Here is a 230686-nt window from a genome sequence, read left to right as displayed (position 1 = left end):
CCGGGAAATGTAAATAAGGCTATCCGAAGGTCTGGCGGCTATAAAAATTATTGGAATATTCGGCGAAACCTCCCGCGAGAGACGGCCGGATATGTTCCTGCTTTCTTGGCGACCATGTATCTTTTTGAATACGCCGAGGAACATGGACTAAAAGGTAAAAAAGTGGATCGTCCTTATTTTGAAACAGATACCATTCATGTTAAAAGCCTTATTACTTTTGATCAAATTTCAGAGCTTGTAGGCATATCGGTTGCCGAATTGGAGGTGCTGAATCCATCGTATAAATTGAATATCATTCCCGTGGTGGAAGGTAAAAACTATGCGTTGCGATTGCCAGTACACCAGATGGGAAAATTTGTAGCCAATGAAACGGCAATTTATGCGCATGTGGCAGAAGAATTGAAGAAAAAAGAAAAGCCCTTGCCTAAGCTGGTAAAGTCCGACAACCGAATACGATACAGGGTTCGAAGCGGAGATTTTCTAGGAAAGATTGCTAGACGGTACGGGGTCCGCGTGAGCGACATAAAACGATGGAATGGTTTACGGAGTAATAATTTAAGAATAGGGCAACGACTTACTATTTTTACCAGAGGCCCAAGGCCAAGTACGGCTAAGGCTTCCAAGAAGACTACAAAATCCACTTCAAAGGGGACTGCGATTGCCGGTAAAAAAACCCATATTGTGAAGGAAGGAGACTCTTTGTGGACCATTTCCAGAAAATATCCTGGAATTTCTATTGAAAATTTGCGAGAATGGAACGGTATTAGTGGTAATAATTTAAAACCAGGTACACGCTTAAAATTGTGCAACTGTCCATCGTAAACGATTATGAATATTATGAGAAAAATTGGGATACTACTTTTTGCCCTTTGTATAGGGGTAACTTCCTGTAAAGATGAAAAACAGACCGATTATTTGCCCGGCTCCATTGGTTCTATCAATACCATTGCCGTGGTAATTGACAACGACCTTTGGGAAGGAGCTGTAGGGGATAAAATAAGAGAACATTTTGCGGCCCCATTGGTAGGACTACCTTGGGAAGAGCCGGTGTTTACCATTAATCAGATGCCCCATAAAGTCTTTTCGGGCTCTATACGAAATACAAGATCTATTCTGTATGTACAAAAGGATTCCCTGAATATTGCCCACATCAAGTCCGACCTCTATGCCGGACCACAAAAAATAGCGGTGATAAAAGGGCGTACGGAAGAAGAGATTATTCAAAACATCGATGCGAAGGCAGATGAGATCATTGCTGCACTCAAAGAAGTTGAAATTAAAGTGCTGCAAAAACAGTTTTCAAAATTATTGAACAACGATCCCGTACTACAAAATGAATTTGGAATAACATTGGACATTCCTTCCCTATTCACCACAGGAAAAAAAGAAGATAATTTTGTTTGGATAGATCGGCAAATTCAAAAGGGGACGATGAATATTATTGCCTATGAAATGCCTTGGGATAGCTTTAGCGTAGACTCTACTTTTGTAAAGGACATTGTTAAAATGCGGGATTCCATAGGAAAGAAATATATTCCAGGACCCGATGTTCCAGGGAAAATCACCCATATGATGACAGAAAAAGCGTTTGCTCCATCGGTATACCCTGCAGAGATATCCGGGATGAAAGCTGCAGAAGTGAGAGGTATTTGGGAAATCAACAATTACCCAATGGCGGGCCCATTCTTAACCTACATCATCAACGATAAAGCAAACAAAAGAAAGATTGTCCTGGAAGGCTTTACCTTTGCCCCTGCTACGGAAAAAAGGGATTATATGTTCCAATTGGAAGCCATACTTAAATCTGTGAAATTTTACGCACCCAAGTCCTAAAAACCTTGCTTTTTGGCGGTGCCCTATAAAATAAAAATCCCCGGAGGAAACTCCGGGGATTTTCGTGTTAACGAAAAAAACTATTGAAAAATAAATCGTTGTTAAGTTTTACCAATAAACGCCAGAAATGAACGAATTAAAAAACACAATGTATAATACGGTTAAAATATGGCGCTGATTGCAGAAATTTCATGCACATAAAATTTATAACAAACACATTATTAGCGCTTAACAAGAGTATAAAGGTTGGGATTTAATTTAAGAACCGCTAATAAATCAGTTGAGATGAAATATATATGGGTTAAACAAGCAGAATAAGGGAACTTTAAGGGCCTAGAGGCGTTTTTGAGCATGAAAGGTAGAGGAAGAGTTTTAATGCATATGAGACTGATTTTAAGACCGGCTTGATGTTTAGATATCATAAAATAAAAAAGCGCCCATATGGGCGCTTTCTTATTCAATGGTTGGTAGTTATATATCTATTCAAAGGCAAAGCCTGTGGATATTCTAAATACGAATGCATAAAGCACAATTAAAAAGACCGCAAAACAGAACCATGTCAGGGCTTTTAAAAATGACTTTACAAAGGCATTTCCAAGATTCCGGAATGCCTGCATGTAAATTTCCTTTATAAGTAAAGATTTTTTCATGATAAATTTTTTTAGGTTAAGTTATACATCTATAACTCCAAACTCTGCTATTACGTATTTTAGAAGGTTTGTTTGTTGTAAACGAGTACTATAGCGTTGTGAAATGAATGCTTTTTATAGCTAATCCTATTCGTTTTTGATGAGAGTTTTAGGTGCATGCATTCCATTGGTTTCCCTGAAGGCCGGGCCAGATGGGTAATACGAGTGAACCGGTATTGATGCACTTACAATGAAACATAAAAAAACCGATGCTCAGCCCTGCTGAACATCGGTCTTAATGTGGGGATAATTATGTTTTAAAGCTTACATTTTCACGATAATAAATTCAGAACGTCTATTGCGACGATGCTCGGCCGCACTACAGGCTACCGATCCGTTACAATTGTTCAATAAACGTTCTTCTCCATATCCTATGGCACTTTCGATACGGGAAGGATCTATACCTTTGGAGATAAGATAATCACGGGTAGATTTGGCTCTTTTATCCGATAAGTATTTGTTATAACTTCGTTTTCCTCGAGAATCGGTATGCGATTCTATTTTAATGACCATATCACCATATTCCGTCATAACTTCAACCAACCTATCCAGTTCTTGACCTGCATCGGATTTAATGTTTGACTTGTCAAAATCAAAATAGATCATTTCCGTTTTCAACTTTTTAATCCCATCTTCAATAGCAATCAATTCTTTAAGTCGTTTCAAGGAAACATCTACACTGACCACCTCATTTTCTTTGGTAGTGACCAATTGTTCATTTTCAAAATAATCTCCTTTAACAGTTTTGATGGTATATTTTGTGGAGCTTTCCAAATCTTCAAAAACAAAACTTCCGTCATCATCTGTCATCACCTCTTTTATTTTAATATTGTTTTCATCCAATAGCATAACGAGGGCCTCTGGCATCACCTCTTCGGATACCAGTTCTGTTACCACACCAGTTATAGCGTTGAGGTTTTCCGGCGCTTCCTCAGGAAGTATGCGTTTAAAGGAATAAATATCATCATCCCCTTTTCCGCCAGGTCTATTAGAAGCAAAGAAGCCCTTTTGGGTTTCCTCATCCACAATAAAAGAAAAGTCGTCTTTATTACTATTCACTGGTTTCCCCATATTTTTTACTTCTTGAAAACCTTCTTCATCATAGGCCACTTCAAAAACATCGAGTCCACCGAAACCTGCATGCCCATTGGAGGAGAAATACAGTTTTTTCCCATTGATGAAGGGAAACATTTCTTTTTGCTCCGTATTGATTTCCGGCCCAAGGTTTCTGGGTTCGGAAAAATTGCCATTCTCAAGAACATCTACAACAAAAATATCCGTACCGCCTATACTTCCCGGCATATCGGAAACAAAATACAATTGTTTTCCATCGGGGCTTAGGGCAGGGTGGCCAGTAGAATAACTATCACTATTAAAGGGGACTTCTTTAGCGTTGGTCCATTCCCCATTTACTTTACGGGAAGTGAAAATTTTAAGGTGACTCACGCCTTTTTTATCCCGTTTTAATTTCTTGGAATAATTGTTTCGCGTAAAGTACATGGTAGTATTGTCCGGAGAAAAAGTTACCGATGCCTCGTGATATTTGGAGTTCACTTTTTTAGAAAACTTTACGGCATTTTTTAAATCCTCGGACTCTTTGTTCATTTTGGCCACATAAAGGTCAAGGTAAGGTTGATTATTCCATTTATACCGACGGGTATTAAAGACGGCAGAATCCATGGAAGAAGCGTAAACCACTTGATCATCGTTATGGAACATTGGGGAAAACTCGGAATATTTTGTGTTGATGGATAAGTTTTTGATATCGATTGTATTGACCAGGCCATTCGTATTATCCATTGCTACAGGATCCCTACCCATCCTTTTGTTGACAAGGAGGTCCCGTTCTGTTTTTTTCAATTTTTTATTATAAATACGCATTAGCCTTTTAGCCCGACCGTATTTTCCAGTTCCTTTTAACGCATGGGCGTATTTGAATAAATTGTCGGCAGACATTTCGTTTTTGTAATTTTCATACAATATGGTGTACCATTTGTGGGCTTTTTCCATATTGGTATTGAAATAGTGCGAATCCCCAGCTTTTTGAAGTATCTCATAAGAGTAGGCCCCTTTTCCCTTGCTTAAAGCTTTTTCATAAAGATCGGCAGCTTCTGCGTACCACATTTTGTTGAAGTATTGATCTGCTCGTTTGATGAGTCTTTTTTGCAGCGGGGTAATTTTCCCATTTGGAGTATCCTTGGACGCTTGTAACAGATCGTAACCTACTTCTTCTAGAGGAATCTTTTCCGAGGCTATGGAAGAGGCTGTATCCTCTTTAGAAGTAGAGGTCTCTTGTACCTGCATTTCGCCATGCTTAATATTCATGATCCAAAGCGTTTTATGATAAGATTCATTAAGGTTGGATTGGGATAGGCGCAAGGCATCCTCCCATTCCGGGAGGTACGCCAAATAAACATATTTTAAATTGTCTGCAGGATTGGTAATGTATTTTGGATCAAGCCCTTTTTTACGCATTTTTCGGAGAAAGCGTTTCAAGTAGCGTTCTTTTCCAAATACATTGGCTATGATATAGTAACCCTGGGCTACATCGTCTATACCCGTAAATGTTTTGCTCTTAATTTCTTTTTGATCCAGGCTTGGTTCTCGGTCGTTTTGTATGCTATTGCCATGATTTTGCAATGCGATGGCATTTTCTTTCCCTAAGGTGTTCATTCGGGGATTCCCTAGCCCTTGTGCCGGTACGCTCATGGATAGAAGAAAAAGAAAAATACAAAGGAAATTTTTCATAAATGGTTTTGGTTAGTGGTAAGGAGTATCCCCTTTACGTGCATAGGTACTTTGAAGTTTTCATGTGGTTTTAATCTCTTCAATTTCGTAACTGTAATTATGCAAGGTTAAAAATAAAGGCTCTTGGGCACAGAAATTATTTTTTGTTGTGAACCTATGTTTTTTTGTAGGGAAAGTGCTGGTTTTGAGTATATTTTGCTATCACAAGGAACAATATTGGGAGGCAAAGCGTGTGGATGAGACTGTAACCAATAAAATACCAATTAGTATTTTATTGGTTGGAAAACTAAAAAAACCCTCATGGCATACATAAGGGTACATTGCTGTTCCATTAGGAATCTAAGCGTATTATTTTTCGTTTTTTTCTTCTAATTTTTCATCTTCCTTCGAAGCATCCTTAAATTCTTTGATTCCACTTCCTAATCCGCGCATCAATTCAGGAATTTTTTTCCCTCCGAACAATAAAAGGACCACAACAACAATCAATATGATTTGAGGGGCTCCAATAGCTAAAAAAATATTTGGTAAGATCATGATACATATATTATATGAAACAAAGGTACTAAAAAAGTTAGAAGAATGCTGTTAATGACCTTGGTAAGATAATTTTTAAACGAGAATCCGTCCAAATTTAAATTTGAAGCGTATACCATAATAGATTTCGTTTAACTGGGATTTTATATATTTTCGCACTTATATCCCAATAATACGATTGGAAATGTATCTTTGTTAAGCATGGCCAAAAAAGAACAGAAAAGAAAGGAAATCAGGAGAAAACTCTTGCATAAGTACCGTTTGGTGATACTTAATGAGAGTACTTTTGAGGAAAAGATATCCTTTAAACTTAGTAGGTTGAATGTTTTTGTTACAGGTTCTCTTTTTATCATTGCACTGATTGGGCTAACCACCTTATTGATTGCCTTTACTCCCTTAAGGGAATATATCCCGGGCTATTCCTCCACGGCCCTGAAACGGCAGGCAACGGAATTGAGCTATGAGACGGACTCATTGGTACGAGAACTCATAAATACCAATAGGTATTTAGAGAATATCCGTCTGGTTTTGCGAGGAGACATTGAAAATAACGAGATTAACAGGGATTCTTTGTTTGAGCAATTTAAACTAGACCCGTCAACGATTGACCTTAACCCAATTCGGGAAGATTCCCTTTTGCGAGCCGAGGTTGCCCTAGAAGACAAGTACAATTTATTTGAACGGGCAAACAGCAATACCAATCTGGTGCTTTTTTCCCCGGTAAGCGGAACACTTTCCCAAAAGTATGATGCCGATAAAAAACACTACGCCGTAGATATTGTAGCCCCAAAAGACACTCCTGTTAAGGCAATAGCCAATGGGACGGTTATATTTTCTGAATGGACCACTGAAACGGGATATGTCATTATTATTGAACATAAAGATGGATTGCTTTCCGTATATAAACACAATGGCTTTTTGCATAAAAGCCAAGGAGACGTAGTTCGTGTCGGAGAGGTCATATCTTCAGTTGGAAATACAGGGGAATTAACCACGGGGCCTCATTTACATTTTGAATTGTGGAGTAACGGAAACCCGGTGAATCCCATGGATTATATTGACTTTAAATAAAGCGCAATGTCCCTAAAGTCCTTTGCAGCAAAGCTATTTGCCAAAAAAATTACCAGAGAAACAAAGAAGTGGAGCAATGCCCCTGTGGAAACCCAAGAACAGGTTTTTAAAAGCTTGATTGCCAATGCGCGACAGACCCAATTTGGAAAAGATCATGATTTTGATCAAATTCATTCCCATGCCGATTTTATACAAAAAGTTCCTATTCGGGATTATGAAGGGCTTAAAACTTATGTGGAAAAAGTGGTTGCCGGGGAGCGGGACATTCTTTGGCCGGGAAAACCAAAGTATTTTGCGAAAACATCTGGAACCACATCTGGGGCCAAATATATCCCTATTACACAGGAATCGATTAAATTTCAAATAGAAGCTTCGCGCAATGCTATTCTCAATTACATTGCTGAAACAGGGAATGCAGATTTTGTTGACGGCAAAATGATTTTTTTGCAGGGCAGTCCCGTATTGACAGAAAAGAACGGCATACAATTGGGGAGACTTTCCGGTATTTCCGCCCACTATGTGCCCAATTATCTTCAAAAGAACAGACTCCCTAGCTGGGAAACCAATTGTATTGAGGATTGGGAAACCAAAGTCGATGCCATTGTGGAAGAAACCAAAAAGGAAGATATGACCGTAATAGCGGGTATTCCTTCCTGGGTACAAATGTATTTTGAAAGACTGGAAGCAAAGACTGGTCAAAAAGTTGGAACACTGTTTAAGAATTTTGGATTGTTTATTTACGGAGGGGTAAATTATGAACCCTATAGAGCCAAGTTTGAAGCACTGATCGGTAGGAAAGTGGACAGTATTGAACTGTTTCCTGCCAGTGAAGGATTTTTTGCATATCAGAATGCCCAGCATGAAAGAGGAATGTTGTTGTTGCTGAATTCGGGTATTTTTTATGAATTTGTAGCTGCGGACGACTTCTTTTCTGAAAACCCAAAACGTCTTACTATCAAGGATGTGAAGATAGGCGTCAACTATGTAATGATTATTTCCACCAATGCGGGACTTTGGGGGTATAACTTGGGAGATACCGTTCAGTTTATTTCTGTTAAACCCTATAAAGTAATAGTCTCTGGAAGAATTAAGCATTTTATTTCTGCCTTTGGGGAACATGTTATCGCAAAGGAAGTCGAGGAAGCAATGCAACGCGCTATTGCAGGGACAGATGCCAGAATCAATGAATTTACCGTTGCCCCGGAAACAAACCCTACCACTGGACTACCCTACCATGAATGGCTAGTAGAATTTGAGAATCTTCCGGAAAATATGTCCAAGTTTATAGACATTTTAGACCAAAGCTTACAAGAACAGAACAGCTATTATTTTGATTTGATCAGCGGAAAAGTATTACGCCCTCTAAAAGTTACAAGAATACGATCTGGAGGCTTTCAGGCCTATATGAAATCCATAGGTAAATTAGGGGGCCAGAACAAGGTACAACGCCTATCCAATGATAGAAAACTGGCCACAGGCCTGCGGTCGTATACCGAAGAAGGGTAGCTAAAATTAATAAATTGAATTCTAAGGCTTTTCCTGACCGAAAATAACACCTTGCCATCATAATTTTTAATTGTAATTTTACAAGAATTTCTTTTATGAACGAAACAAGCAATACTACACGGGCACAGGAATCTACAAATGCCATTGAGCGTTTGTACATTACAATGAGACATCTATTTAATCGAGGCTTTTATAAGCCCAGCGGTGTCTCAGGGCAAGCTTTGCGCTCGGCTTTACTGCAATTACGACCAGAGATATATGGTTCTATTGCCGAGGAGAAGGCAGAATTGAATGGTTTAATTTACGTGTTGGAACGATTGCCAGAGGGAATAGAACAATGCCGCTTTATTAGTTTGACTTCGGATGAGGGCTATCGGAATTCACATTTTAAAGCCATTGTGCCCCCAAAAAGAAGAAGAAATTGCTATAGGATCGACAAGGAGCAAATGAATATTGAGATTACCAGAGGGCGCTCTGATATCTATGACATACTCACACACTTAACCTTCCTTTTTATAGAATCGCAAAAAATATGTTCCCAGGTATATTTGGAAGATTCCAACAGTACCACTCGGGATTGGGATAAATTGGAAGCGGCTATTGGGAAAGGAAAGCTTACCCAAGCAGAACGTGAGGTTGCCCTGATTCATACTGCCAATATTTTGGGACGCTCCTTTATAGAAATTGTTGAGGTGCACAGAAAACTTGCCACCAAAGACAACCCAGAACGATTTTTGAAAATTATTTATTGGCTTGGAAAACTGGCCCTTGAAGAAGAAACGCTCGGAAATAAAAGAGAAATTAAATTCACGGGCTTGCTACGGGAACGCCTGGGGCACCACATTCATGGGGAACGATGGGCAAATACGGTTAAAGAGACCTTGATAAAACACGGTCTCCTAGAACGACCCATACATATTATCAGTGCCAATATGCACAGTGTCATGAATTCGCTTTTTGCGAGAAAAGTATTGGCCAAGGAGTTTCCGGATACAGATTCCCTGGAAATTTATGAGGCCTTAAGTTCCTCCAAAAATACCGCACTTCGAAAAAAAGTAATAGCGAAAGCCGAAAAAAACGGAATGATTTCCATTCCCGATATTTCTGGCACCAATATCGATGTCCAGATATTTGACATGGCAAAGACCGGTAAGGATATCTGTTGTTACGATATGTCCAAAGCTCTTCCCGATGATAAGAAACCCGTCATTTTTGTCATGGATTACGCTTTTGGGGAACAGGCCTATGAAACTATAGACGAGCTTTTGAAGCCCTATAAAGGAAAGGGAGAACCCCTATTTTTAAATGTTACTTCCCTGTCCATTATGGGAAAGGCCGGTATTTTAGAAGGAGGTAAAGGGGATTTGATGATTCCTTCCGCACATATTTTTGAAGGAACGGCGGATAATTACCCTTTTGAGAATGCCCTATGCGCCAAAGATTTTGAGGGTTACGGATTAAAAGTATTGGAAGGCACCATGGTTAGTGTATTGGGAACTTCCCTCCAGAATAAGGACATTCTAAAATTTTTCTACGAATCTACCTGGAATGTCATTGGATTGGAAATGGAAGGTGTACATTATCAAAAGGCCATACAATCTGCCTCAAGGATACGGAAGAGTATTCGTGAGGATATTACCGTGCGCTATGCCTATTATGCCTCGGATAATCCTTTGGAAACAGGAAGTACCCTGGCTTCGGGAGGTTTGGGAACAACGGGGGTAAAACCTACGTACTTGATTACCGATAAAATTTTAGAACAAATATTCAATTCATAAAAGAATGGAAAGCGAAAAACCGCAACATAATACATCCGATGAAATAGATTTAGGACAATCGTTTGAACTATTCAAAAAGGGACTTGATTGGGTGTTCAATGGATTCCTAAAATTTGTGCTTTTCCTAAAGAGAAATAGCATTAAAATAGGAATATTATTGGTCGTAGGTCTGCTTACCGGTTACGGTCTCAAGAAAATCCAAAAAAATAACTTTATTGCGGAAGTTATTGTTACCCCTAATTTGGCCAGTAAAGCCTACCTCTATGATGTCATCAACGAAATAAGTGAAAACATACGGACAAAAGACACAGCGTTTGTAGCAGCTCTTGGGATAGAGCTAGAGCATCTGGATTCCTTTGATATTGAAATTCAACCTGTGGGAAATACAAAAACGGAGGCTTCCAGGAACAGTCTGGAATACATGAAGATTTTGGCCAATTATGAATCCAACGGAATCATTCCAGAAATTATACAGACCGAGGTTTTAAATGTGAGCGATTTGAGTCACAGGATAATTTTTTTCTCCACGAATAAGAAAAAATTGCCGGAATATTCTAGAAAAATATTGGATTATATCAATTCCAACACCTATTATGATCAACTTATTAAGGCATATAATGACAATTCAAGGAAGCGGATTGCCCTAAACGAAGTGACATTGCAACAAATTGACGAGTTGATACGTAATTTTTCAAAAAACATGTCTTCTTCGGATACAAATAATCAGACAGGACGTATTGTTTTAGGAGACGATGAAGAATTGAACATATCGGAATTATTGCAATTAAAAAATAGCCTAATCAAAGATAATGAAGGCAACCTACTAGAACTAAAGCGTCGTGTTGATCCGGTTACCGTGGTCAACATCGGAAAACCCTACAGAAATAGAACATCATTTTTTAGTTCTACGATTTTTCTTATTCCTGTTATTTTTCTATCCCTTTTCTTTTTAGGTTCCATAATGAGAATTATTGGGAATAAAGCCAAAGAAATAGAAAATAATGAGCGGGAGCAATAAGATTTCAAAGACCATACTTATTACGGGAGGCGCAGGCTTTATTGGAAGCAACTTCATTCCTTACATGCTCAAAAAAAATGCAGAGGTGAATGTGGTGAATTTGGACAAATTGACCTATGCAGGGAACAAGGCCAATTTAACTGAGGTGGAACAGCTAGAGCGGTACCATTTTATACAGGGAGATATTTGTGATAAGGATGTGCTACAAGGGATTTTTGAAAAATATCACGTCACTGGGGTTATTCATTTTGCAGCCGAATCCCATGTAGACAATTCCATAAGTGGACCGGACAGCTTCATCAAAACAAATATCGAAGGCACATTTAATCTTTTGGAAACGGTTAAAAAACATTGGATAGAAAAACCGTGGGTACCAAAAACAAATTACGAAGAAGCCCGCTTTTACCATATTTCCACAGATGAAGTATATGGCAGTTTAGGAAAAGAAGGTGCATTTAATGAGAAAAGCCCCTATGCGCCCAACAGCCCATATAGTGCTTCCAAGGCTTCCTCAGATTTTTTAGTAAGAAGTTACCATCATACCTATGGCCTAAATACCGTCACAAGCAATTGCTCTAATAATTATGGACCCAAACAACATGATGAGAAATTGATTCCAACCATTATTAGAAAGGCTTTGGAAGGAGCACAAATCCCTATCTATGGTGATGGTCAAAACATTAGGGATTGGCTTTATGTTATAGATCATTGCGAAGGTATTTATAAGGCTTTTACCGAGGGGGTTGCTGGTGAAACCTATGTTATTGGAGGTAATAACGAGCATAACAATTTGAGTATTGCTGAACATATTTGTAGCATTTTAGATGAAAAATTTCCTAAAGAAACAGGAGCTTATAAAGATCAGATTCACTTTGTCAAGGATCGGCCGGGACATGATTTTCGCTATGCGATAAATGCTGATAAAATAGAGACCGAACTAGGATGGAGCGCGAGGGAGAATTTTAATTCCGGACTTCGGAAGACCATAGATTGGTACATTAAAAAATACCAAAAAGTATAGTATGAAAGGAATTATATTGGCAGGAGGCTCCGGAACACGTTTGTATCCCATTACCCTAGCGGTGAGCAAACAGTTGATGCCCATATATGACAAGCCCATGATATATTATCCTTTGGCTACCTTAATGAGCGCAGGAATCAGGGAAATTTTGATCATAACTTCAAAAAATGATGCCCAGGCTTTTCGGAAATTATTAGGTGATGGAACACAGTTGGGGTGTAATTTTCAATATGCCATACAGGAACAGCCCAATGGCCTTGCAGAAGCGTTCATTATTGGCGAAAGCTTTATGGGAGAGGATAAGGTAGCGCTTATCTTGGGAGATAATATTTTTTATGGTTCTGGCTTGGCTAAATTGTTACAAGAGAACAATGAGCCCGAAGGGGGGATTATTTATGGATATCATGTCCAAGACCCGGAACGTTATGGCGTGGTAGAATTTGACCATGAAGGAAATGCCATTTCAATAGAGGAAAAACCCAGCAAACCTAAATCGAAATACGCTGTACCAGGTATTTATTTTTATGATAACGAAGTTATTGAGATAGCAAAGAACATAAAACCCAGTGAACGTGGAGAACTTGAGATTACGGATATCAACAAAGCCTATTTGCAAAAAGGAAAATTAAAAGTCAGTATTTTGGATAGAGGCACAGCTTGGCTAGATACAGGCACCTTTAATTCCCTAATGCAAGCCTCTCAGTTTGTAGAAGTCATTGAGGAGCGACAAGGCCTTAAAATAGGTGCTATTGAAGAGGTAGCCTATACCATGGGATATATTAGCAAGAAACAATTGCATCATTTGGCAGAACCCTTATTGAAAAGTGGCTATGGAGATTATTTGATGCAGTTGCCATAAACACCAAAGAACAGCCCGAGCCATATAAATTGATATTGACGTGAAAGCCATAGAGACCCCGATTCCCGATTGCTTTATCATAGAGCCCACAATTTTTTCTGATGATAGAGGCACATTTTTTGAATCGTATCAAAAAGAGCGATTTGAAAGTGCTATAGGCCGACAAGTAGATTTTGTACAGGACAATCAATCCATGTCTAAAAAAGGAGTTCTAAGAGGGCTCCATTTCCAAGAAGGGATCCATGCCCAGGCCAAGCTAATTCGTGTACTTCAGGGAGAAGTGTTGGACGTTATTGTAGATATTCGCAAAGATAGCCCCGCCTTTGGAACACATTTTAAGATATTCTTAAAAGCAAGTAAACCCCAAATGCTTTTTATTCCCAGAGGGATAGCACATGGGTTTTTAAGTTTGACCGAAGAAACTATCTTCTCCTATAAATGTGACAATTACTACCATCAAAAAGCAGAAAATGGCATTGTATTCAATGACCCCGATTTAGGTATAGATTGGGAATTCCCGCAAGAACAAATGCTATTGTCACAAAAAGACCTGGAATTACCATCCCTTAAAAAGCTTGGTTTATGAGCCTTCGAATATTGGTCACGGGATCACATGGGCAATTGGGAAGTTGCATCCGGAAAATAGCGGCCTCTTACCCCCATATAGATTTTAGTTTTTCCACAACGACAACCTTGGATATTACCAAAACTTCTATGGTTTCGAAGGTATTTGAAAATGGAAATTTCAATTTTTGTATTAATGCCGCTGCGTATACCAATGTTGAACAAGCGGAAAAAACGCCGAAACCTGCCTTTGAGATTAATGGGGAAGGAGTCAAAAACATAGCAGAAGCCTGTGCAAAATATCAGGTGACCCTGATTCATATTTCCACGGACTATGTTTTTGATGGAGAGAAAAACACTCCCTATACCGTGGATGATGCGGTAGGCCCTATCAACGAATACGGGAAATCAAAGTTGGCAGGAGAAATACATATACAAGCGCTTCTAGAACGCTATTTTATTGTAAGAACCTCATGGTTATATTCAGAATTCGGACATAATTTTTACAAAACTATTGTTCGGAAAGCAAAAGAGGAAGATGTATTATGGGTCACGGAACAAGAAATAGGCTGCCCAACAGATGCCAATAATCTGGCTCGATTTATCATCGAAAATTTAATTCTAGAGTCAAAAGCTTATGGGGTCCATCATTTTACAGATGGAGAAGTGATGAGTTGGTACGGTTTTGCGAAGAAGATTGTTGATGAGCTTGGAGTTAAAGTTAAGGTTGAGTCCAAGAATTACCCTACTTTTGCCAAAAGACCAAAATATTCTGTTCTAGATATTGGAGTAAAGCAACCTTAATGCAGGTCCTTTATCTTTATTACATACGTATAACCACAGACAAAACAAAAACTGCAAACGAAAGATAGACACAAGAATTTACAAATGAAAAAAGCACTAATCACTGGAATAACCGGACAAGATGGATCTTTCTTGGCCGAATTTCTAATAGAAAAAGGATATGAAGTTCACGGTATTATAAGGCGTAGTTCTTCATTTAATACCGAAAGAATAGAGCACTTATATATTGAAGAATTGATCAGGGATTTACATTCGCAACGAAAGATTACGCTGCACTATGGAGATATGACCGATTCCTCCAACCTTATTCGACTCGTACAGCAAACCCAACCCGATGAGATCTATAATTTGGCAGCGCAATCGCATGTCAAAGTTTCTTTTGATCTACCCGAATATACGGCAGAGACCGATGCCGTAGGGACGCTTCGTCTTTTGGAAGCCATTCGCATATGCGGATTGGAAAAGAAAACCAGGATTTACCAAGCCTCTACTTCCGAATTATATGGAAAAGTGCAAGAAATCCCACAAAGTGAGACCACACCATTTTATCCCAGAAGCCCTTATGGCGTGGCAAAAATTTATGCTTTTTGGATTACCAAGAATTACAGGGAGTCCTATGGAATGTTTGCTGTTAATGGTATTTTGTTCAATCATGAATCGGAACGAAGGGGTGAAACTTTTGTAACCAGAAAAATTACGTTGGCGGCTTCCCGTATCGCCAGTGGAAAACAAGAGAAGTTGTACTTGGGAAACCTGGACTCCTTGCGCGATTGGGGATATGCCAAAGATTATGTAGAATGTATGTGGTTAATGCTACAACATGATACCCCGGAGGATTTTGTAATAGCCACCGGAAAACAGATTTCGGTTAAATATTTCTGTGAACTGGCTTTTAAAGAAGCAGGCATCTCAATTCGTTGGGAAGGAGAAGGCGTAGATCAAAAAGGAATTGATGAAAGCACCGGGAAAATCTTGATCGAAGTGGATGAAAAATACTTTAGACCCGCCGAAGTAGATACCTTATTGGGAGACCCTTCCAAGGCGAGGAAATTATTGGGATGGAGTTCGGACAACACCCCCATTGAGCAATTGGTAAAGATCATGATGAAAAGTGATATGAAAATAGCTCAAAAAGAAGCTACAATTAAACAATCATTTGACTAACCTTAGAGCATGAGATATACATTATCCGACAATACCTGGGACGAAAAAGAATATGAAGCCCTAAATGGTGTCATTGCCTCCGGGTTCTTTTCCATGGGAGAAAAAGTAAAGGAATTTGAAATTGCCTTTGCCAAGAAATTTAAAGTAAAATATGCTATAATGTCCAATTCAGGCTCCTCGGCCAACTTACTGGCCATTGCAGCCTTAGTCTATTCCAAGCGCTTGTCCAAGGGAGATGAGGTGCTGGTTCCAGCGGTCTCTTGGAGTACCACCTATTTTCCATTAAGTCAACATCAGCTAAAATTAAAATTTATTGATGTGGACAAGAATACTTTTAATATGGATATAGCTCAAATAGAGGCTGCCATAACTGCTCGTACTAAAGCTATTTTTGCAGTAAATCTTCTTGGAAACCCAAACCATTTTGATGCATTGACAGCCATATGTGAGAAGCATAACCTTATTTTAATAGAGGATAATTGTGAATCCATGGGGGCGGTGTACAAGGAGAAAGCTTTGGGAACCATAGGAACTTTGGGAACCTATTCTACATTTTATTCCCATCACATCTGTACCATGGAAGGTGGTGTAACGGTAACCGATGATGAAGAATTGTACCATTATATGCTGTCTATACGATCACATGGGTGGACTAGACATTTACCAGATAATAGCAGCATCTATCAGAAAAAGGAGGATTCCTTTTATGAGAGCTTTAATTTTATTATGCCGGGCTATAATCTTCGCCCCTTGGAAATGGAAGGTGCCCTGGGTATAGAACAATTAAAAAAACTCGATGGGATCATTGCCCAAAGAAGAGCGAATGCAGCGTATTTTAAGGCACAAATGGATGGTTTGGAAGGATATAGGACCCAAACCGAGGTGGAGCAGAGTTCATGGTTTGGTTTTGCTATTTTAATGGAAGGGAAAAATTCAGGGAGAAGGGCCGAACTTATTGCACAGCTCAATGCCAAGGAAATTGACGTGAGACCAATAGTTACGGGTAACTTCACCAGAAACAAAGCCATTGAGTACTTGGACTATGAGATTCATGGAAACTTAAAAAATGCCGATGAGATACATGACGAAGGATTTTTTGTAGGGAATCATTCAAAAAACAATTTTGACAAAGTAGATGTCTTGATCAATACTTTAAAAGCATTTAATGGAGCTTAATTCTAAAATTTATGTAGCCGGCCATAACGGAATGGTGGGCTCTGCTATTGTTCGTGCCTTGGAACACAGAGGTTATACCAATGTCATTTATAGGCGTTCCTCGGAACTGGACCTAAAGAACCAAACTGGAGTCCATAAATTTTTTGCCGAAGAAAGACCGGATTATGTGTTTTTGGCCGCAGCCAAAGTAGGGGGTATCGGGGCGAATATAGAACGCCCAGCGGAGTTTTTATATGACAACCTATTGATTAATTCCAATGTAATTCATGCAGCCTATGAACATCAAGTAAAGAAACTGCTGTTTTTAGGAAGTTCCTGCATCTATCCAAGGCTTAGCGAACAGCCTATGAAAGAGGAATATCTTTTGGATGGAAAACTAGAACCGACCAATGAAGGCTATGCTTTGGGAAAAATTATTGGCATAAAATTATGCGAATATTACAACAAGCAATATGGGACCACTTATATTTCTGCAATGCCCCCGAATCTATACGGAGAGAACGATAATTTTGACCCTAAACATTCCCATGTCATCGCTGCATTGATACGTAAGTTCCATGAAGCTAAAGTCAATGATAGTAAAGAAGTAGTAATATGGGGTACGGGAAGCGCAAGAAGAGAATTTTTGTACGTGGATGACGCTGCAGAAGCTTGTTTGTTCCTTATGGAAAATTATAATAAGTCCGAACACATCAACATTGGAAGTAGTGAGGACATCAGTATTTTGGAACTTGCCGAATTGATAAAAACAGTGGTAGGATATAAAGGCCCCATCGTAAAGGACACGACCAAACCAGATGGAATGCCCAGAAAATTGATGGACAGTTCAAAAATATTGGCAATGGGCTGGAAATATAAGCTCAATCTAAAAGAGGGAATAGAAAAGACCTATGCACTCTTTTTAAACCAATTACAGGTGACCTAAGGTAATAATTGATTACTAGACAAAGCCTTGACCTCATAGGGAATATGAACCGAAACCGAATTCAAAAAAACAATATCAGCCTGGGATTATTGTTCAAAGCTATAGCAATGGCATTGAACTTTCTTTTGGTGCCCATTCTGATTGTTTTTTTAGATAAGGTAGCCTACGGTATTTGGGTCACTGTTTTTTCTATAGTGAATTGGATATTTACTTTTGACATTGGTATAGGGCAGGGTCTTAGAAACAAGCTCACAGAGGCACTCTCCCGCAATGATCGGGCAACAGCCTCCGCACTGGTCAGTACAGCCTATATCTTAATGACGATTTTTGCCGTGGTCATCCTGATCATAGGAACAATCCTTATTTTAGTGATTGATTTCCAGCAGGCACTGAATTATACTGCCGAGGCAAATGGGTATCTGCAATTATTTGTCTTTCTGTCCCTAGTTTTTACTGTTTTGAATTTTATTTTAAGCCTGTACAAGAAACTATACTTGGCCATACATCAATCCTATGTCATAGAGTTGGTCAGTAGTATTTTTTTAAGTGCATATCTGCTTTGTATATTTCTTCTCAACAGCTTTGGACAATCGGGAAACCTCATTACCCTGATCCTAATTTTTGGACTCTTAAATATTGTGATTTCCATTACCGCTACAATTCTTTTTTTTAGAACCAAAAAAGAACTGGGAATGCGATCTGGTTACTTCAATAAAACATTGGCCAAATCGCTCTTTGGCTTAGGAAGTAATTTTTTTTTAATCAATATTAGTTTATTAATAATACTATCTACGGATAACATTATTATTTCCAATATGCTAGGCCCTTCCTTTGTAACAGATTATACGGTGGTGCAAAGGCTTTTTCAATTACTCGTTGTTGGGTTTGGCGTAATATTGGCAGCTTCATGGGGACTGTATTCCGAAGCTATAGTGAAGAAGGATTATGATTGGATCTACGGCAACTTAAAAAAAATGAACCTGCTCTATCTCGCCATTTTTGTTGTTGGAATTGGGCTGTTTTTTTGCATAGATCTGGTGCTGAACATATGGCTTGGAGATACCCCAATACACCTCCCGGAGGGCCTGGTTTTGGGCAATTTGATCTATGCCTTAATGTTTTGCTTTACCAATATCTATTTTTATTTTATCAATGCCACGGGAAAAATCAAACTTCAAATGTATCTTTATATCATTGGGGCTATCATAAACATTCCCTTATCCATATACTTGGTCGGAGTTTTAGAAAGTAGTACCGGTGTAATACTATCCACTATAATATGCACACTGCCCTTGACTATTGCAATGCCCATCCAAACTAAGCTTATTTTGAGTAATTTTAGAAAAGGAAATATTGCCAAAAAACCCGATGGAATTTAAGAATAACAACACATGATTATTTATATCTTCTTCTTTTTAGTGGTTTTTGCGTTGCTTCGGTTTCAGCAAATTCAAAAAGTAAGGGGCTTAAATTTTTATGCATTGGCCTACAGTCTTATTTTTCTGTTTTGTGCCCTGCGCTTTGATGTTGGTTTTGACTATGCCTATTATTTTGAACTCCTTACAAAACAGGCCGATTTTTACGAAGATAAATTTGCCCGTATAGAGTATATAAATCAGCTGTTAATTGGGATTTCCCAAAAGATAGGCCTCCCTCAATTCTATTTTATACTAACGTCTTTCATTATTGTCATATGTACCTATAAGACTCTAAAAAGAGATAGCAAGGATTTTGTAATTTCTTCGCTTGTCTTTCTCTCTTTTCCAATCTTTTTTCTAAACTCCTTGTCGATCATAAGACAATATGTTGCCGTATGTATTGTCTTTTATGGATTTAAATTCATAAAAAAAAGGAAATTAGTACCCTATCTCGCTATCATTGGAGTCGCTTTTTTATTTCATAGATCTGCCGTTATTGCAGTTGTGCTGTACTGGCTTTACCATAGGAAAATAGAAAACATCTACTATGTGATCATCTACTTTGCTGGCCTGTTTTCCTCTAAATTGGCCTATTTGGTCGTTGCCTACATATTTCCGCAATACCTGCAATATTTGGATCGTAGAATTGGAACGGGCGGAGACAAAGTCCTGCTGTTTTTTCAATTGATAGGCCTTGTTTTATTGCTTTTGGTCAATAGGAAAAAAACAGCCTATGAGAACTATAATTTTTATATGACCTCTTTTTTTGTAGGACTCTTTATTTGGTCCAGCCTCTCTCCTTACGGACATGCAGGATTTCGAGGAGCTTTATACTTTATGGTCTTTTTTATGTTACTTTTACCCGAAATTCTTGATTTGATAAAAGAGCGAAAAGTATTAAAACAAATGGTATATTATATGTCCTTTGTTTTTTTTATATTTTCATTATGGCTGGGAACAAAAAATGAAACCAAGGACCCCAATATTCCCTATCGGGTATTTTTTTTAACGGACACAACAATATATAAGGAATAATGACAACAACCGACCATGCCCCTTTGGTAAGTATTATTACCATAACCTACAATAGTGAAGCCACCTTAACAGACACTTTTGAATCGTTATTGCAACAGACGTACAAGAATTTTGAATGTATCATCGTAGATGGAAAATCTTCCGATAGCACCTTGTCCATTGTTAAATCATATAGCGAAAAACTGACGGAAAGAGGAATCTCCTATCAATTCATAAGCGAAAAAGATAAAGGAATTGCCGATGCCTGGAACAAGGGCTTAAAATTGGCAAAAGGAAGTATCATTGGAATGCTTAATTCAGATGATTGGTATGATGATAACGCCATTGCCAATGCAGTGGCTTGCTTGGACGACACCGCTTTGGAACTCTCGTACGGAATATGCAAAAGAGTTGATGAGAACAAAGAACTCATTGAAGTCATGGATGTTGTTTTTAACCCAAATAGAATTTATCTAAACTTTGGCTTTTCATATACGACCTGTTTTATGACCCGCAAGGTAATCGACGAAATTGGAGGTTTCAACTTGGACTATAAAATTGCTATAGATACCGATTTCCTCTTGAGGGCATTTAAAAAAAAGGTGCTTTTTAAAAAGTGCAATAACATTACCTATATGCGTTTGGGGGGAGTGAGCACAAAATTTGAAAAAGCGGCATTGTTGGAACATCAGACGGCCCTTAAAAACAATGGCTTTAATACGCTATTGATTTGGATTTTTGGAGTAATAAAGAAAAGCTATCTTTATTTAAAAAAATAACGCTAATAGTGTTTATTCATGATAAAAAATATATTGCGGTACCCGTTTTATTTCCTTATAAACTACCTGCCCAATCATATCGTCAATAAAATCCCTTTTTATACCATAAGGCATGCGTATTATAAACTCATACTGAAAATACGAATAGGTAAAGGCAGTAGTATTCATATGAATACTTTTATCAATAGGAACAAGATTAGCATAGGAGAGAATACCGCAATTAATAGACGATGCTATCTGGATGGTAGAGGAGGACTTTCCATAGGAAATAATGTTTCTATATCGCCCGAGGTTCATCTTATTACGGCGAGTCACGACGCCAACAGTGAGGATTTTCAATATTACAGCAAAGCAATAACCATTGAAGATTATGTCTGGATAGGGACTAGGGCCACGGTGTTACCCGGTGTTACACTGGGCAAAGGCTGTGTGGTCGCTACAGGTGCGGTAGTGAGCAAAGACGTTTCTCCCTATACCATTGTGGGTGGCGTTCCCGCAAAGAAAATAGGGGAAAGAACAAATAAACTGACCTATAATTGCCGTTGGTTCCCACCATTTGATTGATGTTATGGACAAAAAAGCTATAGTCATAGTTGATTTCAATGGGAGCTCCCCAACCTACACGCATTATTTTTCAATGCCTTTTAGCAAGCAGGGCCATAAGGTCCAAATATTGGGGCATAGAAATGCAGAGGACCTTAAAATTTATAAAGAAACCCTTCCCTATATCGGCTTTAAAACACCGAGCAAGCTGTTAAACTACTTTTTAAATTGGTCGCTGTTGTTATTGAAGGCAAAATCATTTGATGTCATTCATATTCAATGGCTGCAATTTTTAAAATTTTCAAGTTTTGAGCTTTGGTGCCTTCGTTTACTCAAAGCCAGAAACAAACAGGTATTTTATACGGTCCATAATATATATCCCCACAATGAATCCAGAAAAAAAATTAAAAGACGATATGACCGTCTTTATGCCCTACTCAATAATTTGGTGGTGCATACTGAGGCCACCGCCACGCGATTTACTACCAAATATCCGGACAAAAAAATAATTAAGATAGACCACGGTTTATTTTACTCGGGATTTGGAGCCCTTGATATTCCTGAAGAACCACAAATGGCTATGTTGGGGATGATTTCTCCGTACAAAGGATATGAAGATGTGCTGTTGGCCATGAAAGAAATGAAAAAAGGGGCCAAGCAGTTTTCCCTTCATATCGAAGGCTCTGGAAATCCAGAGTATATTGCACAACTTAGGGAAAAGATCAAGGCACTAGATCTGGATGAGGTTGTGACGATTAAAGAAGGGTATATTAAAGTGGATCGTCTTATCGCTTTGTACAAAAAATCTTTTGTAACCTTAATGCCCTATAAAAAAATTGAACAAAGCGGCGTTCTTTTTACCTCTTTTGGTCTTAATGTTCCCGTGGTAGGCTATAATGTAGGAGGGGTTCAAGATGTGCTTCGGGATAAAATATATGGAAGACTGGTAGAAAAGGGTAATATTGAAGCGTTTATAGAAGCCGTGTATTGGACATATGAACATAAAAAAACACTGCACGAGAAGCTCAAAAAGAATGAATATAGATATCTTTGGGATAATACGGCCACGACCTTACTCAAACATTATTTTTCATGAAAAATAGTACGGATACATTTTCTTGGAAAAAAATTCGCTTTTTCTGCTTATTGCTGGTTCCGGTCACCTTGTTTCTTCCAATAAACATAAATAGTATCATCATTATTCTGACGATATTGTTGTTTTCCAAGAAAATATATGAACACCGAAAAGAAGGGAAACGGTACAAAAAACACTTTTTGTTTTCGTATCTATTTGTAGTGAGCGTTTTAATCGCGGTATTAATTGATTTGTACTACGGGATATTTTACCCCAATTTTTTAGAAAGAATTATTCCGTTCGTTGTTTTGCCACTTGTTTTCTTTCTTGGGGTACCTAAAGATTTCAAGGCATTTAAACTCATTAAATGGTTCAGTTATAGTATTACTGTCATGAATCTTATTCTGATTCTTTTTGCAGGGATAACTTTTTTAAAAAACAGTAACACCAATATTTTTATAGATGATTCTTGGATTAAGACGGGGCTTGAGGTTGTGGAAAATAGCACTATTGAGGCACCCAATGGGAAACAAACGGGAATAAAAGTGATAGAAACTGCCGGCCGTAGTTCACATGACCTAATTAAGAACGACTATCAGGGCAATTTTTCGGAAAAGAAGTACTTCCGGAGTATTTTTCTGAAATATGCAGAACGGGAATGGGTATTGATAAGACAATATGATGGAATAACCCATAAAGGAGTATGGTTTAATATCAAAGAAGGGTTTATAGGAAAAAAAGAAAATGGCCTGGATGCACTCATAGAGGATTATGGAAATGGCTGGTTTAAGTGTAGTGTACTAAATACAACGGCGGAAAAAGCCTCTAAAGAACGAATACAATTATCTATTGTTAATGGAAACGAAAGCTATAGGCACCAAGGAGATGGAAAAAGCGGCCTTTATGTTTGGGGAGCTCAAATAGGGGAACAATCAGAAATGACACAGGCCCTTCCTTCCGACATCAACTTAAACTTTAGAAGTTTTTCACGTACGGACTTGTTATCCGTCTTAGCGGTCCACCCCTCCTACTATGCACTCTTTTTGTTGGTGGCAATTGTCTATTTTGTTCTAGAGTTATTTACAAAAGTAAGATGGTCTACGGTAGGAATCCTTATTTTTAATGTGCTCATTGTGCTGCTGATTTCGTCCAAAGGAGCTATCGTTTCTTTAATTGGGCTTTTGGTAATCCTGTCGATTTTGACCTTGGTGAAACGTCAAAAAATAGCATTTCCCCTGATGTTATTTACGGGGGGTATTATCCTGGCATGCGCAACCATTCCCTTTTTGAACCAACGAATTACGCAATCCGTGGAAACAGTGCTATACGACAAGCACGAAAACCTGAGTACTTCAAAGCGATTAATGGTTTGGAAAGCTATTTCAGAATTTGAAACCAAACAGCTGGTTTTTGGGTTGGGGAAGAAAAATGGAAGAATGCTGTTAAATGACAAAGTAAAAGCAGATTTAAATGCCCATAATCAATATTTGGAAGCATTGTTAATGAGCGGGGCGATAGGCCTTGTTTGTGTAGTATTGTATCTGCTATCACCATTGTTTTTTATGGGAGGTTTAGGAGATCGGGAGCGTATTTTTATAATTGGATTGGTTACTCTGGTCATGTGTAGCGCCTTATTTGAGAGTATTTTAAATAGACAATGGGGAATTGTGTTTGTATCGTTTTTCTATGCTTTGGCAATTCGGGAAAAAATAATAAAATCAATATAAGATGGTCTCGATTATCACTCCTGTACATAATTCTGAAAAGTTTGTTTTGGAATGTATGGATTCAGTGCGATCCCAAACGTATGCAGAATGGGAGCATATTTTAGTGGATGATTGCTCAACAGATAAAAGTGCTGAAATAATAATGAAGAGCGCCAAAAAGGATGGGCGGATAAAATATATCGGACTAAAAGAGAATAGTGGAGCGGGAGTTGCTAGAAATACGGCCATTAAGGCTGCCACGGGAAATTTTATCGCTTTTTTGGATAGTGATGACCAGTGGTATCCGGAAAAACTGGAAAGACAACTTGCCTTCATGAAGGAAAACAACAGTCAATTTTCCTTTACCTCTTATGACAAAGTGGATGAAGAGGGGAAAAAACTCCCGAAAAAAGTAAATTGTAAAAGGCTTATAACGTATAAGACTGCCTTGTATAAGAACCCCATTGGATGTCTTACGGTAATGTATAGTGTAGACTTCTTTGGAAAACAATACATGCCCTCCATACGAAAAAGACAAGATTATGCCTTGTGGTTAAAATTATTGAAAAAAACAGAGGGCCATGGTCTACAGGAATACTTGTCTACTTATAGGGTAAGAACAGGTTCTATTTCATCCAATAAATTAGAATTGCTCTCTTATGAATGGAAAATTTATAGGGAGGAAGAGGGCCTATCTTTTGTAAAATCCCTCTTTTATATAGTTTCGGCCATTTTTTTAAAAATGAAGAGTTATTTTTGACGAAAACAAACCTGTTTTCCATCTTACAATGGCACGACCATCGATTTTAAATTCCTTAGAGCGCAAATTCATTCTTCTTGTTGGGGATATGTTCATAATTTTGGCTTCGCTCAATGTTTTGGTCAATTATGGGGTCAATCAAGATGCGATAGAGACCAGCGAGAAAATTACACTTTTTGTCATGGGTGTATTTACTTATATTTCCTTGGCGTACATTTTGGATTTTTACAATTTGGAAAAAGTATCTAAAAGGAGGTATACCATTTCCCAGTCCTTATACATTTCCGTATTGTACGTATTCCTAGTATTTCTCTTGGCTGTATTTTTTTTCGATGTGGGCTTTTGGAGAATTCCGCTGCTATTTTTCTTATTGCTTACACCTATTGAAATAGCGCTATGGCGCTTTTTTTTCGGAAATGTCTTTCGTATTATTCCAGTGACCAAAAAAGTACTGTATATCTATGGAAACGGAACGGAAGGCAGTTTAAAAGACGATATAGAGACTATTGATGGAAAGGACATGAAAACCTTCTATAAGGTAAAATTAACCTATTCCATTGACCAGAACACTTTGGACAACAAGCAGTTTTTTCTATCCGCTACCGATAAAATTGATGCTTGGATCATTAATACAAGGAACTATACCAATTTCCCCAAAGACTTGGAAAATATTTTGTTGAAATCCATACTTCAGGGAAAGGAGGTCATCTCCTATACCTCCTTCTATGAAAACACCTATGAGGCCATGCCCATAAAATCCCATAATGATAGTTTTTATGAGATATTACAGCTTAAAAACAGAAGAATACGGTATTTACAGCGCCTGTTCAGTTTTGCCGTGAATTTTCTGCTTTCGCTATTGGTGGGAGTGATTTTTGCCTTGTGTACACCTTTCGTTTTTGTATTGAATCTATTTTTTAATAGAGGCCCTCTTTTTTACACGCAGAAAAGAGTTGGACAATACGGAAAGGAGTTTAAAATATATAAATTCCGCTCTATGGTCGTAGATGCAGAGAAAACAGGGGCTAAGATGGCCACGAAAAATGATTCCAGGGTTACGCCCTTTGGCAAAATACTTCGTGTTTTTAGAGTAGATGAACTTCCCCAGATTATTTCTGTAATCCGGAACGATATGCAATTTATAGGCCCCCGGCCCGAACGAAAGGTTTTTGTGAAAGAACTGAATAAGTTGACACCTTTTTACAATGTCAGGCACTTAATTAAACCTGGAATCACGGGTTGGGCACAGGTAAAGTACAAGTACGGGGAAAATCTAGAAGATTCCATTAAGAAATTGGAGTATGACCTTTATTATATAAAAAACAAGTCGATTACCCTAGATCTGAGAATTATTTTTAAAACCGTAACTACGGTCTTGTTCTCAAGAGGCGTCTAAGGATGTTGAGTTTTATCCAATGAATATGATTTTAAACAGAAATAATTGGTCAAAGCTTAGGATACCATTATTTTTGAAAGCAATACATAAACCAAATAAATAGGGGGTAAAGAATGAAAAAAATACTCATTACGGGTGCTGCAGGATTTCTGGGATCGCATTTATGCGATCGTTTTATTCATGAGGGTTTTCATGTCATTGGGATGGACAACCTCATAACCGGGGACTTGAAAAATATTGAACACCTCTTCCACCTAGAGCAATTTGAATATTATCATCACGATGTGACCAAGTTTGTCCATGTCCCAGGAGAGTTGGACTATATTTTACACTTTGCGTCTCCTGCCAGTCCCATCGATTATCTTAAAATTCCCATTCAAACCCTAAAAGTAGGGGCATTGGGAACACATAACCTTCTTGGATTGGCCAAAGAAAAAAAAGCGCGTATTCTTATCGCTTCTACTTCCGAGATTTACGGTGATCCCTTGGTACATCCGCAAACAGAGGAATACTATGGAAACGTAAATACTATTGGCCCTAGGGGAGTATATGATGAAGCCAAACGTTTTCAGGAATCCATCACTATGGCCTATCATCGTTTTCATGGTATAGAAACCCGTATCGTTCGGATTTTTAATACCTATGGCCCGCGAATGCGTTTGAACGATGGAAGGGTAATCCCTGCTTTTATGGGGCAAGCACTTCGAGGCGAAGATCTTACCATATTTGGAGATGGTTCACAAACACGTTCTTTTTGTTATGTAGACGATGAGATTGAAGGAATTTATCGCCTTTTAATGAGTGATTATGTATATCCTATAAATATTGGTAACCCCCATGAAATAACCATCAGAGACTTTGCGGAAGAAATTATAAAACTGACCGGTACCAATCAGAAAATAGTGTATAAACCCTTGCCGCAAGATGATCCCATGCAGCGGCAACCCGACATTTCCAAGGCGAAGGAGATTTTGGGCTGGGAACCAAAAATAGGGAGAGAAGAAGGAATGAGAAAAACCTTTGAATACTTCAAAACACTTTCGAAAGAAGACTTGGAAAAAACAGAACATCGCGATTTTACCACCAGGAATAAAAGGTAATCTTTGTAACCAGACTTGAAATAAAATAAGGATTCGCTTTAAATTCTGGATTGTGGACTGTCATATGTGCCGAGCAAAATGTATTTTTGGGCAAATTTTGAACAGATGAACATCCTTATCCTTGGTGCTGGCGGTAGAGAACATACGCTTGCCTGGAAACTGAAACAAAGCCCAAAACTCCAAAACTTATTTATTGCTCCGGGGAATGCTGGTACGGCTAGCATAGGAGAAAATATACCTATTGGTGTAAATGATTTTTCAGCGATCAAGGAGCAGGTCTTGTTCCATGAGGTCAATATGGTGGTTGTTGGTCCAGAAGACCCTTTGGTCAATGGAATTCACGATCTATTTCTGAATGACCCGGAACTGAAGCATATCCCAGTAATAGGCCCCGAAAAAGCAGCGGCAACTTTAGAAGGAAGTAAAGAGTTTGCAAAGCAGTTCATGGAACGGCATCAAATTCCTACCGCGGCCTATAAAAGCTTTACCTCAAAAAATTTAGAGGAGGGATATCAGTTTTTGGAATCCTTAAAACCTCCGTATGTATTAAAAGCAGATGGACTTGCCGCGGGGAAGGGAGTACTGATTCTTGAAGATTTGGCGGACGCAAAAAAAGAACTGGCGGCGATGCTCCTTGACGAAAAATTTGGGAATGCAAGTACTACTGTGGTTATTGAAGAGTTTTTATCGGGAATTGAACTCAGTTGTTTTGTATTGACAGATGGACAACATTACAAGGTTTTGCCTACGGCAAAGGATTATAAACGTATAGGAGAAGGAGATACAGGACTGAATACAGGTGGTATGGGGGCTATTTCCCCTGTCCCTTTTGCCGAAGGGGCTTTTATGGATAAAGTACACCAGCGCATTGTTAAACCGACTGTAGAAGGTCTTAAAAAGGATAATTTGCCTTATGTTGGATTTATTTTCATTGGTTTGATTAAAGTAGGAGACGATCCTTTTGTTATTGAATATAACGTGCGTATGGGAGATCCAGAGACCGAAGTGGTCATCCCTAGAATAAAAAATGACCTTGTAGACCTCTTCCAGGCTATGGCCAACCAAACATTGGATAGGATAGACCTCCAAATTGATGCTAGAACGGCCACAACGGTTATGACCGTTTCCGGAGGCTATCCGGAAGCCTATAAAAAAGGCAAAGAAATTAAAGGTTTGGAAGAGATATCAGATGCTTTGGTATTTCATGCAGGGACTCAAATAAAGGAAGGAAAAATAGTGACCAATGGCGGAAGGGTAATAGCTGTTACGGCCTATGGCTCTACAATGACCGAAGCTTTGACAACATCATATCAAAACATCGAAAAACTAGATTTTGAAGGGATGTATTACAGAAAAGACATTGGATTTGATCTTTAAATCGAATCCAATGTCTTTTTATTAGTTACATGATTGCACTTCGGGCAATCAAAACGTTTTATAAATAGGAGTGGGAACTAATACTCTTATCCTCTTCTCCGTTGTCATTGTACTTTTTAAGCTCCATCATCCAGTACACCATGGCCACGGCGCCGATAATCATAAAAATCCAATTCAAGCTATTGGCACCCCACCAGTTCTCCAACTCAATTTCCCGGAACCAATCAAATGGGCCGAATAAGACATTTACAAATAAATCTTCTATAGCTCTAAAAAATGCAGTCATCTTAATTATATTTACGATGCAAAAATATAAAAACCTAGAATGATTTCAAGCATTTTTGGAAAAACAAAGCCTATTAATTTTATCATAGTGCTTTCGTTTTTGTTTCTCTTTTATTGGGGCGTTCATTTTTTCGTAGGGGAACGAACCTATGAGATTCCGCAATTGCTCCTACAGGCTATTGTACTCAATGCCCTATTGTTCAGTATTTTTATTACAAATTTTATCATTAAAAAAAATAAGCTTACCGGAGTAAATTCCTTTGCCGTCCTCTTTTATGCCATGCTTATTGTGGTTTTTCCGGAAGTCTTGATGGACGATAATGCTATTTGGTGTAGCTTTTTTCTCTTATTGGCAACCCGAAGATTATTGAGTATTCGGTCCTTGAAGAGTATAAAATCAAAGACTTTTGATGCTACCTTATGGGTAGTGGTAGCCAGTCTTTTTTACGATTGGGCCATAATTTATGTGATTTTGGTTTTTGCGGCCATCTATTTTTATGATGCAAAGAATATCAGAAATTGGCTTATTCCCCTGGTAGCCTTTTGCGCGGTATTTATGATTGGTTCGGCCGTACTCATTCTATTTGACAACTCCTCTTTTTTGACAACGCACTACAGGTTTTCCGCACTATTGGAAGCCGATTATTTTTTTGATTGGGAAACCAGTACAAAGCTTATTGTGTATGGCATTTTAATTATTGGTATTGGAATATTGGCCTTTGTTCGTTTGGGAAATGTAGGTACGGGAAGAATTGTAACCATTAGATTAATAGCAATATCGTATACCCTGGGACTTTTAATGACCATTTTAGCATCTTCAGAAGATATTTCGCCCGTCATTGTCACTTTTTTTCCAGCGGTAATTTTCATGACCAATTATGTTGAGGCCCTGCAAAAAGCAAAAATTAAGGAAGCCATACTCGTTATTTCCATTCTTGCTCCTTTTATCTTATTTCTTTTCAGCCTCTCCTCAAAGTAATAGTAAAAGAAAAAAGTATCTTTGTGGCAAAATAAAAGCCTAAATGTTCAGTGATTTTGCCTTCCGTATTTTTGAAGAGAGTATTTCCACCTATCATATAAAGGATAGCGTAGATCAAGACTTTGTAAACCCGTATCCTAAAGATGACGTCGCTCACTTGCTGTTTCGAAAGAATTGGATAGATACGGTTCAATGGCATTATGAAGATATCATAAGGGATCCGGATATTGATCCTGTGGCCGCTTTGGAGCTCAAACGGAAAATTGATGCCAGCAATCAGGATAGAACAGATTTGGTAGAATATATCGACAGCTATTTTTTAAATAAATACCAATCGGTTGAAACCCTGGAAGATGCCACTATCAATACCGAGAGCCCGGCTTGGGCTATCGATAGACTTTCTATTTTGGCACTGAAAGTATATCATATGCAAGAGGAGGTCAACCGCGCTGATGCCGCTCCAGAGCATATAAAAAGTTGCTGGACAAAGTTAGATGTTCTCCTAGAACAACGGAAAGACCTTTCCAGTGCAATCGATCAATTACTCGCTGATATTGAAGGAGGTAAAAAATACATGAAAGTCTATAAGCAGATGAAAATGTATAATGATGACGAACTAAACCCAATCCTTCGTGGGCAAAAATAAGAACCGGGACATTCAACACCTTCTTATTATTCGTTTATCGGCAATGGGTGATGTTGCCATGACGGTTCCGGTGATTTTGGCATTACGACAGCAATACCCCCACCTTAGGATAACCGTACTTACCCGAGCTTTCTTTGCGCCCATGTTTTCTCAACTCCCCAATGTAAATGTCTTTAGTGCAGAGACTAAAGGAAAGCATAAAGGTGTTTTGGGCCTATGGAAACTATATAGGGCTTTACAAAGGCAAAATATAGACGCCGTTGCCGATTTTCATAATGTACTTCGTAGCAACATTTTAAAAGTATATTTTAAGTGGAGTAGTATTCCTTTTGTTCAAATTGATAAAGGAAGAGCCGAAAAAAAAAGACTTACAGCAAGTTCAAATAAAATATTTGAGCCGCTAAAAACAACACATCAACGTTATGCCGACGTACTTGGAAAGCTAGGTTTTCAAATAGTATTATCCCAAGCACAAACACTGCCACGACAACCCATTGCCGCAGATACGCAACAGCTTATAAAAGCGGATACAAAAAGATGGATAGGAATCGCTCCTTTTGCTGCTTTTAAGGGAAAGATGTATCCATTAGATCATATGCAAGAAGTTATCGGATTAATTACCAAAACCAATAGGTATAAGGTGGTACTTTTTGGAGGGAAGGGCGATGCTCAAATCCTGAGTGGATGGGCCAATCAATTTAAAAGCTGCATCAATATGGCGGGAAAAGTGGCATTTAAGGAAGAATTGGCATTGATATCACAATTGGATCTTATGCTTTCTATGGATAGTGGCAATGCCCATATCGCTGCGATGTTCGGGATTCCCGTGGTGACTTTATGGGGAATTACCCATCCCTATGCCGGCTTTTATCCTTTTGGACAGGATGCGGACAATGCCTTATTGGCAGATCGGGAGAAATTCCCTCAAATTCCTACATCCATTTATGGAAATAAAATGCCGGATGGTTATGAACATGCTATGGAAACTATTTTGCCAGAAGCGGTCTTTAATAAAATAATAGAGGTATTGAACAAAAGCTGATCCGAGTTCTTATACGGCCTCTTTTTTGATTTCAATAGCCTTAAAATACTGCTTCAACTGAGACATAAAACGATACTTTCGTGCAGTGGGCGCATTTTCTACCATTAAGGTACGAATACCAATATAGGAACTCATCAAATAAATAGCCACACTTTCTGCATCTACATGGCGATCAATATGACCATTGAATTTTCCACGCTGTATTGCAGAAACAAGATTTACCTCCCATACCTGAAGAATATCGTTGAGGTGTTTCATGATTTTGGGATTACGACCGTTGAACTCTGTGATAAAATTACTCAGTACAAATCCATAATCCAATTCATTGTGTACAGCGGTTTCCAGCGCATTATCAAAACATTTGGTCAAACTATCCAATGTGTTTTCATGTCCTTCAATAGGTTCAATTAAGATATTGTATACTTTACGCACCAATAAATTTTGAATGATCTGGATGAAAAAATCTTCTTTTGAATCAAAGTGGTAGTAAAACGCACCTTTGGAAAGGGAGAGTTCTTTTAAGATATCGTCTACACTGGTATTGTAATATCCTTTTTCATAAAATAAATACAATCCGGTAACTTGCATACGTTGCATGGTAGCCATGCGTTTAAGGGTCTTTTCCATAGATTTGGGATTTAGGGTTAAACCGACTTTAACGTCAGTTCAAAATTAACGCCGCCTATTGGATTAAGATCGTTTTTGGGGTCAAAAGGATGTAAAACTCGATATAATGTCAAAAAGAGACCGAAAAGTCGGTTTATCAAAAAAAAGACAAACCAGCTAGTCGGTAAAATGTGTTTTTTATCGATAGAAAAAAGCTTCGAACTCCAAAAAACACCATCGTTCAGAAAAAAATAAGCCATTACTGAACAATTTAAGGTGTACGGGCTATTCGATTGCCCATACACCCTAAGTATATTTTGAGATGTCTTAGGTCACAGTTCCCTGACAACTACTTCCGGCACCAGCTGTACAACCATAGCAATGTTGCGAAATGATAATGTTTCGATCATTTAGGATGTCCTCATTATAATCCTTAATATGCTTTATTTTACTAGCAACCTTTAAGCCTAACATCTGATTAAAATCACAATCATATAACCAACCATCCCAACTTATGGAGATTGTATTGGTACACATCACATTGGCTACGGCTTCCGGATTGTAGGCATCCACAAGGGCATACATATAATCCTCATAGTTTTCTGAAGCAATCAAATAATCCAGAAAACGGGCAATAGGTAAATTCGTGATGGCAAAAAGGTTATGGAACTGGATATTAAAATCTTCGAGCAAAGCTTTTTTGAAATCTTTCTCCAGAGCCATTTGATCTCCAGGAAGATATGCTCCCGAAGGATTATAAACAAGATCCAGGCGCAAACTGCTATCTGGCATTCCGTATCCTACTGCATTGAGTTCTTGAAGCGCCTTTATGGATTTATCAAAAACACCATCACCACGTTGTTTATCGGTCTTGCCCCTTGTATAATGTGGCATGGACGAAATAACGTGTACATTATGTTTTTTGAAAAATTCGGGCAAATCATAGTATTTTTTGTTTGCCCTTATGATGGTTAAATTAGAGCGAACAATGAAATCTTTGATTCCCGCTTTGGCCGCTTCTTCAACAAACCAACGAAAATCTGGGTTCATTTCTGGAGCGCCTCCTGTAAGATCCAAGGTATGGGCACCGGTATTGCGGATAACTTCCAGACACTGCTGCATGGTTTCGCGAGTCATGATCTCTTTGCGATCCGGGCCGGCATCTACATGACAATGTTCACATACTTGATTGCACATATACCCAACATTGATCTGCAAGATCTCTAATTTTTTTGGGCGTAGCGGGAACTGTCCTATGTTGGCAATTTTGTCCTTAAAATAGGGAAGTTCTCCCTCGGCAAAAATACCCCCGTTAAGAATGTCCAACTGTTTATTTGTTTCAGCGAGCTCATCATGTCTCGCCTTTAACGATTTTGTAGCCATTTTGTATTTGTCTATTATTTTAATGCTTCCTTACCTCCTGCGGTTAAAGTAGAAAGTGGGAATACCATTTTTCCATGATTCGCGGGAAGTTTTAAAGAAATATCCCTTGCGCGAAGCTTCTACATGGACAATTTGTTGTATTTATTCATCATCTGAACCCCATGTACAAGGGTTGCCCCACTGTCAATTGCGGCACCCACGTGAACCGCTTCCATCATTTCCTCTTTTGTAATGCCTTTTTCCAAACCTCCTTTGGTATACGCATCAATGCAATACGGGCATTTGACGACGTGGGATACTGCTAAGGCAATAAGGGATTTTTCTCGTGCGGTAAGTGCTCCTTCTTGAAACACGGCCCCGTAGTAATCAAAGAACTTTGTTCCCAGTTCTTCACTCCATTCTGTAATTTTTCCAAATTTTCTTAAATCTTTTGGGTCATAATATGAGTCTGCCATTTCTTTTATGTTTTTAATTCGTGTGTTAATTTATCCTGTACAAAGTATACTGCCAGTAATACCGTGCCCTATGCTATAGGGTATCCATTAGTCAGAATAGAGCAATATATCGTAAAGGGGTAAAAATACCATGGCCTTTAAGGCATGGAAGGGATTTTATAAAGAATAATAGGGAGAGCCTTTGTTGAGGTGATTCTTTAAGAGTAGGGAATCGATCAACATGCGACAGGCAGATAAAATAAGCGTACTACCTCTCAGAAGGCGATGAAACAAATGTAAAAGTCGTTTTGATAAACCATGGCTGTGGCGCAGTAATTTTTTGATGTCTATGAGACTGTCTACATCAAATAAGGAAGACAACCAGATTACTTCGGCACCCTTGGAGCCCGCAAAAGAAGAAACTTCCTCGATCAAGTGGGAGGTCTGCCAGGAAAATCGTTGAAATTGATCGGCATCAAATTGGGATTTGTGGAGTCCCATAAGGTAGAACCCGCCATCTTGTGATGGTCCCAGGACAAATTTTTGGTACTGCAGTTTGGAATGCGCTTCCAGGATATGGGATAGCTCTAATTGTGGTGTGTCGTTCCCAAGGGTAATAATATGCTCATAACCTTGATCAAAAACAGTTTTGATGGCACTAACGAAACGTTCTCCAAACGTATCTCCCTTTTGCTCTTCTTCCGAAAAATGAAAATAGGGCAATTTGCTGCTCTGCACAAGACCAAGCGTATGTTCGGTAAGCGCATTGAATAAATGTCTTCCCTGGCGAATAGGTTTGTGCTTTAACTCTTCTTGGGAAGAGTTTGCAAATAGCAGTATGGCTGTACTATGTTTTTGGGCGATTCCCATAAGTGTATCAAAATGTAAATTTACAATTAAAATTCATAGCACTGAGAGCTTCATATAGAGAAATGAAGTAGGATGTGGTGCTATTCATGGAGGGATACCTTGTTTTTAAGAAAAAAACTGATCGGTCCGTAAGGGTAGGCGCCAAAAAGGAATCGATGGACAGAAATATCGTTTTACGTCAAAAAAGAAAGGATGAATGCCTATTTTATGTAAATGGATAGCCGTTTTCTGGAATGAGCAAACTATGGAGTCGGTAAAAAAGAAGTTTTTTACGGTAATTTATTGAAGCTTTGCGGATAGGGCAGTACTTTTATAAGATAAAAATGGATGAAATGGATCTTAATACACTCTCGTCGAAATCGGTTGGCCTTGTTCTTGCTGGAGGAGGTGTCCGGGGCATTGCGCATATTGGGGTAATTAAGGCGCTAAATGAATTTGGAATTGTCGTGGATAAGGTTTCAGGTAGTAGTGTAGGTGCATTGGTGGGGGCACTCTATGCCAATGGAAATTCTATTGACGACATGTTGACCTTTTTTAAGGAGACCCCCCTATTTAAATACAATTTTTTGACCATTGTTAAGCCGGGGTTAATCGATACAGAGCGTTACTTTAATATTTTTAAAGGCTATTTTCCCGAAGATGCTTTTGAGGCATTGGAACGAAAATTATACGTGGTTGCCACTGATCTCCTAAAAGGGGAACAAGAATTTTTTGATACGGGAGAATTGATACGGCCACTTTTGGCCTCCGCGGCCTTACCTCCGGTTTTTAGTCCCGTTTCCCTTAAAGATAGTTTGTATGCCGATGGAGGTATCATGAATAATTTCCCCTTAGAGCCTCTTATAGAAACAACAGATTTTGTGATCGGGAGCAGTGTATCCATAACAGGAGAGGTAGATAAGAGTGCTATCCGAAATTCCTTGCAATTGACGGGAAGGGTGACCGGATTAATGATTTATGCTTCAAGTAAACAGAAAATCAACGCCTGTAATCTCTTAATAGAACCCAAAGCACTTGAAAATGTTGGCGTGCTCGACAAGAAAGGTATTGAAACGGCCTACGCCATAGGGTACGAGCATGCCACCAAAATATTCGCGGATTTTTTTAAGAAATAAATGACATTCGTTTATTACAGGAATAACTATCGTGCACAAAGCACCTCGTTTCATTTAAACATCGTCAAAATCTATTTTTAATGTAGGGGTTAATGGATGTGCCTGACAAGTTAATATTAAGCCTTCCGCAATTTCGCCATCCGTTAGGATCTGATTTTTTACCATTTCGGCCTTTCCTTCGGTAACTCGGGCAATACAGGTACTGCAGACTCCGCCCTGACAAGAATAGGGAGCATCAATATTTTCCTTCAACACAGCATCGAGCACCAGGGTCTTTTTATCCATCGCAAAAGTATAACTTTCGTCGTCCACGGTAACTTCTACCTGGGTATCCCCATCAAGATTTTCTGCAAGGGTATCCACGGTTTCGGAGGCCGTGAACAACTCATAATGAATTTTGTCTTCGGCGATAGATGAGGACTTCAAGGCATCGGAAACGTTGTGAATCATTTCTTCCGGACCACAAAGGTAAAAAGCATCAAAAGAAGTCTCCTTAAACTTATTTTTTAGGATATAGTTGACCGATGTAGTATCGATACGTCCAAACAAACAGTCCTCTTCCCTAGACCGGCTATAGACATATTTTACGAAAAATCTGCCCTTATATTTTTGCTCCAAATCTTTAATGGTTTCCAAAAACATGGCTTCTTCTGGCTTTTGATTCCCATAGACAAGGATAAATGTAGAATTGAGATGACTTGCCAAAACGGTTTGCGCAATACTCATAATAGGGGTAATTCCACTCCCCGCGGCGAAAGCCGCTATATGTTGCGCTTGGTTTTTGGGAACAAAGGTAAATCTGCCTTCAGGTGCCGAAACTTCCAAAACATCTCCAGCTTTAATTCCCGAGTTGGCAAAAACAGAAAAGGTTCCGCCTTCTACCTTTTTTATGCCAATAGTAATTTCATGTGCCGTGGGAACCGATGAAATGGAGTAAGCTCTGCGTACCTCGCCCCCATTCAAATAATGTTTAATGGTAATATATTGGCCGGCAACAAAGGAAAATTCATCTTTTAAGTTGCTGGGAATAGCAAAAGATATGGCTACTGAATTGGGAGTGAGATGTGTTACGGAAGAAACGCTAAGAGAGTGAAAGTCGCTCATAATATTTTTTATTGAAATCTATAGTTGTATGTGCCCTATACGGGCGAATTTAGGTATTAAAACAATCCGATATTTTGTGGTCCATACAGTTGGAGAATAGGTTTGCAAAATTAAGCAAAGCAAGGGGCAATTCTATCGAGTTTTAAAAAAAAATATACCTAAAAATCTTATGCATAAGAAAATTATGCATATATTTGATTCAAATTATCATATAAAATGGGAAATTCTAAACTGTATAAAGGGAGCCTTAATACCATTATCCTGAAATTATTGGAAGAACAAGGCAAGATGTATGGCTATGAGATTACACAAAAAGTAAAAGAGCTCACCCAAGGAGAATTGAATATTACGGAAGGGGCCCTCTATCCGGCATTGCATAAATTGGAGGCTTCGGGCTTTTTGGAAGTGGAAGTGGCCCGTGTGGACAATAGATTGCGGAAGTACTATAAGTTGACGGAGGAAGGTGAAAAAGAAACCGTATTACGTTTGGCCGAATTGGAAGAATTTATACGAAGTATGCAACACTTGGTACAACCAAAATGGAGCATCAATTAAAAAATAAAAACGATGAAACTGTCCCAAATAGAATTGGATGATATTGCAAGATATCTGGAAGCAAAGGGTCTATATCAGGTAGATATCAAAAATGAAGTATTGGATCATATGGCCAATGATATTGAAATGCGCATGCAGGAAGATGGCCTATCATTTATCGATGCTTTTGAGGTGACACGAAAAGCATGGAGCCAGGAATTAATGCCGCATTCCAGTTTTTGGATCGGATTGATCTATGTGGGTCCTAAGATTGCCATAAAAAAATGTGCGGCAAGATTAAAAAAATCCTATACAAGAACTTTGCTCGCGGCCCTTGCCCTATTCGCCTTGTCCTATGGTATTCTTAGTATGGAGGCGATGTTTCCCTTTTATGATAGGGTCACCCAAGGAATAGGATACCTATATTTGGTTGCTTTTGCGAGTTTTGCTTTTTTCTACTTTAGGATTTACCTGAGCAAAATGCATACTACCTATCGGTATCTATATAAGGTCAATGTTTTTGGCTTCGCCATAGCATATCTATATTTTAATCCGCTAGTAGCTACGTACAATAATTTTCACAGGGAAGGAGAGATACAGTTATTGAGCCTGTTTTTACATAGCTTCCTGTTGATTTACTTTTATACGGCCATTGATTTGTTCAGGGCACACCACAGAACCGTTGCATTAAATACGATATCATGAAAAGATTAACGCAGAAAGAAACTGAACACATCCTTAGTTATCTAAAAGATCTGGGCGTACTATACGTGGATCTCAGATTTGAGATGATGGATCATATCGCAACCGATATTGAATTGCGTATGGAGCGGCAACAGCTCCCTTTTCCCAAAGCCTTTGAAATCTATAAGGCTGGACATGAAAAATCGTTGAAACAATGGAAACGCAGTTTTAATGGCATCATTTTAAAAAGAATCCGTCGCAATGTAGGAAAACAATTGCGCAAGCCGATCATCCTCATTATCTGCTTGCTTTCCTTTATAGTATTAAAGGGGCTCTCGGTCTTCATTGCCTCTGAGAAACTGGTAGAAGTTACCCCCATGCTCACCCTATTGGTGGTATTCCTGTCCTATATTTTTTATTATGGGGGAAGAACCCAACGTTATGCGGCACTAGAAAAAATCGTGCTTTTAAAAATTCCCTTGTTTTGGGGCGTTCTCCTTTTTATCAATCCAAGAGTACAAGTCCTTGAAATTTTAAGCAATACCAATGTCAAATATGCCGTTGTAGCTGCCTTTGTAGGACTTTTTGCCGCTTTTCTGATAACAACACATCAGTATTATAAACACTTTAAATCCCATTACAAGACCATTTAAAAATTTATTCATCAGATTAAAAAACATTATGAAAAAGCAAATTATAACATTTCTGCTCTTTGTTTTCACCTTGGGTATAAGTGCCCAAGAAAATGACCAATTCAAGGAAGATACCATTAAATTTATAAAACTGACTGGTACGGAGACCGCTTTTGACGGGGTCATTGCCCAATTGGAAACGGAAATACCAGAGGTGAATCTTGAAGCTTACCGAAAGGCGGCGCTAAAAACAACGGATGAACTCTATGATAAAATAGCCGGTTTATATATGGAGGAGTTCTCCCATGCTGAAATACAGGAGCTCATAAGCTTTTACAATTCAGCCCTGGGGAAAAAAATGGCGGAAAAACAATTGATGCTCACACAAAAAGGCATGGGCCTTGGACAAAATTGGGGTATTGAAATGCAACAGCTGGCCACCAAATACAAAAGCCTCATTGTGGTGGACTAGGCGTTTTCCTCAAAATGTAAAAATAGGCCTTCGATAGCGGTTCATGAAATCTTCCAATATACGTGTCCTTGCCCCAATCAATAATTCTGTAAAACCCTAATCCTCTCTTAATTTGACCAAAGAACAAATTGCCCGCCTATACGCATTTACTTCAAAGCACTTCGTAGCGCACTACGATCTGCAGACAGAGCTGGTAGATCATTTGGCCAATGGGATCGAATCGATGCAACAGGAACATCCAGAAATGGATTTTGAGATGGCCTTGCGGTTGGAATTCAAGAAATTTGGCGTTTTTGGATTTCATGATGTGGTTCAAAAACATAGAGCTGCTATGAACAAGCGCTATCGGAACATTATTTGGGGTTTCTTTAAAACCTATTTTAAGTGGCCCAGATTTTTAATGACCGTGGCATTTGTATTGATATATTTTACCGTACTACAAAGTATAGGAGCACAACTTCGGTATTATTTTATATTGACCACGGCTTGGGCGGTTTTTGTATTTCTAATGATCAAGACATGGCTTTTTAGAAAAAAGCAGATATCAAAATCCAAGAAATGGCTGTTGGAAGAACTGATTTTTAATCAAATTGGACTTCTCAACGTTTTGCTAGTGCCCATACAACTTTTAAATTTTGCTTCCCCTCAAACTATGGAAAGCCTCTTTTTTCAATGGGCATTTTCCATAGGTGCCGTATTATATCTTCTTTTGGCTTATATCACAACTACGCTCATCCCTAGAAATGCGGAAGAACTACTGCGAAAAACGTATCCGGAATACAGAATCCGTTAAATTTATGTAACAAAAGTGCTTTCAAAAACACTAATAGGGCACTTTAATACACCAACCTTATGCTTAAACACTTCCTTAATTTACAATGGAAATCTTTTTTTAGGTCAGCTTCTTTTACCACTAATCTTGCCTTGAAAATCTTTATGGTTTTTGGAGGATTATGGATTGCGGTTTCCTTTCTTTCCCTTGGTATGGGAGCTTTTTATCTTGTAAAAGAACTGGATATGGGAGATCCTTTTGAATTGATCAACAAATTTATGATCTATTATGTGGTCTTTGATCTAATGTTCCGCTATGCCATTCAAAAAATGCCCATTACCAATATTAAGCCGCTCTTGTATTTGCCCATTAAAAAAAATCAGGTAGTGCACTTTTCCTTGGGAAAGACGGTAGTTTCCTTTTTCAATTGGTCCCATGCTTTTTTCTTCGTTCCTTTCTCTATTGTCCTGCTCATAGAGGGATATGATACGGTAGGCGTAATAGGATGGCACTTGGGTATGATGACCTTGTTTTATTGTAGCAATTTTTTAAACGTTTTGCTAAATAACAAGGATAGTATTTTATATCCTGTAGGGATTATTTTTGCTATTCTTGGAGCTTGCCACTACTTTGAAGTTTTCGATATTACTACCTACACCATAGTATTTTTTCAAGGACTCTATCAATTGCCCTGGTTGGCCATACTTCCATGGGTGCTACTGGTGCTACTCTATATTTCTGCCTTTTCCTATTTTAAACGGCATATGTTTCTCGATGCCGGGCTGGCCGCCAAGCAGACCGTAGCCAGAACGGAAGATTATACTTGGCTGAATAGATTTGGAAGCTTGGGGATCTTTTTAAAGAATGACATTAAATTAATACGAAGAAATAAACGTTCCAAAACCACTGTAATTACCAGTATACTCTTTCTGTTTTATGGCTTATTATTTTTTACGGGAAGTATAGAGGCCTATGATAATCCAGGTATGAAAATTTTTGCGGGAATATTCGTTTCAGGAGGATTTTTGTTCACCTTTGGGCAATTTGTACCGAGCTGGGACAGCTCCTACTACCCTTTAATGATGAGTCAGAACATTCAGTACAAGGAATATTTAAACTCCAAATGGTATTTGGTGGTCATCGCCACTTTGATCAGTGCCATGATCGGGTCCTTTTATCTTTTCTTTGGGATTGAAGCGTATTTGGCCGTAATTACTGGAGCCATATACAATATGGGGGTGAATTCTTACCTCGTGCTATGGGGTGGCGCCTATATAAAGACTCCTATAGATCTTACCTCTAATAAAAAAGCTTTTGGAGACAAACAATCCTTTAATATCAAGACAATGTTGTTGACCATACCCAAATTATTGTTTCCCTCGCTGTTTTACCTCTTAGGAGCCTTCGTTTTCAATCCGGTCATTGGCTTTGTTTTTGTAGGTCTTGCCGGCATTATTGGATTTGCATTTAAGGGATGGGCTTTTAGGGAAATAGAACGTATTTATAAAAAAGAGAAGTACAAAACGCTAGCAGCATATAAACAAACTTCATAAACGATAGTAATAGAACAAGCATGATACAAACACAAAATCTTGTAAAAACATATGGTGCAGCAACCGTACTGCATATCGATCATTTAGAAATTCCCAAAGGAGAATGCTTTGGATTGGTGGGGAACAATGGGGCAGGGAAAACAACTTTCTTTAGTTTGTTGCTGGACTTAATTTCCCCAACTTCTGGACACATTATAAACAATAATGTACAAGTAAATACCAGCGAAGCCTGGAAACCTTTTACTTCTGCCTTTATTGATGAAACCTTTTTGATCGGATATTTAACCCCTGAGGAGTATTTCTATTTTATTGGAGAATTGCGCGGACAAAACAAAGCCGATGTAGATGCATTGGTAGGAAGTTTTGAGGATTTTTTCCATGGGGAAATATTAGGGCAGAAAAAATACTTGCGTGACCTTTCCAAGGGAAATCAGAAAAAAGCGGGTATTGTAGCTTCCTTTATCGGTAATCCCGAAGTTATTATCTTGGATGAACCCTTTGCGAATTTGGATCCTACGACCCAAATACGATTAAAGGGTATTATTAAAAATTTAGCCGAAAATAAGGATATTACAGTCTTGGTCTCTAGTCATGACCTGAGCCACGTTACGGAAGTTTGTGAGCGCATTGTGGTATTGAACAAGGGAGAAATCGTAAAGGACATACAGACTTCAGAGCGCACTTTAAAAGAATTAGAAGCCTTTTTTGGAGATAACTCCAAGGAGTGAGCTCCTATTTAAATCAAGATATGGAGTAGCGCCGTAACATGCACTACTCCATATTTCGATATTGACCCTTGATTATCCCTGAGGCATGGGAGTAAAGAAAAATTCTTCACGAACAATTTTCCCATCTTCAACTTGATAGAGGCAAAGTTCGTTCATAGAAGCCCTTGGAGCTCCTTTAAAGGTAACGTCCATTTTCATGGAACAGCTAAAAAACTTATCAGCAACCAAGGGTTCAGAGATTTCCATTCCATGTACTTCTTCTACCATACTGTTAAAGTGGGCCGCCTTTTGGCGCACCCCTTCAATCCCTTTTACCTCTTTCATTGGGGCGCCATCGGGTTCTACACTTACAATACTATCCGAATACAGGGCATTCATAGCTTCTTCAAATTGTCCTTGTCTGCAATAGCCGACTAACTTATCGGCGACTTCTTGTGTTGTCATAACTGATTGTTTTATGATTAATACTACTTTAAAGATCGATGATTTTATTCAAAAATGCGATTTAAATATGCATTTAAAGGTTTTATATTTTGGAAATGGGTCATGATTTCCGTCAATAGCTCTTCTGTGTTGTAAAATGGAGCCAAAGGGAATTCTGCCATCGCGTAAAATTGTTTGTTATACATAAGCGCTGTCTCCTGTGCGGCTTCTCTTAATGTTTTATCCAAACGTTTTGATTTTTCTCCACTTAAGGCTCCAAAACTTTGTATAAAATCCGGATGCTGCACAATACTTAAAAAGGAGGAAGTATGCTGTGCAATATATTCCCTTACCCGTTTCAATTCAGCTGTAGGCAACATAAATAATCCCCCGCCTACATGAATACTCTCCGCATCAATGCCCAAATAATAACCCGGCAAACTCGACTTTTTTCCATGAGGGGAAAAGCCTGCTTTTAAGATCAGATGATAAGGCGATTTATCTTTGGAAAATCGAACGTCCCTATGGATCCTAAAAAGGGCTTTTTTAGGGTCATGGAAAATTCGGGAATCCCATTCGGTCAGAATAGGTAAGATCTCATCGAGTAAAGCGAGAAAAGGCGCTTTGACATCATCCTCATAGCGCTTTTTATTGGCATGGAACCATGCTTTGGTATTATGCGCTTTAAGCTCCGTAAAAAAAGAGGTGTACGTTTTTGAGATCATGTTACAAGCTTAGGTTTTATCTTTTAGTTTGATCCATTCCAAAATAAGTTGCTCCAGGGCTTCTTTCTTCTCCTGAATATCGTCAATAGTATAAAATCTAGCTACCCTCGCCTCTTTTCCATCTCCTTCCAAGAGTCCATAGGGGTCTTTGATGGAGGCTCCTTTGTGAAACATCAGACTTACAAATTTTTTGGCGTTAAAAAAGAAGGAGGCAATGTTTCCCTTGTACATAAAAGTGGGGCTCTTCCATTTTATGGTTTCCTCGATCCTATCATCGGTTCCCAAGATGATTTGGCGTACCAATTGAATTTCTGACCTTAAAGGATGTTGTTTCTCCTCTAAAAAGGCGTCTACTTTGGGATTGGTTTTTAAGCTCATGTCCGTGTTTTTTGATCTTTCTTCATTTTTTCCAAAGCTATGGCCGTCAGTAATTCCCATGGGCAGGCTTTCGCATTAAAAGGAACGGAATACCATCCCGGCAAAGGACCTTTGTTTTTAAAGGGGTTGAATACGGTTGCAGCAACTTCTAACTTCTCAATAGGATACGCTTCCCCCAATTTAAAGACCATCTCATTTTTACGGGATAAAAAGGCGAATACTTTGCCTTGGTAAACGATGGCCGGAGCATGCATCATTTTCCCTTCATCAACCTCAAGATGTTGTTTGCAAAAGCCCCTCCGTATCTCCTCAAATTGTTCGATTTCCATGAGTTGAACGGTATTGATCGTATCAAAACTACAAAAGAAAAACTGGCTTAAAACAGGGTAAATAAGACATGCTAAAGGGTTGAATGTGCCAAAAAAACCGCTATTTTTGATAGTTCACCATACCTATATTCCTATGAAACATATTAGTATACTGGTTCCGAAAAACAATACCATCTTAAGTAGTGTTATAGGTCCCTATAAAATTTTTAATGCGGTCAATGCTTTTCTCCTTCAATCGGGAAAGAGCCATGGACCATTTTTTGACGTGCATTTGGTGGGGATTGAAGCAAATAGTACCTTATATGATGGGGCGTTTAGCATTCATTGCGATAGTACGCTGGAAGAAATAGAACGAACCGACCTTATTATTATCCCTGCAGGGCAGCCTCATAGTTTAGCAGAAGACATTAAAGAGAATTATGATTTTGTCCCCTGGATCATTAAGCAGCGAAAACAAAACAATACGGAGGTTGCCAGCTTGTGCCTGGGTGCTTTTCTTTTGGCAGAAACAGGATTGATCAATGGAAAACAATGTGCCACGCATTGGGCGGCCATGGATCTTTTTAAAAAATCGTATCCAAAAGTAGGGATGGTATCCAATAAAGTCGTTACAGATGAAGATGGGATTTATACCAGTGGAGGAGCGTATTCCTTTCTTAACCTAATGGTGTACTTGGTAGAAAAGTATTGTGGCAGGGAAGTATCTATCTATATTTCCAAGTTTTTTGAAATAGAAATGGATCGTCAAGAACAGGGCCAGTTTGCTATTTTTCAGGGACAGAAGGATCATTCGGATGAAGCCATAAAAAAAGCCCAACATTATATTGAAGAGAACGTTTCCAAAAAAATATCAGTAGAAGCCCTTGCCCAGAAATATGCCATCAGCCGAAGAAATTTTGTGAGAAGATTTAAAAAAGCCACGCAAAACACGCCTTTGGAATACATTCAAAGGGTAAAAATAGAAGCGGCTAAAAAAATCCTGGAATCTACGGAGCGAAATGTCAGCGAAGTGATGTTCGGAGTGGGGTATTCCGATCAAAAGGCATTCCGGACGATGTTCAAGAAACATGTGGGCCTGTCCCCTATTGCCTATAAGGGGAAATACAATAGAAATTTAGTACATGTAGAGCATCCTACTTCCTGGTAATATAGTGCACTACAGAAAGAATTAAGATCAAGGAATTTGAACGAAAATCCCCCTAAAGGACAATAAATAAAAAATAAACCTATTTTTACCGACCAACGGTATAATAATCCCGTTGTTTTTAAGTTAAGATTATACGTATACTAGACTATTTTGAAGCTTCGAAACTTAATTATTATAGCTATTGCATTGGGAGGAACTATTTTTACCGCATGTTCCACCAAGAAAGATGCATTCATAAATCGGAATTGGCATGCCTTAAATACCAAGTTCAACACCCTCTACAACGGCAATATTGCCTTTGAAGAAGGAAGGGAAGAATTGAACCAATCCTATCGGGATAATTATTGGGAAATTTTACCTATTGAACGTTTGGCCATTACCGATGAGGTTAAGCTAGATTCTGAAGACAACAATCCTAAATTTGTAGTTGCAGAGGAAAAAGCTTCAAAAGCCATACAAAAACACAGTATGGACATTAAGGATGAAGAGCGCAACCCGCAAACAGATGAAGCATTTTTGCTTTTAGGGAAGGCGAGATACTTTGATCAGCGATTTATTCCTTCTCTGGAAGCCTTCAATTATATCTTAAAAAAATACACCACGAGCGATAAACTCAACGAGGCTCATATTTGGAGAGAAAAAGTGCATATTCGGCTAGAGAATGAAGAGCTTGCACTTAAAAACTTAAAGCGACTTTTTAAATTGGAGCGCTTAAAAGATCAGGAGTACGCAGATGCCCGTGCCATTATGGCCCAAGCCTATATCAATTTAAATGCTCCCGATACGGCAATTCAACAGCTGAAGATTGCATCGTCCTACACCAAGAAGAACCCGGAAAAGGGGCGCTATTATTTTATCATTGGTCAATTGTATAATCAATTGGGCTATAAGGACAGTGCCAATTATGCTTTTGACAAAATCATTGATCTTAACAGAAGGTCGCCCCGGGTATATATGATCAATGCGCATTTGCAGAAAATAAAAAATACGGTGATTACCGAAGAAAATAAAGAAGCGCAACTAGAATACCTTACTTCCCTGGAAGAAAACCGGGAAAATCGCCCTTTTTTAGATAAAATATATCGGCAGATTGCAGAATATCATTTGGGGGTAGAGTCCGATAGTTTGGCATTGGTCTATTTCAACAAATCTATTCGTGCTACGCAAAACGAACCGGTATTGAACGCACTCAACTATGAAAACTTAGCCACCTATCACTTTGATGAAAATGAGTATAAGGTTGCCGGAGCTTATTACGATAGTGTCCTTACCAATCTCAAGGAAAACACAAAAAAACACCGTTCCATTAAAAAGAAGTTAGACAATTTGGAAGATGTCATTGCCTATGAAGAAACGGTGCAATATACAGATAGTATCATTAGCCTATATAAGCTGCCAAAAGCGGAGCAGATCGCTTATTTTGAAGACCATATTGCCAAGTTGAAGGCAGCCGAAGAAGCTGCGGAAAAGGCCAAAGAGAAAATAGCCAATGATGGTTTTGCCGCTTTCGGGGAGAGCAAGGGAGGAAAGGAAAATAAAGGTAAATTCTATTTTTACAATATCACCAGTCTCGGATACGGAAAAACCGATTTTAAGAGCCGCTGGGGAGATCGCGTTTTGGAAGACGATTGGAGGTGGTCCAATAAGAATAGGCTACAGCTTGTTGAAAGAGATGGGGAGGCGGTTGCCGTTGGAGATGATGGAGCGGAAATTGTTACAGATGACAAAAAGTATGATGTAGCGTATTATGTGGATCGTATTCCTACCGATGTGGCGGTCATCGATAGTCTTCAAAAGGAACAGAACTTTGCCAATTATCAATTGGGCCTTATTTATAAGGAAAAATTCAAAGAGAATCTATTGGCGGCCGGAAAGCTTAGCACGGTATTAAAGTCCAATCCGGAGGAGCGTTTGATCTTACCCTCAAAATACAACCTCTACAAGATTTATGAAGAAGAAAAGAGTCCGTTACAAGAGGAGATGAAGCAGAATATCATTAAGAATCATCCCGATTCCCGTTATGCAGAGATTTTACTGAATCCGCAAGCAGTATTGGCGAATGCTACGGATAGTCCGGAAGCGCGATATTCCCAATTGTTCCAATTGTACCGAAACCAGGAATATCTAAAGGTGATTACAGGCACCGAGGAAAACATCAACACCTTTACTGGAGACCCCATTGTTCCAAAATTGGAAATGCTTAAAGCCAATGCTATTGGAAGGTTACAGGGGTTTGAATCTTTTAAGGAAGCCTTAAATTATGTAGCGCTGAACTATCCCAATAATCCTGAAGGTAAAAAAGCACAACAAATGGTGGCAGAACAACTACCCAAGCTAGAACCAAAGGTATTTGTCACAGGGAACGATACGCCAAGCCGAGGAAATTGGAAAGTAGTTTTTCCTTTCAAGATCAGGGACAATGATAAGGCCTTGAAATTAATGGAGAAATTGGAAAAATCCATTGAAGACCTCAAAAGAAAGAATATTGTATCCAAAGATATTTATAATTTGGAAGATCAATTTGTGATCGTTCATGGGTTTTCTTCCAGGGAATTTGCCTTAGGATATTTAGAGCTTTTAAAAAACAATAGAGATTATAAGATTGATATTGAGAATTTTGTAATTTTATCGTCCAATTATAAGACCATACAAGTACACAAGAATCTTAACGAGTATAAAAAACAACTTTTAACCCCAAAACCCTAGAACATGTTTTCAGACAACAAAAAACCCAGAACTATGACAGAAATCGGCGGACAACCTAACAGAATTGAGAAGAATACTAGAATCAAAGGAGATATTATTTCTGAAGCAGATTTTAGAATTGACGGAAAATTAGATGGTAATGTAAAAACCTCAGGAAAGGTCGTTATTGGAAAAGGTGGTTATATTAATGGAAAAGTGGAATGCGTCAACGCTGATATTGAAGGGAATTTCAATGGAGAGCTTTTGGTATCGGATTTACTTTCTTTAAAAGCTACCGCAGTAATAGAAGGAACAGTTTCTGTTTCTAAGCTTGCCGTTGAACCAGGAGCTACATTTAATGCCTCTTGTAGCATGAAAGGTAGTAAAGGAAGTGCCAACAACGTTTCTTCTTTTAATAAGCAAGTAGCCAATCCGGCAAAAGCGTCCTAAAGAAGCAACATCTAGGATACCTACACTAGGTGAAATGAATTCAAAGGACATCCGTTGTCCGAGAAAATAATGTTTTAGTAAATGAAGTTAACCCAAATCAACCTCATATGATTACATTAATTGGTTCCTTATTCGTGCTGGCTATTGCCTTATACGCCATATACCAGCAATTTAATACGGTTTCTAAAGAACAAAAGACCAAGAAGAAACAAAGTTAATTTCCATTTGGCAATTACTATATTTTTCTGGGGTTTGTTTACCCTATAGAAATGCCTCTGTTATGATAATTATGATCATAACAGAGGCATTTATTGTGTAAAGATTTCATGGATGTAGAAAGGCTAAAAAGAGAAATGGGATGCCCTCGAATATTTTTAGGTAATTTTGCAACGAAAATCTGAGAACGACTAAGAAATGTCCAAACCCAAGAATCAAACTAAATATTGGTTGACCCTTATAGGTATAGCAGCTCAGATGGGTGTTATTATTTATCTCGGGGCCCAGGGAGGAAAATGGCTGGACAGAAAATATGATCCTGCCAACAATACCTACACCATAATCTGCACCCTGGCTGCGGTTGCAGTTTCATTGTACTTGGTCGTGAAACAAACCCATAAACTAAATTCGTGATTTTGAACAAAAAACTGATTTCTTTTGCAGGGAAGCTTATCATTGCCCTTGCCGTTCTGGCACTATTGCACATGGCCTACTTTTATTTTAGAACGTTGGAAGTGCCTGTGCATTTAATGCTTTTTGGCTATGGTGTCAACTTCATATTGGCGCTGGTCGTGTATGGATTTCTCCTGTATTTTGCGGAACGTAAAAGTACCCAGTTGGGATTTTTGTTTTTATTTGGGAGCGCGCTAAAATTTGGTGTATATTTTCTCGTTTTTCATCCCATGTTCAAAGCCGATGGAACACTTTCGAAGCTGGAATTTTTTACTTTTTTCTTTCCTTATTTTATTTGTTTGGCCATAGAGACCATAGCCCTCGTTAAGTTGCTGAATGAGATCGATTAAAAGCAGCTTTCGACCCTTTATTTTCACTAAAAAAATAAAAGTTGAAATGCTTTTTTCTTTTTGTGAGAATAGCGTACATTTGCACCGATTTTTAGGGACTGAATATTTTTTCAAGGATATGCGAGTAACATACTTTACCAAGTTTATTTTGATGATGACGCTACTTATGAGTGTCACTGCTTTCGCAAAACAAGATGAACATGCTTCAGAAACATCTGAAAAAGATCTTAAAACAGAGATAAAGGAATACATCGATCATCACCTTAAGGATTCCCATGACTTCTCCTTGTTCTCGTATACGGGAGAAGATGGAAAAAAACACCACGTAGGATTTCCATTACCAATTATCTTATGGGATGATGGGTTAAAAGTGTTTTCTTCGTCCAAATTTCATCATGAAGAAGAAGTAGCCGAAGTGGATGGCAACTACTATGCATTTTATCACAGTAAGATTTATAAAACGGATGCTGCAGGAACGATCAATTATGACGAGGATCATCATCCAACGAACGTAAAGCCTATAGATTTTTCTATTACGAAGAGTGTCTTGATGATTTTTATTACAGGCTTGCTCATGTTTTTATTGTTTAGAGGCCTGGGAAGATCATATGCAAAGAACGGAGGTATCCCAACGGGTATAGGTCGTTTCTTTGAACCTATCGTATTGTATATACGCGACGACATCGCAAGACCTAATATTGGAGAAAAGAAATATAAAAGGTATATGCCTTATTTATTGTCCATCTTTTTCTTTATATGGTTCCTGAATATTTTTGGATTGACGCCATTAGGGGTAAACGTTACAGGAAACATTGCCATTACCTTTGCTTTGGCTTTGTTGACCTTCTTGTTTACAAACCTTACAGGAACCAAGGATTACTGGTTACACATTTTTGATCCTTTGGGAAATACACTTCCTTGGTATGGAAAACTAATTTTATACCCTATTTTAATTCCTATTGAATTGTTGGGGGTTATCATTAAGCCATTCTCCTTATTGATTCGTTTATACGCAAACATGCAGGCGGGCCATATCGTATTGATGAGCTTAATTGGTTTGATGTTTTTGTTTAAAAGTTGGATAGGTAGCCCGTTATCATTTGGATTGGCATTTGCCATCTCTTTGATAGAGGTTTTAGTGGCCTTGTTGCAGGCCTATATTTTTACAATGCTTTCTGCACTTTATTTTGGTTTCGCAGCAGTGGAACACGATCATGCAGAGGCGCACTAAATTGAATTTTTAATTTTAAACTATAATAGATATGGAAATTCCATTAATGGTAGGTGCAGGTTTAGTTGTAATTGGTGTTGGTATCGGTATTGGTAGAATCGGTGGTTCTGCAATGGATGCTATTGCCCGTCAGCCTGAAGCTTACGGTAAGATTCAAACAGCGATGTTGATTGCAGCGGCGCTTATTGAAGGTATCGGATTTGCTGCATTATTCGCAGTGTAAAACCAATTTGAACAATGGCCTTAACGGTTGGTTATGGCCATTGTTTTTAAAATGTAAAATTGTTTAAAATTTAGAGTATGGAAAAGTTATTAGAAGAGTTTTCACTAGGGTTGTTTTTCTGGCAAACTTTATTGTTTGGATTGTTACTTTTCTTATTGTGGAGATACGCTTGGAAGCCTATTTTGGGAGCCGTAAATGAAAGGGAAGAAGGGATTAAAAATGCCATGGAAGCTGCAGAAGAGGCGAAGAAAGAAATGCAAAATGTAGCTGCTGATAACGAGAAATTGTTGAAAGAGGCACGGGCAGAAAGAGAGGCCATGTTAAAAGAAGCTCGGGAGATCAAAGAAAAATTGATCGCAGATTCCAAAGAGCAGGCCAAGGCGGAAGGAGAAAAAATGATCCAACAAGCACAGGCTGCCATTGAAAGCGAAAAGAAAGCAGCTGTTGCCGATATTAAAAGTCAGGTAGCCAACCTTTCTGTAGAAATCGCTGAAAAAGTAATTAAGGAAGAACTCTCCAATAAGGACAAGCAGTTAAAATTGGTAGAGGATATGTTAGGCGATATTACCCTAAACTAAGAAGAGCCATATGAACGAGTCAAGAGCAGCATTGCGTTACGCTAAGGCAACCTTAAACCTAGCCGTGGAGAAGAAAGCTACGGATACGGTGGAAAAGGATATGCAAGGTATCATAGACACTATTGGTGAAAGTAAGGAGCTTCATGATTTATTGAATAGCCCAGTGGTCAAGGGAGCGGACAAAAAGCAGGTGTTAAAAACTCTTTTTAAAGGGGGTAATGCAATCACCGAAGGTTTGATTACCGCACTTGTAGACAATAAAAGAATTGCATTGCTTCAAGAAGTAGCTTTAAAGTATATCATCCTTAACGAGCAATTGAAAGGACAAGATATTGGTTATGTGACCACGGCTGTTCCAATGACATCGGATTTAGAAGGTAAAATTCTGGAAAAAGTGGTAGCAATCACGGGGAAGAAGGTCACCTTGGAAAATAAAGTCGATGCGAGTATCGTTGGCGGATTTATTTTACGCGTGGGAGATTTGCAATACGATGCAAGTATTGCAAGCAAATTGAATGGTTTAAAAAGAGAATTTACAAATAGTTTATAATATAAATCTTAAGATATAGCGTGGAAGCGTCATATCTAACATCTTATATCTAGAACAAATGGCAGGAGTTAAAGCCGCTGAGGTATCAGCAATATTGAAAGAACAATTATCAGGATTCGAAGCGAGTGCTTCATTGGATGAAGTAGGTACGGTATTACAAGTAGGTGATGGTATCGCAAGAGTCTATGGGCTGTCAAACGCCGAGTATGGCGAATTGGTTGAATTTGAAGGCGGTTTGCAAGGAATCGTTTTGAACCTTGAAGAAGATAATGTTGGGGTTGTATTGTTGAGCCCATCAAAAGAAATTAAGGAAGGTGCTACCGTAAAACGTACACAGCGTATTGCATCTATTGATGTAGGTGAAGGTATTGTTGGCCGTGTGGTAAACACCTTGGGAAAACCTATTGATGGGAAGGGACCTATCTCGGGAGAATTGTACGAAATGCCTTTGGAACGTAAAGCGCCTGGGGTAATTTTCCGTCAACCGGTAAATGAGCCATTGCAAACGGGAATTAAAGCCATCGATGCGATGATTCCAGTAGGTAGAGGGCAACGAGAGTTGGTGATTGGAGACCGTCAGACAGGAAAAACTACAGTATGTATTGATACTATTCTTAACCAGAAAGAATTTTATGATGCGGGAGTCCCTGTATATTGTATTTACGTAGCTATTGGTCAGAAAGCGTCTACCGTTGCGGCTATTGCAAAAACATTGGAAGATAGAGGAGCTTTGGCCTATACGACTATTGTTGCGGCTAACGCATCCGATCCTGCTCCAATGCAGGTATATGCCCCATTCGCAGGAGCTGCTATCGGGGAGTATTTTAGAGATACAGGTCGCCCGGCATTGATCATTTATGATGATTTGTCCAAGCAAGCGGTTGCCTATCGTGAGGTGTCTCTTTTATTAAGACGTCCACCAGGACGTGAGGCGTATCCTGGAGATGTATTCTACCTTCACTCTAGATTGTTGGAGCGTTCTGCAAAAGTGATTGCTGATGATGGTATTGCAGAAGGAATGAACGATTTACCAGAATCCTTGAAGCCTATCGTTAAAGGAGGAGGTTCTTTAACGGCCTTGCCTATTATTGAAACGCAGGCAGGTGATGTATCTGCATATATCCCTACCAACGTAATTTCTATTACGGATGGTCAGATTTTCTTGGAACAAGATTTGTTCAACCAAGGGGTTCGTCCTGCAATTAACGTGGGTATCTCCGTATCGCGTGTAGGTGGTTCGGCTCAGATTAAATCCATGAAAAAAGTAGCAGGTACTTTGAAACTAGATCAGGCACAATTCCGTGAATTGGAAGCTTTTGCAAAATTTGGTTCTGATTTGGATGCAGCAACCTTGAACGTTATTGAAAAAGGACGGCGTAATGTGGAAATTTTGAAACAAGCTCAAAATGACCCATTTACCGTTGAAGATCAGGTAGCTATTATCTATGCCGGTTCCAAAAACTTGGTAAAAGATGTACCTGTTGATAAAGTAAAGGAATTTGAGAGAGATTTCATTGAATTCTTGAACACCAAGCACAGAGATGTTTTGGATACCTTGAAAGCTGGAAAATTAACGGATGAAGTTACCGATACCTTAACCGCGGTATGTAAAGACTTGTCTGCTAAATACGTAAACTAGTTAAGAGTGTAGAGTTATGAGTTATGGGCAAACTAGACGATAGTCCTATACGGAAAAAGAGTTTTTTGTTTGCTTGTGAAATTGTAACCTATTCTCGGAGTTTAAGAGATAAAAAAGAATTTGAAATAGCTTCTCAACTGCTAAAGAGTGGTACAAGTATAGGAGCTAATGTTCGAGAAGCGCAACGAGGAGTAAGTACTAAGGATTTTAAAAACAAGTTAGGAATTGCCCTTAAGGAAGCTGACGAGACATTATATTGGTTGGAAGTAATAGATACTTCAATAGAACCGGTATCAAGGGAGTTGATTAAAAAATGTGATGAGTTAATTAGGATTTTAGTGGCGATACTTAAAAATTCTTAATTCATAACTCTTAATTCATAACTATTGAAAAATGGCAAACTTAAAGGAAATACGTAATAGAATTGCTTCGGTTTCTTCAACCATGCAGATTACCAGTGCCATGAAAATGGTATCCGCTGCAAAGCTTAAGAAGGCACAGGATGCTATTACTGCCATGCGACCCTATGCGGATAAACTTACAGAGCTTTTACAGAGCTTGAGTGGGAGTTTGGATGTAGGTTCTGGAAGTGCGTATGCCGATGATAGGGAAGTAAACAAAGTATTGGTTGTTGCCATTACATCGAACAGGGGATTGTGCGGTGCTTTTAACAGCAATATCCTAAAACAGACCTCTGTATTGTTGAACGACACCTACGCCGGCAAGGAAGTAGACTTTATGGCGATTGGAAAGAAAGCAAATGATTTTCTAGAGAAAAAATCAAGTGTTATTGGAAATCATAGTTCTGTATTCGATGAACTTACTTTTGACAATGTCGCGACTATAGCGGAAACGCTAATGGAATTGTTTACCAATGGCGCCTATGACAAAATTGAAATTGTATATAACAAATTCAAAAATGCTGCTACTCAAATCGTGATAACGGAGCAGTTTTTACCTATAGTGCCTATAAATGCCGAAGAGAATTCCAGTGCAGATTATATTTTTGAACCAGAGAAGGCTGAAATTGTAGAGCAATTGATTCCAAAGTCCTTAAAAACGCAATTATATAAGGCCATTCGCGATTCTTTTGCCAGTGAACATGGTGCACGTATGACGGCAATGCACAAAGCAACAGATAATGCTACCGAATTAAGAGATCAATTAAAATTGACCTATAACAAAGCAAGACAGGCAGCAATTACCAATGAGATTTTAGAGATTGTTGGTGGTGCGGAAGCCTTAGCAAATTAACAATTACTAGGATTAGGCATTCTGCTTAATCAAAACATAGGAGAACCCTCTTCATCAAAATGAAGAGGGTTTTTTATATTAAAATACCTCTTTCTGCTCCCCGCTTGTCCTCAACATTGGGATTCAATCTATGATCTTTTTTTCTTTAAATTGAAACCTCAATACTTTTTCCTCGTTTTTAGAATAGAAACGCTAACAAAATCAATGCAATCTACAATAGATACCTTACTTAAAAACTGTAAACGCGGCGATGAAAAGGCCCAAGTACAGTTGTATGATAGGTATTGTAATGCCATGTTCGCTGTGGCCTGTCGCTATCTTAAAAATCAGGAAGATGCCAAAGACGCCATGCAAGAAGGCTTTATAAAAGCCTTTCAAAAACTGGAAACCTATAGTAATGATTTTAGTTTCGGGGCTTGGCTCAAGCGCATTGTTATTAATCAATGTCTGGACAAGTTAAAAAGCAAAAAATTGTCGCTTACTTCCCTTACTGAAGAAAACATGGAAATCTTGGATGATGAAAACTGGAATGTTGATATAAGTATTACCAAAGAAATGGTAGATGCTGCACTTGGACAACTGGCAAGGAAATACCAATTGGTAATCAAATTATATCTTATGGAAGGCTACGATCATGAAGAGATATCGGAGATATTGAATATCCCTATAAAAACATCAAGAACCCAATTGCGAAGAGGTCGTTTACAATTAAAGGAACTTTTAAAAAAGAAGTATTATGCAGCAGGATCTTAGAAATCTCTTTAAAAAAGAGGACAGCATATTAGAATTGCCACAAAATCATAAAGAAGATTTTTTAGTAAAACTTAGAGTGTCACAGAAAGGCACCAACCAAAGGAGATGGTTGCGTTCTGGTTATGGTATTGCAGCAGTATTAGTGCTGTTTCTAGGTGCAATTACAGGCTTTTTTACGCTTTTGGATGCTGAAAAAACAACAGCTCAAAGCACTATAGTTCAACAAATAGAAAGTATGGAAAAAGAGTATTTGGCCAATATCAATAGAGAATGGCAAAATTTCTTGATTCTTACCACAGACAGAGATTTGGTAAAACGCTATGAGAAGAGATTGGATGATCTAGGTAAAGATTATAAAGATACAGCTAGCCAGTTTAAGGAAAACCCCAATGATATACACACCATTGAAAAGTTAATAAACAACCTTCAAACAAGATTACAGCTGTTAAAAGACATTCAAGAACATATTAAAATCATTAATCAACAAAACGAACCCTATGAAAATTTATAAAATCATGATATTGATGCTCATCACATCAATATCGGTAGAAGCACAAAGAGAAGAAGTCTATCAAAACGTTTTTGATACCGATCGTCTCACATCTTTGGTCCTAGATATTGAAAATTCCACCTTTACTATTGAGAACTCTGAAGATGGGAAAGTGCACATCAACTATTTCATTGAATTTGACAATTTTTCGCCAAAAGAGCGAGAAAGTAGAATGGCTGAAATTAGTGCAAAAGCCGAAATGGTCGATGATGAGATTAGAGTTTCGGCTAGCAGTAAACAAGCAATTAACATTATAAACTTTAAGTATATAGGTGCCGGCTCGCTCTATTACGAATATACCTATGACATTGATAAATTCAAGGAACATGTTTTTCATAAATCCAAAGATTCCATTGTCAAGGAAATCAGAGTTCAAAAATATAAAGATAGCCGTAACTCATTTAAAGGAACACAAATTAAAATAAAGTCGAGGAAAGGGAAGACCGTGAAACCTAAGATAAAGGATGTTAAAACGCTTAAGGGAACATTTATCATCAAAGTACCTCCACATGTAGGCATACATGGAAACTTAAAGAATAGTAACATCACTATTCGAAACCATCTTTTCAATGAAATAATGCTCGACTTAAAAAAAGGGTCCTTTACATCCAAAGAACTCAGAAACAATCTTAATCATATCACAGTCAATGATGCCAATTTCAAGGCAGAAGGACTTTTAGGAGGAAATTATATCCTCAATAATGTCAAAAAAGGCCTGATAGGAACCGTATATAACGCCAGTATCATTTCTGAATTCTCAAAACTGGAAATCGGAGAAATACGAGGGGGGGCATCCGTAACGGATTTTAACAGTACCTATTGGTTCTATAATTGGTCGGGTGATTTCAAAAAATTTGAGATGCAGGCGGAGTATTCCAAGGTGCATTTGTTTCAGCCCAATAAAAGTATAGGGAGCCCTAATAATTATATGCTCACTACCTTTGGATATAACACCGTACATCATTTTGATGATGATACTACTGCTGAAATTCCACCCAACAGAAAGAATGAAAAATCCAAAATGCTTGTGGTGGGCGATGAGGCATTATCCTTAAATAAAGTGCATTTGGACATTGTCCACGGCATTGTAAATCTGTATCCGGAAGAATAGTACCCGTTATTTTATTTTCCTTTGTTCAAAGGGGAATCGATGTTATTTTTATGGTGTTGGGCAATATAATAGTCATCCAAATCTTTGGAATCTTTGTATTGTATCCGCAGCTCCGCCAATTTGGTTTTTAACTCGGAAACCACCTGTGCATAGGCGGGATCATTATAAACGTTGTTCATTTCCTGTGGATCTTTCTTGCGATCGTACAATTCCCACTCATCCACATCATAATAAAAATGTGCCAACTTATAATCAATGGTTACCATACCATAATGTCTTTTTACTTGATGCACAGCAGGATACTCGTAATAATGATAGTATACGGCATCCCTGTCCCAATCGGCATCATTCCCAGTTAGCAAAGGCATTAAACTTTCTCCTTGCATATCTTCTGGAGCAGGAATCTGTGCTGCTTCCAAAAAGGTTTGTGCAAAATCGAGATTCTGTACCATCTGCTCGTTGGTAATCCCTGGGGTAATGGCATTGGGCCAACGCACAAGTAGGGGAGTTTTAAAAGATTCGTCATAAATAAAACGCTTGTCGAACCACCCATGCTCGCCCAAATAAAAGCCTTGGTCCGAAGTATAGACCACCATGGTATTGTCTGATAATTCACTTTCGTCCAAATAATCCAATACCCTCCCAACATTGTCATCAACAGAAGAAATGCAGGCCAAATAGTCTTGCATATACCGTTGATATTTCCAATTCATTTTTTCTTCCAATGTCATTTTGGGCCAATTTTCCTTAAAATAACTATTGATGGAATCTAAAATAGGATCGTAAAGCGCTTTTTGAGCGGCATTTGCCCTTCCGTAAGGGCCGTAAAAACCATTTTCGTATTCCCGCACCTGTGGTGTCAAGTTGGCCATACTAGCCGTTGTTTCTGGTCGAATCTTGCTGTCATGATTGTACATCATATCGTAGAGCACATTCATTTCGGCAGTTTTAGCAGCCGTACCCCGGTTGGCATAATCATCGAATAGCGAAGCGGGTTGTGGGAATTCTTTGCGCACAAATTCCTTAAATTTTTTAGGACTGGGCCACCAGGGACGATGCGGGGCCTTGTGCAGATACATGAGCATAAAGGGCTTTTTGGGATCTCGCTTTTTCTCCAACCAATTAAGGGTCATATCGGTAATAATGTCTGTAACGTAACCGGTAATTGTAGTATCCCCCTTTTGGGTGATAAAATCAGGATTGATATAATGTCCTTGCCCGGGAAGAATCATGAACTCATCAACCCCTTTGGGATTATTTCCAAAATGCAGCTTTCCAAACATGGCCGTCTGATAGCCCGCTTGTTGAAACAATTGGGGAAAGGTGACCTGCGTAGTGTCAAAAGGCATTTGGTTATCTATTTTTCCATTGATGTGGGTATGTTTTCCGGTAAGGATTGTCGCTCTTGAAGGCGCGCAAATGGAATTGGATACACAAGCATTGGTAAACGTAATGCCCTCTTTTCCAATACGATCAATATTAGGGGTTTGAATAAGCTTATCGCTATACTGGCTTATGGCTTGATACGCATGATCATCGGACATGATGAAGATGATATTCGGCTTTTGCGGTGAGACTACCGCTTTTTTTTCTTCGGCACAAGCAATGAAAAAAAAGATACCAAGGATAAGAAGAATATGGCGAAAGGGTACTTTCATGGGTGGTATTTTGACTATGGTTTGCCTTTAAAGGTACTAAAAATCAAGGCATTTGATAATGTAAGCAACTATTGCATTTGATTTTTTTTCGTGAACATCCCATAGGGATGTAACATTTTAAGGAAAATGTATCTAAAGGACAAAACGTATTAAAAACAATCTAAAATGAAAACATTAAAATATAGTTTGGTCGTTCTTTTATGGATGTATGGAACATCCGTACAATCACAGCAAGCCTTTAAGGTAGATGTTCAGGGAAAAGGGAAACCGGTATTATTGCTTCCAGGATTTACATGCACGGCAGCGGTCTGGGAAGAAACGGTGGCCGAATTGTCCAAAAACTACGAATGTCATAGTTTTACCCTGGCAGGTTTCGGGGATGTCCCAACTATAGGAAAGCCATGGCTGCCCAAGATCAAGGAGGCTATTGTGGATTACGTGAAGGAGAAGCAGTTGAACAAACCTACTATAATAGGACATAGCCTAGGAGGTACGTTGGGACTGTGGTTGGCCTCCGAGGAAAAAGAGATGTTCGGCAAAATCATTGTGGTGGATGCCTTACCATCTACAGGAGCCCTTATGATACCTAATTTTAATAGTGAAGACATGGTTTATGACAGTCCATACAATCAACAACTGTTACAAATGAATGATAGTGTCTTTAAAACAAGGGCCGTTCAAATGGCAGGTTTTATGAGTTTGAACAAAGAAAAACATGAGCAATTGACACAATGGATTCTAGAGGCCGATAGAGAAACCTATGTGTACGGATATACAGACCTGTTACGACTGGATTTGAGGGAGGCCATTGCGAATATTACAAGTCCTGTGGCCGTAATCGCAGCAACGCATCCGTATGGCTTGGCCATGGCCCAAAAAACCTATAGCGATCAGTATCAGAATTTAAAAACCTATGATATCCTGTATGCCGAGGGTTCGGCACATTTCATTATGTATGATAAATCACAGTGGTTTTTGGAACAATTGAAATTGCAGTTGAAATAGTAGATGACAAAGAAGAACTTGGAATTTGAAACGATATATCAATCCAATTATAGCAGGGTTTTCCGACTTTGTCAGGGCTATGTACACGGGAATGTGAGCTTGGCCAAAGATTTAACGCATGAGGTTTTTATAAAGGTGTGGGAAGGCTTAGCTTCTTTTAAGAATGAAGCGGCCATTTCAACATGGATTTATCGCATAGCCGTGAATACTTGTTTGATGCACTTACGGCATAACAAGAAAAAATACACCTTGTTTAAAGAGGGGGCCATTGCGGACATTCCTCCAGAATCAGAGCCGTCCGTAAACCAAAAAGAGGGTCGATTGAAACAATTATACCACTGCATCCGCAAACTTCCTGAAGTGAGTAAAACTATAATATTGCTGGAATTGGAGGGTGTTCCCCAAAAAGAAATTGCTGCAATAACTGGAATAACCCATGCGGCGGTAAGAGTGCGCCTGCATCGTATTAAGGATAACCTAACAAAATGTGTTCGAAATGGAATTATTTGAAGAATTACAAACGGAATGGGATGAACAAGCCGAAATAGCACCACCCAAAGGTGGACCACAAAAAATTAAGGAAAGCGTAAATTCCCTGAAAAACAAACAGAAGATAACCTATGTGGTATTGGGTACCACTATAATAATACTGATTGGTTTTTTCTTTTATATTTCTGCGTATCGTCTTGAGCATGTGGCCTTTTTGCTAGGATTGATGATTGCGGTTCTTTTCCTTAGAATAGTAATTGAGGTAATTAGCGTGGCATATTTAAAACGGATGAATAGAGCAGAGCACATGGAACTTTTCCTAAAAAAAATACTGTATTATTATAAGGTTAGAAAAGGAATTCACTACCTCATAACACCTGTGTTGTTTTTTACCTACTGGTTTGGATTTGTGGGCCTGCTACCCTATTTCAAACAGAGCCTTTCTCTAGGCTTTTATACCTATATTCAGGTGTCTTCTTTGGTAATTTTCCTTGTTTTGGGAATCTTTATTGGGGCACAGGTTAAAAAAGAACTTCGCTTGTTAAAAGAACTGCAACTTGTACAACGGGAAGTAAACAAAAAGGTATAAAACATTTCGTAAACAATATTTTGGCATTACTTTTGGTTTTATTGGAATATAACCACGTAAAATAATGTCAATGAAATATTCAATATATATAGCAATTGTTTTGATGATGGGACTTTCTAGTTGTGCCTCCCAAAAGAAGTTAGAAACCGCAGCTCCATTTAAAATGGGCTCGGCCTCCAGTCAGGCTTGGACAGGAGGTGTAGAATCTTCCGGCTCTGGATATACCTTGAAAGTGGCCATGGAAGAGCTTTCCCCAAATGTGGAATTTAGGGATATTTATTTTCGCGGACAAATAGGTCTTGTGGAAATGGAAGAAGTGGACGGAAAGATGTACTGTAAGGCCAAGCTCATAAAAAAAGCAGGGAAACCTGATATTATCTCCCATAAGGATGCAGCAAAAGAGGCAGGAAACCAACCTCCAGCCTTGAATACTTCAGTAAAAAAGCAGTTTCCTTTTGAAGTAAATAAGGATGAGGCTGTTCTGCGTTATACAGAAGGCAACAAGACGCGATACATTAAAATTTCCAACATTAAGGAATTGGCACCAAAGGTTTATTCTGGGATTCAAAAGAACTAAACTTTGCTTCCTAGGGGTTAAATCCCTAATTTTAAAACATAAGCGCTAGGCTGTTGAATCCACTAAAAAAACTTTTTAAACAAACCTTTATCTATGGCTTGGCAACAGTGTTGCCAAGAATGCTCTCCTTTCTATTGTTGCCCCTGTATACCCATATTCTTGAGGTTGCGGGTTATGGGGAAATATCGGTAATTTTTGCATGGTTTGCCATATTTAATGTCATTTTGGCCTATGGAATGGAAACTGCTTTTTTCCGATTTTATCACAAAGCGGAAAATAGACAAAAAGTAGTATCCACAGCTTTGATTTCTATTGTGGCAACCACGGCCATTTTTTTGATTTTTGGACTTGGATTACAGGGTTGGATATCCGAAATGGCGGGGATTGAATTAAAGTATATTCAATACGCATTGTGCATCGTAGCCTTGGATGCTTTGGTGATTATTCCTTTTGCTTGGTTACGGGCCACGGAAAAACCCATGCGCTATGCCATTGTAAAAATGATCAATGTAGCTATTTATTTGGGCTTGAATGTTTTTTTCCTCCTGGTATTGCCAGATTGGGCGACCAATGACCCCAATATGTTCCTGGCCGATGTATACCAACCTAATTATGAGGTGTCCTATATTTTTATCTCTAATTTGGTGGCCAGTGGGGTTACCTTGATATTGATGTTGGAACCTTATGTAAAGCAAACCTACATTTTTGATACCTTACTCTGGAAAAAAATGATGGGATATGGTTTGCCCGTTCTTGTGGCAGGAGTCGCATTTACCATAAACGAAGTTTTTGATCGAATTCTGTTAAAACATCTACTGGAAGAAGGGGTAGCAGATGCTGAAATAGGAATGTATTCGGCCTGTTACAAATTGGCACTTTTTATGACGCTATTTGCAACAGCCTTTAGAATGGGCATAGAACCTTTTTTTTTCAGTCATTCTTCGTCCAAAAACCCACAGAAAACCTATGCCCAGATTACCAATTACTTTGTGATCTTGGGAAGTATTATCCTTTTGGGGGTGATTGTATTTTCAGATGTACTCAAAGTGTTGTTTGTACGAAATAGTGACTATTGGGAGGCCATGTCTATTGTCCCGATTATTACCTTGGCAGCCTTTTTTCTGGGAATTTACCACAACCTTTCCGTTTGGTATAAGATTACGGATAAGACCCGATATGGAGCTTTGATTTCTGTCATAGGGGCAATTATGACAATCGGTATTAATTATGCATTTATTCCCAGTATTGGTTATATGGCTTCGGCCATTGCTACGCTGGTGGCATATGGGACCATGATGGTACTTTCCTATGCTATCGGCAAGCGACATTATCCCATTCCATACAATTTTAGAAAGATTGTATTTTACCTTTCCATATCTATCCTTTTTTCCATATTGTCCTTCTACGTTTTTAATCGTAGTTTGATCTGGGGAAGCCTATTGCTTTTCCTATTTTTGGGAATGGTTTATAAATTGGAAAATGAACAACTTAGAAAAATATTTTTAAGAAAATGAATATCAATATCATCAACAAATCCGTACATCCCCTTCCCCATTATGAGACCATGGCATCAGCAGGGATGGATTTAAGAGCCAATATTTCCGAATCCATTACGTTAGAACCTTTAGAGAGGACTATTGTAAAAACAGGATTGTTTATAGAACTCCCTATAGGCTATGAGGCACAGGTGCGCCCAAGGAGCGGCTTGGCTGCAAAAAAAGGAATTACAGTACTGAATGCACCTGGCACCATTGATGCAGATTATAGAGGCGAAATAGGAGTAATACTAGTGAATCTTTCCAATGAGAATTTTGTAGTGGAGAACGGAGAACGTATTGCCCAACTCGTTATTGCAAAACACGAACGTGCCCAGTGGACGGCTGTGGATTCATTATCAGAAACTTCACGTGGTGAGGGAGGATTTGGAAGTACAGGAACAAAATAAAAAAAGGTCTTAGGACCCAAGAATAAACCATTAACAAACAAAGAAATGAAAATTATAGTACCTATGGCGGGTCGCGGATCTAGATTGCGACCACATACCCTAACCATTCCAAAACCCTTGATACCTGTAGCGGGAGAACCTATTGTTCATCGCTTGGTAAAGGATATTGCCGATATTTTGGATGAGGAGATAGAAGAGATTGCCTTTATTTTGGGAGACCCGGCATTCTTCGGAGATGAAATTGTAACCAGCCTAAAGGAATTGGCGGTAAGTTTAGGTGCCAAGGCAAGTATTTACAGACAATTGGACCCTAAGGGAACCGGACATGCCATCATGTGTGCAAAGGAATCTTTAAGTGGACCGGCCGTAATAGCGTATGCTGATACATTGATCAGGGCCAATTTTGATTTGGATAAGGAAGCAGATAGCGTTATCTGGACCAAGGAAGTAGCCAACCCGGAAGCCTATGGGGTAGTGCAGCTGAATGAACAGCAACATATCGTAGAATTGGTGGAGAAGCCAGAGACGTTTGTCAGTAATCAGGCCGTCATAGGGATTTACTATTTTAAGGATGTCGCTGTATTAAAGAAAGAACTGCAGTACGTACTGGACAACGATATCATCAATGGAGGGGAATACCAGATCAATGATGGAATTAAACGTATGATGCAGGACGGAAAGGTTTTTAAAACAGGAACTGTTGATGAGTGGATGGATTGTGGAAATAAAAATGTAACCGTGGAAACCAATGGGAGAATGCTTAAATTTTTAGCAGAAAGTGGAGAGAATTTGGTTTCCGGTCAGATTACAAATACAAGTTCTCAGATTATTCAACCCTGTTTTATTGGAGAAGGAGTATCTATAACCAATAGTGTTGTAGGCCCCTACGCTTCTATAGGTGCGAATACAGTTATTGAGAACAGTAACGTTAAAAATAGCATAATCCAAACCCATGCGAGCATTAAAAATGCTACTTTAGATAATGCCATGATCGGCAATCATGCCCGCTTTGATGGTAATTTTACGCAAGTGAGCATTGGAGACTATTCGGTTATAGAATAAAACACATTGTTTTTATAGGTTGATATGAGAAAGAATTGGGGTATAACGATTATCGGAATCACATCATTTTTGTGGATTGTGCCGAGCTATGCCCAAGAAAAAGAACTGAAGGTAGAAGAGAGTGCGGAAGTAAGCCTTGAAGCCTATTCTGACGCTTTTCAGGAGAATTTCTTTGAAGCCTTAAAGCAGAAAGGCATTGAGAACTATGATAGGGCTGTGAATCTGTTGTTGAAGTGCAAGCAAATAAGTCCCAATGATAAGGTTGTGGATTATGAGTTGGCAAAAATCTATTTAAAAGACCGACAATATATTTCGGCTCAGGAATATGCTACTTCTGCCCTAATATCCGACCCTGCCAATCTATGGTATTTGGATACCTATATGCGTATACTTCAAAAACAAGGAATCGCATTGTCCTCGGTAAGATCGTCCATCCCCTATGACAATCCTCAATTAAGGGAAAATTTGGCCAGTATTTATTTTCAAAGAAAGGATTATTTAGAAACCATAAATATACTTAAGAGTATTGAAGCAACTACCTTTTCCAAAAACCTTATGGCAAAGGCCGAGGAAGGGCTTGAGAACGAAAAACGAAAGACAAAGACGGTAAGTTATACAGCTACGGTAGATAATACCACTAGTTCGCCTTTGGAGCGCTATAAAGTACGTATTGAGGGTATCATACGCAGTGGAAATCTAACGCTTTTGGAAACCCTATCTTCTGAAGCATTGGATTTATATCCTTCCCAACCCTATTTTTATTATGCCTTGGGCTTGGCTTTGAATAAGAAGATGAAATATAAAAATGCCGTAGAATATTTGGAAAGTGGTTTGGATTATATGGTAGATAATGACGTTAGATTATCCAATAATATCTATAAAGCATTGGTGGAAGCCTATACGGGCTTAAGAAATACCGCCAAAGCAAATTTATACCAACAAAAAATAAAGCCTGGATTTTAAATGAAATTTGGAAAAATGGGATATAAGATAATGTTTGTGGGTCTACTGCTACTTGCCTTGACATCATGTAAATCAAAGAAGGTACTGGCAGGAGGAACCATTAATGAAAATTTATCGGCCAAAGCAATCATTAAGGGGCACTACAACAATCAATTGGATTTTAAGACGCTAAGCGGAAGAATGAAAATCGATTATTCCGATGGGGAATCCTCCCAAGGTTTTAGCGTAAGTCTGCGTATGGAAAGGGATAAGGCCATATGGATAAGCGCTCCTTTAGGAATTGTAAAAGCCTATATAACACCAAATAGGGTTAGCTTTTATAACAAATTACAAAACGAGTATTTCGACGGGGATTTTGCTTATTTGAGCAATCTTCTGGGCACCGAATTGGACTTTGAGAAGGTACAGAATGTATTATTGGGCCAGGCGTTATTTAATTTAAGGGATGGCAAGTATAATGCAGGGGTCAGCAGTAACAACTATGTGCTAAAACCCAAAAAACAAGAGGTACTTTTTAAAACCCTCTTCCAAATAGAACCGCGTAATTTTAAGATGGCTACGCAACAATTGTCGCAACCCGAACAGGATCGGTTTTTGGAAATTGAGTATAAAGATTATCAAGAAATCAATGAAAAAGTAGTTCCCAATGATATTGGTATTGTAGCGGTCAACGGCAGTTTAACCAATATGATTGATATTACGTATCGAAATATTGAGTTTGGAAAACCCCTGAGATTTCCATATAAAATACCAAAAGGTTTTAAAAAAATAGTCTTGAAGTAGTATGTTCAGTAAACCCTTCTATTGCATTTATACTATAGCGCTTATCTTTTTTATAGGAGGGAATGCCTTTGCCCAAACTAATGAACAAAAGGCGCTACAGCAGAAGCGGGAGCAACTCCAAAAAGAAATTAAAAAAATAAACCAATTATTATTTGCAGAAAAAAAAGAAAGGGGCAATGTCTTGGATCAAATGGAGGCTCTGGACAAGAAAATTAGCATCAGTCAGCAACTGATTCGCGTAACCAATCAGCAATCCAATTTGCTCAATCGTCAGATCAACGCAAATGTCAGAAATATTGCAAAACTGCAAGAAGATCTTAAAATTTTAAAGGATGAGTATGCCGTTATGGTGCAGCGGTCCTATCAGAATAAGTCCAAGCAGAGTCGTTTAATGTTTTTGCTGTCCTCTAAAAACTTTTATCAGGCGTATAAGCGAGCACAATATCTTAAGCAGTATACCGATTACCGCAAAGAACAGGGACAGCAGTTGGTGGCCAAAACAGCAGAACTAAAGGAATTGAACATTGAACTTACCGAAAAAAGGAAAGATAAAGATAAACTCATTGCCGAAAATAAAGTCGTAAGGAGGCAACTGCAGCGTGAATTGGACAGTCAAAAGGCCTTGCTGGCCAGTATTCGCAAAAATGAAAAGAAGTATACGCGAACCATACGAAAGAAGAAGCAAGAGGCCAAGAAAATAGACCAACAGATTGAGCGCCTTATTCGGAATGCCATAGCTGCTTCGAACAAAAAATCGGGCAAAAGAGGAAATACGTCCAAGTTTATTTTGACTCCGGAAGCGACCATTGTGGCACAGAATTTTGAAGCCAATAAAGGAAAGTTGATATGGCCTGTAGAACGAGGAATAAAAAGCAAAGGCTTTGGGGTATATAAAGATGCGGTATACCCTGGAATAAAACATCAAAATAATGGGGTAATTATCGCTACGGATAAGGGGGCAAGCGCTCGCTCTATTTTTAAAGGAGAAGTAATTGCTATTCTATCCGTTCCAGGGGGGAGTAAGGGAGTCCAGGTGAAGCATGGGAACTATATCAGTACATACTATAATTTGGCCAAGGTTTTTGTGAAACAAGGCGATAAAGTTGCTGCAAAAACAGCACTTGGCGAAGTTTATACCAGTCGGTTTAATGGGCAGACCCAGTTGAAATTCTACCTCTACAAAGACACCAAACGATTGAACCCTGAAGAATGGGTAAATCAATTATGATACCTACTTTTTTGATTGAAAATTCATGAAAAAAACAGACAAGGATATACTACCTCTTGCGATTTCAGCGGTATTGGTGTTAATTTCCTTATGGATGTGGTTAATCCATAGTTATGTGCTGGAAAAAGAGTTCTATTTGGGAATGTTAGTTTTGATGACAGCGGTTATATTGTATTTTATGGCCAGAAAAGTATATCTCTATTTTTTTGCCATTGCATTACTTGCCGGCTTACTTGGTTTTATTGACTTCTATTATATTACGTTAAAAATTGAATTGGGTATGGTAAACCTAAACCCAATTTTTATCGCAATCTTTATCCTTTATTTTGTCTTTAGCAAGGATAATGTCAACAAACCAAGCTCTTTTGGGAAAGAGAAACCCCCTAATTAGCACTACAGGAAATTTCAGTGATAACATGTAACTCCTTAAGAATACAGGTTATCAACACCAAGTTCAATATGAAAACATTGCTAATCTACAAACAAGGCTTTTAGCTCTGTAGCCTCACTGGCTTTCATTTTCCCTGCCAGTACCAAACTCAGTTGCTTTCGTCTCAGTGCGCCAACATAGCGCTCCTTCTCTTGATCGGTCTCTGGTGTAATGCCAGGAACAGGAGCGGGTTTTCCAGTATCATCAACAGCAACAAAAGTATATATAGCTTCATTGGCTTTAGTGCGATCTCCGTTAAAACGATCTTCCATCCACACGTCTATATAAACCTCCATAGAAGTTCTGAATGCCCTAGAAACCTTAGCTTCCACCATAACAACACTTCCTACGGGAACAGACCTATTAAAAGCCACATGATTTACGGAAGCGGTGACCACAATTCTCCGGCTATGACGACGGGCAGCAATACTGGCGGCACGGTCCATGCGCGCAAGGAGCTCGCCACCAAACAAATTATTCAAGGGATTGGTTTCGCTGGGAAGAACCAAATCCGTCATCACTGTTCTAGAATGTACTGGAGCTTTAGAATCCATAAATGCATATTTTTTGCAAAGATACGCCCTTAAACCGATAAAATTTAGAGGTAAATATTATTTTACGGAGAGTAACCAGGCATCAACGGATTCCGTTCTTTTTATTTCCTTCAGGTAGTTTACGGCTTCGTTCCCATTGGTGAAGCTATCGTACGCTACTTGATGAAGTCCATAAGCGTTTACTCCGATATAAGAGGCATCGAAACCTTTTTTGCGTAGTGCACGCACTTTCTTTTCAGCATTCTCCAGCACTCTAAATGCGCCGGCAATAACATAATGCTGTCCTTTACTGATGGTTTCTTTTTTAAGAAGATCCAAATTAAGGGTCAATTGCGGTAACTCCAGAGGTACGGCATCAAAGAAGGTGGCTTCCTGTATGTTCTTGGTCACAACCTCTTGGGCATCTTGCTGCGCTAATTGTTGCTGATTTTGGTTCTCATGATAAAAACGATATCCTGAAAAACCTAAAGAAATTGCCAATAAAGCAACCGCAGCGTATTTAAAGTACGGTCTAAAACTTTTCCTTTCCCTTTTTTCCGTGGTGATGATAAAAGGGATTTTCTCTTCCAGTTCCACGACTTCTTCTTTAAGAACCTCACGTGTAGCAGGAGCACTTACGAAAGAGGAAAGCCCAAAGGAAGAAGTCAAATAATTGACTTTGTCTGCGGGCTGAAACTGTAGCTTTTCTTCTTTGTTCAAAGATAATTCCCCAATATTGGGAAAAGTGAGGTTACTTCCCGCTTTTAAGCGGCTCATCCATTCTTTCGACGTAGCCATAACCCGAACCAACATGGCATCATAAGAGACTTTTTCAACATTGGCCATATATGAAACCAAAAGACCATCATTGGAAGAAAGCTGACCATTAAAGGAAATTACTTTGGTTGGAGGATAAAAAGTGTGTGTATCCTCTTGAATGGAAGCGGACTCCATTTGAGCCAAAAAAGCCCCAAAACCAGGCATAATCACGCAATTATGGCGGTATAATAATTCTTCAATGTAGTGTTCGGTTCGCATAAAGACAAATATTGTAAAAAAAAGAATAGCCGTAAAAGGCTTCACATAACTTTTTATTAACATTATATTTTATGTATTTTGTGAATAACTAATTGAAATTCACAAATGAATGATAATGAGTTGATTGCAATTTTAAGATTGCAAAAAACACCGAATATAGGCGATGTGATAGCGAAAAAACTGATACGGCACTGCGGTAGCCCAACGGCAGTTTTTACAGATAAAATACAGCAGCTCTTAAAAATTGAAGGTGTAGGAAAGTGGGCTTTAAAGCATTTGCAGGATACCCGCTATTTAAAAGATGCAGAAAAGGAATTTTGTTTTATAAAAGATCATGATGTTGCCTACACCTATTTTAAGGACGATGACTATCCCAATTACTTAAAGCATTGTTTAGATGCTCCCTTGTTACTCTTTAAGCGTGGGAAGATTCATTTGGAAAACCGCAAGATCATCAGTATTGTGGGCACAAGAAATATCACCTCTTATGGAAGGGCTTTCTGTGAACAATTTATTGCAGATATAGCCCCCTTGAATCCAATTATCGTAAGCGGCTTTGCCTATGGCGTGGATATTTGTGTACAAAGGGCTGCTATGGCCCATGGTCTGCAAACGATAGGTTGTCTGGCCCACGGCTTAAATCAGATATATCCCAAGGCCCATGCAAAATATATGAAAGTTTTAGAAGAAAATGGGGGTTTCATGACCGAGTTTTGGAGTGATAGCAATCCGGAACGCGAACATTTCCTGCAACGCAACCGCATTATTGCGGGGATGAGCGAAGCTACTGTTGTTATAGAATCTGCTGCAAAAGGAGGGAGTTTGGTCACCGCTGATATTGCCCATAGTTATCATAGGGATGTTTTTGCGGTTCCGGGTAGAGCTAATGATGCCTATAGTGTGGGTTGCAATAACTTGATCAAACAACAAAAGGCCCATCTGTTGACTTCAGCCGCGGATCTGGTGTATCTTTTGGGTTGGAATAGCACCAACGAAAAAACAACCGCGATCCAGAAACAATTGTTTGTGGAATTGAATGAGATAGAGCGTAAGATATATGCCTATTTACAACAAAAAGGAAAGCAACTTTTGGATCATATAGCCTTAGAATGCAGTATTCCTATTTTTAAAGTATCGGCCACCCTTTTGAGCATGGAAATGAAGGGTGTTATACGCCCTTTACCAGGAAAATTGTTTGAAGCGGTATGATGTTTTAGAAACCGCAAGGTCTGTGAAATGGCATTTGGGCCTTGAAAATACCTTGCAATAGGGTCACTCATCGATAAAATGCATGGTCTAGGCTAGGAGGGTTATAGTTGCACCGAAAAATGAAAAATCAAAACCGACCCTTTAGTCTTTTCGATCTTTTCCTCAAAATAGCTTTTTAAGCATGGCCGGTCTTGGGTATTTTAGCTATCTTTCCGCCTTTAAAATAGCAGTTAAATGAAGAAATCCATTGTAGTAATCGTTGCACTTTTTTTAGGAGTTGCCGGTTACGGACAAAAAAAGAAAGAATTGATCAATGAGGTCGCCAAATTAAAAGCACAGGTAGCAGAAATGCAACAACAACTCGATGCGGTTGAAAAGGCAAAAGAGGTGAACCTCGAAGATAAAAACCACAAATTCAGTTATGCTTTTGGGGTGGCCGTTGGAAACAATCTCAAAATTGGAGGTTTTGGGGAAGAGCTATCCTATAATGTCATCGCAAAAGCAATACAGGAAGTCATGGAAGGAAAAGAACGTATAGCCTTAGAACAATGTTTGGAGTTGGTGCAAAGTTCCTTCGTGGAAAAACAAAAGGAAGAAGCGGCAAAAAAATCGGAAGAAGGCGCTGCTTTTCTGGCGGAGAATGGAAAACGGGAAGGTGTAATTACCACGGAAAGCGGGTTGCAATATGAAGTAATCACCCAAGGAAATGGCCCAGTTCCCAAAGCCAGTGACCAGGTCAGTGTACACTATACCGGAATGTTGATTGACGGAAAAGTGTTTGATAGTTCCGTAGAACGTGGCGAACCGCAAGTTTTAGGGGCAAGTCAGGTCATAAAAGGGTGGCAGGAAGCCTTGCAGAGTATGCCCGTGGGATCAAAATGGAAGCTGTATATCCCATATGATCTGGGATATGGCGAGCGAGGAGCAGGGGGTGCAATACCTCCTTATGCCGCATTGATTTTTGAAATAGAATTACTGGAAATCTTGAGTAAATAGGAACACTTCTTTTTAAATAACCTATAGATGGCCCTACCCGGTTGAAAAACTGGACAGGGCTATTTTTTAATACCCTACTTTGGTTCTAACTCTTTTCAGAACATCATTGGCCACGACATGTGCCTTTGCAGCGCCAATAGCAAGGGCTTCGTCTACTTCTTCCAAATGGCTCATATAGTAGGTAAAACGCTCCCGAGCATCTTTAAACTTTTCAGCAATAAGCTCATATAAGGCCTGTTTTGCGTGGCCATATCCATAGTTTCCACCGGTATAGTTAGCCCGCATTTCAGCGATTTGATCTTCTGAAGCCAGAATTTTATATAAGGCGAACACATTATCCGTATTTGGATCTTTTGGATCTTCCATAGGCGTACTATCGGTCTGGATACCCATGATTTGCTTGCGGAGTTTTTTGTCCGTCTGAAAAATATCAATGATATTTCCTTTGCTTTTGCTCATTTTTCCACCATCGGTCCCCGGAATGTACATGGTTTCTTCATGTATTCTGGCCTCGGGCAATACAAAAGTTTCCCCCAATTCGGTATGGAAGCGTGAAGCCACATCTCTTGTCATTTCCAAATGCTGCTTCTGATCTTTTCCAACAGGAACAATATGGGCATCATACAGCAAAATATCTGCTGCCATGAGCATGGGATATCCAAAAAGCCCGGCGTTCACATCATTCAGGCGATCCGCCTTGTCTTTAAAGGAATGTGCCAAGGTTAAACGATTGTAAGGAAAAAAACAGCTTAAGTACCAGGAGAGTTCCGTAACCTGGGGAACATCGCTTTGTCTGTAGAAAACGGTTTTTTCTACATCCAATCCAAAAGCCAACCATGTCGCTGCAGTGGCATACGTGTTGTTTCGTAATATGTTCCCGTCCTTTATTTGTGTAAGGGAATGCATATCCGCTATAAAAAGAAAGGACTCGTTTTTGGGGTCTTTTGCCATTTCAATAGCGGGCATAATAGCCCCAAGGATGTTTCCTAAATGTGGAGTTCCGGTACTTTGTATACCTGTTAGAATTCGTGCCATTTTTCGTATTTATACAGGAAGACAAAGGTAAAAGAAATACCATAACCTGACTAAAATTGTTACTTTTGATTTTATGGTGCGATTTCTACAAAAAATAGGGCAGCTCTTGTTCCGAATCTGGTTTTACGTCCTGGTTGCCCTCCCTATTTTTTTATTGTTTCCTTTACTCTTGCTATTTACCTTATCAGAGAAATGGTATCCTCAATTCTTTTGGTTGGCACGGAATATATGGGCCAATATTATTTTATATGGAATGGGTTGTTTTCCCAGCATAGAGAGGGAACAAAAATTAGAAAGACATAAAAGTTATATGTTGGTGGCCAATCACACCAGTATGTTGGATATTATGCTTATGCTTAAAGTGAGTCGCAATCCTTTTGTGTTTGTGGGGAAAAAAGAATTGGTGAAGATTCCAGTCTTCGGATTTTTCTATAAGCGGGTTTGTATCATGGTCGATCGGGAGAATAGCGGTAGTAGAACCGGAGTCTATCGAAGAGCGCAAAGAAGATTGAATCAGGGACTTAGTATCTGTATCTTTCCAGAAGGGGGTGTTCCAGAAGAAGATATTGTATTGGATACCTTTAAAGATGGAGCTTTTAAGATGGCCATAGCACATAAAATCCCTATTGTTCCCATGACTTTTTATGATAATAAAAAACGCTTTTCATTTACTTTTTTTAGCGGAGGCCCAGGTAGAATACGAGCAAAGGTGCATCCTTTTGTGGAAACTAAAGAACTTAAGGAAACGGATAAACAAGAGCTTAGAGAAACCACGAGAACTATGATGCTTAAGGAATTGGAATCCCAATAAAACATAAAAAAACGCCTTACGGCCAAGTAAGGCGTTAAAAGTAACCATCACTATAAGCATAGTAATGATAACCCAACCAACAATCTTTAAAACTTGAAGCTGAACCCGCTATAGACACCCAAGGAAAAGGGTTGAAAATTACCGGTCGCTCCAGAGAACGTATTGAGCTGATATTTAAAAATAGGCTCTACGTTCCATTGTACTTTAGGAGAAAAATTATAGTGTACTCCAAGGCCAACATTGGTACTAAAGTTGACCATATTAAGGTTATTTGCTTTGCCTATTTCCGTGATGAGTCCTTGGGACTCCAAGGAGATGGCATTGTCAATTAAAAATAAAGAGCTTACCCCGCCAATGACATTTACGCCCCATTTGTTAGCTACAAGAGCATAATTGACTTCAAAAGGGACTTCCAAATAGCCCAATTGTTGTACAATCCTACCGTTTAAGGCGGGGTCAAAGGCTTGGGAAACATCGGATGTGGGACCAAATTGGCTAACATCCATATTGCTCGTTTCTCCCGAAACAGCACTCTGCAATACAATATTTTGGGATTTTGGATCAAGATCAATATTCCTTAAGTTTCCTCCTCTAGAAGTAGATAAAGAAGAAGAAAAGGCAATATCATTCGTGTTATATCCATAATCCACACGGTGAATCCCAGTTCTGACACTTATTTTTTTGGAAACGTTATAGGATACCGATAGCCCATAACTAAGATTCACATTACCGGATTTGGAATTGGGACTAAAACTGGGGTCAATGGGAGATCCATCTCCAAAAGAATCAAAATAGATAGGAGCAACGGAAGGGCTTATGGCCCATTTCTTCTCTTTGTTTTCTGCCACAATTTCCTCTTCCTCTTCGGCAATGGCATCAAAAATGGATTTTTTATCTTCTTCCGCGATTTCCTTCGGAGTAGTTGCTTCTGCAACAGCATTTTCGAAGGCATTGGCTTCAGTGCTCAAAGGCTGCTTTTGTCCTGTAATGGAATTTTGATCGGAGCCCGTATTTTTCTGTAATTCTGTAGGGAGAGTGGCTGTAGTATTTTCAGAATTTGCTAAAGTATTTTGCGCGATATCTTCAGTAGTTAAAGGAGCGGTATTCTTTTTTACGGGAGTCTCTTTTCCTTTTCCATGGGCAAGCAGTGTATTCGCATTCTTATGATTTTTCTTTGGACCTTCCAGGGCTTCTTTTTTTGGAGTGGAAGCCTTAAATATAGGAGTGCTGGAATTGGCGTTGGACGTTTTGGATTCTTCATCCGCAGCAGTCATTTCCGTTTGTGTCAACCCTTCTTCTTTTTGCAAGCTTATAGGAGAAATTTCTTTGGAGGAGGTATTGGACTCCTTTTGTTGATCAACATCCGAAATAGGGTTAGTGGTACTGCTAGTGGTGCCCAATGGATACAGGCTAAAGGCCACTATGGCCAAAACGGCCGCAACTCCCCCTAGTTTCCACCAGATAGGAAGCACTCTTTTTTTCTTCTTTTTGTCCAGGGATGCTTCAATGCCATTCCAAACGTGATCCTCTGGAAGCTCATGGAAGTCTTTTAGTTTCTCCCGAAACAGTTGGTCTATATTTTTATTGCTCATGCGGTGATGAATTATGCGATTTTTTATGCTTGTTTTTTATTTTTGAACCTAGTATCCGCGCTGCCTTGGTGGTATAAAAAATTAAGATGCCGATAACGGCTTTTGCTCTGTCTTTCTCAATTTTTTCCTTCAGCAGCACTCTGGCTCTGGCTAAATTTGACTTTGATGTCCCAACAGAAGTTCCTAACAATTCACTGATCTCCTTATGGGTATAACCATCCAACACATATAGGTTAAAGGTTAAACGATATTTATTGGGCAATTCTTGAATGTACGCCAAAAGGCTATGAAGATCAATATCAACTTGTTCCGTAGCTACTTCCACTTCTTCCTCCATATTTTCCGACACTACATTTAGATGATCTTCTTTCCGATATTTTTGAAGGACGGTATTCACCGTAATTCGCTTTATCCAACCTTCAAAGGAACCTTTAAACTTATACTGATCTATTTTATCAAAGATGGTAATAAAGCTGTCGTGAAGGTTGTCTTCGGCCTCAATTTTATTGCGCGAGTATTTTAAGCAAATACCGAACAAAGTGGCAGCGTACATTTTGTACAATTGTTCTTGTGCTTTTCTATTCTTTTTTTTACAGTTTTTTATGAGTTCATCCAGACTCAAAATGTTGGTTGCATTATATTTATTGATTGGTCGTAGGACCAGTATTTACAGGAACTTCTATTTCCATAAATTGAGGTGCTCCATTTTCGTCGGTACCGGTATAAAAGCGAAACAAATAGGTTTCCGGATACAGCACTTCAAAATTGAACGAGGTTTCTATTTGTTGATTGACATCGGCACAGTCTTCATTATCTGTGAGTAATGACCCTACTATGGCTACACTCCGTGTAGTTTTTGCTTCGGGGACAATGTCAAGACCTCTAAAAAAAGTACAATCGTTGGGGCGAAGGTAAGTAAGGTCTATGGTTACGGTCTCATTTAAGTTGAAAGCATCAGGTAAATTGGCTTCAACAACCTCCAATTGTACGAAATTAAAATTAGTGTCATCATCAATACTACAGGATTGAAATGCCACAACAATAAGAATACAAAATAAAAAATACCGCTTCATGACCTAGTAAAAATCTCTTTTCTTTTCAAAAAAGATGTCATCTAAGGCCAAGGGTTGCGTTATAAAGCCAAAAAATCGATAAAAGGCAATCTAGGCTTTTTTAAGCCTTGATCGTATTTATGGCTTCTTTGATTTTTTCTTCCAGTTCCTCCAATAGTTCAGGATTGTCCAAGAGCAGATTTTTAACGGCATCTCTTCCTTGACCCAATTTGGTATCCCCGTAGCTGAACCAGGAACCGCTCTTCTTCACAATCTCGTATTCAACGCCAAGATCAAGAACTTCTCCAACTTTGGAAATGCCTTCCCCGTACATGATATCGAACTCCGTGGTCCTAAATGGAGGAGCAACCTTGTTTTTCACTACTTTTATTCTCGTTTTATTTCCTTGTACGGCACCATCACTATCCTTTATTTGTGTTGATCTGCGGATATCTAGACGTACGGAAGCATAAAACTTTAAGGCATTACCTCCAGTCGTGGTCTCCGGGTTTCCAAACATCACACCAATTTTTTCCCGCAATTGATTGATAAAGATAACGGTACATTTGGTCTTGCTTATAGAGCCGGTAAGCTTACGCAAGGCCTGGGACATTAAACGGGCATGTAGTCCCATTTTTGAGTCGCCCATTTCTCCCTCAATTTCGCTTTTTGGTGTCAGAGCGGCAACAGAATCCACAATAACAATATCGATAGCTCCGGAGCGAATCAAATTATCCGCAATTTCCAAAGCTTGTTCCCCATGGTCGGGTTGGGATATGATAAGATTGTCAATATCAACGCCTAATTTTTCGGCATAAAAACGATCAAAAGCATGTTCTGCATCAATAAAGGCAGCAATGCCACCCGCTTTTTGTGCCTCTGCAATGGCATGAAGCGTCAATGTGGTCTTACCAGAAGATTCGGGACCATAAATTTCAATGACCCTACCTCTGGGATACCCGCCTACACCTAAAGCAAGATCAAGGCCCAAGGAACCAGAGGATATTACTTCTACATCTTCTACTACACTGTCCCCCATCTTCATAACGGCGCCCTTGCCGTAGGTCTTATCAAGTTTGTCTAAGGTAAGTTTAAGTGCTTTTAATTTTGCTTCTTTTTCAGAACTCATTGCTATCAAATTAGGAAAGCTAAAGTAATATTTCTTTTTGCATATCGCAATGCTGACGCAACCTTTTTCTAAAAGATGCATCTTAACTAATAGCTAACTCAAATATAGGGGTTGTTGACACCACATATCAGCAACCCTATAATGGTTCTAGTTCCCATAAGACGGACAAGAACTAGCATCATTCTTAAAAAATAGCCTTGCTAACCACAAGGCTGTTTTTATTGGTAGAAAAACGTTTTAAAAAGAGGAATATCACTGGCTTTACCGCAAATAATGTATATTTTTGCGCTTTAAAATAATCTTTAACTTAATATAGCGGTATAGCATGCAACTGTACAATACATTAAGTGCAAAGGAGCGAGAACTTCTCATCGAAGAAGCAGGGAAAGAGCGTCTTACCATATCTTTCTACACCTATGCACATATCGGAAACCCCACAATTTTTAGAAATCACTTGTTTGTTCACTGGAACGATTTGGATGTTTTAGGTAGAATTTATGTAGCCCATGAAGGCATTAATGCGCAATTATCTGTGCCTGCCGAGAATTTTATCCAATTTAAAGAACATTTGGATAGTATTTCCTTTTTGGAAAATGTACGCTTGAATATTGCTATAGAACAAGACAACAAATCTTTTTTAAAATTAAAAGTAAAGGTTCGGGATAAAATTGTTGCAGATGGTTTAAATGATACCGCTTTTGATGTTACCAATAAGGGGGTACATGTGAATGCAGAGGCCTTCAATACACTTTTGGAAGATCCGGATACTATTTTGGTAGATATGCGCAATCATTATGAAAGTGAAATCGGTCATTTTAAGGGAGCCATTACTCCTGATGTGGATACCTTTCGCGATTCTCTGGACATCATAGAAAAAGACCTTGCGGAACATAAGGAAGACAAAAACTTGGTCATGTATTGTACCGGGGGTATTCGCTGCGAGAAGGCCAGTGCCTATTATAAATACAAGGGCTTTAAAAAGGTATATCAATTGGAGGGAGGCATTATTGAATATACGAGACAGGTAAAGGAACAGGAAATAGAAAATAAATTTATGGGAAAGAACTTTGTTTTTGACCATAGGAGGAGCGAGCGTATCTCGGAAGATGTAATTGCGAACTGTCATCAGTGCGGCAATCCTTGCGACACCCACGTAAACTGTGCCAACGAGGCCTGCCATTTATTATTTATTCAATGCGAAACTTGTGCAGCTGCTATGGACAATTGTTGCTCGGACGACTGTAAAGAAATCCATGCATTGCCTTTTGAAACCCAAAAAGAGCTCCGAAAAGGAAAGGGAGTTAGCAATAAAATATTTAAAAAAGGACGTTCAGAAGTATTGAAATTTAAGAAATAATTAAAATTGACCCTGCTAAATTGCATATCGTGATGCGATTGTGCCGTTATATTTCGATGCTGTTACATTTTATAGTATATTTACATTTAATACCAAACACGCTTAGATACGGTGCATTTTAGGGATTTTTTCTATTTCCCGTATTGCCTGTTTTCAATGGAGTAGATGTACAAAGGGCATATGAATGCGGTAATGAGTTTGTATGGTGTTTGATACAAGTAATTTATGAACCTTTTTCGGTGTAAAATGTAATGTTTTTGCCGAATCAACATACAAAATATGGGTTGTAGCAGTTGTTCAACTGGTAAAGACGGACAGCCACGCGGATGCAAGAACAATGGGACTTGTGGAACGGATGGCTGTAATAAATTAACGGTTTTTGATTGGCTTTCCAATATGTCCCTGCCCAATGGGGAGAAATCGTTCGACTGTGTCGAAGTCCGTTTTAAAAATAGCAGAAAAGAATTTTTTAGAAATACCGAAAAATTAACCCTTTCCATTGGAGACATTGTTGCCACACAGGCAAAGTCGGGCCATGATGTAGGAATGGTTACACTTACCGGCGAGCTGGTAAAAGTGCAAATGAAACGGAAGAAGGTAGATTTCAATAGTAAGGAAATTGCCAAAATCTATCGGAAAGCATCACAAAAAGATATTGATATTTGGCAAAAATGTCGCAATCGGGAAGAAGAGATCAAAAAACGATCCAGAGAGATTGCCATTGCCCTAAAACTTCAGATGAAATTATCCGATGTGGAATTCCAGGGAGATGGATCCAAAGCCACATTTTATTATACTGCGGAAGAACGGGTAGATTTTAGGCAATTGATCAAAGACATGGCCAAAGCCTTTGGTATTCGAATAGAGATGCGTCAAATAGGCTATCGTCAAGAAGCACAGCGCTTGGGTGGAATCGGTTCTTGTGGAAGGGAACTCTGTTGCTCAACTTGGTTGACCGATTTTAGATCGGTAAGCACTGCTGCGGCACGTTACCAACAACTGTCTTTAAATCCGCAGAAATTGGCCGGACAATGCGGAAAATTGAAATGCTGTTTAAATTATGAGTTGGATGTATACCTAGACGCCTTAAAAGATTTTCCAGGTCAGGACACCAAACTCTTTACAGAAAAGGGTCTGGCCTTTTGTCAAAAAACGGATATTTTCAAGGAAACCTTATGGTTTTCCTATAAAAATGAACCGGCCAATTGGCATACTTTGACTAAAGAACAAGTGCAGGAAATCATTGAAAAAAACAAGAAAAAAGAAAAAGTTGCCAGTCTTGAAGAATACGCCGCCGATAATATCGTTAGAGAAGAGACGGTATTTGAGAATGTGGTTGGGCAAGATAGTTTAACTCGTTTTGACAGACCAAAGCAGCACAAGCGCAGAAATAGAAATAAGAACAAGAACAAAAAAAGAAGAAACAACAAAAAAAGACCAGCCAAAAATGCTTAGGAGTGCACTTCCCCTGCTACTATTACTACTTATAAGCTCTTGCAATGATGCTATCGTTTTTTCCGAATATCGCACGATTAGCGATGGAAAATGGGATAAAAATGATACCATGGAGTTTACGTTTTCTGATATGGACACCATCAATAGCCATGACCTTTTTATTAACATTAGAAATGATAATGATTTTCCTTACAGTAACCTCTTTTTGATTACGGAATTGGAGTACCCCAATGGCAAGGTAGAACGAGATACTTTGGAATATGAAATGGCGACACCAGATGGGAGTTGGTTAGGAAAAAATAGTGGAAGTGTCAGTGAAAATAAATTATGGTACAAGGAAAACATCGTTTTACCTGTTAGCGGCGTATATAAAATAGGGATTTCCCATGCGATGCGAAAAAACGGAAACGTAGACGGTGTAGTAAACCTTGAAGGAATAACAGACGTTGGTTTTCAAATTGAAACAAGCAAACAGTAAACAAACATGGCAACAACGGCGAAAAAGAAAAAAAAGACGAACAATTTCATAAAATTCGTCAAATGGTTTTGGATACTCTTCATTACCGGAGTTTTTATGGTAGCTCTGGTCTTTCTATTGGCCTCTTGGGGCGCTCTTGGGGAGATGCCTACGTTTGAACGTTTAGAAAACCCTAGGACCAATTTGGCTACGGAGGTCATTTCTTCGGATGGGGTTACTCTAGGAAAATATTATTTGGATGACAATAGAACTCCGGTAGGCTTTGATAATCTTCCGGATCATCTGGTCAATGCTTTGGTGGCTACGGAAGATGCCAGATATTATAACCATTCTGGTATTGATGTTCGGGGTACTATAAGGGCTTTTGCTTTTTTAGGAAAAAGAGGAGGAGCAAGTACCATTTCGCAACAGTTGGCACGCCAACTATTTGGCGAAGTAAGGTCGAAGAATAAATTGGAAGCCGTACAACAGAAAATAAAAGAATGGGTCATTGCAACACGCTTAGAACGCAATTATACCAAAGAAGAAATCATTGCCATGTACTTTAATATCTATGATTTTGGTAATAATGCCGATGGTATCCGTTCTGCTTCGCGTATCTATTTTAGTAAAGAACCGAAGGATTTAAATCTCAAAGAATCTGCTATGCTTGTAGGGATGTTCAAAAACTCCTCCCTTTATAATCCACTACCTCACCGAAACCCGGAAGGAACCAAAAATAGAAGGGATGTGGTATTGGCCCAGATGGCAAAATATGATTATATCTCTACGGAAGTAAAGGATTCGCTTCAAAAAATGCCCTTAGGCTTGCGCTATTCCCCAGAATCGCATCGCGAAGGCCTGGCCACCTACTTTAGAATGTATCTGCAGCGTTTTTTAAACAATTGGATCAAGGAAAATCCAAAAAAGGAACCTGGAGGGAAAACATCCAAATACAACATTTATTTAGATGGCCTTAAGGTCTACACCACCATAGATTCTAGAATGCAGGCCAATGCAGAGCAGGCGGTACAGGAACATATGGAGCGTTTGCAAGCAGAATTCTTTCATCAAAATACTCCAAAACGAAACAAGACTGCTCCTTTTTTGGATTTGGACAAATCCGAAATCAATAAAATTATTGAACGCGCTGTGAAAACATCCAATAGATGGCGTGAAATGAAAGCCAAGGGGAAATCCGAAAAAGAAATCCGCGCTTCGTTTACCAAGCCTACACCCATGGTGGTTTTTGATTGGAAAAGTGAAGGGCAGGAAAAGGATACCGTCATGACCCCCATGGATTCCATTCGGTATTATAAGACATACTTGCGTGCTGCCATGATGTCCATGGAACCACAAACAGGACATGTTAAAGCTTGGGTTGGAGGAATCAACTTTAAACATTTTCAGTACGACAATGTCATTCAAGGGGCTAGACAGGCGGGATCTACCTTTAAACCGTTTGTTTATGCTGCCGCTATAGATCAATTGCGTTTGTCTCCTTGTGATTCATTGCCAGATACGCAGTATTGCATAGAAGCTAATAAGCATGGCAACCCAGAACCATGGTGTCCTAGAAATTCCAATTTTAAGTACTCTGGAAAAAGATTGACACTTAAAAACGCATTGGCCAATTCTGTGAATACGGTCACTGCACAATTGATCGATAAGGTAGGGCCTAAATCCGTAGTTTCCATTGTGAAAAATTTGGGCTTGACTCGGGAAATCCCCGAAGTGCCTTCTATTGCCCTGGGAACACCAGATTTCAATGTCTATGAAATGGTCGGCGCTTATGGTACTTTTGCCAATCAGGGTGTATATGTAAAGCCGGTGATGATTACCCGAATAGAAGATAAAAATGGAACTGTGCTCTATGAATACGTGCCGGAAACAAAAGATGTATTGAGTAAAGACGTATCCTATGCCATGTTAGATTTATTACAAGGAGTAACTAAAGGGGGTTCAGGTGCACGTTTAAGAAGCACCGGAGCTAATAAGTATAAAAAAGAGTACGATGAGATTATCACTGGGTATCCCTACGAATTTAAAAATCAGATTGCGGGAAAAACGGGAACAACGCAGAACAATAGTGATGGCTGGTTTATGGGAATGGTACCCAATTTAGTGACCGGAGTATGGGTTGGTGGAGAGGAAAGAGCAACGCACTTTAAGACCATTACCTATGGACAGGGAGCTTCTATGGCCTTGCCGATATGGGGACTTTATATGAAGAAAAATTATGCAAATAAGGAATTGGGGGTTTCCGATAAAGATTTTGAAAAACCTGAAAACTTATCCATAAATGTGGATTGCGCTAAAATTCAAAAAGAACAAGACAAGGATATTGACCTCGATGATGACTTGGAATTTTAATAGGTCCTAATTAATTTGATGTACACTATATATGATTCGTAAAACTGTAAACAACGTTCAGGATGCTCTGGAAGGCGTTCAAGATGGAATGACCTTTATGCTTGGAGGTTTCGGTCTTTGTGGAATTCCTGAAAATGCCATTACGGAACTTGTCCGCCTGGGTATTAAGGATATCACTTGTATTTCCAATAATGCGGGAGTCGATGATTTTGGCCTTGGATTCTTACTGCAAAAGCATCAGATTAAAAAAATGATTTCCTCTTATGTAGGCGAGAATGATGAATTTGAACGTCAGATGCTGAGCGGAGAGCTAGAAGTAGAACTCACGCCACAGGGTACTTTGGCAGAGAAATGTAGGGCTGCTCAGGGTGGTTTCCCCGCTTTTTATACACCAGCGGGCTATGGAACCGAGGTGGCAGAAGGAAAGGAGACCAGGGAATTCAATGGAAAAATGTATGTTCTGGAAGAGGCCTATAAGGCAGATTTTTCCTTTGTAAAAGCTTGGAAAGGAGATGAAGCTGGGAACCTTATCTTTAAAGGTACGGCCAGAAACTTTAATCCCTGTATGTGCGGTGCAGCAACGATTACTGTGGCAGAAGTTGAGGAACTGGTCCCGGCAGGCACTTTGAATCCCAATGAAATTCATATTCCCGGCATCTTTGTACAGCGTATTTTTCAAGGAGAGGACTACGAGAAGAGAATAGAGCAACGAACGGTGCGTAAAAGGGATTAATAAATGCGACTTTTATATACCTGCTCCAGTTGTAAGGAACAAAACTATTATACCCCTAAAATGTCCTCTAGGGCCGAACTTCAGATGAAATTCGGTGATGAGGTGCAAGTGAACTGTAAGAACTGTGGGAAATTAGAGAAGAAGCATCTAAATAAAATCAGTGCAAAAGTAGATCAGAGAATAGTTTTTGGAGGTTTGGTTTTAGGTGTTTTAAGTACAGTTTTTCTTTGGAATTATCTTGGTTTACTCGCTTCTTCTGTGGCTTCATTACCTATGATATTTTGGGCCTATGAGAATAAGGCAGTTCGGCAATTTAATAGCTATGTTATTCGCAAATAACGAAAATAAGACTGCCCTTTGCAGGGGCTGTAAGGTATATTTTTAACATATTTTATAAAGTAGAAAATTAATGTTAGATAAAAACGGAATCGCAAAACGAATTGCTAGAGAAGTTAAGGATGGATACTATGTCAACTTGGGCATTGGTATCCCTACATTGGTAGCCAACTTCGTGCGGAACGATATTAGCGTTGAATTTCAAAGTGAAAATGGTGTTTTGGGAATGGGTCCCTTTCCATTTGAAGGTGAAGAAGATGCAGATATCATCAACGCAGGGAAACAAACCATTACCACCTTGCCAGGGGCCTCCTTTTTTGATTCGGCCACTAGTTTTTCCATGATTCGGGGAAAGCACGTAGATCTTACTATTTTGGGTGCTATGGAAGTTGCGGAAAATGGAGATATTGCCAATTGGAAAATTCCAGGAAAAATGGTCAAAGGAATGGGGGGTGCAATGGATTTAGTAGCTTCAGCAGAAAATATTATTGTGGCCATGATGCATACCAATAAGGCTGGAATCTCTAAGTTATTAAAAAAATGTAGCTTGCCCTTGACCGGTGTGGGTTGTGTAAAAAAGATTGTTACGAATCTTGCTGTTCTGGAAGTTACACCAAGGGGTTTTGTGCTGCTGGAGAGAGCACCTGGGGTTTCCGTAGATAAAATTAAAAAGGCAACAGAAGGAACACTTCTAGTTGAAGGAGAAATTCCCGAAATGATCGTGTAGGGTGCACATACACCATGGTTTGACTAGGAATGGGAGTTATTTTGCTTTTTTACCACAAAATGCAATACTTTCACAACAATTATTTAGATTTTCACCATATAATATAGTATATTCATGCATTCATGAACGTTTAACCCAGACCCAAATCAAAAAAATCAAAACCATGGAATCTCAGATTAACCAAAACACCACAGACAAAGAAATTCAAGTATACCACAATGATTTTTATAGTGGCTTTTTAAGATTGACAAAAAAGCTTTTTATGTTGTAGTCATTGTATACAATTTTAAAAAAGGATTTCAGTACCTACTGAGATCCTTTTTTGTTTTTAGCACTTTTGCAAAAAGTGTATTTTTAAGGGATTAATTGAACATTATGGAACTCCATCTTTTAGCCTGTACCCCTCAGGATGTAGACCAACTCTTGGCAATTGCGAAACAAACCTTCAGAGATGCTTTTGAAGCCGATAATAATCCGGAAGATTTTGAAAGCTATATGCGGACAGCTTTTACCAAAGAATCCCTGAGAGCTGCGTTGAAAGACCCTAAAACCAACTATTTTTTTGCCCGGACTAGAGAAGAGATAGTAGGTTATATTAAAATAAACGAAGCAGAGGCCCAATCCGATATAAAATCCCCGGATAGCTTGGAATTGGAACGTATTTACGTCCGGAAAGCATTCCAAGGGAGGCAGATAGGGGCTTGGATATTGAATGAAGTTAAAAAAATAACAATTGAGAAAAAGAAGGCCTATCTTTGGTTAGGCGTTTGGGAACACAATACTGCAGCCATTAGATTCTATGAAAAACATGGCTTTTCTAAGTTTGGAACCCACCCCTATTACCTTGGTAAGGATAAACAAACGGATTGGTTAATGCGTTTTGATATCCTGAAATAGCGTTAAATTTTACTGGAATGAAAAAAAATGTACAAATTCTTTTAGCAACCCTATTTTTTCTTGGCGCAGGAGCAGATGTTCTATATGCGCAGTATTACTTTCCAGAAAGGAATGTGAAGTGGGAAGAAAAAACAGCTAAAGAAGTAAAGGTCAATGATCAAAAACTCAATGAGGCAGTAGACTACGCCAAGAACAATGAATACTCCGGAGATAGGGATTTAAGAATCGCCATTGTTAAAGGCTTTGCAAGAGAACCGTTTCATCAAATATTGGGGCCTACAAAAAAGAGAGGTGGTCCGGCCGGGATGATTATCAAGAATGGATATATCATTAAACAATGGGGCGACACCAAACGCGTAGATATGACATTTAGCGTTACGAAAAGCTTTTTGTCCACTATGGCAGGTTTGGCTGTGGATCACGGCCTTATTCACAGCGCAAAAGATAAAGTGGGAGACTATATTTGGGATGGTACTTTTGACGGAGCCCACAATAGTAAAATTACCTGGGCACATCTTTTACAGCAAAACTCCGACTGGTCTGGAGAATTATGGGGAGGAAAAGATTGGGCAGATAGACCGCCAAGAGAAGGAGGGCTCGACGATTGGAAAAATCGTAAACTCCATGAACCGGGAACAGTTATGGAATACAATGATGTTCGTGTAAATGTCTTGGCGTATGCGCTTACGCACGTTTGGCGAAAGCCAATGCCGGCGGTACTAAAACAAGAGCTTATGGACAAGATTGGGGCTTCTACGACCTGGCGATGGTTTGGCTATGACAAAGCGTGGACCGAAGTAGATGGAGTGCAAATGAAATCTGTTACCGGTGGAGGACACTCTGGAGCCGGACTTTTCATTAATACGGAAGACATGGCCCGCTTTGGACTGTTGTTTTTAAACGATGGAAAATGGAAATCCGAACGCCTGCTCAGTGAAAAGTGGATCAAAGATGCCATTACGCCCTCTACGCCCAACGTAAATTATGGATATATGTGGTGGCTCAATAAAAAAGGGGCAAGGCATTGGGAAGGCCTCTCCGAAAATATATATTATGCTGCAGGCTTTGGCGGAAACTTCGTTGTAGTAGACAAAGAGCATGATCTTGTAGTGGTAACACGCTGGTTGGAACCTAATAAAATTGGTGATTTTATGAAGAAAGTGAATGCTGCTATGAAGTAATGGAATTTATTTTAAATGTAGTTTTTTTAGGAGCGCTGCTTTGTACAAGCGACCAATGGGAATTTTGTGCATTGCGATATAGGCCATGTTTCCCTGTACTTTTACGATTTCCGAACAGTTTATAATATAAGATTTATGTATCTGAATGAACTGCGTTTCAGGTAATTTGATCATCCAGTTTTTAAGCGAATCCAAGTAAGAAAAACGACTGCTTTTAGTGACTACGGTGACATAGTTCTTATCCGATTCAATATAAAGGATATCGTGAAGCCCTATTCTGTGCAGCGTCTTATCAATGTTAAGGAAGAAGGAGTCAGAAGACTCAGGCGTACTTTCCGGTAGTGGTTTGTGCTTGTACATCCCTTTTTTTACTTTGTTTAGGCCCTTCAGAAATCGATCAAAGGAAAAAGGCTTTACCAGATAATCACAAATCGTATCCAATTCAAAACTGGCCACAGCATGCTCATGATATGCTGTAGTCATAATGATCGCTGGAGGATTGGGAATTGTTTTGATGTATTGAATGCCAGAAATATCGGGTAAATTAATATCCAAAAAGACAATATCAACGGTATTGGACGCTAATATGGCATTGGCCTCCAGAGCAGATTGAAAAACCCCTTCAATTTCCAATTCGGGGATTTTTGAAATGTAATTTTTCAAGATACGTTGCGCGGGGATTTCATCCTCAATGATAATACAATTCATGATAAATTCATTTTTAAAAGAACGGAGTATACATCTGTCTTGGCAATCGTTAATTCATACTTCTCCTTATACAACAATGCAAGTCGTTTTTCAAGATTTTCCAGACCAATAGGTGCCCCATTTGGTGTGTTCTCTACCGTTTTTATCTTGTTTTCACAACGGCATTCCAATATGCTATTCGTTACAGAAATTACAATTTTAATCGTGCTTTGGGCAGCACTGTGTTTAAAGGCATTTTCAATAAGGGTGATGAGCAGCAAAGGAGCAATTTTATAAGGCTGGCCATCTGTTTGAACGCTATAATCTATCTGTTTAATGTTTTCTGTTCGGATTTCCTGAAAGCTAATATAGTTCGCAATGTAATCTAGCTCCTTTTCCAGGGCAACTTTATGGGAATTGCTTTCATAAAGTACGTGCTTTAAATTATCGGAAAGCATTAAAATCATGTCCGAAACCTCCTTTGGTTTTTCTAGGGAATACGAATAAATGGTATTGAGATTGTTAAAGAGGACATGCGGATTTATCTGGGACTTTAAATACTGTAGTTCCATTTCCGTATTTTCCTTCTTTATGCGCTCTAATTCTTCCTGTTTTTGAAGATATCCATACAACATCCATATAAAGGAAAAGAAAACAATGGGAACCAAGGTTTGCCATAAATAATCCGAGAGGCACTTCATGATAGAACAACCACATTCTGCAAAGACATTGCAGTACAGTTGCGTTCCCAAAAAAGCAATGGCACTAATAATAATAGCATAAAGAAAATAGTAACGCCTCTTTATAAAAAATGGAAGGAGAATAGTATTATTTACATAAACAATAGCAATAAGAATAGCTAAATATTGAAGAAATGGATTTTCTTCCCAATAGTAATCCGAGAATACAAAAAGGGAGACAAAAACAAAAAGCATCCAAAACAAAAGATGTATCAGTATTTTGGAAATCCGCTGGCTTAAAAAGTTCATGTACAATAAAAGAGGAAAATTAGGAAAAAAGAGCATACTGTTCAAGAAAGCGTATACGAAAGGCTGTTTCATGAATATGAACGACAGGGATTAGTGAAATGGCATGTTGTACCATAGCATATGCAGTTGCTATGTTTTTATAGGTTGTTGCTACAGGGAATTGGTAAGACTTCCTGTACAAGCTTAGGTTTGAGAAACTTTAAATCCAAAAACAATGATGATCTTAAACCGACTTATCTTCTTAAAAATTGTTCTTTTTATGATGTCTTACACGGGGACGGCGCAACAAATCAATACCAAGATGAAAGATGCTCAGGGGAGAACTAAACTGTTGGGAAAAATAAACAAGAAAGGCTTACAACAAGACCCTTTTGCGCCTTGGTTTGCTGCAAATTATACCGGCTATACCGTTGATAGTGCTGCAATAATGCCGTTGAAAACGAAGCTTAAAAAAATGGAAATACTTGCATTTATGGGGACTTGGTGCGGGGATAGCAAAAGAGAAGTGCCACGCTTCTATAAAATATTGGAAGTGTTGAACTTTCCTCAGAACAAGTTGAATATGGTGGCTGTGGATTATATGAAACCTAACTACAAGAAAAGCCCGGGAGGGGAGGAGAAAGGATGGCAGATCATAAAAGTGCCCACCTTTATATTTTTAAAGAATGGAAAGGAAGTGAATAGGATTGTGGAATCTCCTATTGAATCCTTGGAAAAGGATATGGCCGCAATTATTAATGGAGCCCGATATACCCCAAAATATGCCAGCTTACTCAAACTTCCTCAGGATTGAAGTATGATATGGACTAAATTTTCAATAAAATCTCCGCCGCTTTTTCCAAAGTCTCCGCGGTCTTCGCGAAACAAAAACGGAGTTGATGGGTTTTGTTCTCTTCATTGATATTGAATACAGAAATCGGAATGCTTGCTATTCCGTATTCCCGCACCAATCTTTTAGCAAGAGTAAGGTCGTTTTCATCCGTAATCGCACTGTAGTCCAACAATTGAAAATAAGTGCCTTGTGATGGGATAGCTTTGAATCTTGAACCGGCTATAGCGTTTAAAAAGAAGTTTCTTTTTTGTTCAAAAAAGGAAGAGAGTTCCAAATAGGTTTTAGGATTTTTCATATAGGTCGCCAAGGCTACTTGGATAGGATGGTTGGCAGAAAACACATTGAATTGATGGGATTTCCGAAACTCGTACATTAAGGCCTCTGGAGCTACACAGTAGCCGGTACGCCAACCGGTAATGTGAAAGGTTTTTCCAAAAGAAGCACAAATGAAACTTCGGGCCGCCAAATCTGGATATTTTGCCGCACTTTCATGTGATTTTCCATCAAAAACAATATGCTCGTATACCTCATCACTGATCAGGATAATGTCCGTGCCTTTCAGCAATTGCTGCAATTGCAACATATCCTCTTTGGATAAGAGGGTCCCACTGGGATTGTGCGGCGTATTTATAATGACCATTTTGGTCTTGGAAGAGAGTTTACCCTTAAATTCCTTCCAATCTATGGTATAAGTCAGACCCTGTAGTGGTATCAAAACGGGAACACCGCCATTAATTTCAATAGCGGGTTCATAACAATCATAAGCGGGTTTAAATACAATAACCTCGTCACCCGGACGAACAAAAGCTCCTATGATACTATAAATGGCCTGTGTAGCACCAATGGTGATGGTAACTTCATGTTCGGGGTGGTAGTATCTGCCATACAATTGCTCCATTTTTTGAGCAATAACCTCACGTAAGCCAAAATCTCCTGCCATGGGGGCATATTGATTATAGCCTTTGTTCATGGCCTCCGAAACCAAATCGATCAAAACCGGATCTGGTTCAAAGTTTGGAAATCCCTGCGCAATGTTTACAGCTCCATGTTCATTGGCCAAACGACCCATAGTGGTAAAGATATTGGTGCCGACATTAGGAAGTTTGGAAGACGAAATGGAAGGTGTGTGGTGCATAGGGTGATAGATTGCTAAAATGAAAGTATAAAAATACTGAAATTAGCAATGAACCCCTTGAACAATGACTTGGGATTATGGAGATAGGATCCTATCCAAGAATAATTTGTCACTTTCGGCCATCAATTGATGGGCAACAGCGTTATTGAAAGCTGTCTTTATCAATACTTCAATGCCTTTGGAATTGGATTTAGTTAAACTGTTGGTGCGATATACCACATCGCGTATCGTGGAGAAACTGATATTGGTCTGTGTGGCTACATTGGCGAAATCGCCTTTGGTGGTGTTTCTGCGTAAAACTGAAGATAGTTTTTCGCTGATCGGTTTTCCATAGTCATTCTTTTCGAACATAGTGTAATTGCGTTTTAAAGTTGATATTCCGGCTTAGCGCGGAACGTTTTTGATGTTTTTGTCTTCTGTTTTTACAAGGCTTTGAATTTATGGTCAATATTGCTACACATTTGGTTATATTTGTTTGTAATTGAAGTACAGACATATGTATTAAAATTGCATATTCAACAATATATGTAAGATTATTACGCAAAATACGATTTTATGTTTATATTAAAGCAACTAAGGCGAGAAAAAAATTGTAGTCAGACAGAATTAGCTACTGCAATAGGTGTTAGTTTGCGTACAATTCAACTTTATGAGAGGAAGGAGGCGAATATCCCAAGGAAAAACCTCACAAAACTTGCCGCCTATTTTAACCTTAGTATTTCACAATTGTACGAATATGAAATCAACGAACAGACCGCAGTATATCAGAATGAACCTCCCAGTTTAAATAAGTTAAGTAGTGTAAAAAGTCTCGGAAATGGCAAATATGAGGTTACGGCACCTTTGATTCTGACCAACGACTATGAAGCGTATGCAAAGAAGTTTCTGGATATTGATTATATGAAGGATTTGCATAAAGCTTCTTTTGTGACGGATAATATGGCCGATGGGAATTTCAGGGCTTTTGAAATTCTGGGAAGTGCCATGAATAATGGAAAATTGAATGGCATTCCAAATGGGACTATTGTTTTAGCGAGGGAATTGCCCAAGGAAGCACTCTTTGTGGATTCTATAAAGCACTTTAATTGCGTGCTATTGTATAAGAGCGCCTTACTGTGCAAACAAATCAATGATTTTGATAACAGTAAGAAAACAATTCGCTGTCATAGTTTGAACGAATCCCCGGAATATGCCGATTTTGAAATTCCCCTCAGAGATATTTATAAGGTCTTTGTGATTGTGAAAAAATTGATCAATTAAAGCTTATAACTGTGCCTTTAAATGGGAAATCACTTTTTGCAAGCAGGCGTCAAGATTTTTTTTAATGTCGCGTTCCCAAAAACGAAACACGGTATATCCTTGCGCTTCTAGGGCAGTATTCACCTCACGATCTCGTTGTATATTGCGTTCTATTTTAGGAATCCAAAAATCCCTATTGGTTTTTATTTTTTTCTTGCGCTTCTCCCATTCGTAACCATGCCAGTATTCACCATCAATAAAGATGACCGTTTTGTATTTTTTTAAAGCGATATCCGGTTTCCCAATTAACTTTTTGTAATCTATCCTGTACCTATAGCCGGCTTTCCATAGGGCTTTCCTAAAAGCAAGCTCTGGTTTGGTGTTCTTCCCTCTAATTTTGCCCATGATCTTGGAGCGTTCGGGAGTGGTATAAAAACCGGCACCCTCATTAAAACGAGGTACTTTTATGGGCGTATCTTTTTCATATGCTTTGGGCATAGCGTAAAGTTAGGCAAGAAAAAATTAACGGAAAAGTCGCAATTTTATCAGGAGAAACAAGTCCTATAGGCCAGAGGCATCGACCTTGGCAAAAATTCCCAAAATTATTTTTACGGCATTTTTATAGAATTGGGGCGTGATTTTTTCAAAATCGTCCGAGGGCTTGTGATACCCTGGGTGATCTTCATCCCCAAAATAAAGAAAAGGAATCTTTGCTGCATGAAAAGCCCCATGGTCGGAGGCACTGGTCCAATCTTGCTTCCCATCTGTACCATCGTGCCCTTGAAGTAATTTGGAAGTTGTTGGATTCGTATAACTCTTTAGAATTTCCGCTAACTTTTTATGATATCGCGCTCCAACCACATAGAGTTCATCTTTTTTGCTCCTACTGATCATGTCCATGTTAATATTGGCAACGATCGTACTGTTTTTCATCTTATCCACAAAATAACGAGCTCCCTGCAAACCTAGTTCTTCCCCATCAAAAGCAGCCAGTATAATACTGTGTTTTGGAGGATTGGCATTTAAATATTCCGCAAAGCTAAATAATGCGGAGATTCCAGATGCATCATCATCGGCGCCATTATATATTTTACCGTTTCGTATCCCCAAGTGATCATAATGGGCACTAACTACAATGTATTTTTCAGGGCTGACCGTGCCTTTGTATATAGACAGAATATTGGCCGCTTTATAGCTTGTATTGCCCGCCTGAAATGAAAAATGATGATCGTATTTGCTTCCGAAGGGTTGAGCGCCCAAAGCCTTGAACTGCTCCATGATATAATCTCGGGCCATGAGATTTCCCTTTTCACCGGTTCTTCTTCCTTCAAAGGTATCCGAAGAAAGGGTTTTTAAACGTTCCAGTAGTTTTTCTTCATTAAAAGGAGCAGGGGTTTGGGCATGGGCATAGACGGAAAGGAGAATAGTAAATAGTAAGAGAAATGTTGTTTTCATAGGGTGTACTTGAAGTACTAAAATACAATAGTTTTCTGCATTAAAAAACCCTGAACAGTAATGCACAGGGTTTCAATATTGTGGGATGTTATAGAATAGAAACTATCCTTTTATACTTGCGCTTAAATATTCCCTATTTAATCTCGCGATATTTTCCAAAGAGATGCCTTTAGGGCATTCCACTTCACAGGCGCCAGTATTGGTACAGTTTCCAAAACCTTCCAAATCCATTTGGCGTACCATATTTTGTACACGATCAACCGCTTCTACCTGTCCTTGTGGCAATAAGGCGAATTGCGATACTTTGGCTGAAGTAAACAACATGGCACTGGCATTTTTACAAGCGGCTACACAAGCACCACAACCAATGCAGGTTGCAGCGTCCATAGCTTCATCGGCTTTTTCCTTTTCTATGGGAATAGCATTGGCGTCTACCGTATTTCCTGAAGTGTTCACGGAAATGTAACCACCCGATTGTTGAATGCGATCAAATGCACTGCGGTCTACAATCAAATCTTTGATCAATGGAAATGCTTTTGCACGGAAAGGTTCAATGACGATAGTGTCTCCATCCTTAAATTTTCGCATGTGCAGCTGGCAAGTGGTTACCAAACGATCCGGACCATGGGGCTCTCCATTGATTTGGAGAGAACAAGTACCACAGATGCCTTCCCTACAGTCATGATCAAAGGCTACAGGTTCTTCCCCTTTATTGATGAGACTTTCGTTTAAGACGTCCAACATTTCTAAAAAGGACATGTCCCCTTCAACACCATCCAATGGATAATCAACTATTTGCCCTTTTGAAGTGGCATCTTTTTGACGCCATATTTTTAAGTTTAATTTCATAGATTTTCAATTTGAAAATTCGTCAATTTGAAAATGTACCAATTGATTCATTGATCCATTAACCGATTGGTAAAATTATTTATAACTTCTTGTTTTCAACTCAATATTATCGTATACCAAATCCTCCTTGTGTAATACCGCATCCTTGGGTTCTCCTTTGTACTCCCAGGCCGATACAAACTTGAAGTTTTCGTCATCCCTAAGGGCTTCTCCCTCGGCCGTCTGGTATTCTTCTCGGAAATGTCCTCCACAAGATTCATTCCTTGTCAAAGCATCCTTGGCAAACAATTCTCCCAATTCTAGGAAATCGGCTACGCGACCCGCTTTTTCCAATTCTTGATTTAAACCGTTGGCATCTCCGGGTATTCTAACATTTTCCCAGAAGTCGGCACGCAAAGCAGAAATTTCGTCAATGGCTTCTTGAAGCTCTTTTGCATTTCGAGACATACCACATTTGTTCCACATAATCTTCCCTAAACGTTTGTGATAATAATCCACGGAATGCACTCCTTTTCCTCCCATGAGTTTTTCCAATCTGGCCTGGACTTCTTTTTCAGCAGTTTCAAAGGCTTCCGTTTCTGTAGAAATAGGTCCTGTCCGGATATCATGGGACAGATAATCCCCAATGGTATAGGGAAGTACAAAATACCCATCGGCCAATCCTTGCATCAAAGCCGAAGCTCCCAATCTATTGGCACCATGATCGCTAAAATTAGCTTCTCCTGCCGCATAACAACCTTCAATGGTCGTCTGTAAATTATAATCCACCCAAAGGCCACCCATGGTGTAATGTACCGCTGGGTATATCATCATTGGTGTTTTATAGGGGTTTTCGTCTACAATTTTTTCATACATCTGGAATAAATTTCCATACTTGGCTTCAATAACCTCTTCTCCTAGCGTACGAATGGTCTTGTCATCGGCATTTTTCATACCAGAAGTCAGTGCCTTTTCCTTTCCATAGCGCGTAATTGCAGAGGCAAAATCCAAGAATACCGCTTCTCCGGTCTTATTGACACCAAAACCGGCGTCGCAACGTTCTTTAGCAGCTCTGGAGGCCACGTCACGAGGAACTAAGTTTCCGAAAGCTGGGTATCTACGCTCCAAATAATAATCTCGATCTTCCTCTTTGAGTTGAGTAGGTTTTAAAGTTCCTTCGGCGATTGCTTTTGCATCTTCCTTGCGTTTAGGAACCCAAATACGCCCATCATTACGTAAGGACTCGGACATTAATGTTAATTTGGATTGGTGCTCTCCGGAAACAGGAATACAAGTGGGATGTATTTGTGTGTAACATGGGTTGGCAAAGAAAGCTCCTTTCCGGTGTGCCCTCCATGCAGCCATAACGTTACTTCCCATGGCATTGGTAGAAAGGAAGAATACGTTTCCATACCCTCCAGTGGCCAATACAACCGCATGACCAGAATGTCGCTCCAATTTTCCAGTGACCAGGTCACGAGCTATAATTCCCCTAGCTTTTCCATCGACCAATACCAGGTCCATCATTTCATGACGATTAAAAGGCTGAATTTTACCGCGATTGATCTGTCGGTTCATAGCAGCATAAGCACCCAACAACAATTGTTGTCCCGTCTGTCCCTTGGCGTAAAAAGTTCTGGAAACCAAAACCCCTCCAAATGATCGATTATCCAGTAAGCCTCCGTATTCCCTAGCAAAAGGAACACCTTGTGCTACACATTGGTCTATAATATTACCGGAAACTTCAGCTAAACGATAGACGTTTGCTTCCCGGGAACGGTAATCCCCGCCCTTTACGGTATCGTAAAACAAGCGATAATTACTATCTCCGTCTCCTTGATAGTTCTTAGCAGCATTGATTCCTCCTTGGGCAGCAATGGAATGCGCCCTTCGGGGAGAATCCTGATAGCAGAAGGTTTTTACGTTATATCCAAGCTCTGCCAAAGTAGCGGCGGCAGCGCCTCCTGCAAGCCCCGTACCTACAACGATAACATCAATGCTTCGTTTGTTGGCCGGATTTACAAGGTTAATGTCGTTTTTATGTTTCGTCCACTTATCGGCCAAAGGCCCAGTTGGAATTTTAGAATCCAATATTCCCATGATTAATGTGTTATTGGGTTAAGGTGATGATATAGGGCAACGAATATGAATCCTACAGGAATGGCTATCGCGTATATCTTTGTGAATAATGTTATGCCTTTAGAGTATTTGTTGTTGATACCTACGGTCTGAAAGGAAGAGGCAAAGCCGTGCCATAAGTGCAAGCCCAATAATCCAAAAGAAATGATATAAATAAGGGTTCTCCAGAAAGGCTCAAACTTTTCTACGGTTTCTGCGAAGTAACGCGTAGGTTCTTCGGGATGGTGTTCAAAATATTTATGCACCATTTCCGGAATCCAGAAATCGTAAAAATGCAATCCTAAGAACGCCAATACCACAGCCCCGGAAATAATCATATTTCGAGAAACCCAAGGAGCATTTGCACTACCCTTGTATTTTACATATTTTACATTCCTTGCCTTATTGTTGCGAATCTCAAGAATAAATCCCATAACGAAATGCACAATGACCCCAGCTATTAGGATAGGCTGAAGCAGGTATTGTACCACAGGATTATAGCCCATAAAGTGAGATAATTCATTAAAGGTGTCCGGAGCAAAGACCGAAGTAATGTTAATTGCAAAATGTTGTCCCAGGAAGAAAACTAGAAAAAGGCCGGAGAGCGCCATTACGATTTTTCTAGCGATAGATGATTTGATCAAACCACTCATTGTTAAAAATTTTGTGACACAAAAATACTGTACAGTAGCGTTTTTAACAAACTTTACCCGCTTTTAGTATCATATTTGGATATATTCTAAGTAAGTATTCGTAAATGTTCAAGAAACATTACACATCAAGATGTTTCGTAGAAGAATAATTGAACGAAATACAGCCTTCGATCGAAGGCTGTATTTAGAAAAAAAGAAATTTGGGGATAAGAAATTAATCCCATTGAAATTGAAAATATCCTCGAAGCTGCTCAACATCTGGATCTGTTCTTTTTAGAAAGCGCAACCCCTCTATGTTGGCAATAAGGAGTGAGTTGGTCACTGTCCCTCGAAGCAATGTATGTTCATCGATATTGGGAACATCAAAGGGGTTCGCATCCGGACAGCTAGTGCAGTATTCTATGGTAATCTGATCTTCTTCAAGCTCCCATACACCAATGCCTTGAACGAGGGGCTCATCAATGAGTTGAACCATCACTGTTCCATCGGGAAGTAGGGTGATGAAGCGATCTGGGAATACAACATCGGAATCTGGATCATTATTATGGCCCCCACTCCAAAAGCTTTGTCCAAGTTGCGGTGTAATGGTAAAACTAGTTCTGGTTTCTTGTGTTTCGTTCTTTGCCAAGACTATAATTTCATTGGTGCCAATGGGCAAATCTCTATTCCAACTTACTTCTCCGGTATCCGGATTGATGTTCACATTGGTTATGGTCTTTTCTAGACTAAAAGTACCCATATTGCCTTGCCAATTTATAGTTGGTAAGCCTGTGGAACCTTCTTTTCTTAAGTCTGTTACAAATTCCGTATCGGTATATGAAAGTTGTATTGTGAGAATGCTGTCATCATCTTTGCCACAGCCTAAAAGCAATAGCAATACGGATGGAATCAGGTATTTTTTTATTGCAATTTTTCTCATCATTCAACGGTATATATTACATTGAGTTCGTAGATTCGCTTTCCCACAGGTTCATAACCACTGAGGTAATTTTCGAGTTCTATACCAACGAGATTGTTGAAGTCCTCTACTCGAATAACTTTCCCTAGTTTTTTACCCATGGCCTCCGCTATACCTTTAGCCTTTAATGTTGCATTTTCCAATGCTTTTCTAGCCAAAATCTTGTTTTCTTCCGCGTCAATGGTAATCAGGGCCAAATTTTTGAATTTTTGTACCCCAAATGATTTTATATTAACAAACTGAAGCATTTTCTGCAGGGAAGTTGTGCGTATTTCATAGACCGTCCCTTCTTTTTCGAACCCCTGCATTTGATAAGAGAGTTGATTTTCTTTGATATCGGAAAGCGAGAATCCGTTTTTTTGTAAGGCTTCATTAAATTTCTCTTTCATTTGATTCAAGGAGATTGCATCCGAAGGATAACTGGAATATGTTCCGCTAAGAGTAAGGGAGCCTAAAAAAGTAGGGGTTTTGTCAAGATGTATGGCTCTACCCGTAACTTTTATTGTTGAAACTTCTTGTGAAATACCCCATAAAGGGAGGCAGCAAAATAATAGTATGATTGTATTTTTCATGATTGTTTTATTTATATCTTGATATTGTATTTTGTGTATTCAGAATTGGAAAAGGAAGTGTTAGAAACAAAACCTAATTCCTTTTACTAAGGATCAATTAAATCTATTCGAAATATCCCGAAGCTAGCCCCGTCGCTGATATCAGTACCATATCTTCCTTCGATATAAGCTTCCATTTCGGTATTCGTTAGTGTGCCCTCAATAAAAAACGGCCCAGGGTCGTCATCAAAAATGTATTGGGACCTGATAATATTCCCTTGAAGATTCCAAGATGCCGGAAGGGATGGGGGACTATTTCCGATATGAAATGTACTGGTCCCATCATTGTCAAAAATGAAAGTTGCAGGTACGGGATCTATCTCAAAGAAATCTATTGTGCCTACAAAGACCCCTTCAAAATTATTTGCAATTTGAATGGTGGTCGAGGCGGCACCAGCACTGTTTACGGCCAGCACAGTAATATTGTTTGTGCCAACAGGAAGACTGGAGTTCCAGGATACAACACCAGTATTAAAATCTATAGAGGTGCCTTGAACAGCGTTCTGGATACTAAATAAACCTACATCTCCATTCCAATCAATATTTGGCGCTGCCGTACTTCCATCAGTAAAAAACGGGATTTGTACAATGCTTTGGCTATACCCTATAATGGCAAGTGTTCCAGTTTCCCCGGAATCATCACTTGAACAAGACCAGTTTAAAAGAAGTAATAGGCTCAAAAAAAAGACAATAAGTTTCATGTTTTGCTTTTTTGAATCAATTGGCATTTAAGGTCCAGATATCGCTATGAAAACCATATTGGGTAATGATGCCATTCTGGAAATTGCTGAAAATGGGATAACCATTAATGATCCAGAGCTTGCTATCAAAGAAAATACTACTGTGACCACTGCGTTCTTCGTAACTATCGGATAAAGAAACTTTATTCCAGTTTATGCCATCCTCGCTGCGCCATACATCATTGAAATAAGTATAGTTATTTCCATTCCCTGCCATGGTCCACATTGCTTTCCCATCGGATACCGAGCTATGGTTTCTTCTCGGAGAAAATTTTGCATCTGGAGTGGCTAAAAACCAATCAAACCCATTGGATGAATACCAAACATCATTATAATATTGGCTTTGCCAAACACCATTTTTGAGTATATTTTGATAACCGCCAATAACCCATAGTTTATCATCAAAGACCACTGTTGTATGGCCTTCCCTTGGGCCAAAAGGGGCATTTTTTTTGGCTAAAGACCAGTTTTTTCCATCGCCACTAACCCAAATATCACTTTTGCTACCGGTATTCTTGTCGGTTCCACCAATGACCCACATTCTTCCATTAAAACTGTTTAAGGTGTGTTCTTTTCTTTTGGAGAAAGGGGCATTTTTGGTTACTTCGAACCACGATTTCCCATCTTTGGAAAACCAAACATCATTATGTTGCTTTAGACTTCCTGGAGAACCACTCTCTCCGCCCACAATCCATAGTTGATCATGGAGTACGGTAGCTCCATGACTGCGTCGTTTTTTAAAGGCGGCATTGTGGTTGATGACTTTCCAGGTTTTGCCGTCTTCACTGGACCAGATGTCGTTTCTAAATCCGCCTTGGGCATGTCCACCCATTATCCATTGCTGTTTTTTAAATACTAAGGAGGTATGTTCGGTTCTGGCTGAAAAAGGAACTTCTTTAGTCATTTTTTCCGCTTTGACAGTTTTGGTTTTTGCAACTAGAGCATTGCTTTTTTCAATACCGTTCTGCGCGCTAAGTTCGTCAACAGTAGTTGTGGTACAAGCTGTACAACACAGTATAAGTAGTGGGATGATTAAAGTTTTCATATTGTTATTTTTTAGAAATGCATTATCTTAAAAGCAGCGCAATTGCTGCCCTGCTTATGAGATAAGGACATATAATTGTAGGGGAACTAGGGCTTAATCTTTAATGTTAAAATAAGTAGCCACTTCGGCATAGCTCATTTTAGTAAAGTCTATTTTTTCTCCTTTGGAAGTAACCGTGGCGGCATCGGGTATTAACACATATCTGAAATCTCCATTGAGAAAGGGAGTGCCAATATTATTGCCGTCGATGGAATGTACACGTATGGCAATAAGGTCATCATTGGTATCCAATAATCTAAAGTTCCAATATTCTTGTATTGTGCTATAAAAAGAATTAGGAATGGTGTATATCACTGTCCCTCTGCGAGCATAGATCAGTATAATGCCGCTATCATGTATTTCTTGGGTGAGTTCAGGCGCCGTTAAGCTCCATTGGTCAAAAGTGTCGTTGATCGTTTCGGGAAATTCTGAAGGAATCCAATCGGAAACAATCGCTGTTATACTTCCATTTTCCCCTTGTGCCCCCTCTGGACCTATTTCTCCCTGTTCTCCTTGAGGGCCTTGTGGGCCAACTGCACCGTCCTCTACAGAGCAGGCCATAAAAAAGCTTGCACTAAACAGAAAACTCAAGACCCATACTGTAAATTTCATGGTTTTCATAAGATTGTTTTTTCTAAATGTTACAAAGGGGGAACATTTATTTTATCTAATCTTGAATCTTGAATAAGGCAGCAATTTCTTCGTAGCTCATTTTGGTATAATCAACCGAAGATTTACTGGTACTGACCTGCTGACCTCCGGGAATAATCACATACCTAAAATCATCAAAGAAGGTAAATAAATTTGTGCCTCCATCAAGGGTGGCCACCTCAATGCGCAAGGAGCTACCTCCAGAAAAACTAGAGACCCTAAAACCATAAAATTCTTGCTGACTTGCTAGAATATAGGGCAACTGAAAAACTTGGGAGACAATGACATTCACTGGGCGCCTACCAAATACCAACAATACATCCTCGTTAAGATTGAACTCCGCAGTGTTAAAGGAGGTCAGCAATTGTTCATTTGTGGAAGCAGCGCCTCCGGTCTCAAAGTCTCTGGCAATCCAATCCGAGTAAATGACATTGGCCGTGCCTGGAACACCTTGTTCTCCTTGTGCCCCATCAGCTCCTGTTGGTCCTGCTGGACCCTGTTCTCCTGGAGCGCCTTGTGGTCCTGTGGCGCCATCATCTCCATCTTCCGGGGAACAGGCCACAAAAAGGCTGCTTATGAAGAGCATACTAAAAAAATACGTTGCAAATTTTCTTGTTTTCATGATTTGTTTATTTGTAATTAATACTGCCACAAACATAAAAACGCAAACCAATGTCAATGTCCAGATTCATATAGTCTAAAAGAATTAGGACATATTTAAAGCCTGCATCTTATATTGAGATGGTGTCATCCCGGTGTGTTTTTTAAAGGCGCTATAAAAAGTGGATTTTGAATTGAAACCTGCTTCCAATCCAACAGAAAGAATGGTATAATGGTGGTATTGAAAGGCGTTTAGGTTTTGCTTTACATCGGCGATCCGATATCGATTGATATAGTCAATAAAGCTCATTTTTATAATGGCGTTGACCATACTGGATAAATAGCAAGTAGAAATTCCTAAGAGTTCTGCGGTAGAACTAAGACTTAGATTAGGATCCCGATATATTTTTTGACCACGGATAAGCTGTTCTAATTTTTTAAAATAAGTATTGGCCCTGGTTAAGGGTTTTTTAGTCTGACTGTTCAGTTCTTTTATTTTTTGTGCACATAGCGCTGCCACAATCGTGAGAAGATGAAGGTGCTTTTCCGTAAAAAATCCCTTTGTAGGGTGTTCAGAATCAATAATGCCAAAGAGCTTACCATTAATTAAAATAGGGACACACAACTCTGAAAGTCTAGACTGATCATCAATTATATATCTGGGGTCATTGCGCGTATCACAGATGAGCTCGGCTTCCTTGCTTTCTGCTACAGCACCAACAATGCCTTCTCCCATTTTTATGGAGATCCGATTATAGATTACGGTATCCATGGGATTTTTCTGTCCGTAAGCGGCTCTTTGCAACAACACTCTTTGATTGGCGTCATAGGCGTAGATAACACAATCCACAAATCCCAATTGATGGATCACATTTTTGGTAATGTCCCAAAGTACTTCTTCAATAGATTCTTTGGTGTAGAGGGAGGTAGAGAAAAAACTAATGGCTTTTATCTCGCGCAGACTGTACATTTTGGTATCAACTTTTTCCATGATTCGGTGTTTTTGATTAAAAGTAGGAGCACACCTTGGGAAGGAGTTGTTGATATGTAACAATCTAGTAAAGAAATGTAACTTAAAATGTAGTTATCTGTTAATCAGAAGTTTGAAGATACTCTGATGGTGTTTTTTTGAAGGTTTCCTTAAAGCATTTCATAAAATAGGAAGGCGTATTGAAGCCAACGGCGTAGGCCACTTCATTGATGGTGATATCGGAGTTTTTTAATAAGTGTAGCGCTTGCTTTAGGCGCTGGGATCGAATAAAAGCAGAAGTGGAAAGACCGGTATAGCTAATTAATTTTCGATGCAATTGCATTCTGCTCATCGCTGCTTTTTCGCTAAATAAGGCAGCGTTGAATTCAGGATTACTTAAATGTTGGTCTAAGATTCCCTGTACTTTGTTCAGGAAGACTTCGTCTGCGGGACTTATGCTGATATCCTTTGGTTTTAGGATAAATTCCTTGCTATACCGATCTCGCAATGCTTTCCGCATGCCAATTAAATTGGAAATCCGTTGTTCCAGAAGATGTATTTTAAATGGCTTTGTGAGAAAGGCATCTGCCCCCGAGGCCAATCCCTTAAGTTCACTTTCTTCTCCACTATTTGCCGTAAGCAAAATAATGGGGATATGATTGGTGCGTTCATCAGACTTTAATGCTTTGCAAAGCTGTACCCCATTTAATAGGGGCATATAAATATCGGACAGGATAATATCCGGAACTTCTGTCAAGGCAATGTCATATCCTAGTTTCCCATTTTCGGCCTCCAAGATGTGATATTTGGTGTACAAGGAACTTTTAATGAATGCCCGTATTTCTGCATGGTCTTCTATTACCAATAGAATGGGAAGCGTATGGTCGCCATTGGAATTCTGGTTTAAAGTGTTGTGATTTACAATTCCCTCGTTCACGACCTGTTTAGGTTCGGAAACAAAAATGGCATTGTCCTTATCTTCTGGATATAGAGGAAGGGATACCTTAAAATGAATGATTCCTTCTTTTTCCATATTTACAGCTATGCTGCCCTCATAAAAATCCACCAATTCTTTGACCAGGGCAAGTCCCACTCCCACGCCTTCCGCATAACTATCTTCTTGATAAAAACGAGTAAATAATTTGTCCAGGTTTATTTGCGTGCCCTCTTGAGTGCTATTTTTTACATGAATTTGAAATTGAGCTCCATTTTTGGTGGCAAGAAAGTGACATTGGCCGTTTTTCGGACAATATTTAAAGGCATTGGAGAGGAGGTTGGTGCTTATTTTTTCAATGATATCAGCATCGTATACCTCTTCTTCCATGGAATGAATTTTAATGGTATAGTCAATTTCTTTTAGACCTGCCTGATATTCAAAAGATTGGGAAAGATGATGTAAAAATAAGCCTAGATTTCCTTTTGTCAATTGCAATTGTAATTTGCCATTTTCCAACTTGGCCAATTCTAAAACCTGATCAATTAGGGAGGTCAAGCGCTCCGTATTGCGTTTTACCATGGAGAAATTGTCAAAGTCAGCATCGCTGATATCTTCTTCCTGCAATTTATGATTTACGGGTCCGGAAATAAGGGTTAAAGGTGTCTTGAATTCGTGGGCAATATTGGTATAAAGATTAGATTTAAAGTCGTTCAATTTTCTAAAACGGGTTGCTTCTTCTTCTTTTAGTTGAAGATTAAATTTCATTTTCCAGCGCCATTTGAGATAGGTATATATCCCAATAACACCTCCAATACAAAAAAGGAAGTATAATATTTTTGCAACGGAGCTTAGATACCAAGGAGGTTTTATATAAATATTCAATTTTGAGACACTTGCGTTATTGCTAATACCATCATGTATGGTTTTTACGCTTAGGACATGATTGCCGTAGGGAACATTTGTGAAATAGGCGGTTTGCAAATCCGCGAGGCGCCAATCCGACGTATTTAGGCGATAAGAATAGCGTATTTTATCTGGATTGGTATAATCCATTGCAGAGAAATCAACTGAAAAATCATTTTGGTCCGAGGCAAGCGATACCTTTTCTAGAAAAGGGGCTCTATATGCAGGGATTTCGGTAGTTTCATCTGCACCGTTTATGGTAAAGGCCGTAATGACCGGGGCTTTGGCTTCTTGTTGTGCGAAAGATCGAGAGACATCTATTTGTTGTACACCCTCATCGGTTCCAAAGTAAAGCATGCGCGTATTATTGTCAAAAAAACCGGAGCTATACAGAAAGGCATTGGAAATAAGTCCATCATTTTTCGTAAAGTGTTGTATTGTTTTGTCTTTACTATTGTATTTGAAAATACCATCATGTATGGTGGTAATCCATAAGTTTTCATCGCCACTGTTTCGGAGCGACATTACTTTTTTGTCAAATAATCTTCCCTCATATTGAAGGCGGGTAAAATCATCGCTTTCTTCTTGATACTGGAGTACGCCAATATCGGTACCAAACCACATCTGACCCTGCTCATCTTCTCCCAAAGAGGTTATAATATCACAAGTGAGGGCGTTTTTATCCCCTTTTACACTTTTATAGTTTATGATCTTATCTGCCACTTCTTCTGCGACCAACGAAGAGACATTGGCAATTTTAAAGAGTCCATAGGCAGAGGTAATGATCCATAACCGATCTTTACGGTCAATATAGATATTGATGATTTTTGCTTCTTTGGAGTCAAATCCAGTATCCAATGGAATAAATTTGAGCAGTTTATGGGTTTTATCAAAAATATGCAAGCCTTCCCAAGAACCTACCCAAAGACGTTGCTGTTTGTCCATGGCCAGACCCATGGCACGAAGTTTTTTGTTCGGATTTTGAGCAAGGGGGATGGTCGTCTTTAAGCTATCATTTATAAATTGATACACTTCGGCATCACTTCCGCTACTATAGAGGGTATCGCCTACTTTTAACATAGAAAGAATACCCTTGGATAAGAGAGGGGTTACCTTGTCTTCTTCAACTTTGAATAGGCCTTTAAAACCACCTATATAGAGACTTTTGTTCCTTTTAATGATACGCCTGGCATGAAGGTCGATTTTCTTGGGTAAAAAAGCACGATTGAATTTCTTTTCCTTATAAAGACCCTTATGTGTGCCTATCCATAGATTGCCTTCTTTATCGAGAAATAGTGTTTCAATATTGAATTGGGAAATATCAAAATCCGTTTGTAGTTTCTCCAGGCTAAACGATTTTGGATAAAACCGGAACAGATGATTTGCCGACCCTACGATATAATTGCCCTTACCATCTGTTGTGAATCGTGTAATGGCTTCTTCAGTAGTAATTTCTTTTTTGGTACTACCTTCTTCAAAGAGCGTTAACGTATCATCAAAGCCTACCACCAACCCTATTTCTGGAATATAGTGTAAAAATTTAACGGGAGTATCAAAGGTATGATATAGTTCCAGCCGTTGCGTTTCTAAAGTGTAATGAAATAAACGCCTTTGTTTATCACTAAGCCATATTTCCTTATCGTTGGCGGTCATATGGGATTCATAAGACCCTATTCCCAAATATTGTGAAGCATGGGTTTTTATGTTGAAAAGAACAAAGCCTTCATCAGTAGCACTCATTATATGCTCTCTTCCCAAAGGCGTGACGCCAGATGATAATTTCGCCGGGGACGTATGCGTACTGTCTTTGGAAAAATCGAGAAAGCTCATTGTTTTAGGAGAGAACTTGGTCACCCCGCTTCCAAATGTAGCCAACCAATAATCGTCATTGGCATCTATTGCAATATCCTGTATCCAATTAGCACTTAGGGATTGAGGTTTTTCGGGAGAATTCCGAAGCACCTCAAATTGATAGCCATCATACCGATGAAGCCCATCCTGGGTTCCTACCCAAATAAATCCTTTGGAATCCTGGGTGATGGAAGAAATCCATCCATTAAAAAGCTCTTCTCTAATCGCTGAAAAAAAAAGCGTGGGTTCTTCTTGTGCCTGAAGAACGGAACAGGCGGTGTAGAAGCAAAAGAAAGAACTGATCAGAAAGCGCATAAATCAAGATGATTGTAATCTAAGGTAATGGAAATAAATCAATTAGATGTACGAAATACTGCGAATAGGAATGTTCGTACGACTGATTTTACCCCCTGAAGATATCTTCAATTGAATAGAAGGAATGGAGGTTTTTTATAAATGGTAGTCATTTCTGTATGGAATGGCCTTTCTGAATAGCATTTGGTAAAAAAAGGGCATTTAGGTTCAAAATATATCTTATGAATTAGTCCGATTGTAATTTTTACGCGATATTACATACCAATAAATCAAAGAAAATTTGTCATGGATATTGGCTTGTTGTCTGTGAGCATGAATGTATATTCCACAAAGCGGATAGCGGAAGAAGCAGAAAAATTGGGACATTATGTGGAATTGGTAGATCATACCAAGTGCTCCGTAAAATTAGGGGTTGGAAAGCCTCAAATTCTATTGGGAGACGAAGATGTTACTCATGAGTTCGATGCTATTATTCCTCGAATAGGGGCCAAAGTAACCCGTCATGGCGCTGCTATTGTAAAGCAATTTGAAATGAACGGGATTTTTAGTACGGCGCGTTCCTTAGGGATTACCAGAGCGAGAAATAAGGTGCGTACCTTGCAGATCATGGCGAGAAAAGGGATTCCCATTCCAGAAACCGTATTTTCTATAAACCCGGATAATATTAAACAACAGATCGAAATTCTGGGAGGCACACCGGTCATCATTAAACTTCAGGAAGGCACCCATGGTCTAGGCGTAATTTTGGCCGAGACCAAAAAGTCCGCAAAATCCATAATTGATACCTTTTATAAGATGGATACCAGTATCCTGATTCAAAAGTACATTCCGGAGGCCAATGGAGAAGATATCCGCATTTTTGTGGTGGGGAATAAAGTCGTGGCAGCAATGAAGCGTATAAGTGAAGCAGAGGAATTTCGATCTAATGTGCATCGGGGAGGAGAGACGCAGGCCATTAAACCTACGCCCAAGGAAGAACAGATTGCCTTGAGAGCGGTAAAATACTTAGGTCTTGGCGTTGCCGGAGTAGATTTAATACGATCTAAAAAAGGACCCTTGTTGATAGAAGTAAACGCTTCTCCAGGACTACAGGGAATAGAAGCAGCAACAGGAATCAATATCGCAAAAGAAATTATAAAGTTTGTGGAGAAAAATGGAGGTCGAAGAAGAAAATAAAGAAATTGTCATTCGCGGAGAAAAAGTAGCTACGGGAGAACAAAAATTAGTGCATATCAATATTGATCAATTGCCTACGGGAACCCAGATCGATATTCCCATCTATGTTTTTAATGCCAAGGCACCAGGACCTACCCTATTGATTCAGGCAGGATTGCACGGCGATGAGATCAACGGTATTGAAATTGTCCGAAGAATGTTGGAGGAAAAACGGTTTTCCCTAAAACGCGGAGCGGTTATCGTAGTGCCTTTATTGAACGTTTTTGGATTCATCCACTTTTCCAGGGATGTTCCGGATGGAAAGGACGTAAACCGTAGCTTTCCAGGAACAAGATTGGGTTCTATGGCCAGTAGAATGGCCTATCATTATACACAGGAAGTGCTCTCTCAAGTAGATTTTGGTATTGATCTGCATACAGGAGGGGCACAGCGACATAATTTCCCCCAGACCCGCTATACCAGTGGAGATGAAATGAGCCAAGAAATCGCTGAGGTTTTTAATGCGCCTTTTTCCTTCTCTTCTAAATTGATTAAAGGTTCTTTTAGAAATGCTGCCCATAGTTTTGGGAAACCCACCATAGTATATGAGGCGGGAGAGAGCATGCGTTTTGATGAATATGCAATTTTGGAAGGAATGCAGGGGATTTTAAATGTGCTTCAACATTTTAAGATGATCGCCAAGACCAAATTCCAATATTTAGAGCGAAGCGTCACCATCCATTTGGAGCAGCGAAAATGGCTCAGAGCGCCAACGGCGGGAATGTTCATCCCCAAAATCACCAATGGTAGTGGTTTTAAGAAAGGGGATATTATGGGCACTGTTGCGGATACCGCGGCAAAAAAGAGCAAGAATATTAAAGCGCCTTATGATGGTTACGTATTTTGCATTAACCATCAGGCCGTGGTCAATCAAGGGGATGCTTTATTTCATATTGGGAAGTGATAATAGGTTGTCTTTTACAGACTATCTGGTTTGAGGAAATACTTATCAGGTGGAAAATGGCTTAAAAAAGGGCACTTTATCGAAATTTTCTGAAGGGCCAAGGATAATATTAGGATAGTGCTTTCTATTTTAGATTTTCAGGACCGACCCATGGGTCGAATACCCGAATTTCTACGAAAAAAGTGTTATGGGTATTTTTGATCATATTTGGGGAGGGGTCCTACCCTGCATTAGAGATTAATTCTGAAGCTTTATATAGAATTGCTGAACTTCGGATTCCAACTTCCCCTCTGCTTTGAGAATGGCATCGTCCAAAACGGCAGTAGGGAGTACCTCCATATCCTTTATTGTAGCGAACGACTTTTTATACCAATCGGTCCATGCTTCGAGAATCTTCATCTCATTGGCCACCATGTTGCCATTGGAGACAGCAGCTAAGCTGAGGTCAAATTCCGTTTTTAGACGTGTACTTGCCTGTTCTTCCAGCAATTCCAAAATGTTCAAGGCAGATTCACTATCGGCATTGATTAAAGTAAGGGCACTTGCCAAAGCTCCGGTACCCACGTTCACCATAGTGGCCTTTGAAACCTTGTCCAGACGATCATTATCGGTATGGTAGAATTGATCGGTAAAGTGCCAGAGCAATAGCCCGGGAATATTGGCATCTAAAAAGGGAGTGTGATCACTTCCTCCCTCAAAAGGATTGGTATTTACCTCCCACCTTGCATATTCTCCTTGATTTTTAAGATTCTGAATGATAAAATCGTTTAAATAATGGGGTTTCATATCTTCCAAGGACATGACATCCCCTCCCCATTCGGAATGTTTATCCTTGCCCCTAGTCCAAATCGCACTGGGATCGGGCATTTTTTCAATTAAAAAAGAACCTCCGGTCAAGGCCGTGTTTTCCCCGACCATATCAAGGCTGATGCCCCATTTTATCTGGGAAGCGCGTAAGGAGTCTTCTTGAATATACCGTCTGGTAGAAATTATTTCATCGCCCCATAGAAAGGTAAGACTGCGCTTTGCATCAATTTTTCCTGTCTGGAGCAATTGAGCAGTAATTTGCGCCATTTCCAATTGCGTACCTACCCCAGTTGCATTGTCATTTGCACCCGGTTCTTGCACATGCGCACTAAAAACCAAACGCTGTTCGGGCAGGGCCGATCCTTTGACTTCTGCAATAATGGTGAGTTCTTCTGATATGTAGCTTTTGGTGTGTAATTGTACGGCTGCAGTTACGGAGCCTTTGCTAAGGGCTTCCTTTAATTTCTCTTTGGCGGCATACGATAGTGCAATCCCCCAAAATGTAGCATCCTTTGCATAGGGAAAAGCCCTAAATTGAATAGAAGTAGTATTCTTTTCTGGCTGTAGGTAACTTGGATTGTTATACGTCATAAGGCCCAATGCTCCTTTGGCCATACTTTTACGATAAATGCTTCTCGCGCCAAATTCTGCAAAGACAATTTTTCCTTTAACATCCAATACATCTATGGCTTCAGGGTTTTCAAGGAAAACAACTTCGGCCTGTACACCTTCCTTAGGAGTGGACGGGGAGTTGAGGTAGATCATGTTTCTATTGGAAGCAAATTCTAATAAGGGAGTTTCTTGTCCAAGGATGGATAACTTGCCATCCACAGGTTCCCAAGTGGGGTTTTTTAAGGCTCTTTTTTCAATCCTATAAATTAGACGATTTGCAGGAGCAGCATTGGATTCCAACACGTAACCCGCTTCTTTTAGCTTGGTTTCGATTGTATAAATACTCTTGTTAAAACCATCGTTTCCCACTACTCTCCAAAACTGTTCCACAAAAGCCGTGGTTTCATAGGCAGTTTCACCTTTGAATTCTGCCCGGATAAGATCAAAGTAATCGGCAGTGCTATTTGCTATTGGTTCTTTTTCTGCACACTGTACCAAAAGAAGCAGTAGTACTACATAAAAAAGCGTTGAACGCATAACATGGGTTTGTTTTGGTGTTACAAAAAACAAAATAACACTATTCCCTCTAGAAAGCTAACTTTTACTTCTTTTTAAATGGTTTTCCCAGAGCTCTGCCACATTTTCAATTTTTAAATCTACCTGTCCACAATCACAACATACGATAGCCTTTAAAGGATGTTTGCTAATCCCCTTGAATAAAAAGGCTTTTGGGTTTTTGTGGGTTTCAATGGATAGTTGCAGTTTTTGCCCGTAATCGCCATAGTCAACAATGGATAAATCAGATACTATTTTTTGGGAACCGCAAGAAGAACATATTGCATGCATATTGATCTTGTTTTACGGATAGGACGTGCAAGATATGGGAACGTTACAGCCTTGAAAAAGGTTTTTGGTCGAATACCTCCAAAAAAGTCTTATTCATAGCAAGTTAAAAATTCCGACCAGACGGTTTGTAGCTTCGTAGAAAAACCCGCTGATTTAAAGGAGTATGCCGTTTTATCGATGAAATGAAGATTGAAATCCGAAGTCTTCCAATGATGGAATACGAATAAAAATAGAAAAACAGACTCAATGGTCTGTTTTTCTATTTTTAGCGATTCTCGTAAAAAAAGCTATTTTTTGATTTCAAATTCTTGTATTTCTTTGCTGCCATTTCCCGAAATCTCAACACGATATGTGCCTATAGGGAGATAGGTTTTTCCATTTTTGGCCTCCGTTAACTTCCTTTTGTTCTTTTTTAGATAAGCAAGTTTTCCTTTAGGAGAAAAGGCAACATCATAGGAAGCAATATTGATGCCCTTATCTGCTTGCAAAGTGATGCTACTGACCTCAATGCCCTTTACGGTTTTCACTTTCATGGTATAGGAACCACTTTTATTGGTATAAAATGAGATGTCCATCCCCGGCGTGATCGGTTTTCTCCAGCTACTGAAGCTTTCTCCCCAACGCGAAGAGTATTTGATATTTTCCAAAGCAAAGAGCGTTAAATCTTCTTTCAATTTAAGGGGAGTCAATTGCTGTAAGTAGGCAATATCCGCTTTATAAATGCTGCGCCCATGGGTTCCTACCAAAAGATGCTTATCCCTAGCTTGTATCTCAAGATCGTGCACGGCCACATTGGGCAGGCCAGAGGAAAATAATTCCCAGGAATCTCCTTGATTAAAGGATACATATACTCCATTATCCGTTCCAACAAATAATAAATCTTCGTTGGAAGGGTCTTCAACAATGACATTCACTGGAGAAGCGGGAATATTGGCGGCAATGGGTTTCCAATTTTTCCCATAATCATCGCTGCGGTAGACATAGGCGGTAAAATCATCCGATCGGTATCCATTTAAAGTAGCATACACTCTTCCTTTTTGATGTTGGGATGCTACAACACGACTTACCCACAAACCTTGAGGTAAGCTTGCGGAAATTGTATTCCAGCTACCTCCTCCATTTTGGGTGATCTGAATTAAACCGTCATCACTTCCCGTATAAATTACCCCAAATTTAAAAGAAGATTCAGAAATTGTAGTCAAAGTGCCATAGGCTACGTTTCCTTTTTTGGCCCCAAGTGTAAGATCATCGGAAATGGCCTCCCAGGTATCGCCCTGATCAAGGGAACGATGCAGTTTGTTGCCTCCTAAGTACAGAATATCCTGATTGTGGGGAGACAGCAAAATGGGGGTCTGCCAGTTAAAGCGATACGGGGCCTCTCCCAATTCATGTTTGGGTTGAATATACGTACGCTTATTATGTTCCAAATCCAAACGAAAATAATTTCCAAATTGAAACCCGGTATATACAATGTTGGCATTGCGATTATCTATCTGGACCTGCATTCCGTCGCCACCCATAATGGATTCCCAAGGGTAATTTCCCGTCTGGTGCCAACGGCTGTTTTCAACAGCAGTATGTGCTCCTTTCCATACCCCGTTATCTTGTAAACCCCCATACACATTATAGGGCTTCTCATTATCTACATTGATGTCATAGAATTGCCCTACAGAAGGAGAATTGTTTTTGATCCAGTGGGCCCCATTATCATAGGTGATATTTACACCCCCATCATTACCATTGATCAGATGGCCTGGCCTTCTGGGGTTTATCCATAAAGAATGGTGATCGGCATGAACATTTTCCTTGCTGATGACCGTATACGTATTCCCTCCGTCCTCAGAAGCGATAAGGGGTACGCCGGCCAAATAAATTTTCTCCTTATCGCTGGGATCTACATTGATTTGCGCAAAATAGTAGCCGTAGCTATAAAAAAGATCGTCTATATAATCGGAATTCATTTTTTTCCAGGTGATGCCAGCATCGTCGCTTCGGTATACTTCGGCGCCTATTACGGGAGTATCGAATAATAGGGCGTTGGCATTCTCTAGATATTTTGCGAGATCTACAGGTTTAACTGCACCGCTACGAACCATTTGTTTTACATTGGCCGCACGATATTTTTCTTGAAACCCATTGGTTTTTAGATAGGTATTCAGTTTTTTGTCTTCCAATGCCAACAGGGCCTCCACGCTCATACTTTTAAAATCATCCTTGGTCAATGCATCCGATTTCTTTGTAGCAGTAGCTTCTTTCTCGCGCCTAAACTGACTGTCGTGAACCGCATAGACAGTGTTTTCATCAAACACGGCAAGGCCAATTCGCCCAACGCCATCGCCCGTAGGGAAGCCGCTTTCCGCAGTAGATATTTTGGTCCAACTACTTCCGGCATCGGTACTCTTGTAGATTCCAGATCCTGCGCCATTTCCGATAAAATCCCAGGCTTTTCGATCTTTTTGCCAAGCAGCTGCATATAAGGTGTTAAAATTCCCAGGATCTTGGGCAACATCAATGATTCCGGTCGCATCGTTAATAAATAGTGTTTTGTTCCAAGTAACACCTCCATCCGTGGTCTTATAGATTCCACGTTCCGAATTTGTAGTGTATAAATGTCCGGTAACCCCGACCACAACTTCATTGGCATTTTTTGGATTGATCAGGATTCGTCCAATATGGTGGGAATCGGTCAAGCCCATGTTTTTCCATGTTTTCCCCTTGTCCGTAGATTTTAGAATTCCTATTCCAGCATAAGAAGAGCGGGAAGCATTATTTTCTCCTGTGCCGACCCAAATAGTTCCAGAATTCCAGTCTACAGCAATATCCCCTACATTTTGTGTGTCCGAGCCATCTAGAAGTGGCTCAAAGGAAGTTCCATTATTATTGGTATACCAAAGCCCCCCTGAAGCATAACCAACATAAAATTCAATAGGATTTTCTGGATTTACGGCAATATCCACCACACGTCCACTCATTACTGTAGGCCCAATATTTTTAAAAGGAATATGTTTTACAAGAGAGTTGGATTGGAGTTGTTGTTTTTGCTCTAAGGCCGACAAAATCTCTCCGCCAGCACCTGTTGATGTTTGCGCTACACTAAAAACAACGGATAAGAGGAAAAAGATAAAAAATCTATTTTTCATTCGAGGAAAATTTTGAATTTGAACGGTGAAGGTATGAATTTGTTGGTAAAAATTTGTAGTACAAAAAAGCATTTAAGCACAGGAGGTCAAAATGATTTCCCAGTCTTTAAATTCCGTATTGAAAGGAGTTAAATAATTTTAGAAATTATGTGTATATATTTCACTTTCAATAACTTATAATTGTATTTTTTATTAAAATTTTGTTAATTTAATGCAAATAACCAATAAAACTATAAAAATGGAAGAGTATTTACCGTTAATTATTCAACTGGTTACAGGAGCCCTTGGAGGTAATGTAGCTGGGAAATTATTAAAGAATTTATCCTTGGGCACCCTGGGAAATTCTATTGCCGGAATCTTGGGAGGAGGGCTTGGAGGCTACCTCCTCGGCATGCTTGGAATTGATGCTGGTGGAGCAGAAATGGATGTCACAGGAATCTTGGGAAGTGTTGCTGGTGGTGGTGTTGGCGGAGGCGTGGTCATGGCTATTGTTGGAGCCATAAAAAAAGCGATGTCAAAATAATAATTACGACTTTTAATTCTAGGGGATAAGGGCCAAAGGGTTTTTATCCCCTTTTTTGTGGAGCTAGGGGCTAATGTTTATTTTTGGGAAAATAAAAACGCCATATGAAATACGAACAACTTCCAGCGCAACTTTTTGTAAAGAATCGGCAGAAATTTATGGCCGCGATGAAACCAAAAAGTATAGCAGTATTCAATTCCAATGATATGTATCCCATAAGTGCAGATGCGCTGCTACCCTTTGAACAACATCGGGATATCTTTTATTTAAGCGGAGCCGATCAGGAGGAGACCATCTTGGTACTTTTTCCAGATGCGCTGGATCAACGCCATCGGGAAGTTTTATTTGTTCGTGAAACCAATGAACACATAGCCATTTGGGAAGGGGAGAAATTGACCAAGGAAAAGGCTACTGCCGTTTCTGGAATTGCCAGTGTGTACTGGTTGTCTGATTTTGACAAGGTGTTTTTTGATTTAATGACAGAAGCTGAAGTGGTTTATTTTAATACCAACGAGCACTATAGACAGGCTGTGGAGACCCAAACAAGGGAAGATCGCTTTATTCTAAAATGTAAACAACAATTCCCCGCGCATCAATGGGCGAAGAGCTTTCCTATATTACAGCGCATCAGAGGGATAAAGGAACCGGAAGAACTTGTCTTAATGCAGCAAGCTTGTGATATTACCGAAAAGGGTTTTCGAAGATTATTGGGATTCGTACGACCTGGAGTGTGGGAGTATGAAATTGAAGCAGAACTTTTGCATGAATTTGTACGTAACCGCTCCAAAGGCTTTGCCTATACACCCATTATTGCCTCTGGAAGCAATGCCAACGTATTACATTATATAGAGAACAATCAGCAATGTCTTGATGGAGATCTAATTTTAATGGATGTTGCGGCGGAATATGCCAATTACTCTAGCGATCTTTCTCGCACCATTCCTGTAAATGGACGTTATACGACCCGTCAAAAAGAAGTGTATAATGCTGTGCTACGCGTAAAAAATGAAGCTACACAAATGCTAGTTCCGGGAACACTATGGGCCGAATACCACAAAGAGGTGGGGAAAATAATGACCTCCGAACTCTTGGGCTTGGGCTTATTGGATACATCTGATGTACAAAACGAAAATAAAGATTGGCCTGCCTACAAGAAATATTTTATGCATGGAACAAGCCATCATATTGGGTTGAATACCCATGATTATGGAGAATTAAAAACACCGATGAAGGCGAATATGGTTTTTACAGTGGAACCTGGAATTTATATTCCCGAGGAAAATATGGGAATTCGTATAGAAGATGATGTGGTTATTCAGGAAGAAGGTTCGCCCCTTAATCTAATGAAGAACATCCCTATTGAAGTTGAGGAGATTGAAACGTTGATGCAGGAAGGAAAAGCCTAGGGGTATTCCTTTAAAAAACAAAAGAGTGGTATCATTTGGATACCACTCTTTTTTAAAATCTAATTATTATAATAATCTAATTCAATAACAATTTCTTATGCTTACTTTACGATCAATGTATATTGAGGCGTAGGGTTCAATGGGCAAAAATATACATACTCTCCTTTTTCCAATTTTGTTGGGTTGGAAGTCTGCTTTTCTCCTGTGGCAACAGCCTTAGTTACATATGCAGTTTTGATGTGATTTGCAGCATTGCTAGCGTCAGCTCCTTTTTTCATCAATACAAAACCAACATCATGTCCTACACCATCATTAGCAATTTCAAAAATATAATTTCCTTCTGCCAAGGTCAAAGATTGCTGTACAAAATTTCCTTTTACTTGTGCCAAAGAAACGGTAGTAGCTTCTTTCTTCATCATTTTGTCCTGTGCAGATGCAGTTAATGAAAATCCAAAAATCATTACTGCCAATACAATTAACTTCTTCATGTTTGTAATATTTAAATAGTATTTGTTTTTAATAACGATGGTTTAGACGATGAAGGAATACAAAGTTTACAGTTTCGTTACTTTTTAGGAGAAGTTTATGATTATTTTAGATTTAAATTATTGGTTATTAGATGTTTAACCAATAATTTATTTTAAAATAAAAGAGTAACCAACAATTTTTAACTTCAAATAAGCTAAGCTCTGGTGGCAGTGAACATTGTTTTTAGGTTCATAAAGGCAAATACCAGAAGTGCAGGTAAAACCCAGCCCATACTGGCATCACTAAGCGGTATATAAGCCGCAAGAGATGCTATTTTATCTCCAAACCCAATGCTGCCCAGAAAATCAGGAATACTAAAAATGACCGTTGTAAGCACTACGATCTTGAATACCGTGGGGGGTGTAAATTTATCAGGAAGCACATTCAATAAGATCAATACAATGGTGATGGGGTAAATAAACATTAGTGCGGGAAGGGCCACAGCGATAATGTAACCTACATTGAATTGCCCCATAATTACTCCGGCCAAACATCCCACTATGGCCGTAATGGTATATGCCTTTTGCGAATTATTGTAACGCGATTTAATGAAGTCGGCGGCACCGGCCACGATTCCAACAGCCGTTGTAAAACAGGCCAAACTTACCAAGACACTAAGAAAAAAGCTGGCCGTATTACCCAGTGTTTTTATACTAATACCGTTTAAAAGAGCTGTTCTGGAAATAGAAGTGTCAAAACTTTGGTGCATTAGGGCTCCAGCAACAATTAAGCCAGTATATATAATAAAGAGTCCCGATCCGGCAATTAAACCTGCTTTGCGAATCAAGCTTCTTTTTTCTTCATAGGTGTGTTCTCCTTTTAAGTTAATAGAAACAATGATTACGCCACCAACCACTACAGCTCCAATAGCGTCAAAGGTCTGATAACCTTCCAGAATTCCATCTGTAAATGGATTTTTAAAAATGGTCTCTCCAAATGAAGGCAGATCTGAAAATACAGTAATCCCTATAATGGACAATAGAATGATGATAATGGCGGGCGTCAATATTTTACCTAAAATATTGAGAATCTTGGAACGATTCATCACAAAAATATAGACCAACCCAAAAAAAACAAGACTAGTATATATGGGAGCGGAATTCAGAAAGGGTTGTACCGCCATTTCATGCGTTGTGGAAGCGGTACGTGGCGAGGGGAGACTTATAGAAATAATATAGATGATCATAGAATAGACCAAACTAAAGCCCGAGGATACTTTTTCTCCAAAGTTGAAAATGGTGCCTTGTAATTTTGCATGGGCCATTATCCCTAAAATGGGAATTGCGACAGCAGAAACGCAAAAGCCTAAAGTAACGAGCCACCAGAGATTTCCAGATTTTAGCCCCAATAAAGGAGGAAGAATTAAATTGCCTGCACCAAAGAACAGTGAAAATAGGGCAAAAGCTATGACGAAGACCTCTTTGTTTTTATTCATGGACGATAAATTCTCTCGAAAGATAAAAGAAAAGCAGCGATCATAATGAGGTTATTCACCGATATTTTAATGCCGTTTACCGAAAAAAATGACGTTCGTCGAAAATATGAAAAAAAATAATTCAGAAAGCCAATAAAAATACACCTTGGCCGTTCTTGTTCCAAAGCACCCCAAAAGCGCTTTAAATAACCAAACATTACGAAATTAACCTATGCATTTTAAAGGACCCCAAACCTACCGATGCAACTTAAAACCTACGGCATGAAAAAAGTATTTTGCAATATTTTTGGGCACCACTATACCGTGTCAAAAAGAGTCACCCTTCACATTAAAGAGTATAAATGCATCCATTGTGGTAAACAGGTAACGACAGATGTAAGTGGTAATCTTTCCGCTTTGACCCCGGAGATGCAGGAGATCAACGAAACACTGGAAAATATTTATCAAAAGAAACATAGAGCTACACAACAAGTGGCCTAGTTATGCTTTGGCGAGCAAGTTCCAACCCTGAGGGGAGTACTTGGAACTTTTAAAATTATTCCTGAGAATTAATTGAGCACCAGTTTCTTTGCTATCATACTGCCCCATGATAGCAGGGATAGGACTGCCCTTTATTTTCGGGAATTTTTTTTGTAAAAACTTGGATCTTCTACGCCATTATTGAATAGGACTACTTTAAAAAGCAAGTTTAAAAAATCGGATTAAGGCTTTTTGCGTGTATAATGGATCCTCCATTGCAATTGCCACTGTTTTCCTCCATCTTCAGTCTTTTCCCAATCCCAAACCAATGCATCTTTCGTGATATCTTTGAATACCATCCGTTGTATGATTGTTTTTTCACCTTGTTGCACGGCTTTGGTAGTAAAAATTGGGTTTTCATTATCAATATCACCTACAAAATCGTAGTAACCTCCAGCATTATCGGCCCAGGCCTGATGCCATTTTTTACTAATGGGATTAAATACCGAAAGGCTCATTCCCTTAAAACCGGATTCCGGATCTTCAAAATTTTCCTGAATGACCTTCCCATCCAATATCCGCACAATAGAATTGGTGCCATGGCCTTGGGTTCCATCTCCTTTTTGCCATTGTAGTTCCCACTCCCCCAGCCAGAAATCAAAGGTATTTATAGCTATTTCCTGTCCATAGGCCATTGAACCTAGACTTAAGACGATTACTAAGGTTATTTTTTTTAGCATATTCATGTTGTTTTAGACCCAAAACAAGGGTATTAAAGGTATAAAAATTGGATTTACATAGCATCATAAGGATTATGAACAAGTTGATCATTCTTCTTTGAGGCACCAGATTTTCCAAAAGGGATAATTTATTTTTTTTTCGGCATTCACGATTTTCCCTTCCCAATGAAAACCTTTCTCGCTGATATTGGAAAAGGTCAAAATACTCTGCATGAGACCTTGAGGAGTTTCTTGATCTTTTTTAAGAACAATATGAGTTCCTTGAATCCCCCCGATCCAGGTTTCCGGTTTGCTTTGAAGATCGGGCGTAAAATAGGATACATACCAATGCTGATGTAGGGTATCGTATACCCGAATGCTTGTGAAATGATGTTTTTTAGTATTGGAGATATACCACCCTTCGTCCTTAACACCCTTGCCGTCCATGATATAGCTCCATTTCCACTTTAAATCAACAGTGTCCTGCCATTGACCTTGGGGACCTCTTCGAAGGGATTTGCATGAACAATCCCCGATAAGATTATCGTAAATCATGAGTTGCTTTAAAGTGTTTTCAGAAGATTTTTTATAAAGTGGTGAACCCTCTTGAGAAAGGGTGAGGTAGCTACTGAGCAGTAGTAAAGGTATCATAAAGGAATAGCGCTTCATAATCTTGTTTTTGGTCTAAAATGGTATCGAGTACTATTGAAGAAGATGGGAAAGAAATAGTCCCAAGACGCTCAAATCACTTTCAACATCGCCATCGTTTCATAAGAAGTGCGCAATGTCCTGAATACATTGAGGAATTAAATACAATCCCATCTTCAATAGGTTGCTGTAAAGGAAGTAAAAGAAGCGTTGCGGGGCGTACACTCTTACGAACATTTACAGTTGTTTGTAGATTGAAGATTAAGAAGCCGTATTGTGTTCCCTATATTTTGAGGGCGTTGTACCTTCTATTTTTCTAAAGGCCTTATAAAAGGAAACCCGATTGTTAAAACCAGATTTATAGGCGATATCGGTAATGGACAAGGAAGATTTTTTAGAAAGGAGCAGGCGTTCTGCCTCACGAATGCGATAGGTGTTAATGAAGTCGAAAAAATTAACCGAAAAGTGTTCATTGATGATCTGGGAAGTATGGTGCCTGGAGATATCCAACATTTCTGCCAAGGTATCCAATCGGATTTCCGGATTGCGATATGGTTTTTCATTTTCCATGATTTCCAAGAGTTTCTGCTTCAGTTCTAAGGAGAAGGCCTTGGATAATCCGGTTCTCTTGTACTTTACAAAGGGAATTACATTTTCTATGGCCTTATTCCCATTAAATATGGAAGCGTGCATAAAGGCAAAATAACAAACGAGACCAATAAAGAGAATCATAAAGAAAGTGATGAAGTAGTCAAAAGACAGGGCCACTAGAGAGAGCAGGACCATGCTGCAATAAACGATATGGGATAGCGTAAATAGAATAAAGCTAAAACTAATGGTTCTGAGCCATATGGAGAGCTCCGGGTCATTTTTGTAGTCACGTACAAATCTAATATAGGTATAGATCCCATAACCGGCCATGGTAAGGATCAAAAGAGGATAGAAAAAAGGAATTCCCAGCGTCGTTGCCTGGTATTGTTCAGGAGATTGAAGCAGGGTCATTTTTGTATCGAATGATAGGAAAAAATAGGGACTGAACTGGGCAAGGGCCAATAAAAATGGAATACCATGTAGGCTGTCTTTCCAAGACATTTTTTTAGAGGATGCAATGGTACGTATATAGAGAAAAAAAAGGGCACCATATAAGGAAAGGGGAATGTAATATGTTCGGGATAATACTACCAACAAGAATTCATCGAACTGAGACCAATAAAGTACATTATAAAAGAGGTTATACGAGAAAACAAGTAAAAAAATAGCGAATAAACGATTGGCTGTTTTGCGCTCTTTCTTCAACGAGAAAAGAAGGGCAAGTAGTGCCGCTTGGAAAGAGAAAAATAGAATCAGTGTTTCTGAAAAATTCATAAAGCCATTTTCGGGAATAAAAATAGAAGATATGAATTTTGAGCCTGTAAACCCTTATAAGCCTTATATGAAATTGGGATTCTTTTAACGAATTGTAGTATTGCAGAGGAAAACTATGATTCGGATACTTTTCTTTTTTTGTTCACTCGCCAAAAATAGAAAATGAATCCAATAGCCAGGCATGTTCCAAAAACAGAGGGCAAGAATTGACTGTAAGGTTTAAAGTCTGGGAACACGGTACCCACGGCTGCAGATAGTAATGCTGTGAATGCGGCGATTAGTTTATAGATATGTTCATATAACCACAAGTTTGCATATACTGTTTTGGGGATAAGGTACTTTAAAAAGTCATAAAGAATAACAAGGAAGAGATTCCCCACGGTGGCATAGATGATAACGGGAGACCAAATCATACCAATCTGCTTAATATAATACAAAAAGTACAGGGCAATACAGAGGCTCAATAGGGCAATACCGATGTCTATCGTTTTAGGAGTATTTGATTTTATCCTTGCGATGCGAAAGCCAGAATAGCCATAATACCCGCTGGCAACGGTTAGGACCAGTAGGAAAGTATTCCTGCCAAAAACAAGGACTCCGGCGATTGCAGTGGCTACTACCAAGCTTAGGAGACCCAGAAAGATCTGTCCCATTTTCCGATGTCTTGTATCGCCTTTTTTTAGAAGTAAAATAACGGCACCTAGCAACAAAGCGATGAGGCCTGCACCTACATGTAATATGATATTGGTTTTATGAAGCAATGTGAAATCTTCCATGGAATTGTTTTTTTACAAACTTCCTTAGCGCTATCGTTTTCTGCGACCCAACCCATGGGCTGAGGCTATTTTGTATGTTTTTTTTTGAATTCGGTAGGAGATAGTCCCGTGTATTTTTTAAAATACCGATTGAAGGAAGATTTAGATTTAAAACCACAATCAAAGGCAATGCCTAAAAAAGAAAGTCGATCATGATGAGGTGAAAGCAACATGGATTTGGCTTCTTCGATACGATACTGATTTATAAAATCGTAAAAATTAACTTTAAAATAGGTGTTGATGATTTGGGAAAGATGTGCTTGGGACCATGCGCATTCTTGGGCTAGGGTGGTCAGGGTAAGATTCTCATTTAAATAGGGCTTTTTTTCCTGCATATATTGGGTTAACTGCGGGGCAAGTGCTTCAATTTTAGCCAAAGTCAATCCAGATTTCGCATAGACAGCCTCATTCTTTTTAAATATATCCTCTTTTGCAGATAAGGATACTTTAGAAGCTGAAAGGTTGGAGAAAATATCGGTTTGTCGAAAACCATAAAAGCCAAAAGCGATTAAAATCAAACCTAGGGTAAATCCAACCCAGGTAAAAGCAAAATCAATAGGAAATAGTTGAAATTGGGTAGCGCCAAAGATGAGGAAACTGGAAATCACGAAAAGAAGAAAATAAGAATACACCATATACTTCACCCATTTGAGGTTGATTTTTTCTTCATAAGAAAAAAAGTGTACAATACGTTCCCGATGTTCCTTTAATACCCACAAATTGGCAACGCAATAGGCAAAGCCGGAAATGGCTAAAGGAATGGCAAAGTAATGAAGCCAAGACGGAGACTCTGGCACACCAATAAGATAGCCTTTAGCCGTAATTATGCCCGTTTTTGTGGCCCTTATTGTCCCTGCAAAGAGAACAACAAAGCAGGGGTAAATACTTAAGTGAAGTAAAGTTTCCCTCGATGAAAGACGTTTATGGATCAAAAATTTAATATAAAGATACAAGAGGGGAGCCGTCAAAAGAGGAAGGGCAAAAGCAGCTATGGCCAAAATACCCTTCAATGGAAATTGAAATATACTGATCTCATAAAAACCGATCTGCAAAAGCACAGCAAGAGTCCAAAAAAGAAAAAAATAGTCCTCTTTGCTTTTCTTTTGTTTCGAGAGCAATACCAAAAACATAAGGACCCCTGCGCCAAGGGTCGCACTTAAGATGAGTTGCATAGTCTGGATGGATTCTACAGACTTAAAACTAAGGATTTCTTTTAAGAACTTTTAATCTTTGTCTTCAAATGAATTCCAACCCTGGGCCGTGATGGGGATTTTAGTATTGCCTCTAGAAATCATATGAACCCCCTCATTTTTAGGGGTCATATGTCCAATAACCGTAAAATTGGGATTCCCTTTTATCTTAGGAAAGTCTTGTTGATCGATGGTAAAGAGGAGTTCGTAATCTTCCCCACCGCTCAATGCGACTACAGTACTGTTCAATTGAAACTCCTCACAAGAGGAGATAACGGTTGGGTCTAAAGGAATTTTATCTTCGTATAAGTTACATCCTACATCACTTTGTTTACACAAATGCAGTATTTCGGAGGAGAGCCCATCACTGATATCGATCATTGAGCTTGGGTGTATTTCCAAGGCTTTGAGCAAAGGGGCAACATCCTTTCTTGCTTCAGGTTTTAACTGACGCTCTACGATATAAGTATAGGGTTCCAAATCTGGTTGATTGTTAGGGTTTACTTTGAATACTTCTTTTTCGCGTTCCAACACCTGTAGTCCCATATAAGCCCCTCCAAGGTCTCCAGAAACGACTAGGAGGTCGTTGGGTTTTGCACCATTGCGATATACAATATCTTGAGTATCTATTTCACCAATAGCGGTAATACTTATCAGTAGGCCCGTATTGGATGAGGTGGTATCGCCACCCACAACGTCAACCTTATATATTTCCGCGGCCAATGCAATACCGCGATACAATTCCTCTAAGGCCTCCAATGGAAAACGATTGGATGCCGCAATTGAAATCGTCACCTGGGTAGCTTTGGCATTCATGGCGTAAATATCAGATAGATTCACAATGACGGCCTTATACCCTAAGTGTTTTAAGGGCATATAACTGAGGTCAAAATGAACACCTTCTACCAACAAGTCGGTGGTTACTACAGTCTTTTTATCCTTAAAATCCAGAATAGCGGCATCGTCACCAATCCCTTTTACCGTAGAACTGTGTTGAATTGAAAAGTTTTTTGTCAAGTGATCGATCAAACCAAACTCCCCCAATTCCTCCAAAGAAGTTTTTTCTACATTCTTATTTTCAAGCATGCTGCAAAAATAAATAGGATCTGTGAATACGCACCATTTTTCAGGCTTTTTTGGAACTTGTCTAAGGTTTTTGATATTTTTGTTAGACAAATTTGAGGGCTATTATTCAAAGGCAACGATAATGCGTTGCCAATGAGTACGCTATAGCAATTGAATTCAACGAGAAAGTAAATAAGTAAAACTTATAGAGTTATACGTTATAATAATGTTAGGAATTGAGGAGAAAACCTACTTATGTAGTATATTTGCAAACTATTTAGATTAAATCCAATTAAGTATGATCAAAGTATCGGAAGGAGCTAAACAAAAGATCATTACCCTAATGACTGAAGAAGGATATAATGCCGACAAAGATTTTGTCCGAGTAGGTGTTAAGAGCGGGGGATGTAGTGGATTGTCCTATGAATTAGGGTTTGATGATAAGTCAGAAGAGGCAGATAAGATTTTTGAAGACAATGCAGTACGTATTGTGGTCAATAAAAAGAGTTTTTTATATCTGATAGGGACTACCTTGGAATATTCTGGGGGTCTCAACGGAAAAGGTTTTGTATTCAACAACCCCAATGCACAACGAACTTGTGGTTGCGGAGAAAGCTTTTCCCTATAATCGACAATCTCAACAATTGAATAATTCATCACGGGTTGTGGTAACGCGTGGTATATTAAAAAAAGTATGGCATATACAGAAGAAGAGTTAAAAAAAGAACTGGAAACTCAAGAATACGAGTATGGTTTTTATACCGATATTGAGTCCGATACTTTTCCGAAGGGATTGAACGAAGATATCGTTCGTGCGATTTCGAAAAAGAAAAACGAACCGGAATGGATGACCGAATGGCGATTGGATGCCTTTCGCATCTGGGAAAAGATGGAGGAGCCAGAATGGGCCAATGTCAATTATGAAAAACCAGATTTTCAGGCCATTAGCTATTATTCTGCGCCCAAAAAAGCAGATCCCAACAAATCCTTGGACGATGTAGATCCCGAATTATTGGAAATGTATAAAAAGTTGGGAATCTCCATTGATGAACAAAAGCGACTACAAAATGTTGCTGTGGATATTGTTGTAGACTCTGTTTCTGTAGCTACGACCTTTCAAAAAACCTTGGCGGAAAAGGGAATTATTTTTATGCCTATTTCCGAAGCTATTCAGGAACATCCTGAATTGGTGAAAAAATACATGGGGACCATAGTTCCTAAAACCGATAATTTTTATGCGGCACTGAATTCCGCAGTTTTTACCGATGGCTCTTTTTGTTATATTCCAAAAGGGGTAAAATGTCCTATGGAATTATCTACATACTTTAGAATTAATGAAGGGGGAACAGGCCAGTTCGAAAGAACCTTGGTCATTGCAGATGAAAGCAGTTATGTAAGTTATTTGGAAGGATGTACGGCACCTTCAAGGGATGAAAATCAATTACATGCCGCTGTGGTAGAGCTAATTGCCTTAGACGATGCCGAGATAAAATACTCAACGGTACAAAACTGGTTCCCGGGAGATAAAGAAGGTAAAGGTGGTGTATTCAATTTTGTGACCAAACGTGGACTTTGTGAGAAGAATGCAAAAATATCTTGGACGCAAGTAGAAACTGGTTCTGCCGTAACATGGAAATATCCTTCCTGTATCCTTAAAGGTGACAATTCTATTGGAGAGTTTTATTCCATAGCGGTGACCAACAACTACCAACAAGCAGATACGGGAACGAAGATGGTCCATTTAGGAAAGAATACGAAGAGTACTATTATCTCCAAAGGAATTTCTGCTGGAAAATCCCAAAATAGCTATCGCGGTCTGGTTCAAGTGAACCGCAACGCTATAAATGCAAGGAACTTTTCACAATGTGATTCCTTATTAATGGGAAATGAATGTGGTGCCCATACCTTTCCATATATCGAAACCAAAAATAAATCGGCCCAAATAGAACACGAAGCAACTACCAGTAAGATTGGTGAAGACCAAATATTCTATTGCAATCAACGTGGTATTGATACCGAAAAAGCGATCGCATTGATCGTAAATGGATTCAGCAAAGAGGTATTGAACAAATTGCCCATGGAATTTGCTGTGGAAGCCCAGAAATTATTGGAAATTAGTTTGGAAGGTTCCGTAGGTTAAGAAGAAATACAAAAGAGACCATGAAAAAATTTGTAGCGCTTTTCGCAATATTGGCCTTGTTTTCTTGCAAGGATGCCAAAAAGGAATCACAAGAAGATACTATGGCTGAAAAGGAAGTGGCCAAGCCAGCGATAAAATTGTACACCTTTAGTGGAGGCAATGTTATTGCGAATAAATTGGAGTTGTTTTCTCAGGATACCACCTACCAGGGACAATCAAGAGAGTTCGCAGATGCTATGTATGTAATTAGTCATCCAAAGGGAAATTTAATTTGGGATGCTGGCCTTCCAGAAGGGTTAGTAGGGCAGCCAGAACCAACAACCCCTCCAGGTGGAGCCTTTACCATTTCCAGAAAGGATTCCGTAGTGAATCAATTGAAACAAATAGGGTTGACACCGAAAGACTTCAAATACATTGCCCTGTCCCATAGTCATTTTGATCATACGGGCTCTGCCAATGTTTTTAAGGATGCCACATGGCTGGTTCAAGGCGTAGAATACGATTCCATAAAGAATAATGAGCAGATCTTTGGAGCGGTTAGCGAGTTAAAGAACATTCAACGTTTGAATGGAGATCATGATGTTTTTGGTGATGGTAGTGTTATCCTTAAGTCCACTCCTGGACATACCCCAGGGCATATGGTATTATATGTAGACCTCGTGGAACATGGTCCCGTATTGCTATCTGGAGATTTGTATCACCTTATTGAGAATAGAGAGCACAGAAGAATACCCAGTTTCAACTTTAATGTTGAACAAACCATAGCCAGTATGGAAGCGTTTGAAGCCTTTGCGGAAGAGACGAAGGCCACCGTGTACATACAGCACAGAAAAGAAGATTTTGAAAAAATGCCTAAGGCACCCAATTATTTAAAGTAATATAGAATTTATAGCTATGTTGAAAATAGAGAACCTGCACGCTCGTGTAGAAGACAAGGAGATATTAAAGGGAATAGACTTGCAAGTAAACGCAGGAGAAGTACACGCCATTATGGGGCCTAACGGTTCAGGTAAGAGTACTTTAGCCTCTGTAATTGCAGGAAAGGAAGATTTTGAAATTACCGAAGGTGCCGTTTTTCTTGATGGAGAGGATTTAGAAGATGATGCTCCGGAAGAACGTGCCCACAAAGGGGTTTTTCTATCCTTTCAATATCCGGTTGAGATTCCTGGGGTATCTGTAACAAATTTCATGAAAACAGCGATCAATGAATCTAGAAAGGCAAGAGGAATGGAAGACATGCCTGCCAAAGATATGTTGAAGTTGATCAAGGAGAAATCTGAGCTTTTGGAAATTGACCGCAAATTTTTGTCCCGTTCCTTAAATGAAGGTTTTTCCGGAGGAGAGAAAAAAAGGAATGAAATTTTTCAAATGGCCATGTTAGAGCCAAAATTGGCCATTTTGGATGAAACAGATTCCGGTTTGGATATCGATGCCCTTCGTATTGTAGCCAATGGGGTAAATAAATTGAGAAGTAAGGATAACGCCATCATCGTTATTACCCATTACCAACGTCTATTGGAGCATATTGTACCAGATTTTGTACATGTATTGCACAATGGAAAAATCGTAAAATCTGGAACCAAGGAATTGGCCTTGGAATTAGAGGACAAAGGGTACGATTGGTTAAAACAAGAAACTGTAGTATAATTGTAGTAAGGAGAGAATAGCCCTAAAATAGGCGTTATTCCTTTGTTTGCTGCCAACTGAATTAAGATGGATTTAAAAGATAAATTGGTTTCCTCTTTTTTAGCGTTTGAGAACAATGTGGACGTGGAAAATCCGGTACATGATATTCGTTCCAATGCTATAAAGACTTTTGAAACAAAGGGCTTCCCTTCCAAAAAAGAAGAAGCCTGGAAGTATACCTCCCTCAAAGGACTGCAGAAGATAGATTTTAGTGTCTTTCCCAAGAAAGAGAGCGCTCTGGAATACAAAGATGTAAAGAAGTACTTTTTACATGAGATAGATACGTATAAAATCGTTTTTATAGACGGGGTATACAGTTCTTATCTATCCGAAACAACGCATGACGGCGTTGATATTTGCCTGCTTAGCGCTGCTTTGACAAAACCGATGTACAAGCAGGTCATAGAGGTTTATTTCAATAAGGTAGCGTCAAAAGATGAATCCTTGACAAACCTAAATACGGCCTTTAGCAAGGAAGGTGCCTATATCTATATTCCAAAAAATAAAATGCCCAAAAAGCCTGTTGAGATCCTACATTTTTCCACAGGTGCTGAAGACGCATTATTACTGCAACCTCGGAATTTGGTGGTTGTGGAAGAGAATGCCGAACTGCAGATCATAGAACGGCACCAGAGCTTAACGGACAATGAGGTCTTGACCAATGCGGTGACCGAGATTTTTGCGGCTAAAAACGCTATTGTAGATTACTACAAAGTTCAAAATGATAGGGCGAATGCTTCCCTGATCGATAATACCTATGTGGATCAAAAAGGAAATAACAGCGTGGTGAAATTCCATACTTTTTCTTTTGGAGGGAAACTAACACGGAACAACCTCAATTTTTATCAGAACGGAGAATATTTGGACTCTGTAATGAAAGGGGTGACTATCCTAGGCGATAAACAACATGTAGATCACCACACCTTGGTACACCATATTGAGCCGAATTGTGAGAGTCACCAGGACTATAAGGGAATCTATGGAGAAAATTCCACAGGAGTCTTCAATGGGAAGATTATTGTAGATAAAATTGCTCAAAAAACCAACGCTTTTCAACAGAACAATAATATTTTGGTAAGTGATAAGGCTACGATCAATACAAAACCACAGTTGGAGATTTTTGCCGATGATGTAAAGTGTTCCCACGGTTGTACTATTGGCCAGTTAGATGATGATGCCTTATTTTACTTAAAATCCAGAGGGATTCCTCAAAAAGAAGCAAGAGCATTATTGATGTATGCTTTCGCCAATAATGTATTGGAAAGTGTTCGCATCCCCGAGTTGAAACAGCGCATCAATAAATTGATCGCCAACAAGTTGGGAGTGCGTTTAGGGTTTGACGTATAGTTTAAAATCTTATAAAATATTGGAAGGCCTCTTTTGCTAAAGGGGCCTTTTTCATGCCCAGAAATTAGGATTTTCTTAGGCTAGCTTTAACGTAACGTTGTATTTTCTATAAAATAATAAAGGTTATTTTCGACAGGACAATGTTGTCTAACTAAAACAAACCTTATGATACAAAAATTACTTCTTGCTGCAACCCTATTTATTTCATTGAATATTTTGGCTCAAGATGATTCCAAAAAATGGAGTGTAGCGCTCAATTATCCTTTAAGTGACGAATTGAATAGTACTGGAATCTTTGATCTGGGAGTTAAATACCGGTTTGTCGATTTTAATTTTGTACGTCTAGGGGCCAGTCTTAACGGCGGTCTTTTTTTGGATGAATCCAATGACCCTTCTTTTGATTTTAATAGACAATTGTATTATATACAGCCTAAAGTTTTTGGAGAATTCATCATTCCCGGTTTAAAGAAATTGCGCCCGTTTGCGGGAATAGGGTACAGTCGTTTTACACAACGAATCTCAGGCCTTTTGGGAAGCCCCCAAACAACCGTTGAAGATGGTTTTGGTGCCAATTTGGGACTTACGTATGATTTTGGGAAAAACTGGTTTATAACAGCGCAATACGATTATACCAACGTAAAACAGAGAGGTTTGGATTTGAACAGATTTAATACTTCGATCGACCTTGTCAAAGTAGGAATAGGGATACGCTTTTAGGTGTTGTTGAGCCAATACTATAATATCCTATAGGATTACTTCCATTTTTTAAAGACTTCTTTTAATATAAAGGCACATTCACGCAAATAGTTAATACCTTTGTATTTCATTCGTATATACTATGATAGCTATTGAAAAAGTCAGGAAAGATTTTCCGATCCTTAACAGAGAAGTCAACGGAAAACCCCTTGTATATTTAGACAATGCAGCCACATCGCAGACCCCGCAACAGGTAATCGATGTTATTGTGGAGTATTATAGTCATTATAATGCAAATATCCATAGAGGTGTCCATACGCTTTCGCAGGAGGCCACGGATTTATATGAACAAGCCAGAATTAAGGTGCAACAACATTTTAATGCGGCTAAGAGCCATGAGATCATCCTTACGTCTGGTACAACGCATAGTATTAATTTGGTGGCGAATGGTTTCTCCTCTTTGTTAAAAAAAGGGGATGAGATTTTAGTTTCGGCCATGGAACACCACTCCAACATTGTACCTTGGCAAATGCTCTGCGAGCGTACAGGGGCTATTTTAAAGGTAATACCAATGAACGATAATGGGGAATTGGTGATGGAGGCCTATCATAAATTGCTTTCTGAGAGAACCAAGTTGGTCTTTAGTAACCATGTTTCCAACGCCTTGGGAACGGTTAATCCCATTGAAGAAATTATTGAGGGAGCCCATAAGGTAGGAGCGGCCGTTTTGATTGATGGAGCTCAAGCAGCGCCTCATATTAAACCGGATCTTCAAGCTTTGGATGTCGATTTTTATACCATTTCGGCCCATAAAGTGTGTGGCCCAACTGGAGTTGGAATGCTCTATGGGAAGGAAGAATGGCTTAAAAAGTTACCGCCATATCAAGGTGGGGGTGAAATGATTGCCGAAGTCACCTTCGAGAAGACCACCTATGCCGATTTACCCCATAAGTTTGAGGCAGGAACACCCAATATTTGTGGAGGTATTGCTTTTGGTGCTGGGTTGGATTATATGAATGAAATAAGTTTTGAAGCAATTGCTGCTTATGAAAATGAATTATTGAAGTACGCTACTCAGGAACTTCTAAAAATAGAAGGCTTAAAAATATACGGTACGGCGAAAAACAAGACATCCGTAATTTCATTTAATATAGAAGGGATACACCCCTATGATATGGGATCTATTTTGGATAAATTAGGGATAGCCGTAAGAACAGGGCATCATTGCGCCCAACCTATTATGGACTTTTTTAATATTCCAGGCACTGTTAGGGCCAGTTTCAGTTTTTACAATACAAAAGAAGAGGTAGATGTACTTGTTGAAGGGGTAAAGCGTGCAAAACAAATGCTTCTATAACGCACTTTCCCATCATTTTCTTAAACTGTTGAAAAGCAGGGATACTTGTTGTATTTTTGTAGCCCGAATTTGAGTATAGCGGATAATAGCAAAGCATATGACAATTAAAGAAATACAAGAGGAAATTATAGATGAATTTGCCATGTTTGATGATTGGATGCAACGGTATGAATACATGATAGAGTTGGGAAAATCCCTTCCTTTGATCAATGTGGAATTCAAAACGGACGATAACATCATAAAGGGTTGCCAGAGTAAGGTCTGGGTCCATGCAGAATTGAAAGACGATAAGTTGAATTTTACTGCAGATAGCGACGCTATCATTACCAAGGGAATTATTGCCATTCTAATTCGTACATTTAGTCATCAAAAGCCGCAGGATATCATAGCGGCAGATACCAATTTTATTGATGAAATAGGATTAAAAGAACACTTGTCACCAACACGGGCCAATGGTCTGGTAAGCATGATAAAGCAATTAAAGTTATATGCCATTGCCTATCAAACACAGTTGAATTAGGAAAACCCATACTTCCTGAAGGATTAAAAATTGGATTTTTAAAAGAAAAAAATGAGCGAAGAAATACAAATAGATACCCAAGAATTGGGAGACAAAATAGTGAGGGTAGTAAAGACGATTTACGATCCGGAAATCCCCGTAGACATCTATGAATTGGGATTGATCTATGATGTTTTTGTCAATGAAGATAATGACGTCAAAATTTTAATGACATTGACTTCTCCCAACTGTCCCGTAGCGGAAACACTGCCCGTTGAGGTAGAGGAGAAGGTAAAATCTATCAATGAGGTCAATGATGCAGAAGTGGAAATTACATTTGATCCCCCATGGACGCAGGATTTAATGAGCGAAGAGGCCAAATTGGAACTTGGATTGTTGTAAGGCATTAAAAGGAGATAAAAAGAATGGCAGATATTGTAAATAAAGTTGCGGCAAGTCAACTCATGACCTTTGACCTTGAAGATCATTATCCAGAAGGCCAGAGAATGGTGTTGGATATTAAGGAGTGGCTGTATGAAGGCTTTATTTTAAGGGAAAAAGAATTTAGAGCCTACGTCAAAGAACACGACTGGGCACTATACACTGATTCCTACGTTGCCTTGGGTTGTTCTTCCGATGCAATCGTCCCAGGATGGGCTTATATGTTGATCGCGACCAAGTTGCAACCTTATGCCAAAGCTTTTTATATTGGAACTTTGGAGCAATTGGAAGCTTCTATATATCAGGGTGTTATAGCTAATTTAGACTTGTCGGTATATAAAGATAAGCCGGTAATTATAAAGGGATGTAGCAATAAGCCTGTACCACCCAACGCCTATTTGTTCATTACTTCTAAAATGCAAACCGTGGCCAAAAGTGTCATGTATGGAGAAGCCTGTTCTTCGGTGCCCTTGTATAAAAAGAAAATCACTAGTTAGTAAAAGTTAAGCGATAAGTGACTTTTGTTTTGTTTTTGTGTCTAAATTTATAGCGTAAAAACACTAACAATCGCATTTATGAAAAAACTAGTATACGTACTTACTTTTTTGGCAGGAACTACGGTTTCCTTTGCCCAAACCGCTGAAGAGCTTAAAGCGGAACAAGCTCCTAAAAAAGATTCTATTGCTGCAATACAGGCAAGAGTTGATGCCCTGCAAGCACAGATTGATGCCTTGCCAGGTTGGAAAACCGGTGCTTTTGGTACCATAGGCGGAAGTTTTTCCGGATTTAACAATTGGTTTTCCAAAGGAATTCCCAATTCATCTGCAGGAAACATCGGGTTCACGGTAAACGGTTTTGCCAACTTAAAACAAGAGAAATATTTTTGGAGGAATTCCTTAAACCTCAACCTGCAATGGGTAAAAATTGACGACAAAGATATTGATACGGACGATACGAGCTTTCAACAAGCAACAGATGTATTTAATATTTCCTCACTTTACGGACGTAACTTAAGTAAATCACTGGCTGTATCTGCTTTAATGGAGTACAGAACCACGCTGTTAAGCAACTTCAATGATCCAGGCTATTTGGATATTGGGGTTGGTTTCACTTGGACCCCAATTACAGATTTGGTCGTGGTAGTTCACCCATTGAACTATAATTTTGTGTTTAGTAATGAAGATGCCATTTTTGATTCTTCCTTAGGAGCCAAGATTGTGGCCGACTATACTAGGCAATTGGGAGATGTCAGCTTCAAGACCAATCTATCTGCTTTCCAAAGTTATTCCAGCTCAGATTTATCGAATTGGACATGGACCAATTCTTTTGGGTATACTTTATTTAGTAAAATTGGTGTTGGATTTGAATTTGGATTGCGTAACAATCCTCAGGAAACCTTGAACTATCAAATCAATACCTTAGGAAATACTACGGCTACTTTTGATTCTATTGACCGTGAGATCCAGAGTTATTGGTTGCTAGGATTAAACTATGCCTTCTAAAGGAAATAGCTCCACTTGCCCCTAACATAGAAAAAGCCTCCGAGAGATCGGAGGCTTTTGTTGTATTCGGAATTGTAGGTTTTCCGATATGTCGTTCTGTTTACTGGATGGGCTCTATGGTAACGACCACCATGTTGTACCCACCTCTTGGGTCCGCGTAGTATACTACCCCTGCAGGAGAGGCGATAAGACCTTTTCCGAACTGTACGTCCTCGATCTCGGTCACCCTACGTGTAAGGTTGTTCTCGTCAGCGGCACCGGTGTTCGGTCCTGCCTGTCTCATGGGCTGATCGGCACCGAAACCAACGATCTGGTCTACTTCCGTTCCTGCATCGTAAAGGTAGGAACGTGCAGAGGCTCCCGTTCCGCTCTTAGGGGTACCGTCCTCTTCGAACAATGGGTAGCCCACGTTGTTGTAGGATAGGAACCAGTCGTTACTGTTCACCATCATGGTGTTGTAGCTGAACCTGTATCCCACGGGAACATCTTCCAAGGTAAAGGTAAGGCTCTCACCAGGTCCGATGTTGGAGGTCTGGTCACTTGCCGCTACCGGGATGTTCAACTGGTTGCTGATGTAATCGAAGATAGGCCCGTTGTTCCCGTCCTCTGCGATCTCTTCCACACCGCTTCCCTCTACTGCTGGCTGTCCCTGTACGAATACCGGGTCGCGCTCAGATCCAAAGGCGTATACCACACCTGGGGAGAAAAGGGTATAGGAAGAGGAAAGCCTCAATGGCGCTCCAGTGGTACCTGTCTCGGTGAACCACTCGAAAAGACGTGTAGGGTTACCGGCGATGGAGATATCGGCCAATCCAAGACCTCTGTCCGGCTCACCTGTGGTGAACAATGGGTTGTCAAGGGCGTGCAGCACCAAGATACCTGGGGATAGGATCACAGGGTTGTCGGGATCCTCGGAACCTCTAAGGTTGACGATCAACAAACGGAAGGTCCTTGTGGACTCGTTATAGTCAAGGGTCACACGGATCATATCGGTCACGTCCGGAGTGACTACACGTACCCTTGTGTCAGGATCTGGTTCGCTGGGCGCGTTCCCTCCGCTCACAGATGCAAATTGTGAAGGATCTGTTGCCTCAACGGCACCGTCCCATAACAATACCTCATCGGTAACGTCTCCGATGACGGGCTGTCCATTGTCATCGAACAATTCTATACCTTGTCCCGTTGGGCCAAAGAAAAAGTCGTTGGAAACGATCTGCATGGTGGCAAAGTTCAATTTTGTTCCGGGCACGGCCTGGAAGTCCGCCCAATAGGATCCGCCTCGTTGTGGAAGTGGTCCGGGGGCACCGTCCACGTCATCGGGCTGGTTGAATATCTGAACCTCCAAGAAGTTCACTACGTTGGAGATGGTAACGTTGAAGGATGTGGTGGCCACTTCTTCCATGGTCTCTCCCTCTTCGCCCTCTGCAGGGGTCTCGGCCGCCGTCTCTTCCTGTGCGGGCGTCTCGGCAACGGGTTCAACGACCTCATCGTCATTGTTACAGGCTACGAAGGCCATGAGCCATGCCGCCAATAAGATTTTTGATAACTTTTTCATTTTTCTAAACTTTTTAATTTGAATTACAGTTTTTTATTTAACCGGGGCAAAACTGCACATTTAGAGTCGGTATCGCACCAAAAACTATTCTGAAAGGGAATTTTTGGCCCTGAAAGGGAAAAAAAAGACTTGAAAAAATCGGCAAAATGGAAAATCAAGCCCCCGAATGAAACGGGAGGAAGGGTTGCAATGAGGCATTTATAAAGAAAAAAACCCTGATATTAATATCAGGGTTTTTTTAGTCTAGTAAGTAGGTTTTTGTAAAATTTGGTTTATTATAATCTCTTTTTTTAGGTCAAGTACTGCATTGGGGAACGAAGCACTAAATAGGTTAAGTTTGGAGGTTTGTTGGGGACAAACCCATTTACTTAATTACACTGTAAATATAGATCAAGGATATAAAGGGTGAAAAAATATGTTGTGAACACCGCATATTTTGATGTGAAAAAACATGAGAATTCCATTTGATCGATGAACGACAATTTTAGCGGATAAAAACCACTTGCCTCTTATACGATGTAGCAGGCAAACATAGGTTAATAGATCGTTAATGAACAATTAAAAATAGAAATAGTATCCAATTAACAAAAGACGGGAGGACCTATTCCAAGGCAGATGGCCAAAAACGGCAGGTTAATGCTGGGTTAACGGAATCTATTTCCTTTTAGAAGAATCCTGTTTCAGTTACATTTGGAATGTTGAAACCATAGACCAACGCCTTATGCAACAAAAAATAAACATACTGATTATCACCGCTACCATTACCCTTTTAGGGTTGGTAGGCATACAGGCATATCTTATTTATAATACCTATGAGCTTAAAAAGGAAGCCTTTTTAACAGAAACCAGAAGGGCTATAGGAAGAATAGATGACGAATCTGAGCTAATAGGAGAGGTAGAGGATCAATTGAATCAGCATTTCATGGAATTGCTTTGGGAATATAAATACCAAGACCTGACCAAAGAACAATTAGTTCCAGATTTTATACGATATAGAGATTCCATCAATACCACTTACAATACATTATATCAACAAGAACTGAAAAAAGCCAATGTGGCGTACGACATTAAATTCAAAAAGAATGTAGCTCAGGTCGTTTTACTAGATTCTATTGCAAATGATACCATTTTAAATCTAGAAGAAGGGAATCACATGCTACTCCTTGGAGAGAACTTTGGAAAAAGTCAAGGCTATAATGTTAGTAGGGCCTTTATTGCTTCCGATTATATCAATCCAGCAGATTCCCTTGGGAGAAGTATTGATTTTAGATTAATTACCTATGACCGTATGAACATTTCGGAGTGGAAAACAATTGTTCTTGGTAGAATGACCTTGGTGTTCATCGTATCCGTACTGTTGTTGTTATTTGTAGTTGGCTTGTTTTATTATTCTATCAGCAATCTGATCAAACAGAAAAAAGTTGCCGATGTAAAGACAGATTTCATCAATAATATTACCCATGAGTTAAAAACACCTTTGGCTACACTAGCCATAGTAACTAAAAGCCTTAAAAAACAGGAAGTGGTTACCTCTCCAAAGAATTTAGCCAACACCTTAGGAATTTTGGAGCGGCAAAATAGTCGTTTGCATAAGCTTATTGATCAGGTAACCACCAATAGCCTTGGTTCCGAAGATATTATTGTACAAAGAGAGCGTGTACTGCACAATACCTATATTGAAAATATTATTACCGATTTTTCGCTTTCCATTGAAAAAGAAAGAATCACAGTACATACGGATATAGCACCTGAGGAAGTTTTTTTAAACATAGATACCTTCTTATGTACTACGGCCTTACTCAATATTTTGGAGAATGCAGTTAAGTATGGAAAAGCATCCACAATGATTCATATGAAAACCCAATTGCGCGGGCAAACATACCAGATAGAAATTAAGGATAATGGGATAGGTATAGAAGCAGCACATCAAAAACTAATTTTCGATAAGTTTTATAGAGTAACTCAAGGAAATGTACACGATGTTAAGGGTCTAGGTCTGGGACTGTATTATACCAAACAAGTTATATGTGCACATCATGGAACAATAGACCTCATTAGTGAGCCCAACAAAGGAAGCAAGTTTATCATAACCCTACCCCTAAACTAAGGCAGTATGACACGAGTATTATTAGCAGAAGACGATTTTGATTTCGGAAGTATCTTAAAACAATACTTGGAGATACATCAATTTGAGGTGTTTTGGGCCAAGGATGGGGAAGAAGCTCTAAGCTTTTTTAAAAAGGAACATTTTGACATCTGTGTTTTTGATGTGATGATGCCAAAAATGGATGGTTTCTCCCTAGCGGAAAAGGTTATTGAACACGAACCAGAAGTTCCATTTGTTTTCCTCACGGCGAAAAAAATGAAAGAAGACCGTATCATAGGCCTGAAATTGGGAGCAGATGATTATATCGTAAAACCCTTTGAAGCTGACATCCTTGTACTTCGATTAAACAATATTTTAAAGCGGACAAAAAGGCAACAGCCTCAAAAAGAGGTCATTCAACAAATTGGGGCGTATCGTTTTGATGCCGTGCAGCAATTATTGCTATTAAAGGATAGGAAACAACGATTGACTGAAAAAGAAACCGCACTTATACACTATTTATTTACGCATAAGAATACCATGATAAAACGCGATGATCTCCTCAAAGACGTTTGGGGCAACGACGACTTCTTTTCAGGAAGGAGTATGGACGTGTTTATTAGCAGATTACGAAAGTATTTCAAGGAGGACCCTAATATCGCCATTGAAAGCGTTCGCGGTTTGGGATTAACCTTTAAAATCGACAACAAAGAATAGGAGTTTATTCATCACGACCCTCATATGGGTCAAAATCAATCTTTAATTCAATCATCATTAAAAATCAAATAATCATGAAAACAATTGCAAACATTTTAATTAGCTTTTTGGTAGGACTAGTAACTTTAGGAGCTCAATCTACTCCCCCAACTCCTCCAACACCTCCTGGTCAGGCGGTGACCCAAAAGAGCAAATCTAGTAGTAAAAGTAAAACTACAGTAAGTGTAAATGGAAATACATACACTTATTTTTCCATTACCAATGAAGATGATCAGTACAAAGTAAAAGCCAAGTTCAATGCCTCAAAAACAGAACGGATCAGAACATACTTATTGGAAGAGTTTGGTAAAAAAGGATGGAAGAAATCCGGTTCCAAACAAATTTGGAAAGAAGTGTACGACGGTGACACGGCTTATGAAATTAAGTTGAGCGAGGGGAACCTGCGTATTTATGTAGATAAGGAAGTAAGTTCTTCCAAAATGGTGGAAAAGATGAAAACTGTAACGGGCAACATAAAAACCTATGTAGCAGGAGATTCTGAAAAAGAAGCAGAACGTGAAGCAAGGCGTTTGGAAAGAGAGGCAGAACAGAAAGTCAGGGAAGCGGAGCGGCTTACACGAGAGGCAAAACGTTTGGCAAGAGAGGCAGAACGTTTGGCGGCAAAGGCCAAGAAAAATTAAGAAAGTAGTACTCTACTAAAAAAGCCCTCCGATCGGAGGGCTTCTTTTTAGTAAAGTAGGTTACATTGTAAAACTTAGGTTGGTTTTTTTTGGTCAAGTACCGATTTGGGGAATCTAGCACTTTAGATAGTCCGTAGTGTTATTTGGGGTAAACACTATTTGTTATCACAATGTAAAGATAGGCAAGGTCTATAGTTGTATAAAAAATATGTTGTGAAGCCTTTAGATTTTGATGTGAAAAAATCAAACAGGTCAAATTGATCGATGAACTACATTTTTTACGTCATTTTTAGTACTCATCCAAGTGCTCAGGGTACAAGAAATTGTTATAAGGAAAGCGAGTTACATGAATATCACGTACTTCATCATAAACTCTTTTTCTAAAATTATCTAGATTTTCTTTATTGAGTGCGGAGATAAAAAGGGCTCGATCTCCTACCTTTTGCATCCAAGTTTGTTTCCAATCTTCAATCGTAAAATGTTTTTGGGTTCTTTCCGTGACCAAATCGTCCTCATCTATGGTTTCATAAAGGTATTGATCAATTTTATTAAAGACCATAATCGTCTTTTTATCGGCACAATTAATTTCGTCCATAATTTTGTGGACAGAATCAATATGCTCTTCAAAATTGGGATGCGAAATATCCACGACGTGCAATAATAAGTCTGCCTCCCGAACCTCATCTAAAGTACTTTTAAAACTCTCTACCAATTGCGTGGGTAGCTTACGGATAAATCCAACCGTGTCACTGAGTAGAAATGGGAGATTGCCAATGACCACCTTACGAACCGTGGTATCTAAAGTAGCAAAGAGCTTGTTTTCTGCGAAAACGGCACTTTTACTGACGACATTCATTAAGGTAGATTTTCCAACATTGGTATATCCTACTAAAGCTACTCTGACCAATGCCCCGCGGTTACCGCGCTGGGTTTCCATTTGCCGGTCTATTTTTAACAATTTCTTTTTTAGCAAGGAAATACGATCGCGTACAATACGTCGGTCTGTTTCAATTTCGGTCTCTCCGGGACCACGCATTCCAATACCTCCTTTTTGTCGTTCCAAGTGGGTCCATAGCCCGGTAAGCCTGGGCAGGAGATACTCATATTGGGCCAGTTCTACCTGAGTGCGGGCATAACTGGTTTGTGCGCGTTGGGCAAAAATGTCTAAAATTAAACTGGTGCGATCTAGAATTTTACAGCGCAACAATTTTTCAATATTACGTTGTTGCCCAGGAGTGAGTTCATCGTCAAAAATCACGGAGCCAATCTCGTGTTCCTTGACATACGCCTCCACTTCCATCATTTTACCACTACCAATATAGGTTTTAGGATTGGGGATATCCATACGTTGTATAAAACGTTTGGACACCTCACCACCTGCGGTGAACGTAAGAAATTCCAGTTCATCGAGATATTCCTTTACCCTATCCTCGTTCTGCTCCCGATTGATGACTCCAATAAGAACAGCCTTTTCGTATGCTATCTTTTTTTTCTCTAACATAATGTGCTAAAGTGCAAATCTACATAATAGTAGCCAAGCTATTTTCGTATTTTTAGCTTCAAAAGCAGAAATATTCAATTTTTTTATAATTCAAGCAATAAAGTGAGCAATACAAAATACACTATAGCCTTTTACAATCTGGAAAATCTCTTTGATGTGGAGGAAGATCCCAATACCTTGGATGATGATTTTACGCCCGATGGTTTTAAAAAATGGTCAAAAAAACGATTGCATAAAAAACTGCAGAAGTTAGGAAAGACTATTGCCGAAATAGGATTTAAAGAAACCGAAAAACTACCATCGCTTGTAGGTGTAGCCGAGGTGGAAAATGATACCGTTCTAGAAGATCTTTTAAAAACGGAAGGCATGCGAAAGGGCAATTATGATTTTGTGCATTACGATTCTCCAGACGAGCGAGGTATTGATACCGCTTTAATTTATAACAAAGAACACTTTGAAGTATTAGATTCTGAACCTATTGTACTTTATGTCAATAATCCGGATGGAGAACGGGACAATACTAGGGATATCCTCTATGTTCATGGAAGATTAAATGGAGAAGAAGTACACATATTTGTAAACCATTGGCCATCGCGTAGGGATGGAGATAAAGAAACAGCCTATAAGCGCATTGAAGCCGCGGCGACTATTGGACGTTTTATGGATCGCCTGGAAGAACAGTATGCCGACCCCAATTATATTGTAATGGGCGACTTCAACGATGATCCAAAATCCGAAAGTATCCAAAAACTATTGGAAAGGGATCGCTTATTTAACCCCATGGAAAAAATGTTAAGTCCGGATAGGGGCAGCGCCAGTTATAGAAGACAATGGAGTCTGTTTGATCAGATTATCATTTCCCATAATTTTTTCAATATTCAGAAAGACACCCATAGTTTTACCGAAGCAGATATTTTTGACCAAGGCTTTCTAATGGAAAGGAAAGGAAAGTATAAGGGAGCACCCTATAGGACTTTTGCGGGCAGAAAGTATTTGGGAGGCTATAGTGATCACTTTCCCGTATTTATACAAGTCAAATTTCATCAATGAGCCAAAAAAGAAAGGAAAATTATTAAAATGTAAGTCCATTTTAATCGGGTTTCTGAATCAAAAAGTGCATTTCATCGAATAAATCATGTTTTTTATCGATTAAAATTAGATTTTATTTATATTTGTAGTCCAAATCTTACTTAAATTGTTATGGACTACAAAATGCCTTTCCCAAAGGTATGGACGAATCTCGCTTATTCGTTGATATTTTTAACCTCCTTTTTCGCCAAAGCACAATCTACTTTTCAAGCAGAAAAAATTAGTGCTGCTTATCAAAATACAGAATTAAGATCCTTTACTCAACTTCTGGAAGATGAATTTGAAACCTATGCCACTACAGTGAACGACTTGGCCCAGAAAAATGGATGGAAACTGGAAGAGCAATTACCCAATGGAAGTTTCACTGAACTGCAAGGGATAGGTTCGGATGGCAGCCCCATTTATTACCAGACGTTTAATGATGATGTGCGCCTGGTATCTAGGGCGAATACCTTATACTCTGGAGGGCTTTTGGATTTGGGAATTGATGGGGAAGGGATGAAAATTGGTGTTTGGGATGCAGGCGTAGCCCGAATATCCCATCAGGAGTTTGACAAACGTGCTCGGATAGGGGATAATACCACTAAAATTGATCCCCATGCCACCTTGGTATCCGGAGTTTTGGTGGCTTCAGGGGTAAATAAAAAATCCCAAGGAGTGGCGTATAAAGCAGAAATGACCACAAGCAACTGGACCAGAGATAAGATTGAGGTGGCCCAAGCTGCGGAAAATGGTCTGTTACTGTCTAATCATTCCTATGGTATTCACCCGGGTCGTGTTCCAGATTGGTACTTTGGGTCTTATATCAAAGTCTCACAGGATTGGGACAATATTATGTTCAATGCACCTTATTATTTAATGGTGACTTCAGCTGGAAATGCACAACGCTTAATGCATAATGAAGTTCCCGTATATGGCAGTGCTGCTGATGGATTTGATCTTATTTTGGGTTTTGCAGCAGCTAAAAATGGAATTACTGTTGCCGCTGCGGATACGGAAATAAATAAGGAAGGGGTTTTAATACAAGGAAATGTTGCCCGCTATAGCAGTTTTGGACCTGTAGATGACGGACGCATCAAGCCAGATATTGCTGGTACAGGCTCTAATATTTTTTCCACCACGGCCGTACATGATAAAAGTTATGCGACATCTACGGGAACATCTATGGCAACACCAGGAGTTACTGGTGCTATGCTCTTGTTACAGCAGTATTACGAACGTCTTCACAATACCTATATGAAGGCAGCAACGCTTAAGGGCTTGGTATTGCACAGTGCTGATGATGTTAATGAAGTTGGTCCAGATTATAAAATGGGTTGGGGCGTTATGAATGCAAAAAATGCCGCTGAAATTATTTCTCGTGAAGCCTATAGTACGTTGCTTATAGAGGAAAGTCTGAAAGAAGGAGAAATGTATACGATTACGGTAGAAGCCAATGAAATAGAGCCCTTGCTGGCCTCTGTTTCATGGACGGATCCCGCAGGGGAATATATCAATAGAGGGATTGAGAACGATATCACTCCTGCCTTAATCAATGATTTGGATATCAGAATACGACAAGGAGATCAAGTATTTTATCCGTGGCGCTTAAATCCCGCAAGAGCGGCTAATCCCGCTACTAGAGGAGATAATTCGGTTGATCCTTTTGAAAATATCAAAATCGATAAAGGAAATGGCACCTATACTATAGAGATTACCCATAAGGGAAATTTGAGCGGAAAAAAACAAGATTTTTCCTTAATCGTATCCGGATTGGCATTGGTAAGCTGTAAAACAACGGTACCTACTGGTCTTGAAAAGACGGCATCCACAGCAAAAACGCTTAGTTTGGAATGGGAACCTGTAGCAGAGGCTTCTTTTGAATTGGCCTATAAAGAAAAAGAAAATACTGAATGGTATATGGTTTATACCAATGAAAATACAGCTATTCTGGAAGGCTTGAAACCTGGTGCCACCTATGAATACAAGATAAAAACTTCTTGTACTGCCAATGTAGCCTCTGCCTATACCGCTATACAAACATTTACTTTTTTAGGAGAGGATACTATCTTGGATAATAGTGAAGATTATACAGTATTGGAATCTACTAAGGAAGTAACATTTTCCGTATTCCCCAATCCGGCCGTAGATCACATACTATTGCAAGGAGATTTGTCATCGGACGCGCGCTACAGCATTATTACGACTACGGGACTTATTGTGAAATCAGGGAGTGTACGTAATAAAACTATAGCTGTTGATCAGTTATCTTCGGGATTGTACATTTTAAATATACAGGATTATCATGGCAGTAGCTCCAAGAAATTTTATAAGAAGTAACCAGAGGTTATTGGAGACCTCCTTTTGGGAGGCAATCATACCTTTTTAATTTCATCGGCTTCCAATAGGGATTCATTGCGCAAACGCAAGAATACTTGTACAGTTGTGACAACATCCAATTCGCAATAGCGTATGATGCGATCAATATCTTTTTCCAGATAAAACACATCTTTTACCATGCTACCGTCAATGTCCTCTTTGGGAGAAGGGATGCCAAGAATGTTGGCCATCAACTTTAAGGAAGTATAATGTTTATAATCCCCAAATTTCCATAATTCCATAGTATCCAAATGCGGAATCTCCCAGGGCTTTTTTCCAAATAGATTTAATTTAAAAGGAAGATCAAGACCTTGAATAATCATTCGTCTAGCGATATACGGAAAGTCAAATTCTTTCCCATTATGGGCACATAAGAGGTACTTTGGGTGCGAAAAATAGGAATCCAAAAGATTTTTAAAATCCTGGAGCAATTTTTTTTCCTCCCCAAAGAAAGTGGTTATTCTTAAATTTCGAGTGTCTCCATAGCATTTAAAATAGCCCACGGATATGCAAACAATTTTGCCGAACTCGGCCCAAATACCAGCACGATCATAAAATTCTTCGGGGGTATAGTCTTCTTTGCGTTGATAACGGGACTTCTGATCCCAGAGTTCCTTTTTCGCCTCATCCAATTCTTGGAATGAAGCTTTTTCAGGTACCGTTTCTATATCTAGGAATAAGATATGCTCAAGCTCAATTTTTTGTAACATGGCAAGCTCACTTTATTTAATATGATCTATTCTTGATGAAATGGACGTATATACCTTAAAAATACAATCTCACAAATTGTCGTAAACCCAAACATAGAATATTTACTAATATACATAAATTATGCAATCCTCCCTTATGGAGCAAAAACAGCAGTCTAGTCCATTTTGATGGGGATTGCGGATGTAGTTCATCGAAATATGGTAAGAATTTTCAATATTACCATTTGATAAACGTTTTAGATAAACCCTTAAATCTATCAATTTAATTTAAACCTACAGTAAAAATGAAAAGAAATGCTATTAACTTAGGCCTAAAGGCTGTTGCCTTGTCTGCCCTTTTGTGTTTTAATGTTGCCTGTTCCAATGACGAATCCGATGATGGTCTGGATGTCCTAAATCCAACAGAAGAAGGAACAAATAATGATAATGACCCTACTTCAGGAGACGAAGGTAATGGAGGAAATGATCAGGGTGGTGGAGACACCAATTGTACGCCCGCAAATTCTATTTTTAACGAATCGGACGGTTTGGTGAATATTGAATTTGAGAATGCCGTTTTTGGTGGGGATTGGGAGTTACAATCCAATGGAGATAATTTTTCTGGCGATGGCTATATGGTCTGGACAGGAGCACAATCCTTGAACACGCCTGGAAATGGATTGGTATCTTTTAAAATTCAGATCAACAACCCGGGAACCTATCAATTTGAATGGCGCACAGCGATCTTGACCGGAAACAGTGGAACAGATCATAATGACACTTGGTTGCGTTTTCCGGACGCAGATAACTTTTTTGGAGAAAAAGATGGTAGTAACAGTATAGTGTTCCCCGTGGGTACTGGAAAAACGCCAAATCCAGAAGGCGCCTCTGCTGATGGCTGGTTTAAAGTATACCGTAGTGGGGACAACTTGGATTTTAAATGGAATGCCTTGACCAATGATCATGATGGGCACCGCATTTATGTAACTTTTGACAATGCAGGTGAATATACCATGGAAATTTCCGCAAGATCTTCAGGACATGCCATCGATAAGTTTGTATTATTCAAAACACCATTTACTTTGGGCGATGCGGTATCCAATGAAAATCCATTGAGTACAGCAAGTTGTAATTAATAGAAAACAGCTAAAATAAAGTATGTAAAAGAAGGGCATTGCCCTTCTTTTTTTGTAAAACCCACTTTTTTGTTAAAACTGACTGAAGAGTTGGTTTTATACTGCGCGTTACACATGGGATTATGTATTCCTATAGTTCTAAAAAGCTAAAAGAACGATAAACGGTAATGGGTCTCACCAAAAAAGTTGAAAATGGGAATAGCACAGACCTATTGGTTTGTGACATTTAAAATAAAGATTGTTGGGTAACCGGACTCTCATGGTCCAACAGCCATTTTTTCCGATGTAATCCACCGGCATAGCCTACCAAGGAACCGTCGCTTCCAATAACCCTATGACAGGGAATTACGATCCACATGGGATTTTTTCCATTGGCCGATGCCACTGCCCGTATGGCCTTTACATCACCCAATTTTTTGGAAAGATCTAGGTAAGAACAGGTCTTCCCAAACGGAATATCCTGTAGTGCATTCCATACTTTTTTTTGAAAATCGGTGCCTTGTGGATTTAGGGAAAGGCTAAATTCTTTCCGCGTACCATTGAAATATTCTTCCAATTGATATGCAGCATCTTCCAGTACTTCAGGAATAATGTCACTGACTTTATCGGCATTGCTCAAAATAGAAATAGCGGCTAGGCCATCTTCATTTCCCTCAATTTTAGCAATCCCCAAAGGCGTTTGTACAAAGGCAATTTCCATAGGTCAATCGGTTGTTGAATTTTCGTCCAATAGGCCTTTTCGTTTGGCCCTGTTTTCCCAATTTTTACGTGCTAATTGCTGTAAATCCGCAACATGATCACTTTCATCCATAATTTCCAGACCCAAAAGGGTCTCTATAACATCTTCCATACTAACAAGGCCACTGATCGAACCATACTCATCTACCACGAGGGCAATATGTTCCCTTTTGGAAATGAAAGTCTCAAAAACCTTTGGAATAGGGGTATTTCGTTCAATAATGAGAATTTCCCGTCGAATACTGGATAAAGGTTGTTCTCCTTTTTCATTGATGATTTCTTCCAGAACGGTATCTTTTAACACGAAACCTGTGATATTGTCTTGACTTTCGGCAAAAATGGGAATCCGCGAATGTCGCATTTTGGGGTTTGCTTCATAAAATGCACGTATCGTTTCGTCTTCCGAGGCGGTTTTTAGCACCGTTCTTGGTGTCATGATATCCTTGGCCAAGATTTCATCGAATTTGAGAAGATTTTTAATGACATCCGATTCCGATTTCTGAAAGACCCCTTCTTCTTGGGCAATATCGGCCATAGCCGTAAAGTCCTCCCTGCTCAATACACTACCGTGATGGTTTTTACTTCCAATCAATTTAGTGAACAACTGCAGTAGCCACAATAGGCCGGTCCATTTTAGCACCCAAACCATTCCATTTAAGGTTGTGGTCGTAAATTTTGTCAATTGTTTCCAATAGGTAGCTCCAATGGTTTTCGGGATGATCTCCGATGCTACTAAAATTAATATGGTCATAATGGTAGATACGACACCAACCATAAGGTCTTCCGTAAATTCAATACCTAGAATAGTTATGGGAGTACTTCCATAAAGTTCTGCATAAGCCGCTTTGGCCTGTACCCCTACTAAGATAGCCCCCACGGTATGGGCAACGGTATTTAATGTAAGGATGGCGATGAGTGGCTTGTCAACATCTTTTTTTAATTCTTCCAGTCCGGTGGCGAACGCTTTTCCCTCTTTTTTCTTAAGATTGATAAAAGTGGGCGTGACACTGAGAAGCACTGCTTCAAGAATGGAGCATAAAAAGGAAAAAAATATAGATACTACGGCAAAAAGGATCAATAACCCCATAATAATGGTTTAGTTTTTTTAAAAATAGCGATATTTTTTAGGCTTACCAACCCACATAGTCGGGTGGACGTATTTCATTCAAATTTAAGTAAACGATCAACTGTCCACGATGATGGGTTACATGATCTTGCAATAAATTCAAGATTTGCAATTTGGTTTTGGGTCCAGCAAAGAAATCTACCACGGTAGCCAATTCCTTGCGGGAAGTCCCTTGAACCTGCTGTGCAACGGCATCAAAGCTCTTTTCCAGTGCCGTTATGACTTCAGTTTTTGTTTTGGGTTTTGCCTGTTTTGTAGTGGTATTGCTCTTATCAAAATAACTTTGACCCAACCAATCCATATTTCCTTTAATATGCAATAATTGTGCTTTAAAGCTCATTTCCCGTGGCGTGGGACTATAGTTGAAATCCTCCTCTGGCATCGCCTTGGCAATAGCAATTAAATAGGTTTTTGAATTCTCCCATTTCTCTAGAAATGCAGGAATTACAGCTTCTTGAGCACTTAGGCCCATCGAAAAAAAACTGATAAGTATAAAAATTTTTCTTTTCATAAAAGGGAAACTATAGTATGTTTCTATGATTTTGCCCATGCAATGCCTTTTTTCCAAGCTGAAGTCAAGGCATTTACCGAATTATGTTGTAAGCTTTCATTAATTACAAATTTTACGATGCCCTCTTCATTAGGTCTTCTAAAGCTAATACGATATTCTTTATACAGGTAGTTGGATAATTTTTTGATATCGATGTTCCCCGCCAATCGCATATCGTAAATGTTGGTTCCTTGCGCAATCGAATCTATGGTCACCCCTTCTATAGTATTCAAATTAGAAATCAATTGTTTGGCGTTTTTCGTCACCTTTGTCCAGCGATCCTCTATACCATTGAGATAGTGTAGGGCCATGGCGGTATTGGCCCAACTTTGAAATAAGGTTCCGCCATGAATTTTGATTTGATGCGGAATTTGATCAATAAGTTCGGCATCTCCACATAAGATCGCACCTCCTGCGGCATTGAGATATTTGTAGAGCGAAATATACATAGTATCGCATTGGGCTGCATAATCAGCCAGCGTATGTGAATTGGTCGCCATGGCCAAATGAATTCTGGCGGCATCTAAATGCAAGCTATAATTCTTGCTTTTGCAGAAGGCATAGATTTCCTTTAAAGTTTCCATGGGAATTTGAACCCCGTCGGCTCTACGGACAGGATTTTCTAGCACTACAGTGTTCAAGCCGCTTTTAAACACTTCTCCCTGATTTGTATACGAAATGGCAGCTTTGAGATCGTTCACGTCAAAATAGGATTTCCCCTTTCCAACGGGAAGCAGTCTTTTGCGATGTACACTTTGGGCAGCATCTGCCTCGTCCCGGAATACGTGACTATTTTCTGGAACAATAACCTTGGTATTCTGACCACTTAGGAGTTTAATGGCCAATTGGTTGGCCAGGGTTCCTGTAGGAAGGTAAATGGCTTTTTCTTTACCCGTTAATTGGGTAAATTTTTCTTCTAAAGCTCTGGTAGCACCACCATTGCCATAGTAGTCCGGAGAAATGGGCATTTGTTCCTGAATTTCGTTCAATTTTTTTAAATACTGCCCTGGGGAAAAAGAAAGGCCATCGGAAACAAAATTTACAGCTTTCGTACTATCATTGAGGTCTTCCAGTTCCCATTCGTTTGGCGCTCCCATAGCTGCGGTAGGAATGAGCAAAGGAAGTGTTGATAGACCGCATTTTTTAATAAAGGCTCTTCTATGGGTAATTTCAGTCTTTTTATCCATTATAAACAATTAATTACTCCTTAGTATTTAGTGCGGTTAGAAAATCTTTGATTCTATCGGGTCGCATCCGTAATTTTTTAAATGTAACCGTGTCAATATCATCTTTTAAAAAATTTGCCAATATTTTTTTGTTTTCTTCTTTTTCTCTGTCACCATATAGAGCAATCAAAGGCCCATCTTCTTTCTGTAGATACCATTCCGTAACATAAATAATCCCTTGTTGGTTATTAAAAGGCCCACTTTTTTCAAATGAATCAGTTTTAGGAACGTAAGTAACATTGGAAAAACTAGAATACTTCGATATGATACGGTTTTCATAAAGGTTATATTTTCCTTCCAAGATTATCTTAACCACAGTAGGTCCTTTCCTATATTCATAGGCTATACCTTTGAAAATGTTAAGATCAATTTTCGTGGGTCTTTTAAGATAAAGCTGTTTTCCGCTATACTCTTTGACTAATTTGATTGTTTTTTTCGGGAAACCAAAAAACAATTTGTCAATATCCTTTAAAGGAATCTTCTTTTTATACTTGTACTGCTTTAATTCTTTTGGATAGGAAACTATAGCTTCATCATCATTGGAAATCGCTATAATTTCATCATTAAAATCATGTTTTACTTTGCAATAAATAGTATCTCCAGATTTGAGTTGCACATAGCCATAATAATTCAAAAATTTAAGCTTGTCCCTTCTGCTTAAATCACTATAATCGGGTATTTGAGAAATAAGAACAAATGGAGAAAGGAGAATAAGGAAAAAGAATTTGTGCATATGATTATATAAAATTAGAGATGGAGTTATAAAATTACTACATCAATTTCACAGCATCCTTGGCAAAATAACTGGCAATGATATTGGCACCAGCGCGTTTCATGGCGATCAACTGTTCCACCATGACCGCATCATGGTCTAACCACCCTTTCTCTGCTGCGGCCTTGAGCATGGCATATTCTCCGCTTACCTGATATACGGCAACGGGAACATCAACTTCATTTTTGATTTCGCGTACAATATCCAGATAACATAAACCGGGCTTCACCATAACAATATCGGCCCCTTCATCAATATCCATTTCGGTTTCTTTTATAGCTTCGAACCGATTGGTATAATCCATTTGATAGCTGCTTTTATCCTTTGGGACGTCCATCATATCAACTGGCGCGGAATCCAAGGCATCCCGGAAAGGCCCGTAATAAGCACTGGCATATTTGGCACTATAGCTCATGATTCCCGTATGGGTATAACCTTCATCTTCCAAAGCTTCACGAATCGTCAAAATTCGTCCATCCATCATATCACTAGGGGCTACGAAATCGGCCCCGGCGGCGGCATGGGAAATGCTCATTTCCGCCAATACTTCTGAGGTTTCATCATTCAGGATTTGGCCATCTGCAACAATACCATCATGCCCGTAGGAGGAATAAGGATCTAAAGCAACATCGGTCATGACCAACATCTCCGGGCAGGCATTTTTTATGGTTTTGATCGCCCGTTGCATCAACCCGTCTGCATTTAAGGCTTCTGTGCCTTTATTGTCCTTTAAGTTTTCAGGAACCTTTACGAAAACCAGAACGGCACAAAGACCCATATTCCATAATGCTTTGACTTCTTTTTCTACATTATCCAAGCTCAATCTATAGTAATTGGGCATGGAAGGAATCTCATCCTTGATATTTTTTCCCTCTACCACAAATAAGGGCACTAAAAAATCACTAGGGGTAATGATCGTTTCCCGTACCAAATGTCGGATGGCGTCCGAAGTACGTAAACGTCTATTTCTTCTCAATGGAAACATGGTATGTTAATTTAAACCTCAAAGGTATGGAAATTGCCAGCATTATCAATAGGCGTTGCCCTGTACACGGCACATTTACTTTATTAATCCACCAATCCAGGTGAAAGCAATCAACATGATAAGGATAATGGTTTCTAGAAGAAGAAAGTCATTGGTAAAAAGGGCTCCCAATAAACCAATGGCCAACATGAGGCTGCCATAGCCCAAACCAAACCACTTTGCTTTTTTGGAATATTCTAAAAAAGCTCTGGGCAATGGGATTAATGTACAGATAAACGTAATGGCAAATAAAAGTGCATAATCATTATTGGTCAAATAAAACAGAGCTCCTGAGAACAGTCCTAAAAATAGGAGAATGCCAAAGGCATAACCACTTAACCTCTCATCTTTTCCTAAAAGAAACTTCCCATAGCGATCAAAGTTGAGAATGGTGTTGGACATGGGCTCCATAATCCACCCTCCCAAAGCAAATAGCAGATAAGCAATGATCAATGGGATGGCTAGATAGAAAAGACCACTGGCATCCAATACTTTTATAAGAATTCTATAAGCCACATAGATACCAATGATAAAAGCCCATTGATTCTTTGAGGACTGGTTAGACATCCAAAAGGCGTATTTGAGGTACCAACGATAAATGAAATTTTTAGATTTCAAAGCCTTGCTCATGCCCTGGCGTGCCGCTTCAAAATTTGGATTTAAGAACAAAGCTTGCCTAAAATGATCTAAGGCTTTTTGTGTATTTCCACTTTCCAAGGCCACCCAGCCTACATTGGAATGCGAATAGGCATCTTCCGGATTGTCATAAAGAATGTTTTCCACGGTCTCATTGGCCTGATCAATGCGTTTTAATTTGGTCAATGCCTGTGCCCGAAGATTGAGACAGTAGGAATCCTTTGCATCCAATTCCAGGCCTTTATTGGCCATTTCCAACGCTTCTTCAAACTTTTTTTGTTGAAGGAGGATACTGGATTTTACGGCAAAATGATCTGCTTCAAAAGGATTTAGCCCAATAGCGGTATTAATATGCTGGAGTGCTTCCTTAAAACGCTCTTTCTGAAAAGCGATTTTTGCTTTAAGGGAAAAAATAGCAGGCTCATTGGGATTTTCCGAAAGCAGGGCATTGGTAATCTCCAGGGCCTCATCATATTTTTCGGTATTGAAATGGCAAACGGCCAGATAGAACCTGCCTACCCAATAATCGGGCTCTTCAGCAATTCCTTTTTGTAAAAATGGGATAGCTTCCTGATATCGGCCCAAATCAAATAATTGGACTCCTCTTTGTAAGTTGGGGGACTCCATTATTTTTTAATGTTCAAATAATTTAAAATCTCGTCATACAGTCCACCATCATTGGCATAGAGGGCATAGTTTTTTGCAGAATTAAACCATTCTTTGGTACTGGGTCGGACTTTTTTGATGCTTTTCACCAAATCTTTGGTTTTAAGCGGTTGCGGAATGCCATCTTTAAAGGATGCTTCCAGTTTGGATTCAATGGCGATATCGATAACGGCGTTGATATCTGCTCCGGAAAATTCCTTGGCATTCTTCGCCAGAGCAGCATAATCAATATTTTCAATGGGCTTGTCTTTTAGTTTAATATTGAAAATAGCATTTCTAGCCTCTATATCGGGAGGAGATACAAATATGATACGATCAAAACGTCCAGGGCGTCGTATCGCTGGATCTAAATACCAAGGGGCATTGGTGGCCCCAATAACCAAAATTCCATCATTATTGGAATCAATGCCATCCAGCTCTGCCAAAAATTGATTGATCAAGGTGCGTCCTGCAGATTTGTTGATATCATTTCTATTGGCACCCAGCGCATCGATTTCATCAATAAAAATAACACAAGGCGTATTATTTCTGGCCTGCTCAAAAATCTCATGAAGATTGCGTTCGGAACTTCCGATCCACATATCCAAAATCTCATTAATGCCCACATTGAGAAAGTTGGCATTGATTTCCCCGGCAGTGGCTCTTGCCAAATGTGTTTTTCCGCATCCCGGAGGGCCGTACAATAGAATACCTCCCCCTATTTTTTTCCCATAAGCCTTGTACAATTCCTGATGCTCCAGTGGCTTTATGATCTTCAGGGAGATTTCATTTTTTACTTTTTCCATCCCTCCTACATCCTTAAAATTGATGCTGGGTTTTTTTAAGAAAGCAATACCATCCTCGTCCACAAAATCTTCTTCTACTGCGGTGCTCGGTGTTCTCAGTTGAGCGTCAAAATCTTCATTGGTATAGGAAGCGTCAATATCCAGCATCTGTTTATAAGTTTCTTGGGCATCCTGCATACTGCCTTGATGGAGTTGGCAATAGCAGAGCAATTCCAGAAATTTTATTTCTGTGGTATTTGCCGTGATTTCTTCCAGCAATATCTCAGCAGCGGAAATTTTATTTTGACGAAAGAAACAATGGGCCAATTCGTACTTAGCCTCGATATGTTGATGATCTAGATCAATGATTTCTATCAGATGTTTTTCGCTGGCTTCAAAATCGGCATTCTGGGCGTATAGTTTGGCAATCTGCAGTTTTAGCGGAATATTATTGGGGGAGAATTTTAAGGCTTCAAGAAGACTTTCCAACATGGTAAAAAGAAATTTAATTTGATATAAAAATAGGCTTTCAAACCCATTCCACGGGCTTTTTTAGGATTTTTATGAGTTTTTCTTCGGCACTTCCCGCCTCAGGATGGTGATCATAACGCCATTGTACATGCGGGGGCAAACTCATTAAAATACTTTCAATACGGCCATTGGTCTTTAATCCAAACAAGGTGCCCTTATCATGGACCAAATTGAATTCTACATAGCGCCCCCTGCGTATTTCCTGCCAATTGCGCTGTTCGGGCGTATAGGGTAAATTTTGGCGCCTATCTACAATGGGAACATAGGCTTTTAGGAAAGCATTACCTACTTGGGTCACAAAATTATACCAATCGTTCATGCTGGTAGTATCTGTGGCCTTACAGTAGTCAAAGAAGAGTCCACCAACGCCTCGGGCTTCATTCCGGTGGGCATTCCAAAAATACGCATCACAGCGTTTTTTGTAGGTATCATAAAAATTAGGGTCGTGTGCATCACAGGCTTCTTTACAGACCTTGTGAAAATGTTGGGCGTCTTCCTCAAAGAGATAATAAGGGGTAAGGTCTTGTCCTCCACCAAACCATTGATCCACAATATTCCCTTCTTTGTCATACATTTCAAAGTAACGCCAGTTCGCATGTACCGTGGGAACCATGGGGTTCTTGGGGTGTAGGACCAGACTTAGTCCACAAGCAAAGAAATCGGCATCCTTGACTCCAAAATAGTTTTGCATACTGTTGGGTAAAGCACCATGTACAGCCGATATGTTCACACCTCCTTTTTCAAAAACAGCTCCGTTTTCAATGACCCTGGAACGTCCACCACCACCTTCTGGTCTTTTCCAGAGATCTTCTTGGAAGGTGGCAATACCATCAATTTCCTCCAATTTCTGTGTAATGGTGTCCTGTAACTGTACGATGTAATTATAAAAAGTATCTTTCATCTTCCAATGATGCCGCATTAAGGTTTTATATGTTGTGTTTCTTCTTGATTTAATAATGTTACCGTATCTATAGTGGCCGCCGTTACCGACAAGGGGAGTACTAAGATGATACCCAAAATGGGAATCAATAGAAAGAGCATAAAAACAATGCCGTTCCCCATGGCAATTCCTCGATGTTTCCGGACAAAGGCAATACTTTCCCGATATTCAAAATGTCGTTCCAACGTATAATCCATATTACCAAAGCCCGCATAATACGCTTGAACGAGAAAAACGAGTACGGAGGCAACAATCCCGATGATTGGAATAAAACCAATAAGTATAATAGGGATGGTAATGAGAAGTTCTTTCAATAGATTGCGCATATTAATGCGGATACCCCGCCACAATTGGGCTTTAAAAGTGGTGATCCGGTGTTCATGGGAAGGACTGCCTTTGAGATGTGCTTCTATTTTTTCGGAAATGGGACTCATAAATGGGGCCGATAAGGCCATTATGATGTGTTTATACAATATGAGGCCCAGAATCAATATTACGATGCCTCCCAAGAAAGTACTAAAGGAGGTGAAAATTTCTTTGCCCCAATCCCATATCCACACTTTGGAAATATAGGTTCCAAGGTTATCGGACAATCCATAGGCAGTTGTGCCAATGACAAGAGCCGTCAAAAGACTAATAAGGATGGGAATGGCAAAATACTTCCAAAGTTTTAAGGTGTTTATTAAGCCAAGAGTCCGCCCATAGGTTTTTATACCATTTAGAATATTTTTTATCATCATATTGAAAAAGTGATCCTTAGGGATATTTTGTGCCCATACGCGTATAAAGATACTATTTCCCGTATTCCTTTACCGCATCAATAAAAGCCTTTGCATTTTCTACCGGAATATTGGGCAAAATGCCATGACCTAAATTTACAATATACTTGTCCTTCCCAAATTCATTGATCATTTGAGTGACCATTTTTTTGATATCCGAAGGAGGAGATAGCAATCGTGCGGGATCAAAATTCCCTTGGAGGGTAATATTTCCACCGGTGAGGTAGCGTGCATTCCGTGCAGAACAGGTCCAATCCACTCCAAGTGCGGAAGCACCGGATTTGGCCATTTCCCCCAAGGCAAACCAACATCCTTTTCCAAAGACAATAACAGGAGCATCATCTTTCAAGGCATCAACAATTTGTTGTATATACTTCCATGAAAACTCCTGATAGTCCACAGGGGAAAGCATTCCGCCCCAAGAATCAAAAACCTGAACCGCATTAACACCTGCGGCTACTTTGGCTTTCAGATAGGCAATGGTAGTATCGGTTATTTTTTGAAGCAATTGATGTGCCGCTACAGGTTGCGTAAAACAAAATTCCTTGGCTTTGTCAAAAGTCTTGCTCCCTTGTCCTTGTACGCAATAACACAATAAGGTCCATGGAGATCCCGCAAAACCGATCAACGGAACTTCATCATTTAATTTCTCCTTGGTCGCCTTGATGGCCTGCATTACATAATCCAACGCATCGTTTACGTCTGGAATTACCACCTGATCTACATCCTGTTGGGAACGAATGGGATCGGGTAAATAAGGGCCAAAATTAGGCTTCATTTGAACCTCAATGTTCATTGCTTGGGGAATCACTAAAATATCACTGAAAAGGATAGCGGCATCCATACCATATCTTCGTATGGGTTGCACGGTGATCTCGGAAGCAAGCTCAGGGGTTTGACAGCGTGTAAAAAAGTCGTATTTCTCACGGATTTCCATAAACTCAGGCAAGTATCGCCCTGCTTGCCTCATCATCCATACCGGGGGGCGGTCTACGGTTTCACCTTTTAAGGCTCTTAAAAATAAATCGTTCTTTATCATCATAGTATGCTTCCTAATATCGTATCACTCTGCGATTTCATAAAAAATACAAAGTGAGCTGCTTTATTTTTTTAAATAATTCTCGTTCACTAGATCAATAAGGCTCTCTACGGTAGGAATTCGAGCTACTTCTACTTCGGCAAAATGTTTTCGTGCCTCCGTTGCTGTTGTTTCACCAATACAGAAAGCCTTAATTGATTTGCTGTTTTTTTGAATATAACTTTTCACCGTAGAGGGACTGTAAAATAGTACTGCCTCAATACCCTTATCTAAGGCAATTGGAGCGTATTTTGTCTTATAGGTTTCAATTTCCGTAAGCTTAAGGTTGTTTTCTGCCAGGGTATCTGGAAGTTCGTCCAATCGAATATCACTACAGAAATACGTTGCCTCCAAACCACTCATATATTCCACAAGATATTGTGCTAATTTCTTGGCACTGTTCTCGGAATGGGTCACTTTGCCAATGCGTTGTTCGATCATACGTTTTGTACGACGGCCTACACAATAGATGTTTTTGAATTGTAGCTGATCTGCAGGAACACTCATCAATAAGGATTCAACAGCATTTTTACTGCTAATGATCACATTGTCCAAAGGCGCCTTGAGGAGTTGTTCTGAAATGCGGATGGGACTGATTTTTATGAAATCCTCACTATCTATCTGAATTTCAGTATCTACAGCGGCCAGCTGATAAGGGGTTAGTTTTTTGGTAGAAAATACCTGTATAGTAGTCTCTGGGGCTGCCAATTCGGACATGAGACGCTTGCCTCCGCGATTCAAAATGAAATTGGAGCAGGATCTAGCGATATTTTGATGTTTCCCCAATGCGGCACTTTCTGTTACTTCTATCTTTTTTGTACCATTTCTATTTAAAAGAACTCCTTTGAATTTTACGTCATTGTCCTTGTTAATATAGGCATAGGCGCCAATAGGCGCGGTACAGCCTCCTTCCAGTAGATTCAGAAAGTCGCGTTCTATAGTAGTACAGATTGCCGTGGGCTCATGGTTCAGTTGTGCGCAAATGTCCCGGATTTCGGCATCCTTTTCCATGGCTACAACCATTACTGCTCCTTGTGCCGGTGCAGGGACCATCCAGGTAAGGCCTATGGTATTGTCCAGTTGTTTTCCCAAACGATCCAATCCGGCGGCGGCAAAAATAGCCCCGTTCCAGGAGTTATCGTTGAGTTTTTGCAAACGGGTATTCACATTTCCCCTAATATCTGTAACCGTATGTGTAGGATAGCGGTTGAGCCACTGGGCCTTTCTTCGCAAACTTCCAGTTGCAATGATTGCCTCTTTCTGGGCAAGAAATTCTTCATTGTCCTTGTAAACCATCAGGTCCATATAATGACCTCTTTCCAGAACAGCGGCTTGCACGATGCCCTTTGGAAGTTTGGTGGGAACATCTTTCATAGAGTGCACAGCAATATCAATATCACCATTGATCATGGCTACATCCAAGGTCTTGGTAAAAATACCGGTGATGCCCAATTCGTAGAGGGGTTTATCTAAAACCAAATCCCCGGTAGACTTCACTGCTACAATTTTTGTTTGATGACCTAGTGCTTTTAATTTATCCTGTACTAGATGTGCTTGCCATAGGGCCAATTCGCTATCTCGCGTGCCTATGCGTATAATTTTGTTCATTGTTTGGAGTCTACTTCTAGCTGAAATACTTTTTGGATAAGTTCCAGACTGCTGCTGGAATCCACATCATTATCCTTTAAGTGGTTTGCAAATTGTTTTGTAATTTTCTGGATGATGCGATCGGAAATAATATCGGCCTGTTCAGAATTAAAATTGTTTTGTTTCTTACTTTGAAAATCCATTTCCTCTTCCTTAATGGTCTTCAATTTGTTTTTAAGGGCCTTAATGACAGGCGCAAACTTCCTTGTTTCCAACCATTTGATAAAATCGTCATAGATGTCATCAATAATGGCCTCGGCCTGGGGAATAAAGCGCTTTCGCCGTTCCAAGGTCTCATCCGTCATCTGGGATAAATGGTCCAAATGCACCACGTTGACCTGAGGTAGTTCCGCAACATCGTCGGCAACATTTTTGGGGATGGAAAGATCCAAGACCAAAAGCGGTTTTTTGGTATAGATCATCGCTTTGGAAACTGTCGGGGATTGTGCCCCTGTTGCCACGACCAAAATATCGGATTTTCGTATCTCTGTTTGCAAATCTCCGTAATCTTTTACGGTGAGATTAAATTTTCCGGCAATTTTTTCTGCTTTCCCTTTGGTTCTGTTGATTAAGGTAATATGCGGATTTTTAGTATGCTTGATCAGGTTTTCACAAGTATTTCTTCCAATTTTCCCTGTGCCAAAAAGTAGAATGTTCTTTTCGGAAACCTCGGGAATATTTTTTAAAATGTATTGTACAGAAGCAAAAGCGACCGAAGTAGCTCCAGAAGACAATTCTGTTTCATTCTTAATACGCTTACTGGCCTGTATCACTGCATTGCATAAACGTTCTAAAAAGGGGTTGGCCAAATCATGCCGTTTGGAACGCACAAAACTCTGCTTTAATTGACTGATAATTTCAAAATCACCCAAAATCTGACTGTCCAGTCCGGTGCCCATGCGAAATAAATGTTTAATGGCATCCCTGTTCTTATGGACATAGGCCACTTCCTGAAATTCTTCAACAGAACCTTGGGTGTTGTCACATAGTAATTTAATCAATTGAAAAGGGTGTTGTGCAAAACCATGCAATTCTGTTCTGTTGCAGGTAGAAGTAATGAGTAGACCATCAATATCCTGTACTTTAGCCTGCGCGAGGATATCTGCAATACCCTGTTCGCTTAAACTAAACTTGCCACGTACTACAGCATCTGCCTTCTTATAATTAAGACCAATGGTATAGAATGAATTATGTTTGGATATATGATAACTTTTCATGCGCACATCAAACGTTGACAAAAATAGTCGGATAGCTTATGGAAAAATAACGCTTAAAGAATAATTTATGTCGGTTGAGGTTTAGATGCATTTTTTGAAGAAGAACTTGCGCTAAAATCATTAAATTTGTGTATATATAGCTTGTCCCAAGGTATTTGTTTAGATTTGTTCTAAATAAAAAGATTATAGAAATAAGATGATGGAAGGAAAAAATATCGCTCAAAGTTCGTTTATGGAGGTGTTTATTGAAGATGGTTTTTCGGTATTCAAGATTCAGAATGATACCGATACGGTTCAAAAAGTTACCCGTGAAATCGATAGTACCTATATACAATTTCATTTTTGTTTAAAAGGGAGGGCCAAGTTTATCTTTAATGAAGGAAGATATGCATTGGATGTCTCTGAAGAGAATTCGCTGCTATTGTACAATACACAGATAGATCTACCTCTGAATCTTGAGTTACATCCAAATTCTTGGTTGGTTTCTGTAGTGATGACTATTCGAAAGTTTCATTCGCTTTTTTCTAAAGAGGCCAGTTATATTCCATTTCTTAGTTCGGAGAACAAAGACAAGAAATATTATTCCCAAGAAGGAGTACCTCCTGCAATTGCCGTGATCTTGAGTCAGATTATGAACTATAACCTGCATCCTTCTATTAAGGAACTTTATATTAAAGGAAAAGTATATGAACTTATAGCCCTGTATTTTAATAAAAGTGATGATGCGGATATTGAGCAATGCCCATTCTTGGTCAATGAGGATAATGTTAAACGTATTCGAGACGCCAAAGAGATTATGATTTCCCGCATGGCGGAACCACCTACACTGCATGAATTATCGGAAGAAATCGGGTTGAGTCTTAAAAAACTAAAAGAAGGTTTTAAACAAATCTATGGGGATTCTGTATACAGCTTTCTTTTTGACTACAAAATGGAATACGCCCGGAAAATATTGGAATCCGGGGACTACAATGTCAATGAAGTAGGTTTAAAGGTTGGATATAGTACCGCAAGCCATTTTATTGCAGCATTTAAGAAGAAGTACGGGACTACGCCCAAAAAGTACTTGATGTCCGTTAGCAAAGGATAAGTAGTACTATTAAAAATTACTTTTTTTGCGCACTGATATCCCCAAAGAATTTTTGGGCAGAATAGTCTTTTTTGTATACTAGTCCGTAGATACATAAAAGAATGCTATTCCAATTGAAGCGAAAAAGAATAATGAGACTGCCCCGTATCGTCATCTATTTTACCGGTTTACTATGGTTAACAATATCCAGTATCGCTTGTGGTAGGGATAGTGATTTTGATCCCGATGCTACAGATGATGAAATTGTAGTGGAAGAACCTCAAGAAGAGGAACCTGGAGAAGGCAATGGAGAGGAAGAAGAAAATACCGATGATATACCCCCAACAGCCCCTACGAACCTTAATGCAGATGATATCAGCCCGTCCACCACAGATTTAAGCTGGGACGCAGCTACAGATAATATCGGGGTAACTTCATATCAGATATATCAGGACGAGGTAGAAATAGACAGGGTAGCGGATACCAATTATAATGTCACGGGTTTAAGTCCGAACACCTCCTATAGTTTTGCCGTAACAGCTTTGGATGCTGCGACCAATGAGTCGGAATTTAGCGAAGCGGTTGTCATAACTACAGCAGAGACATCGGATCATGAAGCACCCTCGGCACCTTCAAACTTAAGAGCAACTGCCATTGCACAAACCACTTTGGATCTAAGTTGGGATGCTGCAACGGATAATGTTGGCGTAACTTCCTATGCGGTTTATCAGGATGATGTGGAAATAGCGCGAGTAGCTGTAACAACGTATCAAGTCACAGGACTTAACCCGGATACTTCCTATGATTTTAGGCTAACGGCTTTTGACATTGCGGGGAACGAATCAGAATCTACGGAGGTACTTACGCTTAGCACCTTGGAAGCTACGGATACCGAAGCCCCGAGTGTGCCGGCAAACCTAATGGCTTCGAGTATTACCGAAACTTCTTTGGATTTAAACTGGGATGCTTCTACAGATAATGTGGCGGTGACTTCATATAGGATTTTTCAAGACAATGTTGAAATTGCTACTATAACGCCTACAAATTATCAAGTGACCGGCCTTGTGGCCAATACATCCTATGATTTCGTTATAGTGGCCTTGGATATGGCCGGGAACACATCGGAATCCAGCGATGTGCTCACCGTAAGCACACTGCAAGCTCCCGATACCGAGGCACCTAGTATTCCTTCGAATTTAGCTGCATCCAATATTGGGGAAACTTCTTTTGACCTTTCTTGGGATGCTGCAACGGATAATGTGGCGGTCACTTCGTATACGGTATTTCAGGATAATGTTGCGATAGCGGTGGTAAATACAACCAATTATGGGGTTACCGGACTAGCACCAAATACTTCCTATGCCTTTTCAGTGAATGCTACTGATGCTGCGGGGAATACTTCCGCAAATAGTGCAGTTTTAAATGTGACTACGCTCACCCCTCAAGATACGGAACCCCCTTCCGCACCTACCAACCTTATAGCCTCCAATACTACGCAGACCACCACGGATCTTAGTTGGAATGCGGCAATGGACAATGTCGCGGTAACGGCCTATAATATCTATCAGGATGCTGTGCAAATCGCTATGGTCAATAGCACGAATTTCCAGATTACGGGACTAACGGCAAATACTTCTTATACTTTTGGGGTAACTGCTTTGGATGCCGAAGGAAACGAATCGGCTTCCAGCAATACGGTCAATGTGATGACCGAAGAAGAACCTCAAAACACAACAGATCAAGTTTTGGTATTCACCAAAACTGCAGGATTCAGGCACAGTTCTATTGGGGTAGGAGTGAGTACGCTGGAAAGCCTAGGTGCATCCAATAATTTTGAGATTACCCAAACGGAAGATGCTTCAGAATTTAGCTTTGCGAATCTACAACAATATCAATTGGTCGTATTTTTAAATACTACAGGAGATGTCTTGAACAATACGCAACAGGCAGCTTTTGAACAGTACATTCAGAATGGAGGAAGTTTTATGGGAATTCACTCAGCTACAGATACGGAGTTTGATTGGCCATGGTATGGGGAATTGGTCGGAGCGTATTTTGACAATCATCCCGCTATTCAGGAAGCTGCCATGGATATTGTAGATGCTACACATCCTGCAACTTCAAGCCTCCCTTCGCGCTGGATCCGCACAGATGAATGGTATAATTTTAGAGATATGAACCCGGCAATAAATTCCTTGATCAATTTAGACGAGAGCAGCTATTCTGGGGGAGAAGATGGTGCTATTCATCCCATTGCCTGGTTCCATGAATTCGACGGGGGAAGATCTTTTTACACGGCTATGGGACATACAGAAGCTTCGTATGCTGAGCCCGATTTCAGAAATCACCTCTTAGGAGGGATTTTATACTGTTTAAATAGATAGTTTGTGAAAGGGTACTCGTCTCATTGTGCAAGAGATTCTAAAAGAAACTCTGGTTTATAGGGGCCTTGCCACGGTAATCCCAATATTCTTTTTGATTTTTTTAAGGTAATCCACTAAAGGCTCTTTGGTTATGGTGACCTCGCCAACGGTAGAGGCGTGCAATAAATGAAGACGACCATTTTTCATTTTTAACGCAATTCCCGTATGCGTCACATCCAACCCTTTAATGGAAGTGGCAAGGGCAATAATATCGCCAGACTTGATCAAGTGTTCATTGGCCTCAATATCTTCTTGGGATAGAATGCATTGTGGCGTACTATTGAGGGCGATTTCAGTTTCCTGAATTTTCTTGAAGTTTTTATCATTGTTTTTCAGAAAGGGATACAATTCCCGGTGTGTACTCATAAAGTCAATGTCCTTGGAGATTTCCTTACCGCCCACCACGGAAGTAATGTCTTGCACAAGGCCCTTTTTTTCATTATCGCGTACCCATTCGGAAAAATAATGCAACCGTGAAGCATACCCATTCAGTTCCCCATCTCTATAGCGAATGTTTTCCAAGGCATCCAAAAAATCGTCAAAGCCATAGGTCTTGTTTTTTAGCAATAGACCAAAAGCAAGTACATTTTCTATATAGGTGGTGCAATCCAAGCCTTGAAGGTTAACCACAAGGGATTCTTTTGATCCTATTTCCAAGGTTTTGGCCACATAGGCCGTACCCAAAAATGTTTTCCCTACAGTGACCAGCGTAGTTCCAAAATCTGTAGTCTTAATGTCTTGAATAGCAGCGATTTTGGTCTCAAAAGCCTGCCTGTCCTCTGCCGAGCATACAATATCCTGAGCATGTAGAAAAGGCCCAATACCGATTAAAATGGAGAAAAAAATTAAGATTTTCATAGCTCAAAAATAGGAAAATTATAATGGCCTTAAAAACAAGCCGAATCATCTCGTAAAAAGATAATTGGTATCGAAAAAAAACGAATTTTTACAGGCTCAAAATACCTGATTTGATAAAAACATGATATTCTTTTTTGAATTTAAATAATTGAATATCAGTTATTTAATATATGATGAAATAAAGAAAATCACTTGTTTAGCGTAACAAATTGCCCAAATAACATACCCATAAGTGTAAAAGCTTTTGAAAAATGCGCCATTAAACTCGATTTTTTTGACGAAATTTAGAACGCTAAAGAAAAAAATAAATAACCCTTAAAATAGAAACCATTACCTATGTCTGACGATTTTGATTTATTAGAAACAGATTCCGCATCCAAAGAAGAGAAAGTAGATGTAAATTGGGGGAAAGCCGTAGACCAGATGAAGTCTAAGTTATCCCAGGAGGATGACCCCGAAGTGCGACAAAAAATATTGAACGCTACTTTGGACGATGTTGTGGGAATGGCTGAAAAAGATCGAAAATCTTTGTTGGAGGCCATTAAGGACCTAACCGATTATCAAGATGAGGTAGGGATTATTTTTGAAAAATTTTCCACCTTAAATGCGCAGGAGCAGAAAGTCATTGATGATGCCCAGAAAGGATTGGAACGTGCAAAACGTGAATTGGAAGAAGCAGAGAATGTTCCGGATAATTGGTGGAACAACTTATGGGGCCGTAAATCCAAAATAAAAAAGCGTCAGGTTGAGCTTCAAGCAGCTCAAAAAGTGCGCGATGGTGCTGATCTTAAGGCCAAGCAGATGTTCCAGGAGCGTATAGAATCTGCGGATGTACAAACCTTATTGAGCGAGCTTTCCTATAAGAGTCAGGCAGCAGTATCCCGTTTAAAAACCAGAGAAGTAGAAATTAAGGAGGTTGAGGATAAATTACAGGTCGCTATTGTAGAAGCCAGTAAAAATCATACCAAGGCCCTAGAAAAAAAGAAAGAGACCGAAGATAAACTGGAAGAGCAGTATGCCCTGTTGAAACAAGCACGGCAGGCGCTCGAAGAGATTGCGGACAAACAATCTTCAGAATACTCCGAGGCTATTGGAAAAGTGACGGTCATAGAGCAAAAGGTGGAAGAATTGGAAGGGCTTAAAAATGCCTACACCACTTTAGCTGCCAGTAAAGATAGTTTTGTACATAAGCATAACCTTACCATTAAAGTATTGACTTCTTTAAGAAGTAATCTACAAACGCACAGAGCAAAGCTGAAAAGTGATACCGATGAGCGTTTAAAATACTATGATGGTTATGTGGTGGCCTTAAAAGCCCGAACAGATCAGGAATTTGCCGCAATCTTGGAACACTTGGGCGTAAAAACCGATGAACATATTGGGCAGACCTTAGCGGCCATGCATACGGCAAGTGCCAAGGCCCGTCAGGAGATGATGGACAATATTCCGGTACACGAGAAAGTAATGCAGGGGGTTTATGGAAGCTATGCAGAATCCTTGCAGGAAATTCGGGAAAAGGATGCGGATATCCAAAAAGACTTTGCCAATCGATATGGCATCGATATGAAAGAGATTTTCGAAGAGTTTTACGCTTCCGACGGAAATGCTCCTTCCAATGATGGTGATGATGAGGCCCCTAAGCCTACACCGCCACCAGCAGATGACGACTTGCTAGGCTAGTCTTTTCCTAAGAGTTCAATTTTTTTACACGCAATTTTAAAACTACGGTTTACTAAGAATGCCGATAAATCACATCGTTACACCATTGGATAGCGCTGTTCTTGAAACCAAGGAACAGTACAAGGTATATTTTAAAATTGTGACCCATGCGTTCAATCAATTGGTGGCACATATTCCCAAAAAGCATATCTGCAGTGAATTGGAGGTGACCTTCATCAAACAATACTGTGAATTACTAACCTATTCACTAGAGGCTTTTCGAGTAAAGTACTTGTACGATGATGAGGAAAAAATGAAGATTGATCTGACCGAGTCAGGGTTCCCCAATTATTTGGAATTCCGCTATTTGATCAACGACCTGGCGCTTAAAAAGGAACATATCGGTCGGCTTCCAAAAGTAGAGGAGTTAAAGGCAGATATTTTGGAATCCTTACTGAAGAAAAAAGAAGCTCCGCCACGGAAAAAACTCCAACAAGCCGCTTCTGTCATCTATTATACCTCTGTTGAGCAGAAGTATATCTTTAAGCGTTTTGTGCAAGGTAAAATTATAGAACGCAATAGCGTTTTTGATACCCAATATATGGTCAGCTGGTCTTTTTATGATATTAGCTTAAACCGTCCTTTTGTGTGCTTTATGTACTTTGATTTGTATAAAGAAAGCCTAGAGAACTATAAGGAGCAGATTTATGAGGTGTTGGAAAAAGTAGCCGATAGGAATATGAGTTTGGACATGATGGCCTATGCCATTGATAAGAAATTGCCCAACCTATGGCCGCAAAAATTGCGAAAAATAGATCTTGGGCCTTTACACAATGTTTTTGCCAAAGACGAATTGGATATAACCCACGCCTTATTAAAGGCCATTTTTGAAAAAACGCTGGATCTCTCGGCCTATGCAATGTCTTTTTCCATTGAAGAAGTGGAATCTAAAGGAAATTTTGCCGAAGGTGGACTATTTAACAAAAAATATGTTCAGGTATGGGAGAGCATGGCACCACAGAAATACGTATTTACATCGCATCGGGCTATGCAAGTATTATATGATAATGTCCCCGAAACGATTAATGGATTAACAAAAGAACCAATAGAAATACCCGCTTTAAAACTGTAATAATTATGGAACACAATACTACTTTTCCCATTAAAACAACCGAGTTGGATGTACTCCGGGATGAAGCTACATCTTACCTTAAAGGGGTGCAATGGGAACAGGGAAGTAAAGCCAAAAGCAGGGACAAGGATAAGAAAGACGATTCCATACTGTTGTATCTCTCTAAAGCAAATGGTACTTCAAAAAGTGAAGTGACCTCGGTATCTAAAACTATTTTGGCTCTGAAGAAGCGACTGCTGCCAGATTCCGTGGCGATTCCACTGCATTTAAATAGGGCATTGTTTGCTCTGCAGGAGGGCATTACTATGGGGATATGGTTAAAAGACAGCTATTATGATGCTTCTGGGCTTTCTTCCTTAAATGAACGCAAATCTTCCTTGGATGTCAACCAAAGACGAGAGTACGATTCCAAAATGCATACCGCTACCGCTTTTATGTTGCATGGTATTTCTTGTCATGTGCTGTTTGACCTAAAGCAGGTGGCCTCAGATGATTTGAGTGTATTAAAAAATAAGTTCGCAGGTATTCCGGAGATTTCCTTACTATCTCCACTAAAAGGAATTTCCTGCATGTTGTACTACTATGAAAAGTATTTAAGTCACCCGGAAATCATTCGGTCCGATAAGGATGTGGTAGATTTTACCGTCGTTTTTTTCGAAGCGATGATCACGGAAATTCAATTGCGCATCGGTTCGTTGGAGTATACAGAAACCATTACGGATCGTACCTATAAATTGGAAAAAAGTGAATTTGCCGTTTCCGGTTGGGAAAATGTATTCGAAGGTTCCGCAAAAAGTGTGGAATTCAATAAAATAAAATTTGAGCAGATTGTTGGGAACCGGGACGCCAAGCATTTCGCTCGGAGATTAACGGAACGTATGTTGAGCTATGATTTCGTAGCGAAGAAGAACCCTTTTCAGGAATTGGGCGGTTTTATGCCTGTTTTTATGGGCTATGGAATCCCGGGAACGGGGAAGAGTATGTTGATCGCAGCCATAGCAACTCGTTTAAAAGAGCATTGCGATGCTTTGGAGATTCCTTTTTTGTTCCATCCCATGCCAGATACCCTGATCTCTACCTTTCAAGGAGGGTCGGCAGAGAAAATGGTACAATGGATGAAACCACTACAAGATCCCACTAAATTAATTTTTGCACCGATCGATGATGCGGAAAACAACTTACAGGAACGTACGGCGCAAGGCGTATCGGCTGGGGTTAAGGAAGTCATTGGAGTTTTTCTCCGGTATACGGAAGGAGCCTATGCCATTAATTATGGAAACAGTTCCATAGGCCTTTTTACCAACCTGCCTGAAATGTTGGACAAAGCCATTATTTCAAGGGTACAAGGTAGGTTTAAAATCGATGGAGCACGTACGGTACCCGATTTCGTAGATCAGGATTATTTGTGGTGGAGCAAGTTGGAAAAGACCATGCCGGATTTTGTCAATATGAAGAACCCGGAACAGTATGAATTTTTAAGTGAGCAGGGGCTGGCGAAAAATCTAGGCGAGATTTTAAATCAACATGAACGTCCTACCGAAGCCAAGATTTTGGAAATCTATGAAGAAACGGAAGCCAAGCACAATACAGGAGAGCACCTTTTCTTTGCAGAACTGTACAAAAACATTCAACAGGCCTTTCCATTTTTCTCTTCTAGGGATATCCGGAACATTCAAAGTGCAGTGTCTTTGCGATTGACCGATTTTGATTTGCCCGAACAATGGTTTAATGACCCCACATTATACTTTAAGAAAGACTATGATACCAAATTTGCAATGCTGCAGGATTTGATGAAGCAGAATATGAAGGGATTAAATTTCTCGGATATCAGAAGGCAAGAAGTAGTGCGCTATTTGGACAATGTTGCCACGATCGCCGATACTGATTTTAAACGCAAAGTAGATGCCCGTGTTCACGATATGAATGTGCAATTGCAGGCACGGGAGATTTTTGAAAAAGAACAATAGGAATGGAGAAACTTAGAGCGGCAGGTTTATTTGGAGGTGCGATGGTACCGCTTTCGGGTTCATTGATCAAAAGATACAATGAATGTCTTGCCGTATTGGGGGTGACACCCACCAAGTTAAAAAAGATTGAAATTGATGGTCTGGGATGGAGCCCTGAAGTGGCCGAAGAAAAAGAAGATAATTTTTATTTGAATATTGGAGAGGCCAACACCAATGCCATCATTGTATCCCCGGCCCAAAAGGGGAAGCCAGTGCATATGCCCTCCCATAGTTTTGACAGAGATTTAATGTATGCCGTTTTTGCGGCGTATGAAAGGCAGATTCGGGATATTACCAAAGATGCGGCCCTGGTATTGCACCTCGATCAAAAGATCGATACTTTTTTTGAAGTCTTTGATCTGCTCCGCTATGAGGAGATTACCGTAAGTTTTGAAGTGCTCAACGGGCTGGATAAAAAACAAAGGGAACAGGAAGACCTCATTGAGCAGTTTTACGAGGGAAATAATTTTATCGATCGGGAATTGCACCAAAAAATAGTGGATTCTGCGAAAGCCTATGGAGATCTCAGGCATAGAAAACTGTATTTGGAACCCATAAAGGTAAAGGCAAGTTCTTTCTATACTACGGCTTTTGGCGGCGTCTTTGTCCTGAGGGATTTTATTAAGGATATTCTAATTTTTGAAAGTGAAGAGGTCTATAAAAATGCCATAGGAGATACCGATCACGAGGTCCTATTGTTTCATATAGGACACGATGAGCTTTTAACTACTTTGGTAGATCATATTATCATAGAAGACAATATGAAAAAAGCCATAAAGACCCCGCGTTATGAACGCATCAAAAGACATCTTTTTTCAGAACACGTACAGGAAAGGGAGCATTCTTTCCAAGAAATTTTGGACAGTCATTTTTTATTTAAAAAGTACCTTAATAAACTCAATGTAGACGTTCAAAAGAAAATTAGTGGTGTAGAACTATACTATCAACGCTTGATCGTCAATAGGAATCTTAAAAAGGAGGGTTATGTTGACCCCATTTATGCCAAAGCCCTACATGCGCCACACTCTTCCCTGGAAGAAGAACATGCAGCACTGATCTGGAAACTCTTGGTGAAAATTGCGCCAAAAGATCCGGTCCACCTATATTGGTACGATAAAGCAGCTTTTTACAAAGCGTACAAGAGCTGGGAACCTTCGTATCAGGAATGGGTCATTACCCGTATTCAGGAAAACAATAAAAAATACAGCAAATGACACTAGAAATCATCGTATTTACCTTCGCGATTCTCTTTGGGATCGTATGGTATTGGAGAGAGTCCAAAAGCAATAAGATCTATAGAACGATCAATAAGATAACGCATACCAAAGAGTTACAGATGAAGCCCGAAAACAAAAAAGGCTTTATCCATGAACAGGATTTTTTAATGCGTTTGGTATGGGTGAGTCTGTTTTTTATAGTGGCGGCCTCCCTAATCACCTTTGCAACACCTATAAATGCCTTTTCCCAGTATTTGGCTTCTGCTATTGTAGGGACTCTGATTGGCACCTATATCGCATCGTTCTTTTTATTCGCACATAAAACGGCGAGTAAGGAGAATTTGGAAAAAGTGGTTCAAAAAGGAAAGGATTTTGTAGAGGATATTATGGATGGGGATGAAGAAGTAGTTGAAGAAAAAAAAGCGGAAGATCCGCCAAAAACAGATGCGCCTCCAAAAAAATCAGCTCGAGATCGATTTAAGGATAAAGGAATGATTAAATAAGGATAAATCCATTGGTCAGTTCGAGTATTTTTCGAAATAGCATGAAGAAAAATGTATCGAGAGCATTTTGGAAGGGTTTGATCAACATACGCTAGCTTAAATAAAATACATTGCTACTGAAAACCAGAATGATATCTTAAGTAGTAGCTGTTAAAATAAAGAAACATGATAAAATCATATTGGCAAAAAGGAAAAAAACAAAAGCGGATTGTGATTCTTGCCGGAATCATTTTGGTGCTGCTCCTGTTCTTCCTTCGGGATGACTACCAACCGGCCCTACTATTTGTACGGAAGTTTATTTTTATCTTTCTATTGAGTGGCCTTTTTATATGGTTCATGCTATCGCGCTTTAGAAAGTCGGCAAGTACGGGGAAACGTATCCTAATTTTGTTGGGAATAGGACTCTTTTTTGTAGCGGGATGGTTTGCCGGATGGCGATTGGAACTCTACCAATATATGCAGACCTATAACGTATATAAAAACCTGAACCTTACGGAAATCAACGAACTCCCCTTGACACAAAACGAACGTATCCAACCTTACAATAATATTGTGACCATGGCCTATGAATCCATAGGGGAGACCCAGGAAGTATCGCCACCTCAAATTGTACGTGTAGATAGTACCAATCAGTGGACCATGGCCGTACAGCCAGCCAAGGAATATATGTGGCAGCGCGTCAATGATAATACAGAAGAAGTGTTTGCCGTGGAGAGCACTTCTCCTTTTCCAAGATTTTCGGATAAGAACAGGATTCCAGTGACTTTTTCCATAGGAGAATCCTTGGCTTTTAGCAGGAATACCTATAATGCCGTAGTACAGCGTTTTAATCTTTTTCAGCTATTTACCCTGGAACCTAGTCAGGTGTATTATATGAAGGACGATGCTGGAAAATGGGTGCAGGTAGTGAGCTTGATCAAATGGAAAGGCTTTTTCTTCCCTTATCCGTCTTATGGTGGCGTTATGGTCATAGAAGCGGGGGAGCATGACATTGGGGATTATTTTGAGCGTATGGCCATTGGAAAAGGAACCTATATTCCACCCTCAGAAACCAAGGATCATCCCTTTTTATTGGGACAGAATACTTTGGCGGAAGAAGTATCCCGTTTACAAGCCCAATCCTTACAATTTTTAGGGGGCTTTACGGATCCCTTACCCTGGAACAGGGAAACTGCCGTGAAGATCCCCGATTTAAAGGACGATGAAAATCAACAGCCTTTTGTGACTGATTTTGATTTTGAAGGGATGCATATTGATGCCCGCAATGGGCTACACCATTGGTTTGGATTGGAGCCCATAGGGTCAGAACGCACCAGTTTGGCCTTTAGTGTATTGATTCCTGCTGATGGCACAGACAAGCTGTACTATTACAATCATGCGGCGAAGAAAGAAGGGGTAGCGGGAGTGTCCGCCATGCCTTTAAAAGTAGTGGAATCCCGAAAGGAATACGATTGGACGGTGAACAAGCCAGTGGAATTCCGGCCATTTGTAAAGAAAATAGCTGGGCGTAAACGCTTGTTTGTCATCAGTACCATTGCTGCAAAACGCGACGATAGTAAAAAATTTGATGGCGCGGCGACCCCAGACCTTGCATTGATCGATACCGAATATAGAGATGTCATTTGGGTAGATGCCAAACACCCTTCCCAATGGACCAGTACGATCTTGGCGCAATTGGGAGAAACCTGGAAAGCTTCGGAACGTTTAACAGATAAACAGCTATATCCGGAGAAGGTAGATGCAGATATTAAACCTCCGATGGCAATCGATACGATCCCTGTAGACACTACTAGCGTAACGCCGCCTAGTAAAGTGGAATTGGATAGTGTTAATTAAGGAGCTTCGCTCTGCAAAGCTTGCAACTTCGTAGTCTCTTATGACTACTACTTCACTCCTCAAAAAAGACCCCTAAAGTCCCCTCAAGGGGACAATATTTTATGAATAGCACATGATGTCACTTCGAGCGCAGTCGAGAAGTTTTTGCCAATGAGCTTAAATAGATCTCGACTGCGCCTGTATGCCGGCAGACAGGTTCGACCTGACATGTTTTGGACTCTACTTCACTTGACATCTTGCTCTGCGAAGTTTGTAATTTCGTAGCCGCAGCTAACACATGATGTCACTTCGAGTGTTTTTGAGGAGGTTGACCGATTCAAAAATGTATCGAGAAGCTTTTATATGTAGTCTCGATCTCCGAAAAGCGCTCTATAGGTTTACTGAGCGGAAGCTGTTACGGATTTAAGGGATGAAATCATTAGATATTCTTAGACCAATCGGTTGGTCTATGGTCTTTCTAGGGCAATCTTATAATGGAAAAATGGTCATTCATCCAAAAAATGATAAAAGGCATCCCAATCTCCTCTTACGAAATCAGAAATCGTTTAACCCAAAACCGACGGGCGGGTCTTTTTCAAAGCGCATAGGGCTTGCTTGCGAAAATTGGAATTCAATACTCGCTCTGCGAAGTTTGCAACTTCGTAGTCCCTTATGACTACTACTTCGCTCCTCAAAAAACACCCCTAAAGTCTCCTCAAGGGGACAATATTTTATGAGTAATACATGATGTCACTTCGAGCGCAGTCGAGAAGTTTTTTGCCGATGACTGTGAATAGGTCTCGACTGCGCCTGTCTGCCGGCAGGCAGGCTCGACCTGACATGTTTTGGACTCTACTTCACTTGACATCTTGCTCTGCGAAGTTTGTAATTTCGTAGCCGCAGCTAACACATGATGTCACTTCGAGTGTTTTTGAGGAGGTTGACCGACTCAAAAATGTATCGAGAAGCTTTTATATGTAGTCTCGATCTCCAAAAAGCGCTCTATAGGTTTACTGAGCGGAATCTGCTACGGATTTAAGGGATGAAATCATTAGATATTCTTAGACCAATCGGTTGGTCTATGGTCTTTCTAGGGCAATCTTATAATGGAAAAATGGTCATTCATCCAAAAAATGATAAAAGGCATCCCAATCTCCTCTTACGAAATCAGAAATCGTTTAACCCAAAACCGACGGGCGGGTCTTTTTCAAAGTGTATAGGGCTTGCTTGCGAAAATTGAAATTCAATACTTGCTCTGCGAAGTTTGCAACTTCGTAGTCCCTTATGACTACTACTTCGCTCCTCAAAAAACACCCCTAAAGTCCCCTCAAGGGGACAATATTTTATGAATAGCACATGATGTCACTTCGAGCGCAGTCGAGAAGTTTTTGCCAATGAGCTTAAATAGATCTCGACTGCGCCTGTATGCCGGCAGACAGGTTCGACCTGACATGTTTTGGACTTTGCTCGCTCTACGAAGTTTGTAACTTCGTAGCCGTACATATTCCTAATACTTCGTTCCAGAAAAACCCCTTTTTGGGATTATCGCGTAAAATGATAAGCCTCAGAAGAAATCAATCCCGTACTTCTGGTTTCCGAAACAAAATTCCGCGCAATAAAATCTTCATAGGATTCAAAATCGGTAAAGAATCGTGTAACCGTGTATTCCAGGGCATCCAAATCGATTTCCGGATACCTTTCTTGAATTTCCATAGGGATTTCCATAGGAGGAAGACTTTCTACATCTCCCGTATCCACGGTCCATCGTGTGAGTACGGCATCTGCTCCAAATGAGGCGTTAAACCATTGACTTTGCCTCCTTATGAAAGGAAGGTTAGTGGAAAAACGGAAATTGAACAAGGATTCATCTGTTAGTTCCAAGGAAACATTGTTGGGTATTGTAATACTATCCGGGCGCTCCCCATATTTCGTATAGAAATAAATATAACCCTGACCTGACCAATAGTTAAAGGTGGTCATATAGCTATCAAATTCGCTCAAATATCCCAATTGAAATGGCCTTTCAAAGGATTCGTTTTCAGAAGATAAAATATCGGTGAGCGTAAATCCATCTCCCGGAAAGAGTGGTTGATCGGGAGTAAAAGCTTGTACGGTAGCCAAAAAATCTCCCGTATCCGGGATAGAAACCGGTACGGGTATATCAAAATCACTAAATGCAGTATAATCTAAGTTCAGATTCCCTCCTTCTGGTAAAGTATCTACAAAAGCAAATCTAGTGTCCTGATTTCCGTCAACAATAGAAATCAGATGTCTTTCGGCATTTTCAAATATAGTAAAGGTAGTTTCCTGAGTGCTGCTATTATTTTGAGTGGTCAATGAAACACTACTACCCAAACGCCCAAGTTGCGATGAGATATTAGAGGTAATAGGTTGCCCTGGAATGTTATCTACGTTAATAGTAAATTCTCCTAAATCGGTACCAGCGGGCAATCCGCTAAAGCTATTGTCCGTAGCTTTAAAGTTCCACACACTGCCCCTGGCAATGTTGGGATAACTTGTAAAAGTATGGTTGGTACTTCCTCCTTCAACAGAAGAGCAAAACCTAGTTACAATAAGTTCATCCGTTAAAACTTCTACAGCATCGGTTTCAAAAACAAGCTGATCTCCCGCCTCATAGGGCTGGGCTCCCAAAAGCGTTCCCGTACTATTGTAAAGTAGTACCCAATCATCAGATTCCGCTGTTTCAAGATCAATAGCGGTGTTTATGGTAAAATAAATTTCGGAAGCCTCCGGTCCGTTATCCGGAGTTCTGAGCTCGTCATTAGAGCAATCGAAGAGGAAAAGTATGGCAATAGCAATGCCTATACGTTTATACAGTGATAACATATTTTTTCTTTTTTATAGCGGGGCAAAGATAGCGCAAATCAAATGAGAACCAAAAGAAAGTCGTTATGCAACAGCTTTTTAAGCGGAACTCATGCATCTTTGATAGGTATAAAATAGATATGCCATAGATGTTGCTGTTTTCTTTTTTGTGTTGTACTAAAACGGTTTTTAATATTCCAAAGGAGTACTTGTATAGGTCTCTTAAAGCTATAATATCTCAGGGTATAGCCAAAAAAGGGCATAATTTTTTTAAAAAAAGTGTAATAAATTGATGTGATGCTAATCTAAAGGGAAATCAAAATATAAATTAGCATGAAACACTTCACAATTTTACTCTTAGCATTATTTATCCAAAGCAATGTCTTTGCGCAATCCATAGCAACCCCATACCCTTTTGATGTGCAAATAAAGGGCAAAGGAAAGCCCATTATTCTTATCCCTGGTTTGGCCTGTTCTGGGGAAGTGTGGAACGAAACGGTAGCAGAGTTACAAGACCAGTACGAATGTCATGTACTCACATTGGCCGGTTTTAGCACCCAAAAACCTATCACTCTGGATTCAGGTTTCCTCCCCAAAATAGAGCGTAGTATTAAAACCTACATTCAAAAGGAATTGAAGGAGAAACCTATCCTCATTGGGCATAGCTTGGGCGGATTCCTTTCCATGTCCCTGGCCAGTCATGATTCGGCTTTGCTCGAAAAAATAATCATCGTGGATTCCTATCCTTTTATGGCGGCGGCCTATAATCCCAATGCTACTGAAAAGAATATCGTACCCCAGGCACAAATGATGAAGAGGATGATCCTTCAAACACCAGATAGCACCTATGCCAAACAACAAAAGGTAACCATGGGAACTATGATGCGAGATCCCCAGAAAATTGAACTATCCACACAATGGGCCATAGCATCCTCTAAAGAAACCATAGGACAGGCCATGTATGAGTTAATGACAACAGATCTGCGGGATGAGGTAGCACATATAAGCGTACCAACCCTGGTCCTGGGCAATTGGTTTGCCGGCAAGGACTATGGGATTACCAAAGCGATGACCCAGCAAAATTTTGAAAGTCAATTTCAAAAGAGCACTTTTGTAACCATTGAAATTGCCGAAAAAGCAAAGCATTTTATCATGTGGGATGAACCCAATTGGTTTTATGATAAAGTAGAAAATTTCATCGCCAATGAATAAAGAAGAAAGATTCACGGAAATCTATCATCAAAACAAGGATAAAATCTATCGCCTGTGTCTGGGCTTTATGGGCAATAAGCCCGATGCAGATGATTTGCTTCAAGAAATTCTCATCAAGATATGGGATAATTTAAGTGCTTTTAAAGGGAATAGCAGCATTGCTACTTGGATTTATAGAATAGCGACCAATACGGCAATATTGTATTCAAAACGGAAGAGCAGAAGGAATAGCAAACATGCGCCTTTAAAGTCCGACAATGAACGTATCCTATCTGCTGTAGCCCTGGACCCTGGCATACCAGAACAACAAATCAATGAACTCTATACGGCCATCTCTTCCTTAAAAGAAATCGATAGAATAGTTATTGGGCTATTATTGGAAGGCAATAGTTATAGTGACATTGCCGACATCACTGGACTGAGTAGCTCCAATGTAGGCGTAAGGATCAATAGAATTAAGAAAGCATTGAACAAAAAATTAAAGAAATAATGGAAGACGATATCACAAATTGGAAAAGTTTATGGGAGGAGGAGAAACCAAGTCCTTTCAATATCACAGCTTTAATAGAACGATTGCTAAGACTGGAGAAAAAAGAAAAGCGGGAACGCATCTTTGTTTTGATCACTTTCCCTTTGACGCTAATTTTTCTAGGGATTGTATTGCCTATTTTTGAAAGCAATTATTTCATCATAGCCATTTCCTGCATTGGCATTGCCATGCTGATGTTACTGCTCCAACTCTATAGAAGTAAGCTAAAGCATAAGGATGAAGTTAGCTTTAACAATCAGGCGTATATTCAAGAAAATATTAAAAAATTGCAAGGAAAAATGACGACCACATCGAGGTATATGTGGGGGTATACCTTTCTGTTATTGCTGGGATTGAATATAGGTTATGTAGAAGTACTGAAAAGCTTAAATTTTGCTATTCGAGTAGGCATACATGCAGGCTTGAGCATAGCAATTCTATGTTTTATGTTTTTTAGTATCCGAAGAAGAATAAAAAAGAATGAAAAGGAAATCTTGCCATTGATCGACGCATTAAAAAACTTGATGGACTAACCCTTTTTATTCTTAGTAATCGTAATAGCCATAGCCTGCGTACTGATTTGGTTTGTAGACTGTGGCTCGTTTACGCTTTCGCAACAAAAATTCTTCTGTGACATAATCCATGACTTCCGAATCGGTTTCGGTATCTTCTATACGCATTCCCGCATTTTTATAATAGGGTTTGGATTGTAATCCTTTGCTGTTTTCATAGACTACAAGGCGCATTTTAAAGTTTTTATCGTATTCTCTAGTGGTATTTCTTGTCTTAAAGTAATACCCCGTATAGGATTTTCCCTGGTATTCCAAGGCCTTCTTCTGTAAGAAAACCAAAGAATCCTTAGTGGTATTAAAATCCATGCCCAAGAATAAAGTAGAGGCAGCCAATTTTTCTTGACGTTTATAGGCCGAGGGAAATAAATTGGATTTTCCCACACGTTTCAACTTGTTGAACAATAACATTCTGCTATTGATATCCTGAGCTAAAGAGTCAATCATACCCTTGGGGAGTATCCTATTATTTTGAGCCAGGAGAGAGACATAGGTGGTGCGAATATTAGGGTTTTTAAGCAGCCGTAAACGCTGGAAAAACTGAGCAACATTCTTTTCTTTGATAAAGGGATATAACAAAATCATATAATCTTCTAAAATAGCTCCATTTTGGCGTTGCGCCGTGCTCACATACCGCCGTTGGACATTGGGATTTACATATTGCCCCAATTGGCGTTTTAGCTGTATTTTGGCATCATTCAATATCTGTCTTCTATAGTTTTTATAGAGTTTTGGTTTTACCAATCCTTTGATTTTTAGTTGTGCCAAAAGAGAGAAAATAGAAGGCTTGTACTCTTCAATGGCACTATAATCCAATATTTCGGGATACAATTTCTTCCCCAATTCAAGGCTATCCGTATACGGTTTAAAAATGGTGTAGATTTCAAATTTCCTGGAAACCAAAGGCAAATCCTTGGACATTAGATCCAGTAAGAGGGAAACGGAAGCTTCATCCGATTTTTTGGAAATGGCCTGTAGTATTTTGGTTTGCGCATAAGAATTGTTGTAAGACTTCACATAGAAATCCTTAAAAAAGTCAATCACTTCTGGTGTATCGAGTTTTCCTAATTTTTGAATAAGATTGGCCTGAATGTTCTTCTTATCGTCCTTAAAATCAAAATTGGCAATATAGTGTTTCAAGGAATCAATATGTTTTTTCTCGAATTTTAAAAAGCGATATCCAGACAATACAATACTATCATTTGCTTTTAAGGCCGCAAAGAAATCCGAGGTTTTATCCCGTAAAAGACCTTCTCCGATGATCGTGTCTTTTGGAGTAAAGTTATCGAAGAACTCCTGTACAAAGCGGCTGGGTTTGTGAATAGTGTCCACCAAAGCTTTAACCTCGTACAACAAGCCGGCTTTGACAATATTTTTAATCAATATACCACGTGTACTGGCCGTATCGGTAAGTGTTAACTGCAATTCATGATATCCTTTCTTGGTACTGGTCTTTTCGTTGATTACGGAAAAGCTCTTTCCTGTGTAGATCTTTTTCCGCAACGCCCAGACCGAGTCAATATGTTTCAGCATTAAGTAGTCATGGGACTTATTCAAGACTACGGTGATGGCCTCATCGTTTTTATTTTGATAGACCGTTCTCTTATTATAGGCAGCATAGGGTTTAACTTTCTTTCGTGCATTATTGTAATTGCTGCTGTTTTCTACAAATTTCGGCGGTTTTACCGAGCTGATCGTACTAAAATGTAAGGCAGTATCCTGTACCTTTTTAAATTTATCGGAAGTGTTGGCTTCATGCACTTTAAAAGAGTCAAAAAAGGCAGTTGCCAGTGCAGGTTTTTTCGTCAGAACTCCCATAAGGTAGTAGTCTCCTCGGCGAAAAACCGTTTTTAAGTGTAATCGCTTTTGCGTAATGGAATCAAAAAGGGCTTCAGAAATTAGGCTATTGCTTTCAGGCTTGTTAAAGCTGCCTTTTAACTCTAAATGTTGATAGAACCGTTTCTGAATCTGTTTCAATTCAAAACTATCTTCTTCAATAAAATTAAAGTCGTTTACTGTTACCTTGCGAAGAAAATAATAGGAATCCGTAGCGGTGTCGTAACCCTCAACCGTCCTTTTTCCATTGCGATATTTGTTGGGGAAGGTATAGAGTGCTGGCATTTGAATTTCAAAATCTTGATACCCAGAGATGATATTTACCGGAGATTTTTCAAAAGACCGGAAAGCAATGCTATTGAAAATGGTATCGGAATGTTGTTTTACATAATCGCCCTCACCGCCCATTTTAAAAATAATGATTTCTAAAGGAGTTACATAGATGTGGTAGCGTTGATGATCTCCATTTTTCAGTACATTTTTAATATCCAAGCCTTTAAATCCGCTCCTTTCCAATTCCTTTTTTTCAATGATCGTTCCGGGAATATTCTCAAACAACAACTGATCGATATCCGTAATGGAATAGCGACTCTCTTTTTTGATAAACTCGTATTTGGGCACCCTATTGACCATTAAATAACTCCCATTGGCCAAATCGGGAGAGATGTAGGTGGTGCTGCCATTATCTGCAATTGGATAAAGCTTGTTGGGAAGGGAGAGACGGAAGAAATCATCATCCGTCCCATAGGTTTTATAGGTGTTTTCACGAATTTTTTGCTCAAATTTTGTTTTGATCTTGGTGCCGCGAGAGGTACTTTTGGAAACCAAAGGTTTTACGGTATACCCCATATTTCGCAAAAGGGAGATTACCCCTTTTTTTCCAGGAAGGTGTGCCGCTCCGATTCCTGTAAAGACCTTATTGTTGTGCATGACCGAATCCAGGCGCTTGGCCATATTTTCATTTCTGATATACAGCATATTTTTTAAATAATGTTCTGTATACATGGCCTGATCTATAGAGTCCAATAGGTTAATATTGCGTTCTCTATACGCATCTTGCAATAGGAACATAGGGTCTTGTTGTTGCATTTTTTTTTGCAACCATTCGTCGGGTTTTTGCTTTACCGCATTGAGACTGGCCCTTCCCACCAAAGTGGAAGACTCTTCCAGATCTTCAAGGGCCACTATGGTTTTTCCGAATTTTTGCCCTGCCTGATAAATGAACATATCCAAATAGGTGTCCTCCTCAAAGTTTTGAGAGTACTCATTGGTTCTATAGAGAATGTTATTGATGACACGATCCTCAAAAGCCAGATAAGAAGCAATGTTCTCTTTTTTTGGATTTTTGAAGGCAAAGGAACGCGCATAAAACCCCTTAGTGATATTTCCGCCACCATAGGCATAGGTCATGTTGGGCATATTGTCCTCATCTTCGAGCCATGTACTGGGGTCGGATTCCAGGGCTACCACCTCGCTTTTATCCAAAGCTTCATAGAAGACATCGTCTAGGCGAAAAGCAATTTTTTTGCTCACATGCATGGTACCATAGAGGTATGAGGATTCTTTTAGGCCGTTCCCGGAAATTTCCCATAATAAACTGTTTTTTTCCTGGGCGAAAGAGTATAAGGAATAGAGGGAAGCTAAAAGAATCAAAAGCACACGCATACACAAAAGGGTTTACTATAAAAATCCCATAAAAAACGGTAGTTGCAAAATTGTTGGGAACAATTAACACGAATTTTTTTTTTCGAAGCACTTTACCGTTAAAATAAGACCGTTAATCAATCAGTAATATTTATAATAGTATCTAAAAAAGTATTCGTTTATTGTTAACGTTATTTAGGTAGTTGTAGTATTTTTGCAGCACAGAAACCGTCTCCTGTACTGCCTTAGTAGAGAAATAGATAGGGCTTTAGGGGAAGCATAGAAAGATGTACTGACATGAAAGGAGTTTTATTGGTCAACTTGGGATCACCAGACAGTCCAACACCGAAAGACGTAAAGCCGTACTTGGATGAATTTTTGATGGACGAACGTGTCATCGATGTTTCCAAGGTGCTGCGAAATATTCTGGTCCGTGGGATTATTTTACAAACACGACCCAAAAAATCTGCGGCAGCCTATAAAAAAATATGGTGGGAAGAAGGTTCTCCTTTAATTGTGATTTCTAAACGTTTTACAGAAAAAGTACGCCAACGATTGGATATGCCTGTGGCTTTAGGAATGCGTTATGGAAGTATGACCATCAAAAAAGCATTGCAAGAATTGAAAGACAAAGGGGTAGACGATGTGATATTGGTGCCACTATACCCGCATTATGCCATGTCCTCTTATGAAACTGTAGTGGTCAAGGCCATGGAAGAACAACAACGGTTTTTTCCCGAGATGAAGATGACTACCCTTCCCGCATTTTATAAGAATGAAGCTTATATCAAAGTACTTTCCGAAAGTATTGCCGAAGGATTGAAGGATTTTGAATACGATCATATCTTGTTCTCCTATCACGGCATTCCTGAACGTCATATTCGGAAATCAGATCCAACGCGTTTTCATTGTAAGATCGATGGAAGCTGCTGTGGGGTAAATTCAGTTGCCCATAACACCTGTTACCGTCATCAAGTCTATGATACCACAGAACGTGTAAAAGCGTATTTGGGATTGCCAGAAGAAAAGGTGAGCACCTCTTTTCAATCCCGTCTTGCGGGAGATCCGTGGTTAAAACCGTATACCGATTTTGAATTTGAGCGCTTGGCCAAAGAAGGAAAAAAGCGCTTAGCGGTCATTACGCCGGCCTTTGTTTCAGATTGTCTGGAGACCTTGGAAGAGATTGCCATGGAAGGGAAGGAACAATTTGAGGAAGCTGGAGGAGAGCAGTACAAACACATTGGCTGTTTAAACGATAGTGATCCATGGGTTTCTGTGATGGTACAATGGCTAAAAGACTGGCAGGAAAAAGAGATGCTTCCGGGGTAAACAAAAGTGCTAAAAGGGTCGTTTTAGAAAAAAAAATCTTTTTTATTTCAAAATTTAAGGGCATAACGGTTACATTTTCAAAGAAATAGCGTCACATGAATGTGATACATGCTAAAAACCGTAATGAAATGAAAAAAATTATACTATGCCTTAGCTTGTTCCTATGCGGACTTGCAAGTTGGGCACAAGCCCCTGAAATTGCTCAAGATGTACAAGAAAACATTAAAGCCCGGATAACTACCGAACGCAATGTGGGTATTGTTGTTGGCCTTATCGAAGGAGAAGAAGTTACCTATTTTAGTTATGGAAAAACGGCCGTAGAAAATGGAAAACCCGTAACGGAAGAGGCGGTTTTTGAGATAGGGTCGATATCCAAGGTATTTACCACCATATTGTTATCCGATCAACTTCTGCAAGGGAAAATGAAATTGACCGATCCCCTAACAGCTTATCTACCCAAAACCGTGAAAGTTCCCAGTAGGAATGGGAAAGCAATTACCCTAAAGGATTTGGCAACGCATTCTTCTGGCCTGCCAAGAATGCCCAATAACTTTGCGCCGGCGAATCCCAACAATCCCTTTGCGGACTATACAATAGCACAACTGTATGAATTCTTATCCAATTACGAATTGCCACGAGATGTAGGGGCATCCTATGAATACTCTAATGTAGGAATGGGGCTTTTGGGGCATATTTTGGAACTTCACAGTGGTAAAAGTTATGAAGAGCTCATTGCAGAACACTTTAATAGAGGCTATGGCATGGAACATACCGGACTTAGGCTGAGCAAAGAAATGAAAGCACGCCTTGCGTTGGGACATGCAGAAGGAGTGGCGGTAGAGAATTGGGACATTGTTAGTTTGGCAGGTGCAGGAGGAATTCGATCTACTGCCCAGGATATGGTAAAATTTATACAAGCCAATATGGGCGTAATAGACTCTCCTTTGCAAGAAGCCATGAACATGAGCCACGCCCCTGCCTATAAAAATGAAACTCAGAATTTTGAAATGGGCTTGGGATGGCATTATGCAAATAATGGGGAAATTATCTGGCACAATGGAGGTACTGGGGGCTATCGTACTTTTGCCGGCTTTTTAAAGGGTACTCAAAAAGGAGTTGTGGTATTGAGCAATTCCAATGAAAGTATAGATGATATTGGACTAAAACTTTTGAATCCGGCCCTTAGCTTGAAAACACCTAAAAAGAAGGTGGTGCCACAGATTGTTGAAGTATCTGAGAACGTTTTGGAGCAGTATGTGGGCAGATATGAATTGACACCAACCTTTAGTATTACCGTAACCAAGGAAGGTAAAAAACTTTTTTTGCAAGCTACGGGACAGCCCAAATTTGAAGTGTTTCCTTCTGCTCAGAACGAATTTTTCTTGACAGTGGTAGAAGCTAGTATTACCTTCAATGCGGACAGCGAGGGTAAAATAGAAAGCCTTACCTTACATCAAGGAGGGCAAAACCCCGTAGGCAAAAAAGTAGAGTAGGTTTTTAGCTTCAAATACCTTACACATTTCGGTTTAAAGTCACTAATATTGCAAAGTGAATCAAGCTCGGATTTTCTGCAATGGCTAAAACAACCACGGATCAACTAGGAAGTCAACCTATTGGCGCTTTATTGGTCAAGCAGGCCCTACCTGCGTCCATTGGAATTTTGGTGATGTCCTTAAATGTACTGGTGGATTCTATTTTTGTGGGAAACTGGATTGGATCCATTGCCATTGCTTCCATCAATGTGGTACTTCCTGTATCCTTTTTTATCGCGGCCCTTGGTATGGCCATAGGAATAGGAGGCTCTAGTATTATCTCCAGGGCTTTGGGCGCCAATAATAAGACAAAGGCACTAAAAACCTTTGGAAATCAGATCAGCCTTACCCTTCTTATGACCATAGTTATGGTGGTTTTAGGGTTGTATTATGTAGATACCCTTATTCCTGCCTTTGGTGGAAAAGGAGCAGTTTTTACACCTGCTAAAATCTATTACACCATTGTAATGTACGGCGTACCCTTTCTAGCCTTGTGTATGATGGGAAATACGGTAATTCGGGCCGAGGGAAAGCCAAAATTCGCCATGACCGCCATGATTATTCCCTCCGTGGGAAATCTGTTTATGGACTATCTTTTTATCTATGTTTTTGATTGGGGGATGGCCGGAGCAGCATGGGCCACAACAGGTGGCTATTTATTATGTGCGGCCTATGTGTTCTATTTCTTTATATCCAAAAATTCCGAACTTAAACTTCGGATGTCCGATTTTAGATTGGAAGGGTCGATCTTAAAGGAAATTGGAGCTTTGGGAGTGGTGACATTGGCAAGACAGGCCGTGGTTAGCATTACGTATTTATTGATGAACAATATTCTATTTTCATTGGGAGGTGAGGCCATGCTAGCCGTATATGCCATTATAGGAAGGATGCTTATGTTTGCCTTGTTTCCCGTTTTTGGGATTACCCAGGGCTTTTTGCCCATAGCCGGATTTAATTATGGGGCGAAAAAATACCCGCGCGTTCGGGAATCCATTATCACGGCCATTAAATACGCCGCCCTATTGGCCGCCATAGTTTTTGTGGGACTGATGTTATTTCCCGAAGCTATTACCCATCTGTTTTTAAGTGATAGGACAGATTTGCCCCAACAAGATATCTTGACCAATGCCTTTGTATTGGAGCATACTCCCAATGCCATGCGATGGGTTTTTGCTGCGACACCCATTATTGCCATTCAATTGATAGGAGCTGCCTATTTTCAGGCTATTGGTAAAGCCATTCCGGCTTTGTTGCTCACCTTAACACGGCAAGGATTCTTTTTTATTCCCCTAGTGTTACTACTACCGCTATTTTGGGGAGAACTGGGGGTGTGGCTTTCTTTTCCGATATCCGATGTGTTGGCTACCCTTGTTACGGGGTATTATTTGAAGCGGGAAATGCAACGGGAATTGTCCTAAAGGTGAGAGGAAGCCCTACTCCATAGAAAAAAGATCAAAGAAATGTTCGGCATCTTTAATGTCTTGCATGCCAAAAATCCAACACAGCTCTGAAAAGTCCGAAAAATCCAATCCTCCGCGCATAATGGCCTTGTTGTTATAGCGTCCTTCTTTTCCATTGTATTGAAGCCCCAGATCAATAGCCAATTGCCAAATCTTGACCAATTTGGAATCCGTGATTTTGCGTTTCCAGTCAACAGCGGCCGCAGAACGAAAACCAGGAGTGCCATTGCCTTCAGCATTGCCATCAGGAATTTTCAGATAATCGGTATGCGTCCTTATATAATCCAGATCATTTTGAGCCGTTACTTTTTCATTCCAATCGCTATGCTGTATCACATGAATCCTTTTTGAAAGCTTTTCTTGGGGCAATCTATTCTGGATTGCCTTTACAAGGGCCGCAGAGAAATTGGATTGCCCTGCCTCGGCGATCCATACCTCTCCATTTTTGGTCAAAGTTTGTATGGCTATGGTTTTTACTTTTTCTACGGCAGCTTCAAAATCCTTATGGGCATCGGTCCATTGATCTTCAAAAGCCAATTGAAAAAGATCATTTGGGGGAACATATAGTCCACCTTGGGTTCCATAGGTGCCGGCAACAGCATGGTATTTGATGCTTGAAAAATCGGGATGGGATAGCAATAATGCCGCGGCGGCCACCGAATGAAGATCATCTACATCTGTTTTACAGTCATATTGTAGCAGCAGTAGGTCTTTTTCCCTGTTGAAAGTGCCACTTTTGAGGGATACCCCCTGAGAAAAGACAGCGCTACTGCATAGGCACAATAGTACTAGGAGCTTTGATTTTAATTTCATCGTATTGTTTCTTAAGATTTAAAAGCGCTTATGAATAAACGGGTTTCGATATTCTTGAAGTAAATGTAGGCTATAATTCTTCTTTTTTGGTCACAAAAAATAGTTTTGAATCGTTTTAAAATGAGAGTCGTATAAATAGGCTTGATTTCCGCTTTGGAATTGAGCAAATGCTAAAAGAACTCAAAAAACCTTAAGCATTTTATATTTCAATGGATTTATACGAAGTTTTTACAAGGGCTTCCCCATATTTCCGCTCCAATCTACGAATACTAAAATGTGCCTGTGCCATGCGTTGAAAATGGTTCATAAAGGCCAGATTGATTCCGGCACCCCCGGCCGCCCCGAGCAAAGGCACTGCTTGGGAAACAAATTTTTCGGAAACCTGAATACTAAAACGGGAAGCTACGGCTGCAATCAGTTGTAGTATGGGGTTGGTACTCCCTGCGAAAAACCCTTCAAGGGCGTAAGCTGTAGACCCTTTGATTGTAGTGCTGACAGCAATTTTTGAAGCGTAATAACCCGTTTCAATACTATCATCGTGCTTGGAAGTGCCTCCCAGAGCGAATACTTGGAGACAGGCCAATTGGGTGTCCAAGGTGCTGAGGTCTTCCCCTTGATTACGAGCAATATCCATGATTGATCGCATCATTAGTTTTGTGGTCAAAGTAAGGTCGGCGGCAAAAGCTGTTGCTCCCAAAGCTCCTCCCAACATTCCCGATGAAGTAACTAGGGCTTTGTAGGTTTTGTTCCAAGGAGTTGTGTTTTGTTTGTGGGCCTTCATGGAAATCAAATTGCTTTTTACCACGGTATGCAACACTTTATAGGTGGTTTTCTGAAGCCAATCTTGCTGTTTTTTAGGCAAGAGAGCAATACGACTTTCAATAGCATTCCCCACTTTATTAAGACCTTGCATGGCCCAGCCTAGCTGTTCCATATGTTGTTTGGCTTGCTTTAAGGTGGCGAAATCTTCGTTCGATAAGGTTTTTTTGATCTGAATTTCAGTATGCATGGGTTCTTTATAAATTTAATGAGGGTGATGGCAATCTAGGTGATGATCCAAAGACAGAGCAGGTATATAATAATTACCGTAATCACCCAGGAAATAGCAGTAATTCTACGTTCCTTTTGTTTGTATTTTTTGATTTTTTTGCGAATATTTTTCATATCCCTAGGCGTAGTTTCCTTAACGTCAAGTTGTGTTTTGGAGGTTTGGCCAATGACATCGCTTTTTGTACGGATTTTCCGTTTATTGATCAATGCGCGATTCATTTTTAAGCTTTGAATGGCTCCTGCTATACTACCTCCTCCCATGACTTTCAGTGCTTTAGATATACTTATGGGTAGCTTAAAATGTAGTTTTGTTACATCCAGGGCAGTGTAAAAATAGAAAATTAACTAAAACCTATAGGTTTTCTAAGACGCTATTGCTTAAGGGGTTTTTAACTGAAACCTTCCAGAAATGCTTCTGCTAACTTCAGTACCATCGAGATCAAAGCGCAAATCCACGTCAATATCCCAAGCGGTGGCATTCACCTGTGTTCCGGAAATTGTTCCTGAAGAAATCAAAAGACTCCCAATAGTTTCACAGAAGCAAAAACGATTAAAAAATGGACGTAGTGTAGCGAGTTCGGCATCAGAAAAAGAAAAGGAGCTAAGGTTGGGATCTACTTCAAAAAGAATACGTTCCCCATATTCGTCATCCGCAATAAGATCTTCCTGTTCGGCCACAAAGAAATACTCAAATACGAGTCGCTCCCCGGCTTCCACATTGACAAAAACCAAATCGTTGGATTGTGGACTTACGATAATGGCCGCATTTTGGGAAAACTCCAAAAGCGTGCTTTCGGGCGTTGTACTCCCAAGAACACTATTGTCATCACTACAACCTATAGTGATGACAAAAAAGGCGATAAGGATTGCTAATTTCTTCATGAGCTTTTACTTCTAGATTGACTTAGTCGTAATACGCTGCGAATGAAATCGTTAAAATTTACACAAAACGTACTATCCTAGCATTCTCCAGTGTCCACATCGCACTGAGGGGCCTCCTGAGCAGCAGTTATGGGAGAAACCGAAGCAAATGCTTCTAAGAATACGCTACTGGGCTGTGCCCCGCTAATACCATATTTATCGTTGATGATAAAAAAGGGAACCCCTGAAACGCCCCGCTGCTGATAATGGGCAATTTCCTGCTTCACGGCATAAGCGATCTCATCATCGGCAATGACCTTTGCTGTCTTTTCGGCACTCCAGCCAAATTCTTCCATGATCTTGGCCAATACTTCAGATTGGTTCAAATGAAGATTCTCATCAAAATAGGCCTTTAAAAAACGCTCTTTTAAAGCGTCTTTAAAACCTTCTTCTCCGGCAACATGGAGCAATTGGTGCAAAGGAAGTGTATTTACGGCCAACCATTGGTCGCCAAAATTGAAACGGATTCCTTCTTCTTGCCCAACGGCCGTAATCCGATCCGTCATTTCATAAGTGCGTTCCAAATCCCCAAATTTATTGGTAAGATAGGTGTTTCTGTCCAGGCCTTCAGTGGGAATGGTTGGATCTAACTGAAAAGGATGCCAGGTAACCTCAACAGGGGCTCCTTTCCAATCTTTTAAGGCCTTTTCCATTCTTCGTTTCCCAATATAACACCATGGGCAAGCCACATCGGATACAATATCTACTTTGATCACTTCTTTTTCCATGCAAATTCTTTTAGAGCACAATGATAGTGCAGATCTAAGAGATTGACGATTAAAAATACGTTAAATTCATATGAAACCAGGAGATAGAATACAGGTTACGAACCATTGATCGATCGATTATTTTGTACTTGGAGTACATTCTGGACCCATGTATCAACGGTCTGCATCCATCCATTCTTCACCAGTAATCGTTCCAATTCGGACCATTCCAAAGTAGTAGTTTGTGTAAATATTACACGGACCATACCAGCAAAAGGACTGATTTCATGACCCTCAAAAAAGATATCTGTTGCTAGTGATTCCTGTTCGGACTTGTCCGGAGTGAGTACTGTTTTGAGGAGGTCTAAAGATTTAGCTCTAATTTTCATTGCTCTCCGAGCCCTTTTCCGAACCAAGCTGGTACGATGTAAGCCACATACTTTAATTGTGGCGAGGGCACGTGGATCTACTTGCTGGTCCGGACCTTTTTTTCTAGGTTTAATAAAACCTTCCACGGTAAATTCAAAATAATTACAAGGGTCAAAATCTTTTTCATAAGGGTTTATAAGTAGTGGTTTTTCCCTATGGATATCATTTTGTTTGGGATTTTGAACGTTAAATTCTGAATCCATTCGAGTTGCTCTTGGGTGCGCCACCGGGAAAAGAGCATTTTTATACGATTGGTTGCAAATATCGCAGGAAAGCAGGTAATTTTCCCAGTCGTAGGCCAGCCACCAATAGCCATGTTCTGTAATCTGTGGTCGTACCTTACCTGCCGTCTTGCTATCTATTCTCTTGCTGTCCGGAAATTCGTTTCGTTCAGCCATTAGCTTTTGGATGCCTTTTTTGGGCCGGTAATGCTCTACATCTCCATGACCGGAAATGGAAACTTCGCAATAGCCGCATTTATCGTGTTGGGCCCTTACAAAGTGGGGCTTTAACTTTTGCCAAAAGGAATCCTTGAATTTAGGCCAACCCTCGCTTTTAGGTTTGGGATCTCCTAGAGCTTCAAGATGCTCCTTACTCTTTTCGTTGAATCCTTCAGGAGGTAGTGGTCGTTCAAATGGAATCATATTGTTTTAGGAATTGATTTGTTCACGTAAACGCTTGGCTAGTTCATCTCTTAGAGAAGTATCTTCTGAGATTTCTAGGCTGTCCTCTTTTTTAACCTCGTCCATCATATGGAACAAAGTATCCAAATTTGAATTTCCATAGGGGGTTTGCATAATGCCCGCTCGCAATTCGTTTTCAATCTCTTTAATGCGCCCTTCATCAGGCTCCGTGCTGAAAAGTTGTTTGCTGTGTTCCTTGATGAGATTACTTGTATGTTCATCCGTAGTATGCTCCATATAAAACCAACTGCCCGTTAATAGGCTCTCCAAAGGCATACCTATGGGAACATCTTTTTGAAGGATATTGATTTTTTTGCCATCATCTTCTTTGTTCATCACCCAAACTTCTCCAAGCCTGGCACTGCGTAAACACAGCGGGTCATGGGTGCTAATAATAAAAGTGGTACGGGGAAACACTTTCCTCAAGAGGGAGACTACTTTGATTTTCCAGGTAGGGTGTAAATGGTTTCCAATTTCATCAACAATGACCAAGCCTTCTGCATTAATGGCACTGTTCCAATGTTCAGAGAGCGATCTTAGGATGTAAAGGGCATATCCGATGACCGATTTATGACCATCACACATATCTTCAATGGATTCCGGACCATTGCCCACATTAATTTTTATTTTTTTGTCCCTCCGGTTCATGAGCCGTTTTTCACCAATGAATTCCTCGGGAATCATCAGCATATCAATGATGGCTTTGGCCGCTTCGTTGAACTGATGTCTATTGACCAAGGACGTATCTCCCAACCAAGGCTGTATCTCAGGGTAAATGACGTCGTGTCGGAACAAGCCCATAATACGGGTAGGATCATCTTCAAAAGTAACCTCTTCCCCTTTCTCCGGTAATCGCCGGATAGAACCAATGCCAATGGTGGGCTTCACCAGGGTATCGTTTGTAGAATGGATTTCTGATTTTGTGATCTCTAAGGTGACAAGCGTTTCTGAATTATTAAATTTTGCCTGAATTACAGCTTTTTTGGCTCCTGAATTTCTGCGGATAAGTTTGGAAAGGTCTCCCAAATTTAATTGTTGCAGTTGTTCATTACCCATCATCACCAAGGCAATGGCCTGTAATATGGTACTTTTTCCAACTCCGTTCTCCCCAATCAACAATATCCCATTTTCCCCTTCTTCTAGTCCGGAAGCTTGGGGAATAGCCAATTTTGCATGTGTTATCGCCTTGAAATTTGTAATATCAATCCATTCTATGAAATTATAGAAAGGTCGTTGCGCCATAGGAGGTCGTTTTTTCTTCTTGGACGCTTTTTTGGCCTTAGGAGGACGGCTCGAAGGCCCTTTTAGAACAACGTTCTCTTTGGATGCCCCATGATCAAGGTTCGTCGGACTTTCTAAAGCATCCGAAGTTTCCGAAGAGAAGTCTATGATGGGTGGGGTGTAATTGGATAACTGATCCAGCAGCTCGCCATAGATTTGAGGGTAACGATCATGAAGGAGTCCTTCATTTTCCACAAACCAGCTTCCAATGAATTGTCGTGCCAGGGCTAAATAACTGCGATTTTCCCGTAGCGTCTCCAATATTCCATAGAGTATTTCTTCCTGATCGTCCTTAAAATTGATGGATGCCAAGCCTTTGTTCAAGAAATCGGCCAATTCTTTCCGACGTTCGGACAACCCTCCCCGATTCAATTGTAAAATATCCAAGCTGTATTGCCCCTTTTCCGTCAGGGCGCGCATGATGCCCTGCTCATCATAATGAAAATGCAGTTCGGTATGATCCTTAAGATTACAGGGATCAATCAATAATGCCTCTTCTTGATCTAAAGTGGCTCTAAGTTCTTCATAATTATAATACAATTCTAAGCTTGGCGGGGTGAGGCGCTTTCCGATTACGGGAAAATTATTGCCTTTGTTTCTATTGCAAGTTTCACAGCTTAAGTACAGATTAAACCACTTATAGGTTAACCAATAATAGCCTTCATTCTGTTGATTTTTAAGACCTACGACACTGGATGTAGGTCTAAAATGTTCAATATTGGGCTTAAAGACCCTGGTTTCGCAATAACAGCATTTTCCATTAAAAAGTTCTTCCGCGCTTTTACGGGCTCTTCTCAGATAACTGAAATTGCGCTTAAAACGGGCTTGGGTATAGCCACTGGAAGCTTCCAAGCGTGAAATAATTTCCGCTTCTACACCTGAATCCATTTTCTGCAAAGAATCTGGAATGGGAACATGGTCTCGGTTTACATAAATCATAATAGAATAGCTTAATCTTTTGATAAATAGTTGGCTGTGTTTTCTCTAGCAATCAAATCAAAATCCTCCTCATCCAATAAAGCTTTGGTCTCAATAAAAAGATCTTTATCCGAATTGTGGTTGCGCACTACATAAAAGTCGGTTCCAAATAAAATACGACTGCGTAATTTGTTCTTTCCACTGTAGTGCATGGCTTTTTTATTGGGAGAAGTCTCTGCGCTGTAGGCTTGGTGCTCCGTCTCATAATCTTCTCCTTTTTCCAAGGCATATTTCAATAAGGGGTAAATAGAAGGTTTGCTGATAATATAGCTGAGGTCGGCATACACATTTTGATAGCGGATCATCATACTACAGATAATAGAAAACCAATCGCCCTTTTCCCAAAGACTACTAATTTTGAACCAAGAAAATTCGTTATCGGAATTGGTCATAAACCGGATAGCTTCCTTGGGATTCCGCATCAGGCGTTGACTGTAGGTTTCCCGATCCTGCTCCATATAACGGATCCATTCTTCTTCCCCACCAAAATGGGCCAAACAAACTTTGAGGTTGGAAAGATTATGTTGTAGCGTATCATCGGCTTCCGAATATCCAAAGAGTTTTTTAATATGCTCGTCCTCCGTATTTTTAATGACGGTCTTTAAAAAAGACTCCTCCAAGAGACAGAGGTAATTCATGGGATGTGTAAAGTTAAATTGCAAGGCCTTGTTCTTTGTTTGCGGAAGAAGCATGGGACCATATTCATCTTTCCCATAGGTAGTTTGAAAAACAGGATGGAAATTCCACGCCTTTTTCTTGGCTCCCCGATAATAGATCACACCCATAACACAGTGGGTCATGATGGGAATATTGTTTTCGGCGGCGTAACGCCAAATAGGAAGCAAATATTTGTCAAACGGATAATACCCCAATGCTGGGTATATTTTAAAACCACTGAATTGACGGTCTTCCATATAGGTCTTTACAAAGCAGGGTCTCAGGACCATTTTATCATTGACCACTTCATAATCAAAGAAGGCAGAGCCATCTCTTTCTACCCTTCGTGGATCAATAAACAAAAAGGGATAATAGGCTTCTTTGGGTGCTGTGCTATCGGGATTTTTGACTACATCCCATAATTCGCGCATTTGATAGTGGAAGCTTTCTTTATAATCGTCTTCCGTCCAGCCCTTTTCAAGGTTTTTTTCCTTGGACTTCAACATTTCTGAGCTTATTTTGGTTGTGCCGGCGCCCATAAACTCCATATCCATGGGCAAGATGACCATACTTGAACCCGGCGGAATCTGATGCAGGGCACGCTGGGCTACTTTGCGTTGGGTACCGTAAAAGCTAAAACGCCCCATGAGATAGTAGCGGTCTAACATTTCGGCCAATTGTGGGTTGGCTATTTTTTTTAGGATAGGAAAGAGTTTCTTTGCCAAAATGAACAGCAACTTTCGCCCTCTTCGGATGAAAATCAATACTAGAATTACCCAGATGACCTTTAAAATCCAATGGATTTTAAGGTGTAAATAATGGGCCGTGAGCCAGTCTTTAAGGTGATCAATGATTTCAAAATAATCCTGTTCTATTCCAAAGAGTAATTTTACCAGATCAATAAAATAGAATGCTGCCGATAAGATGACCCAAAAAATAAGAAGTTGTATAGGAATACGCAGATACCATCGGCTGGAAATAAAATACTTTCGGAGTACTTCCTTCCGTTCCCTACGTTTTTCTTCATGTAGCGCTTCCCATAAGGCGTCCGTTTCCTCTTGGGTTTCGCCCCGGGCAAATTCCTTTCGGTATTTGTGGGCATAGTATTTTTTGAATTGTTTGATGATCCACCCAGTATGAATGAAATAGAAGAAGGGCCAGGGAACAATGGTACGGGCTAAATATGGAGGCACAAAGTTACCAGTAAAAACATGGGTATGAACATTGATGATCTTTTTTTTTGGCATGGGTTTGGTCATTATAAATACGCAAAAAACAAGCTGAAGTAGAAAAAAAAAGTGCTACGCCAGTACATGATAAAAACAAAGGGGGAAGTAGGTTAAATATACAAATTTTTGTCAAAAACCCTACAAGAATGGCTTCCCCATTTGTGGGGATTTTTTTTGTAGAAATCTGATGATAGCACTGAAATTTTGAAAAGTAGGACAAAATAGATTTCTTGCGTATTTTTGGTCCAATTGTTGTTAGTTTGATGACTAGACAAACTACAAACAAATACACTTTATGAAGCATATTACCCTTAGCAGCTTAGCAATTCTTCTCCTCTTCACTTCTTCCTGCGTCAGCGTAAAGAAACACAATGCCCGTTTGGACGTCAAACATGCCCCTACCCAATTGCGGAAAGATGTGGATTATGCGTATAAGAAACTAAAGAAATTGCACCCGCGTTTATATCAATTTGTGTCTAAGGAAACTTTGGATCGAAAATTTGACAGTCTTAAAAAAAGTTTGAACGCACCTATGGACAGTAAAGCTTTTTACAGCCGTATTGCTCCCGTAATTGCGGAAGTAAGACAGGGGCATATCTCTGCGGGCTTCCCTGGGAAGCGCTATACCAGAAAAGAGCGTAAGCGACTGAATAAATTAAAATTGGATTTCAATGATTTGGATTTTGAATATGTGGAAGAAGCCGTTTGGATTTCCAACACTATTGGCAAAGATTCCAGCTTGGTAGGTAGTGAATTGTTGTCTATAGATGGGAAGCCTATTCGCAAGCTTTTTGACACCTATAAAAAAACCTTTTCTTCCGATGGGTATAACACCACCTTTCAAGAACGTTTTATTGCCCTTCGATTAAAGGAATTGTATCGAAAGCATGAAGGGTATTTGGATAGTGTTTCTTTACAATTGCGCAAAGCCGATTCTGTCTTTGTGAAACAGTACAAGCGCTATAATAAGGATAGTTTGCTATTGGCGGAACGGATAAAGGATAGTCTGCCCAAGCCAGAAAAGGTAAAATTGACCAAAGCGGAGCGAAAAGCTAAGAAAAAAGCCTTTAAGGCAAAGCGAAAATACAACGCGAAACGAGGCTATATTGCTAGTAGAAAGCACTACAATAGAAATTTGGAATTTTTGGATAGTACGGGACAAACAGCCTATATGCAGATTCGGAGCTGGACCAATGGCCCTTATAAAAAATTCTATGAAGAAAGCTTTGCAAAGATCGATTCCGCAGGAACTAGAAATCTGATTCTAGATTTACGGGATAATACCGGAGGGCGTCTGGATGAAATTCAAGATTTTTATGGCTACCTCGTAGATAAAGAATTTCAATTTGTCAACCCAGCTGAGGTGAATACAAGACTCCCCTATTTTAAAGGCTTTTTTAGCCCAAATGAAAATGCTGTGGGAGCAGTGATCAAAGGATTGTTGACACCTGGTCTGGTCATACACAATTTGTTGAAAGCCAGAAAAAAAGAGGGTAAATTGGTATTCAACTATCGCAACGCCAAGTTAAAAAAGCCTCATGAGCATAATTTTAAGGGGAAACTATATGTATTGATCAATGGGAATTCCTTCTCGGCTTCTTCCATTTTATCCAGCAATCTCCATGGGACCGGACGTGCGGTTTTTGTGGGGGAAGAAACCGGAGGTGGCTATAATGGCACTGTAGCGGGGCATTATAAGACCATTCAACTGCCCAATACCAAAGTAGGGGTGCGTTTTGGACTTATGCATATAGAAGCACCCTATTACGATACGGTAAAAGGAAAGGGTATCCACGCCGATCAGGTCATAACGTCCTCTGCAGTTGATAAGGCAAAAGGAATAGATCGGGAAATGGAATGGATTTTGAACGATATTAAACAAGGTGCTGCAATTACGGAAAGTAAGTAGCCTCATTGTTAGAAAAATAATGCAGTGCCCGGGCACTGCATTATCATTTCACATCATAACTACCTATTGCTTAAGACTAAACAATTTTTTCCAATTCTACAGTGAAGTGCCTCATAATAGGTGCTTCCCAAGAAATGTGATACCCTTTTTTAGCTTCTTGTCGGGTATCAAATATCTTTTTTAATACCGCTGCCACATATTTCATATGCGATAGGGTATAGGTTCTTCTTGGAATGGCCAAACGCACCAATTCCAATTTAGGATATCTATTGTTCCTCGTTACGGGATCCCTATCTGCTAAAATGGTGCCTATTTCTACGGCCCGTATCCCTCCAACAATATAAAGTTCTATGACCAAGGCCTGCGCCCGGTATTCTTCTTTTGCAATGTTGGGGACAAACTTATTCGCATCCAAATAGATGGCATGCCCTCCAAAAGGCTGCTGTACTGGCACGCCATAATCTACCAGCAGTTGACCGAGATAATGTACTTGCCGAATGCGACTTTCCAAATATTCAAACTGAATGGCTTCTTGTAGCCCTGCGGCCAGTGCTCCCATATCTCGACCAGACATGCCTCCGTAGGTCACAAAACCCTCGTACATAATATTGTAAGTAATGCAGCTTTTGTACACTTCAGGATTGTTGAGGGCGATAAAGCCTCCCATATTCACAATGCCATCTTTTTTGGCGCTCATCGTCATTCCATCGCCATAGGAAAATAGTTCCTGAACAATGTCTTGGATAGAAGCTTCTGCGTACTGCGGCTCTCTGGTTTTAATGAAATAGGCATTTTCGGCGAAACGGGCGGCGTCAAAATACAAAGGGATGCCATGGTCCTCACAAAGTTGGGACACTGCCTTGATGTTTTCCATAGATACGGGTTGCCCCCCTGCCGAATTACAGGTAATCGTCAATAGGACAAAAGGAATATTTTCAATGGGATGGGTATGGAAAACCGCTTCTAGTTTTTGAAGATCAATGTTTCCCTTAAAGGAATGATGCAAGTCGGTATCAAAAGCAGCATCTATGGTGCAATCCACAGCGGTGGCCTTTCGATATTCAATATGACCTTTGGTGGTGTCGAAATGAGAATTTCCAGGAATGATATCCCTTTCTTTGATCAAAGCGGAAAAGAGCACATTCTCCGCAGCCCTGCCTTGATGTGTGGGAATAAAGTGTTGAAAACCGGTAATTTTCTTAACGGTATCTTCCAGTTTTTTATATGATTTAGATCCGGCGTAACTTTCATCGCCTAGCATCATTTCTGACCATTGCCGATCGGACATGGCGCCCGTTCCAGAGTCGGTCAATAAATCAATAAGGACTTGATCGCTCGATAATTTAAATACATTATAACGGGCTTCTTCTATCCATTTTTTTCGTTCTTCCAGCGTAGAGGGCTGAATGGCCTCCACCATTTTTATTTTATAGGGGGTGATATACGGTAATTCCATACCAAGAGATAATTTAAAAGTGATACTAAAATACTATAGGGCAAGGCTCGCGCAGAACCTTGATGGGAATGTGGTCTTTAGCCTGGGAAAGAATCTCTTTTTTTGATGTTTCGGAAAGAAACATTCATGATAAGTAAGGTACGTATCATAAGGAATTATAGTATGGTACAAAGGTACAAAAGAATGCCTTAAATCGTATGGGAAGGTCTTGAAGAAAGTGATGCGGCCGGTATTCTTGGAGTATTGTAATTTAATTAGGGCAAAATTACGGACTACAGGCTTCGTTGTATTCGCTTTTATTCCTACATTTAGCCTGACTAATTAATAATACCCTGAAAATGAAAACGCTATTTGTTAAAATCAGCATGCTTTTGCTGATTGCTTTGCTGTTGCCTACAACGACCTCTGCACAAAAACGAAAAAAGAAACGATCAAATACCGCAACCGTACAATATCCGGAAGATTTGTACTCTAGTTTGGAATACCGATTGGTAGGCCCCTTCCGAGGTGGGCGTTCCGCTGCGGTTACCGGTGTTCCCGGAGAACCCAATCTCTTTTATTTTGGCGCTACCGGAGGTGGTGTATGGAAAACTACGGATGGAGGCCGTAATTGGAGTAATATTTCCGATGGTTTCTTTGGTGGTAGTATAGGTGCCATTGAAGTAGCAAAAAGTGATCCCAATGTGATCTACGTAGGTGGAGGGGAGAAAACCTTAAGGGGTAATGTATCTTCGGGCTATGGAATATGGAAAACCGTGGATGCCGGAAAGACATGGACATCCATGGGATTAAAAAACAGTCGCCATGTGCCGCGAATTCGTATTCATCCAAGCAATTCCGATATTGTCTACGCGGCTGTACTTGGAAACATTTATAAGCCTACCCAAGATCGTGGTATCTATAAAAGTATGGATGGGGGAAAAAGCTGGACCAAGAAGCTCTTTGTCAATGATCAGGCAGGGGCGGTGGACCTTATTTTGGACCCCAATAACCCCAGAATTTTATATGCGTCCACATGGCGGGCCAAACGTACGCCCTATAGTTTAAGTAGTGGTGGCGATGGATCTGCGCTTTGGAAAAGTACGGATAGTGGAGAAAGCTGGACGGAAATCTCCAAAAATGAAGGTTTTCCAAAAGATACTTTGGGAATCATCGGGGTCACCGTTTCCCCAAAGAATTCCGAGCGTGTATGGGCCATTGTGGAGAACAAGAAAAAAGGAGGCCTGTATCGCAGTGACGATGGTGGGAAGAAATGGACGCAGGTAAATAGCGAGCGTAAATTACGGCAACGGGCCTGGTACTACACAAGATTGTATGCGGATACGGAAGATGTAGATGTGGTTTATGTACTAAATGTGCGTTATCACAAATCAACCGATGGTGGACGCAGCTTTAATACCTTTAATGCCCCGCACGGAGATCATCACGACCTTTGGATCGCTCCGGAAAATTCCAAACGGATGATTATTGGAGACGATGGCGGTGCGCAAGTTTCGTATGATGGCGGGGATACCTGGAGTACCTATTACAACCAGCCTACATCACAATTTTATAGAGTGACTACGGATAATGCTTTCCCTTATCGTATCTATGCGGCGCAACAGGATAATTCTACCTTGCGCATCAAGCATCGAAGTGATGGTTTTAGTATCAGCGAGAACGATTGGGAACCTACTGCAGGGGGAGAATCTGCCCATATTGCCGTAGATCCCACGGATAATGATATTGTCTATGGCGGGAGTTATGACGGCTTCCTTACGCGACGAAATCACAAGACAGGAACCGTTCGTGGTATTAATGTATGGCCAGATAATCCTATGGGACACGGTGCTGAGGATATGAAATACCGTTTTCAATGGAATTTCCCCATTATTTTCAGTCGCCATAACCCTAAAAAACTCTATACCTTTTCTAACCATGTGCATGTAAGTGAAAATGAAGGACAGAGCTGGACACTCTTGAGTGGAGATCTTACACGCAATGATCCTTCCAAGTTGGTTTCCAGTGGAGGACCCATAACCCAAGACAATACCAGTGTGGAGTATTATTGTACCATTTTTGCGGCCAATGAAAGCCCCTTAAAAGAAGGTTTACTTTGGGTAGGAAGCGATGATGGCCTGATTCATGTTTCCAAAGATGGCGGACAGAATTGGGAGAATGTAACGCCAACCAATATGCCGGAATGGTCCATGGTCAATAGCATTGAACCCTCAGCATTTGATGAAGGGACCTGCTATGTGGCAGCCACACGTTATAAGTTAGGCGATTTTCAACCTTATCTGTATAAAACGACCGACTATGGGAAGACCTGGAAGAAAATAACAAACGGTATAAATAAGGAACACTTTACTCGAGTTCTTCGGGAAGACCCTAAGCGAAAGGGATTACTATATGCAGGCACCGAAACCGGAATGTATGTTTCCTTTGATGATGGCGCTAATTTTACGCCCTTTCAATTGAATTTGCCAATTGTTCCCATTACGGATTTGGCCATCAAAGACAACAATCTTATCGTAGCTACCCAAGGGCGAAGCTTGTGGATTATTGATGATCTTACCGTATTGCATCAGTTAGACGATGCCAAGAAAAGCAAAAAGGCCATTTTATATAAGCCAAAAGATTCCTATCGTACCAAGGGAGGAGCACGTACAACACCTTCAAAAACCGAAGGAGCCAATCATCCCAATGGTGTCATTACACATTTCTACCTCAAGGAAGTATCCAAAAAAGATAGTGTTAGTCTCACCTTTACTTCCGTAGCCGGAGATACGTTAGGGAATTTCAGCACCTATGCCAAAGAGACCAAAAACAAATTAAAAGTCAAAAAAGGCGGAAATACTTTCGTGTGGAATACGCGCGGGAAAGGGGCGGAACGCTTGAAAGGAATGATTCTCTGGTGGGCCAGTTTAGATGGTGCAAAGGCAGTACCGGGTACCTATAAAGTACATTTAAATGTAAATGGAGCAACCAACTCTGAAGATTTTACCATCTTACCCGATCCTAGAGCCGAAGTATCCGTGGCAGATATGCAGAAGCAGTTTGATTTTGTTACCGACATCAATACTACCGTAGATAAAGCGCATCAATCCATTAAGAAGATTCGTAAGATTACAGCCCAATTAGATGCCTTTATGAAGCAGTATAAGGACAATGAGCAAACCAAAGATTTGGTAGAAAAGGCCAAGAAAATGAAAACTGCTTTTGGAGATGTGGAGAAGGCCCTATACCAGACCAAGAACCGCAGTGGTCAGGACCCTTTAAATTTCCCCATTCGATTGACCAATAAGTTGGCGCATTTGAATAGTCTGACAGCGATAGATGATTTTCCACCTACCGATCAGGATATTGCCGTGAAGAATGAAATTGCCGGGCAAATAGAGGCGCAGTTAAAAACCTTTGATGCCTTGGTGTCCAAAGAATTGGAGGAGTTCAATAAGGCCTTTATTTCGCTCAACCTTAACTATCTCTTTGTAGAAGAATAGGCTCAGCGACTTAAAAGAAATAATTACCCTGTCCCAAAGTCCTCCTTGGGACAGGGTTTTTTGTGTTCCTTCTGGAAGAAGTATACTTTTTTTTCTGGTTATATAGCGCGTTACGATGTTGCACAAAAGGAAGAACAACAAACAAAGCGCTGAACTTAAATCATCTTAAATACCCTGACGTAGGTGCTTTTTCCGTTTTCTTTCCCGATAGAACCCCATTATCAATGCGCTTAGCCCAATGAATAAACAGGTGCCGCCCCAAAGGACGATATTGTACTCCAAAACAAACCAGCGGTATACGAACGTAAAAGAAAATAGCAGGAGCCCAGTTATTTGCCAAAGTTTGTCTTTTTCAAGGCGATTACCCTCATCCATAGTAGGAGTAAGGTTAAAGAGTATTTTTATTTCATTCCAATCCCACAGCAATAGCAAGATATTTGCCAACAACATTAGCCCTGTGACTACAGGAGTGTACGCAAAGTAATAAGAAAGCGTAATAATAAAGATATTCAGGATGATTGGAAAGTTGACGATGGCACCCAGTTTGGCATAGCGTTGGGTCATCAATAAAAGTCCGGCAACCAACTGCCCTAAGCCTATAAATTTCCAGTACAATCCGGATTGATACATGGTTTCAAAAAAATGCCAGGCGGAATCTATAGGATTAGACGCCCCACTATCGCGTGTAAAACGATTTCCTTGGATTTTGATGACACTGGCAAAAACAAAAGTTCCTCCAATTAAAAATCGAGTGTAAATGATAAAGATTTGGGCCCAAATCTTATGTTTGATGGTTTTCATGCTGTGGGAAGTATGGTTTTATAGTAGGACGTTCAACGTGATAAAATGTTACCAAACCATTCCTGTAAGACAAGAAAACTTCGCCTAGGAAGCTGAATTTTGCCGTTCTTTTTTAAAGATAAATACTTGAGGGTATTTTAAGGGATATCGTTGAACGAAATGGTATTATAGATGAAATACTTTATTTTTTAATCATAAGTTTTCAAATGTTAAAAATTTACAATTACCTTTTAATAAGAATTTTATAAAATATTTATAAGCTTTTTATCATATAGTAATATATTATTTTTTGAATGTAACGTCAAGGTGATTTCGGCATAAAAAGGGTTGAAAAATAGAGAGGATGGTGCACTGCCGAACACCGAAAGAACAATTGTTTCTACTTCCGTATCTTTGTACCTAACTTTGGCGATCTTAAAGCTATCCTATGCATGAGTATTACGATTATGTGAAATCGCTTCACCTTATTTTTGTGATTACCTGGTTTGCCGGACTCTTTTATATTCCCCGTCTCTTTATTTATCATATTGAAGCTTCTCAGAAACAGGAGCCGGACAAAAGTATTTTGACCAAACAACTGCAGTTAATGACCAAGAGGTTGTGGTATATCATCACGTGGCCCTCTGCTGTTTTGGCCACACTTTTTGCCGTCGTACTGCTGTATCTGCGTCCGGGATATTTGCAACAACCCTGGATGCACGTGAAATTGACCTTTGTGTTTCTTTTGATAGTATACCATCTAAAAAATCATCAAATTTTTAAGCAACTACAGCGGAATGAGGTACGGTATACTTCCAATTTTATGAGGATTTGGAACGAAGGCGCTACGCTTATTCTCTTTGCAGTGATTTTTTTGGTCATTTTAAGGAATGCGCTTAATTGGGTTTTTGGCGTTTTGGGCATTTTTGTCCTGGGCATTCTCTTGATGTTGGGCATTAAATTGTATAAACGGATCCGGAATAAAAACCCGGAGGCCTAAGCCTTCTCCTTTTTATGGGAAATGATATGGCCTTGGCGCGATATTTGCTACCTTTAACATAAATTAGTGCTGCTTGTTTAAAAAATTATCACTTCGTTCCCGCATCTTTATTACCATGATTTTATTGGTGGTTATCGCGTCGGTCTTAATCGTTGCCGTGGCGATTTACCAATATCGGGAAGAGGCCAAGGACTACCATGAAAATCGACTGGAACGTAAAGAGGCACAGATCAAGCAAAGTATTGCCTATACCCTAAAAGAAACTACCTATCCGCCCACTACGGAGAATTTAGGATTGATTTTTAGAACTGATATTTATCGGATTGCCAATGTACAGAATGCTCCTTTTAATATCTATGATCTGGAAGGGGAATTGATCCTCAGTTCTAGGACCACCTTTGAAAATGATTCCATTTCCCATTGTATTGATGCCGAAGTGATGAATCACCTTAAAGAGAGCCCCAATAAACGCTATGTTGTGGAAAAATTAACGGCAGGGGACAAATATCAAGCATCGTATACCTACATTACCGATAAAAGGTTTAAACCAATCGGAATTTTAAATTTACCCTATTTTCCGGACAATTCCTTTAGTAACAAAGAACTCAAAGAATTTCTCTTTCGCTTAACGGGGGTATATCTCTTGATGTTGCTGATCGCTATAGCATTGGCCTACATTGTATCTAAATATATTACCCGTTCCCTACAAACAATTACGGATAAGATTACACAGACCGATTTGACAAAACGAAACGAGAAGATTATTGTAGACAATCCTGGAGAGGAGATCGGGAAACTAATCAATTCTTATAACGGAATGATCGATGAATTGGAGCAGAGTGCTGTGAAATTGGCGCGCAGCGAACGGGAACAGGCATGGCGGGAAATGGCAAAGCAAGTGGCCCACGAGATTAAAAATCCGCTGACCCCCATGCAACTCAGTGTGCAGAGTTTTGAACGTAAGTTTGATCCCACAGATCCCAATATCAAGAAAAAGCTCACTGAATATTCCAAAACCCTGATCCAGCAGATCGATACCTTGAGCAGTATTGCTTCAGCTTTTTCCAATTTTGCGGATATGCCGGCGCAGCAAAACGAAACGCTGAATGTAGTTAAGATTGTAAAACTCGCCTTGGATATCTTTAACGAGAAGTATATCCGTTTTCAAGCAGAGGAAAAAGAAATCATTGCCAAATTGGATCGTACGCAATTGATTCGGGTAGTGACCAATTTGGTGAAAAATGCCATTCAAGCCGTACCCGATGTGGAAGATCCCGAAATCGTGGTTTCTGTGGCTTCAGAGAACGGAACTATTATTATTTCGGTTAAAGACAATGGTGTTGGTATTGTGGATGAATATAAGGACAAGGTCTTTGAACCAAAATTCACCACGAAATCCAGCGGTATGGGCTTGGGCTTGGGCATGGTCAAGAATATTGTGGAGACCTACAAAGGCAGTATTGATTTTAATTCGGAATACGGAGCGGGAACCACCTTTACCGTGAAGATTCCCAAAGCGGAATAATTACACTGAAATCTTTCCCTGAAATTATTAGAAGCTTTTCTTCTTACCTATCTTTGCGACAGTAAGACTAAAATAAAACCTATGAATTTCGAGAATATCCTAGTGACATTGGAAAGCCCCATCGCAACGATTACCATTAATCGTCCAAAAAAATTGAATGCCTTGAATAAAGCGACCATTGCAGAATTGCATGAGGCTTTTAAGGCTCTGGATAAAGACAAGGAAGTGAAAGCGATCATTGTTACGGGTAGTGGTGAAAAAGCCTTTGTTGCTGGTGCGGATATTTCGGAGTTTGCAGATTTCTCTGTGGAAGAAGGTGCGCAACTTGCAGCCAATGGACAACAAACCTTATTTGATTTTGTAGAGCAGTTGGGCACTCCGGTCATAGCGGCCGTAAATGGCTTTGCCCTTGGAGGAGGCCTGGAACTGGCCATGGCCTGTCATTTTAGATTGGCCAGTAACAACGCCAAAATGGGACTTCCCGAAGTTTCTTTGGGGGTTATTCCGGGTTATGGAGGAACACAGCGTCTCCCACAATTGATCGGGAAGGGCCGCGCCATGGAGCTCATTATGACGGCCGGAATGATCGATGCGACCAAGGCCTTGAATTATGGTTTGGTGAACGATGTGGTCGCTCAGGAAGAATTGCTGGAACGCTGCCAAAAAATTGCTGGAAAAATCGCGAATAACTCCCCCGTAGCCATTAGTTATGCAATAAAAGCGGTAAATGCTGGTTTTAATACTAGCTTAAACGGATACGAATCCGAGATCGAAGCTTTTGGAAGCTGTTTTGGAACAGCAGATTTTAAAGAAGGAACAACCGCCTTCTTGGAAAAGCGAAAAGCGGATTTCCCAGGCGCTTAAGCAGTATTAAAATGCCTTTGGGCATTAAAAAAATGTATGGGCTATTTGGACGCAAGCGTTGGAATGGCACAGTTTCGAGTATCGAGTAAACCAAAAAAACCTACTTATGAAATCTTTTGGAAGCAAATTGATGCTGACCCTTTTTCTACTGATTTGCATGGGGTCCAAAGCGCAAGAAATCCCTGTAAAATATACCCTTGGAGACAATTATAGCGATCGGTATAAATACTCAACGGTATTGAATATAAGCGATAACGGAAACCAGGGAACCGTACTCGTACGCAATTATTATGGAGGTATGGTCCTCCGCCCAAAAGGATATTTTATTGAAGTATACGATAAGAACCTTAAGCTTACCGCCGATTACAATTATAAGTATTCCGGGAAATACATGGTAGATGGTTTTGTACAGAATGGCCAACTCTATCTTTTGGAATTAAAATATAGCGAACAGCAAAAAGCCTATGTGTATCGTGTGCACAAAACCGATCTGGGCAAGTTTAAGTTTTCCATACAAGATTTATTTTCCATTCCATCCAAAGAAGTAGCCAATCCTTTGGCGATCAGTAAATACAGCCGCAATTTTACGAATGGATTTTCCACGGCTATCTTTTTTAATGATGCCAAAACTGCTTTTGCCATTACAGCACATCACAGAAAAGGCAAGGAGCAGGTGTATGATATGTTTCTTTATGGGACCGATTTAAAACAAAAGATACATCATGAATTCACGGCTGAGATCCAAGAAAAGAATTATGCTTTTGAGACCATAGCCGTAGCACCGGATTTTGAGCATTTTTACCTCATGGGAAAAGCCTATTTCAAGAAGCGTAGGGTAGATGCCAAAGAACGCCGTTTCCAATATGAGTTGGTACGGATATCCAATTCCGGCCATCAAATTCAAAAATTCAAGGAACCCGGGCGTTTTCCAGAATCTTTAAAACCCGTTTTGGTCAAGGATCAACTCTTGGCCCTGGGCTTTTATGCCGATCGCAAGGACAATCGTTATAATGGGTTGTCTTATTTTAAATTGGACCCTCTTACCTTGGCCATTCAAAGCAAGAAATTCAATGCCTTTTCCAAGGACTTTATGTTGGATAAATTTGGTCGGGAAGATGATCGGGTCGTAAAAAACCTCGTTTTTAAAGATGTGCATATTACTCCGAGTCAAGAAATCCTCTTCAGTGCCGAAGAGTATTTTAAGACCGAAGGGGTAGATCGCAGTTCCGCGGGGACCAATATAAAAACAGAGCGTTTTCATTACAATGACATCATCTGTGCCAAACTGGATCAGGAAGGCAATATGCTATGGGCCAGAAATATCAATAAGACCGAAGTGACCCAAGGAGATGCTTCTTATGCCTCCTATACGGCCTTTGGAAAGGCATCGGACATGTATTTCTTTATCAATTCCGGGGAAAACCCACAAAAACTGAGTAAAAACAGGATCCTGTTCAAACAAGGATACAGCAGAAGTCCCAATATGTTTGTACTGAAGTTGGATACCCATGGGGAGCTTAGCTATCAAAAATTGATCGATGATAAAGAAGCACGTTTGCCCATTATGGTTTCCCGACCCTTAATCGACGAAAATTCCAATAAAATCCTATTTTATGCCAAACGTGGCAATAGGAAGCAATTGGTGAAGGTAGATGTTGCGGGTTCCCGATAGTGCTGTTTTAAGATAGGAATGGTATTTTTGAAACTACTTGTAACAAAAACAGGAAGTACGCAACCTATATTTTAAAACAACCGATGATCTTAAGCACTACTCCCTCCATTGAAGGAAAAACCATTACAGCCTATACAGGAATAGTCACTGGTGTTACCTATACCTTAAACTATGCCAGCAAAGGACTGTCTTTTAAAGATGTTTTCAATACCCAAAAATATTACGAAAATTACGAGAAAGGCCTGGGCGAAGCCAAAGAAAGCGCATTTCAAAAACTTCGTGACAATGCCAAGAAATTAGGGGCCAATGCCGTAGTGGGCATTTCCGTGGATGTAGAAATGATGTCTACCAATGGCTATACTATGGTTTCAGTTGTAGGGACAGCTGTTAAACTGGAATAAATAGCTATGAACCGCTCCCTATCTGAAGAAATCAGGCCTACTATAGCAGAGTTACAGGCCTATTTTGACCAAACGGATATTCGCAATGCCCTAGAAGCATCTGGGTTTCCTCTTTTGAAACAGGTTTCTAAAGCGGAACCCTATGCCGTGGCTACGATGTCCCTAGAAAAATTACCAAAAGGCATGCCGCCAATGATAGGAAGCATCCGTATTGCCGCTTTTTTTCCTGAAGCGCAGACCAAAGTAGAACGTCACCCCAATAGCCGACAGTTTTTATGGTCCCTATCTGGCCAAGGCGTTACTCGGGTACGGCGAAATTCAGTTTGGGAAGAGGACATTTACGGAGATGCTATTGAAAATGATATCTTGGCAAGCACTTGGCATTTTGTGGAAGCCAATAGCTGGCATCAATCCATAGCAAGAGGAAGCACGCCATGGCTGTTGGTCGCCATCCATACGGCAAGGGAAGTAAAAGATGAATATCAAGATGAGCTAATTGCTTAAAAAGGCTTTTGTTTTTTTAATATCGGAAATTGAAGAAGAATGCCTCACTGCACTACAGGTTGGGTTACCGGTTCTTCAAAATCACAGGGCACTTCCTGAAAATTGTCCACAAAGGTACCTTGGTTAGGGTCAAATCGGGGAATATTTACCATTTTGGTACAATCATCATCATTGGAACAATTCATCAATAGCAGCGTATACATAAGAATAGCAGCGAGGTAGGGAGAACTTTTTCGAATCATTTTGGTCATATCTGGTTTGAGATAGAAAGATAACATCTTTTGGGCATTGTCTATAGATTTTGGAAGAGAAAAAGGAGTTTTGGGCACAAAAGGATGTTTTAAGGTATGAGGGATTGGGTGTGAGGTATGCGTTTGTGCTACGAAGTTTCAAACTTCTTAGAGTGAGTCTCGACTGCGCTCGACCTGACATAGATTTGTTTGACCTTAGATATGTGTCCCCTTGAGGGGACTTTAGGGGTGTTGTCTAGGTAAGAGGTTTTAGGCATGAGGTTGTCGCCACCAAGTTGCAAACTTGTCAGAGCAAGACGGTTTTTGTCTCTTCGAGCGCAGTCGAGAAGTTTTTATATGATGACATCTGAAGAGGTCTCGACCCTGTCTGCCGACAGGCAGGTGCGCTCGACCTGACAGCTATTCAATTGCACAGACTTCTCGATACATTTTTAGCTTCACTACGTTCGTCTAAGAAACCCTCGAAGTGACAAAAGGTGTTGAAAATAAGATATTGTCCCCTTGAGGGGACTTAAGGGGTGTTTTAGAGGTAAGAGGGATTGGGTGTACGGTGAGCGTTTGTCTAAAATAAAGCATGGGTCAAAGAGCTAGTTTTCTTAAACAAACCAATCCGTCGGTTTTATGGGAATGTTTTTCGATTTTCTGATCGAATAACAAGGTGTTATTGAGTATTTCTCGGATAAACGTCCAATTTTTTAGTGCGCTATTGGGTTTTAGCTTGATCAACAAACTATTCGGTTTGGGAATGCTCAGTTCACTGAGGTATTTTTAAGGTGTAAAGTTTGAGGTATGAAGTTGCAAACTTGGCAGAGGGAGGTGTCAGGTCGAGCGCACCTGCCTGTCGGCAGACAGGGTCGAGATCTATCTTGAGATGCAAGATTGATGCTTTTAAGGGATGATAAAAAGTATCGAGAACTTTTGGGATAAAGACGCTCACTCATTATGAGTTCAAAGTCCTAGACTTCGCAAAGTGTGTTATCGCTCACTCATTGACGGCACGAGCAGAAAGATGCTCGCGCTAGCTGGGGACACTACCCAGCGGCCCTATAAAAGGGCCACCGCTTGAAAATTTAACATTTATCGCTTGTTTTAGTCATGGAAATCGGGGGTTCCCAACTCATCATAGTTTAATTCTCCATCAGTTATCTATGACCTATTTTACTATATTGCCTTATACGGTTAGAGTTCGCTAGAGGCTTTACTGAACTGTTATTATATGATTAATTAATTCTATATTATTCGTGTTCTCATCCGCTTTATATAATATTTTTAAACTTGGACTTAGCAAATTATTTGACATTATTTCCACGACTAGAAAATTGTTTTCAATACAACTAAACCAAATATTTAAGCATCCTTTTTTTTTCCGTTTAATTTCTTGTTGAGTCGTCTTATTTTTTTTACATCATATTCTTTTGGTGGTTCTGGACATAAATTTAAGAAGGAATTACTTTTTTTAAGTAAATATTCATAGTCGCATATGGGTTGTATTCTTTTGGAAAAATACATATCCGAACAATTAGGGTGAGCCATTTCCTTAAATTTAGAAAGCAGCTTTGTAGTCTTAACGTGGTTGATTACATTTTTATAATGAGAAATAGTTTTCGATTGTGTATAGGAATTGTTAATTGAAAAGATTAAGAATATTAAGATTATTGGTTTCATAGTTTCGTATTAGAATTATTTCTTTTTTTTATCCAATGTTTGATCTTTAAGTTTAGTTTGAACTTTTGCACCTTCTTTATTAAGAACCTGCCATCTGGAATAGGTATTGTATATTCTATACTTCCTAGGATTTGGTTTATATTTTTTGCCTAGTGATGTAGGTGTTGAATCATAAGATGTCCTGATACCGTATTGGCCTCCACCACTAATTAAATTATTCAGAGGGTTGTTATCTAACTCACGCCTTATTGTATTCATTCTAGCCAAATTTGCTCCATTAGAACCTTTTTTTGTTAAATTACTAAACCCAACGCCATGATTTGCAAAACCTGTATGTCCCAGTTCGTGTAGAAAGACCATTCCAAAGCCAAAAGTCTTTTTATAAAGACCATCTTTATTAACATCATCATTCAGTGCCAGTCCATTTTTTATCAAGGTAGTATTCAAATTTAATGTTAAATCTCCTTGATTGGGTACGTTTGATGTGTCAGTATTGTCTCCAGTTACAGTTAAAGTCCTTGAATCATCGATAGTATTGATTAAACCTGTTCTCGCATTCTGACTACCTAGTAGAACCCCTTCTCTTTTTTCGACTTTAGTACGAAGTCGCAGACTTCGCACAGCATCTGCTTATTTGGGGGTTCATGATTTTGCTGTCCAAAAAATGAATTTCCTTTCTTTTTGCCAAAAAGAAAGGAACAAAGAAAAGACCAAAACATTGCTGCCATGGTCTTTCCCTTTTTTATCATGCGCCCTTTGCTTACCCATAAACGGTACCAGTTTGCTACACTACTCACTACCTACCCTTATTTTAATTCCAAAGTCCATAATTTAGAATATGTATTCTCATTTACTTTATATTCAAACTTTGCATTTTTCTTATCTACTTTTAGGTATTGCATTCGATTAAAATTGTTTGAAAAAATGAAGTCCGGTCTGTAAAACTTCGCAGGTTTGCCTATAGGAGTGTTCCCTTCAAGAAAAAATAACAGATAAGTTCCTTCAGTCATTTTTCCATAATCGTAATTTGGAAGCAATACACCTGAAGTTAAATATACTGGGGCTCTAAAAATATATGGGGCTTCAATAATAAGAATCTTATCCCAATCAGCGCATTTACTGAGCTTATTGAAATCAAATAAAGTATTATTATCTGACTCTTGTAACTTATCGAACTTTCTTTGAAAATCTTTTGTAAGGCATGTTTCGGTCAACTTTGAATTAACGTGATTCTTGATAAGAAAATCAAACATAAGAATTGCACCAAGGAATCCTATCACAACTAAAATTTTCGTTTTAAATTTACCCATATAAAATTAGAGCTAAAATGAACTCTATTCCTTAAATTACCATCCTATTTGACCAATAAATGCCCCTCTCATAGCCTTTCTAAGAGATATACGTTTTTTGAGGTTTGGAATGCTACTGCTAGTCTCGATTCTAATCTTTCCATTCAAAACAGTTTGAGCTTAAAATGTCCTAATGCGGGACATTACTTTTTTTCGTTAGAATCATTCTTCCAATAAAAAATAAATCAAAAATACATAGTAAAATAATTAATATTATTTGTTCTCTACTTATACAAGGCGGACATTTAACCTCTGGGGGACATGGTACACATAGAGATTGTATAATACATATTATAGTAATAACTACTATATTAATTAGTATTAATATTACAACTTTTTTCCTCATAACTAATTAATTTAGACTCTTTTAATCGTTTGCAATGATAGGGTTCTTAATATATTTATACACTCCTGTTTTAGCATAATTATTAAAAAGGTTTTTTCGTTTGGCATTTCTGTATCTTGCGGTATTCTTTCTTGCTTGATAATTGGAATAAGAGTCGGTAATGGCGGTCTCGAGCCAGTTGAGGGCATCAGCTATAGCGGAATAAAATCCGTCATTTTGCCCCCTATACCATGTCCCTTCATCTCCTCCTCTTACAAAAGAACGGCCAGATTCTTTTGATACCTCAATAAAGTTATCAGTCCCCTTTGCTTACTTATGGACGCCACTAGTTGCAAACTAGCGGTAGCGGGGGCACAGCCCTATTTCGACCCATTACCCTCTACTTCACTTTCAATACATTTTCTGTAGTTGTAATGTTATGTCTTTCGATATATTCGAAAAAACAATGCTTGCATATAGGTAATCCTATGGGAAGGTTCTGGCAAAACTTATCAGCTTCATATGCATGTATATAACTTTTTAATTTAGATATAAGCTCTTCTTTTGTAGAAAGAAAAAATACTGTATCAGGAGGAATAATATCCTTATATCTTAGCTTTAAAATATCCGTTTTTTGGTCTTTTAAATAATATTCTTCTAGCTTTATACTAGGAATTATGGTATTCGTTTTGCCATGATCAATACAAATAAATTCATTCATTCTGTCATTATTAGTTATCTAACATTTTTCTAATAAACATAAATTGCCCCCGGACCGAAGTAGGAACGTCTATTCCTCCATTTCTTAATACATTCCCTGCATGAGTTTGACAAGGGTTACAATGTATATCATATTTCCCTGTTTTCTTTCCAAGCATTTTTTTCTGATACTGTTGTGCTTTTTTAGTACGTTATAGGCTTCAAGCTTTGTTTTCACTTTTAAAGCTTATGCATTACCGGTACGAAGTCGCAGACTTCGCACAGCGTCTGCTTTTGTGGCCGCTAAAGGCTTTACGGTCAAAAAATTGAAATTCCTTTCTTTTTGTTCGAAAAGAAAGGAACAAAGAAAAAACCAAGACATTGCTGCCGTGGCCTTTTCCTTTTTTTATCATGTCCCCTTTGCTTACTCATGGACGCCACTAGTTGCAAACTAGCGGTAGCGGGGCAAATGAGGTAGCGATTATTAGAATCTGATACATCTGAATAGTCTCCAAAGAATCTTTGAGCAGCTTATTTATTATTTGGCGGGAACATCACCGTATATTAATCATAAAAATTCGGCTTAGCTCTCTGTACAAGCTCTAATTCTTCCTTATAGATATTAAATCCGATAAATCTTCCATTACTTAAATCTACATTGAATGTTTTTTTTTCTTCATTTAGAAATAATTCCAAAAACAGGTCATCACTGATAAGTTCTTGGCCTATTTTAAATGGCTTGCCATAAAGATATCCATTAGTAGACTTCTCATTCTTTTCCACAAAAAATTCGGTACCCGTAGCACTATAGCTTAAATTTGTTTTAACAAATCTATTTTTAAAAATGAGTTGAGAGTTAATATACAGAGAAATCGTATCACCTTTAAAACCTTCCTCAAAAGTGATACGGTATAATTCCCCTATGTTCTCTTTTTTTTCCTGACACGAAAGGATAATCAATAATGACAGAAGTAAAATTATTTGATTTTTCATATATTCTTCTTCTATTTTTTGCCTATCCTTATTCAAACTTCCGGCTGAATACAATCTATGCATTAGTAGTACTTGTTCTTTAGTTAAATTATACCCCGCATTTGGATTGTTAGATTGATGCATTAAATTTTTGGGCAATGATGACTTATCTTTAGGGTGTCCGACATATTTACCATTTTCTTGATGAATTCCTCCGGAATGACCAATTTCATGAGCAGAAAATAACTTTTTCCATTAACTTGTTTTTGAAATTGCTCTTCTATCTTGTGCACTATTGTGCCTGCGGCACCAACTACGGGTCCATTTCCAAATTTTTTTACATCAGAAATGTCTATTGTTTCTAAATTATAGCTTCCTACTAATACTTTATCAGAATCTTCGGTAATAGTGAATGAGTAGAGTCATTTAAATTCAAATGCAATATTCATGTTAGTACATCACTCACTAGTTTGTTTATTGTTTAATTGGATAAACAGATAGAGGATATATACAAGGATAACTATAGGAAACATTACCATTCCAGCTCCCAAAGAATCAAAAGTATAATCCATATGAAATTCTTTAAAAGTAAATTTTAAGTATAAAAATTTTATACTATATACTAAAAACAATATAAAAATAGCCCCTATTCTATGTTTGAATTTTTTTAAAAAAACAAGAAAATATATAATAAAAAGCGCAGATGAAATAGAAAAAATAAACCTATCTCCATATATGACATAGGAATCACTGCTAAAGAAATGAGGGCTTATATATTTCCTTAACATCAATATGGAACCTTTAATAAAAGGAGGATAACAAACATAAAAACTAATGACAGAAAATAATATAAAAAGTAATAATAGACTAGTTCTCTTTTTCATAATCCGTGAAAATATAAATTGTAGGTTGTTGTTGAGTAGCATAGATTACGGCCTGTGAATTGCTTTGGGCGAAAATATACCTTACATGTTGCCTAAGGGTTCTAGGAGGCCAGATAATACGTTAATCAAACATTTCTATATAACTTTCTTCATCCAAAATTTTACCTTGTTCATCTAGAATAAACAAATAAGACACCAGAGTATTATATCGAAGCATCGAGTTCAAATCTTCGATAGACCTAGATTTAAATTTCTCATAGCTTCCATCTGCGCTACGATTCATAAAAATATTAGCGATAATCGCTTTATCAGTTGGTCCAGAAAATACTATTAAGTGCTCACTTTTTGTACAAGTTGATAAAGTATCTAAAGCGGGGCTATATTTATTGAAATACATTTTCTCAGAATCAATCTTTAGTACTTCCCAATCATTTATGTCCCATTTTTCTAATAAATTTTGAAATTTCTTATTTCTAGAAATAGGAAAGCCCCCGAATCTTGGATATACAAAATAACAATTTTGTATATCCAATGTTTTTTTTTCTTGAATGTAATCAATAGCATTGATTACCATCTTAATTTCCTTAGGAGTTAATTTGGTTGTTCTCTCTTTACAACCAAGAATAAAAAAGAAAAAAAAGATTAATGGAAGAATAGTATTATTCATTTTTCTTAAAATTTGGTATTCGCATTTCCTTAAACCCATCATCTGTTGCAAAGGTAATTGTACCTTTTATTACATTGCCATAGTTTACCCGAACAGGTAATCCAATTGCTTTTCTGAACTCATTTATTCTATTAACAATCGGACCACCCTTACTGGTAAAAGGGCCAATTTGGAATATTAGCCTACTTCACTTTCAATACATTTTCTGTAGGTGTAATGTTATGTCTTTCGATATATTCGAAAAAACAATGCTTGCATATAGGTAATCCTATGGGAAGGTTCTGGATAAACTTATCAGCTTCATATGCATTTATATAACTTTTTAATTTAGATATAAGCTCTTCTTTTGTAGAAAGAAAAAATACTGTATCAGGAGGAATAATATCCTTATATCTTAGCTTTAAAATATCCGTTTTTTGGTCTTTTAAATAAAATTCTTCTAGCTTTATACTAGGAATTATGGTATTCGTTTTGCCATGATCAATACAAATAAATTCATTCATTCTGTTATTATTAGTTATCTAACATTTTTCTAATAAACATAAATTGCCCACGGACCGAGGTAGGAACGTCTATTCCTCTATTTCTTAATGCATTCCCTACATGAGTTTGACAAGAGTTACAATGTATATCATATTTCCCTGTTTTCTTTCCAAGCATTTTTTTCTGATACTGTTGTGCTTTTTTAGTACGTTATAGGCTTCAAGCTTTGTTTTCACTTTTAAAGCTTATGCATTACCGGTACGAAGTCACAGACTTCGCACAGCTCCCACCATGGCCATTTTTTTATCATTTTTCCCTTTGCTTACTCATTGACGGTACCAGTTCGGAAACTGGCACTAGCGTTCACTCTTGCGCCAGCCGGAGAACAAAGAAAAACAGTAGTAAGTTTTTAGGCTAGCTACTGTTTTTCAATTATTTAAATTCAATTTATAGGCTATGTCCTATTCTGGGGTATTACCGACATTGACTATTTCAACCAAAACTTCTCTACTAGATTCTGTATCACAAATTTCTAGTGTTTCAAATGTTTTCTCAATCTCCACGTAATAAAAATAGGGGTCTAAATCCAAATTTTCCGAAAGGGATAAATTGTTTTTAATATGTTCAGATTTATAGTCAACTAATTTTTCATCTATGGATTCGTTTGTTTTACTTCGGATAAAGAAAAATGAATTTCCTTCAATGGAAGAGTTTTCTTTATCTTTTAAACCGCTACAATAAAAAAGCGATTCAGGAGGAGTCGAAAACACTAAATAATTTACATTTTCTAATCTAAAAAGACCTATTATAGAAATGCTATCCTTGGGATAAAAGTCCTTACTGGGTTGACAACTTATCAGTTGTAAAATACAAATTAGTAAAATTACTAGAATAATTTTATTTTTCATATCTGGCAGGGTTCTGTGTATTATTATCTGACTCTTGTAACTTATCGAACTTTCTTTGAAAATCTTTTGTAAGGCATGTTTCGGTCAACTTTGAATTAACGTGATTCTTGATAAGAAAATCAAACATAAGAATTGCACCAAGGAATCCTATCACAACTAAAATTTTCGTTTTAGATTTACCCATATAAAATTAGAGCTAAAATGAACTCTATTCCTTAAATTACCATCCTATTTGACCAATAAATGCCCCTCTCATAGCCTTTCTAAGAGATATACGTTTTTTGAGGTTTGGAATACTACTGCTAGTCTCGATTCTTATCTTTCCATTCAAAACAGCGGTATCAAAAGCCTGCATAAAATTATATATTTCCTCTTTTGTTTAAATTATTTATGACGGTACCAGTTGCAAAACTGGTATTCATGAGGGGTCAATTATGAACATTATCATCAATAAATATCAAATCTTTCACAGTTAAAAGAAATGTAATCATTATTTTTCAGGTCACTAGGAATAAAATCATTTCCAATATCAATTAGTATATTGCCTAATTTTACGATTCCTAACTCTTTATTCATTAATTGTCCTTGAATTGAATAATCAAAAGAACCTTTCAATTTTTTTATCTTAAAACTTAATGCATCCAATTTCTGGATTTTTGAAGCTTCAAAAGCATATATTGGATCAATTAGTTGATCTCCTTCGTTCATTTTAAAGGGATGACTAAAGCATAACAAATCGTTTTCCCCATCTGAAACAATAATTTCTGCTTCAAGAGCGTCTTTGGAAATCCATTTTATTTCTTTAATAATCACCATGATAAAAAATTATTATAATCCAATTCCTAAACTAGGAGCTTTTTTGGCTAGTTCTTTTGCCGTTTTAAGATGGAATGTTGTTATGCCCCCAGTAGTTCTATTTAATCCTACAAACCCAAATTTTGCACTTCCTTTTCCTCCAATAAGCTTAACATAACCATTCAATTCAGGAACAAAAGTACCTTTATTAAGAACATGATTGGCATCATCTAAATATTGAGTAAAACTATATGATTTTTTACTTAGAGCATTCATAACACTATTTCCATGTTTGGTAAAGTGTTCAAGGCCTTTTATACCGTCATCAAAATAGCGAACTCCCTGTTGCAATAGAACTTTTCGAGTGCCTGACTTAAATGTTTGTTTTATAAATCGCCTTGCAACAACTCTTCTTAAAACAGCTTTTCCCAATGAAGATAGTCCAGTTGCATCGGCGGGTAAGGTAACTATAGTTATAAACAAACTATTTCGTCTTGCTCTTTCTTCTTCTGAAAGTTCAGATAATGGAGGGGAACTATCGTCTCCTTCATTTGTGTAACCATCAAAATTGTCTATACTCCCTGGATCTTGGTGAACAACTCTACGATTATGCTTGTTTTTTTTCTTTTTTGGGTCGGTATCATCACCTTCTGAATCGGAATCTTCTCCAAAGGCATTTCTCAGATTGATAAAAGCCTGTGCGGCATTATCTCCATCAATCGTAACGGATCCGTCATCGTTTCTGGTAACCGATGCTCCGCTCGGATCTGCCCAGAATATTGGATTGTTATCAAAACCTCCATAAGTGGACTGCCAGTGATGAGTGACGGGGTCTATAACGGACCATCTCGCGATTGCTGGGTCGAACAATCTGAGCGGCATTTCCATAAGATTCAAGCCCAGTGACTCCTCCAGCTCGATACCGTTATACTCAAATTTATGGTCCCTGCCGTTCTGGTTGTTATTGTACCCTTTGTGCTTTAGTCCGAAGGGATAGTAATTGTTCTCCTCCCGAATCTCCGTATAGGAGGAACCGGTTTCGATGGCCCCGTTTCCGTTGTCATCGGCATAGGAGAGGCGGATGTTCCCCAGATGATCTTTGTACTGGTAGATATAGTCATAGCCCCCCTGGCCATCGGGCTCGATATACCCTTCCGGATGGTTAAAGAACTTAAGGTCTGCGGCGGCGCTGCCCGTTCGTTCATATACATAGTTGCCACAGTATTCCGTGGCGGTCAAAGAACTTCCCGCCGGGTCCTGATTGTTGACGATCTTTTCGATCTTGGTCCCGTCGGCCATGTAAATATAGGAGATATTTCCCACATTTTCGTTCCCGTTCACCGAAACTTGGGTGGGCAGGTTCAGATGGTTGTAGGTAATCGCGGTGATGCCCTTGTTCCTATCAAGGGTGAGGTTCCCATTAAGGTCGTATTCATAGTCGTCCCCTACAATGTTCCCATCGATAAAGCCGTAGTCCTTGTCCCTGGTATCGGTGACACGGAGCAGTTTGTTCCCGGTATCATAGGTATAGTTCAGATCGTCCATGATTCCATAGCCCAGGTTTTGGCTGTCCACGGGGTTGTCCGAGGTATGGCCCCTTCTGTAGAGCCTAAGGATATTGCCGTTCTTGTCATAGGATACGGGCACGCTGCTGCTTCCCAGGTTATAGCGCCAGGAGTCGGTAATGGCGGTCTTGAGCCTGTTGAGGGCGTCATAGCTGTAGCGGTAATACCTTCTCTTTTTGGAGCTGTTCTTTGTACGCCATTCGGTGCTCCCGATATTGCCGTTGAAGAGGGGCGTACTGCCATTGGCACTCTTGTCGTAATGTATGGCAAAGGCGAAGAGCCTGTTGCCTCCCGTGGAGTTGGTGACAAGGTCGGGCGCATTGATCCCGGTGAGCCATCCCCTGAGGTTATAGGTGAGATCCACGCTCTGTAGGGAGTTGGTCGGGCTTCCGCCCACTTCCTTGTGGACGAGGAGGCCCATGGGGTCGTATTCGTTCTGTACGATAGACTCCCGCTTGCCGCCCAGGTCCTGTACCTGGGAGAGCACCCTGCCGCTATTGTCATAGGTAAAGGTGTCCAGGGTCTCTATGGGGTCGTTCCCATCCTTGATGTGGACGCTCTTCACTTGTTCGGCCCTTCCCAGAAAGTCCAGTTTGGAGTCCACGATATCGAGGGCATCCAGATAGGGGTTGTGGCTCCTGACATAGACAGGACGCCTTTTTTCATCGTAACCCGTGACGGTAACGGCCCACTGATCGGTACCCAATACCTTCACCAAAGAGGCGGTGGGCAATCCCTGTGTTGTGGGCGCAGTCAACAAAGAAGTACCCAGACCGTTGGAAGCGGGCAGGCCGGGACTCCCCTCAAAACTATAGTTGTCATAATAGCTGATGGTGAGCAGTTCGCTGATCCCAGTAGTGGGGAAGGTCGTATTGGTATAGTTCACCTTGGTGCCCCCCAGGGTCTCAAAACTGGTATCGGTCTTTTCCTCGAAGGTAGCGGCAACGGCATCGGCTGCGGTCTGTACCACTTCCCTACTGCCCGCATTGTCATAGAAGCCGGTATAGGCCACCCGCCCAAAGGCGTCGTATTTGGTAAAGAGCCATCGGCCCTGGGCCTCAAGGTTGGGGTCCTGGGTGAGGATGGGCTGGTCCAGAATGTTATAGACAATATATTCCCACTCTTTCCCGGGGATCTTCTTCTCCACCAGACGGTTGCGATGGTCGTAACGGTACTGGTAGCAGAGTTCGGAGAGCTCCAGAGCGGATACCCCATCGGAGGTGTCCACCTTGGGGGGCAGTACAAAAGTGAGGTTGTTGAAATCGTCATAGACATAATAGGTATCGTGGGGCTCCTGCTCGTTATAGGTCCTTTTCAATACCACCCGTCCGCGCTTGTCCGTAAACTCCTCCGTACTATGGTCCTTGCCGGAAGAGGGCGTATGGTTTTCATCATAGGTAATGGTTTTGGAAAGATCACCGACCACATAGGGCACGGCATTGGTTTCCAAGACCGGATTTTCAGCACCGGCCGAAAGGTCCACCTCAAAATTGAGTACTTCTCCTGCAGTATTGGTGCGATACGAAAATTCGATCTCATGGCCGGAGCCCATCTTCCAGGATTCCCCTGGAGCGGCCTGTTTGATGGGCCTATTCAAAGAAGAAGCTTCGTACTGTATTTCACTATAGGTATTGGGCGTATTTCCAAGATCGTCCGTATATCGGCCGGTATAGTAGCTGTCGACACCTAATTTTGCTACGGCCTGATCCCGAAGCCCCCCATATTGGGCCCCGCCCTCATAGGGGAGGTATTCTTTGATCTGCCTTCCAAAGCTGTCGTACTCCATAGGAATGATGATATCTTTGTTATCGAAGGATTGCTTGATGGCAATTTGTTGCCTGTTTCGGCCAAGGCCATCCACATAAACAATGTCCTCGATCACATCTTTTTCCCGGGCAATGGTACTATGGTCCGCCTTCCCCACCTGAAAGGTACGGGTATAGACATAGTTTTCGTCCGTAAGATCTACACTTTGATAGCCAGGGGCAATGGTGGTCTCTATCCTAAGTTCTGTGCTCTTGAGGCTGGCATTGTCGGCCCCGTCCACGGCAACGATTTTGATGCCATAAGATTCCTGTTGCAGTAGCCCGGTAAAGGTAAATTGGGTCTGATCTCCGGAAAGTTCGGCAGTAAACACATCCTCTAAAAAGAGCCTATAGGCAGCTATTCCGCTCACATCAAGAGGAACGTCCCAGGAAACGGCAATGCTCTCAAAATCCCTATTGACCAAGGAAAGACTTGGCGCCGCAGGCGAGTCGGTATCGGTACTGGTTTGGGTGGTCACATTGATTACAGGAGTCTGGGAACTATTTCCGGAAGCATCGGAGGCCCGGACAAAAATAGCATATGAATTCCCTAAAATGAGTCCGTTCAAGATAAAGTTGCTCGCAGTTCCCTGAAGTTCCATGGATTGTACACCATTGACAAAAACCAGGTATTTATCGATACTTCCCGAATTATCGCTAAAACCATTGAGAGAAATCGAAATGTGAGTCTCTCCCCTTTGGTCTACCGAAAGGCTTCCCGTGCTCGGGGGCGTACCGTCACCGGCAATCCCCTGATGGGGCACACTGAGCCCGCTTTCATTGCCCGCAGCGTCAAAGGCACTGACCCTAAAGGTATAGGAAGCAAAATCGTTGAGCCCCATAATCGTATAGGTATCATCCACCCCCACGGTGATGGTGGGCAGGCCATCCGTATAAATGTAATAGCCGGCCAGATCATTGTCCGTAGATGGGGTCCAGTTCAAGGTATAGGCCGATCCCGGGCCGGGAGATCCACTGATACCTGTAGGTATGCTGGGAGGAGGATTCCCCGTGGCCATGGCCGTACGGGCCGTAAAGGTCTGCCCATCACTCTGGTTGCCCGCGGCGTCAAAGGCACGTACCACATAATTATAATTGGTATCCGCTTCTAGCCCGGTAGCCGTATAGGAGGTTATTGTAGGACCTAGCGGACCACCGCTCAGCAGTTGTCCGTTCTGAAAGAGGCGATAGCCTGCGATGCCTACATTGTCCTGTGAGGTACTCCAGGAAATGGGGATGCTATTCGCTGTAGCCGCCCCAAAACTCAATTGTACCGGAGTGGGGTTTTCAATATCCGCACCTTCCGTAAAAGTAAGGGTAAATTGATCTGTGCCGATAAGACTTCCCGTCGCCCCAGACCCGGTATAGTATTCTACGGTAAAACTGAGCGACCCCAAAGGCGGTTCCCAATCCTGAAAATCCGGGCCAATATTATAGGCATAGGCATAAGGCGCATTGGTCTCTACTGCCGTATAGCCATCCGAAGAAGAAAAGCGTACACTGCCCACATTAGTGGGGTCTACAGGAACGGCATCGATATTGAGTGCCCGTCCCGTCCCGTTAAGATCGATGGCCTGCCCATCAAAGAGTTCCATAATCTCTTGGTCCGTAGCCGAATTGATGAGGGTATAGGTAGCAAAAGTATTGGTGGTCGCAGGGGTATTTAGTTGTATGGAGAGGCTATATGAACTCTGGTTGCCTGCGCCATCCCTGGCTGCTATCTTAAAATCATAGGAAGTTCCCGGATCCAGACCGTTCAGGGAATGGGTGGTCAAGTCCCCCAAGGCAATGGGAGCAGCATTGTTAATGGACAAGAGGTATGTGGTCACGGCCACATTATCGGTAGCAGCATTCCAGGACAGGTCTATGGCGTTGGGCGAAACAATGCTTGCTGCCAGCCCTGTTGGAATGGTAGGAGAAACACTATCCGTGGTGCTCACTTGTAGGACTGTACTGGAGGGACTGCTTTTTCCAGAGGCATCAAGGGCTCTAATGGTAATATGGTGCAGACTGCCGGGAGCAAGGCCGTTCAGGGTATGCCCGGGAATGGTGGTCGTGGCGAGCAGTGCATTCCCGTCATAGATCGTATATGCGGTTACGGCCCTATCATCCGTGGAAGGGAGCCAATCCAGGCGAATACTGGAGTCGGTGATGTTTGATGCCGAGATTCCGCTAACCATGGAAGGCGCTTCCAGATCCGCGATATCTACAAAAGTGACGCTAAGATCGTCCCTGCCCAAAACAGTTCCCGTAGCACTGGGGCCACTATAGTAGAAGATGGTAATGTCCATGGGAGCGTCCAAATAAGGCGGGTGCCAGTGATAATACTGGTCGGCAAAATCCCCAAAATAGGCATAGGGCGCGGTACTTTCCGTACGGGAGTGATTATCATCCGCAGAAACAAATTTTACGCTCATGACTCCCGACCCTTGTGGAGGAATGGCCCTAATATTCAGGGAATCCCCAACGATGTCCAAATTATAGGTGCTTCCGCCCAAGAATAGGCTCCGGACCGTATTATCTGTGGAACCTATGAGCTCATAAGTGCCATAGGTAGTGGATATCGTGCCCGTTGAAGCACTGACCTGATTACTAATGGTACCGATATTGCCGGCTGCGTCCACGGCGCTCACTGCATAGGTGTAGGCTGTTCCCGGGGACAGGTTGCCCAGAGTATGGGAAAGCACATTGCCCAAACTAATGAGCACATTTCCCGTACCATCATAGATACGGTAGCCCGAGACTCCGGCATTATCCGTGGCCGCATTCCAGGACAGGGAAATACTGCTGGTACTGGTGCCGGCCAAGGATAGGGTAACAGCGGTGGGCGCTTGGGTATCTGGGGTAGCTGTGGTGGCCACCGTGAGCAGATTGCTGGGAAGCCCTTCATTATTGGCAGCATCTAGGGCACTTACCGTAAAATCATATGAAGTACTGGGCGTGAGGCCAATGGCCGTGTAGGTAGTCACATTTCCTAGATTGGCCAGCGTGCTCCCGTTCTGTTTTACGATATACCCGGTCACGGCCGTATCATCGCTGGCCGCGTTCCAGGACAATTGTACGGAGCTATCGGTAATGGTACCCGAAGAAAGGCCGTTTGGTGCGGAAGGTGCGGTGGTATCGCCCTGATCCGAGAAGTGCAAGCTGATTTGGTCTTCTCCCAAGAGACTGCCAGAGGCACCATCGGCACTATAGTATTTTACCGTAATGACCAAGGTCCCTACATTGGGCTGCCAATTGTAATAATCCCCATTAAGATCCCCTTGGTAAGCATAGGGCGCTGCACTTTCCGTTTTGGAGAAACCCGTAGAAGTGAAGCGGACACTCTCCACGGCCCCGATGTGTGATGAAGGGATGGCCCGTATGTTGAGTTGGGTTCCCGTTTGGAGCAGGTTTATGGTACTGCCGTCCACAAGATCCTGTACGGGAAGGTCGGTCGTTGAATTGATCAATTGGTAGGTTCCTGCAGCCGTCTGCAGGGTTTCATCTTTCGTATGGGCCAATATGGCCGGAGCGATCAATAATAGGGCGAGGATGGTGGTATATAAGGTTTTCATAGGGTGCTGGTCTTAATTACAGGTGGATGTTATGGTTTGTGTATGTTCGCTGGTGCCCCCCCCGGAATCGGTAACGATACATTTTACCTGGGCACTCTCCCCACAAGGGAGCGATAGGGAAAGCGTAGGATCTACAGCGGTTTCCACAAAACCATTGCCGTCACCATAGTCCACATACCAAGCACAACTGAGACCGGAAACGGTACTGTCCATTGTGGGTGTTATGGACAATGTGCTCGTGTTGCCTGAAATGGTCTGTTGGTTAGATTGAAAGCCCGAAATACCTGGTCCGCCATTGGTGCCAGTAGTTACGGTTGCAGCAAGGGTATTGGAGTTTGCCGTGAAGCCATGATTATCTGTTACGGTGCAGAATACCCTGATCTCTCCCTGCATGTTTGGGGTTATGATTAGGGATACACTGGGCAGTGTTCTGGCAAAACTTGCCAATAGTTGTCCATTGGGTCTGGTAATCTTCCATAGATAGGAATAAGGTTCTGACCCTCCGCTAGGGTCTGTTGTAAAGTTTTGTAGGAGGTTGACATTGGTATTCGCTTGGATGGAAGCCGGTATGGAAGAGAGCATCCCACCTAAAAGCGGTTGTACTATCTGAATCGGGTGCACAGAGGTATCTGTGGCTCCAGTGAGATTATCCGTGGCGGTAACACTAATGTGCATAGGACCATAGTGGGCTGCTCCGAGCACTGGGGATACGGAAGGTCCGGCATTGTTCAGGCTAATATCGGTAACCCCATCGAAATGCCAATCATAGGTGTAGTCCTGCGACCCCCCGGTGGCGTTCACAGAAAATGTGAATGCCCCATTTCCTTCCACGGCATCCACATTGGACAGAATATTCCCTAAGGACAGTGGGGCATAGGCAATTAAGAATTTTTCATACCGTATCCCCTGTCCGGTGACAAGATCGGTGATATCGCAATGGATGCCGACAATTTTACCCTCAAAACTGGTATCAAAACTACGGGAATAGGTTGGGCCTCCAACTATAGGTGGTGGTGGCGTACCCTCAAAAGGGGTGATGCTCCAACTATAGGAGAAGTTGCCGGATCCTTCTTGTGGTGCTACACTAAAGCTATATTCGGTAGATCCTATATTGATATGGTCGGTATTTGTAAGGACCGCACCCCCAGGAATCCTGGTATACAGATCCACTTCCCGAACACTTACGCGCTCTATGCCCGTATCCAGATCACGAATGGTACAGCTTACCTGGACCTTGCCCTTGTAGGGAGCTCCTAAGATTTGGTTGACCGAAGCCCCGGTGGCTGTGAGGGTAGGGGCGCTGTTATGCTCAAAGGTCCACGTATAACTGTAGTTTCCGGAACCTCCACTGGCGCTAATGACGTAATGCCCCGTTTCCCCGGTAAAAAGTAGATTTTCAGAAGTGATACCACTACTGACCAACTCACTATGGGTAACAGGTTCTCCTTTATAATGGTAGAAATATTCCTTTTCTACCAAGTTTTGTCCGTCCCTTGTCCGTCGTAGCCTATTGAAGCCATCATATTCATAGGACATGGTATAACCACTAGGGTCGGTCATGGAGCTAACCCCGATCAAAGGCTCATACTGGTACGTGGTTACCATAGCCTTTGGAAAACTTTGTCTGAGTCCGTTTATGGCATTTATATGGGTATGGTCATAGTTTTTCAGTACCGTTTCGCTAACACCCAAGGCCGCTGCTACTTCGGAAAAAGTGGCATTCTCTATTTTAGCAATGGGATATTGTTTGTTGTATCCCCAGAGGTATACGATATGGGCCCCACCGGTCTTGGAAACTTCCAAAGGATTGCCCAAACTATCATAGTCGTGATATTCTATACGGGTCTCCAAAATATCTGTTCCTTTTTGGGTCTGCACTTTTTCGGGCAGAAGAATATTATCTCCCCAATCCCTAAAAATGGTACGAAGATCGGTTTTGGACAATTGAGCCCCATTTTTCGTAACGGTTACTTCTGTGCGAACGGGCTGGGAAATCCTATGTTGATCGATCAGTTCATTTACATAAGGATAGGAAGCTATCTCCGTATCCCCTGGATAATAGTAGCGAGTTTCCGTTTCCTTGCCCTCGCTATTTTTTTCGTTCATAAGAATAGGGAAAAGATGAGGATAAAGGTCCCTATAACTGTATGTGGTTTCTCTCAGGTACGCTATGGTATCATTATTCTGTCCGTAAAAAAGTTCTTTCTCAATCGTATTGTTTGTCACGGTAGCCCCATTGACCAAAGAGTACATTTGCCCTAAGATACCCTGTACGGAATTTGAGATCAATTCCGTGGGCCTAAAGTAGATATCAAAGCCTAGGACCATATCGGAAGTGACATTGAATAAGCTTCCCGATTGGGCTCCAAAAAGGTAGTTGTATTCATTGCTTTGCTCTCTTTTTACCCGATAGGCCGGAGCCAAAGGAGAGCTATTGGCAACGTCGGCCTCTAAAAACGATTGTTTGGTGGCTCTGCCATTCAACCATTCTCCATAAACGGGCGCTCCGGGATAGGAGGTAGTAAAACCTAAATAACTGTATTCATAGGTTTTTTTCTGATCGGGATCGGTTTCCGTATCATCTCCCTCTATGGTTTCTGTCACATAGGTATAGCCTACATTGTTATTTTGTGTGGTGATAAAAGGAATATAATGATTTGAATGTAATTTCTCGGTCAGAATAGGGCCGCCACCTTGACTCTCTATGACCAGGTCGTTTTTAAAGACGGGGACACTGGCGATCCACCCTGATTCCTTGTTCGTTTCGTTGCGATATGCATAGCTCCTTTTAGTGGCCTGTAGTCCTGTATTATCATAGTTTGTAATGGATTTTATCCTGAGGCCCCCGATCAGTTTCTTGTCGAGGAACGTTCGGTAGTTCCATGACAGATCCACCCTGATATCCTCGTTTTCGGGACAGACACCGGATGGCACATCGATTACAATTTCCAAGCGATATTTTCCCGGGGACAATTCAAAACTTCTATCATGGCCAATGGGAACATAGGTTATTTCTGTATCGCTATAGGTGCAGGTAGAGGAACCGTTCAGAGAATTACATTTTTTTATCCTAAAGTATATTTCTTGTCCATCTATGGGCAGGTCAGAATCCCCATTTTCGAAGATGCTGGAGGATGAAGTAGCAGAAATTAGGCCTTGAACCTCGTCCGGTATGGTGAAATCCCCATTAATGACCTGGTTGTTGTTACAATTTGAGGAGGCATCCCGACTGGAAAGTAGGCCAAAACTGCCGGGTATCGTTGGTTCGGAGATAATACTGCTGCCTGGATAGTTGAAGGTTTCATCCACCGCATTGTTCTCATAGCCAAAAGTGGTAAATCCACCTTCGGGATAGATGATTTTTGTTAACATATTGGCTTGGGTATACTGTGGTTTTATTTGCCTGTTCGCTCCCTCGTAATAATTTATTCCGGGACCTACTCTATAAGGCATGCTCGGAATGAGGTAAGCATTGTCCTCTCCGTTGTAGTACCCCCAATAATCTTGTGATTTTGATAATCTATGGGGCAAGGCCGTGGTATTGTATTCCAGTTTATAGCTGTAATTATCTGTTAAGGAAGGTTGGTTGCCTAAAAAGCGGACTTCCTCCAATTTCAAGCGTTTACTGATCTCCTCGTTGTAGGGATAGTTTCCGTTACTGTCCGTGTGGGTACTGGTCCCATCACATAATTGGTACACTTGCGTTGGGCGCTCACTTTGGAAATAACTATGGACCAGTTCTATTCGATCGATGAGATTTCCAGTGTTGTCACTTAAAACAATACTCTTTAGGGCATGGTCATAATTCAGATCTTCCCTTTTTGTAAATTCCCTGTTGAACCTAATCGTTCCATTGGCGGAACGGATTTCACTTATTTTGCTGTTGGTCCCGGTGGTCTTAGATTGTGAAAGTTGTAAACCCCTTGTTGTAAGAAATGTTTCCTGGAAAGGACTGCAGGTATCATAGTTTATGGATTCATAATGAAAGGTGATGATATCGTTGGCAATACTTTTTATGCGGATCAATTTCCAGGAGGTGATATGGTCAAGATTTGTAGGATTCTCGGTTGTGGGTTGTGGTATACTCTGGGTATCACTTGTATACGACCGGGAAGAGTCTACAGTGTCGTATGCATTGACTCCCCCGAATAGATATTCTGTTCCATCGGGAGTAGTTATTTTCCATTGTATAATGGTATAACCGGAAAAAATGGGCTCTATCTTCAAATCGCTTTTGGGAAATTGTACGAGTTCCCCATAAGGGTTGTTCGCAGATCGGTTCTGGTTAAAGTAATACCTGCCGGAATATCCCATAAAACTAAAATTGAACTCATCTGGAGCAAGATCGGGGCGGTTCAATGTTGCAGCGTTAGAAAGGATAATGTTGAGTTCGTCATAGGTCATGCCTGGTAGATCTGTGACCAAGACATCACTAAACAAGTAACCATCCCTACTATCGTCCCCTATCTGCCTCACGGTCCTTGAGATTTGACCACCAACGTTTAAATTCCACCCCAAACCTATCCAGGAAGCAATCTCTTCTACTTTATGACCCCCAGCATGATAACTCAAGCTTACGGGAACTTCTAGGGTTCTTCCTTTTAAAGAGGTAATGGGGATACTGATATTTGGGACCCCTGTATAATGGGATACAGGGACTTCTGTGAATTTGGCAATGCTCCCTACCTCGGGAGATAAGGGAACAATATTGGGCAATTCTTGGGCAGTGACTTTAGAAGTGCCCAAAAAAAGAAGTAGAAAGGATAGGAACGGATAGATTTTTTTTCGCATAGTGTTACTATTTTATAAGATTTTGCTTGCCAAAAGGCAAAAACTGACCATAGGGAGGAAGGAGGGAACTTCCCTTAAGGAGCAGGTTGGATGGGTTCTGGGGAAATGTCATACTGTAACGGGAATCTTTCTGATATGGTCCGGAAGGGGACTCAGAAGATGGAGAATCGATATCGCATCATGAGCTTTATGGTTTGGTTGTTTACAAAATTAAGTAAAAATTCGATACAAATGCAGTATATTTTATATAAAAGATTATTTTATCCTTAAGCTATTGTAATCTTATTGCTCATTACATATAAAAAATACTCTTAATTATCTGTTAGTAAACAACTTAACTATAGAAATTAGGCCGATGCTTTTTCAGGGATGAGGTTTATGCTGCGAAGTTGCAAACTTCGCAGAGCGAGGTGTCAGGTCGAGCCTGCCTGACGGCAAGTAGGCGCAGTCGAGACCTATCTTGGAGATGCAAGGTAGATGTTTTCAAGGGATGATAAAAAGTAGATTGTAAACTTCGCTGAGCTACAGATGTCAGTTCGAGTGTTTGATTTTTGGATGGCATATCCGAAAATCAAATGTATCGAGAACTTTTTAGCAGAAAGAGACTTGGGTTCTCGATACAATTTCTTTTTCTCTTTTAGAAAAAGAAATCACTCGAACTGACTATGACTTTCGTTTTAAGGTATTGTCCCCTTGAGTGGACTTTAGGAGTATTTTTTTGAGGTATGAGGGATTAGATGCCAGAGATTGGGTATACCGTTGAATCCTGAAAAAATAAGACAAGTTAAATTCTCCAAATTTCAATAAAACAAATAATATCTATTGGATATAATCCATATATTTGGAATAAATCCAATAAATGAAAAAAGAACACTATATCAAAGGTCGGGGAGCCCAGGAAAATACCCCAAATAAATTTCTACAACACCTGCATGAAGCCCGGGATGATTTTTTGGAGTATTGTAGGGTAGAAGGGGAATTGGCAGAGAGCAATAGGACGCAATATATCCCAATTTTTCCCAAGACTATTGTCAACAAAGTGACCAGTCCGGATATCGGAATGCCCTACTCCATGAATCCGTATCAAGGCTGTGAACACGGCTGTATTTATTGCTATGCCCGCAATACCCATGAATATTGGGGTTATAGTGCGGGGTTGGATTTTGAACGCCGTATTCTGATTAAAAAGGATGCCCCGAAACTATTGGAGGAAAAACTGAAGAGTAAGCGGTGGAAAGCCAATACAATTGTGCTATCTGGAAATACAGATTGCTATCAGCCTGCGGAACAGCAGTTTAAAATTACAAGAGCTTGTCTGGAAGTTTTTTTGAAATACCGACATCCGGTTGGGATTATTACTAAAAATGCATTAGTGCTGCGCGATTTGGATATTCTGAAAGAGCTGGGCAATTTTGGCTTGGTAGGTGTGAATATCTCGGTCACTTCCCTGTCCGAAAAAACCAGGAGAATTCTAGAACCCCGCACCACAACAATTAAAAAACGCCTGGAAACTATAAAAACCTTATCTGAACATGATATTCCGGTAAATGCGATGTTGGCCCCGATCATTCCCGGTATCAATAGTCATGAAGTGTTGCCCTTGGCCAAGACAGTGGCAGAAGAAGGGGCGGTATCTTTGGCCTTTACCATTGTACGACTCAATGGCGCCATTGGACATATCTTTACAGATTGGATAAAAAAAACATTACCGGATAAGGCAGATAAGGTGTTGCATCAGATTGAAGCATGCCACGGGGGACAATTGAATGACAGTCGCTTTGGGAGTAGACTTAGAGGGGATGGTAAAATAGCGGAACACCTGCATGCGATGATGCGTTTGGCTAAACAGACTTATTTTAAGGACAGGCATTTTCCCAAATTAAATTGCGATTTACATGAGGCGTATAAAGATGGACAAATGCGATTGTTTTGAAGTAGGTTTTGTGCTATGAAGTTGCAAAAGCTTCTCGATACATTTTTAGCTTCACTGTGTTCATCTAAAAAAACCTTGAAGTGACCTAGCATTGCATTTACAGATTGTCCCCTTGAGGGGACCTTAGGGGTGTTTTTTAGGTATGAGGGATTGGGTGTGAGGGATGAGCAAGACGGTTTTTGTCTCTTCGAGCGCAGTCGAGAAGTTTTTATATGATGACATCTGAAGAGGTCTCGACTGCGCTCGACCTGACAGCTATTCAATTGCACGGACTTCTCGATACATTTTT

Annotated in this window: 207 protein-coding genes and 1 pseudogene (1 of these 208 only partly in view); 119 read left to right on the top strand and 89 right to left on the bottom strand. The window is 39.9% G+C overall.

Annotated features, from left to right (window positions below; all coding sequences use genetic code 11):
• A protein-coding gene (locus ACEXOE_RS06910) for a lytic transglycosylase domain-containing protein (protein WP_394748010.1) crosses the window boundary here: on the top strand, positions 1–822 show its 3' portion. The gene continues 816 nt to the left of window position 1, outside the view; 822 of the gene's 1638 nt are visible here — the last part of the coding sequence; its start codon lies beyond the left edge, outside the window; the stop codon is at positions 820–822.
• Between the two features lie 15 nt (positions 823–837).
• Positions 838–1833, top strand: a complete 996-nt coding sequence (locus ACEXOE_RS06905) for a DUF4837 family protein (RefSeq protein ID WP_394748009.1) — start codon at positions 838–840, stop codon at positions 1831–1833.
• 479 nt (positions 1834–2312) lie between these two features.
• On the opposite strand, the gene ACEXOE_RS06900 is transcribed toward ACEXOE_RS06905, so the two are convergent.
• The 3 genes from ACEXOE_RS06900 to tatA all read right to left on the bottom strand — a co-directional run bounded on the left by ACEXOE_RS06900 (position 2313) and on the right by tatA (position 5804).
• Entirely contained in the window at positions 2313–2483 is a 171-nt protein-coding gene (locus tag ACEXOE_RS06900; RefSeq protein WP_394748008.1) for a DUF6747 family protein, read from the bottom strand.
• Between the two features lie 303 nt (positions 2484–2786).
• On the bottom strand, positions 2787–5270 hold the full coding sequence (locus ACEXOE_RS06895) for an OmpA family protein (RefSeq protein ID WP_394748007.1): 2484 nt from the start codon (positions 5268–5270) through the stop codon (positions 2787–2789).
• Between the two features lie 348 nt (positions 5271–5618).
• A complete protein-coding gene (tatA, locus tag ACEXOE_RS06890; protein WP_394748006.1) occupies positions 5619–5804 on the bottom strand; it encodes a twin-arginine translocase TatA/TatE family subunit in 186 nt (61 codons plus the stop codon).
• A 201-nt stretch (positions 5805–6005) separates the two neighbouring features.
• Here tatA and ACEXOE_RS06885 point away from each other — a divergent pair, with 201 nt between their 5' ends.
• The 21 genes from ACEXOE_RS06885 to purD all read left to right on the top strand — a co-directional run bounded on the left by ACEXOE_RS06885 (position 6006) and on the right by purD (position 28858).
• A complete protein-coding gene (locus ACEXOE_RS06885; RefSeq protein WP_394748005.1) occupies positions 6006–6875 on the top strand; it encodes a M23 family metallopeptidase in 870 nt (289 codons plus the stop codon).
• Between the two features lie 6 nt (positions 6876–6881).
• Complete coding sequence (locus ACEXOE_RS06880; RefSeq protein ID WP_394748004.1) at positions 6882–8381, top strand: GH3 family domain-containing protein; 1500 nt, start codon at positions 6882–6884, stop codon at positions 8379–8381.
• Between the two features lie 95 nt (positions 8382–8476).
• Complete coding sequence (locus tag ACEXOE_RS06875) at positions 8477–10159, top strand: DUF6909 family protein (protein ID WP_394748003.1); 1683 nt, start codon at positions 8477–8479, stop codon at positions 10157–10159.
• Between the two features lie 4 nt (positions 10160–10163).
• Positions 10164–11177, top strand: coding sequence for a hypothetical protein (locus tag ACEXOE_RS06870; RefSeq protein ID WP_394748002.1), 1014 nt, complete (start codon positions 10164–10166; stop codon positions 11175–11177).
• A complete protein-coding gene (rfbB, locus tag ACEXOE_RS06865; RefSeq protein WP_394748001.1) occupies positions 11161–12198 on the top strand; it encodes a dTDP-glucose 4,6-dehydratase in 1038 nt (345 codons plus the stop codon). The genes ACEXOE_RS06870 and rfbB overlap by 17 nt, the downstream gene beginning before the upstream one ends.
• A 1-nt stretch (position 12199) precedes the next feature.
• Positions 12200–13057: a glucose-1-phosphate thymidylyltransferase RfbA gene (rfbA, locus tag ACEXOE_RS06860; protein ID WP_394748000.1), complete on the top strand. Its 858-nt coding sequence runs from the start codon at positions 12200–12202 to the stop codon at positions 13055–13057.
• A 40-nt stretch (positions 13058–13097) separates the two neighbouring features.
• On the top strand, positions 13098–13643 hold the full coding sequence (gene rfbC, locus ACEXOE_RS06855; protein WP_394747999.1) for a dTDP-4-dehydrorhamnose 3,5-epimerase: 546 nt from the start codon (positions 13098–13100) through the stop codon (positions 13641–13643).
• Positions 13640–14425 (top strand): dTDP-4-dehydrorhamnose reductase, encoded by a 786-nt coding sequence (gene rfbD / locus ACEXOE_RS06850; protein ID WP_394747998.1) that lies wholly within the window; start codon positions 13640–13642, stop codon positions 14423–14425. Before rfbC ends, rfbD begins: the two co-directional genes overlap by 4 nt.
• A gap of 84 nt (positions 14426–14509) precedes the next feature.
• Complete coding sequence (gene gmd / locus ACEXOE_RS06845; protein WP_394747997.1) at positions 14510–15589, top strand: GDP-mannose 4,6-dehydratase; 1080 nt, start codon at positions 14510–14512, stop codon at positions 15587–15589.
• Between the two features lie 9 nt (positions 15590–15598).
• Entirely contained in the window at positions 15599–16765 is a 1167-nt protein-coding gene (locus tag ACEXOE_RS06840) for a DegT/DnrJ/EryC1/StrS family aminotransferase (RefSeq protein ID WP_394747996.1), read from the top strand.
• Positions 16755–17690 (top strand): GDP-L-fucose synthase family protein, encoded by a 936-nt coding sequence (locus tag ACEXOE_RS06835; RefSeq protein WP_394747995.1) that lies wholly within the window; start codon positions 16755–16757, stop codon positions 17688–17690. Before ACEXOE_RS06840 ends, ACEXOE_RS06835 begins: the two co-directional genes overlap by 11 nt.
• 107 nt (positions 17691–17797) lie before the next feature.
• Positions 17798–19069, top strand: a complete 1272-nt coding sequence (locus ACEXOE_RS06830) for an MATE family efflux transporter (protein ID WP_394747994.1) — start codon at positions 17798–17800, stop codon at positions 19067–19069.
• A gap of 12 nt (positions 19070–19081) precedes the next feature.
• Positions 19082–20143 carry an EpsG family protein gene (locus ACEXOE_RS06825; RefSeq protein ID WP_394747993.1) on the top strand — a complete coding sequence of 354 codons (1062 nt, stop codon included), beginning with the start codon at positions 19082–19084 and terminating at the stop codon, positions 20141–20143.
• Positions 20143–20901 (top strand): glycosyltransferase family 2 protein, encoded by a 759-nt coding sequence (locus ACEXOE_RS06820; RefSeq protein WP_394747992.1) that lies wholly within the window; start codon positions 20143–20145, stop codon positions 20899–20901. Before ACEXOE_RS06825 ends, ACEXOE_RS06820 begins: the two co-directional genes overlap by 1 nt.
• A gap of 18 nt (positions 20902–20919) precedes the next feature.
• Positions 20920–21465, top strand: a complete 546-nt coding sequence (locus tag ACEXOE_RS06815; protein WP_394747991.1) for an acyltransferase — start codon at positions 20920–20922, stop codon at positions 21463–21465.
• A gap of 4 nt (positions 21466–21469) precedes the next feature.
• Complete coding sequence (locus ACEXOE_RS06810; RefSeq protein WP_394747990.1) at positions 21470–22540, top strand: glycosyltransferase family 4 protein; 1071 nt, start codon at positions 21470–21472, stop codon at positions 22538–22540.
• On the top strand, positions 22537–24246 hold the full coding sequence (locus ACEXOE_RS06805; RefSeq protein ID WP_394747989.1) for an O-antigen ligase family protein: 1710 nt from the start codon (positions 22537–22539) through the stop codon (positions 24244–24246). Before ACEXOE_RS06810 ends, ACEXOE_RS06805 begins: the two co-directional genes overlap by 4 nt.
• Before the next feature lies 1 nt (position 24247).
• Positions 24248–24985, top strand: coding sequence for a glycosyltransferase family 2 protein (locus ACEXOE_RS06800; protein ID WP_394747988.1), 738 nt, complete (start codon positions 24248–24250; stop codon positions 24983–24985).
• A 28-nt stretch (positions 24986–25013) separates the two neighbouring features.
• Complete coding sequence (locus ACEXOE_RS06795; RefSeq protein ID WP_394747987.1) at positions 25014–26381, top strand: sugar transferase; 1368 nt, start codon at positions 25014–25016, stop codon at positions 26379–26381.
• A 113-nt stretch (positions 26382–26494) separates the two neighbouring features.
• Complete coding sequence (locus ACEXOE_RS06790) at positions 26495–27481, top strand: UDP-glucuronic acid decarboxylase family protein (RefSeq protein WP_394747986.1); 987 nt, start codon at positions 26495–26497, stop codon at positions 27479–27481.
• A 105-nt stretch (positions 27482–27586) separates the two neighbouring features.
• A complete protein-coding gene (gene purD, locus ACEXOE_RS06785; protein WP_394747985.1) occupies positions 27587–28858 on the top strand; it encodes a phosphoribosylamine--glycine ligase in 1272 nt (423 codons plus the stop codon).
• A 58-nt stretch (positions 28859–28916) separates the two neighbouring features.
• Here the strand turns inward: purD and ACEXOE_RS06780 are convergent, their stop codons facing one another.
• Positions 28917–29144: a DUF6341 family protein gene (locus tag ACEXOE_RS06780; RefSeq protein ID WP_394747984.1), complete on the bottom strand. Its 228-nt coding sequence runs from the start codon at positions 29142–29144 to the stop codon at positions 28917–28919.
• A 39-nt stretch (positions 29145–29183) separates the two neighbouring features.
• On the opposite strand from ACEXOE_RS06780, the gene ACEXOE_RS06775 reads away from it, so the two are divergent.
• The 3 genes from ACEXOE_RS06775 to ACEXOE_RS06765 are packed head-to-tail and all read left to right on the top strand — an operon-like array spanning position 29184 to position 31810.
• Positions 29184–30122, top strand: a complete 939-nt coding sequence (locus ACEXOE_RS06775; RefSeq protein WP_394747983.1) for a hypothetical protein — start codon at positions 29184–29186, stop codon at positions 30120–30122.
• A gap of 43 nt (positions 30123–30165) precedes the next feature.
• Complete coding sequence (locus ACEXOE_RS06770; protein WP_394747982.1) at positions 30166–30768, top strand: DUF4254 domain-containing protein; 603 nt, start codon at positions 30166–30168, stop codon at positions 30766–30768.
• 43 nt (positions 30769–30811) lie between these two features.
• On the top strand, positions 30812–31810 hold the full coding sequence (locus ACEXOE_RS06765; RefSeq protein ID WP_394748499.1) for a glycosyltransferase family 9 protein: 999 nt from the start codon (positions 30812–30814) through the stop codon (positions 31808–31810).
• Between the two features lie 9 nt (positions 31811–31819).
• Here the strand turns inward: ACEXOE_RS06765 and ACEXOE_RS06760 are convergent, their stop codons facing one another.
• From ACEXOE_RS06760 to ACEXOE_RS06745, 4 genes are all read right to left on the bottom strand, one after another.
• Complete coding sequence (locus ACEXOE_RS06760; protein ID WP_394747981.1) at positions 31820–32437, bottom strand: TetR/AcrR family transcriptional regulator; 618 nt, start codon at positions 32435–32437, stop codon at positions 31820–31822.
• Between the two features lie 306 nt (positions 32438–32743).
• The gene (arsS, locus tag ACEXOE_RS06755; protein ID WP_394747980.1) at positions 32744–33799 is read right to left on the bottom strand and encodes an arsenosugar biosynthesis radical SAM (seleno)protein ArsS; all 1056 of its coding nucleotides are present in this window, start codon (positions 33797–33799) and stop codon (positions 32744–32746) included.
• 119 nt (positions 33800–33918) lie between these two features.
• The gene (locus ACEXOE_RS06750) at positions 33919–34254 is read right to left on the bottom strand and encodes an arsenosugar biosynthesis-associated peroxidase-like protein (protein WP_394747979.1); all 336 of its coding nucleotides are present in this window, start codon (positions 34252–34254) and stop codon (positions 33919–33921) included.
• 156 nt (positions 34255–34410) lie between these two features.
• Positions 34411–35103, bottom strand: a complete 693-nt coding sequence (locus ACEXOE_RS06745) for a TIGR04282 family arsenosugar biosynthesis glycosyltransferase (protein WP_394747978.1) — start codon at positions 35101–35103, stop codon at positions 34411–34413.
• Between the two features lie 332 nt (positions 35104–35435).
• On the opposite strand from ACEXOE_RS06745, the gene ACEXOE_RS06740 reads away from it, so the two are divergent.
• Positions 35436–36218, top strand: a complete 783-nt coding sequence (locus ACEXOE_RS06740; protein ID WP_394747977.1) for a patatin-like phospholipase family protein — start codon at positions 35436–35438, stop codon at positions 36216–36218.
• A 54-nt stretch (positions 36219–36272) separates the two neighbouring features.
• Here the strand turns inward: ACEXOE_RS06740 and ACEXOE_RS06735 are convergent, their stop codons facing one another.
• On the bottom strand, positions 36273–37322 hold the full coding sequence (locus ACEXOE_RS06735) for a 2Fe-2S iron-sulfur cluster-binding protein (protein ID WP_394747976.1): 1050 nt from the start codon (positions 37320–37322) through the stop codon (positions 36273–36275).
• Positions 37323–37538: 216 nt separating this feature from the next.
• Between ACEXOE_RS06735 and ACEXOE_RS06730 the strand changes: the two genes are divergently transcribed.
• From ACEXOE_RS06730 to ACEXOE_RS06700, 7 genes are all read left to right on the top strand, one after another.
• A complete protein-coding gene (locus ACEXOE_RS06730) occupies positions 37539–37877 on the top strand; it encodes a PadR family transcriptional regulator (RefSeq protein WP_394747975.1) in 339 nt (112 codons plus the stop codon).
• A 12-nt stretch (positions 37878–37889) separates the two neighbouring features.
• Positions 37890–38561, top strand: a complete 672-nt coding sequence (locus ACEXOE_RS06725) for a hypothetical protein (RefSeq protein ID WP_394747974.1) — start codon at positions 37890–37892, stop codon at positions 38559–38561.
• On the top strand, positions 38558–39193 hold the full coding sequence (locus ACEXOE_RS06720; RefSeq protein WP_394747973.1) for a hypothetical protein: 636 nt from the start codon (positions 38558–38560) through the stop codon (positions 39191–39193). Before ACEXOE_RS06725 ends, ACEXOE_RS06720 begins: the two co-directional genes overlap by 4 nt.
• A gap of 28 nt (positions 39194–39221) precedes the next feature.
• A complete protein-coding gene (locus ACEXOE_RS06715; protein ID WP_394747972.1) occupies positions 39222–39644 on the top strand; it encodes a DUF2059 domain-containing protein in 423 nt (140 codons plus the stop codon).
• A 112-nt stretch (positions 39645–39756) separates the two neighbouring features.
• Positions 39757–40437 (top strand): hypothetical protein, encoded by a 681-nt coding sequence (locus tag ACEXOE_RS06710; protein ID WP_394747971.1) that lies wholly within the window; start codon positions 39757–39759, stop codon positions 40435–40437.
• Between the two features lie 59 nt (positions 40438–40496).
• Entirely contained in the window at positions 40497–41969 is a 1473-nt protein-coding gene (locus ACEXOE_RS06705) for a DUF5687 family protein (protein ID WP_394747970.1), read from the top strand.
• 20 nt (positions 41970–41989) lie between these two features.
• Positions 41990–42697 carry an ABC transporter ATP-binding protein gene (locus ACEXOE_RS06700; protein WP_394747969.1) on the top strand — a complete coding sequence of 236 codons (708 nt, stop codon included), beginning with the start codon at positions 41990–41992 and terminating at the stop codon, positions 42695–42697.
• 72 nt (positions 42698–42769) lie between these two features.
• Here ACEXOE_RS06700 and ACEXOE_RS06695 read toward each other — a convergent pair whose 3' ends face one another.
• From ACEXOE_RS06695 to ACEXOE_RS06680, 4 genes are read right to left on the bottom strand one after another with little or no spacing between them, the layout of a single operon-like run.
• Entirely contained in the window at positions 42770–43141 is a 372-nt protein-coding gene (locus ACEXOE_RS06695) for a SnoaL-like domain-containing protein (protein WP_394747968.1), read from the bottom strand.
• A 44-nt stretch (positions 43142–43185) separates the two neighbouring features.
• Positions 43186–43845, bottom strand: a complete 660-nt coding sequence (locus tag ACEXOE_RS06690; protein ID WP_394747967.1) for a DUF2461 domain-containing protein — start codon at positions 43843–43845, stop codon at positions 43186–43188.
• 9 nt (positions 43846–43854) lie between these two features.
• The gene (locus ACEXOE_RS06685; protein ID WP_394747966.1) at positions 43855–44223 is read right to left on the bottom strand and encodes a DUF1801 domain-containing protein; all 369 of its coding nucleotides are present in this window, start codon (positions 44221–44223) and stop codon (positions 43855–43857) included.
• Positions 44220–44552: a hypothetical protein gene (locus ACEXOE_RS06680; RefSeq protein ID WP_394747965.1), complete on the bottom strand. Its 333-nt coding sequence runs from the start codon at positions 44550–44552 to the stop codon at positions 44220–44222. The genes ACEXOE_RS06685 and ACEXOE_RS06680 overlap by 4 nt, the downstream gene beginning before the upstream one ends.
• Positions 44553–44685: 133 nt before the next feature.
• Between ACEXOE_RS06680 and ACEXOE_RS06675 the strand changes: the two genes are divergently transcribed.
• From ACEXOE_RS06675 to ACEXOE_RS06605, 15 genes are all read left to right on the top strand, one after another.
• Positions 44686–45699, top strand: a complete 1014-nt coding sequence (locus ACEXOE_RS06675; RefSeq protein ID WP_394747964.1) for a GlxA family transcriptional regulator — start codon at positions 44686–44688, stop codon at positions 45697–45699.
• Positions 45700–45849: 150 nt separating this feature from the next.
• The gene (porW, locus tag ACEXOE_RS06670; RefSeq protein ID WP_394747963.1) at positions 45850–48405 is read left to right on the top strand and encodes a type IX secretion system periplasmic lipoprotein PorW/SprE; all 2556 of its coding nucleotides are present in this window, start codon (positions 45850–45852) and stop codon (positions 48403–48405) included.
• A gap of 3 nt (positions 48406–48408) precedes the next feature.
• Positions 48409–48834 carry a bactofilin family protein gene (locus ACEXOE_RS06665; RefSeq protein WP_394747962.1) on the top strand — a complete coding sequence of 142 codons (426 nt, stop codon included), beginning with the start codon at positions 48409–48411 and terminating at the stop codon, positions 48832–48834.
• 414 nt (positions 48835–49248) lie between these two features.
• Positions 49249–49464, top strand: a complete 216-nt coding sequence (locus ACEXOE_RS06660) for an AtpZ/AtpI family protein (protein WP_394747961.1) — start codon at positions 49249–49251, stop codon at positions 49462–49464.
• 2 nt (positions 49465–49466) lie between these two features.
• Positions 49467–49853 carry a hypothetical protein gene (locus ACEXOE_RS06655; RefSeq protein ID WP_394747960.1) on the top strand — a complete coding sequence of 129 codons (387 nt, stop codon included), beginning with the start codon at positions 49467–49469 and terminating at the stop codon, positions 49851–49853.
• A 151-nt stretch (positions 49854–50004) separates the two neighbouring features.
• The gene (atpB, locus tag ACEXOE_RS06650) at positions 50005–51084 is read left to right on the top strand and encodes a F0F1 ATP synthase subunit A (protein ID WP_394747959.1); all 1080 of its coding nucleotides are present in this window, start codon (positions 50005–50007) and stop codon (positions 51082–51084) included.
• 31 nt (positions 51085–51115) lie between these two features.
• Positions 51116–51307 (top strand): ATP synthase F0 subunit C, encoded by a 192-nt coding sequence (gene atpE, locus ACEXOE_RS06645; protein WP_394747958.1) that lies wholly within the window; start codon positions 51116–51118, stop codon positions 51305–51307.
• A 77-nt stretch (positions 51308–51384) separates the two neighbouring features.
• Complete coding sequence (locus ACEXOE_RS06640) at positions 51385–51885, top strand: F0F1 ATP synthase subunit B (protein ID WP_394747957.1); 501 nt, start codon at positions 51385–51387, stop codon at positions 51883–51885.
• A gap of 10 nt (positions 51886–51895) precedes the next feature.
• On the top strand, positions 51896–52435 hold the full coding sequence (gene atpH / locus ACEXOE_RS06635) for an ATP synthase F1 subunit delta (protein ID WP_394747956.1): 540 nt from the start codon (positions 51896–51898) through the stop codon (positions 52433–52435).
• 58 nt (positions 52436–52493) lie between these two features.
• Positions 52494–54074: a F0F1 ATP synthase subunit alpha gene (atpA, locus tag ACEXOE_RS06630; RefSeq protein ID WP_394747955.1), complete on the top strand. Its 1581-nt coding sequence runs from the start codon at positions 52494–52496 to the stop codon at positions 54072–54074.
• Between the two features lie 23 nt (positions 54075–54097).
• The gene (locus tag ACEXOE_RS06625) at positions 54098–54436 is read left to right on the top strand and encodes a four helix bundle protein (protein ID WP_394747954.1); all 339 of its coding nucleotides are present in this window, start codon (positions 54098–54100) and stop codon (positions 54434–54436) included.
• A gap of 31 nt (positions 54437–54467) precedes the next feature.
• Positions 54468–55328, top strand: a complete 861-nt coding sequence (gene atpG, locus ACEXOE_RS06620) for an ATP synthase F1 subunit gamma (protein ID WP_394747953.1) — start codon at positions 54468–54470, stop codon at positions 55326–55328.
• A gap of 204 nt (positions 55329–55532) precedes the next feature.
• Positions 55533–56081, top strand: coding sequence for an RNA polymerase sigma factor (locus ACEXOE_RS06615; RefSeq protein WP_394747952.1), 549 nt, complete (start codon positions 55533–55535; stop codon positions 56079–56081).
• Positions 56065–56592 (top strand): hypothetical protein, encoded by a 528-nt coding sequence (locus ACEXOE_RS06610; protein WP_394747951.1) that lies wholly within the window; start codon positions 56065–56067, stop codon positions 56590–56592. The genes ACEXOE_RS06615 and ACEXOE_RS06610 overlap by 17 nt, the downstream gene beginning before the upstream one ends.
• The gene (locus ACEXOE_RS06605; protein ID WP_394747950.1) at positions 56579–57742 is read left to right on the top strand and encodes a hypothetical protein; all 1164 of its coding nucleotides are present in this window, start codon (positions 56579–56581) and stop codon (positions 57740–57742) included. The genes ACEXOE_RS06610 and ACEXOE_RS06605 overlap by 14 nt, the downstream gene beginning before the upstream one ends.
• A gap of 11 nt (positions 57743–57753) precedes the next feature.
• Here the strand turns inward: ACEXOE_RS06605 and ACEXOE_RS06600 are convergent, their stop codons facing one another.
• Positions 57754–59400 carry a sulfatase family protein gene (locus tag ACEXOE_RS06600; RefSeq protein WP_394747949.1) on the bottom strand — a complete coding sequence of 549 codons (1647 nt, stop codon included), beginning with the start codon at positions 59398–59400 and terminating at the stop codon, positions 57754–57756.
• Positions 59401–59565: 165 nt separating this feature from the next.
• On the opposite strand from ACEXOE_RS06600, the gene ACEXOE_RS06595 reads away from it, so the two are divergent.
• The 11 genes from ACEXOE_RS06595 to ACEXOE_RS06545 all read left to right on the top strand — a co-directional run bounded on the left by ACEXOE_RS06595 (position 59566) and on the right by ACEXOE_RS06545 (position 68432).
• Positions 59566–60405, top strand: a complete 840-nt coding sequence (locus tag ACEXOE_RS06595; RefSeq protein WP_394747948.1) for an alpha/beta fold hydrolase — start codon at positions 59566–59568, stop codon at positions 60403–60405.
• A gap of 3 nt (positions 60406–60408) precedes the next feature.
• Positions 60409–60915: an RNA polymerase sigma factor gene (locus ACEXOE_RS06590; RefSeq protein ID WP_394747947.1), complete on the top strand. Its 507-nt coding sequence runs from the start codon at positions 60409–60411 to the stop codon at positions 60913–60915.
• Entirely contained in the window at positions 60902–61483 is a 582-nt protein-coding gene (locus ACEXOE_RS06585; RefSeq protein WP_394747946.1) for a hypothetical protein, read from the top strand. Before ACEXOE_RS06590 ends, ACEXOE_RS06585 begins: the two co-directional genes overlap by 14 nt.
• A 70-nt stretch (positions 61484–61553) precedes the next feature.
• Complete coding sequence (locus ACEXOE_RS06580; RefSeq protein WP_394747945.1) at positions 61554–62060, top strand: hypothetical protein; 507 nt, start codon at positions 61554–61556, stop codon at positions 62058–62060.
• A gap of 53 nt (positions 62061–62113) precedes the next feature.
• Positions 62114–63574, top strand: a complete 1461-nt coding sequence (locus ACEXOE_RS06575) for a lipopolysaccharide biosynthesis protein (RefSeq protein WP_394747944.1) — start codon at positions 62114–62116, stop codon at positions 63572–63574.
• Positions 63571–64005, top strand: a complete 435-nt coding sequence (gene dut, locus ACEXOE_RS06570) for a dUTP diphosphatase (protein ID WP_394747943.1) — start codon at positions 63571–63573, stop codon at positions 64003–64005. Before ACEXOE_RS06575 ends, dut begins: the two co-directional genes overlap by 4 nt.
• A 45-nt stretch (positions 64006–64050) precedes the next feature.
• Entirely contained in the window at positions 64051–65067 is a 1017-nt protein-coding gene (locus ACEXOE_RS06565; protein WP_394747942.1) for a sugar phosphate nucleotidyltransferase, read from the top strand.
• 24 nt (positions 65068–65091) lie between these two features.
• On the top strand, positions 65092–66030 hold the full coding sequence (locus ACEXOE_RS06560) for a tetratricopeptide repeat protein (RefSeq protein ID WP_394747941.1): 939 nt from the start codon (positions 65092–65094) through the stop codon (positions 66028–66030).
• A gap of 15 nt (positions 66031–66045) precedes the next feature.
• Positions 66046–66813, top strand: a complete 768-nt coding sequence (locus ACEXOE_RS06555) for a DUF4292 domain-containing protein (protein WP_394747940.1) — start codon at positions 66046–66048, stop codon at positions 66811–66813.
• A gap of 1 nt (position 66814) precedes the next feature.
• Positions 66815–68041: a murein hydrolase activator EnvC family protein gene (locus ACEXOE_RS06550; RefSeq protein WP_394747939.1), complete on the top strand. Its 1227-nt coding sequence runs from the start codon at positions 66815–66817 to the stop codon at positions 68039–68041.
• A 25-nt stretch (positions 68042–68066) separates the two neighbouring features.
• Positions 68067–68432 (top strand): hypothetical protein, encoded by a 366-nt coding sequence (locus ACEXOE_RS06545; RefSeq protein WP_394747938.1) that lies wholly within the window; start codon positions 68067–68069, stop codon positions 68430–68432.
• 80 nt (positions 68433–68512) lie between these two features.
• On the opposite strand, the gene ACEXOE_RS06540 is transcribed toward ACEXOE_RS06545, so the two are convergent.
• The gene (locus ACEXOE_RS06540) at positions 68513–69025 is read right to left on the bottom strand and encodes an acyl-CoA thioesterase (RefSeq protein WP_394747937.1); all 513 of its coding nucleotides are present in this window, start codon (positions 69023–69025) and stop codon (positions 68513–68515) included.
• Positions 69026–69082: 57 nt separating this feature from the next.
• Complete coding sequence (locus ACEXOE_RS06535; RefSeq protein WP_394747936.1) at positions 69083–70042, bottom strand: HU domain-containing protein; 960 nt, start codon at positions 70040–70042, stop codon at positions 69083–69085.
• Between the two features lie 105 nt (positions 70043–70147).
• Here ACEXOE_RS06535 and dprA point away from each other — a divergent pair, with 105 nt between their 5' ends.
• Both dprA and ACEXOE_RS06525 read left to right on the top strand, forming a co-directional pair.
• Entirely contained in the window at positions 70148–71251 is a 1104-nt protein-coding gene (dprA, locus tag ACEXOE_RS06530; RefSeq protein ID WP_394747935.1) for a DNA-processing protein DprA, read from the top strand.
• A 234-nt stretch (positions 71252–71485) separates the two neighbouring features.
• A complete protein-coding gene (locus ACEXOE_RS06525; protein ID WP_394747934.1) occupies positions 71486–72247 on the top strand; it encodes an FKBP-type peptidyl-prolyl cis-trans isomerase in 762 nt (253 codons plus the stop codon).
• A gap of 66 nt (positions 72248–72313) precedes the next feature.
• Here the strand turns inward: ACEXOE_RS06525 and trpS are convergent, their stop codons facing one another.
• Positions 72314–73282 (bottom strand): tryptophan--tRNA ligase, encoded by a 969-nt coding sequence (trpS, locus tag ACEXOE_RS06520; protein WP_394747933.1) that lies wholly within the window; start codon positions 73280–73282, stop codon positions 72314–72316.
• Between the two features lie 73 nt (positions 73283–73355).
• Here trpS and ACEXOE_RS06515 point away from each other — a divergent pair, with 73 nt between their 5' ends.
• Entirely contained in the window at positions 73356–74093 is a 738-nt protein-coding gene (locus ACEXOE_RS06515; protein WP_394747932.1) for a lysophospholipid acyltransferase family protein, read from the top strand.
• An 86-nt stretch (positions 74094–74179) separates the two neighbouring features.
• On the opposite strand, the gene ACEXOE_RS06510 is transcribed toward ACEXOE_RS06515, so the two are convergent.
• The 4 genes and pseudogenes from ACEXOE_RS06510 to recA form a co-directional block, all read right to left on the bottom strand.
• Positions 74180–75685, bottom strand: a complete 1506-nt coding sequence (locus ACEXOE_RS06510; RefSeq protein ID WP_394747931.1) for a hypothetical protein — start codon at positions 75683–75685, stop codon at positions 74180–74182.
• A gap of 109 nt (positions 75686–75794) precedes the next feature.
• Positions 75795–76307, bottom strand: a pseudogene (locus ACEXOE_RS06505) (RNA polymerase sigma factor); the annotation flags it as partial.
• Positions 76308–76326: 19 nt separating this feature from the next.
• Positions 76327–76758 carry a hypothetical protein gene (locus ACEXOE_RS06500; protein WP_394747930.1) on the bottom strand — a complete coding sequence of 144 codons (432 nt, stop codon included), beginning with the start codon at positions 76756–76758 and terminating at the stop codon, positions 76327–76329.
• Between the two features lie 100 nt (positions 76759–76858).
• The gene (gene recA, locus ACEXOE_RS06495) at positions 76859–77866 is read right to left on the bottom strand and encodes a recombinase RecA (protein ID WP_394747929.1); all 1008 of its coding nucleotides are present in this window, start codon (positions 77864–77866) and stop codon (positions 76859–76861) included.
• 325 nt (positions 77867–78191) lie between these two features.
• Between recA and trhO the strand changes: the two genes are divergently transcribed.
• The 9 genes from trhO to ACEXOE_RS06450 all read left to right on the top strand — a co-directional run bounded on the left by trhO (position 78192) and on the right by ACEXOE_RS06450 (position 87382).
• A complete protein-coding gene (gene trhO, locus ACEXOE_RS06490; protein WP_394747928.1) occupies positions 78192–79223 on the top strand; it encodes an oxygen-dependent tRNA uridine(34) hydroxylase TrhO in 1032 nt (343 codons plus the stop codon).
• A gap of 279 nt (positions 79224–79502) precedes the next feature.
• On the top strand, positions 79503–80678 hold the full coding sequence (locus ACEXOE_RS06485; RefSeq protein WP_394747927.1) for a PSP1 domain-containing protein: 1176 nt from the start codon (positions 79503–79505) through the stop codon (positions 80676–80678).
• Complete coding sequence (locus ACEXOE_RS06480) at positions 80671–81156, top strand: gliding motility lipoprotein GldH (protein WP_394747926.1); 486 nt, start codon at positions 80671–80673, stop codon at positions 81154–81156. The genes ACEXOE_RS06485 and ACEXOE_RS06480 overlap by 8 nt, the downstream gene beginning before the upstream one ends.
• 6 nt (positions 81157–81162) lie before the next feature.
• On the top strand, positions 81163–83508 hold the full coding sequence (locus ACEXOE_RS06475) for a penicillin-binding protein 1A (protein ID WP_394747925.1): 2346 nt from the start codon (positions 81163–81165) through the stop codon (positions 83506–83508).
• Between the two features lie 31 nt (positions 83509–83539).
• The gene (locus ACEXOE_RS06470) at positions 83540–84241 is read left to right on the top strand and encodes a CoA transferase subunit A (RefSeq protein ID WP_394747924.1); all 702 of its coding nucleotides are present in this window, start codon (positions 83540–83542) and stop codon (positions 84239–84241) included.
• A gap of 3 nt (positions 84242–84244) precedes the next feature.
• The gene (locus ACEXOE_RS06465) at positions 84245–84580 is read left to right on the top strand and encodes a hypothetical protein (protein ID WP_394747923.1); all 336 of its coding nucleotides are present in this window, start codon (positions 84245–84247) and stop codon (positions 84578–84580) included.
• Between the two features lie 70 nt (positions 84581–84650).
• The gene (locus tag ACEXOE_RS06460; RefSeq protein ID WP_394747922.1) at positions 84651–85304 is read left to right on the top strand and encodes a 3-oxoacid CoA-transferase subunit B; all 654 of its coding nucleotides are present in this window, start codon (positions 84651–84653) and stop codon (positions 85302–85304) included.
• Between the two features lie 375 nt (positions 85305–85679).
• A complete protein-coding gene (locus ACEXOE_RS06455; protein ID WP_394747921.1) occupies positions 85680–86201 on the top strand; it encodes a GNAT family N-acetyltransferase in 522 nt (173 codons plus the stop codon).
• Between the two features lie 17 nt (positions 86202–86218).
• Positions 86219–87382 carry a serine hydrolase domain-containing protein gene (locus ACEXOE_RS06450; RefSeq protein WP_394747920.1) on the top strand — a complete coding sequence of 388 codons (1164 nt, stop codon included), beginning with the start codon at positions 86219–86221 and terminating at the stop codon, positions 87380–87382.
• 6 nt (positions 87383–87388) lie between these two features.
• Here ACEXOE_RS06450 and ACEXOE_RS06445 read toward each other — a convergent pair whose 3' ends face one another.
• On the bottom strand, positions 87389–88090 hold the full coding sequence (locus tag ACEXOE_RS06445) for a LytR/AlgR family response regulator transcription factor (RefSeq protein WP_394747919.1): 702 nt from the start codon (positions 88088–88090) through the stop codon (positions 87389–87391).
• Complete coding sequence (locus ACEXOE_RS06440; protein ID WP_394747918.1) at positions 88087–89058, bottom strand: sensor histidine kinase; 972 nt, start codon at positions 89056–89058, stop codon at positions 88087–88089. Before ACEXOE_RS06440 ends, ACEXOE_RS06445 begins: the two co-directional genes overlap by 4 nt.
• Positions 89059–89272: 214 nt before the next feature.
• Here ACEXOE_RS06440 and ACEXOE_RS06435 point away from each other — a divergent pair, with 214 nt between their 5' ends.
• Positions 89273–89851: a thioredoxin family protein gene (locus ACEXOE_RS06435; protein ID WP_394747917.1), complete on the top strand. Its 579-nt coding sequence runs from the start codon at positions 89273–89275 to the stop codon at positions 89849–89851.
• Between the two features lie 13 nt (positions 89852–89864).
• On the opposite strand, the gene ACEXOE_RS06430 is transcribed toward ACEXOE_RS06435, so the two are convergent.
• On the bottom strand, positions 89865–91025 hold the full coding sequence (locus ACEXOE_RS06430) for a methionine aminotransferase (protein ID WP_394747916.1): 1161 nt from the start codon (positions 91023–91025) through the stop codon (positions 89865–89867).
• A gap of 75 nt (positions 91026–91100) precedes the next feature.
• The gene (locus ACEXOE_RS06425; protein ID WP_394747915.1) at positions 91101–91376 is read right to left on the bottom strand and encodes a hypothetical protein; all 276 of its coding nucleotides are present in this window, start codon (positions 91374–91376) and stop codon (positions 91101–91103) included.
• Positions 91377–91580: 204 nt separating this feature from the next.
• Between ACEXOE_RS06425 and ACEXOE_RS06420 the strand changes: the two genes are divergently transcribed.
• The gene (locus ACEXOE_RS06420) at positions 91581–92285 is read left to right on the top strand and encodes a helix-turn-helix domain-containing protein (protein WP_394747914.1); all 705 of its coding nucleotides are present in this window, start codon (positions 91581–91583) and stop codon (positions 92283–92285) included.
• Between the two features lie 3 nt (positions 92286–92288).
• Here the strand turns inward: ACEXOE_RS06420 and ACEXOE_RS06415 are convergent, their stop codons facing one another.
• The 13 genes from ACEXOE_RS06415 to ACEXOE_RS06355 form a co-directional block, all read right to left on the bottom strand.
• Positions 92289–92762, bottom strand: coding sequence for a very short patch repair endonuclease (locus tag ACEXOE_RS06415; RefSeq protein WP_394747913.1), 474 nt, complete (start codon positions 92760–92762; stop codon positions 92289–92291).
• 63 nt (positions 92763–92825) lie between these two features.
• Entirely contained in the window at positions 92826–93719 is an 894-nt protein-coding gene (locus ACEXOE_RS06410; protein WP_394747912.1) for a M28 family peptidase, read from the bottom strand.
• A 102-nt stretch (positions 93720–93821) separates the two neighbouring features.
• Positions 93822–94568: a succinate dehydrogenase/fumarate reductase iron-sulfur subunit gene (locus ACEXOE_RS06405; RefSeq protein ID WP_394747911.1), complete on the bottom strand. Its 747-nt coding sequence runs from the start codon at positions 94566–94568 to the stop codon at positions 93822–93824.
• 75 nt (positions 94569–94643) lie between these two features.
• On the bottom strand, positions 94644–96647 hold the full coding sequence (locus ACEXOE_RS06400) for a fumarate reductase/succinate dehydrogenase flavoprotein subunit (protein WP_394747910.1): 2004 nt from the start codon (positions 96645–96647) through the stop codon (positions 94644–94646).
• A gap of 2 nt (positions 96648–96649) precedes the next feature.
• Complete coding sequence (locus tag ACEXOE_RS06395) at positions 96650–97318, bottom strand: succinate dehydrogenase cytochrome b subunit (RefSeq protein WP_394747909.1); 669 nt, start codon at positions 97316–97318, stop codon at positions 96650–96652.
• 214 nt (positions 97319–97532) lie between these two features.
• The gene (locus ACEXOE_RS06390; RefSeq protein WP_394747908.1) at positions 97533–98240 is read right to left on the bottom strand and encodes a hypothetical protein; all 708 of its coding nucleotides are present in this window, start codon (positions 98238–98240) and stop codon (positions 97533–97535) included.
• The gene (locus ACEXOE_RS06385) at positions 98237–98848 is read right to left on the bottom strand and encodes an SIMPL domain-containing protein (RefSeq protein WP_394747907.1); all 612 of its coding nucleotides are present in this window, start codon (positions 98846–98848) and stop codon (positions 98237–98239) included. The genes ACEXOE_RS06390 and ACEXOE_RS06385 overlap by 4 nt, the downstream gene beginning before the upstream one ends.
• An 86-nt stretch (positions 98849–98934) precedes the next feature.
• Complete coding sequence (locus ACEXOE_RS06380; RefSeq protein ID WP_394747906.1) at positions 98935–99588, bottom strand: hypothetical protein; 654 nt, start codon at positions 99586–99588, stop codon at positions 98935–98937.
• 16 nt (positions 99589–99604) lie between these two features.
• Positions 99605–100672, bottom strand: coding sequence for a Kelch repeat-containing protein (locus ACEXOE_RS06375; protein WP_394747905.1), 1068 nt, complete (start codon positions 100670–100672; stop codon positions 99605–99607).
• Between the two features lie 93 nt (positions 100673–100765).
• Complete coding sequence (locus tag ACEXOE_RS06370; RefSeq protein ID WP_394747904.1) at positions 100766–101332, bottom strand: collagen-like triple helix repeat-containing protein; 567 nt, start codon at positions 101330–101332, stop codon at positions 100766–100768.
• A gap of 46 nt (positions 101333–101378) precedes the next feature.
• Positions 101379–101984, bottom strand: coding sequence for a collagen-like triple helix repeat-containing protein (locus tag ACEXOE_RS06365; RefSeq protein ID WP_394747903.1), 606 nt, complete (start codon positions 101982–101984; stop codon positions 101379–101381).
• Between the two features lie 84 nt (positions 101985–102068).
• Positions 102069–102953 carry a helix-turn-helix domain-containing protein gene (locus ACEXOE_RS06360; RefSeq protein ID WP_394747902.1) on the bottom strand — a complete coding sequence of 295 codons (885 nt, stop codon included), beginning with the start codon at positions 102951–102953 and terminating at the stop codon, positions 102069–102071.
• 100 nt (positions 102954–103053) lie between these two features.
• Positions 103054–106938 carry a hybrid sensor histidine kinase/response regulator transcription factor gene (locus tag ACEXOE_RS06355; RefSeq protein WP_394747901.1) on the bottom strand — a complete coding sequence of 1295 codons (3885 nt, stop codon included), beginning with the start codon at positions 106936–106938 and terminating at the stop codon, positions 103054–103056.
• 285 nt (positions 106939–107223) lie between these two features.
• On the opposite strand from ACEXOE_RS06355, the gene ACEXOE_RS06350 reads away from it, so the two are divergent.
• Complete coding sequence (locus ACEXOE_RS06350; RefSeq protein WP_394747900.1) at positions 107224–108114, top strand: RimK family alpha-L-glutamate ligase; 891 nt, start codon at positions 107224–107226, stop codon at positions 108112–108114.
• Positions 108092–109057, top strand: coding sequence for a succinylglutamate desuccinylase/aspartoacylase family protein (locus ACEXOE_RS06345; RefSeq protein WP_394747899.1), 966 nt, complete (start codon positions 108092–108094; stop codon positions 109055–109057). Before ACEXOE_RS06350 ends, ACEXOE_RS06345 begins: the two co-directional genes overlap by 23 nt.
• Positions 109058–109294: 237 nt before the next feature.
• Here ACEXOE_RS06345 and ACEXOE_RS06340 read toward each other — a convergent pair whose 3' ends face one another.
• From ACEXOE_RS06340 to ACEXOE_RS06330, 3 genes are all read right to left on the bottom strand, one after another.
• The gene (locus tag ACEXOE_RS06340; protein ID WP_394747898.1) at positions 109295–111013 is read right to left on the bottom strand and encodes a M28 family metallopeptidase; all 1719 of its coding nucleotides are present in this window, start codon (positions 111011–111013) and stop codon (positions 109295–109297) included.
• A 57-nt stretch (positions 111014–111070) separates the two neighbouring features.
• Positions 111071–111322 (bottom strand): hypothetical protein, encoded by a 252-nt coding sequence (locus tag ACEXOE_RS06335; protein WP_394747897.1) that lies wholly within the window; start codon positions 111320–111322, stop codon positions 111071–111073.
• A 287-nt stretch (positions 111323–111609) separates the two neighbouring features.
• Positions 111610–114462 (bottom strand): beta propeller repeat protein, encoded by a 2853-nt coding sequence (locus ACEXOE_RS06330; RefSeq protein WP_394747896.1) that lies wholly within the window; start codon positions 114460–114462, stop codon positions 111610–111612.
• A gap of 238 nt (positions 114463–114700) precedes the next feature.
• On the opposite strand from ACEXOE_RS06330, the gene ACEXOE_RS06325 reads away from it, so the two are divergent.
• Positions 114701–114985, top strand: a complete 285-nt coding sequence (locus ACEXOE_RS06325) for a hypothetical protein (protein WP_394747895.1) — start codon at positions 114701–114703, stop codon at positions 114983–114985.
• A gap of 104 nt (positions 114986–115089) precedes the next feature.
• Positions 115090–116391 (top strand): aminopeptidase P N-terminal domain-containing protein, encoded by a 1302-nt coding sequence (locus ACEXOE_RS06320; protein WP_394747894.1) that lies wholly within the window; start codon positions 115090–115092, stop codon positions 116389–116391.
• A gap of 101 nt (positions 116392–116492) precedes the next feature.
• On the opposite strand, the gene ACEXOE_RS06315 is transcribed toward ACEXOE_RS06320, so the two are convergent.
• Both ACEXOE_RS06315 and brnQ read right to left on the bottom strand, forming a co-directional pair.
• The gene (locus tag ACEXOE_RS06315; protein ID WP_394747893.1) at positions 116493–116879 is read right to left on the bottom strand and encodes a plastocyanin/azurin family copper-binding protein; all 387 of its coding nucleotides are present in this window, start codon (positions 116877–116879) and stop codon (positions 116493–116495) included.
• Between the two features lie 194 nt (positions 116880–117073).
• On the bottom strand, positions 117074–118354 hold the full coding sequence (gene brnQ / locus ACEXOE_RS06310; protein WP_394747892.1) for a branched-chain amino acid transport system II carrier protein: 1281 nt from the start codon (positions 118352–118354) through the stop codon (positions 117074–117076).
• A gap of 261 nt (positions 118355–118615) precedes the next feature.
• On the opposite strand from brnQ, the gene ACEXOE_RS06305 reads away from it, so the two are divergent.
• The gene (locus ACEXOE_RS06305) at positions 118616–118834 is read left to right on the top strand and encodes a hypothetical protein (protein WP_394747891.1); all 219 of its coding nucleotides are present in this window, start codon (positions 118616–118618) and stop codon (positions 118832–118834) included.
• 221 nt (positions 118835–119055) lie between these two features.
• Here ACEXOE_RS06305 and ACEXOE_RS06300 read toward each other — a convergent pair whose 3' ends face one another.
• The 6 genes from ACEXOE_RS06300 to thiL form a co-directional block, all read right to left on the bottom strand.
• On the bottom strand, positions 119056–119553 hold the full coding sequence (locus tag ACEXOE_RS06300; protein ID WP_394747890.1) for a hypothetical protein: 498 nt from the start codon (positions 119551–119553) through the stop codon (positions 119056–119058).
• 87 nt (positions 119554–119640) lie between these two features.
• The gene (locus ACEXOE_RS06295; RefSeq protein WP_394747889.1) at positions 119641–120201 is read right to left on the bottom strand and encodes a hypothetical protein; all 561 of its coding nucleotides are present in this window, start codon (positions 120199–120201) and stop codon (positions 119641–119643) included.
• A gap of 240 nt (positions 120202–120441) precedes the next feature.
• Positions 120442–121545, bottom strand: a complete 1104-nt coding sequence (locus ACEXOE_RS06290) for an AraC family transcriptional regulator (RefSeq protein WP_394747888.1) — start codon at positions 121543–121545, stop codon at positions 120442–120444.
• Between the two features lie 113 nt (positions 121546–121658).
• Complete coding sequence (locus ACEXOE_RS06285; protein ID WP_394747887.1) at positions 121659–122321, bottom strand: hypothetical protein; 663 nt, start codon at positions 122319–122321, stop codon at positions 121659–121661.
• Positions 122322–122386: 65 nt separating this feature from the next.
• Positions 122387–123532 (bottom strand): helix-turn-helix domain-containing protein, encoded by a 1146-nt coding sequence (locus ACEXOE_RS06280; protein WP_394747886.1) that lies wholly within the window; start codon positions 123530–123532, stop codon positions 122387–122389.
• A 51-nt stretch (positions 123533–123583) separates the two neighbouring features.
• On the bottom strand, positions 123584–124636 hold the full coding sequence (gene thiL / locus ACEXOE_RS06275) for a thiamine-phosphate kinase (protein ID WP_394747885.1): 1053 nt from the start codon (positions 124634–124636) through the stop codon (positions 123584–123586).
• Positions 124637–124913: 277 nt separating this feature from the next.
• Between thiL and ACEXOE_RS06270 the strand changes: the two genes are divergently transcribed.
• From ACEXOE_RS06270 to ACEXOE_RS06220, 11 genes are all read left to right on the top strand, one after another.
• On the top strand, positions 124914–125243 hold the full coding sequence (locus ACEXOE_RS06270; RefSeq protein ID WP_394747884.1) for a HesB/IscA family protein: 330 nt from the start codon (positions 124914–124916) through the stop codon (positions 125241–125243).
• Between the two features lie 66 nt (positions 125244–125309).
• Positions 125310–126755, top strand: coding sequence for a Fe-S cluster assembly protein SufB (gene sufB / locus ACEXOE_RS06265; protein ID WP_394747883.1), 1446 nt, complete (start codon positions 125310–125312; stop codon positions 126753–126755).
• Positions 126756–126775: 20 nt separating this feature from the next.
• On the top strand, positions 126776–127633 hold the full coding sequence (locus tag ACEXOE_RS06260) for an N-acyl homoserine lactonase family protein (protein ID WP_394747882.1): 858 nt from the start codon (positions 126776–126778) through the stop codon (positions 127631–127633).
• Positions 127634–127649: 16 nt separating this feature from the next.
• Positions 127650–128402 carry a Fe-S cluster assembly ATPase SufC gene (gene sufC / locus ACEXOE_RS06255; protein WP_394747881.1) on the top strand — a complete coding sequence of 251 codons (753 nt, stop codon included), beginning with the start codon at positions 127650–127652 and terminating at the stop codon, positions 128400–128402.
• A 66-nt stretch (positions 128403–128468) separates the two neighbouring features.
• Complete coding sequence (gene sufD / locus ACEXOE_RS06250; RefSeq protein WP_394747880.1) at positions 128469–129788, top strand: Fe-S cluster assembly protein SufD; 1320 nt, start codon at positions 128469–128471, stop codon at positions 129786–129788.
• A gap of 165 nt (positions 129789–129953) precedes the next feature.
• A complete protein-coding gene (locus ACEXOE_RS06245) occupies positions 129954–130505 on the top strand; it encodes an outer membrane beta-barrel protein (RefSeq protein WP_394747879.1) in 552 nt (183 codons plus the stop codon).
• A gap of 121 nt (positions 130506–130626) precedes the next feature.
• Positions 130627–131841 (top strand): aminotransferase class V-fold PLP-dependent enzyme, encoded by a 1215-nt coding sequence (locus ACEXOE_RS06240; RefSeq protein WP_394747878.1) that lies wholly within the window; start codon positions 130627–130629, stop codon positions 131839–131841.
• Between the two features lie 97 nt (positions 131842–131938).
• Positions 131939–132361, top strand: a complete 423-nt coding sequence (locus ACEXOE_RS06235) for a SufE family protein (RefSeq protein ID WP_394747877.1) — start codon at positions 131939–131941, stop codon at positions 132359–132361.
• Between the two features lie 51 nt (positions 132362–132412).
• Positions 132413–132742, top strand: a complete 330-nt coding sequence (locus ACEXOE_RS06230) for a DUF59 domain-containing protein (protein WP_394747876.1) — start codon at positions 132413–132415, stop codon at positions 132740–132742.
• Positions 132743–132765: 23 nt separating this feature from the next.
• Entirely contained in the window at positions 132766–133278 is a 513-nt protein-coding gene (locus ACEXOE_RS06225) for a DUF2480 family protein (protein WP_394747875.1), read from the top strand.
• A gap of 78 nt (positions 133279–133356) precedes the next feature.
• Positions 133357–134283, top strand: coding sequence for a DUF3078 domain-containing protein (locus tag ACEXOE_RS06220; RefSeq protein WP_394747874.1), 927 nt, complete (start codon positions 133357–133359; stop codon positions 134281–134283).
• 100 nt (positions 134284–134383) lie between these two features.
• On the opposite strand, the gene ACEXOE_RS06215 is transcribed toward ACEXOE_RS06220, so the two are convergent.
• Positions 134384–135838 carry a spondin domain-containing protein gene (locus tag ACEXOE_RS06215; RefSeq protein WP_394747873.1) on the bottom strand — a complete coding sequence of 485 codons (1455 nt, stop codon included), beginning with the start codon at positions 135836–135838 and terminating at the stop codon, positions 134384–134386.
• Between the two features lie 721 nt (positions 135839–136559).
• On the opposite strand from ACEXOE_RS06215, the gene ACEXOE_RS06210 reads away from it, so the two are divergent.
• The 3 genes from ACEXOE_RS06210 (at position 136560) to ACEXOE_RS06200 (ending at position 139321) form a co-directional block, all read left to right on the top strand.
• Positions 136560–137945: a sensor histidine kinase gene (locus ACEXOE_RS06210; protein WP_394747872.1), complete on the top strand. Its 1386-nt coding sequence runs from the start codon at positions 136560–136562 to the stop codon at positions 137943–137945.
• A gap of 6 nt (positions 137946–137951) precedes the next feature.
• Entirely contained in the window at positions 137952–138641 is a 690-nt protein-coding gene (locus tag ACEXOE_RS06205) for a response regulator transcription factor (protein WP_394747871.1), read from the top strand.
• Between the two features lie 74 nt (positions 138642–138715).
• Positions 138716–139321, top strand: coding sequence for a hypothetical protein (locus ACEXOE_RS06200; protein ID WP_394747870.1), 606 nt, complete (start codon positions 138716–138718; stop codon positions 139319–139321).
• A gap of 289 nt (positions 139322–139610) precedes the next feature.
• On the opposite strand, the gene hflX is transcribed toward ACEXOE_RS06200, so the two are convergent.
• Complete coding sequence (gene hflX / locus ACEXOE_RS06195; RefSeq protein WP_394747869.1) at positions 139611–140822, bottom strand: GTPase HflX; 1212 nt, start codon at positions 140820–140822, stop codon at positions 139611–139613.
• A gap of 102 nt (positions 140823–140924) precedes the next feature.
• On the opposite strand from hflX, the gene ACEXOE_RS06190 reads away from it, so the two are divergent.
• On the top strand, positions 140925–141872 hold the full coding sequence (locus ACEXOE_RS06190; RefSeq protein ID WP_394747868.1) for an endonuclease/exonuclease/phosphatase family protein: 948 nt from the start codon (positions 140925–140927) through the stop codon (positions 141870–141872).
• Positions 141873–142022: 150 nt separating this feature from the next.
• The gene (locus ACEXOE_RS06185; protein ID WP_394747867.1) at positions 142023–144230 is read left to right on the top strand and encodes a S8 family serine peptidase; all 2208 of its coding nucleotides are present in this window, start codon (positions 142023–142025) and stop codon (positions 144228–144230) included.
• A 35-nt stretch (positions 144231–144265) separates the two neighbouring features.
• Here the strand turns inward: ACEXOE_RS06185 and ACEXOE_RS06180 are convergent, their stop codons facing one another.
• Complete coding sequence (locus ACEXOE_RS06180; RefSeq protein WP_394747866.1) at positions 144266–144979, bottom strand: 3'-5' exonuclease; 714 nt, start codon at positions 144977–144979, stop codon at positions 144266–144268.
• A gap of 284 nt (positions 144980–145263) precedes the next feature.
• Between ACEXOE_RS06180 and ACEXOE_RS06175 the strand changes: the two genes are divergently transcribed.
• Entirely contained in the window at positions 145264–146094 is an 831-nt protein-coding gene (locus ACEXOE_RS06175) for a hypothetical protein (RefSeq protein WP_394747865.1), read from the top strand.
• Between the two features lie 226 nt (positions 146095–146320).
• Here ACEXOE_RS06175 and ACEXOE_RS06170 read toward each other — a convergent pair whose 3' ends face one another.
• From ACEXOE_RS06170 to hemA, 13 genes are all read right to left on the bottom strand, one after another.
• Positions 146321–146794, bottom strand: a complete 474-nt coding sequence (locus tag ACEXOE_RS06170) for a methylated-DNA--[protein]-cysteine S-methyltransferase (protein WP_394747864.1) — start codon at positions 146792–146794, stop codon at positions 146321–146323.
• Between the two features lie 3 nt (positions 146795–146797).
• Positions 146798–147919 carry a CNNM domain-containing protein gene (locus ACEXOE_RS06165; protein ID WP_394747863.1) on the bottom strand — a complete coding sequence of 374 codons (1122 nt, stop codon included), beginning with the start codon at positions 147917–147919 and terminating at the stop codon, positions 146798–146800.
• Between the two features lie 43 nt (positions 147920–147962).
• Positions 147963–148469, bottom strand: coding sequence for a DinB family protein (locus ACEXOE_RS06160; protein ID WP_394747862.1), 507 nt, complete (start codon positions 148467–148469; stop codon positions 147963–147965).
• Positions 148470–148492: 23 nt separating this feature from the next.
• Positions 148493–149695, bottom strand: a complete 1203-nt coding sequence (locus ACEXOE_RS06155; RefSeq protein WP_394747861.1) for a threonine aldolase family protein — start codon at positions 149693–149695, stop codon at positions 148493–148495.
• A gap of 13 nt (positions 149696–149708) precedes the next feature.
• A complete protein-coding gene (locus ACEXOE_RS06150; protein ID WP_394747860.1) occupies positions 149709–150467 on the bottom strand; it encodes a hypothetical protein in 759 nt (252 codons plus the stop codon).
• A gap of 37 nt (positions 150468–150504) precedes the next feature.
• Positions 150505–151491 (bottom strand): porphobilinogen synthase, encoded by a 987-nt coding sequence (gene hemB, locus ACEXOE_RS06145; protein ID WP_394747859.1) that lies wholly within the window; start codon positions 151489–151491, stop codon positions 150505–150507.
• A gap of 75 nt (positions 151492–151566) precedes the next feature.
• Positions 151567–152793, bottom strand: coding sequence for a tetratricopeptide repeat protein (locus tag ACEXOE_RS06140; protein WP_394747858.1), 1227 nt, complete (start codon positions 152791–152793; stop codon positions 151567–151569).
• Positions 152793–154088 carry an AAA family ATPase gene (locus ACEXOE_RS06135; RefSeq protein WP_394747857.1) on the bottom strand — a complete coding sequence of 432 codons (1296 nt, stop codon included), beginning with the start codon at positions 154086–154088 and terminating at the stop codon, positions 152793–152795. Before ACEXOE_RS06135 ends, ACEXOE_RS06140 begins: the two co-directional genes overlap by 1 nt.
• Before the next feature lie 37 nt (positions 154089–154125).
• A complete protein-coding gene (gene hemF / locus ACEXOE_RS06130; protein WP_394747856.1) occupies positions 154126–155028 on the bottom strand; it encodes an oxygen-dependent coproporphyrinogen oxidase in 903 nt (300 codons plus the stop codon).
• A 17-nt stretch (positions 155029–155045) separates the two neighbouring features.
• The gene (locus ACEXOE_RS06125) at positions 155046–155804 is read right to left on the bottom strand and encodes an EI24 domain-containing protein (protein WP_394748498.1); all 759 of its coding nucleotides are present in this window, start codon (positions 155802–155804) and stop codon (positions 155046–155048) included.
• Positions 155805–155859: 55 nt separating this feature from the next.
• Entirely contained in the window at positions 155860–156885 is a 1026-nt protein-coding gene (gene hemE / locus ACEXOE_RS06120; RefSeq protein ID WP_394748497.1) for a uroporphyrinogen decarboxylase, read from the bottom strand.
• 63 nt (positions 156886–156948) lie between these two features.
• Positions 156949–158532 (bottom strand): hydroxymethylbilane synthase, encoded by a 1584-nt coding sequence (hemC, locus tag ACEXOE_RS06115; protein WP_394747855.1) that lies wholly within the window; start codon positions 158530–158532, stop codon positions 156949–156951.
• Positions 158529–159788, bottom strand: coding sequence for a glutamyl-tRNA reductase (gene hemA / locus ACEXOE_RS06110; protein ID WP_394747854.1), 1260 nt, complete (start codon positions 159786–159788; stop codon positions 158529–158531). Before hemA ends, hemC begins: the two co-directional genes overlap by 4 nt.
• A gap of 199 nt (positions 159789–159987) precedes the next feature.
• Between hemA and ACEXOE_RS06105 the strand changes: the two genes are divergently transcribed.
• The gene (locus ACEXOE_RS06105) at positions 159988–160878 is read left to right on the top strand and encodes a helix-turn-helix transcriptional regulator (RefSeq protein ID WP_394748496.1); all 891 of its coding nucleotides are present in this window, start codon (positions 159988–159990) and stop codon (positions 160876–160878) included.
• A 131-nt stretch (positions 160879–161009) separates the two neighbouring features.
• Complete coding sequence (locus tag ACEXOE_RS06100; RefSeq protein ID WP_394747853.1) at positions 161010–163241, top strand: ThuA domain-containing protein; 2232 nt, start codon at positions 161010–161012, stop codon at positions 163239–163241.
• Between the two features lie 54 nt (positions 163242–163295).
• Here ACEXOE_RS06100 and ACEXOE_RS06095 read toward each other — a convergent pair whose 3' ends face one another.
• Positions 163296–164138: an N-acetylmuramoyl-L-alanine amidase-like domain-containing protein gene (locus tag ACEXOE_RS06095; RefSeq protein WP_394747852.1), complete on the bottom strand. Its 843-nt coding sequence runs from the start codon at positions 164136–164138 to the stop codon at positions 163296–163298.
• A gap of 336 nt (positions 164139–164474) precedes the next feature.
• Between ACEXOE_RS06095 and ACEXOE_RS06090 the strand changes: the two genes are divergently transcribed.
• The 6 genes from ACEXOE_RS06090 to ACEXOE_RS06065 all read left to right on the top strand — a co-directional run bounded on the left by ACEXOE_RS06090 (position 164475) and on the right by ACEXOE_RS06065 (position 172491).
• On the top strand, positions 164475–165818 hold the full coding sequence (locus ACEXOE_RS06090) for a coiled-coil domain-containing protein (protein ID WP_394747851.1): 1344 nt from the start codon (positions 164475–164477) through the stop codon (positions 165816–165818).
• A 58-nt stretch (positions 165819–165876) separates the two neighbouring features.
• Positions 165877–166929, top strand: a complete 1053-nt coding sequence (locus ACEXOE_RS06085) for a hypothetical protein (protein ID WP_394747850.1) — start codon at positions 165877–165879, stop codon at positions 166927–166929.
• 5 nt (positions 166930–166934) lie between these two features.
• Entirely contained in the window at positions 166935–168896 is a 1962-nt protein-coding gene (locus ACEXOE_RS06080; protein WP_394747849.1) for an AAA family ATPase, read from the top strand.
• Between the two features lie 2 nt (positions 168897–168898).
• Entirely contained in the window at positions 168899–170149 is a 1251-nt protein-coding gene (locus ACEXOE_RS06075) for a DUF6638 family protein (protein ID WP_394747848.1), read from the top strand.
• Positions 170146–170655: a hypothetical protein gene (locus ACEXOE_RS06070; protein ID WP_394747847.1), complete on the top strand. Its 510-nt coding sequence runs from the start codon at positions 170146–170148 to the stop codon at positions 170653–170655. The genes ACEXOE_RS06075 and ACEXOE_RS06070 overlap by 4 nt, the downstream gene beginning before the upstream one ends.
• 165 nt (positions 170656–170820) lie before the next feature.
• The gene (locus ACEXOE_RS06065; RefSeq protein ID WP_394747846.1) at positions 170821–172491 is read left to right on the top strand and encodes a hypothetical protein; all 1671 of its coding nucleotides are present in this window, start codon (positions 170821–170823) and stop codon (positions 172489–172491) included.
• 1521 nt (positions 172492–174012) lie between these two features.
• On the opposite strand, the gene ACEXOE_RS06060 is transcribed toward ACEXOE_RS06065, so the two are convergent.
• Positions 174013–175317 (bottom strand): hypothetical protein, encoded by a 1305-nt coding sequence (locus tag ACEXOE_RS06060; RefSeq protein WP_394747845.1) that lies wholly within the window; start codon positions 175315–175317, stop codon positions 174013–174015.
• 312 nt (positions 175318–175629) lie between these two features.
• On the opposite strand from ACEXOE_RS06060, the gene ACEXOE_RS06055 reads away from it, so the two are divergent.
• The 3 genes from ACEXOE_RS06055 to ACEXOE_RS06045 are packed head-to-tail and all read left to right on the top strand — an operon-like array spanning position 175630 to position 177570.
• A complete protein-coding gene (locus ACEXOE_RS06055) occupies positions 175630–176508 on the top strand; it encodes an alpha/beta fold hydrolase (protein ID WP_394747844.1) in 879 nt (292 codons plus the stop codon).
• Positions 176501–176998 (top strand): RNA polymerase sigma factor, encoded by a 498-nt coding sequence (locus ACEXOE_RS06050; RefSeq protein ID WP_394747843.1) that lies wholly within the window; start codon positions 176501–176503, stop codon positions 176996–176998. The genes ACEXOE_RS06055 and ACEXOE_RS06050 overlap by 8 nt, the downstream gene beginning before the upstream one ends.
• Positions 176998–177570 carry a hypothetical protein gene (locus ACEXOE_RS06045; protein WP_394747842.1) on the top strand — a complete coding sequence of 191 codons (573 nt, stop codon included), beginning with the start codon at positions 176998–177000 and terminating at the stop codon, positions 177568–177570. Before ACEXOE_RS06050 ends, ACEXOE_RS06045 begins: the two co-directional genes overlap by 1 nt.
• Positions 177571–177582: 12 nt before the next feature.
• Here the strand turns inward: ACEXOE_RS06045 and ACEXOE_RS06040 are convergent, their stop codons facing one another.
• Positions 177583–181107 (bottom strand): TraB/GumN family protein, encoded by a 3525-nt coding sequence (locus tag ACEXOE_RS06040; protein WP_394747841.1) that lies wholly within the window; start codon positions 181105–181107, stop codon positions 177583–177585.
• A 276-nt stretch (positions 181108–181383) separates the two neighbouring features.
• Here ACEXOE_RS06040 and hemH point away from each other — a divergent pair, with 276 nt between their 5' ends.
• The 3 genes from hemH (at position 181384) to ACEXOE_RS06025 (ending at position 185365) form a co-directional block, all read left to right on the top strand.
• A complete protein-coding gene (gene hemH / locus ACEXOE_RS06035; RefSeq protein WP_394747840.1) occupies positions 181384–182415 on the top strand; it encodes a ferrochelatase in 1032 nt (343 codons plus the stop codon).
• A gap of 128 nt (positions 182416–182543) precedes the next feature.
• Positions 182544–183908: a serine hydrolase gene (locus ACEXOE_RS06030; RefSeq protein WP_394747839.1), complete on the top strand. Its 1365-nt coding sequence runs from the start codon at positions 182544–182546 to the stop codon at positions 183906–183908.
• Between the two features lie 80 nt (positions 183909–183988).
• Positions 183989–185365, top strand: a complete 1377-nt coding sequence (locus ACEXOE_RS06025) for an MATE family efflux transporter (protein WP_394747838.1) — start codon at positions 183989–183991, stop codon at positions 185363–185365.
• 15 nt (positions 185366–185380) lie between these two features.
• Here ACEXOE_RS06025 and ACEXOE_RS06020 read toward each other — a convergent pair whose 3' ends face one another.
• The 8 genes from ACEXOE_RS06020 to ACEXOE_RS05985 all read right to left on the bottom strand — a co-directional run bounded on the left by ACEXOE_RS06020 (position 185381) and on the right by ACEXOE_RS05985 (position 194173).
• On the bottom strand, positions 185381–186220 hold the full coding sequence (locus ACEXOE_RS06020) for a hypothetical protein (protein ID WP_394747837.1): 840 nt from the start codon (positions 186218–186220) through the stop codon (positions 185381–185383).
• Between the two features lie 199 nt (positions 186221–186419).
• Complete coding sequence (locus ACEXOE_RS06015; RefSeq protein ID WP_394747836.1) at positions 186420–187229, bottom strand: EcsC family protein; 810 nt, start codon at positions 187227–187229, stop codon at positions 186420–186422.
• Positions 187230–187264: 35 nt separating this feature from the next.
• Positions 187265–187531 (bottom strand): hypothetical protein, encoded by a 267-nt coding sequence (locus tag ACEXOE_RS06010; protein WP_394747835.1) that lies wholly within the window; start codon positions 187529–187531, stop codon positions 187265–187267.
• A gap of 117 nt (positions 187532–187648) precedes the next feature.
• Positions 187649–188152 (bottom strand): hypothetical protein, encoded by a 504-nt coding sequence (locus tag ACEXOE_RS06005; protein ID WP_394747834.1) that lies wholly within the window; start codon positions 188150–188152, stop codon positions 187649–187651.
• A gap of 77 nt (positions 188153–188229) precedes the next feature.
• Complete coding sequence (locus ACEXOE_RS06000) at positions 188230–188919, bottom strand: DsbA family oxidoreductase (protein WP_394747833.1); 690 nt, start codon at positions 188917–188919, stop codon at positions 188230–188232.
• Positions 188920–189014: 95 nt separating this feature from the next.
• The gene (locus tag ACEXOE_RS05995; protein ID WP_394747832.1) at positions 189015–189971 is read right to left on the bottom strand and encodes an HNH endonuclease family protein; all 957 of its coding nucleotides are present in this window, start codon (positions 189969–189971) and stop codon (positions 189015–189017) included.
• A gap of 6 nt (positions 189972–189977) precedes the next feature.
• Positions 189978–192230 (bottom strand): AAA family ATPase, encoded by a 2253-nt coding sequence (locus ACEXOE_RS05990; RefSeq protein ID WP_394747831.1) that lies wholly within the window; start codon positions 192228–192230, stop codon positions 189978–189980.
• Between the two features lie 11 nt (positions 192231–192241).
• Positions 192242–194173, bottom strand: a complete 1932-nt coding sequence (locus ACEXOE_RS05985; protein ID WP_394747830.1) for an amidohydrolase family protein — start codon at positions 194171–194173, stop codon at positions 192242–192244.
• Positions 194174–194450: 277 nt separating this feature from the next.
• On the opposite strand from ACEXOE_RS05985, the gene ACEXOE_RS05980 reads away from it, so the two are divergent.
• On the top strand, positions 194451–196064 hold the full coding sequence (locus tag ACEXOE_RS05980; RefSeq protein ID WP_394747829.1) for a S41 family peptidase: 1614 nt from the start codon (positions 194451–194453) through the stop codon (positions 196062–196064).
• Between the two features lie 76 nt (positions 196065–196140).
• On the opposite strand, the gene ACEXOE_RS05975 is transcribed toward ACEXOE_RS05980, so the two are convergent.
• Positions 196141–197520: a tryptophanase gene (locus tag ACEXOE_RS05975; protein ID WP_394747828.1), complete on the bottom strand. Its 1380-nt coding sequence runs from the start codon at positions 197518–197520 to the stop codon at positions 196141–196143.
• 338 nt (positions 197521–197858) lie between these two features.
• Between ACEXOE_RS05975 and ACEXOE_RS05970 the strand changes: the two genes are divergently transcribed.
• Positions 197859–201002 (top strand): WD40/YVTN/BNR-like repeat-containing protein, encoded by a 3144-nt coding sequence (locus ACEXOE_RS05970; protein WP_394747827.1) that lies wholly within the window; start codon positions 197859–197861, stop codon positions 201000–201002.
• A gap of 165 nt (positions 201003–201167) precedes the next feature.
• Here the strand turns inward: ACEXOE_RS05970 and ACEXOE_RS05965 are convergent, their stop codons facing one another.
• Positions 201168–201803: a hypothetical protein gene (locus tag ACEXOE_RS05965; RefSeq protein ID WP_394747826.1), complete on the bottom strand. Its 636-nt coding sequence runs from the start codon at positions 201801–201803 to the stop codon at positions 201168–201170.
• Positions 201804–202230: 427 nt separating this feature from the next.
• On the opposite strand from ACEXOE_RS05965, the gene ACEXOE_RS05960 reads away from it, so the two are divergent.
• The 6 genes from ACEXOE_RS05960 to ACEXOE_RS05935 all read left to right on the top strand — a co-directional run bounded on the left by ACEXOE_RS05960 (position 202231) and on the right by ACEXOE_RS05935 (position 207748).
• On the top strand, positions 202231–202782 hold the full coding sequence (locus ACEXOE_RS05960; RefSeq protein ID WP_394747825.1) for a CopD family protein: 552 nt from the start codon (positions 202231–202233) through the stop codon (positions 202780–202782).
• Between the two features lie 115 nt (positions 202783–202897).
• Positions 202898–204307 carry an ATP-binding protein gene (locus ACEXOE_RS05955; RefSeq protein WP_394748495.1) on the top strand — a complete coding sequence of 470 codons (1410 nt, stop codon included), beginning with the start codon at positions 202898–202900 and terminating at the stop codon, positions 204305–204307.
• Between the two features lie 81 nt (positions 204308–204388).
• Complete coding sequence (locus ACEXOE_RS05950) at positions 204389–205171, top strand: enoyl-CoA hydratase/isomerase family protein (protein ID WP_394747824.1); 783 nt, start codon at positions 204389–204391, stop codon at positions 205169–205171.
• A 106-nt stretch (positions 205172–205277) separates the two neighbouring features.
• Positions 205278–206843 (top strand): hypothetical protein, encoded by a 1566-nt coding sequence (locus tag ACEXOE_RS05945; protein WP_394747823.1) that lies wholly within the window; start codon positions 205278–205280, stop codon positions 206841–206843.
• Positions 206844–206926: 83 nt separating this feature from the next.
• A complete protein-coding gene (locus ACEXOE_RS05940) occupies positions 206927–207244 on the top strand; it encodes a YbjQ family protein (protein WP_394747822.1) in 318 nt (105 codons plus the stop codon).
• A gap of 6 nt (positions 207245–207250) precedes the next feature.
• A complete protein-coding gene (locus ACEXOE_RS05935) occupies positions 207251–207748 on the top strand; it encodes a hypothetical protein (protein ID WP_394747821.1) in 498 nt (165 codons plus the stop codon).
• Positions 207749–207792: 44 nt separating this feature from the next.
• Here the strand turns inward: ACEXOE_RS05935 and ACEXOE_RS05930 are convergent, their stop codons facing one another.
• The 11 genes from ACEXOE_RS05930 to ACEXOE_RS05880 all read right to left on the bottom strand — a co-directional run bounded on the left by ACEXOE_RS05930 (position 207793) and on the right by ACEXOE_RS05880 (position 228464).
• Positions 207793–208077, bottom strand: a complete 285-nt coding sequence (locus ACEXOE_RS05930) for a hypothetical protein (protein WP_394747820.1) — start codon at positions 208075–208077, stop codon at positions 207793–207795.
• Positions 208078–209679: 1602 nt separating this feature from the next.
• On the bottom strand, positions 209680–210285 hold the full coding sequence (locus tag ACEXOE_RS05925) for a hypothetical protein (protein ID WP_394747819.1): 606 nt from the start codon (positions 210283–210285) through the stop codon (positions 209680–209682).
• Positions 210286–210470: 185 nt separating this feature from the next.
• Positions 210471–210974, bottom strand: a complete 504-nt coding sequence (locus ACEXOE_RS05920; protein WP_394747818.1) for a hypothetical protein — start codon at positions 210972–210974, stop codon at positions 210471–210473.
• Between the two features lie 764 nt (positions 210975–211738).
• Positions 211739–212059, bottom strand: coding sequence for a hypothetical protein (locus tag ACEXOE_RS05915; protein WP_394747817.1), 321 nt, complete (start codon positions 212057–212059; stop codon positions 211739–211741).
• 542 nt (positions 212060–212601) lie between these two features.
• Positions 212602–213168: a hypothetical protein gene (locus ACEXOE_RS05910; protein WP_394747816.1), complete on the bottom strand. Its 567-nt coding sequence runs from the start codon at positions 213166–213168 to the stop codon at positions 212602–212604.
• 846 nt (positions 213169–214014) lie between these two features.
• Positions 214015–214560, bottom strand: coding sequence for a hypothetical protein (locus ACEXOE_RS05905; protein ID WP_394747815.1), 546 nt, complete (start codon positions 214558–214560; stop codon positions 214015–214017).
• A 182-nt stretch (positions 214561–214742) separates the two neighbouring features.
• Positions 214743–215063 carry a hypothetical protein gene (locus ACEXOE_RS05900; RefSeq protein WP_394747814.1) on the bottom strand — a complete coding sequence of 107 codons (321 nt, stop codon included), beginning with the start codon at positions 215061–215063 and terminating at the stop codon, positions 214743–214745.
• 441 nt (positions 215064–215504) lie between these two features.
• Positions 215505–215951 (bottom strand): hypothetical protein, encoded by a 447-nt coding sequence (locus ACEXOE_RS05895; protein WP_394747813.1) that lies wholly within the window; start codon positions 215949–215951, stop codon positions 215505–215507.
• A gap of 447 nt (positions 215952–216398) precedes the next feature.
• The gene (locus ACEXOE_RS05890; protein ID WP_394747812.1) at positions 216399–216767 is read right to left on the bottom strand and encodes a hypothetical protein; all 369 of its coding nucleotides are present in this window, start codon (positions 216765–216767) and stop codon (positions 216399–216401) included.
• A 12-nt stretch (positions 216768–216779) separates the two neighbouring features.
• On the bottom strand, positions 216780–223673 hold the full coding sequence (locus ACEXOE_RS05885; protein ID WP_394747811.1) for a fibronectin type III domain-containing protein: 6894 nt from the start codon (positions 223671–223673) through the stop codon (positions 216780–216782).
• 12 nt (positions 223674–223685) lie between these two features.
• Complete coding sequence (locus ACEXOE_RS05880; protein ID WP_394747810.1) at positions 223686–228464, bottom strand: hypothetical protein; 4779 nt, start codon at positions 228462–228464, stop codon at positions 223686–223688.
• A gap of 859 nt (positions 228465–229323) precedes the next feature.
• Between ACEXOE_RS05880 and ACEXOE_RS05875 the strand changes: the two genes are divergently transcribed.
• On the top strand, positions 229324–230397 hold the full coding sequence (locus ACEXOE_RS05875) for a PA0069 family radical SAM protein (RefSeq protein WP_394747809.1): 1074 nt from the start codon (positions 229324–229326) through the stop codon (positions 230395–230397).
• The last annotated feature ends 289 nt before the right edge of the window (positions 230398–230686 follow it).

The sequence above is a fragment of the Spongiimicrobium salis genome (assembly GCF_043678055.1).
Classification (GTDB): Bacteria; Bacteroidota; Bacteroidia; order Flavobacteriales; family Flavobacteriaceae; genus Spongiimicrobium; species Spongiimicrobium salis.
Note: the sequence above shows the minus strand (reverse complement) of the source record. Positions and strands in the feature narration are given on the sequence as shown.

What these genes read in the sequence shown, in the direction of transcription:
- ACEXOE_RS05985 (WP_394747830.1), bottom strand. Translation starts at nt 194,173, where the DNA reads ATGCCAAAAAAAAAGATCATCAATGTTCATACCCATGTTTTTACTGGT.
- ACEXOE_RS06325 (WP_394747895.1), top strand. Translation starts at nt 114,701, where the DNA reads ATGGAAGAGTATTTACCGTTAATTATTCAACTGGTTACAGGAGCCCTT.
- ACEXOE_RS06385 (WP_394747907.1), bottom strand. Translation starts at nt 98,848, where the DNA reads ATGAAAAATACAATCATACTATTATTTTGCTGCCTCCCTTTATGGGGT.
- ACEXOE_RS06695 (WP_394747968.1), bottom strand. Translation starts at nt 43,141, where the DNA reads ATGACAACACAAGAAGTCGCCGATAAGTTAGTCGGCTATTGCAGACAA.
- ACEXOE_RS06675 (WP_394747964.1), top strand. Translation starts at nt 44,686, where the DNA reads ATGAAACATATTAGTATACTGGTTCCGAAAAACAATACCATCTTAAGT.
- ACEXOE_RS06330 (WP_394747896.1), bottom strand. Translation starts at nt 114,462, where the DNA reads ATGAAAAATAGATTTTTTATCTTTTTCCTCTTATCCGTTGTTTTTAGT.
- ACEXOE_RS06065 (WP_394747846.1), top strand. Translation starts at nt 170,821, where the DNA reads ATGATAAAATCATATTGGCAAAAAGGAAAAAAACAAAAGCGGATTGTG.
- ACEXOE_RS06150 (WP_394747860.1), bottom strand. Translation starts at nt 150,467, where the DNA reads ATGCACAAATTCTTTTTCCTTATTCTCCTTTCTCCATTTGTTCTTATT.
- ACEXOE_RS06625 (WP_394747954.1), top strand. Translation starts at nt 54,098, where the DNA reads ATGGGCAAACTAGACGATAGTCCTATACGGAAAAAGAGTTTTTTGTTT.
- ACEXOE_RS06615 (WP_394747952.1), top strand. Translation starts at nt 55,533, where the DNA reads ATGCAATCTACAATAGATACCTTACTTAAAAACTGTAAACGCGGCGAT.
- hemH (WP_394747840.1), top strand. Translation starts at nt 181,384, where the DNA reads ATGAAAGGAGTTTTATTGGTCAACTTGGGATCACCAGACAGTCCAACA.
- ACEXOE_RS06715 (WP_394747972.1), top strand. Translation starts at nt 39,222, where the DNA reads ATGAAAAAGCAAATTATAACATTTCTGCTCTTTGTTTTCACCTTGGGT.
- brnQ (WP_394747892.1), bottom strand. Translation starts at nt 118,354, where the DNA reads ATGAATAAAAACAAAGAGGTCTTCGTCATAGCTTTTGCCCTATTTTCA.
- ACEXOE_RS06140 (WP_394747858.1), bottom strand. Translation starts at nt 152,793, where the DNA reads ATGGAGTCCCCCAACTTACAAAGAGGAGTCCAATTATTTGATTTGGGC.
- ACEXOE_RS06830 (WP_394747994.1), top strand. Translation starts at nt 17,798, where the DNA reads ATGGCATTGAACTTTCTTTTGGTGCCCATTCTGATTGTTTTTTTAGAT.
- ACEXOE_RS06015 (WP_394747836.1), bottom strand. Translation starts at nt 187,229, where the DNA reads ATGCATACTGAAATTCAGATCAAAAAAACCTTATCGAACGAAGATTTC.
- ACEXOE_RS06240 (WP_394747878.1), top strand. Translation starts at nt 130,627, where the DNA reads ATGATAGCTATTGAAAAAGTCAGGAAAGATTTTCCGATCCTTAACAGA.
- ACEXOE_RS06680 (WP_394747965.1), bottom strand. Translation starts at nt 44,552, where the DNA reads ATGGAAATCGAACAATTTGAGGAGATACGGAGGGGCTTTTGCAAACAA.
- trhO (WP_394747928.1), top strand. Translation starts at nt 78,192, where the DNA reads ATGCAACTGTACAATACATTAAGTGCAAAGGAGCGAGAACTTCTCATC.
- ACEXOE_RS06350 (WP_394747900.1), top strand. Translation starts at nt 107,224, where the DNA reads ATGGATATTGGCTTGTTGTCTGTGAGCATGAATGTATATTCCACAAAG.
- ACEXOE_RS06735 (WP_394747976.1), bottom strand. Translation starts at nt 37,322, where the DNA reads ATGAGCGACTTTCACTCTCTTAGCGTTTCTTCCGTAACACATCTCACT.
- ACEXOE_RS06220 (WP_394747874.1), top strand. Translation starts at nt 133,357, where the DNA reads ATGAAAAAACTAGTATACGTACTTACTTTTTTGGCAGGAACTACGGTT.
- ACEXOE_RS06375 (WP_394747905.1), bottom strand. Translation starts at nt 100,672, where the DNA reads ATGAAAACTTTAATCATCCCACTACTTATACTGTGTTGTACAGCTTGT.
- ACEXOE_RS06465 (WP_394747923.1), top strand. Translation starts at nt 84,245, where the DNA reads ATGCGACTTTTATATACCTGCTCCAGTTGTAAGGAACAAAACTATTAT.
- ACEXOE_RS06815 (WP_394747991.1), top strand. Translation starts at nt 20,920, where the DNA reads ATGATAAAAAATATATTGCGGTACCCGTTTTATTTCCTTATAAACTAC.
- ACEXOE_RS06395 (WP_394747909.1), bottom strand. Translation starts at nt 97,318, where the DNA reads ATGAGTGGTTTGATCAAATCATCTATCGCTAGAAAAATCGTAATGGCG.
- ACEXOE_RS05890 (WP_394747812.1), bottom strand. Translation starts at nt 216,767, where the DNA reads ATGGTGATTATTAAAGAAATAAAATGGATTTCCAAAGACGCTCTTGAA.
- ACEXOE_RS05970 (WP_394747827.1), top strand. Translation starts at nt 197,859, where the DNA reads ATGAAAACGCTATTTGTTAAAATCAGCATGCTTTTGCTGATTGCTTTG.
- ACEXOE_RS06400 (WP_394747910.1), bottom strand. Translation starts at nt 96,647, where the DNA reads ATGGGAATATTGGATTCTAAAATTCCAACTGGGCCTTTGGCCGATAAG.
- ACEXOE_RS06300 (WP_394747890.1), bottom strand. Translation starts at nt 119,553, where the DNA reads ATGCTAAAAAAAATAACCTTAGTAATCGTCTTAAGTCTAGGTTCAATG.
- ACEXOE_RS05980 (WP_394747829.1), top strand. Translation starts at nt 194,451, where the DNA reads ATGAAGCATATTACCCTTAGCAGCTTAGCAATTCTTCTCCTCTTCACT.
- ACEXOE_RS05895 (WP_394747813.1), bottom strand. Translation starts at nt 215,951, where the DNA reads ATGAAAAATAAAATTATTCTAGTAATTTTACTAATTTGTATTTTACAA.
- ACEXOE_RS05945 (WP_394747823.1), top strand. Translation starts at nt 205,278, where the DNA reads ATGAAATCTTTTGGAAGCAAATTGATGCTGACCCTTTTTCTACTGATT.
- ACEXOE_RS06050 (WP_394747843.1), top strand. Translation starts at nt 176,501, where the DNA reads ATGAATAAAGAAGAAAGATTCACGGAAATCTATCATCAAAACAAGGAT.
- ACEXOE_RS06160 (WP_394747862.1), bottom strand. Translation starts at nt 148,469, where the DNA reads ATGAAAAGAAAAATTTTTATACTTATCAGTTTTTTTTCGATGGGCCTA.
- ACEXOE_RS06535 (WP_394747936.1), bottom strand. Translation starts at nt 70,042, where the DNA reads ATGCGAACCGAACACTACATTGAAGAATTATTATACCGCCATAATTGC.
- ACEXOE_RS06075 (WP_394747848.1), top strand. Translation starts at nt 168,899, where the DNA reads ATGGAGAAACTTAGAGCGGCAGGTTTATTTGGAGGTGCGATGGTACCG.
- ACEXOE_RS06880 (WP_394748004.1), top strand. Translation starts at nt 6,882, where the DNA reads ATGTCCCTAAAGTCCTTTGCAGCAAAGCTATTTGCCAAAAAAATTACC.
- ACEXOE_RS06010 (WP_394747835.1), bottom strand. Translation starts at nt 187,531, where the DNA reads ATGGGAGGAGGTAGTATAGCAGGAGCCATTCAAAGCTTAAAAATGAAT.
- ACEXOE_RS06450 (WP_394747920.1), top strand. Translation starts at nt 86,219, where the DNA reads ATGAAAAAAAATGTACAAATTCTTTTAGCAACCCTATTTTTTCTTGGC.
- ACEXOE_RS06475 (WP_394747925.1), top strand. Translation starts at nt 81,163, where the DNA reads ATGGCAACAACGGCGAAAAAGAAAAAAAAGACGAACAATTTCATAAAA.
- ACEXOE_RS06355 (WP_394747901.1), bottom strand. Translation starts at nt 106,938, where the DNA reads ATGCGCTTTCTGATCAGTTCTTTCTTTTGCTTCTACACCGCCTGTTCC.
- ACEXOE_RS06445 (WP_394747919.1), bottom strand. Translation starts at nt 88,090, where the DNA reads ATGAATTGTATTATCATTGAGGATGAAATCCCCGCGCAACGTATCTTG.
- ACEXOE_RS06885 (WP_394748005.1), top strand. Translation starts at nt 6,006, where the DNA reads ATGGCCAAAAAAGAACAGAAAAGAAAGGAAATCAGGAGAAAACTCTTG.
- ACEXOE_RS06095 (WP_394747852.1), bottom strand. Translation starts at nt 164,138, where the DNA reads ATGAAAATCTTAATTTTTTTCTCCATTTTAATCGGTATTGGGCCTTTT.
- ACEXOE_RS06545 (WP_394747938.1), top strand. Translation starts at nt 68,067, where the DNA reads ATGAAAAAAACAGACAAGGATATACTACCTCTTGCGATTTCAGCGGTA.
- ACEXOE_RS06155 (WP_394747861.1), bottom strand. Translation starts at nt 149,695, where the DNA reads ATGGATAAAAAGACTGAAATTACCCATAGAAGAGCCTTTATTAAAAAA.
- ACEXOE_RS06000 (WP_394747833.1), bottom strand. Translation starts at nt 188,919, where the DNA reads ATGGAAAAAGAAGTGATCAAAGTAGATATTGTATCCGATGTGGCTTGC.
- ACEXOE_RS06295 (WP_394747889.1), bottom strand. Translation starts at nt 120,201, where the DNA reads ATGAAGCGCTATTCCTTTATGATACCTTTACTACTGCTCAGTAGCTAC.
- ACEXOE_RS06270 (WP_394747884.1), top strand. Translation starts at nt 124,914, where the DNA reads ATGATCAAAGTATCGGAAGGAGCTAAACAAAAGATCATTACCCTAATG.
- ACEXOE_RS06215 (WP_394747873.1), bottom strand. Translation starts at nt 135,838, where the DNA reads ATGAAAAAGTTATCAAAAATCTTATTGGCGGCATGGCTCATGGCCTTC.
- ACEXOE_RS06730 (WP_394747975.1), top strand. Translation starts at nt 37,539, where the DNA reads ATGGGAAATTCTAAACTGTATAAAGGGAGCCTTAATACCATTATCCTG.
- ACEXOE_RS06285 (WP_394747887.1), bottom strand. Translation starts at nt 122,321, where the DNA reads ATGGAAGATTTCACATTGCTTCATAAAACCAATATCATATTACATGTA.
- ACEXOE_RS06805 (WP_394747989.1), top strand. Translation starts at nt 22,537, where the DNA reads ATGAAAAATAGTACGGATACATTTTCTTGGAAAAAAATTCGCTTTTTC.
- ACEXOE_RS06550 (WP_394747939.1), top strand. Translation starts at nt 66,815, where the DNA reads ATGTTCAGTAAACCCTTCTATTGCATTTATACTATAGCGCTTATCTTT.
- ACEXOE_RS06200 (WP_394747870.1), top strand. Translation starts at nt 138,716, where the DNA reads ATGAAAACAATTGCAAACATTTTAATTAGCTTTTTGGTAGGACTAGTA.
- ACEXOE_RS06260 (WP_394747882.1), top strand. Translation starts at nt 126,776, where the DNA reads ATGAAAAAATTTGTAGCGCTTTTCGCAATATTGGCCTTGTTTTCTTGC.
- ACEXOE_RS05875 (WP_394747809.1), top strand. Translation starts at nt 229,324, where the DNA reads ATGAAAAAAGAACACTATATCAAAGGTCGGGGAGCCCAGGAAAATACC.
- atpA (WP_394747955.1), top strand. Translation starts at nt 52,494, where the DNA reads ATGGCAGGAGTTAAAGCCGCTGAGGTATCAGCAATATTGAAAGAACAA.
- ACEXOE_RS06900 (WP_394748008.1), bottom strand. Translation starts at nt 2,483, where the DNA reads ATGAAAAAATCTTTACTTATAAAGGAAATTTACATGCAGGCATTCCGG.
- ACEXOE_RS06320 (WP_394747894.1), top strand. Translation starts at nt 115,090, where the DNA reads ATGAAATACGAACAACTTCCAGCGCAACTTTTTGTAAAGAATCGGCAG.
- ACEXOE_RS06525 (WP_394747934.1), top strand. Translation starts at nt 71,486, where the DNA reads ATGAAGAAATCCATTGTAGTAATCGTTGCACTTTTTTTAGGAGTTGCC.
- ACEXOE_RS06380 (WP_394747906.1), bottom strand. Translation starts at nt 99,588, where the DNA reads ATGAAACTTATTGTCTTTTTTTTGAGCCTATTACTTCTTTTAAACTGG.
- ACEXOE_RS05905 (WP_394747815.1), bottom strand. Translation starts at nt 214,560, where the DNA reads ATGAATAATACTATTCTTCCATTAATCTTTTTTTTCTTTTTTATTCTT.
- atpH (WP_394747956.1), top strand. Translation starts at nt 51,896, where the DNA reads ATGAACGAGTCAAGAGCAGCATTGCGTTACGCTAAGGCAACCTTAAAC.
- ACEXOE_RS06345 (WP_394747899.1), top strand. Translation starts at nt 108,092, where the DNA reads ATGGAGGTCGAAGAAGAAAATAAAGAAATTGTCATTCGCGGAGAAAAA.
- ACEXOE_RS06315 (WP_394747893.1), bottom strand. Translation starts at nt 116,879, where the DNA reads ATGAAGAAGTTAATTGTATTGGCAGTAATGATTTTTGGATTTTCATTA.
- ACEXOE_RS05885 (WP_394747811.1), bottom strand. Translation starts at nt 223,673, where the DNA reads ATGAAAACCTTATATACCACCATCCTCGCCCTATTATTGATCGCTCCG.
- ACEXOE_RS06005 (WP_394747834.1), bottom strand. Translation starts at nt 188,152, where the DNA reads ATGAAGAAATTAGCAATCCTTATCGCCTTTTTTGTCATCACTATAGGT.
- ACEXOE_RS06590 (WP_394747947.1), top strand. Translation starts at nt 60,409, where the DNA reads ATGACAAAGAAGAACTTGGAATTTGAAACGATATATCAATCCAATTAT.
- ACEXOE_RS06800 (WP_394747988.1), top strand. Translation starts at nt 24,248, where the DNA reads ATGGTCTCGATTATCACTCCTGTACATAATTCTGAAAAGTTTGTTTTG.
- ACEXOE_RS06290 (WP_394747888.1), bottom strand. Translation starts at nt 121,545, where the DNA reads ATGAATTTTTCAGAAACACTGATTCTATTTTTCTCTTTCCAAGCGGCA.
- ACEXOE_RS06175 (WP_394747865.1), top strand. Translation starts at nt 145,264, where the DNA reads ATGAAAAGAAATGCTATTAACTTAGGCCTAAAGGCTGTTGCCTTGTCT.
- ACEXOE_RS06790 (WP_394747986.1), top strand. Translation starts at nt 26,495, where the DNA reads ATGAAAAAAATACTCATTACGGGTGCTGCAGGATTTCTGGGATCGCAT.
- ACEXOE_RS06405 (WP_394747911.1), bottom strand. Translation starts at nt 94,568, where the DNA reads ATGAAATTAAACTTAAAAATATGGCGTCAAAAAGATGCCACTTCAAAA.
- ACEXOE_RS06595 (WP_394747948.1), top strand. Translation starts at nt 59,566, where the DNA reads ATGAAAACATTAAAATATAGTTTGGTCGTTCTTTTATGGATGTATGGA.
- ACEXOE_RS06610 (WP_394747951.1), top strand. Translation starts at nt 56,065, where the DNA reads ATGCAGCAGGATCTTAGAAATCTCTTTAAAAAAGAGGACAGCATATTA.
- ACEXOE_RS06225 (WP_394747875.1), top strand. Translation starts at nt 132,766, where the DNA reads ATGGCAGATATTGTAAATAAAGTTGCGGCAAGTCAACTCATGACCTTT.
- ACEXOE_RS06305 (WP_394747891.1), top strand. Translation starts at nt 118,616, where the DNA reads ATGAAAAAAGTATTTTGCAATATTTTTGGGCACCACTATACCGTGTCA.
- ACEXOE_RS06720 (WP_394747973.1), top strand. Translation starts at nt 38,558, where the DNA reads ATGAAAAGATTAACGCAGAAAGAAACTGAACACATCCTTAGTTATCTA.
- ACEXOE_RS06500 (WP_394747930.1), bottom strand. Translation starts at nt 76,758, where the DNA reads ATGAAGCGGTATTTTTTATTTTGTATTCTTATTGTTGTGGCATTTCAA.
- ACEXOE_RS06660 (WP_394747961.1), top strand. Translation starts at nt 49,249, where the DNA reads ATGTCCAAACCCAAGAATCAAACTAAATATTGGTTGACCCTTATAGGT.
- ACEXOE_RS06245 (WP_394747879.1), top strand. Translation starts at nt 129,954, where the DNA reads ATGATACAAAAATTACTTCTTGCTGCAACCCTATTTATTTCATTGAAT.
- sufB (WP_394747883.1), top strand. Translation starts at nt 125,310, where the DNA reads ATGGCATATACAGAAGAAGAGTTAAAAAAAGAACTGGAAACTCAAGAA.
- thiL (WP_394747885.1), bottom strand. Translation starts at nt 124,636, where the DNA reads ATGCTTGAAAATAAGAATGTAGAAAAAACTTCTTTGGAGGAATTGGGG.
- ACEXOE_RS06480 (WP_394747926.1), top strand. Translation starts at nt 80,671, where the DNA reads ATGCTTAGGAGTGCACTTCCCCTGCTACTATTACTACTTATAAGCTCT.
- sufD (WP_394747880.1), top strand. Translation starts at nt 128,469, where the DNA reads ATGGATTTAAAAGATAAATTGGTTTCCTCTTTTTTAGCGTTTGAGAAC.
- ACEXOE_RS06745 (WP_394747978.1), bottom strand. Translation starts at nt 35,103, where the DNA reads ATGGGAATCGCCCAAAAACATAGTACAGCCATACTGCTATTTGCAAAC.
- ACEXOE_RS06045 (WP_394747842.1), top strand. Translation starts at nt 176,998, where the DNA reads ATGGAAGACGATATCACAAATTGGAAAAGTTTATGGGAGGAGGAGAAA.
- ACEXOE_RS06810 (WP_394747990.1), top strand. Translation starts at nt 21,470, where the DNA reads ATGGACAAAAAAGCTATAGTCATAGTTGATTTCAATGGGAGCTCCCCA.
- arsS (WP_394747980.1), bottom strand. Translation starts at nt 33,799, where the DNA reads ATGGCTACAAAATCGTTAAAGGCGAGACATGATGAGCTCGCTGAAACA.
- ACEXOE_RS05995 (WP_394747832.1), bottom strand. Translation starts at nt 189,971, where the DNA reads ATGATTCCATTTGAACGACCACTACCTCCTGAAGGATTCAACGAAAAG.
- ACEXOE_RS06435 (WP_394747917.1), top strand. Translation starts at nt 89,273, where the DNA reads ATGATGATCTTAAACCGACTTATCTTCTTAAAAATTGTTCTTTTTATG.
- ACEXOE_RS06340 (WP_394747898.1), bottom strand. Translation starts at nt 111,013, where the DNA reads ATGCGTTCAACGCTTTTTTATGTAGTACTACTGCTTCTTTTGGTACAG.
- ACEXOE_RS06365 (WP_394747903.1), bottom strand. Translation starts at nt 101,984, where the DNA reads ATGAAAACAAGAAAATTTGCAACGTATTTTTTTAGTATGCTCTTCATA.
- ACEXOE_RS06555 (WP_394747940.1), top strand. Translation starts at nt 66,046, where the DNA reads ATGGGATATAAGATAATGTTTGTGGGTCTACTGCTACTTGCCTTGACA.
- rfbA (WP_394748000.1), top strand. Translation starts at nt 12,200, where the DNA reads ATGAAAGGAATTATATTGGCAGGAGGCTCCGGAACACGTTTGTATCCC.
- ACEXOE_RS06055 (WP_394747844.1), top strand. Translation starts at nt 175,630, where the DNA reads ATGAAACACTTCACAATTTTACTCTTAGCATTATTTATCCAAAGCAAT.
- ACEXOE_RS06125 (WP_394748498.1), bottom strand. Translation starts at nt 155,804, where the DNA reads ATGATAAAAAATATTCTAAATGGTATAAAAACCTATGGGCGGACTCTT.
- ACEXOE_RS06725 (WP_394747974.1), top strand. Translation starts at nt 37,890, where the DNA reads ATGAAACTGTCCCAAATAGAATTGGATGATATTGCAAGATATCTGGAA.
- ACEXOE_RS06205 (WP_394747871.1), top strand. Translation starts at nt 137,952, where the DNA reads ATGACACGAGTATTATTAGCAGAAGACGATTTTGATTTCGGAAGTATC.
- ACEXOE_RS06085 (WP_394747850.1), top strand. Translation starts at nt 165,877, where the DNA reads ATGCCGATAAATCACATCGTTACACCATTGGATAGCGCTGTTCTTGAA.
- ACEXOE_RS06420 (WP_394747914.1), top strand. Translation starts at nt 91,581, where the DNA reads ATGTTTATATTAAAGCAACTAAGGCGAGAAAAAAATTGTAGTCAGACA.
- ACEXOE_RS06750 (WP_394747979.1), bottom strand. Translation starts at nt 34,254, where the DNA reads ATGGCAGACTCATATTATGACCCAAAAGATTTAAGAAAATTTGGAAAA.
- hemA (WP_394747854.1), bottom strand. Translation starts at nt 159,788, where the DNA reads ATGAAAAGTTATCATATATCCAAACATAATTCATTCTATACCATTGGT.
- ACEXOE_RS06685 (WP_394747966.1), bottom strand. Translation starts at nt 44,223, where the DNA reads ATGAGCTTAAAAACCAATCCCAAAGTAGACGCCTTTTTAGAGGAGAAA.
- ACEXOE_RS06775 (WP_394747983.1), top strand. Translation starts at nt 29,184, where the DNA reads ATGATTTCAAGCATTTTTGGAAAAACAAAGCCTATTAATTTTATCATA.
- ACEXOE_RS06060 (WP_394747845.1), bottom strand. Translation starts at nt 175,317, where the DNA reads ATGTTATCACTGTATAAACGTATAGGCATTGCTATTGCCATACTTTTC.
- ACEXOE_RS06485 (WP_394747927.1), top strand. Translation starts at nt 79,503, where the DNA reads ATGGGTTGTAGCAGTTGTTCAACTGGTAAAGACGGACAGCCACGCGGA.
- ACEXOE_RS06875 (WP_394748003.1), top strand. Translation starts at nt 8,477, where the DNA reads ATGAACGAAACAAGCAATACTACACGGGCACAGGAATCTACAAATGCC.
- hflX (WP_394747869.1), bottom strand. Translation starts at nt 140,822, where the DNA reads ATGTTAGAGAAAAAAAAGATAGCATACGAAAAGGCTGTTCTTATTGGA.
- ACEXOE_RS06025 (WP_394747838.1), top strand. Translation starts at nt 183,989, where the DNA reads ATGGCTAAAACAACCACGGATCAACTAGGAAGTCAACCTATTGGCGCT.
- ACEXOE_RS06835 (WP_394747995.1), top strand. Translation starts at nt 16,755, where the DNA reads ATGGAGCTTAATTCTAAAATTTATGTAGCCGGCCATAACGGAATGGTG.
- ACEXOE_RS06030 (WP_394747839.1), top strand. Translation starts at nt 182,544, where the DNA reads ATGAAAAAAATTATACTATGCCTTAGCTTGTTCCTATGCGGACTTGCA.
- ACEXOE_RS05935 (WP_394747821.1), top strand. Translation starts at nt 207,251, where the DNA reads ATGAACCGCTCCCTATCTGAAGAAATCAGGCCTACTATAGCAGAGTTA.
- purD (WP_394747985.1), top strand. Translation starts at nt 27,587, where the DNA reads ATGAACATCCTTATCCTTGGTGCTGGCGGTAGAGAACATACGCTTGCC.
- ACEXOE_RS06070 (WP_394747847.1), top strand. Translation starts at nt 170,146, where the DNA reads ATGACACTAGAAATCATCGTATTTACCTTCGCGATTCTCTTTGGGATC.
- ACEXOE_RS05965 (WP_394747826.1), bottom strand. Translation starts at nt 201,803, where the DNA reads ATGAAAACCATCAAACATAAGATTTGGGCCCAAATCTTTATCATTTAC.
- ACEXOE_RS06580 (WP_394747945.1), top strand. Translation starts at nt 61,554, where the DNA reads ATGAAATATTCAATATATATAGCAATTGTTTTGATGATGGGACTTTCT.
- hemE (WP_394748497.1), bottom strand. Translation starts at nt 156,885, where the DNA reads ATGATAAAGAACGATTTATTTTTAAGAGCCTTAAAAGGTGAAACCGTA.
- ACEXOE_RS06180 (WP_394747866.1), bottom strand. Translation starts at nt 144,979, where the DNA reads ATGTTACAAAAAATTGAGCTTGAGCATATCTTATTCCTAGATATAGAA.
- ACEXOE_RS06540 (WP_394747937.1), bottom strand. Translation starts at nt 69,025, where the DNA reads ATGGATTCTAAAGCTCCAGTACATTCTAGAACAGTGATGACGGATTTG.
- atpB (WP_394747959.1), top strand. Translation starts at nt 50,005, where the DNA reads ATGATGACGCTACTTATGAGTGTCACTGCTTTCGCAAAACAAGATGAA.
- ACEXOE_RS06230 (WP_394747876.1), top strand. Translation starts at nt 132,413, where the DNA reads ATGAGCGAAGAAATACAAATAGATACCCAAGAATTGGGAGACAAAATA.
- ACEXOE_RS06840 (WP_394747996.1), top strand. Translation starts at nt 15,599, where the DNA reads ATGAGATATACATTATCCGACAATACCTGGGACGAAAAAGAATATGAA.
- ACEXOE_RS06040 (WP_394747841.1), bottom strand. Translation starts at nt 181,107, where the DNA reads ATGCGTGTGCTTTTGATTCTTTTAGCTTCCCTCTATTCCTTATACTCT.
- ACEXOE_RS06455 (WP_394747921.1), top strand. Translation starts at nt 85,680, where the DNA reads ATGGAACTCCATCTTTTAGCCTGTACCCCTCAGGATGTAGACCAACTC.
- ACEXOE_RS06390 (WP_394747908.1), bottom strand. Translation starts at nt 98,240, where the DNA reads ATGATGAGAAAAATTGCAATAAAAAAATACCTGATTCCATCCGTATTG.
- ACEXOE_RS06080 (WP_394747849.1), top strand. Translation starts at nt 166,935, where the DNA reads ATGGAACACAATACTACTTTTCCCATTAAAACAACCGAGTTGGATGTA.
- ACEXOE_RS06780 (WP_394747984.1), bottom strand. Translation starts at nt 29,144, where the DNA reads ATGACTGCATTTTTTAGAGCTATAGAAGATTTATTTGTAAATGTCTTA.
- ACEXOE_RS06795 (WP_394747987.1), top strand. Translation starts at nt 25,014, where the DNA reads ATGGCACGACCATCGATTTTAAATTCCTTAGAGCGCAAATTCATTCTT.
- atpE (WP_394747958.1), top strand. Translation starts at nt 51,116, where the DNA reads ATGGAAATTCCATTAATGGTAGGTGCAGGTTTAGTTGTAATTGGTGTT.
- ACEXOE_RS06600 (WP_394747949.1), bottom strand. Translation starts at nt 59,400, where the DNA reads ATGAAAGTACCCTTTCGCCATATTCTTCTTATCCTTGGTATCTTTTTT.
- ACEXOE_RS05880 (WP_394747810.1), bottom strand. Translation starts at nt 228,464, where the DNA reads ATGCGAAAAAAAATCTATCCGTTCCTATCCTTTCTACTTCTTTTTTTG.
- ACEXOE_RS06185 (WP_394747867.1), top strand. Translation starts at nt 142,023, where the DNA reads ATGGACTACAAAATGCCTTTCCCAAAGGTATGGACGAATCTCGCTTAT.
- ACEXOE_RS06640 (WP_394747957.1), top strand. Translation starts at nt 51,385, where the DNA reads ATGGAAAAGTTATTAGAAGAGTTTTCACTAGGGTTGTTTTTCTGGCAA.
- ACEXOE_RS06820 (WP_394747992.1), top strand. Translation starts at nt 20,143, where the DNA reads ATGACAACAACCGACCATGCCCCTTTGGTAAGTATTATTACCATAACC.
- ACEXOE_RS05990 (WP_394747831.1), bottom strand. Translation starts at nt 192,230, where the DNA reads ATGATTTATGTAAACCGAGACCATGTTCCCATTCCAGATTCTTTGCAG.
- rfbB (WP_394748001.1), top strand. Translation starts at nt 11,161, where the DNA reads ATGAGCGGGAGCAATAAGATTTCAAAGACCATACTTATTACGGGAGGC.
- dut (WP_394747943.1), top strand. Translation starts at nt 63,571, where the DNA reads ATGAATATCAATATCATCAACAAATCCGTACATCCCCTTCCCCATTAT.
- ACEXOE_RS06415 (WP_394747913.1), bottom strand. Translation starts at nt 92,762, where the DNA reads ATGCCCAAAGCATATGAAAAAGATACGCCCATAAAAGTACCTCGTTTT.
- ACEXOE_RS06470 (WP_394747924.1), top strand. Translation starts at nt 83,540, where the DNA reads ATGATTCGTAAAACTGTAAACAACGTTCAGGATGCTCTGGAAGGCGTT.
- ACEXOE_RS06740 (WP_394747977.1), top strand. Translation starts at nt 35,436, where the DNA reads ATGGATCTTAATACACTCTCGTCGAAATCGGTTGGCCTTGTTCTTGCT.
- dprA (WP_394747935.1), top strand. Translation starts at nt 70,148, where the DNA reads ATGAATGATAATGAGTTGATTGCAATTTTAAGATTGCAAAAAACACCG.
- ACEXOE_RS06905 (WP_394748009.1), top strand. Translation starts at nt 838, where the DNA reads ATGAGAAAAATTGGGATACTACTTTTTGCCCTTTGTATAGGGGTAACT.
- ACEXOE_RS06510 (WP_394747931.1), bottom strand. Translation starts at nt 75,685, where the DNA reads ATGAGCAATAAAAATATAGACCAACTGTTTCGGGAGAAACTAAAAGAC.
- ACEXOE_RS05950 (WP_394747824.1), top strand. Translation starts at nt 204,389, where the DNA reads ATGAATTTCGAGAATATCCTAGTGACATTGGAAAGCCCCATCGCAACG.
- rfbD (WP_394747998.1), top strand. Translation starts at nt 13,640, where the DNA reads ATGAGCCTTCGAATATTGGTCACGGGATCACATGGGCAATTGGGAAGT.
- ACEXOE_RS06020 (WP_394747837.1), bottom strand. Translation starts at nt 186,220, where the DNA reads ATGAAATTAAAATCAAAGCTCCTAGTACTATTGTGCCTATGCAGTAGC.
- ACEXOE_RS05915 (WP_394747817.1), bottom strand. Translation starts at nt 212,059, where the DNA reads ATGAATGAATTTATTTGTATTGATCATGGCAAAACGAATACCATAATT.
- ACEXOE_RS06430 (WP_394747916.1), bottom strand. Translation starts at nt 91,025, where the DNA reads ATGCACCACACACCTTCCATTTCGTCTTCCAAACTTCCTAATGTCGGC.
- tatA (WP_394748006.1), bottom strand. Translation starts at nt 5,804, where the DNA reads ATGATCTTACCAAATATTTTTTTAGCTATTGGAGCCCCTCAAATCATA.
- ACEXOE_RS06360 (WP_394747902.1), bottom strand. Translation starts at nt 102,953, where the DNA reads ATGGAAAAAGTTGATACCAAAATGTACAGTCTGCGCGAGATAAAAGCC.
- hemB (WP_394747859.1), bottom strand. Translation starts at nt 151,491, where the DNA reads ATGTTTCCATTGAGAAGAAATAGACGTTTACGTACTTCGGACGCCATC.
- ACEXOE_RS06135 (WP_394747857.1), bottom strand. Translation starts at nt 154,088, where the DNA reads ATGTTGGAAAGTCTTCTTGAAGCCTTAAAATTCTCCCCCAATAATATT.
- ACEXOE_RS06895 (WP_394748007.1), bottom strand. Translation starts at nt 5,270, where the DNA reads ATGAAAAATTTCCTTTGTATTTTTCTTTTTCTTCTATCCATGAGCGTA.
- ACEXOE_RS06105 (WP_394748496.1), top strand. Translation starts at nt 159,988, where the DNA reads ATGGAAGGAAAAAATATCGCTCAAAGTTCGTTTATGGAGGTGTTTATT.
- ACEXOE_RS06170 (WP_394747864.1), bottom strand. Translation starts at nt 146,794, where the DNA reads ATGGAAATTGCCTTTGTACAAACGCCTTTGGGGATTGCTAAAATTGAG.
- ACEXOE_RS06165 (WP_394747863.1), bottom strand. Translation starts at nt 147,919, where the DNA reads ATGGGGTTATTGATCCTTTTTGCCGTAGTATCTATATTTTTTTCCTTT.
- ACEXOE_RS06770 (WP_394747982.1), top strand. Translation starts at nt 30,166, where the DNA reads ATGTTCAGTGATTTTGCCTTCCGTATTTTTGAAGAGAGTATTTCCACC.
- ACEXOE_RS05955 (WP_394748495.1), top strand. Translation starts at nt 202,898, where the DNA reads ATGATTTTATTGGTGGTTATCGCGTCGGTCTTAATCGTTGCCGTGGCG.
- ACEXOE_RS06665 (WP_394747962.1), top strand. Translation starts at nt 48,409, where the DNA reads ATGTTTTCAGACAACAAAAAACCCAGAACTATGACAGAAATCGGCGGA.
- ACEXOE_RS06690 (WP_394747967.1), bottom strand. Translation starts at nt 43,845, where the DNA reads ATGATCTCAAAAACGTACACCTCTTTTTTTACGGAGCTTAAAGCGCAT.
- hemC (WP_394747855.1), bottom strand. Translation starts at nt 158,532, where the DNA reads ATGAACAAAATTATACGCATAGGCACGCGAGATAGCGAATTGGCCCTA.
- ACEXOE_RS06560 (WP_394747941.1), top strand. Translation starts at nt 65,092, where the DNA reads ATGAGAAAGAATTGGGGTATAACGATTATCGGAATCACATCATTTTTG.
- trpS (WP_394747933.1), bottom strand. Translation starts at nt 73,282, where the DNA reads ATGGCACGAATTCTAACAGGTATACAAAGTACCGGAACTCCACATTTA.
- ACEXOE_RS05900 (WP_394747814.1), bottom strand. Translation starts at nt 215,063, where the DNA reads ATGAATGAATTTATTTGTATTGATCATGGCAAAACGAATACCATAATT.
- ACEXOE_RS06410 (WP_394747912.1), bottom strand. Translation starts at nt 93,719, where the DNA reads ATGAAAACAACATTTCTCTTACTATTTACTATTCTCCTTTCCGTCTAT.
- ACEXOE_RS06705 (WP_394747970.1), top strand. Translation starts at nt 40,497, where the DNA reads ATGCTTAAACACTTCCTTAATTTACAATGGAAATCTTTTTTTAGGTCA.
- gmd (WP_394747997.1), top strand. Translation starts at nt 14,510, where the DNA reads ATGAAAAAAGCACTAATCACTGGAATAACCGGACAAGATGGATCTTTC.
- ACEXOE_RS06210 (WP_394747872.1), top strand. Translation starts at nt 136,560, where the DNA reads ATGCAACAAAAAATAAACATACTGATTATCACCGCTACCATTACCCTT.
- ACEXOE_RS06565 (WP_394747942.1), top strand. Translation starts at nt 64,051, where the DNA reads ATGAAAATTATAGTACCTATGGCGGGTCGCGGATCTAGATTGCGACCA.
- ACEXOE_RS05940 (WP_394747822.1), top strand. Translation starts at nt 206,927, where the DNA reads ATGATCTTAAGCACTACTCCCTCCATTGAAGGAAAAACCATTACAGCC.
- ACEXOE_RS06440 (WP_394747918.1), bottom strand. Translation starts at nt 89,058, where the DNA reads ATGAACTTTTTAAGCCAGCGGATTTCCAAAATACTGATACATCTTTTG.
- ACEXOE_RS06765 (WP_394748499.1), top strand. Translation starts at nt 30,812, where the DNA reads ATGGGTGATGTTGCCATGACGGTTCCGGTGATTTTGGCATTACGACAG.
- ACEXOE_RS06280 (WP_394747886.1), bottom strand. Translation starts at nt 123,532, where the DNA reads ATGCAACTCATCTTAAGTGCGACCCTTGGCGCAGGGGTCCTTATGTTT.
- ACEXOE_RS06825 (WP_394747993.1), top strand. Translation starts at nt 19,082, where the DNA reads ATGATTATTTATATCTTCTTCTTTTTAGTGGTTTTTGCGTTGCTTCGG.
- ACEXOE_RS06235 (WP_394747877.1), top strand. Translation starts at nt 131,939, where the DNA reads ATGACAATTAAAGAAATACAAGAGGAAATTATAGATGAATTTGCCATG.
- recA (WP_394747929.1), bottom strand. Translation starts at nt 77,866, where the DNA reads ATGAGTTCTGAAAAAGAAGCAAAATTAAAAGCACTTAAACTTACCTTA.
- ACEXOE_RS06870 (WP_394748002.1), top strand. Translation starts at nt 10,164, where the DNA reads ATGGAAAGCGAAAAACCGCAACATAATACATCCGATGAAATAGATTTA.
- ACEXOE_RS06425 (WP_394747915.1), bottom strand. Translation starts at nt 91,376, where the DNA reads ATGTTCGAAAAGAATGACTATGGAAAACCGATCAGCGAAAAACTATCT.
- ACEXOE_RS06335 (WP_394747897.1), bottom strand. Translation starts at nt 111,322, where the DNA reads ATGCATGCAATATGTTCTTCTTGCGGTTCCCAAAAAATAGTATCTGAT.
- ACEXOE_RS06585 (WP_394747946.1), top strand. Translation starts at nt 60,902, where the DNA reads ATGGAATTATTTGAAGAATTACAAACGGAATGGGATGAACAAGCCGAA.
- ACEXOE_RS06700 (WP_394747969.1), top strand. Translation starts at nt 41,990, where the DNA reads ATGATACAAACACAAAATCTTGTAAAAACATATGGTGCAGCAACCGTA.
- sufC (WP_394747881.1), top strand. Translation starts at nt 127,650, where the DNA reads ATGTTGAAAATAGAGAACCTGCACGCTCGTGTAGAAGACAAGGAGATA.
- ACEXOE_RS06100 (WP_394747853.1), top strand. Translation starts at nt 161,010, where the DNA reads ATGAGACTGCCCCGTATCGTCATCTATTTTACCGGTTTACTATGGTTA.
- ACEXOE_RS06760 (WP_394747981.1), bottom strand. Translation starts at nt 32,437, where the DNA reads ATGGAAAAGACCCTTAAACGCATGGCTACCATGCAACGTATGCAAGTT.
- ACEXOE_RS06090 (WP_394747851.1), top strand. Translation starts at nt 164,475, where the DNA reads ATGTCTGACGATTTTGATTTATTAGAAACAGATTCCGCATCCAAAGAA.
- ACEXOE_RS06370 (WP_394747904.1), bottom strand. Translation starts at nt 101,332, where the DNA reads ATGAAAACCATGAAATTTACAGTATGGGTCTTGAGTTTTCTGTTTAGT.
- hemF (WP_394747856.1), bottom strand. Translation starts at nt 155,028, where the DNA reads ATGAAAGATACTTTTTATAATTACATCGTACAGTTACAGGACACCATT.
- ACEXOE_RS06460 (WP_394747922.1), top strand. Translation starts at nt 84,651, where the DNA reads ATGTTAGATAAAAACGGAATCGCAAAACGAATTGCTAGAGAAGTTAAG.
- ACEXOE_RS05975 (WP_394747828.1), bottom strand. Translation starts at nt 197,520, where the DNA reads ATGGAATTACCGTATATCACCCCCTATAAAATAAAAATGGTGGAGGCC.
- atpG (WP_394747953.1), top strand. Translation starts at nt 54,468, where the DNA reads ATGGCAAACTTAAAGGAAATACGTAATAGAATTGCTTCGGTTTCTTCA.
- ACEXOE_RS06605 (WP_394747950.1), top strand. Translation starts at nt 56,579, where the DNA reads ATGAAAATTTATAAAATCATGATATTGATGCTCATCACATCAATATCG.
- ACEXOE_RS05920 (WP_394747818.1), bottom strand. Translation starts at nt 210,974, where the DNA reads ATGGGTAAATTTAAAACGAAAATTTTAGTTGTGATAGGATTCCTTGGT.
- ACEXOE_RS06515 (WP_394747932.1), top strand. Translation starts at nt 73,356, where the DNA reads ATGGTGCGATTTCTACAAAAAATAGGGCAGCTCTTGTTCCGAATCTGG.
- ACEXOE_RS05960 (WP_394747825.1), top strand. Translation starts at nt 202,231, where the DNA reads ATGCATGAGTATTACGATTATGTGAAATCGCTTCACCTTATTTTTGTG.